The organism is Pseudomonas sp. CC120222-01a (assembly GCF_003097235.1).
Classification (GTDB): Bacteria; Pseudomonadota; Gammaproteobacteria; order Pseudomonadales; family Pseudomonadaceae; genus Aquipseudomonas.
In genome coordinates, this window is the sequence record NZ_QEQQ01000014.1 from 1 (window position 1) to 170338 (window position 170338).

General features: G+C 64.0%; 133 protein-coding genes and 4 pseudogenes. 71 read left to right on the top strand and 66 right to left on the bottom strand.

The features are described 5' to 3' along the window. Window positions 1-108: 108 nt before the first annotated feature. Complete coding sequence (locus N430_RS17900; RefSeq protein ID WP_110638138.1) at window positions 109-933, bottom strand: aldo/keto reductase; 825 nt, start codon at window positions 931-933, stop codon at window positions 109-111. A 225-nt stretch (window positions 934-1158) separates the two neighbouring features. Between N430_RS17900 and N430_RS17905 the strand changes: the two genes are divergently transcribed. After that, the gene (locus tag N430_RS17905; RefSeq protein ID WP_110638139.1) at window positions 1159-2037 is read left to right on the top strand and encodes a DMT family transporter; all 879 of its coding nucleotides are present in this window, start codon (window positions 1159-1161) and stop codon (window positions 2035-2037) included. Between the two features lie 144 nt (window positions 2038-2181). Here N430_RS17905 and N430_RS17910 read toward each other — a convergent pair whose 3' ends face one another. The 3 genes from N430_RS17910 to N430_RS17920 are packed head-to-tail and all read right to left on the bottom strand — an operon-like array spanning window position 2182 to window position 6000. Continuing rightward, window positions 2182-3633 carry an aldehyde dehydrogenase family protein gene (locus N430_RS17910; RefSeq protein ID WP_110638140.1) on the bottom strand — a complete coding sequence of 484 codons (1452 nt, stop codon included), beginning with the start codon at window positions 3631-3633 and terminating at the stop codon, window positions 2182-2184. After that, window positions 3630-4598, bottom strand: a complete 969-nt coding sequence (locus N430_RS17915; RefSeq protein WP_110638141.1) for an NAD(P)-dependent oxidoreductase — start codon at window positions 4596-4598, stop codon at window positions 3630-3632. The genes N430_RS17910 and N430_RS17915 overlap by 4 nt, the downstream gene beginning before the upstream one ends. Window positions 4599-4608: 10 nt before the next feature. Further along, entirely contained in the window at window positions 4609-6000 is a 1392-nt protein-coding gene (locus tag N430_RS17920) for an FAD-binding oxidoreductase (protein ID WP_110638142.1), read from the bottom strand. 197 nt (window positions 6001-6197) lie between these two features. On the opposite strand from N430_RS17920, the gene N430_RS17925 reads away from it, so the two are divergent. Further along, window positions 6198-7253 carry a GlxA family transcriptional regulator gene (locus tag N430_RS17925; protein WP_110638143.1) on the top strand — a complete coding sequence of 352 codons (1056 nt, stop codon included), beginning with the start codon at window positions 6198-6200 and terminating at the stop codon, window positions 7251-7253. A gap of 63 nt (window positions 7254-7316) precedes the next feature. Here the strand turns inward: N430_RS17925 and N430_RS17930 are convergent, their stop codons facing one another. From N430_RS17930 to N430_RS17940, 3 genes are read right to left on the bottom strand one after another with little or no spacing between them, the layout of a single operon-like run. Beyond that, window positions 7317-7655: a RidA family protein gene (locus tag N430_RS17930; RefSeq protein ID WP_110638144.1), complete on the bottom strand. Its 339-nt coding sequence runs from the start codon at window positions 7653-7655 to the stop codon at window positions 7317-7319. Window positions 7656-7666: 11 nt separating this feature from the next. Further along, the gene (locus N430_RS17935; RefSeq protein ID WP_110638145.1) at window positions 7667-8017 is read right to left on the bottom strand and encodes a cupin domain-containing protein; all 351 of its coding nucleotides are present in this window, start codon (window positions 8015-8017) and stop codon (window positions 7667-7669) included. Between the two features lie 11 nt (window positions 8018-8028). Next, window positions 8029-9408 carry an MFS transporter gene (locus tag N430_RS17940; RefSeq protein WP_110638146.1) on the bottom strand — a complete coding sequence of 460 codons (1380 nt, stop codon included), beginning with the start codon at window positions 9406-9408 and terminating at the stop codon, window positions 8029-8031. Window positions 9409-9706: 298 nt separating this feature from the next. Between N430_RS17940 and N430_RS17945 the strand changes: the two genes are divergently transcribed. Beyond that, window positions 9707-11185, top strand: coding sequence for an FAD-dependent oxidoreductase (locus N430_RS17945; RefSeq protein ID WP_110638147.1), 1479 nt, complete (start codon window positions 9707-9709; stop codon window positions 11183-11185). Between the two features lie 108 nt (window positions 11186-11293). On the opposite strand, the gene N430_RS17950 is transcribed toward N430_RS17945, so the two are convergent. From N430_RS17950 to N430_RS17960, 3 genes are all read right to left on the bottom strand, one after another. Next, on the bottom strand, window positions 11294-12076 hold the full coding sequence (locus N430_RS17950) for an NAD(P)-binding domain-containing protein (protein ID WP_110638148.1): 783 nt from the start codon (window positions 12074-12076) through the stop codon (window positions 11294-11296). 12 nt (window positions 12077-12088) lie between these two features. After that, window positions 12089-13408: an FAD-binding oxidoreductase gene (locus tag N430_RS17955; protein WP_110638149.1), complete on the bottom strand. Its 1320-nt coding sequence runs from the start codon at window positions 13406-13408 to the stop codon at window positions 12089-12091. A gap of 89 nt (window positions 13409-13497) precedes the next feature. Next, on the bottom strand, window positions 13498-14028 hold the full coding sequence (locus tag N430_RS17960) for a GNAT family N-acetyltransferase (RefSeq protein ID WP_110638150.1): 531 nt from the start codon (window positions 14026-14028) through the stop codon (window positions 13498-13500). A gap of 124 nt (window positions 14029-14152) precedes the next feature. On the opposite strand from N430_RS17960, the gene N430_RS17965 reads away from it, so the two are divergent. Further along, a complete protein-coding gene (locus N430_RS17965; RefSeq protein WP_110638151.1) occupies window positions 14153-14776 on the top strand; it encodes a glutathione S-transferase family protein in 624 nt (207 codons plus the stop codon). A gap of 120 nt (window positions 14777-14896) precedes the next feature. Here N430_RS17965 and N430_RS17970 read toward each other — a convergent pair whose 3' ends face one another. Continuing rightward, window positions 14897-16996, bottom strand: coding sequence for a TonB-dependent receptor domain-containing protein (locus N430_RS17970; RefSeq protein WP_110638152.1), 2100 nt, complete (start codon window positions 16994-16996; stop codon window positions 14897-14899). 588 nt (window positions 16997-17584) lie between these two features. Between N430_RS17970 and N430_RS17975 the strand changes: the two genes are divergently transcribed. The 18 genes from N430_RS17975 (at window position 17585) to N430_RS18060 (ending at window position 56294) form a co-directional block, all read left to right on the top strand. Continuing rightward, the gene (locus N430_RS17975; protein ID WP_256592150.1) at window positions 17585-19168 is read left to right on the top strand and encodes an ABC transporter substrate-binding protein; all 1584 of its coding nucleotides are present in this window, start codon (window positions 17585-17587) and stop codon (window positions 19166-19168) included. Then, window positions 19165-20097, top strand: a complete 933-nt coding sequence (locus N430_RS17980; protein ID WP_110638154.1) for an ABC transporter permease — start codon at window positions 19165-19167, stop codon at window positions 20095-20097. Before N430_RS17975 ends, N430_RS17980 begins: the two co-directional genes overlap by 4 nt. A gap of 21 nt (window positions 20098-20118) precedes the next feature. Further along, window positions 20119-21363, top strand: coding sequence for an acyl-CoA dehydrogenase family protein (locus tag N430_RS17985; protein ID WP_110638155.1), 1245 nt, complete (start codon window positions 20119-20121; stop codon window positions 21361-21363). 13 nt (window positions 21364-21376) lie between these two features. Then, window positions 21377-22699 carry an LLM class flavin-dependent oxidoreductase gene (locus N430_RS17990; RefSeq protein WP_110638156.1) on the top strand — a complete coding sequence of 441 codons (1323 nt, stop codon included), beginning with the start codon at window positions 21377-21379 and terminating at the stop codon, window positions 22697-22699. Between the two features lie 29 nt (window positions 22700-22728). After that, complete coding sequence (locus N430_RS17995) at window positions 22729-23784, top strand: NADP(H)-dependent aldo-keto reductase (RefSeq protein ID WP_110638157.1); 1056 nt, start codon at window positions 22729-22731, stop codon at window positions 23782-23784. Window positions 23785-23925: 141 nt separating this feature from the next. Beyond that, entirely contained in the window at window positions 23926-24774 is an 849-nt protein-coding gene (locus tag N430_RS18000) for an ABC transporter permease (RefSeq protein ID WP_110638158.1), read from the top strand. Further along, on the top strand, window positions 24771-26420 hold the full coding sequence (locus N430_RS18005) for an ABC transporter ATP-binding protein (RefSeq protein ID WP_110638159.1): 1650 nt from the start codon (window positions 24771-24773) through the stop codon (window positions 26418-26420). The genes N430_RS18000 and N430_RS18005 overlap by 4 nt, the downstream gene beginning before the upstream one ends. A 180-nt stretch (window positions 26421-26600) precedes the next feature. Next, on the top strand, window positions 26601-31301 hold the full coding sequence (locus N430_RS18010) for a Tc toxin subunit A (protein ID WP_158288796.1): 4701 nt from the start codon (window positions 26601-26603) through the stop codon (window positions 31299-31301). A 46-nt stretch (window positions 31302-31347) separates the two neighbouring features. Further along, window positions 31348-35913 carry a neuraminidase-like domain-containing protein gene (locus tag N430_RS18015; RefSeq protein ID WP_110638161.1) on the top strand — a complete coding sequence of 1522 codons (4566 nt, stop codon included), beginning with the start codon at window positions 31348-31350 and terminating at the stop codon, window positions 35911-35913. Beyond that, window positions 35888-39850 (top strand): hypothetical protein, encoded by a 3963-nt coding sequence (locus tag N430_RS18020; RefSeq protein ID WP_110638162.1) that lies wholly within the window; start codon window positions 35888-35890, stop codon window positions 39848-39850. Before N430_RS18015 ends, N430_RS18020 begins: the two co-directional genes overlap by 26 nt. Window positions 39851-40191: 341 nt before the next feature. Then, window positions 40192-45288 (top strand): SpvB/TcaC N-terminal domain-containing protein, encoded by a 5097-nt coding sequence (locus tag N430_RS18025; protein ID WP_110638163.1) that lies wholly within the window; start codon window positions 40192-40194, stop codon window positions 45286-45288. 357 nt (window positions 45289-45645) lie between these two features. Beyond that, the gene (locus N430_RS18030) at window positions 45646-47280 is read left to right on the top strand and encodes an ABC transporter substrate-binding protein (protein ID WP_110638164.1); all 1635 of its coding nucleotides are present in this window, start codon (window positions 45646-45648) and stop codon (window positions 47278-47280) included. Window positions 47281-47282: 2 nt separating this feature from the next. Continuing rightward, on the top strand, window positions 47283-48263 hold the full coding sequence (locus N430_RS18035; RefSeq protein ID WP_110638263.1) for an ABC transporter permease: 981 nt from the start codon (window positions 47283-47285) through the stop codon (window positions 48261-48263). Then, window positions 48260-49123 carry an ABC transporter permease gene (locus tag N430_RS18040; protein ID WP_110638165.1) on the top strand — a complete coding sequence of 288 codons (864 nt, stop codon included), beginning with the start codon at window positions 48260-48262 and terminating at the stop codon, window positions 49121-49123. Before N430_RS18035 ends, N430_RS18040 begins: the two co-directional genes overlap by 4 nt. Beyond that, window positions 49120-50832 carry an ABC transporter ATP-binding protein gene (locus N430_RS18045; protein ID WP_110638166.1) on the top strand — a complete coding sequence of 571 codons (1713 nt, stop codon included), beginning with the start codon at window positions 49120-49122 and terminating at the stop codon, window positions 50830-50832. The genes N430_RS18040 and N430_RS18045 overlap by 4 nt, the downstream gene beginning before the upstream one ends. Window positions 50833-50843: 11 nt before the next feature. Then, window positions 50844-52055: an acyl-CoA dehydrogenase family protein gene (locus N430_RS18050; protein WP_110638167.1), complete on the top strand. Its 1212-nt coding sequence runs from the start codon at window positions 50844-50846 to the stop codon at window positions 52053-52055. Further along, window positions 52052-53434, top strand: coding sequence for an MFS transporter (locus tag N430_RS18055; protein WP_110638168.1), 1383 nt, complete (start codon window positions 52052-52054; stop codon window positions 53432-53434). Before N430_RS18050 ends, N430_RS18055 begins: the two co-directional genes overlap by 4 nt. Window positions 53435-53522: 88 nt before the next feature. Further along, complete coding sequence (locus N430_RS18060; RefSeq protein ID WP_158288797.1) at window positions 53523-56294, top strand: RHS repeat-associated core domain-containing protein; 2772 nt, start codon at window positions 53523-53525, stop codon at window positions 56292-56294. Window positions 56295-56321: 27 nt separating this feature from the next. On the opposite strand, the gene sfnR is transcribed toward N430_RS18060, so the two are convergent. Genes sfnR through msuE form a run of 3 tightly spaced genes read right to left on the bottom strand, consistent with a single transcriptional unit; the run spans window position 56322 to window position 59186 of the window. After that, window positions 56322-57422: a sigma54-dependent transcriptional activator SfnR gene (gene sfnR, locus N430_RS18065; RefSeq protein WP_110638170.1), complete on the bottom strand. Its 1101-nt coding sequence runs from the start codon at window positions 57420-57422 to the stop codon at window positions 56322-56324. A 9-nt stretch (window positions 57423-57431) separates the two neighbouring features. After that, window positions 57432-58616 carry an acyl-CoA dehydrogenase family protein gene (locus tag N430_RS18070; RefSeq protein WP_110638171.1) on the bottom strand — a complete coding sequence of 395 codons (1185 nt, stop codon included), beginning with the start codon at window positions 58614-58616 and terminating at the stop codon, window positions 57432-57434. A gap of 9 nt (window positions 58617-58625) precedes the next feature. Further along, window positions 58626-59186, bottom strand: a complete 561-nt coding sequence (gene msuE, locus N430_RS18075) for an FMN reductase (protein WP_110638172.1) — start codon at window positions 59184-59186, stop codon at window positions 58626-58628. Window positions 59187-59961: 775 nt separating this feature from the next. On the opposite strand from msuE, the gene N430_RS18090 reads away from it, so the two are divergent. Next, the gene (locus N430_RS18090; RefSeq protein WP_110638174.1) at window positions 59962-61449 is read left to right on the top strand and encodes an aldehyde dehydrogenase family protein; all 1488 of its coding nucleotides are present in this window, start codon (window positions 59962-59964) and stop codon (window positions 61447-61449) included. Between the two features lie 24 nt (window positions 61450-61473). Here the strand turns inward: N430_RS18090 and N430_RS18095 are convergent, their stop codons facing one another. Both N430_RS18095 and N430_RS18100 read right to left on the bottom strand, forming a co-directional pair. Then, window positions 61474-62322: a proline/glycine betaine ABC transporter permease gene (locus N430_RS18095; protein WP_110638175.1), complete on the bottom strand. Its 849-nt coding sequence runs from the start codon at window positions 62320-62322 to the stop codon at window positions 61474-61476. Further along, window positions 62319-63335 carry an ABC transporter substrate-binding protein gene (locus N430_RS18100; RefSeq protein WP_110638176.1) on the bottom strand — a complete coding sequence of 339 codons (1017 nt, stop codon included), beginning with the start codon at window positions 63333-63335 and terminating at the stop codon, window positions 62319-62321. The genes N430_RS18095 and N430_RS18100 overlap by 4 nt, the downstream gene beginning before the upstream one ends. A gap of 156 nt (window positions 63336-63491) precedes the next feature. Between N430_RS18100 and N430_RS18105 the strand changes: the two genes are divergently transcribed. Further along, window positions 63492-65420: a S8 family serine peptidase gene (locus N430_RS18105; protein WP_110638177.1), complete on the top strand. Its 1929-nt coding sequence runs from the start codon at window positions 63492-63494 to the stop codon at window positions 65418-65420. Window positions 65421-65473: 53 nt separating this feature from the next. Here the strand turns inward: N430_RS18105 and N430_RS18110 are convergent, their stop codons facing one another. Then, the gene (locus N430_RS18110) at window positions 65474-67618 is read right to left on the bottom strand and encodes a methyl-accepting chemotaxis protein (RefSeq protein ID WP_110638178.1); all 2145 of its coding nucleotides are present in this window, start codon (window positions 67616-67618) and stop codon (window positions 65474-65476) included. 541 nt (window positions 67619-68159) lie between these two features. On the opposite strand from N430_RS18110, the gene N430_RS18125 reads away from it, so the two are divergent. After that, entirely contained in the window at window positions 68160-69479 is a 1320-nt protein-coding gene (locus N430_RS18125) for a Na+/H+ antiporter family protein (protein WP_110638179.1), read from the top strand. A 4-nt stretch (window positions 69480-69483) separates the two neighbouring features. On the opposite strand, the gene N430_RS18130 is transcribed toward N430_RS18125, so the two are convergent. From N430_RS18130 to N430_RS18140, 3 genes are all read right to left on the bottom strand, one after another. Further along, window positions 69484-70491, bottom strand: coding sequence for a FecR family protein (locus N430_RS18130; protein ID WP_110638180.1), 1008 nt, complete (start codon window positions 70489-70491; stop codon window positions 69484-69486). Window positions 70492-70652: 161 nt separating this feature from the next. Further along, window positions 70653-72422 carry an acyl-CoA dehydrogenase C-terminal domain-containing protein gene (locus tag N430_RS18135; protein WP_110638181.1) on the bottom strand — a complete coding sequence of 590 codons (1770 nt, stop codon included), beginning with the start codon at window positions 72420-72422 and terminating at the stop codon, window positions 70653-70655. Between the two features lie 18 nt (window positions 72423-72440). Then, window positions 72441-74063 carry an acyl-CoA synthetase gene (locus tag N430_RS18140; RefSeq protein WP_110638182.1) on the bottom strand — a complete coding sequence of 541 codons (1623 nt, stop codon included), beginning with the start codon at window positions 74061-74063 and terminating at the stop codon, window positions 72441-72443. 195 nt (window positions 74064-74258) lie between these two features. Between N430_RS18140 and N430_RS18145 the strand changes: the two genes are divergently transcribed. The 6 genes from N430_RS18145 to N430_RS18180 all read left to right on the top strand — a co-directional run bounded on the left by N430_RS18145 (window position 74259) and on the right by N430_RS18180 (window position 81146). Next, on the top strand, window positions 74259-75665 hold the full coding sequence (locus N430_RS18145; protein WP_110638183.1) for a sensor histidine kinase: 1407 nt from the start codon (window positions 74259-74261) through the stop codon (window positions 75663-75665). Between the two features lie 12 nt (window positions 75666-75677). After that, window positions 75678-76307, top strand: coding sequence for a response regulator transcription factor (locus N430_RS18150; protein ID WP_110638184.1), 630 nt, complete (start codon window positions 75678-75680; stop codon window positions 76305-76307). A 112-nt stretch (window positions 76308-76419) separates the two neighbouring features. Further along, entirely contained in the window at window positions 76420-76893 is a 474-nt protein-coding gene (locus N430_RS18155) for a MarR family winged helix-turn-helix transcriptional regulator (protein WP_110638185.1), read from the top strand. Between the two features lie 30 nt (window positions 76894-76923). Next, on the top strand, window positions 76924-78117 hold the full coding sequence (locus N430_RS18160; protein WP_110638186.1) for an HlyD family secretion protein: 1194 nt from the start codon (window positions 76924-76926) through the stop codon (window positions 78115-78117). After that, entirely contained in the window at window positions 78114-79649 is a 1536-nt protein-coding gene (locus tag N430_RS18165) for a DHA2 family efflux MFS transporter permease subunit (RefSeq protein WP_110638187.1), read from the top strand. Before N430_RS18160 ends, N430_RS18165 begins: the two co-directional genes overlap by 4 nt. Before the next feature lie 1008 nt (window positions 79650-80657). Beyond that, a complete protein-coding gene (locus N430_RS18180; RefSeq protein WP_110638188.1) occupies window positions 80658-81146 on the top strand; it encodes a hypothetical protein in 489 nt (162 codons plus the stop codon). Window positions 81147-81177: 31 nt separating this feature from the next. Here the strand turns inward: N430_RS18180 and N430_RS18185 are convergent. The 6 genes and pseudogenes from N430_RS18185 to N430_RS18210 form a co-directional block, all read right to left on the bottom strand. After that, window positions 81178-81374: pseudogene (locus tag N430_RS18185) on the bottom strand (transposase); the annotation flags it as partial. Next, window positions 81340-81510, bottom strand: coding sequence for a hypothetical protein (locus N430_RS29475; protein ID WP_158288798.1), 171 nt, complete (start codon window positions 81508-81510; stop codon window positions 81340-81342). The pseudogene N430_RS18185 and the gene N430_RS29475, both read right to left, overlap by 35 nt. 112 nt (window positions 81511-81622) lie before the next feature. After that, a complete protein-coding gene (locus N430_RS18195; RefSeq protein ID WP_110638190.1) occupies window positions 81623-81892 on the bottom strand; it encodes a PAAR domain-containing protein in 270 nt (89 codons plus the stop codon). Next, complete coding sequence (locus tag N430_RS18200; protein WP_165837363.1) at window positions 81889-83577, bottom strand: DUF2875 family protein; 1689 nt, start codon at window positions 83575-83577, stop codon at window positions 81889-81891. Before N430_RS18200 ends, N430_RS18195 begins: the two co-directional genes overlap by 4 nt. Then, window positions 83574-85589, bottom strand: coding sequence for a DUF3274 domain-containing protein (locus tag N430_RS18205; protein ID WP_110638191.1), 2016 nt, complete (start codon window positions 85587-85589; stop codon window positions 83574-83576). The genes N430_RS18200 and N430_RS18205 overlap by 4 nt, the downstream gene beginning before the upstream one ends. Then, window positions 85586-88141, bottom strand: coding sequence for a type VI secretion system Vgr family protein (locus N430_RS18210; RefSeq protein WP_110638192.1), 2556 nt, complete (start codon window positions 88139-88141; stop codon window positions 85586-85588). The genes N430_RS18205 and N430_RS18210 overlap by 4 nt, the downstream gene beginning before the upstream one ends. Before the next feature lie 167 nt (window positions 88142-88308). Between N430_RS18210 and N430_RS18215 the strand changes: the two genes are divergently transcribed. Beyond that, entirely contained in the window at window positions 88309-89055 is a 747-nt protein-coding gene (locus tag N430_RS18215; RefSeq protein WP_110638193.1) for an SDR family oxidoreductase, read from the top strand. Window positions 89056-89065: 10 nt separating this feature from the next. Here the strand turns inward: N430_RS18215 and N430_RS18220 are convergent, their stop codons facing one another. From N430_RS18220 to N430_RS18240, 5 genes are all read right to left on the bottom strand, one after another. Beyond that, window positions 89066-91129 (bottom strand): PAS domain-containing protein, encoded by a 2064-nt coding sequence (locus N430_RS18220; protein WP_110638194.1) that lies wholly within the window; start codon window positions 91127-91129, stop codon window positions 89066-89068. Between the two features lie 63 nt (window positions 91130-91192). Then, complete coding sequence (locus N430_RS18225; protein ID WP_110638195.1) at window positions 91193-92812, bottom strand: PAS domain-containing sensor histidine kinase; 1620 nt, start codon at window positions 92810-92812, stop codon at window positions 91193-91195. 57 nt (window positions 92813-92869) lie between these two features. Next, on the bottom strand, window positions 92870-94279 hold the full coding sequence (mapR, locus tag N430_RS18230; RefSeq protein WP_110638196.1) for a GntR family transcriptional regulator MpaR: 1410 nt from the start codon (window positions 94277-94279) through the stop codon (window positions 92870-92872). A 39-nt stretch (window positions 94280-94318) separates the two neighbouring features. Further along, window positions 94319-95689 carry a cytochrome c oxidase accessory protein CcoG gene (gene ccoG / locus N430_RS18235; RefSeq protein ID WP_110638197.1) on the bottom strand — a complete coding sequence of 457 codons (1371 nt, stop codon included), beginning with the start codon at window positions 95687-95689 and terminating at the stop codon, window positions 94319-94321. A gap of 122 nt (window positions 95690-95811) precedes the next feature. Then, window positions 95812-96051: a DUF3203 family protein gene (locus N430_RS18240; protein WP_110638198.1), complete on the bottom strand. Its 240-nt coding sequence runs from the start codon at window positions 96049-96051 to the stop codon at window positions 95812-95814. 173 nt (window positions 96052-96224) lie between these two features. Between N430_RS18240 and N430_RS18245 the strand changes: the two genes are divergently transcribed. After that, entirely contained in the window at window positions 96225-96743 is a 519-nt protein-coding gene (locus N430_RS18245; protein ID WP_110638199.1) for an MgtC/SapB family protein, read from the top strand. A gap of 533 nt (window positions 96744-97276) precedes the next feature. On the opposite strand, the gene N430_RS18250 is transcribed toward N430_RS18245, so the two are convergent. From N430_RS18250 to N430_RS18260, 3 genes are all read right to left on the bottom strand, one after another. Next, window positions 97277-98176: a hydroxymethylglutaryl-CoA lyase gene (locus N430_RS18250; RefSeq protein WP_110638200.1), complete on the bottom strand. Its 900-nt coding sequence runs from the start codon at window positions 98174-98176 to the stop codon at window positions 97277-97279. Between the two features lie 13 nt (window positions 98177-98189). After that, on the bottom strand, window positions 98190-98588 hold the full coding sequence (locus tag N430_RS18255) for a MerR family DNA-binding transcriptional regulator (protein WP_060513138.1): 399 nt from the start codon (window positions 98586-98588) through the stop codon (window positions 98190-98192). 63 nt (window positions 98589-98651) lie between these two features. Next, window positions 98652-99530, bottom strand: coding sequence for a helix-turn-helix domain-containing protein (locus N430_RS18260; protein WP_110638201.1), 879 nt, complete (start codon window positions 99528-99530; stop codon window positions 98652-98654). Window positions 99531-99660: 130 nt separating this feature from the next. On the opposite strand from N430_RS18260, the gene pobA reads away from it, so the two are divergent. The 4 genes from pobA (at window position 99661) to N430_RS18285 (ending at window position 104754) form a co-directional block, all read left to right on the top strand. Further along, a complete protein-coding gene (pobA, locus tag N430_RS18265) occupies window positions 99661-100848 on the top strand; it encodes a 4-hydroxybenzoate 3-monooxygenase (RefSeq protein WP_110638202.1) in 1188 nt (395 codons plus the stop codon). Between the two features lie 198 nt (window positions 100849-101046). Next, on the top strand, window positions 101047-102837 hold the full coding sequence (gene ggt, locus N430_RS18275; RefSeq protein ID WP_110638203.1) for a gamma-glutamyltransferase: 1791 nt from the start codon (window positions 101047-101049) through the stop codon (window positions 102835-102837). A gap of 65 nt (window positions 102838-102902) precedes the next feature. After that, a complete protein-coding gene (locus N430_RS18280; protein ID WP_110638204.1) occupies window positions 102903-103784 on the top strand; it encodes a LysR substrate-binding domain-containing protein in 882 nt (293 codons plus the stop codon). An 82-nt stretch (window positions 103785-103866) separates the two neighbouring features. Next, window positions 103867-104754 carry a LysR family transcriptional regulator gene (locus N430_RS18285; RefSeq protein WP_110638205.1) on the top strand — a complete coding sequence of 296 codons (888 nt, stop codon included), beginning with the start codon at window positions 103867-103869 and terminating at the stop codon, window positions 104752-104754. A gap of 763 nt (window positions 104755-105517) precedes the next feature. Here N430_RS18285 and N430_RS18295 read toward each other — a convergent pair. Together N430_RS18295 and N430_RS18300 are read right to left on the bottom strand one after the other, a co-directional pair. Next, window positions 105518-106729: an MFS transporter gene (locus N430_RS18295; protein WP_110638206.1), complete on the bottom strand. Its 1212-nt coding sequence runs from the start codon at window positions 106727-106729 to the stop codon at window positions 105518-105520. A gap of 87 nt (window positions 106730-106816) precedes the next feature. Then, window positions 106817-108154, bottom strand: coding sequence for a hypothetical protein (locus tag N430_RS18300; RefSeq protein WP_256592147.1), 1338 nt, complete (start codon window positions 108152-108154; stop codon window positions 106817-106819). A gap of 216 nt (window positions 108155-108370) precedes the next feature. On the opposite strand from N430_RS18300, the gene N430_RS18305 reads away from it, so the two are divergent. Beyond that, window positions 108371-108850: a VOC family protein gene (locus tag N430_RS18305; protein ID WP_110638207.1), complete on the top strand. Its 480-nt coding sequence runs from the start codon at window positions 108371-108373 to the stop codon at window positions 108848-108850. A gap of 6 nt (window positions 108851-108856) precedes the next feature. Here the strand turns inward: N430_RS18305 and N430_RS18310 are convergent, their stop codons facing one another. After that, window positions 108857-109843 (bottom strand): LysR family transcriptional regulator, encoded by a 987-nt coding sequence (locus N430_RS18310; RefSeq protein WP_110638208.1) that lies wholly within the window; start codon window positions 109841-109843, stop codon window positions 108857-108859. A 289-nt stretch (window positions 109844-110132) separates the two neighbouring features. On the opposite strand from N430_RS18310, the gene dddP reads away from it, so the two are divergent. Beyond that, window positions 110133-111479, top strand: coding sequence for a dimethylsulfonioproprionate lyase DddP (gene dddP, locus N430_RS18315; protein WP_110638209.1), 1347 nt, complete (start codon window positions 110133-110135; stop codon window positions 111477-111479). Window positions 111480-111802: 323 nt separating this feature from the next. Here dddP and N430_RS18325 read toward each other — a convergent pair whose 3' ends face one another. Further along, complete coding sequence (locus tag N430_RS18325; RefSeq protein WP_110638210.1) at window positions 111803-112867, bottom strand: AbrB family transcriptional regulator; 1065 nt, start codon at window positions 112865-112867, stop codon at window positions 111803-111805. Between the two features lie 124 nt (window positions 112868-112991). Between N430_RS18325 and N430_RS18330 the strand changes: the two genes are divergently transcribed. Then, window positions 112992-113894: a LysR family transcriptional regulator gene (locus N430_RS18330; RefSeq protein WP_110638211.1), complete on the top strand. Its 903-nt coding sequence runs from the start codon at window positions 112992-112994 to the stop codon at window positions 113892-113894. Here N430_RS18330 and N430_RS18335 read toward each other — a convergent pair. Then, a complete protein-coding gene (locus N430_RS18335) occupies window positions 113891-114778 on the bottom strand; it encodes a LysR family transcriptional regulator (RefSeq protein WP_110638212.1) in 888 nt (295 codons plus the stop codon). The genes N430_RS18330 and N430_RS18335 overlap by 4 nt on opposite strands. 134 nt (window positions 114779-114912) lie before the next feature. Between N430_RS18335 and N430_RS18340 the strand changes: the two genes are divergently transcribed. The 3 genes from N430_RS18340 (at window position 114913) to catA (ending at window position 117474) form a co-directional block, all read left to right on the top strand. Beyond that, window positions 114913-116034 carry a muconate cycloisomerase family protein gene (locus tag N430_RS18340; RefSeq protein ID WP_116583650.1) on the top strand — a complete coding sequence of 374 codons (1122 nt, stop codon included), beginning with the start codon at window positions 114913-114915 and terminating at the stop codon, window positions 116032-116034. A 162-nt stretch (window positions 116035-116196) separates the two neighbouring features. Then, window positions 116197-116487, top strand: coding sequence for a muconolactone Delta-isomerase (gene catC, locus N430_RS18345; RefSeq protein ID WP_110638214.1), 291 nt, complete (start codon window positions 116197-116199; stop codon window positions 116485-116487). A gap of 51 nt (window positions 116488-116538) precedes the next feature. After that, on the top strand, window positions 116539-117474 hold the full coding sequence (gene catA, locus N430_RS18350) for a catechol 1,2-dioxygenase (RefSeq protein WP_110638215.1): 936 nt from the start codon (window positions 116539-116541) through the stop codon (window positions 117472-117474). Between the two features lie 77 nt (window positions 117475-117551). On the opposite strand, the gene N430_RS18355 is transcribed toward catA, so the two are convergent. After that, entirely contained in the window at window positions 117552-118475 is a 924-nt protein-coding gene (locus N430_RS18355) for a LysR family transcriptional regulator (RefSeq protein ID WP_110638216.1), read from the bottom strand. A 498-nt stretch (window positions 118476-118973) separates the two neighbouring features. On the opposite strand from N430_RS18355, the gene iacA reads away from it, so the two are divergent. The 7 genes from iacA to N430_RS18390 are packed head-to-tail and all read left to right on the top strand — an operon-like array spanning window position 118974 to window position 124557. Next, window positions 118974-120143 (top strand): indole-3-acetate monooxygenase, encoded by a 1170-nt coding sequence (iacA, locus tag N430_RS18360; RefSeq protein ID WP_110638217.1) that lies wholly within the window; start codon window positions 118974-118976, stop codon window positions 120141-120143. Window positions 120144-120160: 17 nt separating this feature from the next. Further along, window positions 120161-120523, top strand: a complete 363-nt coding sequence (locus N430_RS18365; protein ID WP_110638218.1) for an IacB protein — start codon at window positions 120161-120163, stop codon at window positions 120521-120523. A gap of 15 nt (window positions 120524-120538) precedes the next feature. Continuing rightward, entirely contained in the window at window positions 120539-121822 is a 1284-nt protein-coding gene (locus tag N430_RS18370; RefSeq protein ID WP_110638219.1) for a Rieske 2Fe-2S domain-containing protein, read from the top strand. Continuing rightward, window positions 121822-122298, top strand: a complete 477-nt coding sequence (locus tag N430_RS18375; RefSeq protein ID WP_110638220.1) for an aromatic-ring-hydroxylating dioxygenase subunit beta — start codon at window positions 121822-121824, stop codon at window positions 122296-122298. The genes N430_RS18370 and N430_RS18375 overlap by 1 nt, the downstream gene beginning before the upstream one ends. Window positions 122299-122308: 10 nt before the next feature. Continuing rightward, entirely contained in the window at window positions 122309-123040 is a 732-nt protein-coding gene (locus tag N430_RS18380) for an SDR family NAD(P)-dependent oxidoreductase (RefSeq protein ID WP_110638221.1), read from the top strand. 48 nt (window positions 123041-123088) lie between these two features. After that, window positions 123089-124048 (top strand): PDR/VanB family oxidoreductase, encoded by a 960-nt coding sequence (locus N430_RS18385; RefSeq protein WP_110638222.1) that lies wholly within the window; start codon window positions 123089-123091, stop codon window positions 124046-124048. A gap of 11 nt (window positions 124049-124059) precedes the next feature. Further along, window positions 124060-124557: a flavin reductase gene (locus N430_RS18390; protein ID WP_110638223.1), complete on the top strand. Its 498-nt coding sequence runs from the start codon at window positions 124060-124062 to the stop codon at window positions 124555-124557. 122 nt (window positions 124558-124679) lie between these two features. On the opposite strand, the gene N430_RS18400 is transcribed toward N430_RS18390, so the two are convergent. Then, complete coding sequence (locus tag N430_RS18400; protein ID WP_079228674.1) at window positions 124680-125159, bottom strand: MarR family winged helix-turn-helix transcriptional regulator; 480 nt, start codon at window positions 125157-125159, stop codon at window positions 124680-124682. 174 nt (window positions 125160-125333) lie between these two features. Between N430_RS18400 and N430_RS18405 the strand changes: the two genes are divergently transcribed. The 5 genes from N430_RS18405 (at window position 125334) to N430_RS18425 (ending at window position 128229) form a co-directional block, all read left to right on the top strand. Continuing rightward, the gene (locus N430_RS18405; RefSeq protein WP_110638225.1) at window positions 125334-126443 is read left to right on the top strand and encodes an amidase; all 1110 of its coding nucleotides are present in this window, start codon (window positions 125334-125336) and stop codon (window positions 126441-126443) included. Window positions 126444-126450: 7 nt separating this feature from the next. Then, window positions 126451-126963: a nuclear transport factor 2 family protein gene (locus tag N430_RS18410; protein ID WP_110638226.1), complete on the top strand. Its 513-nt coding sequence runs from the start codon at window positions 126451-126453 to the stop codon at window positions 126961-126963. A gap of 164 nt (window positions 126964-127127) precedes the next feature. Then, a complete protein-coding gene (locus N430_RS18415) occupies window positions 127128-127448 on the top strand; it encodes a YbjQ family protein (RefSeq protein WP_110638227.1) in 321 nt (106 codons plus the stop codon). Between the two features lie 135 nt (window positions 127449-127583). Beyond that, window positions 127584-127772: a hypothetical protein gene (locus tag N430_RS18420; protein WP_110638228.1), complete on the top strand. Its 189-nt coding sequence runs from the start codon at window positions 127584-127586 to the stop codon at window positions 127770-127772. Window positions 127773-127932: 160 nt separating this feature from the next. Continuing rightward, entirely contained in the window at window positions 127933-128229 is a 297-nt protein-coding gene (locus tag N430_RS18425; RefSeq protein ID WP_110638229.1) for a hypothetical protein, read from the top strand. A 47-nt stretch (window positions 128230-128276) separates the two neighbouring features. On the opposite strand, the gene N430_RS18430 is transcribed toward N430_RS18425, so the two are convergent. Together N430_RS18430 and ampC are read right to left on the bottom strand one after the other, a co-directional pair. Then, the gene (locus tag N430_RS18430) at window positions 128277-128609 is read right to left on the bottom strand and encodes a hypothetical protein (protein WP_027916800.1); all 333 of its coding nucleotides are present in this window, start codon (window positions 128607-128609) and stop codon (window positions 128277-128279) included. Window positions 128610-128893: 284 nt separating this feature from the next. Continuing rightward, a complete protein-coding gene (ampC, locus tag N430_RS18435) occupies window positions 128894-130030 on the bottom strand; it encodes a class C beta-lactamase (protein WP_110638230.1) in 1137 nt (378 codons plus the stop codon). Window positions 130031-130148: 118 nt separating this feature from the next. On the opposite strand from ampC, the gene N430_RS18440 reads away from it, so the two are divergent. From N430_RS18440 to N430_RS18450, 3 genes are all read left to right on the top strand, one after another. After that, complete coding sequence (locus tag N430_RS18440; RefSeq protein WP_371922782.1) at window positions 130149-131141, top strand: bile acid:sodium symporter family protein; 993 nt, start codon at window positions 130149-130151, stop codon at window positions 131139-131141. Between the two features lie 383 nt (window positions 131142-131524). Next, window positions 131525-132511 (top strand): DUF1852 domain-containing protein, encoded by a 987-nt coding sequence (locus tag N430_RS18445; RefSeq protein WP_110638231.1) that lies wholly within the window; start codon window positions 131525-131527, stop codon window positions 132509-132511. Between the two features lie 27 nt (window positions 132512-132538). Next, entirely contained in the window at window positions 132539-133570 is a 1032-nt protein-coding gene (locus N430_RS18450) for a methionine synthase (protein WP_110638232.1), read from the top strand. 140 nt (window positions 133571-133710) lie between these two features. On the opposite strand, the gene gfa is transcribed toward N430_RS18450, so the two are convergent. The 7 genes from gfa to N430_RS18485 form a co-directional block, all read right to left on the bottom strand. Continuing rightward, on the bottom strand, window positions 133711-134289 hold the full coding sequence (gene gfa / locus N430_RS18455; protein ID WP_110638233.1) for an S-(hydroxymethyl)glutathione synthase: 579 nt from the start codon (window positions 134287-134289) through the stop codon (window positions 133711-133713). Between the two features lie 70 nt (window positions 134290-134359). Beyond that, window positions 134360-135493 (bottom strand): aminotransferase class V-fold PLP-dependent enzyme, encoded by a 1134-nt coding sequence (locus tag N430_RS18460; RefSeq protein ID WP_110638234.1) that lies wholly within the window; start codon window positions 135491-135493, stop codon window positions 134360-134362. A 193-nt stretch (window positions 135494-135686) separates the two neighbouring features. Further along, window positions 135687-137012 (bottom strand): MFS transporter, encoded by a 1326-nt coding sequence (locus N430_RS18465; protein WP_110638235.1) that lies wholly within the window; start codon window positions 137010-137012, stop codon window positions 135687-135689. A gap of 165 nt (window positions 137013-137177) precedes the next feature. After that, entirely contained in the window at window positions 137178-138851 is a 1674-nt protein-coding gene (locus N430_RS18470; RefSeq protein ID WP_110638236.1) for an FAD-dependent oxidoreductase, read from the bottom strand. Between the two features lie 175 nt (window positions 138852-139026). Next, a complete protein-coding gene (locus N430_RS18475) occupies window positions 139027-139347 on the bottom strand; it encodes an NIPSNAP family protein (protein ID WP_110638237.1) in 321 nt (106 codons plus the stop codon). After that, the gene (locus N430_RS18480; RefSeq protein ID WP_110638238.1) at window positions 139332-141059 is read right to left on the bottom strand and encodes an FAD-dependent oxidoreductase; all 1728 of its coding nucleotides are present in this window, start codon (window positions 141057-141059) and stop codon (window positions 139332-139334) included. Before N430_RS18480 ends, N430_RS18475 begins: the two co-directional genes overlap by 16 nt. Before the next feature lie 4 nt (window positions 141060-141063). Further along, the gene (locus tag N430_RS18485) at window positions 141064-141873 is read right to left on the bottom strand and encodes a shikimate dehydrogenase (protein ID WP_110638239.1); all 810 of its coding nucleotides are present in this window, start codon (window positions 141871-141873) and stop codon (window positions 141064-141066) included. A gap of 145 nt (window positions 141874-142018) precedes the next feature. On the opposite strand from N430_RS18485, the gene N430_RS18490 reads away from it, so the two are divergent. The 5 genes from N430_RS18490 (at window position 142019) to N430_RS18510 (ending at window position 145807) form a co-directional block, all read left to right on the top strand. Then, window positions 142019-142789 (top strand): IclR family transcriptional regulator C-terminal domain-containing protein, encoded by a 771-nt coding sequence (locus N430_RS18490; protein ID WP_110638240.1) that lies wholly within the window; start codon window positions 142019-142021, stop codon window positions 142787-142789. Window positions 142790-142868: 79 nt separating this feature from the next. Beyond that, the gene (locus tag N430_RS18495) at window positions 142869-143273 is read left to right on the top strand and encodes a DUF2251 domain-containing protein (protein WP_110638241.1); all 405 of its coding nucleotides are present in this window, start codon (window positions 142869-142871) and stop codon (window positions 143271-143273) included. A 61-nt stretch (window positions 143274-143334) separates the two neighbouring features. Beyond that, window positions 143335-144501, top strand: a complete 1167-nt coding sequence (locus N430_RS18500; protein ID WP_110638242.1) for a DUF2314 domain-containing protein — start codon at window positions 143335-143337, stop codon at window positions 144499-144501. 25 nt (window positions 144502-144526) lie between these two features. Further along, window positions 144527-145159, top strand: coding sequence for an HAD family phosphatase (locus tag N430_RS18505; RefSeq protein WP_178083396.1), 633 nt, complete (start codon window positions 144527-144529; stop codon window positions 145157-145159). A 147-nt stretch (window positions 145160-145306) separates the two neighbouring features. Beyond that, complete coding sequence (locus tag N430_RS18510; RefSeq protein ID WP_110638243.1) at window positions 145307-145807, top strand: glycine zipper domain-containing protein; 501 nt, start codon at window positions 145307-145309, stop codon at window positions 145805-145807. Between the two features lie 24 nt (window positions 145808-145831). Here N430_RS18510 and N430_RS18515 read toward each other — a convergent pair whose 3' ends face one another. The 5 genes and pseudogenes from N430_RS18515 to N430_RS18540 form a co-directional block, all read right to left on the bottom strand. Next, the gene (locus N430_RS18515) at window positions 145832-146692 is read right to left on the bottom strand and encodes a CAP domain-containing protein (protein ID WP_110638244.1); all 861 of its coding nucleotides are present in this window, start codon (window positions 146690-146692) and stop codon (window positions 145832-145834) included. A 141-nt stretch (window positions 146693-146833) separates the two neighbouring features. Beyond that, window positions 146834-147226, bottom strand: a pseudogene (locus tag N430_RS18520) (copper oxidase); the annotation flags it as partial. A gap of 623 nt (window positions 147227-147849) precedes the next feature. Next, entirely contained in the window at window positions 147850-148455 is a 606-nt protein-coding gene (gene gstA / locus N430_RS18530) for a glutathione transferase GstA (protein WP_110638245.1), read from the bottom strand. 165 nt (window positions 148456-148620) lie between these two features. After that, on the bottom strand, window positions 148621-149847 hold the full coding sequence (locus N430_RS18535; protein ID WP_110638246.1) for an MFS transporter: 1227 nt from the start codon (window positions 149845-149847) through the stop codon (window positions 148621-148623). Window positions 149848-150173: 326 nt separating this feature from the next. Further along, on the bottom strand, window positions 150174-152027 hold the full coding sequence (locus N430_RS18540; protein WP_110638247.1) for an ABC transporter ATP-binding protein: 1854 nt from the start codon (window positions 152025-152027) through the stop codon (window positions 150174-150176). 283 nt (window positions 152028-152310) lie between these two features. Between N430_RS18540 and N430_RS18545 the strand changes: the two genes are divergently transcribed. Beyond that, complete coding sequence (locus N430_RS18545; RefSeq protein WP_110638267.1) at window positions 152311-154152, top strand: potassium transporter Kup; 1842 nt, start codon at window positions 152311-152313, stop codon at window positions 154150-154152. Between the two features lie 36 nt (window positions 154153-154188). On the opposite strand, the gene N430_RS18550 is transcribed toward N430_RS18545, so the two are convergent. The 5 genes from N430_RS18550 to N430_RS18575 all read right to left on the bottom strand — a co-directional run bounded on the left by N430_RS18550 (window position 154189) and on the right by N430_RS18575 (window position 160101). Next, window positions 154189-155151 carry a 2-oxoglutarate and iron-dependent oxygenase domain-containing protein gene (locus N430_RS18550; RefSeq protein ID WP_110638248.1) on the bottom strand — a complete coding sequence of 321 codons (963 nt, stop codon included), beginning with the start codon at window positions 155149-155151 and terminating at the stop codon, window positions 154189-154191. Between the two features lie 175 nt (window positions 155152-155326). Continuing rightward, complete coding sequence (locus N430_RS18560) at window positions 155327-156409, bottom strand: BMP family ABC transporter substrate-binding protein (protein WP_110638250.1); 1083 nt, start codon at window positions 156407-156409, stop codon at window positions 155327-155329. A 52-nt stretch (window positions 156410-156461) separates the two neighbouring features. Further along, on the bottom strand, window positions 156462-157388 hold the full coding sequence (locus N430_RS18565) for an ABC transporter permease (protein WP_110638251.1): 927 nt from the start codon (window positions 157386-157388) through the stop codon (window positions 156462-156464). Window positions 157389-157446: 58 nt separating this feature from the next. Then, entirely contained in the window at window positions 157447-158547 is a 1101-nt protein-coding gene (locus N430_RS18570; RefSeq protein ID WP_110638252.1) for an ABC transporter permease, read from the bottom strand. Window positions 158548-158559: 12 nt separating this feature from the next. Further along, window positions 158560-160101 carry an ABC transporter ATP-binding protein gene (locus N430_RS18575; RefSeq protein ID WP_110638253.1) on the bottom strand — a complete coding sequence of 514 codons (1542 nt, stop codon included), beginning with the start codon at window positions 160099-160101 and terminating at the stop codon, window positions 158560-158562. Window positions 160102-160353: 252 nt separating this feature from the next. On the opposite strand from N430_RS18575, the gene N430_RS18580 reads away from it, so the two are divergent. Next, window positions 160354-160611, top strand: coding sequence for a hypothetical protein (locus N430_RS18580; protein ID WP_256592149.1), 258 nt, complete (start codon window positions 160354-160356; stop codon window positions 160609-160611). 43 nt (window positions 160612-160654) lie between these two features. Here the strand turns inward: N430_RS18580 and N430_RS18585 are convergent, their stop codons facing one another. Continuing rightward, window positions 160655-160939 carry a hypothetical protein gene (locus N430_RS18585; protein ID WP_110638254.1) on the bottom strand — a complete coding sequence of 95 codons (285 nt, stop codon included), beginning with the start codon at window positions 160937-160939 and terminating at the stop codon, window positions 160655-160657. Between the two features lie 241 nt (window positions 160940-161180). Between N430_RS18585 and N430_RS18590 the strand changes: the two genes are divergently transcribed. From N430_RS18590 to N430_RS18610, 5 genes are all read left to right on the top strand, one after another. Continuing rightward, window positions 161181-161423 (top strand): hypothetical protein, encoded by a 243-nt coding sequence (locus N430_RS18590; RefSeq protein ID WP_110638255.1) that lies wholly within the window; start codon window positions 161181-161183, stop codon window positions 161421-161423. Continuing rightward, window positions 161420-162214, top strand: a complete 795-nt coding sequence (gene xth / locus N430_RS18595; RefSeq protein ID WP_110638256.1) for an exodeoxyribonuclease III — start codon at window positions 161420-161422, stop codon at window positions 162212-162214. The genes N430_RS18590 and xth overlap by 4 nt, the downstream gene beginning before the upstream one ends. Window positions 162215-162374: 160 nt before the next feature. Further along, window positions 162375-163268 (top strand): dihydrodipicolinate synthase family protein, encoded by an 894-nt coding sequence (locus N430_RS18600; RefSeq protein ID WP_110638257.1) that lies wholly within the window; start codon window positions 162375-162377, stop codon window positions 163266-163268. Window positions 163269-163285: 17 nt separating this feature from the next. After that, window positions 163286-164611, top strand: a complete 1326-nt coding sequence (locus N430_RS18605; protein ID WP_110638258.1) for an FAD-binding oxidoreductase — start codon at window positions 163286-163288, stop codon at window positions 164609-164611. 441 nt (window positions 164612-165052) lie between these two features. Next, a complete protein-coding gene (locus N430_RS18610) occupies window positions 165053-166384 on the top strand; it encodes an MFS transporter (RefSeq protein ID WP_110638259.1) in 1332 nt (443 codons plus the stop codon). A gap of 38 nt (window positions 166385-166422) precedes the next feature. Here N430_RS18610 and N430_RS18615 read toward each other — a convergent pair. Next, window positions 166423-167771 (bottom strand): annotated as a pseudogene (locus N430_RS18615) (MFS transporter). Between the two features lie 5 nt (window positions 167772-167776). Next, window positions 167777-167929 carry a hypothetical protein gene (locus N430_RS29480; RefSeq protein WP_158288800.1) on the bottom strand — a complete coding sequence of 51 codons (153 nt, stop codon included), beginning with the start codon at window positions 167927-167929 and terminating at the stop codon, window positions 167777-167779. A gap of 180 nt (window positions 167930-168109) precedes the next feature. Between N430_RS29480 and arfB the strand changes: the two genes are divergently transcribed. Beyond that, complete coding sequence (gene arfB / locus N430_RS18620) at window positions 168110-168523, top strand: alternative ribosome rescue aminoacyl-tRNA hydrolase ArfB (RefSeq protein ID WP_110638269.1); 414 nt, start codon at window positions 168110-168112, stop codon at window positions 168521-168523. Between the two features lie 75 nt (window positions 168524-168598). On the opposite strand, the pseudogene N430_RS18625 reads toward arfB, so the two are convergent. The 3 genes and pseudogenes from N430_RS18625 to N430_RS18635 all read right to left on the bottom strand — a co-directional run. Next, a pseudogene (locus N430_RS18625) lies at window positions 168599-168808 on the bottom strand (RHS repeat domain-containing protein); the annotation flags it as partial. Between the two features lie 37 nt (window positions 168809-168845). Further along, complete coding sequence (locus tag N430_RS18630; protein ID WP_133248860.1) at window positions 168846-169292, bottom strand: SMI1/KNR4 family protein; 447 nt, start codon at window positions 169290-169292, stop codon at window positions 168846-168848. Beyond that, window positions 169289-170338: PAAR domain-containing protein (locus N430_RS18635; protein WP_178083397.1), on the bottom strand; the 1050-nt coding region annotated here is incomplete at its 5' end. The genes N430_RS18630 and N430_RS18635, both read right to left, overlap by 4 nt.

Consider the following 170338-nt stretch of genomic DNA (forward strand, 5'->3'; position numbering starts at 1 on the left):
TCCCACGGTCTGTACTGCGCGAACAGTCAGAAGCGAGTTATGACCCTCCTCCTCCCTTCAAGTCCTACCATACAAGCGGGTTTACCCGCGAAGAGACCCTGTCAGGACTCAGCTATTCCAATCCGGGGCAAAGTCCGGGCTGACCACCCGCTGATCCTTCGGCAACCCGGCAATCAGTGCCCGGTCGGCATCATCCAGTTGCACCTCCAGCGCCGCCAGGTTGGCCAACTGGTTTTCCCGGCTGCTGGCCTTGGGAATCACCGCCACCCCGTCCTGGTCCAGCAACCACTTCAACGCCACCTGGCTTGGCAGCACATCATGCTTGCGCGCAATCTCGCGGATCACCGCCTGCTCCGCCGCACGGCCACGGGCCAACGGGGTGTAGGCGGTCAGCAACAGGTCATGTTGACGGGCGTAGTCGAGCAGCGGTTGCTGGTTGAGCAACACGTGGTATTCGACCTGGATCGCCGCCAGCGGCGCGCCCAGTTCTTCGACCACCCGGCGCAGCAGGCCAAGCGGGAAGTTGGCCACGCCAATGCTCCGCGCCTTGCCTTCATCACGCAGGGCCACCAGGGTTTCGATGCTGCGGGCCAGGTCCCAGTCCTTGCCGGGCCAGTGGATGTGGAACAGGTCGACCTGCTCGGTGCCCAGCGCGCGCAGGCTGTCTTCCAGCGACTGGCGCATGGCCTTGGGTTGCAGACGGTCCCACCAGACCTTGGTGGTCAGGTGGATCTGCTCGCGGGGCACGTGGCTGTCGCGCAGGGCCTGGCCGACGGCGGCCTCGTTGTCGTAGGCGGTGGCGGTGTCGATGTGCCGGTAGCCCAGCTCCAGCGCCTGGTGCACGGCACGGGTGCATTCATCGCCAGTCATCGGCCAGGTGCCCAGGCCGATGCAGGGCAGGTCGAGGCCGTTGCGGGTGGTGAGCCTTTGCATGAAAACTCCTTGTTCGAGGTCGAAGGTCCGCAGGCGATGGTGCGCGCTTTGGCGGGTACGGACCATGCAGCCGGGGCGGAAAGTGGTCGATCAGCGAACGGAATGGCAAACGTCCCATGGAAAGGGTGGAAATGAACTTCCTTAAGTCGTCGTATCTCTTCTAGAATCCGTGCTGTCGCACCTTCCCCTGGCGCAGCATCGAGCCGCGCCGCTGTCGAGAACGCCATGAGTTCCAGCACACCGCTGTCCGGAGTCAACCAACCCCTGCGCGGCATCGCCCTGGTGGTGGTGGCGACGTTCCTGTTCGCCAGTCACGATGCCCTGTCCAAATTCCTCGGTGGGCTCTACCCGATCGTCATGGTGGTGTGGGCGCGCTACGTGGTGCACACGCTGTTGATGGCGGGGATCTTCCTGCCCAAGTCGGGCCTCAATGTGTTGCGTACCCGTCGCCCGGTGCTGCAGACCTTGCGTGCGCTGAGCCTGCTGAGTACCAGCCTGCTGTTCACCACCGGCTTGCAATACCTGCCGCTGGCCGAGGCGACCTCGGTCAACTTCCTTGCCCCGGTGCTGGTCACCGCGCTGTCGGCGCCGTTGCTCAAGGAGCGGGTGACGACCGGGCAGTGGGTCGCGGTGGTGCTGGGCTTCATCGGCGTGCTGGTGGTGGTGCACCCCGGAGGCGCGATGTTCACCCCGGCGATCCTGTACCCGTTCGGATCGGCGCTGGGCTTCTGCTTCTATCAGCTGCTTACGCGCATTCTGGCGGCTTATGACAGCCCGACCACCAGCAACTTCTACGCCGGGCTGTGCAACACCCTGGTGATGAGTGCGCTGGTGCCGTTCTTCTGGGAAGTGCCGCGCTGGGAGCATGCGTTGCTGATGCTGGCCCTGGGCGGTTTCGGCATGAGTGCGCACCTGCTGCTGACCCAGGCCTTCCGCCACGCAGCGCCAGCGCTGCTGGCGCCGTTCAGCTACTGCCAGATCGTGTTTGCCGGGTTGCTGGGGCTGCTGATCTACGGTCAGGTGCCTGACAGTGCGAGCTTGCTGGGTATCGCCATCATCTGCCTGAGCGGCCTGGGCGCTGCGTGGATGCAGCGCAAGAAGTAAAAGGGTTTGAGATTGCCGGGGCTGCTGCGCAGCCCATTCGCGACGCAAGGCCGCTCCCACATGGGATTGCGTTCTCCTGTGGGAGCGGCCTTGCCGGGGCGCCGGACCGGTCGGAAAGGGCCGCAAAGCGGCCCCATGGCCCTGTCAGGCCAACTGGTAAGTGGTCTTCACCCGGGTAAAGAACTGCCGCGCATGGGTCCCTTGTTCCCGCGACCCCAGGCTCGAAGCGCCATTGCCACCAAACGGCACGTGGTAGTCCACCCCCGCCGTCGGCAAATTGACCATCACCATGCCGGCCGAGCTGTTGCGCTTGAAGTGCTCGGCGTGGCGCAGCGAGGTGGTGACGATCCCCGCCGACAATCCGAATGCCGTGTCCTCGGCAGCGGCAAAGGCTTCATCGTAGTCACGCACCTTGAGCACACTCAGCACCGGCCCGAAGATCTCTTCGCGGTAAATGCGCATGTCCGGCGTCACCTCGGTGAACAGCGCCGGGGTAAACAGATAGGCCCCCGCAGCGTTCTCCACCACCTCGCCACCGCACACCAGCTTCGCCCCCTGTTCACGACCACTGGCCACGTACGCCAGGTTCTGCTCCAGCTGTCGGCCATCGACCACCGGGCCGATATCGGTACTGGCCTGCAACGCATCGCCCACCGTCAGCGCACGGGTGCGTTCGGCCAGGCGCGCGACGAAGGCGTCGTGGATGCCCTCGGTAACGATCACCCGCGAGCTTGCCGTGCAACGCTGCCCGGTGCTGAAGAACGAACCGTTCAGCGCCACGTCCACCGCCTGCTCGAGGTCGGCATCGTCGAGCACGATCAGCGGGTTCTTGCCGCCCATTTCCAGCTGCACTTTCTTCATGCCTTCCGCCGCCAGTCGGGCGATCTGCCGGCCAGTATTTTCCGAGCCGGTGAAGCTGATTCCATCGATCAGCGGCGAGCGGATGATCGTGTCGCCGACGCTGCGCCCCGGCCCGATCAGCATGTTGAACACGCCCGCAGGCAGGCCGGCGCGGGAGATGATCTCGGCCAGCGCCCAGGCCGAGGAGGGCACCAGCTCGGCGGGCTTGAACACCACGCAGTTGCCGAAGCACAGCGCCGGGGCGATCTTCCACGCCGGGATGGCGATCGGGAAGTTCCACGGCGCAATGATGCCGACCACGCCCAAGGGTTGGGTGAACACGTCGATGCCCACGTCCTGGCGCACCGACTGGTATTTCTCGCCCTCGGCGCGCAGCGCCTCCTGGGCGTAGAACTTGAACGAGCGCCCGGCGCGGTCCACTTCACCGAGGGCCTCGCGGACGACCTTGCCTTCCTCGCGGGCCAGCAGGGTGGCCAGCTCCTGGCGGCGGGCGAGAATTTCGCTGCCGATGAAGTCCAGCGCATCGGCGCGCTGCTGCGGGTTGCTGCGCGCCCAGCCAGGTGCGGCGCGGCGGGCGGCGACGAGGGCCTGTTCGGTCAACGCCTGGTCGGCACGGACGAAGCGCTCGATCACCTCACCGGGGTTGGACGGGTTGCGGTTGTCCAGCACATCGCTGCCGCTGTCCAGCGCGACGAAGGCGCCGTCGACGTAACTGCTCTTGGTAACCAGGGTCATGCGCTACGGATCCTTTTGGCGGAGTTGTGGCGGGCGACGAAGTCGCTGATGTTGTCCACGGCGCTGTCCATCAGCTGCTGCATGGCGTCTTCGCTGCTCCAGGCGATATGCGGGTTGAGCAGGAAGTCGTCGCGGTCGATCAGCTGGAACAGCGGGTTGCTCGGGTGCAGCGGCTCGACTTCCACCACGTCCAGCGCCACGCCACCCAGGCGCCCGTGCTGCAGGGCGTCGATCAACGCGGCTTCGTTGACCACGCCACCGCGGCCGGTGTTGACCACGATGGCATCCGACTTCATCAGTGCCAGGCGGTCGGCGTCGATCAGGTTGTGGGTTTCCGGCGTGAGCGGGCAGTTGATCGACAGCACGTCGCAGCTGCGCAGCAACTCGGCCAACGGTCGGCAGTCGCTACCGCGGCGCTTGCCACCCCGGTCCTCGAACAGCACCTGCATGCCGAAGGCCCGCGCCAGTTCGGCCAGGCGCAGGGCAATCGGGCCGCTGCCGATGATCGCCAGCTGCTTGCCACGCACATCGCGGATGCGGTGGTCGAAGTAGATGTTCTTGTACTCGGCCTCGCCGGCATGCACCTGGCGCATCAGCCGGGTGAACGCGGCCGGGCGGCGGAACAGCTCGAGGATCATCGCCAGGCTGTGTTCGGCCACGGTGTTGGCGGCGTAGCCCGGCACGCTGGCCACTTCGATGCCATGGGCGTCGCAGTAGTCGACATCGACGATGTCGCGGCCGGTCAGGGCCAGCGAGATCATCTTCAGCTTGGGCAGCTGGCGCAGGTGTTCTTCACGCAGCGGCACGCTGCAGGTGAAGGCGATGGTGGCATCCTTCAGGTGCTCGAGCATCTGCTCCGGGTGGGTGTAGGCAAACTGCTGCCAGGTGTGTTCACAGTCCGGGCGCTTGAGCCGGGTGGAGGGCGCCAGGCCCTCGTCGTCGAGCAGGACGATATGTTCGCTCATGCTGTCTTCCTTATTTTTTCTGCGCCGGCACATAGCCGGCCGGGGCCATGCTGACCAGCTGGCGGGTGACGAAACCGGCGTCCTGGTCGTGGTCTTCCAGCGACTCCTTGCGCACCAGCGCATCACGCACCATGTGCGCGCCGAAGAAGCGGAACGGCTCTGGCGGCAGCAGCTTCATCTTCTGGTTGACCAGGCCGCAGTTGGCCCACTCGTCATTGGCATGGGTGGCCAGCGACTTGATGATGCGGCTGGCGAACACCGTGGTAGCCACGCCGTTGCCCGAGAAGCCGATGCCGTAGCTCACCGTCTGGTGATGGTCGAGGTAGCCGAAGTTGGGCAGCCCTTTCATGGCCCGGTCGATCGGGCCGGTCCAGCTGCTGACCACCGGCACGTCCTCCAGTTGTGGGTACAGGCGGCGCAGCTCGGCGGCGACCTTGTCGGCGGCCGGCGAGGGTTTTTCATACAGGTTGCCGATGCGTCCGGCATAGGCGAACTGGCCCAGCGGCTTGCCGAACACCACGCGGCCGTCCGGGGTGTTGCGCCAGTAGTTGAGCACGGTGCGCGAGTCGGTCATGCACTCGCCGCGGCTGAAACCGATGGCGTCGAGCTTGGCCTTGACCGGTGCAGTGGCCACCATGTCGCTGGACATGATCGCGATCATCCGGCGCAGCTCGGGGAACTGCGCGCCCCAGGCATTGAGCGCCAGCACCACGTGGTTGGCCTTCACGTGGCCCTTGGCGGTGTGCACCACGGGGTTTTTCCCACGCACCAGGTGGGTGAACGGCGATTTCTCGAAGATCTTCACCCCCAGCTTCAGCGCCACCCGGCGCAGGCCACGGGCGAGCATGGCTGGCTGCACGGTGGCGGCGTTGGGGTCGAAGATGCCGCCCAGCACCAGCGGCGAGCCGACGCGACCACGGATGGTCTCGCGGTCCAGGTCCTGGAACGGGTTGACGTCGAGCTTCTGCAGCCCTTCGGTGAGCACCCGCCAGGAGTTCATCTGCCGCTGGTTGGTTGCGGTCCACAGCCAGCCGTCCTTGCGGTACTGGGCATCGATGCCGTGCTCCTGGCAGAAGCTGCCGATCTCGTCGATCGCCGATTCCGCCGCCTCGCAGATGCGCCGCGCCTCGACGTCACCGCAGATGGTGCGCACCGACAGGTACTTGCCCCACCAGTTGGTGGCGATGCCACCGTTGCGCCCGCTGGCGCCGGAGCCGCAGCGGTCGCGCTCGACAATGACGATGGTTTTTTCCGGGTGGGCCTGCTTCAGGCGAATGGCCGACCACAGGCCAAGAAAACCACCGCCGACGATACACACGTCGGCTTGAATCGAATCCTGCAGGGCAGGGGCCAGGTCACTGTCCAGATCGAGTGCCTGGGCATACCAGAATCCGCGGTACATGAGGGGTGCCTCTGAGCATGTTGTTGTGACGACATGATGCTCAGCGTGGCCGGCGGCCCGATATTACAGGCATGACAATTGATAGAACGGCGGCGCGTTTTGTCATGGACTTACTATTTGTCGTGCGGCATATGATATGCCGGACGCCAGGTGCGCCCTACAATGGCGCTATCCAGCATGTCATGAGGCCGACTTTCATGGTTGCGCAACTACAAGAAGAACAACAACTACAACCCCCGGCGCAGATCAAACCCGAACTGCGCGTCGGCTTCGTGCTGCTCAACCAGTTCACCCTGGTGCCCGTCGCCGGCCTGGTGGATTCGCTGCGCTTTGCCGCCGACAAGTCGTTCCGCAGCCAGCAAGTCTATTGCCAATGGGACTGGATGACCCTCGACGACCAGCCGATCGCCGCCAGCTGCGGTATGCCGGTCTCGCCGACCAAGCCGCTCAACCTGTTCGCCCAGTACGACTACATCGTGGTCGCTGGCGGCCTGCTGGGCGAAACCCGCAACCCGCCGGGCTGGCTGCTGGATGCCCTGCGCGACGTGCATGCGGCCAACATCCCGATCATCGCCCTGTGCTCGGCTTCGTTCGTGCTGGGCAAGGCCGGCCTGCTCGACGGCCGCCGCTGCGCCGTGCATTTCACCTTGCGCGACGAGTTCCGCGAGCGCTTCCCGCTGTCGACCATGGTCATCGACAAGAGCTACGTCGATGACCGCGGCATCATCACCTGCCCGGGCGGCACGGCCATTGACCTTGCGGCCAACCTGATCCGCCGCCATTGCGGCGCGGTGCGGGCGCAGAAGGGCCTGGAATATTTGCTGGTGGATGAGCGGGCGGAGGAGGAGAGTGACCAGGCTGGCAGCGACAGCGTGTACCAGAACGACCGGGTACAGCGGGCGATTGCCTTCATGCGCGCCAACCTCGATGCGTCGATGACGCTCAAGGCGGTGGCCGAAGCGGTGGGCACCCACCCGCGACAGTTACACCGCGAGTTCGTCGCCAACACCCAGGAACCACCAGCCAACTACTGGCGCAAACTGCGCCTGGATCACGCGCGGCGCCTGCTGGTGAACACCAGCCAGAACATCACCACCATTGCCCTGGCCTGCGGGTTTTCCGATGCTTCGCACTTCATCCTGTGGTTCCGCAAGCAGTATGGCGAGACGCCGTACAGCTTCCGCAAGCGGCGGCACGAAGTGGAGCGGTTTGACTGGCATGGTGACAAAGTAGGTCTGGACCCAGACTTGTAGCTTGGCTTGCTGGCCCATTCGCGGGCTTGTCTCGCGAAGGGCCGCAAAGCGGCCCCAGCAATCTCAAAGCTGCCCGAAGGCCTGAATCTCGATGCGGTACTCAGGCGCCGCCAGAGCAGCCCCCACACAAGCCCGCACCGGCGGCTGGCTCCCCACCCAGGCGTCGTACACCTCGTTCATCGCCGCAAACTCGCCCATGTCGGCCAGCCAGATCTGCATGCGCGTGAGGTTTTGCTTGCCGGCCCCGATCTGCGCCAGCCACTGCTCCAGTTGCGCCAGCACACAACGTGTCTGCGCAGCGATATCACCCGCTTCCAACGCAACGATCCCGGAGGTCTCGATGCGCCCATCCACCAGCACCATCTGGCTGGCCCTTGGGCCAGGGTTGATCCGTTCGATCATCTGCCCGCTCCTCAGAACAGCACGTAGGTCTTGCGCAGGGTTTCGTGGATATGCCACACGCCCTCGCAGTTTTCCGGGAACAGCACGGCATCGCCGGCACGCAGCTCCACCGGTTCGCCACCATCAGGGGTGAAGGTGCAGCGGCCACTGACGATATGGCTGAACTCGCGGTTCTTGAGGAAGCGGCGGAACACGCCCGGGCTGCTTTCCCACACACCGATGCTGGCGCCGACCGCTTCATCGGTCTGGTCCTGGGCAGAGGCGGCATGGGCGATCGGTTCGCCGATCGGCAGGCGGGCAGGGGCCGGTTCACCCAGCAGCGAGGCAGGGGCATTGCGGACAACGGTAAGGACTTGGCTCATGACGGGTTCCTTCAGGCTTTACGAGCGACAGATTTATAGGTGGGCGAAGTCGTTGCGGCTTGCCCGCCGAGGGCAGCGGCTTGCTGCAGGTCGAGCTTGCTGGTCTCGGGGGCCAGCCACCAGGAGATCAGCGCACCGAACAGTGAGATCAGGGCAGCGGCGAACATGGTGTTGGCCACGCCATAACTGGCCAGGGAGATCGGCACCAGATAGGTGCCCACGGCGGCGCCAATGCGCGACAGCGACGTTGCCAGGCCCACCGCCGAGGCACGGATCTCGGTGGGGAACAGTTCGTTGGGGTACACGTATTCCAGCACCTGGGCACCGCCGATCAGCACCGCATAGGCGCCGAACAGGATCAGCACGGTGGTTGGCGAAGCGTCGGGGAACACGCCCAGCAGCACCAGCGACAGGCCCGACCAGAGGAAGCTGTGGATCAGCATCTTGCGCCGGCCCAGGCGGTTGATCAGCAGGGTCGCCAGCAGGCAGCCGAGGGTGAACAGGAAGGTGATGGCGATCGAGCCGTAGGCGGCCCAGTCGCCGGTCAGTTTCAGCGCCTGCAGCACCTTGGGGGCGAAGGCATAGATGGCGAACAGCGGCACGATGGCGCAGGTCCAGAACAGCGTGACAAAGGCCATGCGCTTGCCGTAGCCCGAGTGGAACAGCGACCACAGCGACACCGGTTTGCCGCTGCTCTGCTCGGGCAGGTCGGCAATCGAGTAGTCTGGGCCGTAGACTTTCTTGATCACCGCGTCGGCTTCGGCCTTGCGGCCCTTGCTCAGCAACCAGCGTGGCGATTCCGGCGTGCCGCTGCGGGCAATCAGGAACAGTGCTCCCGGCACCAGCGCACTGGCCAGTACCCAGCGCCAGCCGTCGTCACCGCCCACGCGCAGCAGCAACTCGCCGACCACATAGGCTACGGCAGCGCCGGCAAACCACATAAGCACCATGGCCGCCAGCAGTGGGCCGCGCTGCTTGCGTGGCAGGAACTCAGCCAGCAGCGACGTGGCGATCGGATAGTCGGCACCGACCGCGACACCGATCAGCAAGCGCCAGGCGAACAGCGCCCAGGCCGACTCTACCCAGAACTGCGCCACCGAGAAACCGACAATGGCGATCAGGTCCACCAGATACAGCACCTTGCGCCCGTACTTGTCGGTGAACCAGCCACCGATGAAACCGCCGAGGAACACCCCGATCAGTGCCGAGGCGGCAATCAGGCCTTCCCAGAAAGCCGACAGCTGCAAGGCGTTGGTGATTTGCAGCATGGCCACGCCGATGATGCTCAACACATAGCCATCGAGGAACGGCCCGCCGGCGGAGTAGACGGTCAGTTTGCGGTGGAAGGCATTCAGCGGAGCATCTTCGACAGAGCGTTTGGATGTGGTCATTCAACTTACCTCTTGTTGTTATTCACGCATCAGCGTGGCGGCACTATGGCACTGGCCTCGCGGGGCTCCATATAACGGCTGGGACGAGTCATGGGATGCGCTGGCGGGGCTTGCCCAAGGCTTATGCAAGTTGTCCTGGATGTTCTAGTGGGGAGGGTGGGGGCTTTTCTATCGTGGGCTTGCCCGCACAGGATTGCCGCAGCCCTGAAGCCGGCGCAGTCCCTGTGGGAGCGGGCAAGCCCGCGAAGAAGGCAACGCATATCTTCCAGAACAAACACAAGAATCCGGAACCAGAATCATGACCCGTCCCCCCTTGGAATCCCTCGACGGCGACCACTACGACGTGGTGGTCATCGGCGCCGGTGCGGTCGGCTGTGCCGCCGCCCGGCAGCTGGCCGCGCGCAACTTCCGTACCCTGCTGGTCGACCGTGGCGACATCGGTGCCGGCACCTCGTCGCGCTCCAGCCGCATGCTCTATTCCGGCCTGGGCTACCTGGCCGCGCGCTACCCGCTGTGGCAGATCCCGTTTCGCCCGCTCGACATGTGGCAGCGCCTGCGCTACACCCGCGAGGTGATGCGTTGCCGCGCCGAGCTGGTCAAGGACATGCCCGGGCACCTGACCAGGCACCGTTTCCACTACCCGTTCCGCAAGGGCGACCGCTACCCGCCATGGCTGGTGGACATGGGCTTTCGCCTGGTCGAAGCGCTCGGTGGCTGGAAAGTGCCGCTGGCCTACCGCCGCCAGTCGGCGCAGCAGGCGGCCGGCGACAGCGCCATGGCCGCTGGCCTGGGCGGGCCGTTGCGTGGCGTGGGGGTGTTCGAGGAATACATGTACGCCTGGCCCGAGCGCATCTGCGTCGACACCGCGCTGGACGCACAATGGCGCGGGGCGACGGTACGCACCTATACCCGCGTCAGCCAGCTGCAGCGCAGTGAAGGCCAATGGCAACTGACCCTGGACGAGCAGGCCCCCGAGGCGCTCGGCCAGGCGCACGTCACTGCCAAGGTGGTGATCAACGCCGCCGGGCCCTGGGTCGATCGTGTGACCGGTGCGGCCGACCGTGGACCGCGGGTGCTCGGCATCAAGGGCGTCAATGTCATGGTGCGGCTGCCCGAGGCCTATCGTGGCCAAGGCCTCGAAGCGTTCTCCAGCAAGGGCGAGCCTTACTACGTGTTCCCCTGGCGTGAATTCCACTTCATCGGCCCGACCGAGTCGCACTTCACCGACGACCCGGACACGGTGCGTGTCGAGGACGGCGAAATCGACTACATCCTCGCCGAAGCCAATCACCTGTTCCCCGACCTGCAACTGACCCGCGCCGACGTGCAGCACTGCTGGTGCGGCGTGCGCCCGACCTCGACTTTGGACGGCCGCAGTACCTACTTGCCGGTGCGCCTGAGCGAGGCGGCCGGCAAGCCGGACCTGCTGACCCTGACCGGCTCGACCATCATGCTCCATCGCCATGCGGCGCGGGTGATCGCCCGGGGCGTAGAGGCGCGCCTGGGCAAACGGGGCAGGGCGCCCAAGGGCATGATCGAACGCGAGCGCATCGATGGCCAGGACATTGCCCGTATCGTTGCCCGTGAGCATGTGGTGCGGCTGGTGGACCTGGTGCGTCGGCGTTTGCCATGCGGGCTGGACCCGGACCTGGGGCGTGAGCGGGTGGAGCAGTTGTCGTACCGTGCGGCGGCGGCGATGGGGTGGACGGAGGCGCGGCGGCAGGAGGAACTGAAGCACTTCGAGGAAGATACTGCCCGGGTGTATCGCCAACTCTAGATCGTTATCAAGGCTGCTGGCCTCATCGCGGATAAATCCGCTCCTACAGGGGTTATGCATTCCTTGTAGGAGCGGATTTATCCGCGATGAGGCCGGGACAGGAAAAGCCTATCGCCCAGGCAACCCCGACCGGGTCAGCAACGCATCCAGCACCACCTCGCAAGCCGCCCCCCAGTTGGCACTCACCGGCTGATGCATCAACACCGCCAGGCCATCCGCCGTAAAAGTCCCGGGCGTGGCAATCGCCTGCCCCAACGCCTTCAGGGTGTACTCCGGCTGCTGCTGCGCACTGGTCACGCAATCCTGCATGTTGCCCAGCACCAAAGCCCGAGCCTCAGCCGCCGGCAGCCCCTTGTCGGTCAGCCACTGCTGCAAGTCATGCAGCAGGAAATAGAACCAGCCATTCATGCACGCCGCCACCGTGGCCAGCTCGAATGCCGGCTCATCCTGCACCACCACCAGGTTGCCCAAGGGCCCCAGGCACTGTTCGGTCAGCGCATCCGCCGGGCATACGACCACGGTGGACTGGTTGTACTGCGCCGCATACGACAGCATCACCCGCACGCAATGCGCACCCGGGAAGGCCGTGGCCAGCAGTTCCAGGCTGACCCCGGCCGCCAGCGATACCAGGCGCTGGCCGGGGCGCAGGCGCACTTCACCGGCCAGTTGGGCCAGCGATTCCGGGCGCACGCCGAGGATCACCAGGTCAGCCTGATCGACCACCGCCTGGTTGCTCGGCAGCACCTCGCACCCCTGTTCCACAGCAAGCACCTCGGCCCGCTGGGCGTTGCGCGGCGACAGGTAGAGCGCGCCCTCGAAACCACTGCGGCGCAGGCCGAGCACCACTTTTTCGGTCAGCTCGCCGACCCCGAGAATACCCAGGCTATGCATGTTGCCTCCTTGTCAGCTTTCCAGGCCGGCACGGCGCTGGCCCCAGTGCAGGTTCAGGTTGACCCCCACGCTGAGCAGCGGTTCCGGCGGGTTGCGGTTGGGGCCGTCGGAGCCGAGCAAAAAGTCGATCAGCTCGTCACGCTCGCCGCTCAACCAGTCGGCCAGCAGGGTGCCGGTGGCGGTGCCACGGGTGATGCCCAGGCCGTTGCAGCACAACGCCGCGTGCACGTTCGGCGCCAGGGTACCGAAGTGCGACAGGTGGTTGCGCGACAGGCACATCGAGCCACCCCAGGTGAACTCGAACGGCAGGCCCGAAAGCATCGGGAAGCGCCGCTCGAACGACTCGCGGTGCTGGCGCCCGGCGCGGTCCAGGTAGCGCTGCTGGGCGCGGCCGTTGGCATTGAAGCTGAAGCTGTTGCGCACCAGCAGGCGTTGGTCCGGCGTGCGCCGCAGGGTGCTGCCGAACGGGTCGGCGGGGATGATGCCCCAGGTCGCCTTGCCGCCCAGGCGCGCCTGTTCTTCTTCGGTCAGCGCGCGGGTCATGCTGGCGTAGGTGAAGATCGGCAGCAGCCGGCCCGGCAGGAAGCCGAAGTACGAGGCGAAGGCGTTGTTGGTCAGCAGCAGCTGGTCGGCGACGATCTCGCCGTGGGCATGCTTGAGGGTGATGCGCCGGCCCTGTTCGAGGCGGGTGATGGTGGTGCCTTCGTACAGCGTGACGTTGGCGGGCAGGCTTTCGGCCAGGCCCTTGGCCAGCGCGGCGGGCTGCAGCAACTGGGTGCCCGGGGTGTACAGCGCCTTGCGGTAGAAGGCGGTGCCGAAGTGCTCGGGCAGGTCGCGGGTGTCGATCATCTCATAAGGTTGGCCGAGCTTATCGAGGCCGCTGCGGTAGGCCTCGAGCACTGCCAGGCCTTTGTCCTCGACCGCCGCCTGGTACTTGCCGTCCGGGCGGATCTGGCAGTCGATGCCGTGCTGGTTGATCAGCCCGCGCAGGATCGACTGGGCGCGCAGGTTGAGCTTGAGGTTCATCCGCGCCGTGGCCAGGTCACCGATGTAGTCGGGGGCGCCGATGTCGTGGGGCAGGTCGATGGCAAAGCCCGAGTTGCGCCCCGAGGCGCCGAAGCCGACCTCCTGGGCTTCGACCAGGATGATCTCGTCGTCAGGGTGGTGAAGCGCCAGTTGCCGCGCCGCGGCAAGGCCGGTGAAGCCCGCGCCGAGCACCACCCAGCGCGCCTCGCTCCGCCCCCGGTGCGCGGCGCGTGGCTGGCGCTTGGGGCTGAGGTGGAACCAGCCGCAACCGTTGTCGTCCGCGGGGGTAGAGGTGTTTCTGTACATGGGATTTTATCCGTGTTGTTTTCTCCACTATCGCATCGGGGTTGGCGGTGGGCATATAACGGGAGGGACGGGTGGTGGGATGTTCGGGCTCACCCGCGCCCGGCAGGTGCACGGCGGTAGAGCGGCCGTGGGGTGCTGGGATCAATCTCGGTCAAGTGGCTGCCGGCCGCGACGAACCCGGCATGTTCGGCCAGGCGCTGGCTGGCGAGGTTGTCGATATCGGTGGTCAGCCACACCGGGGCATCGACGGCGTCCAGCAGGCAGGTCAGCGCCTCGCGCATGAGGCCCTGGCCGCTGCTGGCCTGGTTTGCCCAATAGCCCACTTCGTACTCGTCATTGCCCGGCCGCAGGCCAATACAGCCGATGACATCCCCGCTGTCTGCGGCGAGCACGAAATAGCGCTTTTCCTTGGCCGGGTCGAGAAACTCCTCGGCGCTCAGTTGCAGCGTTTCCTGCACTTCCTTCAAGGTCCAGTCGGGTTTGGCCCAGGCCAGGAACGGCTGGTGCAGCGCGTAGCTGTCGAGCAGCGCCTGCTGCAGTTGCTGGGCGAACGCCGGTGCGGGGCGGACCACCAGGGTGCGGGGCGTGGACAAGGTGCGGGGCAGATCGGGGTAGGGCATTACAGGCCTTCCTGGCGGGTTGATCGGGAAATGTAAGCATATTTTTGTGTAATCTGTGCGAGCCTCTTCGCGGTTTTTCGTGAACGCCCAAACCGATCATTCAAAGGAAACTGAAGGTCCGCCCATGCCCGAATACACGCTGCATTGCTTCGCCGAATCCGGTAACGCCTACAAAGCTGCGCTGATGCTCGAACTCACCGGCCAGGACTGGCAACCGGTGTTCGTCGATTTCTTCAACGGCCAGACCCGTGACCCGCAGTGGCGCGACGAGGTCAATGAGCAGGGCGAAGTGCCCGTGCTGGAGCACGCCGGGCAACGGCTTACCCAGTCGGCACTGATTCTCGAATACCTCGCCGAGCGCACCGGCCAGTTCGGCCCGCGTGACGACGACGAGAAGCGCGAGATCTGGCGCTGGATGCTGTTCGACAACCACAAGTTCACCAGCTACTACGCGGCGCTGCGGTTCCTGCTGTGCCTGAAGAAGACCGGTGAGACCGAGGTGACTGGCTTCCTGCGCGAGCGGGCCACGGCGGCTTACCGGATTGTCGATGCGCACCTGGCGAAAACCCCGTTCATGGTCGGTGGGCGGCTGACCATCGCCGACTTGTCGCTGGCGGGGTATGTATTCATGCCGGAGGATACCGGGATCGTGCTGACCGAGTTCAGCCATATCGAGGCGTGGAAGCAGCGGATTCAGGCAGTGCCGGGGTGGAAGCATCCCTATGAGTTGATGCCCCGAACGGCGTAAGTCTGAGCCGGCCTCTTCGCGGGCACGCCCGCTCCCACAGGATCACCACAGCCATTGAGACTTGCGCTGTACCTGTGGGAGCGGGCTTGCCCGCGAAAGGGCCGGCACAGGAAAAACCAGTCAGTACCTGACTTCAACCCCTACATAAGCCCCGATCCCGTCCCCCGGCCAGAACGAAGCGGTATCCAGCCCGCGTGCGTTGTACACCGGCGTCACCGCCGTCACGTAGGCCTTGTTCGCCAGGTTCTTCAGGTCCAGCGACACCTTCCAGTTGCCCTTCGGCGCCTCATACCCCAGGTTTGCCCCCCAGATCGTGTACGACGGCGCATACAGGCTGTTGGCGTAGTCCACCGCCGTGCGCGACGCCGATTGCACATTCACCCCGGTGTACCAGCCGCTGTGGTCCTGGTATTGCAACTCACCCTGGTAGATATGCTTGGGCACGCCCGGCAGCTGGTTGTCGCCGAAGGTGTCGTCATGCCGGTAGTAGAAATCGTTGTAGGTGTACGACTGGCGCCAGCGCACCAGGTCGCCCTGGGGGTTGTCCCACAGGCGCGTGTTGAGCCCGGCTTCGACACCCTGGTGAATGGTCGGCGAGGCGTTGAACGCACCGGTGACCGCCGCCGCCGTAGAGGTGGCGGGGATGATCTGCACGTTCAGCAATTCGTCGTGGATCCACGAACGGTACAGCGCCAGGCTGCCGTCGAAGATGCCGTGGGAACCTTTGATACCGACCTCGAAGGTGTTGGCCTTCTGTTCCACCAGCGGGCGAATGTACGGCAGGGTCGGGCCGGAACCGGAGTATTCCCATGAGGCGGGCGGGTCGATGCTGCGGCTGAAGTTGGTGAACACCTGCAGGTCCGGGCTGAACTCGTAGCGCAGGCCGATACGCGGGGCGACGCTCCAGTTGTCGTAGTCGACATGCTGCGGGAAGCTGGTGGTGTTGGGGTTTACCGCATAGTCGATGTTGACCTTGCGCCGCACGTTGATGAACGACACGCCGCTGGTAAGCCACAGGTTGTCGACCAGGTTGATGTCGTTGCCCAAGGCGATCACTCGGTCGAACGAGTCCTTGTAGTTGACCTGCTTGAGCGACACCTTGTTGCCGTTGGCCGAATCCACCCCGCCGCGCAGGTGCTGGGTCGAGGTGAAGGCGATGTTGCTGCGGCTCTCGTGGCCGAACAGGTAGTCGACGCGGTCATAGCCCAGCAGCAGGCCGAGGTCGTGCCAGTCCCAGTAGCTGGGGTTGCTCGGGCTGCGCGGGCTGTTGGTGTGGCGGTAGTCGTGGTACGACAGGCCGAAGGTCAACCGTGCATCGTCGTCGAAGGTGTAGGTGGTCTTGCTGCCAACCCAGATGCTGCCCGGGCGGCGCGCACCGGCGCCGCTGCTTTCGGCGGTGGCGCTGGCCCGGCGCGGGTGGTGCAGGGCATTGTCGAGGGTGGTGGCGCTGGGGTCGTTGTGGGTTTCGTCGCGGTAGCGCAGCAGCAGGCGGGTTTCCAGCTTCGGGTTGAAGCGGTAGCCAGCGTTGGCGACGATGCCGGAACTCTTCGACAGGCTGTAGTCGCGGTAGCCGTCGTTGCGGTAGTTGTCGGCCTGCAGGTAATAGTCCAGGCCGCCTTCGACACCGCCGTAGCTGATGCTCTGCTTCTGGTAGTGGTAGCTGCCGGCCTCGGCGCGCACGCGCAGGCCAGGGGCGCTGTAGCCGCTGTGGTTGACGAAGTTGACTGCACCACCGAGGGTGAGCGCGCCGTACTGGAAGGCGTTGGCGCCACGCAGGATCTCGGTGTAGTTGACGCCGCTGGCGTTAAGGAATTCGTAGGGGGTGCCGCCAGGGCCAGTCAGCGGCAGGCCGTCGAAGAGGAACTTGATGCCTTCGCGGAAGTAACCGGGCGAAGTGTTGGCGCCGGAGCCGCGGATCGAGATCTTCGCCGCGTCGTTGCCGCCGGTGGACTGCACGAACACGCCGGGCTGGTAGGCCAGGGTGTCCTGCAGGGTGGCGGTACGGCCTTTGGCGACCTCTTCGCTGTCGACCACGCTGGTGCCGCCGGGCACTTCGGCGAGGGCGCTGGCGGCCTGTTGCACTTCAGTCTGCTTGGCGGCCTGCACGGTCACCGTGCCGAGGGTCGGGTCTGCGGCCAGGACCGTGGCCGGGGCCAGCAGGGTGGCCAGGGCGGCGTGGCGGATGGCCAGGCGCAGTGGATGGGGGTAAATCGCACGCATCGTCGTATTCCTTGAAAGTCATCGTAGATCCTCGGCGTTCTATGGGAATAGTCAGGCCTGTCGAAATCGGTAAGAGCAGTTTCTGTGCCAGTTGGCGAAAGGCCGGAAGTTGGGGCTGTGACAGGCTTTAACGTGTGCGGTGATGAACGAGGCAGCAAGTTTTGTTGTGGTTGTGTTGTATTTGAAACAGTGCGGGTTATATACAAATATCCAAATCAAACGGCGAGCCTTGTGGGAGCGGGCGCGCCCGCGAATGCGGCGGTGCGGCAAGCATTGTATTCGCGGGCATGCCCGCTCCCACAAGGTTGTATGTTGCCGACGCAACAGTGGTGAAACAGTTTGTATGATTAATCAGTCAGGTGATTTCAAGTGGCTTCAACGAATACGGGCTCTTAACGCTGGCACGACAACTGCAACAGTCCTTAATGTAGCCGTCTATATAAAGGCCCTGCTGTGCAGCTAAATGCCCGTTTATTCAATTTATGCCTCTTGGCCAGTGCGCTGTTAGTTGCCGCCTGTTCACCCGCCACGCCCCCGCCAAGCCAAAACACCCTCAAGGGCGAAGCGGTCAGCGAGGTGAACGGCGTGATGCGCTACCCGGCCAGCGACTTCGTCGAACAGCAGGTCGGCCAGCGCGGCGGCACCTTGCGCGTGTCGGCAGCGACCGATGCTGGCAGCTTCGATATCCACGCGCTGTCCAACGGCAACATGCAGTGGATGGGCCGCATCCTGTTCGACTGCCTGGTGTACCAGGCCGAGGACGGCACCCTCACACCGTGGCTGGCGAAAAGCTGGGAGATCAGCGCCGACGGCCTGACCTACACCTTCCACCTGCGCGACGACGTCACCTTCAGCGACGGCGAGCGCTTCGACGCCGAAGCGGTGCGAGTCAACCTCGAACACATGCGCGACCCGAAGACCAAGTCGCCCCTGGCGGCTGCCTACATCGCGCCGTACCTGCACGGCAGGGTGGTCGATCAATTCACCTTCGAAGCGACCTTGCGCGCGCCCTATGCGCCGTTTCTCGATGTGCTGTCGCAAGCCTGGCTGGGGATGGTCTCGCCACGGCAGATCCTCGAAGCGCCCGCGACCATCGCCAGCCAGCCGATCGGCACCGGGCCGTTCGTGTTGACCGGCTGGGTGCGTGACCAGCGCGCCAGCTTCGCCCGCCGCCCGGGCTACGATTGGGCACCTGCGGCGATCAACCACCCGGGCGAGGCCTACCTCGACGGCATCGAACTGAGCTATGTGCCCGAAGCGATGATTCGCTACACCTCGCTGGAAGCGGCCGACAACGACATGGCCCTGGATGCCCCGGCACAGAATGCTGCGGCGATCCGCGCCAACCCGCAGCTGACCCTGCGCAACCGCATCCGCAAGGGCAACCCGATGCGCAGCATCACCTTCAATGTCGAGCGCATACCGTTCGATGACGTGCGGGTGCGCCAGGCCGTGGCCAAGGCCATCGACCGTGACGGCCTGGCGTGGATCTCCGGCTTCGGCGAGTACCTGGCCAAGGGTGACTTCCTCGCCGTCAACACGCCCGGCTACGACCCGGTAGCAAACGATGCACTGGCGTTCGACCCGGCCGAAGCAGGGCGCCTGCTGGATGCCGCCGGCTGGACCGGACGTGATGCCGAGGGCTATCGCACCCGCAACGGCCAGCGCCTCGGGGCGACCTTGCTGACCTACGACAACCCGGCGTTCCCGGCCAATGTCTCGGTGGCGGCCCAGGCGGACCTGCGCAAGGTCGGCTTCGACCTGCGCATCGAGCTGCTGCCGATCAGCAAGGTCATGGAGCTGCGCTACCGCGGCAACTTCGATGCGCTCGGCGGCGGCTACTGGCACACCAATACCGCCGATGGCCTTTACATCCTCTACCACAGCCAGTCGATCCCCAGTGCCCGGATGATCGGCCAGAACGTTGGCCACTTCCGGGATGCCCATCTCGATCAGCTGCTCGGTGAGGCCCGGCGCAGCACCGACCCGGCACAACGCCGCGCGCTGTATCGCCTGGCCCAGCAGCGCCTGGGCGAGACCGTGCCGGCCGTGCCCTCGGTGGAAAGCCAGATGCTCCTGGCCTATCGCAAAGCAGTCGGCGGCGTGCTGTTCGACGGCTCGCACAACGTGCCCTTGTTCACCAGCGTGTGGCTGGCGAAGGAGCAACCATGAAGCTATTCGCAACCTTGCTGCGCCGCCTGCGTGACGGCGTGATCGTGCTGTGGGCGGCAGCCAGCCTGACCTTCTTCGGCATGCAGCACAGCGGTGGCGACACCGCCCTGGCGATTCTCGGCGGCCCGGATGCCATGCCGAGCGAAGCGCTGCTGGCCCAGGTGCGTGCCGAATACGGCCTCGATCAGCCGCTGTGGGTGCAATACGGGCATTACCTGCTGCGCTTGGGCAAAGGCGAGCTGGGCGAGTCGTACCGACTGCGCATTCCGGTCGGCCAGGCGATTGCCGAACAGGCTGGCGCAACCCTGGCCCTGGCCAGCAGCGCGGCGGTCCTGGCGGTGTTGCTGGCGCTGGCCTCGGCGCTGCTGACCGCCAACCGTGGGCGACGCTTGCGGGCGTTGGTGTCGGGCATCGAACTGGTGTTGTCGTCGGCGCCCAACTTCGTGATCGGCACCGTGCTGCTGCTGGCCTTCGCCTTCTACTTCCATGTGCTGCCGCCGTCTGGTTCAAGCGGCTGGCGCTCGCTGGTGCTGCCGAGTCTGGCCCTGGCATTGCCGATTGCGGCGGTGCTGGCCCAGGTGCTGCGCCAGTCGCTGGAGCAAGTGCTGGAACAACCCTTCATCACCCAGGCCCGCGCCCGCGGCATGGGTGACACCGCCGTGCGCCTGCGCCATGCCTTGCGCCATGCCCTGGTGCCGCTAGTGACCCTGGCCGGCTACGTGTTCGCCAGTCTGCTCGGTGGTGCCGTGGTGCTTGAACTGCTGTTCGGCCGCCAGGGCATCGGCCGGCTGATGCTCGACGCCACCGCCACCAAGGACGTGCCGCTGGTGCTCGGCGTGACCCTGCTGGCCGCGGCCCTCTACGTGCTGGTCAACCTGCTGGTGGACCTGGCGACCCAGGCCATCGACCCGCGCACTGCGCGCCCCTGAATTCACGAGAAAGGAACCGTCATGAGTCAAACCCCGATTACCGACGCCGAACTGGATGAGCGCTTTGCGCCGATCTACACACGCATCGCCGAAGGCGCGGTGGCCCGCGAGCAGCAGCGCACCCTGGCCCATGAGCCGGTAGCCTGGCTGCGCGAAGCCGGCCTTGGCGCCCTGCGCGTGCCACGCAGCCATGGGGGCCTTGGTGCGACCTTGTCGCAGCTGCTGCGCCAGCTGGTGCAATTGGGCCAGGCCGATTCCAACCTGCCGCAGATCTTCCGCGCCCACTTCGGCTTTGTCGAAGGGCGCCTGTCGTCCAACGACGCCGCTTCCCAGGACTACTGGTTCGCCCGCGTGGTGGCCGGTGAACTGTGGGGCGCGGCGATGGCCGAGCGCACCGACAGCACCGGCAATACCGTGCAGCTCAGCGAAGGTGAGGGCGGTTACCGTCTGGACGGTGAAAAGTACTACTGCACTGGCACTCTCTACGCCGACTGGGTCGCGGCGGTGGCCAACCACGGTGACGATTTCGTCAGCCTGGCGGTGCCGACCCGTGCGCCGGGGGTGGAACGGGTCGATGACTGGGATGGCTTCGGCCAGCGCCTGACCGGCAGCGGAACCACGCGCTTTACTCAGGTGAAGGTTCAGTCAGAGCACCTTTTGCGCCGCTTCGCCAAAGGCGAGTTACGCGCCGAGTCGTATCTAACGGCGTTCTACCAGGCCGTGCACCTGGCGACGCTGGCGGGCATCAGCCGTGCGGTGCTGGCCGATGCCGTGGCCTTCGTCCAGGGCCGTACCCGCGCGTTCGGCGTGCCGGGGCAGTCGCAACCGGCCGCGGACCCGTTAGTACAGGCAGTCATCGGCCGTCTGTCGAGCCTGGCGTTCGCTGCCGAGGCGCAAGTTGTGGCCGTGGGCCAGAGCCTGCAGGCGGTATTCGAAGCCGGGCAGCGGGGCGAGGTCCCCGAGCAGCTGTACACCGACGCTGAAATCCACGCCTTCCAGGCCCAGCAGATCGTCCTGCCGCAAGTGCTGCAAGCCAGCAGCTTGCTGTTCGAGGTTGGTGGCGCCTCGGCCACCAGCAACACCCGGCGCCTCGACCGCCACTGGCGCAACGCCCGCACCCTGGCCTCGCACAACCCGGCGATCTATCGCGAGCAGGCGCTGGGCGACTACTACCTCAACGGCATCAGCCCGGCCCAGGCCTGGCGCGCACGCCATGCTGCCGCCAGCCAAGGGCAGGGCAGTGGCGACGAAGCCAGCGCAGTCTGATCAGGAGAACCCCATGAGCAACAAACAGATGAGCCTGGGCATGAACATCCTCGGCTTCGGCTCGCATTCCGGTGCCTGGCGCCAAGGCGAGGCGGCACTCGATGCCTATATCGACGTCAACTACTACCGCGATATTGCGCGTATTTCCGAGCGCGGCTGCCTGGATGCGATTTTCCTCGCCGACGGCCCGGCACTGCCGCCGGATGTGTCCGCGCAACCCGGCGGGCGCCTGGAACCGACCGTGCTGCTCACCGCCGTGGCCGCCGCCACCGAACGCATCGGCGTGATCGCCACCTGCTCCAGCACCTACAACGAGCCATTCAACCTGGCACGGCGCATCGCCTCGCTGGACCATATCAGCGGCGGCCGCGCAGCCTGGAACGTGGTCACCAATGCCGGTGACGCCGCGGCGCAGAACTTCGGCCTGGCCGGTGCGCCGCTGCATGTCGACCGCTACGGGCGTGCCGAAGAGTTTGTCGACGTGACCTTGAAACTGTGGGACAGCTGGGAGGACGACGCGATCATCGGCGACCGCGCTGCCGGCCGCTTCGCCGACCCGCGCAAGGTCCACACCCTGGACTTCCAGGGAAAGCACTTTCAGGTCAAGGGCCCGCTGAACCTGCCGCGCTCGCCCCAGGGGCGACCGGTGCTGGTGCAAGCCGGTTCCTCGGAAGGGGGCAAGGCACTCGGCTCACGCTATGCCGATGCGATCTTCACGACCCAGACCACCTTGGCTGACGGCCAGGCGTTCTATCAGGAGATGAAAGCGCGTGCCAAGGCCTGGGGGCGTGACCCACAGCACCTGAAGATCATGCCAGGGCTTTCGACCGTGATCGGCAGCACCGAGGCTGAGGCCCATGCGCGTTTCGACGCGCTCAATGCCTGGCATGGCGAGCATGGCCTGTTGCAGCAGGTGGCTGGGCGCATCGGCATCGACGCCCGCGAGCTGGACCCGGACGCGCCGTTGCCGTGGCAACGGATTGGCGCGGTAGCGGATTTCGAGCGAGGGTCGCACGGATTTCTGGAAGCCCAGCTGAACCTGGCGCGCAGCGAGAACCTGACCATTCGCCAACTGTCGCGGCGGATCCTGGTCGGCCATCGGCTGGCGGTCGGCACACCTGAGCAGGTCGCCGACACGCTGGCCGAGTGGTTCCTGGCCGGGGCCGGGGATGGCTTCAACATCATGCCCGACATGTTCCCGTCGGGGGCACAGGTGTTCGTCGAAGAGGTGGTGCCGCTGCTGCAGAAGCGTGGGCTGTTCCGCACCGAGTACACCGGCACCACCTTGCGCGAGCACCTCGGGTTGCCCAAGGCCGTCAACCAGTTCGCTGCGTAATCCAAAAAACTTTGATCAGGAAAAAATCAATGCGCTACCGCCCACTCGGCCACACCGACCTGCAGGTCAGCCTGCTCAGCCTCGGCACCATGACCTGGGGCCACCAGAACACCGAACAGGACGCCCACCAGCAACTGGACGCCGCCCTCGCTGCCGGTATCAATTTCATCGACACCGCCGAGATGTACCCCACGCCCACCCGCGCCGACACCTGGAGCACCACCGAGCGCTACATCGGCAGCTGGATCAAAGCCCGCAACAACCGCGACAGGTTCATCCTGGCCAGCAAGATCGCCGGCCCCGCCCGCGACCCCGGTGGCCAGGCGCACATCCGCGATGGCCTGTCGCACCACGACCGCAAGAACATCGTCGCCGCCCTGGAAGGCAGCCTGCGCCGGCTGAATACCGACTACCTGGACCTTTACCAGCTGCACTGGCCCGACCGTAACAGCAACTTCTTTGGCCTGCGCGAATACCCCTATGCCGATGACCATCCGCAAACCGCTGCCATCGAAGAAACCCTTGCGGTGCTCGACGAGCAGGTCAAGGCCGGCAAGGTGCGCCATATCGGTGTGTCCAATGAAACCCCGTGGGGCGTGGCGCAGTTCCTGCGGCACAGCGAGGACCAAGGCCTGGCGCGGATCGCCAGCGTCCAGAACCCGTACAGCCTGCTGAACCGGCTGTACGAGAACGGCCTGTCGGAGTTCAGCCATCGCGAAGGGGTCAGCCTGCTGGCCTATTCGCCACTCGCATTTGGGGCATTGACCGGCAAGTACCTGAACGGCGCCAAGCCGGAGGGTTCGCGGTTGTCGTCGGTGTATCGCACGTTCAATCGCTATGGCAGCGAGGAGGCCAACAGCGCCATCGGCAGCTATGTGCAGATTGCGCGGGAGCATGGGCTGACACCGGCGCAGTTGGCCTTGGCCTTCGTGATCCGCCAGCCGTTCGTGGCCAGTGCGATTACCGGGCAGACCACGCTGCTGCAGTTGCAGGAGAACCTGAGCGCGCTGGATGTGCAGCTCAGCGACGAGCTGCTGGCGGAAATTCAAGCCGTGCATCGGCGCACTCCAAACCCGGCGCCGTAGCCCGCATGGCAAGGGCTTCGCCCTTGTTCGCGGCTAAAGCCGCTCCCACAGGATTACCACCGGCCTGAATCTGGTGGGTTTCCTGTAGGGGCGGGCTTGTCCCGCGAAGAGGCCGGCACAGGCGACACAAGAAGGACAGACATGAACACGATCGCTTTGACACCCACCACCGTGACCCTCAACTGGCGGGTTCGCCCAGGCCTGACGTTGGCCTGGGCCATCCTGGTCCTGCTCCTGCTGGCAGTAGCCTTCCCAAACTGGCTCTCCCCAACCGACCCCCTGGCCGCCGACGCCCGCCTGGCCTACCTTCCACCCAGCACCACTTTCTGGCTGGGCACCGATGAAAACGGCCGCGATGTCCTCAGCCGCCTGATCCACGGCGCCCGCCCATCGCTCTACATCGGCCTGGCCGCCACCCTGGTCGGCCTCGGCTTGGGCATTTCGCTCGGCCTGCTCGCCGGCTTGGCCCCCGCCTGGCTGGACAACCTGCTGATGCGCGCCGTTGACGTTCTGCTGGCCTTCCCCGACTTGCTGCTGGCACTGGTCATCATCGCCCTGTTCGGCCAAGGCACCAGCAACCTGATCCTCGCCGTCGGCATCGCTTCAGTACCGCGCTACGCTCGCCTGGTCCGCGCCCAGGCCCTGACCATCCGCCACGCCGGCTTCGTCGAAGCCGCCGTCACCCTGGGCCGCAAACGCTCGACGGTGGTGCTGACCCACGTGCTGCCCAACGCCGTGCAACCGGTGCTGATCCTAGGCTGCATTGGCCTGGGCGGCGCCATCACCGCTGCCGCCGCGCTGAGCTTCCTCGGCTTCGGCGCACCACCGCCCGCGCCCGAGTGGGGCGCGATGATGGCGGTGGCGCGCAACTTCATGGCCAACGCACCCTGGCTGATGGCCTGGCCGGCGCTGGCGATCACCCTGACCGTCATTTCCATCACCGTCATCGGCCGCGACTGGCTGCGCCGTAGCGAGGGCAGAAACCCATGAGCATCTTCGAACAGCACCCGGCACCGTTGGTGGACATCCGCGACCTGCGGGTCAGCTTCAACGGCGTGCCGGTGGTGCACGGCGTCAACCTGCAACTGCACGCCGGGCAGTGCCTGGCACTGGTGGGCGAATCGGGCTCGGGCAAGAGTGTGACAGCCCGCACGCTGGTGGGCCTGACCGGTGCCGGCGCCCAGGTGCAGGCACAGCGCCTGGCGTTTGCCGGGCAGGACCTGCGCCGGCTTGGCGAGCCTGACTGGCAGCGCTTGCGCGGTGGGCGTATCGGCTTCGTCATGCAGGATGCGCTGGGTTCGCTCGACCCGCTGCGAAGGGTGGGGGCCGAGATCGAAGAACCGCTGCTGTTGCACACCGATCTGGCCGCTGAACAGCGTCGCTTGCGCGTGCTCGAACTGCTGCGCCAGGTCGGCGTGCCCGAGCCCGAAGTGCGCGCCCGGCAGTACCCGTGGCAGTTGTCTGGAGGCCTGCGCCAGCGCGCCTTGATCGCTTCGGCGATCGCCTGTCAGCCGCGCCTGCTGATTGCCGACGAGCCCACCACCGCACTGGACGCCACGGTGCAGGCGCAGATCCTCGACCTGCTGGAGCAACTGCGCGCCCGCGACAACAGCCTGCTGGTGGTCAGCCATGACCTGGCCGTGGTTGCGCGCCTGGCCGACTGGGTGGCGGTGATGCGCCATGGCCTAGTGGTGGAGCAGGGCAGTGTCGAACAGGTTCTGCAGGACCCGCAGGACCCCTATACCCAACGCCTGCTGGGCGCAGCGCGGGCGGTGCATTTTCAGCGTCCGTCGGTCCCGGCGCTTTCGTGGGTGGAGGCCCCCGTGGTCGAGCAACCGGTGGTGTTGGAGGCGCGTGGGCTGCACAAGGCTTTCGTTGGGCCGGATGGCCAGCCGCGTCAAGTGCTGAATAATGTGTCGCTGCAATTGCGTGCCGGGCAAACCCTTGGCGTGGTCGGTGAATCCGGCTCTGGCAAGAGCACCCTGGGCCGTATCCTGCTGGGGCTGGAGCGGCCGGAGCAGGGCAGTGTGCACTTGGCCGGGCAGGACTGGCTGGCGCTTTCCGCCGCGCAACAGCGCCAGGCCCGGCAGGGCATTCAAGTGGTGTTCCAGGATCCACTGGCCTCGTTCGACCCGCGCTATACCGTGCTGCGGGTGCTGGCTGAGGCGTTGGCTCAGTCCGGCGTGCCGCGTGGGTTGCAACGTACCGAGGCGGCAGCGTTGCTGGAGCGGGTGCAGTTGCCGGTGGGCCTGCTCGACCGTCGTCCGCTGGAGTTGTCTGGCGGTCAGCGGCAGCGCGTCGCAATTGCCCGGGCGCTGGCGATGAAGCCCAAGGTGTTGGTACTGGATGAGCCGGTGTCGGCGCTGGATGTGTCGGTGCAGGCGCGGATCCTGGCGTTGCTGGCGCAGCTCAAGGTGGAGTTGAAGCTGGCTTGCCTGTTCATCTCACATGACCTTGGGGTGGTGGAGCAGGTCAGTGACCAGGTGCTGGTGATGCAAGGGGGCCGGGTGGTGGAGCAGGGGGCGGTGGCGCAGGTGCTCGGGCAGCCGCGCCATCCCTATACCCGAGCCCTGCTCGATGCGGTGCCGCATCTGCCGGCGGCGCGGCCTCGCTGGTTTGAGCGGATTGCGGTGTAAGTCACAGTCGCAATCCCTCCAAGAGGTTGACTCCGCCTGCACAGCTCAACCTGAGTTTTGCATGCCCGCCGGCCGCCCACACCTATCATTTTTACCAGTTTCGGGTTTGCATTCCCCCCGTTAGCCTTCCCCCAACGTTGTACGGCTGCTCACAGCACCACGCGTATTCGGGAGATGGCAATGGCAAAACCAAAGGTCGGTAAGGCCGCATCGCTGTTCGAAAAGCTGCTCGATACCGAGCCAGGCATCAAGGTCAAGCTCAAGTCCACCCCGCTGGCCGACACTCTGCTGGTAGGCCTGCAGCACCTGCGGCCGACAGCGTTGATGGCACAGTTCCCGACCTTGACCCATGCGCAAGCGAAGCTGCTCAAGGCACGCCTGGATGTGAGCCGCGCGGCCATGATGCGGGCCTTCCGGGAACAGCGTCTGAGCGATGGCCGCAGGCGCTCGGCGGACGAACTCAAAGGCCCTCTCGCGCAGTCGACCGGGCCTACCTTCGAAAACCAGTTTCGCCCGAGCTGGGGCAATAACGCTGATCCCCAGGCGGTGGATGCGACCATTTCGCCTGCTGCCTACCTGGTCGATCTGCTCCTGTTCGTCTACGCATGCCTGGAAAGCGAGGCCGATGAAGACCGTGCGCTGTCCTTGCGAGCGCGCCGGCCAGATTTGTTCGAGCTGATGGTTGACGCGCAAACCATGAACCAGCAGGTGACTCAGGTCGAGCTGGTCATCCATGTGCTGCAGAAACTGATCCAGAAGCAGCTGCCTGCTGGGCACGACCTGACGCAGATCGAGGACAGGCTGCTGGAGGTTCGCTACCCGCCCCGGTTGTTTCCCTACGAAGCCTACTGGGCGCAGACCCGCACGGTCCTGACCCACAGCAAGGTCCACCTGAGCGAAGTCTCCCGCCTGAGTGACACCCAGGCGCCGTATTTCATCCGCCCTGGTGCCCACTCAGCGCGCTCTGACGATGCGTTGCTGCAGGACACTGCAATGGGGCCGCTGCTGCGCCAGATTCTCCTTGAGGTGCCCTATTTCGAGGAAGGCCCCGGGGTTCATCTGACCAAACTGGCCGCACAACTGCAGGCGATGCACAAGCGCAGCCGCGCCGATGACGAAAAGCCGTCTCGCCAAGAGGCTTTTTTCAAGCAGAATTTTGGTGTGCCAGGCTTCCACAACATGCAGAACGTGGTCAATTTCTGCCAGGCGCTGCAGATCGATCAGGCGGGCCTGAAGCAGCTCTTCGCCTTGGCTGACCACGCCCCGCGACGTTCGGACAACGTGTCCGCCGCGGCCACCGGCAAGTGGGCAAGCGCCAATCTTGCAGGCGCGCGTTTCATCAACAGCGGCGGTGCCGACCCGGTCGGGGTCGGCAGCAAAGACGGTGATGATGCTCAGCATGAATTCCACTTTCTCACAGCGGCCCGGTGTGACCGGCTCAATCGCCTGGTACGGGTGGCCTACGCCTATGGCCTGACCTACGCGCAAGCCGACCGTTTGCTCTGCGCCATCATCGATGCTGAATCGCGCAGCGTGATCGAACGCAGCCGCGGCCGGCTCAGCAGCGTCAACGGGCCGATGGTGATCACGGCCAATACCTTGCGCTGCCTGGGCCTGTTCCAGTTCCTGCGCGAACGTTTTGCAATGGCCGATACCCCGGAGCGCTTGGCCCAGTTCACCGAGGGCTTCTCGACCTTGCTGTCAGACATGTCCATCTATGGGACCAGCACGGCAGCCAGCCCGTTCGATCAAGTGTTCAATGCCACTGGCCCGAATGCCCTGGAACTGGATGACCAACCGTTCAGCCTGGCGGCTGACGATAGCGCGAGCAAACGCACCGTCGACCAGTTGTGCAGCGGCCTGGGCATCAACATGGAAACCTTCCGGCCATTGTCACGGGCGATCATGCAAGCCCAGGGCGGGGCAGGCTTGAGCCGTTCGCTGTCGGTCGTTTCGGCGTTCTACCGCGTGGTATGGCTGGCCCGTCTGTTGAAGATCACTCCGGTCGAATTGCTGTCGTTGCTGGAAGTGCTCAACCCGGAAGGGTTGTACGCGCTGCAGTTGGCGGGCAAACCCCAGGTCTCGATGTACCGCAACGACACGACCCAGACCGACCTGGTCAACGTCGTCCATGCCCTCGCCACCTGCGTGCTCTGGTGCCAGGAGCAGGACATTCCGATTGCCTGGCTGGTGCGCCAACTGCTCCCCCTCGAGCGTTCGGATGTGGCGTCCACGGAGGTCAGGGTCACGCTGACCGAACTGGGCAGCAAGCTGCAACCGTTCCGTGACTTTAACAGCCTGCTCGAGGACGCGGGTGTGACGCCGCTGATCAAAGGCGATTGGCAAAGCCAGCTGGCGCAGATCGTTGATGGTGATGGCTTGATCACCGACAGCGGCAACCCGGAAGAGGACTTCGACCCTGTGCAGTACGAAGACTTCGCCAGGCGGGAAATCCAGGCCGTGATCGAGCAATTGCAGCCACAGGAAGATAAGCAGGCGCGCCCGGCAAAAGAGGCCGAACTGCCCGCATTGACGGATGATCAAGCCGAGCGCCTGACCAGCCTGATTCTTGGGGTAGTACTGCGCGTGCGTTCGCAGCAATGGGGCGTGGTGCAGGAACAATTGGCGCAGTTGCTCGAACTGGAATCCAACATGATCGTCCCGGTGATCTACTGGGCCGAGTCCAACGTGCATCAGTGGATGGCCAGCGCGGTGGCGTTCGACCCGCAGCCACTGGACTCGCGCCAGCTGGAGATCATCCTGCCGCTGGAGCGGCGCATGCGCAGCCGTGCCGAAGTGGTGAGGCGCTTTGCCTTGAGCCCGGCCTTGTTCTCCAGCTTGCTGATCCGTGTGCAACGCCATCGCTTCAGTATTCAGACACTTGAAATGACCTTTGCGACGCTCTACTACCTGGAGCGCTACACCCGCTTGCTGCGCATGGCCAAGCAGTCGGAAAAGCAACTGCTGGGTTATTTCGCGTTGGTCGAGGCTCTGGGCGAAATGAGCGACAACGAACGCCGCCTGATCAAGGATGCCGCCGCCGAGAAAATCGCCAATTGGCTGGGGTGCGGCATTCGCGAGGTGCTGGACGTGGCAAGCCTGGTATCGGCCGACGGCATCATCCGCAACCTCGGCCAGTTGTGTGCACTGCTCGATACCCGCCAACTGTGCAGGCGAACCGGTTTGAGCGCTGCCTCGTTGATGAAACTCAGCCAGCTTGGCCCAGGCAGCGAAGTTACAGCCTACCGCGGCGCGGCAGAAGAAATGCTCAGCAGCCTGCAACATACGGTCGATGCGCTGAAGGATGACGAGGAGCTGCGTCAGAGTCTGTCCACGCGCTGTACCGCGACTTCCTTGCGACTGGTGGCCAAGGTGATTGGTCACAGGCTCGAAGACCAGTATGAAGAGCACGAGAAGCGCACAACCGTGACATTGACCTTGCTGGACATGAACAACAGCCCGGTACCGGACATCCGGGTGAATTGGTCCACCGACCTTGGGGTGTTGCTCGACCACTTCAGTTACACGGATGAGCAGGGGCGTGCCGAGGTGATCCTGCAGTCGGATGCCACGCAAGGCGTTGCGAATGTCAAAGCCCGCTATCTGCTCGACAGCGAGGCGTTTGCGCCACCCATTGTCATCGATTGCGATGATGCAACGCTGCAGCTCTGGGCCAGCGGTGATAAGCCCGAGGAGCCTTGGCTCCCTGCGGGCAACCAAGGCACGTACACCTTGCGTTATCAGCTCAGGGACAATCTCAACAACCTGGGCGGTGACCGCCCTGTATCTTGGTCGACCGACCTGGGCCGTCTGGTCGACAGCGACGGTTCCACCCTGACGGATCAGGAGGGCTACAGCACGATGCGCGTGCGGAGCATGGAGGCCGGCACAGGCACGGTGTTGACCTGGTACGGCGACCGCAACGCGTTGCAGCGTGATATCGGTTTTGCCAATCAACCGTTCATCGGTACCTTGACCCTCACCTCGCCGGCAGTGGCCGGCGAGCCCCTCGCCGTCCGTGCCTGGATCAGCGGCCTGGATGGCAAGCCGGCGGCCAATCAGCCGCTGCGCTGGGAATGCGAAGGGGCTGAACTGGACAAGGCTGACCCGCAGAGCGATGAAAACGGCATGGCCAACGCCACTTTCAAGAACGCCGTCACAGGCCCCGTGCGGGTCACGGCGTTCCTGACCATCGCTGACCTGGATTACGTCAGTAAAGACCTGGAATCCGAGGTGCTGGTGGATGCCGATCAGCATGACGTCACCCAGCCCTGGGACTGGCCAATGGCGGACGGTATCTCGGCTGCTGAATTCGCCGTAAAGATCTGCAGTTCCAAAGGCGAGCCAGTGGCGCGTTACCCGGTGACCTGGAAGGTGCTGGAAGACGATGCCCTGTCCACGGTTCAGATGACCGGCGCAGACGGTTTCAGCCGCTTCTCGATCAAGAGCGACGAGCCGAAAACATTCCACGTCATTGCCAGCTGGGGTGGGAATGAGCATGAATTCGACGCCATCGAGTTCATGCCGGCCCTGGCGATTGAAATCCAGTTCGACGGTGAACCCGTGCACCAGGCTGTCGAGATCATACAGCCGCTGTCAGGGGCAAGCACGCACACGCTGAGTTTCCACCTGCAAGACCATCCGCTGCTGGGCATGCCGGTGAGCTTGCGCTATTTCGGCCGCCATTCGGCGTATTCGCTGGGGCTGTCTGTCGAGCCTGGGTTCGGGGTAGAGCAAAGATTTGCCGCTGGCGAGGTGGCATGGACCGTCGATTGCGAGTCCACGGCATTGATTCAACCCGGTCAGGGCGAGTTCCGGCTGATGTACGAACATGCCGTTGAGGGCGTGCGGGTCCCGGTCACTGTCCATCCACCGCGCTGAATCCCATTTCACCGATCCGGCCCTTCATCGTGGTAACGAGGTGACTATGAACACTGCATTGAGCAATCAGCTGGCCGAGCAATGGCGGGACGCTTTATCGAACTACTGCATTCACCATGTGATGCCCGACGTGTTGCAGGCGTCGGCGCTCAACATGGTAACACCCGAGCACTTGAACAAATACGTTTTGCTCGATACCCAGGTCACGTCGGCGGTAACCACGTCCTTCCTGGCTGAAGCGCTGGCCTGCGTGCAGACCTACATCAACGGCGTTTTCTACAATATCGAGCCTGGCTATGACGCGGCGCTTCCACAGGAATTGCGCACGTTCTGGCAGCAGGGCATGGCCAACTATTCGATCTGGGCCGCCTACCAGATGCTCGAAGATTACCCCGAGAACTACATCCGCCCGGAACTGCGCTTCGACAAGACCGAGCTGTTCCAGACCCTGGAAAACGAACTGGCCCAGAGCAAGATCACCGACGCGGCCGTGCAGAAAGCGCTGGTGAATTACCTGAGCGGCTATGAGTTGCAGAACAGTATCCGTGTGCAGTCCGGCTACATCGACTATGCCGGCCCGCAGGGGGATGAGGGCCAGTTCGTCGGTTATACCCTGGCCAACTCGGACTACTACCTGCTGGGGTGCGATACCGCCTCGCCGCCGAAGTACTACTGGCGCAAAGTCGCCGTGCGCCTGGACCAGCACTCCAACTATGTGCAACCCGACGCCTGGAGCGAGTGGCAAGCCATCACCATGCCGCCTACCGCCAGCGTGGTCGAGGCGCGGTTGGTGGTGTTCTGCGGGCGCCTGCACCTGGTGTGGCTGCATCAGGAAGCGCCGCGCGAGATCGAAGACGGCACCAAGGAACACTACGATCTCAAAGTGCAGTTGATGTACCTGGGCCTGGACAATCAGTGGTCCACGCCGGAGTTGTTGCTTTCTCATAGCAAGCAAGTCGATAAGGGCACGGATCCATTGGAGGACGCCGATAACCGTTTACTGGCCTTGGCCCTCGGCAAGGCGCAGGGTAGTGATGATCAGTTGTATGTCGCTTGGGTGGAGCGTGATGGCTTGCGCGGGGTGGTGCAACGTGACGTCTTGAAGCGCGCTGCGCCTGCGGCTGATGTCATTGGCAAGCCTGACCGTGACGCGCTGCTCGAAGTCTTTGCGGACCCAGTGGGCGGCCTGGCTTTTCAGCGCCGCATCACCAGTGCGCGCAAGGAGCCTGTGAAGGTCAAGCCACTACCCGATAATGACCGCCATCTAAGCGTGGAGGTATCGCTTGCTGCGCACCTGGGGGATACCTACACACTGCACGTAAAAGGTTGCAGTTCCAAGGTTGAACCCGTTCCGATCCCCGCGTCGGTTTATCTCTCCAGCGTTGGGTTGTTGGTCATCTCGAGTGAGGTGTACGTTGAGGTGTACACCGGCCCTTCAGGTACGTTGTCGCTGCGTTGCTTTATTGGCATGAAACCAACGTTCGAGAAGTTGGATTTGCAGCACAAGGGAAAACCGATCACTTCGGTATTGAGCTCCGATTTCCACCGGGGTCGCTATGGCTGGTACGAGGCGGAGGTTGATCTTAATAACTTTGATATCCAATTGCTCGGCTACAAGGCCAGCGACATTCGCGAAGGCGCCGGTTTTACTTTCAGCGTTGATGGCAGCCCGCAACGGCCATTGGCGAGTTACAACAACTTTATTACCGGGCTGGCCGAGAAAATGGCGACCAGAGACTTCACGGTTACCATTGACGGAGAAGCCTTTGGCGCGCAGCCCCTGACGCTGAACGGCAAAGCCACCAGCGCCTGGCGAAGCAAGAAATTGGAGAGTGGGGCCGCTACCATCACGGTCAAGTTTGCAAGTGACAGGGAATCCGCAGCGTTCGTGGTCGAGCTGGGCGACCTGACCAAGACCGGTGAGGCACCGATCATTGCTCGGCAGAGCAGCGGTACGGACTTCCTGGTCGTCCGTTTGAAGCAGAACGAAGACTCTTATCGTGACGTCACCTCACGCTTGAACTCCCAGCATGTCACCGACCTGATCAACCGTGCGCAAGCCTCGCCTCAGGCGGTTTTCGCCTGGGATGCCCAGCTGCTGCAAGAGCCCGCCTACGACTCCAAAGACGTTGGTGCAACGTACCAGGGATGGCAGCGCGCCGACGACAGTCCCAAGGTTGAATATTTCGACGCCAATGGCCTGTACCTGCGTGAATTGTTCTTCCATGTGCCGCACCTGATCGCCTCGCGGCTCCAGGTGGAGGAGCGCTTCGAGGACGCGCGCCGTTGGCTGGGGCTGGTGTTCGACCCGCAACGCAAGCAGGAGGCCACCGAGCAGGCTGGGGTCGATTACTGGCGTTGCGCCTGGCTATTGCAGGACGACACCGAAGCGTCTGGGCTCGAGCACCAGCTGGCCGACCCCCACGCGATTGCCTTGCATGCGCCTTCCCATTACCGCAAGGCCGTTTTCATCCAGTGCGTGCAGTTGTTGATCGATGAGGCCGACCTGCTCTATCGGCGTCAGACCCGTGACAGCCTGGCCAATGCCTGGCTGTTGTACACCATGGCAGCCGACCTGATGGGCGAGGCGCCGGACGCCCGGGCGATCGATACCTGGCAGCCCAAACCCGTCGAAGAGTTGCTCGAAAGCGCCGGAGGCGGGGAAACGAGGCTGCTAGAGCATGCCCATGCCGTGCAGCCCGCCGACCTGCCCAAGCAGCTGGAGACGTTCGCATGGGCCGGCGTGGCGGCGCATCCGGCCTTCCGTGCACCGGTGAACCAGCAACTGTTGGACATCTGGGGCCTACTGGCCAGGCGGTTCCATAACCTGCGGCGTTTCCTGACTCTCGACGGCCAGCCGATGCAGTTGCCGCTGTACGCGCCCCCAGCCAACCCCTTCGACCTGCTGCTCGCACGCATGGGCGGCAACGCCAGCCTGGCGCATCTGCAGGGCTACCGCACCGTGGTGCCGCCGTACCGCTTCCGCACCCTGCTCGCCAAGGCACAGGAAACAGTGGCCATTCTGATGCAGTTCGGTGAGCAGTTGCGCGGCTTCATGGAAATGCAAGAACGCAGCGAGCAAGAGGAGCTGCAGTTCAGCCAGGCGGCGGATATTGCTGGTTGTGTCATCGCCATGCAAGAACAGCTGTATCAGCAGCAATGCAAAAACGAGACCTTGCTGGAGGCGCAGAAGACTGCTGTGGATAAACGCAGAGAACATTACCAAAAGCTGCGGGACGAGAATGTCTCGGCTATGGAAATCGCGGTGATTGCTTTGCAAAGCGTGAGCTCGGCTGTTAACTCCGCTGGCAGCGCATTGGTCGGGGCTGGCTATCTGCTCAATAGCCCGCCGAATGTTTTCGGCACGTCCACTGGAGGGCAAAAACTGGGTAATCCCCTGATTGCTACAGGGACCGGAATGTACGCGCTGGGAGGTGTGGGGGAGCTCGGCGCGAAAATCATGCAAGACTGCGAAATGTACCGCCGCCGCCGGCAAGAATGGTCCTTGCAGGTCACAATGGCTGACGGCGAGCTGAGTGTGCTGGACGCGCAGATCGCTGCCCAAGCACACGCCACCAGTGCGGCCAAAGCAGGGTGGGATCACAGTTGCAAGGCCTGGGAACAGGCCAAGGCGATGTATGACTTTCATCAGCGAAAGTTGACCAACGCAAACCTTTACAGTTGGCTGCGCTCCCAGGCCAGCACGTGGCATGCGGCCCTGTTCGATGTGGCCGTCAGTCTTTGCAACAGCGCCGAAGCCTGCTGGCAGTATGAAACCGGCCACTACGACAAGCGCATCATCCGCACACCCGTGTGGCAGGCTGACCGCTGGGGCCTCAATGCTGCTGGTGAGCTGCGCCTGGACCTGCAGCGCCTGGAGGCTGAAGCGCTGCTGCGCAACGAGCGGCACCTTGAGATTCGCAAGACGGTCTCGTTGCAAGCGTTGCTGCTAGACGATGAGCCGCTGCTGTTCGATAAAGACGGCGACCCGATCAACGACTGGACCGGCCTGCTCACCGCGTTGCGCACTCACGGCGAGCTGGCGTTCCACTTGTCGCAATCCCTGTACGACCGGGATTACCCCGGCCATTACATGCGCCGCCTGCACAGTATGGCGGTGTCGCTCCCGGCACTGCTGGGGCCTTATCAGAATGTCCGTGCCACCCTGACCCAGACTCAAAGCAGCCTGATGATCAGGCCCGACATCAACGCGGTGAACTTCCTGACGCCGCGGGCCCTACGCGACGGCGACGGCCGCAACGTGATGATCAGCCTGCGGCCTAACCAGCAGGTGTGTCTGTCCACCGGCAGCCAGGACCTGGGGTTGGTGACCGCCTCCGACGCGGATGACCGTTACCTGCCGTTCGAGGGCACCGGGGCCGTTTCGCGCTGGCACCTGCAGTTCCCGCTTCCCGAGTCGCAAGCCGAGTTGCTGGAAGGGCTCAGCGATATCGTCCTCGACGTACGTTATTTCGCCTTGCCCGGTGGCGGCCAGTTCACCCGTGACGTGAAGGCGTTGCTGGATCAGCTTGCGGTTACCCGTTCGCCATCCCCTCTTTCAATGCAGCCTCAGGCTGGAGACGATCATGTCCAAACCTTACTCAGCGAATGACGAACAACTGGCCGTTCTCAGCGAGGGCCAGAAGAACGCGAGCACGGAGAGCCAGAGCCATGACCTGGTCAGGGAACCCTCGTTCCCACGCGGTAGCATCGGTAACGGCAAGGCCTGGCAGGCCAAAGGCCCGTTCGAGCAGCCGCAGGCCGCCTACGACTATGTGGCCTTGCAGCCTCAGACGCAGGTGTGGCAAGACATTACCTTGCCAGTTGCGGCGAACCCTGCCGACGAGGGACGGCCTGATTTCTGGCTGGGCTGCGAATACGACACCGGTTATCTGCCGGACTGCACCTTGAAGGTTTATGACTTCAGCGAAGGCAAGGAAGGGGCACTGCTCGACACCCGGGTCATGGAAGGTATCAAGCGGGAGACCTCGCCCGCGACAGGCTTGCGACCCCTGCCCGAGTCGCGGGAGCTTAACTGGACAACCTTGCCCCTGCAGCGCATCAAGGGCCTGCGCAGTGGCATCAAGGCAATCCGAATCAAGTACGAAGCGGCCGATGGCAATGACTACCTGAATTTACGCAACACCGATCTGGATGTGCGGTTACCCGAGTTGAAGGCCAAGTTAGCACTGGTCGTCGACCCGGATGGCCTGAAGATCGAGCAAACGGCGGCCCCTTACAAGGTTTGCCATGGGGCGAAGCATCGGCTGGAGGTTTCAGACGTTCAAAGCGAAAGTTGGCTGGATCAGCCTCTGGCCTTGAGCTGGCATGAGGATAGATTGCCGATCGAGCTGGCTTTGCAGGCAGACCCGCCGTTTCAGCGCGGCGACGTGGACGGCGACAGTTTCCTGAATGAGCTCAGCGCCACGAAAACCACGTGGACGATTACCTCGAGCGCAGATGCCACGACCGATTCCGTGCCCTTGTCGTTGGGTCTGAAAAGCTGGTGGCAGGCGGCGATCGGTAAGCACGATGCTGACGTCGGCGACTATGTCTGTGCACTGGGTGCGATTGACGGCGGCGACAGCGCCTTGGTCATCGATGATACGAACGCCAATAAGGCGACGCTGGAAACCCTGGTGACCAACCACTTCGTGTCGGCGCGTAAGATCCAGGGGGCCAAGGTTGAGTGGCGAGCCAATGGCAGGGTGCTTGAGGCTGAGGCCAGTAATACGCAAGGCCGATCGATCTGTACCTATGAGCCGGAAGAGGCGGACATCGGGAGTGGCAACAAAGTCACCCTCACCGCGACGCTGCAATCCGAATTGGGTGCGCCGGCCTCGCAGCACAAAGAGCTCAAGGTGTTCGCCACCAGTCCGTGGCCGGGCTTGGTCGATGTCTATCTCGACGGCAACGCGGTGGACTTCAATGCCTTGGGTGTGCACCTGTCGCGTGGCGTCAAGGGCAGGAAGCTCCTGCTCAAGCCCAAGGACATCGCGGACAACTTCTTCATTGGCAAGGACGTCACCCTGACCGCTCCTGACAATGCTGAAAAGCTGGGCATCTCGTTCCAGCCTGTTACAGCGCAGCGCATGACCAAGGATGGGGTGGAGTGGACGCTTGACGCGGGCGCTACCGAACGCGGCCTTTTTGAGTTGGAGGCCAGCACGCCGGAGCTCAATGTGCCGTTTGTGATGAAAGGTGTGCAGCTGTCGGCTGACCTCGGTGACGAAGTGCAGATCACGTTCACCGGAAGCGTGCACAAGGCTTGGCAGGTGTACTGGCAAGGCAAGGCGCAGGTCATCAGCCTTGTACCGAAACAAGACAGCCCACTGCGAACGCTGGCGCCCATTACTTGGATGTCGTTCACCCAAGGCACGCTACCCCAAGATGAGATGGGTGCAGAGCCAGGCTATGAAGACGCCAAGCGGCCAATGGTGAAAGATGGGCTGAATTGGACCCTCACCGGTAAGAAGGCCAGCGGTTCTTTCAAGCTGGCGTTCCATGTCGAGGGTTTCGAACTGCCGCTCGGCCTGGACCATTGTGCATTGCTCGCAGCGGTATTGGCCGATGAAGTCGCCTTGACGTTCGAGCAGGATACGTCGAAACGCCCCCTGGTGTTCCTGCGGGACAAGCTGCGCAAGTTCAGCATCGTGCCCAAAGCCGGGAGCCCTTTGGCGGCGATGGGTTTGGAAGTCAAGTTGCAGTTCCTCTCAGGTACCGTCACGTCGGGCAACATGAGGGCCGAGCCTGACTTCAACGCGGGGCAGCAATTGGTCGCCAACGGTGTGGTGTGGGGGCTCACCGGCGGTAAGGTCAGCGGCACATTCGGGCTTACACTCAGCGTCGACCTTTACCCCGCGTTTGAATTGAAGGTGGGCGAGGCAGTATTGATGTCAGCCTCGCTGACCGAAGAAGCCGACGTCAAGATCGAAGGGGCGACACCCAGCGGTCGGGTGGTGTTTCGTCACGGCCAGGGCTACAGCGTGACGCTGGTGCCGAAAGCCACCAGCCCGCTGCGCCTCGTTCAACCGGTCGGTTGGAGTGATGTCAATTTTCCCAGCAAGCCGGAACGGTTCGAGGAGACCCCCGTTAGCCCGGATGGGTGGAGCTGGAAGTTCGATATCCCGGCGAAAAGCCAACTGTTTGATCTGGTGTTGCATGCCAAGGGCTCAGAGTACGACGGCAAGTTCGAACTCAAGGACTGCCTGGTGTTGGCGCAAAGCCTGGAGCAGGAAGCCGAACTGATCGTAGATTCCTATTTTTTCCGCAACCATGAAGGCACGGTTCGCCTGCAACTTAAGGCGGACAGCCCCTTGGCGGCTGGCGGTGTGAAAACAAAATTGGAGTTCAAGCAGACGGGCGAGTTGGTCGAAGATGATGCGAAAGCCGCGCCTGAATACGGCAAGGACGAAGTTATCCCAACGGGAGGCCACGCTTGGAATTTGACCTGTGGCGACAAGAGTGGCTGGTTCTCGCTGACATGCCATGTCGAATATTTCGACGAGCCGCTGGTGTTGGCTGAAGCGCTTGTCATTTCTCCTCAGTATGAAGATGAAGCGGATGTGTATTTCAATGGTCTGCCGCTGGCATGGGGACGGGTGTTTTTCAGAAATGAAGGCGGAACGCTGAACCTGCAGCTCAAACCCGGGAGCCCGTTGGAAAGGGTGGCGGACTTGACCGCTACGCTGTCTTTTGTGGAGCAAGGCGCAAGCCTGGAAAGTTCGCAAGTGCCGTTTGTGCCAACGTATGGTGAATTTCAATTATTAACTGATGGAGGCGTGCAGTGGGCGTTGAATAGGTCACCCCAGAGTGGAATCTTTGGCTTTGAAATCAAGCTTGGTAATATATCCGGAGCGCTAAAAATGAACAATTGCTTGTTGGTTTCTTCAAGGTTGAACAGTGAAGTCGTGATTGAGGGTGGTGTGCAGGCGCGCCTGCTGCGTCACAAAGGGTCGAACACCTTGGTTGTCCAGTGGTCACCCGAGAGCCCTTTGGTTGAGCGGGGTGAACGGCTCTATATCATTTACGATTCGCCCGTGAATCTCGTGAGCGTGTCGCCAGACTCCGTTAAAAGAATAAAAATGACATCGGCAGGTCGGGCTGAATGGAAGGTGCAAGCCTTAGAAAGTAACGGTGCGGTAAAGCTCACCGTCATGGGAGAAATGACTGGGGTGCTGGCGGAAATAGAATATGTTGTGATGGACGCTGATATGAATAAAGTATTAGGTATTTATATCGGAGGAAGGGAGTATTCAACAAGCCGTGACAAGGTTGAGGTTGGTGGCCTCGTTAATTTTGTTGATCGTGGTTATTTGGGGTGTGACTCGGACTGGAGTGTCAGCTGCCGTGTTAATGGTCTTTATTATGCGGCAGGTAATATATTTGGTCCGCCCCTAAGGGCTGATTTCAACGAAGGCGTAGCTGCCTTTAAAGTGACAGAGACTGCCGTGAATGCTGGGTATGACTTTTTCCTTCACTATAAAGGCTATCTGGCTATTCCTTTTTTAGATGCCGTCAGATTTAATCGTGTGTCAGATCAAGATTAAACTGAGTCTGAATAGACTATAGGTATGTTGAGTAGCCCGGCAGGACGAAGAGGGTGGTGCTTTTTTAAGAGCCACCCTGACTCCAATTGAAGTTCAATAAATTGGCACCTACGACTACGAGGTGCTCGGTATGGCGCAATGGCCGGCGGTTGCCATGCTGCACCCTCATTACTCAGTAATTACGAAGCCCAAGTGGCCGTCAAGGCGCTCACCCTGATGGCCACGCTTCACCTAACAGTTTTACCAGTTTCCTCCTGACCAACCCCGTTGTAGCTTCTTTCTCAGCTGGCAGTATCCACTTGTCATGGCACGAAGGTAATGAACAGCACTCTGGAGACGTCATGATGCTCGACCAAGCCGCATCTAGCACAGTGGCATCAGAAAGCCCCGATACCTCCTTCTTCACCGCCCCGGCCCTTCCCAAAGGCGGTGGCACCGTCTCCATCGGCGGCGGCATGCTCTCCGCCGGTGGCCCGGACGGCGCCGCCAGCTGGCAGCTGCCTTTGCCATCGCCCGCCGGTCGCGGCCTGTCCGCGGAACTGACCCTGCAATACTCCTCTGGCGGCGGCAATGGCGCCTTCGGCGCCGGTTGGGATTGCCCGATGCCGGCCGTGGTGCGCATGACCCGTTTCGGCTTCCCCAAGTACGATGGCAACGATCGCCTGGCTGGCCCGTCCGGGGAGGAGATCTGCCTGGCCGGGGCCTCTCGCCAGGTCAGCCAATTGCCGTTGACCGATACCCCTGGCAGCTACACCGTGACGCCATGGCGTGCGCGGCGCGGTAGCGCGGCGGAGCGCCTGGAGCATTGGCTGGACAATGGCAGCGAACAATCGGCGGGCTTCTGGCTGCATTACCTCGGCGATGGCAGCCTGTCGCTGTACGGCTGGTCGCCATCGGCCCGTCTGCAAGACCCGGCCCAGGCGCAGCATGTGGCCTGCTGGTACCTGGAAGAAACCGTGTCCACCCGCGGCGAGCATGTGGTGTATCGCTATCGCGGGGAAGATGAGCAGGGTTGCAGCGACGATGAACTCGCTGCCCATCCGCAGGTCACCCATGTCTACCCCGCGTCAGTCCACGCCATGAACGTCACGCCCTCGGATGCCTTGCTGATCCCGCGGGGCGCATTCGTGGAAAGCGACTTTCTCACCTTCACCCTGTTCGATTACGGCGAACGAGGCGCCGACACTGGCGTACCCCCTCCGTTCGATACCCATCAACCCTGGCCGCTACGCGAAGACCGTTTCTCGTTCTGGCGCTACGGCTTCAATGTGCGTGTGCGCCGCCTGTGCCGCGATGTGTTGCTCTGGCACCGTACGGCGCGCATGGCCGGCACGGACGACGACACACCGACCTTGGTCGCGCGCCTGCACCTGCAATACGACAGCAGTGCGGTCGCCAGCGTGCTGAGCACGGTGCAACAGGTTACCCATGAGGCGCACAGCCGCATGCCGCCGCTGGAATTCGCGCTGACCCGGCCAGGTCGCGCCGAGCCGGTCTGGCAAGCGCTGGCGGCGCTCGACGGCTTCTGGTCGCCGGCCTGGCAATTGGCGGACCTCTACGGCGAGGGGATTCCCGGCCTGCTGTACCTCGATCAAGGCGCCTGGTACTACCGTGCTCCACAGCGGCGCCAAGGCGGGCTGCGGGATGAGATCACCTGGGGCGCACCCCAAGCCCTGCGCATCCAGCCAGACAGCTCGACAGGTACCTTGATGGACCTGGACAGCGATGGTCGCCCGGAATGGCTGGTCACCGCAGGCTTGAGTGGCAGTTTTACCCTGGCGCCGGATGGCACCTGGGGCGGCCTGGTGCCGTTGAGCGCCTTGCCGAGCGAGTTCAATCACCCCCACGCGCGGATGACCGACCTGACTGGCGACAGCCAACAGGATGTCGTGCTGCTGCGCGCGCTGGGGCCAAGGAGTGTGCGGCTGTACCCCTCCCAGGGTACGGCTGGCTGGTTGGCCGCGCTCGATCAAGGGTATGAGGGCAGCGTACCCTTACCCAGCGTGGAGCCTTCCGAGCACCAGCTGGTTGCGTTCGCCGACCCTGCCGGCAGTGGCCAGGCGCACCTGCTGCGCATTACCGGCAAGGGGGTGACCCTGTGGCCGTCGCTGGGCCATGGCCGTTTTGCCGATGCCATCGCGATTGCGGGTTTCGAAGTCGAAAACTTCAATGCCTCCAGGGTCTTCCTGGCCGATACCGATGGTGCGGGCACCACCGACATTCTGTACCTGCAGCCCGATGGCATTCGTGTGTTCGTCAGCCAGAGCGGCAACCGTTACCAGGAAGGTGCTTTCATACCCGCGCCACCGGGGGTGACGCTGGATACCGAGTGTTACCTGCAGGTTGCCGATATCCTCGGGCAGGGCACGGCAGACCTGCTGCTGACCAGCCAGCACCATGGCCCGGGCCTGCAACCGTGCAGCTGGTTGTACCGTTTCAACGACAAGCGCCCTTGGCTGCTGGAAACCGTGCTGGACAACGCTGGCAGCTGCACGCAGCTGACCTATCGCAGCTCGGCACAGGCCTGGCTGGACGAAAAGGCGGCGGTGATCGAGGCCACCGGCAAGACGCCGGTCAGCTACCTGCCATTCCCGGTGCACACGGTCAGCGAGATTACCCAGTACAACCTGGTCACCGGCCTGTGCATGGGCAGCCAGAGTACTTACCTGGGTGGGGTATGGGACGGCAAGGAGCGCGAGTTCGCCGGCTTCACCCGGCTGCAACAGACCGACACCCATGCACTGGCCAGCCAGGGCGCCGCGCATCTTTCGCCGCCGGCGCGCACCTGCACTTGGTTCTATTGCGGTATCGAGGCCCATGATCAATTCGCCCAGGGTGCCTATACCGAAGCCGATCATGGCTTCGACCCTGGCGCGGTGCGCTTCACCCAGTGGCAGGCCGAGGGCGAGCAGGCGTTCGAGCCTGGGCCGGCTGAACGGGCATGGCTATTGCGCGCCCTGCGCGGCCAGCTGATGCGCGTGGAAGTCTACGGTGATGATGGCCACGCGCGTGCCGACCGACCCTACAGCGTGGCACGTCCGCGCCTTCAGGTGCGTGCCTGCGCGACGGCCGACCCGCTGCGTCCGGCGGCGCTGGTGACACCGGTGCAGGCCCTGGCAATCACGTGCGAACGCACCCCTGAAGACCCGCAGATCAAGCAGGACATCGTGCTGCGCCAGGATGCCTACGGCACGGTGCTGGAAAGTGTCAGCATCCATTACCCGCGCCGCCTCTCGCTGGAAACGCTGGAAGTCGAGGACAAGGAGCGGGCGATCTATCCCGCTACCTTGCCGGAAAACTTGATCACAGCAAGCTGCGATCCGCAGCAATACGATTGTTGGGTCAACCTCACGCGCACCACGGTGCACAACCTGGTCGACGACGACACCTGGGTAATCGGCTTGCCCGACACGCAGCGCAAGGATGTGCTTCGCTTTGCCGCCAGCGATGAGCCGGCGGGTGGCTTCACCCTTGAGTACTGGCTGGAAAATGGCCTGCCGCTGGCCGACCCGGGCAAGACCACCTTGGCCGGCTACGAGAAAGTGGTCTGGCGCGATGCCAAGGGCACAGGCGTGGCCAACGTGCCGTCACGTCAGGCGCTGGTGGCGTATAGCCGCACCGCGATGCTCGACAAGGCCTCGCTGGACGTGCTGCGACCCACCTTCGAACAGACCCTGCAAGACCTCGTGACGCAGGCATTGAATGCCCCGGACAACCACCCAGAGGTGCTGCAACGGGTGCGCCAGCGCCTGCCAACCCTGGCCGAGGGTACATCGCTTTACCCGGTGTTGCTCGCCTACCTGAAGACTGCGCCAGACGATCAAGCCGCCAGTCGCCTGTTGCGCGATGCCTTGAAATCGGTGATTTCGGTGGATGCCCTGCGCCTGCGCCTGCTGGATGCCGACCCGGTGCGCTTGCCCGACGGCCTGCAAGAGGCGGTATACAAGCAAAGCCGCGTACCGGATACGGCACTGTGGGCGGTGCTGACCTGGTTTGCCAGCGATGAGGAGGAGGGCAGCGCGACCCTCAACCTGTTGCACGGCAACGTCGATGCAGCCCTGGCTCGCGCCGACGCTACCCCCGTACTCTGGCGTGCCGTGTTGAACGCTCTGCAACCGGGCGCTGATGACGTGCCGTTGCCACAGGCCATGCAAACCTGGCTGGGCGCTGTACAGACGCTGCTGAACGGCCGCGTGCAAGCAGAGTCGCTGGCTGAGTTGCTCAAGCGCGGCGGCTATGTCGCCATGAGCCGCGCCGCGGATGCGCCGGAGCTGGCAGACCCCCACGACCCCGGGGAGATCGGTGTACCGGGCATCCCGGGTGAGCCGTTGGTCGAGGAGGCCTACTGCGGCCACCATGGCATCAGCCACTACCACGACAACACGCTGTTCTGGGTGCCCAGGACGGTGCAGGAGAACACGGTCACTGGGCCCATTCAGCTGGAATACACCGCCCATGGCCTGGCGCTGTGTCTGGTCACCGACGCCGCCGGCTTGACCACCACGGTCGAGGCGCATGACTGGCGCTTCATCGCGCCGATCCAGATCAAGGATGCCAACGACAACACCAGCACCGTCGAGCTCGATGCCCTGGGCCGGGTCCGGCATACCCGCTTCTACGGCACTGAAACCCCTGGCGGCAGTGATGAGGCGGTGATGAGCGGCTACACCCCGGACGTGCCCTTCGACCCTCCTGCCACGGTCGAGGCCGCGGTGGCGCTCAATCAGAGCAAGAAGGTGCCGGTGGCCCAGGCGTTCACGGTCGTGGCCGACAGCTGGATGCCATTCGCGCTGAAGGCCGATGGCAGCACCGACCGCAGCAGGCGTTGCGGTGAGTTGGCGTGGCGTCGGGCTGCCGAGCGCTTGCACCGCGATGGGGTATCGGTGCCGTCGATGATGCAGGGGTGCACGCCGCCCCACGTAATCCAGATCCAGACCGACCGTTACGACAGCGATCCCGAGCAGCAGGTCAGGGTCAAGGTAGTGCTCAATGGAGGCGGGCAGGTCCTGCAGACGGCCATCCTCAACCCGTCGGGTGAAGCCTTCGTGCGCACCGAGGTTGGCGGCCTGCAAACCGACGACAAGGGCCAGGCCGTGGTCCAGGACACCGAGGTGCGCTGGGCGGTGACCGGCAAGACCGAATTCGACAACAAAGGCCAGGCGGTGCGCGTGTGGTTGCCGTTCTACCTCGATGACTGGCGCTGGGTCAGCGACGACAGCGCGCGCGAGGGCATCTACGCCGACACCCACTACTACGATGCGCTGGGCCGTGAATACAAGGTGGTGTGCGCCAACGGCGAGGACGTGGAAGGCGAGTGGGCGAACTACGAACGGCGAGTGCAGGTGTATCCATGGTTCACCGTGTCAGAGGACGAGAACGACACCTGGGCCGAGGTCATCGAGCTGGCGCGGGAAAGGGCCCGGCGGACGTTGCGCTGAGTTTGGAAGAGGCGCGTGAGTGGCGCGTCGGGAGAGTTGCAACGCCGGCGGCACGGCCTCGCTGGTTTGAGCGGATTGCGGTGTAAGCCTGTGCCGGCCCTTTCGCGGGCTTGCCCGCTCCCACAGGTACTGCGCAAGCATTCAGGCCTGTGCTGATCTCTGTGGGAGCGGGCGTGCCCGCGAAAGGGCCCGACCTTGCACGAGAGACCTCGATACTGTCGCCACACCAACACTCTGTAGACACTTTGCCCTTGCAACAGCACCCAACCTCCACTAAACCCCAACAAAATCAACCCCTTGAACCCGGCACAACTCCTGCAACAGGCCTCCCAAAGCCCAGTCACCGCAGGAGCGCCCTTGAACACACCCATCCTCCCCCTGATCCCGCTCTGTGCCGCCCTGGCCTTGCTCGGCTGCGGAAAAGCCGAGCAGCACACCGCGCAAAGTACAACGCCGCAACCGGGCGGCACCCTGGTCTACGCCACCGACCGCGAGCCCACTTGCCTCGACCCGCACGTGGCCGGCGACATGCCTCAGGTGTTCGTCGCCCAGCAGTACCTCGACTCGCTGGTGTCGATGGACAGCCAAGGCCAGATCGGCCCCTGGCTCGCGACAAGCTGGGAAGTCTCCCCGGACGGCCTGCGCTACACCTTCCACCTGCGCCGCGATGTGCACTTCACCGACGGCACCCCCTTCAACGCCGAGGCGGTCAAGGCCAACCTCGACCACATGGCCAACCCCAAGACCCAGTCCAGCACCGCGGGGGGCTATATCCGCCAGTACCGCGGCACCCAGGTGCTTGACGCCTATACCGCCGAAGTCACCCTGGCCACGCCCTATGCGGCCTTTCTCGAAGTGCTGGCCCAGGGCTTCCTCGGCATCCAGTCGCCCACCGCGCTGCTGCGCAGCCGCGACCAGAATTGCGAAAGCCCGGTGGGCAGCGGGCCGTTCAAGGTGGTGCGCTGGGACCGACAGAACCAGGTAGAGCTGGTGCGCAACCCGGACTACAACTGGGCGCCACCGACGGCGCAGCATCAAGGGCCGGCCTACCTTGAGCGCATCCTCTGGAAGTTCATTCAGGAACCGTCTGTGCGCTTTGCGTCCTTGCAGGCCGGCGAGGTCGATGTGATCGAAGCGCTGCCGCCAGAGTCCCACGAAGCCGCACGCCGCAACCCGGACCTGGGCCTGATCATCGCCCAGCGCCCGGGCAACCCCACCAACGGCACCTTCAACCTGCGCCGCGCCCCGTTCGACGATATCCGCGTGCGCGAAGCCTTCGTGCGCAGCGCCGATGTCGAGGGTGCGCTCAAGAGCGTGTACTTCGGCGAGTTCCCCCGCGCCGGTGGCCCGCTGAGCATCGCCACACCGTTCTACAGCGGCGACTTCGAACACAGCCAGGACTACGACCCGGCCCGCGCCGCCACGCTGCTCGACGAAGCTGGCTGGGCCAGCCGCGACAGTGAGGGCTACCGCACAAAGAACGGCCAGCGCCTGCGTGCCGTGGTGCTGATCGGCGCGCGCACGCCGCCCTCGGAGCTGACCTTGTGGGAACAGGTGCAAGCCACCACGCGCCAGGCCGGCCTGGAACTGGTGCTCGACCAGATGAGCGACGCCCAGGTCACCGCCCGCCAGGCCGCCTGGGACTACGACATCCGCACCGGCTACTGGAACACCAACACCCCCGACGTGCTGCGCATCATCTTCACCACCGCCTTCGTGCAACCGGCCGGGGTCGGTGGTTATCACCAGAACTCCTCCGGTTATGCCGACGCAGGCTACGACGCGTTGCTCGACAGTGCCCTGGCCACCCAGGACGCCGACCAGCGCCGCCAACGTTACTTCAAGGCGCAACAACAGGCCGCCGCGCAGTACCTGCAACTCACCACCTACCCGCAAAGCACGCGCCTGGGCATCTACAAGACCGCCCACGGCGTGCGCCTGGAGCCTTCGCTGGCGGTGACCTACCTCTATGACGCATGGGTGAACAAATGACGATGACGACACCTTCGGTAACCGACCCGCGTCGCCAACGCCTGGCCGCCCTGGGCCGGCGCGCCGCCATCCGCCTGGGCGGCGGTGTGCTGGTGCTGTGGGCGGTGGCGACCCTGACGTTCTTCGCCCTGCGCCTGATGCCGGGCGACCCGGTGCTGGCGATTCTCGGTGGCCCCAGCGCCAACCCGACGCCGGAAGCGATCGAAGCCGCCCGCGTGGAATTCGGCCTGGACCAACCTTTGGCCGTGCAATACCTGCTTTACCTCGGGCGGCTGTTGCAAGGCGACCTCGGCGTGTCGTACGCGCAGCACTTGCCGGTTACCCGTGTGCTGGCCGAGCAGGGCGGGGCGACACTGGAGCTGACCATCGCCGCGTTGGGACTGGCCTGGTTGCTGGTCCTGCTGCTGACGGTGGTCACTGCCGGGCGCGGTCGGCTGGTCGGCGGCATCGCTTCGTTGGCCGAAACCCTCAGCGCGGCGCTGCCGCATTTCTGGCTCGGCGTGGTGCTGCTGGCCGTGTTTGCCTTCGGCCTGCGCTGGTTCCCGCCCGCTGGCAGTGACAGCTTCGCCAGCCTGGTGCTGCCGGCGTTCTCCCTGGCGATTCCCTTGGCCGGGTTCATTGCCCAGGTCACCCGCGAATCCCTTGAGCTGACCCTCGAACAACCCTTCGTGCTCACGGCTCGCACACGCGGGCTCAGCGACCTCGCCGTGCGTTTCCGCCATGCCCTGCGCCACGCCTTGCTGCCTGGCGTTTCGCTGTCGGGCTGGGCCATCGGTGCGCTGATCAGCGGTGCCGTGGTGTGCGAGGTGATCTTCTCGCGCAAGGGCATCGGCCGCCAGCTGTACCAGGCGGTGCAGGCTCAGGACATGCCCTTGGTGATCGGCGTCAGCCTGGTGGTAGCGGCTGGCTATGTACTGGCGAACATTCTGGTCGACCTGCTTTACCTGTGGATCGACCCACGGCAACAGGAGGCTGCAGCATGACTGAACTGACCCTGGGTCGAACCCTCGCGCCGTCGCGTCGGCAGCGCCAACTGAAGTTGCCGCCGCTGGGTGCCAGCCTGGCCATCCTGTTCCTCTTCGCCCTGGTGTTGGCGGCGTTGGTGCCGGGGTTGTTCACCCGCATTGACCCGCTCGCCATCGTCCCGCGTGATGCCTTCCAGCCGCCGAGCTGGGCGCACTGGCTGGGCACCGACCAGTCTGGCCGCGACATCTTTGCGCGGGTCATCCACGGTGCGCGGCAAAGCCTGCTGATCGGCGTCGCGGCCACGGCGATTTCCATGGCCATCGCCATCACCCTCGGTTTGCTCGGTGGCCTTGGCGGGGCACGTGTGGACCGTGCGCTGGGCTGGTTGCTGGAAGTGCTGTTCGCCTTTCCCAGCCTGGTGCTGGCCTTGCTGTTCGTGGCGGTGTTCGGCAGCGGCGTCGGCCCGCTGATCGTCGCCACCGGGCTGGGCGGTGCGCCGGGGTATGCGCGCATGGTGCGTGGCCAGGTACTGGCGGTGCGCAATGCCGGTTACATCGAGGCGGCGCGGGCATTGGGGCATCCGACGTCGCGCATCGTCCTGCGCCAGCTGTTGCCCAACGCGATGCGGCCGCTGGTGGTGACGCTGACCATGGGCGTCGGCCAAGCCATCGTCTGGGCTTCGGCGCTGAGCTTCCTCGGTCTCGGCGCAAGGCCTCCGGCGCCGGAGTGGGGAACCCTGTTGTCCATGGGCCGCGACTTCATCGCCAATGCCTGGTGGCTGACGTTCTTCCCCGGCCTGTTCATCGTCCTCACCACCTTGGCCACGACCGTGACTGGCCGCTATATCCAACAACGCCTGGAGGGGCGCCTGCCATGAACGACAAGACCCTGATGGTCGAAGGCCTGAACGTGGCCTTTGACGGCCGCAGCGTGGTGCGCGACTTGTCCTTTACCTTGGCGCCGGGCCGCTGCGTGGCGTTGGTCGGTGAGTCGGGTTCAGGCAAGAGCGTCAGCGCTCGCAGCCTGGTCGGCCTGGCCGGCGCCAAGGCCCAGGTGAGCGCCCGCCAGCTGAGCTTTGCCGGCCATGATCTGCTCGGCTTGAGCGAGCGCCAGTGGCGTGAAGTGCGCGGCAAGGACATCGGCTTCGTGCTGCAAGATGCGTTGGTGTCACTCGACCCACTGCGTCCCGTGGGCAAGGAAATCCTCGAAGTGCTGCAGACGCATCGGTACGGCGATCGTCAATCGCGTGCTGCTCGGGTGCATGAGTTGCTTGAGCGGGTCGGTGTGCCCGACGTCGAACTGCGCGCTCGTCAGCGCCCCGGGCAGTTGTCCGGCGGCCTGCGCCAGCGTGCGCTGATCGCCAGTGCCCTGGCCCTGGACCCTGCGCTGGTGATTGCCGACGAGCCGACCACCGCACTGGATGCCACGGTGCAGGCGCAGATCCTTGAGGTGTTCCAGCAGATCAAGGCACGCGGCGCCTCGCTGCTGATCATCAGCCATGACCTGGCGGTGGTCGCGCAACTGGCCGACGAAGTGGTGGTGCTGCGCCATGGCGAGGTGGTGGAGCAGGGGCCGATGCAGCAGGTGTTGCGCCAGCCTCGGCATCCGTACACCCAGGCCTTGCTGGCGGCGGTGCCGGCCGAGCATCCCCGTGGCAGCCGGCTGTCACCGGAGCGTGCGGGTGTGCGCCGCGAGCCACGGGCACGCGGGTACAGCGACGTGCTGCTCGAAGGCCGTGGTATTGGCAAGCGCTACCTGGGCCCGGACGGCCTGTTGCGCCAGGTGGTGCAAGGGGTCGATTTCACCCTGCGCGCCGGGCGTACCTTGGGCATCGTTGGCGAGTCCGGCTCGGGCAAGACCACCGTGGCGCGCATCGCCCTCGGCCTGTTGCAACCTGACCAGGGCGAAGTGCTGTATCGCGGCCAGCCGTGGAACCGCCCGGCCAATGCCGTCAGCGAAGCGACGCGGCGGCCCTTGCGCCGCGACATCAGCGTGATCTACCAGGACCCGCTGGGCTCGTTCGACCCGCGCTGGAGCGTGGCGCAGATTCTCGACGACGCCCTGCAGGTGGCCGGTGTCGACGCGGCGGCCCGACCGGCGCGCATTGCGGTGCTGCTCAACCAGGTGCGCCTGCCGGCCGACCTCGCCCGGCGCCGGCCGTTGCAGCTGTCTGGCGGCCAGCGCCAGCGGGTGGCGATCGCCCGGGCAATCGCCAGCGAGCCGAAGCTGATCATCTGTGACGAGCCGGTCTCGGCGCTGGACGTGTCGGTGCAGGCCCAAGTGCTCGACCTGCTGGCAGACCTGCAGGACGAACTGGGCCTGGCCTACCTGTTCATCTCCCACGACCTGGGGGTGATCCGCCATGTCAGCGACGACGTGCTGGTGATGCGTCACGGCCAGGTGGTGGAGCAGGCACCGGTGGAGGTGCTGTTCGAGCGCCCGGCTCACGAATACACCCAACGCTTGCTCGGCGCAGTGCCGCGCCTGCCCGGCAGCGGCGCCGATCTGGTGGTGCCGCCGCTGGACCTGGAGCACGAAGCCTTCGACCTGTTCGACGAAACCCGCCTCTGGAAAATCGCCATTTAAAGGACTGAACCATGACCACTTTCCAACGTTTCCCAACCCAGCCTCCCGCAGCCGATGTTGCGCAGCTGAAGGCCCGCATCATTGCCCTGTTGCCCGCCATCGGCGCAGGCGCCGCACAGCGCGAACGCGAGCGCCAGCTGCCCCATGAGGCCATCGCCCAGCTCGCCGCAGCCGGGCTGTACACCGTGCGCATCCCGACCCGCTACGGCGGGCCTGGGGGCGCGGTCAGCGATGTGATCGAACTGCTGCTGCAGATCGCCTCGGTCGACTCCAACGTTGCCCAGGCCCTGCGCCCGGGCTTTGCCTTCGTCGAAGGCCTGCTGGCCGCGCAGGCCGAAGGCGCCGAACAGGAGCGCGAGCGCTGGTTCGCCCGTTACCTGCAAGGTGCAGTCATCGGCAACGCCGGCTGGGAGCTGGGCGGTGCCAACGGCGCCATCGCGGCGCGGCTGGTGCGCGAGGGTGAGCATTACCGCGCCAACGGCAGCAAGTTCTACAGCACCGGCGCATTGTTCGCCGACTACGTCAGCGCGGTGGCGCTGGATGAGGATGAGCAACCGGTGTCGTTCATCTTGCCGCGTGACCGCGAAGGCCTGGAGCTGGTCGACGACTTCGACGCCATGGGCCAGCGCCTGACCGCCAGCGGCACCACCCACCTGCACAATGTGCGGGTCGAGGCCAGCGAGATCCGCACGCGTACCGTGGAGGAGGGCAAGCGCACCCTCGTCACGCCATTCCTGCAGCTGTTCCTCGGCACCGTACTGGCCGGCATCGCCCGCAACGCGCTGAACGATGCCACGCGCTTCGCCCGCGAGCATGCCCGGCCGATCAAGCACAGCACTGCCAGCCGCTCGGTGGATGACCCTTACGTAGCGCTGTCGGTAGGCGATATTGCCGCCCGCGCCTATGGCGCCGAGGCCCTGGTGCTCAAGGCCGCCGCACGCATCGACCAGGCCTGGGCCGCGCAGCTGGAGGAAGCCGCTGTCGAACAGGCCGCCATCGAGGTCGCACAGGCCCAGTACCTGGTCGCCGAGTTGGCACTCAAGGCGGCCGAAACCCTGTTCGACGTCGGCGGAGCCTCCACCACCGGCCGCCAGCACAACCTCGACCGGCACTGGCGCAATGCTCGCACCGTGGCCAACCACAACCCGCGCCAGTGGAAGGCTGCGGTGGTCGGTGCCTGGCAGCTCAAGGGGACCCGTCCGCCTGTCTCGGGGCTGTTTTGACCGCCCAGCCGGCCTTGCTGGCCGGCCATCTGCAAAGCCCCAAGGTGCCGGTGATCATCGGCGCCGCGCTGTTCATGGAACTGCTCGACAGCACGGCGGTGATGACGGCCTTGCCGCAGATGGCCGCCGACTTCGGCGAACCGGGGCTGCGCATGAACCTGGTGGTGTCGCTGTACATGCTCGCCCTGGCACTGTGCGTGCCGGTCAGCGGCTGGGCCGCTGAACGCTTTCGCCCGCGCCAGGTGATGCTGCTGGCGATGGGTTTGTTCACCGTCGCCTCGCTGGCCTGCGCCCTGGCCGATACGCTCTGGCAGCTGTGCCTGGGGCGCATGCTGCAAGGGGCGGCGGGGGCGTTGATGACGCCGGTGGGGCAGGTGATCATCCTGCGCTGGTCAAGCCGCGAACAGCTGCTGCAAGCCATGTCCTGGCTGGCTTTGCCGGCCCTGGTCGGGCCGTTGATCGGGCCACTGCTGGGTGGGCTGTTGGTGACCGTGTTGTCGTGGCACTGGATCTTCCTGGTCAACCTGCCGATCTGCCTGGTCGGCTGCTGGTTGATCCTGCACCATGTGCCGGACTACCCGGCACGGCCAGTGCCGCCGCTGGATGTGCGCGGCCTGCTGCTCAGTGGTGGCGCCTTGGCCATGCTGGTGTTCGGCCTGGAGTCGCTGGGGCTGGGGCAGCTGCCGCGGGCCTGGGCTCTGGCGCTGGTTGCCGGCGGTGTGGCCTGCGCCTTGGGTTACCTGCTGCATGCGCGGCGACACCCCAGCCCACTGGTCGATCTGTCGCTGCTGCGCCTGCGCAGTTTTGGTGTGGCCCAGGCCGGTGGCGGGCTGTTTCGCCTCGGTTCGGCGGCGCAGCCGTTCTTGATCGTGCTGCTGTTGCAGAACTGCCTGGGCATGAGCCCGCTGGCGGCCGGGTGGCTGGTGGTCAGTGGTGGCGTGGGGGCGCTGTTGATGAAGCTGTTGGCCGTGCCGTTGGTGCGGCGCTACGGTTATCGGCGAGTGCTGAGTTGCAACGCCGCGCTCAGCGCTGCGGGGATTGCCCTGTGTGCCGGCTTTGATCGCGACACTGCGGTCTGGCTGATGGCGGTGGTGCTGTTTGCGGCGGGCCTGGTGCGGTCACTGCAATTCTCGACCTTGGGTGCTGCCAGTTATCAGGACGTACCCGGTGAGCGCTCGGCGGCGGCCAGTTCGCTCTCGGCGATGTCGGTGCAACTGACCATGGCCATGTCTGTGAGCCTGGCCGGGGTGATGCTGGGGCTGTTGGCCGGGCTGGACGGGCGCAGTGAAACTTCGGTAGCCGATATCGGCACGGTGATGCTGCTGTGCGCTGTTGTGTGTGGAGCGTCTGGCCTGGTGTTCCGGCGTTTGGCGGGCTGAAGCGAGGCCGTATCGCCCTGGCATTTTTGTCAGTAGCTCCTACCCACGCGTTCGGCTAACGTTCCACTGTGGCGCAATGGAGCTGGCTATGGACAACAGAGCCTGTGAGGTGCATCGAAACACTCCAAACGTGAGTGTGAGTGACAGTCGCGGGCTTCTAGTGCGTGATCTTGTCTATAGTCGCCATCCGGACACGCCGCAGGGGACAGAAGCGCTCGTCACGAAGCACAGCCAGGACGCGCGTGGTTACCTTGCATGCAGCGCAGATCCGCTGCTGAGTCGGGCCGGGGTTGTCAACGTCGTTGGGCGCTACGATTTATCGGGCAACGCTGTACGTTGGCAGAGCGTGGATGGCGGAACCTGCCTGCAGCTTACAGATACTGCCGGCCAGCCATTGCTGCGTGTGGCCCACATCGCCACGCCTGAGATGGCGGCGGACGATTACAGCCAGGCTGTAACCCAGTACTGGCACTACGAGCTGCAGGGCCTTCCCGGGCGGCTGGTGGCCATGACCGAACAGGCAGCTGGTGCCCCCCTCCGGTGTGCCGAGCGTCGTGTCTACGCCGGGCCGGACCTACAGCACCAACAGCGTAATCTGGCAGGGGTATCAATGCTGCATTACGACACGGCAGGGCAGATGAAGATCCTCAGTGTTGCCCTGAGCGGCGTACCGTCAGGCGTCAGCCGGCGGTTGATGACCGAGGCGGACGATATCGGTGCGCAGGTAGACTGGCAAGGAGAGGAGCCATCGGCCTGGGATGAAATGCTGGTCCCGCAGCAGCAGGGGCACATCACCTTGAGTACGCTGGATGCGATGGGCACGCCGCTGAACCATGAGGATGCGGCGGGCCATGTGCAGCGTATGGCCTATGACCTGGCCGGGCGGCTTGCCGCGACCTGGTTGACGCTGCAGGCAGGTGCCGAGCAGGCTGTTGTCAAGGCGCTCAACTACGGTGCAGCCGGGCAGAAGCTGAGCGAGGCCCACGGCAATGGTCTGTTCACCCGCTATCGCTTCGAGGCCTGTAGCGTTCGCCTGCTGGGCATCGCGACGGTGCGGGAGCCCGAACTGAAATTGCTGCTGGATCTGGCTTATACCTATGATCCGGCAGGTAATGTCCTGCGCGTGGTGAACGCCGCACAAGCGACCCGCTTCTGGCGTGGGCAGAAGGTTGAAGCGGGCAACCAGTATGTCTACGACAGCCTTCATCAACTGGTACGCGCCAGTGGTCGTGAAATGGCCTTGGCGAGGCACGCGTTCATCACCTTCGACCAAGCGACCTACAGCCAGTACACCCGCACTTATAGCTACGATGTGGGAGGTAACCTGACGCAGATTCGCCACAGAGGGCCGGCCACTGGCAACAACTACACCACGGATTTCACTGTGAGCGATCGCAGTAATCGCGCGGTGTTGAGCGCGTTGACGCAGAATCCGCGGGAGGTGGAGGGCATGTTCACGGCTGGAGGCCAGCAGCGCTTGCTTTATCCGGGGCAGCGTCTGCTCTGGACACCACGCGGCGAGTTGCAACAGGTGTCGCCTGTCACCCGTGAAGGCGCAGATGACGATTTTGAAAGGTATCGCTACGCCGGCGACCGACAGCGAGTGTTGAAGCTGACTTCGCGAGAAACGGCTGGTGCCAGAACGGGGCAACGGGTTGTGTATTTGCCTGGTCTGGAGTTGCGTTCCACATTCATTGGAGGAGCGCAGACGGAGGCGATGCAGATAGTCACCATGGGTGAGCCTGGTCGCGCCCAGGTGCGGGTGCTGCGTTGGCATGTCGGCCAGCCGGCTGGGGTCGAAAATGATCAATGGCGCTTCAGCCATGATGACCTGAGCGGCAGCTGCCTGCTGGAGACGGACAGCAAGGGCAGCGTCATCAGTCAGGAAGAGTTCTATCCGTACGGGGGGACAGCCATCTTTACCGGGCGTTCCGCGACCGAGGCGAGTTACAAGAGCTTGCGCTACTCCGGCAAGGAACGTGATGTCAGCGGGCTGTATTACTACGGCTGGCGCTATTACCAAACTTGGGCCGGACGTTGGCTGAGCGCCGACCCTGCTGGCATGGTGGACGGTCTCAACCTGTACCGGATGGTCAGGAACAATCCGACTTCAGCCGTCGACCCTGATGGCAAGAATTCGCAGGATTTGGCTACCGAGCATGCTAACCCAGGTTCGCATCTCGAGGCGCCACCGCGCCAGCTTGTCGACATGATCCGGGAAACTTTTCAGGTGCGCGCACGTGAGATGAGCCTGGTTCCGAATGAGCGGGTCATTCATACGGATCAATTCACCTTGTATCGGGGGGCTGCGCAGCCAAAGCGGCTCAAGATTATCTCCCATGGCAAACCAGTTGCTACGCCGGCCACGGATGGCCAGCATGTAGAACGGGTATTTACCGCATCAGCCAACATGAACTTTTTCACTGAAAACGGCTTCATGGCTGTAGTCGCTACCGAACAGGCGTCACCGAACTCGCTTGAGTCTTTCGTCAAAGGAGAGCGGCCGGTGAGAGAGCGGTTTTTGCGGGGTGACAATGTTTCTAACTATACATTGGCAGAGCTGGCGCCAGGAAAGAGCTCAAGTGAGACAGTGAAAGAATACGAGCGAGCGCCGTTCAAGATGAAGATGGAGCGGATGGCGAATCACAATGAGGTCGATGTCCTATTGATAAACGCACCGGTCAATGTCAGCGACGTGCTGCAATCGCTCGAGTCCCGGGGATTGCACTATTCCTCCGTTGATAATCTGTACTGCCGCGGTGCAAGGCCCGTTCGAGGGTCTCGGTTCTGGCGCGGGCTTGTTGGGCGTCTGCAAAATTGGCGGGACGGCGCCGGGCCGCAGCGTGCCGCCCACAGATAGCCCGCGCATGGGCCGGCACAGGAAAACTCAGATGGACAACCGCACCACCCGGTTATCCAGCACCTGCGGCGCCTGCCCCCGGCGCTTGTTCACCACCAGCTCGCCGATCGCAATCAGCCGCGTGCGCGTGACGTTGCGCGACAACCCCAGCAACTGCGCGGTATGCACCTGGTTGTAATGGCAGAAGTGATACGCCGAACGCAGCAGGGCATTCTCGACCTTCTCGTACAGATCGCCAGGCTGCTCCTCATACAACCGGCTGAATGCCTGCAGCAGCAGATCGTCCACGCCATGGTTCACTGGCGTTTCTTCCTGGCGTTCCAGGCGCAGGTTGGACAGGCGCAGGTCCTGGGCCTGGACCACCCCATCGCCGCAGGTCAGCAGGCTGTGGTGAATGACGTTCTCCAGCTCGCGGATATTGCCCGGCCAGCTGTACTCGACCAGCTTGGCCTGGGCCTTGGGGCTCAGTTCCACCGGCCCGTAACCCAGCCGCTCGCTGTAGCTGCGGATGAAATGCCGGGCCAGCGGCAGGATGTCCCCCGGCCGGTCGCGCAGCGGGTGCAGTTGCAGGGTCACCACGTTCAGCCGGTAGTACAGGTCTTCGCGGAAATGCCCGGCGTTGATGGCTTTCTCCAGCTGCACGTTGGTCGCCGCCAGCACCCGTACATTGATCGGGATGCTCTTGCGCGAACCCAGGCGCACCACTTCGCGCTCCTGCAACACGCGCAGCAGCTTGACCTGGATCGGCAGCGGCAGGTCACCGATCTCGTCAAGGAACAGCGTGCCGCCATTGGCCTCTTCGAACCAGCCGGCCTTGGCCGCCAGGGCGCCGGTGAAGGCGCCCTTTTCATGGCCGAACAGCTCGGCTTCGACCAGCGACTCGGAGAACGCACCGCAGTTCACCGCGATGAACGGGCCGTTGCGCCGGCCGCTGAGGTTGTGAATATGGCGCGCGACCAGTTCCTTGCCCGTGCCGGTTTCGCCAATGATCAGGACGCTGGCCTCGCTGGGGGCGACCTGTTGCAGGTGGGCGAGCAGCGCCTGCGACCTGGGGTCTTCGAAGACCTGTGCGGTCGCCCTGATCGAGGTAGCCAGTGTCGGTGACGGGGGGAGGGTCAGCAGTTGCATGGGCGATACTCAGGAATAGAAGGATGGGGCAGGGCGCTTGCCGCCGAGGGCCCACTCGCCGAGCTCGTGGATGCGGTAATCCACCGGGTCGTGCAGGGTTTGCGTCCTCAGGTTGCGCCAGTGGCGGTCGAAGCGCAGCGAGGCATGGGTGGCGCGGGCGCCGGTCACCTCGAACAGGCGGTTGCAGATGTCCAGGCCATGGCGCGTGGCCGCGACCTTGGCAGTACCGATGGCCAGGGCCAGGTCGCCGCGCTCCTCGGCGCTCAGCGCCTGCTCCTTGGCCCAGGCGCTGTCGAGCTGGCGGGCAGCACGGGCGATCAGCAAGCGCACGCTCTCCAGCCCCACCCAGAACTCGCCGTAGTGGCGCAGCACGTAGGGGTCTTCGGTACTGCTGGCGGCGGTGGAACGGAACCACGGCCGGCTTTCCTTGAGGCTGTACTGGCGCGCCTCGTCGAAGGCACCTTCAGCAATGCCAAGGAACAGGTTGGCGAAGTGCAGCTGGGCGATCAGCGGGCGCAGGGCGGCGAACGGCGTGCTCAACGGGCCGGGGTCGAGCAGCAGTTCGTCGTGCTCGACGCGCACCCGTTCGAAGGTGGCGCTGCCACTGTCGGTCTGGCGCTGGCCGATGTTGTTCCAGTCGTTGTGCAGGGTGATGCCGGTGCGCCCGCTGGGGATCGCGGCAATCAGCAGCTTGCCGCCAGCGCGCTCGTCCACCGCCGAGGCGATCAGCATTTCCGAGTCGCTGGCGCCGGAGCAGAAGCTCTTCTTGCCAGAGAACTCGCACCAGCCGTCGAGGTGCCTGACCACGGTGCGGGTGTCCAGCGGGTTGAGGGCGTTGCCCCAGAACCAGTGCTTGCGCGCAGTTTGTTCGAACCACGGTTGCCATTGCTCCGGGCGCGAGAACAGGCGCACGGTGGCCAGCATCAGGTGATGGAAGCCGAACACGTGGGCAAGCGAACTGTCGACCCGGGCGAACTCGCGCACCACCTCGAAGGTGTCATGCCAGCTCGCACCCTGGCCGCCAAAGGCCTGGGGAATCACCAGCGACAGCAGGCCGCTGTGGCGCAGGGCATCGCGTTCGGCCTTGGGCGTGCCACCGCGCTCGTCGCGTTCCACCGCGGTCTGGGCGAACCGTGCGGCCAGTTCGCGCGCCACCACGAGTGCCGGTCGGGCCGCATTCAGAGGTGCATTCATGGCGGCTCCTCAGGCGCTTTCACGGCGTGCGTGATGGGCGCCGAACAGCGGCACGGCGCGCTCGGCGGCCAGGCGGATGCGTGCGTCAAGGGCATCGCTGGAGACCTGGTAGTCGGCCAGCTCGGCCTGGCTGGCATACACGCCGATCGGCAGGGTCAGGGCCTGCAGGAAGCTGAACAGCGGGCGCAGCTGGTGGTCGAGCACCAGCGCGTGGCGTTCGCTGCCACCGGTGGCGGCGAGCAGCACGGGGGTGTCGACGAGGGCGTCCTGGCCGATCAGGTCGAACAGGTGCTTGAAGTGGCCGGGGAAGCTGCCGCGGTAGACGGGCGCGGCCACCACCAGCAGGTCGGCCTTTTCCACCAGACGCAGTTGTTGCTCCACGGCGTCGGGCAGCTCGCTGCGCCACAGCGCGGCACCCAGTGGCCGAGCGATGTCGCCCAGTTCGATCAGGTGCGGCTTGATGTGCAGGTGCTGGCTCAGTTCGGTGAGGATGGCCTCGGTCAGGGCCAAGGTACGCGATGGGCGGCTGGTACCGCCGGACAGGGCTACGACGTTCAGTGGGGTGCTCATGGGCAGGTCTCCGGTTCTTGGTAAGCGGGGGACTTTGCTTGAGCAATCGTCGTGCCGAATCATTAAATCCTTTTAGATCAACAGGTTGCGTCAAATGCGACGCTTGCGGTGTTGCCTTGTGGGCGTTGTTTTGTTGATCGGGTGTTGCGCTGCAGACAGTTGGCCGAGTGTTGGCGGCTGTACAGTTGGGAGAGTTATAGCGGAATTGTGATTGTCAAAAAAAGAATAAGAATTCATATTCTTATATCTGTTGTTGGCTTCGGGTGAATGTCGGGCTATGGCATCAGGGCATAAAGGTGGTGGACTTGGGATTTGTGGTGGTGCACAAACCGAGCGCCGCCCGCGCGGCGCATCGCGGGCAAGCCCGCTCCCACATTTGTTTCGGGCCAGTTACTCCTGTGATGCCAACAGGAGCAGCCTTGTTGGCATGGCGATACATCTCGGTGGGCGCTGATACTGCTCCACCTGTCTCCAGTCATGCACCAAGGCGGTCCCTGTTAGCCTCACAGGAGTGACTGGCCTGAAACAGATGTGGGAGCGGGCTTGCCCGCGATGCGCCGCGCGGGCGGCGCTCGATCTCACAGGCGCTGAAAGCCTCAAGGCAAGCACCTGTCAGCCATAACACGCCATCAAGCCAAGCACACAGTGATTTGGCCAGCGTGACATTCTCTTGAGGCTGCCTGACAAAACGTCGTACGGGGCTGGCAGGCGGGTGGGCGGGCGTTTGAAGATCGGCCGACAGACCTTTTTTGCGCTGCCATCCAGGAGTCATGTCATGAGCGATATCCAGCTGTTACCTGCCGTGGTCGAGTTCCTCGACAGGCCCCATGGCCATTTCATCGAGGGCCAGTACCTGGCGGGCGAGGCGGGGCTGTCGATCGCCATCCATGACCCGTCAAGCGGTACGGTCATCGCTCAAGTGGCCGAGGCCAGCGATGGCGAAGTCGAGCGCGCAGTGCGCAGCGCGCGGCAAGCCTTCAAGGGCGCCTGGGCCGAAGTTTCGCCTTACCAGAAAGGCGTGGTATTGAACCGTCTGGCCGATCTGATCGAGGCCAATGCCGAGGAACTGGCGCAGCTCGAAACCCTGTGCTCGGGCAAGTCGATCAACCTCACCCGCGGCCTGGAAATCGCCCAAAGCGTGGTGTTCCTGCGTTACTTCGCCGGTTGGGCGAGCAAGATCACCGGGCAGACCATGACGCCGTCGATCCCGTCGTTTGCCGGCGAGCGCTACACCGCGTTCACCCTGCGCGAGCCGGTGGGCGTGGTGGCCGGGATCGTGCCGTGGAACTTCTCGGTGATGATCGGCATCTGGAAGATCGCCTCGGCGCTGGTCACCGGTTGCACCATCGTCATCAAACCCAGCGAGTTCACCCCGCTGACGCTGCTGCGCATTGCCGAGCTGGCGATCGAGGCGGGTGTGCCGGCGGGCGCACTCAACGTCCTGAACGGGCGCGGGCAGGCCGGGCAGCGGCTGATCGAGCACCCGGACGTGGCCAAGGTGGCCTTCACCGGTTCTGTACCCACCGGCATCGCGGTGGGCAAGGCGGCGATGGCGGCCAACCTGACCCGTGCCACCCTGGAACTGGGCGGCAAGAATGCCGCAGCGCTGCTGGCCGATGTCGACGTCGATGCTGCCGTGGCCGGTATCGTGCAAACGGCCTATGTGCACCAGGGGCAGGTGTGCGCATCACCCGAGCGGTTGTATGTGCACCACAGCAAGGTCGAGGAATTCACTCGCAAGCTGGGCGCGGCGCTGGGGCAGATGAAGATCGGTTCGGCCCTGGACCCCGAGGCGCAGTTCGGGCCGCTGGCCAATGCCGCGCACCTGCAGAAGATTCTCGGCTTCTTCGAGCGGGCGCGGGCCAACAACACGGTGGTGTGTGGTGCCAGGGCAGTGGACCGGCCGGGCTACTTCGTCGAGCCGACCGTGGTGCTGGCCAACGGTGCCAGTGACCCGTTGCTGCATGAAGAAACCTTCGGGCCGATCGTCTGCGTGCTGCCGTTCGACAACGAGCAAGAGCTGGTAGAGCTGATGAACGACAGCCCTTATGGCCTGACCGCCAGCCTGTGGACCAACGACCTGTCAAAGGCGCTGCGGCTGATTCCGCAGATCGAGGCCGGCACGGTATGGGTCAACATGCACACCTTCCTCGACCCGGCGGTGCCGTTTGGCGGGACCAAGGCTTCGGGGGTGGGGCGTGAGTTAGGCAGTGCATTCATCGAGGACTACACCGAGTTGAAGTCTGTGATGATCAGGTATTGAGCCAAGCCAGGCTTAGGGGCGCGGTCACTTGCCACCGCGCCCATAAGCCTGGCTGATCCGGTCGATCACCATCGCCAGCGCGACGATGGCCAACCCGGCTTCGACCCCTTGGCCGACGTTCAGCGTCTGGATCCCCGCCAACACATCCTCACCCAGCCCCCGGGCACCGATCATCGACGCCACCACCACCATCGACAAGGCCATCATCACCGACTGGTTGAGGCCGGCCATGATGCTCGGCAGTGCCAGCGGCAGGGCGATGCGCCGCAGCCGCTGCCAGCGGCCGGCGCCCAGGCCGTGGGCGGCCTGCAGCAGCGAGGGGTCGATCTGGCTCAGGCCCAGCTCGGTCAGCCGTACCAGCGGCGGCAAGGCGTAGATCAAGGTGGCGAACACCGCCGGCACCTTGCCCAGGCCGAACAGCATCAGCACCGGGATCAGGTAGACGAAGGCCGGCAGCGTCTGCATCACGTCCAGCACCGGCAACAGCAGGCGCCGGGCCAGCGGGCGGGTGGCCAGCAGAATCCCCAGCGGCACGCCGACCAGCACGCACAGGCCGGTACTGACCAGCACCAGGGCCAAGGTCTGCAGCAGTTTGTCCCACAGCCCGAGCATGCCGATGAACGCCAGCAGCGCCACCAGCACCAGGCTGCGCAGCAGGCTGCGGCTGGCGTGCCAGGCAAGCAGGCCGACCAGCAGCAACAGCAGCCACCAGGGCATCAGGCGCAGCAGGTTCTCCAGGCCGACCAGCAGTTGCAGCAGCTGGTCGGAGACGCTGCGCAGGTGGTCGCCATAGTGCAGCACCAGCCAGTCGACCAGGCGGTTGATGGTGTCGGCGAAGGACAGTTGCAGGGCTTCGGGGAAGCCCGTGCTCACAGGCTGGCCTCGACCTTGCCGGCCACGTCAGCAGGTAGCCAGGCTTTCCACACATCGGGGTTGGCGCGCAGGAACGCCTTGGCGGCATCGGTGGGTGGCTGGCGCTTTTCGTTCATCTCGGCCAGAGCTTTGTTCAGTCGGTCGATGGGCAGGTCGACCTTCTCGAACACGGCTACCAGGTCCGGGTAGCCATCACGAAATGCCTTGGACACACCGACCGACAACTTCGCGGGCAACGACTGGCTGCCCTTCGGGTTGGGGTTTTTTGCGTCGGTCAGGGTGGCCCAGGCCGCCGCATCGAAGGGGGGCTCCTGCAGGCGCACCAGGTCGTAGCGGCCAATCAGCGGGGTGGGGCTCCAGTAATAGAACAGCACCGGCTGGCCGCGGCGGATGGCCGAGCTGATCTCGGCGTCCAACGCCGCGCCCGAGCCGCTGCGGAAGTTGTTGTACAGCCCGTCCAGCCCATAGGCCTTGAGCTTCTGGCTGTTGACGGTCTCGGAGGTCCAGCCGCTGGGGCTGTTGAGGAAGCGGCCCTTGTCTGGCATCTCAGGGTCGCGGAACACCTGCGGGTAGCGCTTGAGGTCGTCGACGCTGCGCAGGTCCGGTGCCAGTGGCTTGAGGTTGCGGGCCGGGTCGCCCTTGATCACGTAGGCCGGTACCCACCAACCTTCCTCGGCGTTCTTCACCGTGTCGCCCAGGGCGAAGACCTGGCCGGCCTGCTCGGCCTTGACCCAGGCGGGGCTGCGCCCGGCCCACTCTTCGGCGATCACCTGCAGGTCGTTGCGGGCCAGCGCCACCTCCATGCTCACGGAGCTGCCGGGGAGGGTGTCGGTGGGGTAACCGTAACCGTGTTCGACGATGTGACGCAGGATTTCCGTGGTCAGGGCGCCGCTCTCCCAGCCGATGGCGCCGAAGTGGATGGGGTTGGCTTGCTCTGCCGATGCGGCACTGTCGGTGCTGGCCAGGCCGATGGCAAGCAGCAGGCTCGCCAGCAGCGTTGGAAGTTTCTTCATCGGGGCCTCTTCATTACCGTGCCTTGGGTGGAGCAAGTGTAGACGACGGATCTGTGCGCCCCGCCAGGAAGGCTTTCGTCATGGCAGCGAGGGGGGGCGGAAGGAACAATCCAGCGGCGCATGACACCCCGTCATGCCCTTGAGGAGTGCAGGCCAATGAACCTCGATCTGGATTTCGTGTACTACCGCAACCTTCGTTTCGACGGCAAGTTTCATGTTCGATGTGCCGGCGGCGATCTCGACAAGGTTGCGCGCATCCGCTATGAGCTGGAGCGGATGGAACCGCAAGGGTTGGTACACCTGACGGGTGAATCGAGCGTCTCCATGGCATTCAGCGGTGCGCTGGTCGACCATGGATGCCCGGCAACGCTGTTCACCACGGCGCGTTCGGGTAGCTACCGGATCAGCCCCAGGGCCATCCTGCTCGATGCCCAGGCCCTGGCGCACGGCTTGCCGCCGGGCGCGCGCGGCGTGATCGACCTGGAGCCACTGACGCTGGTCATCACCGAGCAGGATCTGACCCGAAGCGTTGTCGATGCCGTGCCGCTGCGCCGTCGTCGCCGTGCGCTGGCGGAACCGGCGGCTGCGCCATCGCTCGATGACCCCTTCGCCCAGCTGGGTGAGCCTGCCGGCCACCCGGCTGTTGGCACATCACTGCCGCCGCTGCTGGTCAAGTTTGCGCCGGGCGGCGTCGATCAGTTGCTCGCCGACCTCAAGCCTCAGTCGCGCTCGCTGCTGGCGCGACTGTGGCCGAAACTCGGCGAGGTGATCGAGCTGCGCCCCCTGCTGGCAGCGCACGAGCAGCATGACCCACGCTTGCAGGTACTTGCCGCGTACGGTCTGATCGAGCAGCCGCGCAGCATGCTCAATGACACCTTCCTGGCACTGTCGCGGACCTTGGCCTCGCTGGACTATGTGCAGACGGCACAGTTCCTGACCGAGCAGCCGGCGCCGCACCCTCTCGCGCTTTTCGTGGCCGGCGCACTGGCGACCTTGCTGACCGGTGCCGCAGTGGTGGCTGGCGACCGTGCCTACGAGAATGCCTTGCCTACCCCGGACTTTGAGCCGCGCCAGCACTATCTGGACGCCCCTGGCGGGCGCTGGCAGGGCTTGAATGTCAGCCAGGCGTGGAGCCGGCAGGTAAGGGGCAAAGGGGCAAGGATCCACTTCAGCGACGGCGGGTTGTTCCCCGACCATGAAGACCTTCACCACAACCCTGCGTTAAAGGTCGTCGCCCTGGAGCCCAATGACGACCCCCGGCATGGTACGGCCTCGGTCGGCCTGCTGCTGGCCGCCGACAACGGCTTCGGAGTTACTGGCATCAGCCATCAGAGCGAGTTGTTCGTCTATCACAACCGTGCAGCGGATAGCGCAGGCCAATTGCGTACCCTCAAGGACCTGCTGCGCCAGGTAGAGCCAGGCGACATCGTCGGGATCAATCGTCAGACCGCCAACGTCAACGACCTCTACACGTTCCTGCCCAGCGTGCATGACCATGCCTGGTGGGACACGGTCCGCAGCCTGACCGAGCGGGGAGCGGTAGTGCTGGTCGCAGCGTCCAATGGCAGCAATCGAACAGACCCGCGAACCGGCAGTGTCGCCGGGCAGGGTGTCGACCTTTCGCAATGGCGTCACTTCAACGACCACGGTGATGCCGGTGCCATCCTGGTGGGCGCCTGCCAATCCTGGGACGGCAAGCCGCATCGGTACTCCAACCATCACTACCGCTACCGCATGCTCAATGCCTGGGGTGATAGCGTGACGACCCTGTCCTACGGCAAGCTGCAGGACAAGCCCGGGGAGCATCGCGACTACACCGACAGCTACGGCGGTACGTCGTCAGCAACGCCCATGGTCACTGGCGCCTTGAGCCTGATCCAGTCCTATGCCATCGGGCAGCACCATATCTACCTGAACGCCGACCAGATGCACCTGCTGGTCATGGCGTCGGGCTATGACGATGCCAGCGAGGCAGGCAGCGAGGTATTGCCAATGGGGGCCAGGCCCAATGTGCAGGGGGCATTGCTGTTGCTTGACCAGCTACTCGGTAGCGGTCGTTTCCTGAGCGCGCATGACGAGTTGTGAAGCGTGCCGGGGCCGCTGTGCGCATGGCACGGCGGCCCGGGGCCGGGCGCGGATCAGACGCGGAACTGGTCCATCAGCGCTTGTTGCTGGTTGGCCAGGCTGTTCAGCGACTGGCTGACCCGCGCCGACTCGTTGGCCTGGCCGGACAGCGATTCGGTGACATCGCGGATGGTTGCGACGTTGCTGTTGATCTCTTCGGCCACCGCGCTCTGTTCCTCGGCGGCCGAGGCGATCTGCAGGTTCATGTCGGTGATTACGCTCACCGCCTGGCCGATGCGCTGCAGCGCGGTCACCGCCTGGCTGACCTGCTCCACACCGCCCTGGGCCTGGCGATGGCTGTGGTCCATGCTGCCGACCACATCGCGGGTGCCGGTCTGCAGGGCTTCGATCACCTGTCGGGTTTCTTCCACCGACTCCTGAGTACGCTGGGCCAGGTTGCGTACTTCATCGGCGACCACGGCAAAGCCACGGCCGGCTTCACCGGCACGGGCCGCCTCGATGGCGGCGTTGAGCGCCAGCAGGTTGGTCTGCTCGGCGATCGAGCGGATCACCTCCAGCACCGAACCGATTTTCTCGCTGTTCTGCGCCAGGCCTTCGACTTCGGCCATGGCCTCGCTCATGTTGGCGGCCAGGGCATCGATGCTGGTGGTGGTGCGGTCGATCACCGCCAGGCCTTCGCGGGTGGCCTGGTCGGCCTCGCGTGCAGCCTGCGCGGCCTGGGCGGCGCTGCGGGCGACGTCCTGGGCGGTGGCGCTCATTTCGTGGGAGGCGGTGGCCACCTGGTCGACCTGGCGGTACTGCTGTTCCATGCCGGCGCTGGTTTCAGTGGCGATGGCCGAAGACTGATCGGCGGTGCCGCGGGCGGCCTGCACCGAGCGTTTCACCTCGGCAATGGTCGGTTGCAGCTTGTCGAGGAAGCGGTTGAACCAGCCGGCCAGCTCGCCGAGTTCGTCGCGCTTGTCGTAGGTCAGGCGGCGGGTCAGGTCACCTTCGCCGCTGGCGATGTCCTTGAGCATCGCCGCCACGCCGAGGATCGGCTTGGTCACGCCACGGGCCATCAGCCACACCAGCAGCAAGCCGGCAATCGCCGCGGCCAGGCCAAGGCCCAGCTCCAGCAGGGTGCCGCTGGTGTTCAGGGTGTCCAGTTCCTGCTTGAGCGCTTCGGCGGGGCCGGTCAGGGCATTTTCCGGCACGTCCAGCAGTACGCCCCAGGGTTGGGCGCCGGGGATCGGTTCGAAGGCCGCCAGCACTTTCAGGCGTGCCTGGTCATGGAGGGTGCTCAGCTTGCCAGTGGCCAGCTTGCTCACCAGCTCGGCGCCCTGGCGCGGGTCGACCTGGTCGAAACGCTGGGCCAGCTTGCTGGCGTCGGCGCTGTAGCCGGCCAACAGGCCGACCGGGCTGAGGATGCCGACCGTGGTGCGGCCCTCGTAGAGGCTGCGGCTGGCGTCCTGGCTCAAGGCCTGCAGGCTGTTGAGGTTGATGTCGATGGACAGGGTGGCGATGATCTTGCCGTTGACCGCCAGCGGGAAGACGATGCTGGTCATCAACACACGCTGGCCGTCGATGTCGTAGAAGTATGGCTCCACCACGCAGACCTTGCCGGTGCTGCGCGGACAGTTCCACCAGGTATTGGCCGGCTGGCCGCTGGGGCCGATTTCGGTGTTGGCCATGTCGTGCTCGGGCAGGGCCATGGCGGTCAGCTGGCCGGCACGTGGCTGCGACCAGTACAGGGCGAAGCGCCCGGTTTCATTGCTGCCCAGCTCGGCCTTGCCGACGAACAGGCTGTCCTTGCTGTCCAGCGCATTGGGCTCGAACACCAGCGACAGGCCGAGCAGGTCGGGGTTGGCCTGCAGCGCGGCGCGCACCTGGCGGGTCAGGTCCTCGCGCAGGTCGAAGGCGTCGAGGAAGCGTTTTTCTGCCTGTTCACGCAGGAACAGCACCTGGCGTGAGAAGCCCGCGCCGTACTGGTAGGCATCCATGAACTGGCGGCGGATGTTCAGGGCCTGGACTTCACCTTGCGACTCGATCCGCGACTGCGCGGCCTCGGTCAGCATCTGCATGCTGCTGGCCTTGACCAGGTCCGAGCTGTGGTCCATGCGGTACAGTGAAAGGCCGACGAGCAGGGTGACGATGCCGGCGAGGCAGAGACCGGCGAGCAGGGTGATCTTCCACTGGATGGAAAGTTGTCGCAAAGGCATGGGGGTGAATCCCTTTTTTCTTGGCAGTAAGGGGTTTGGTTTTTTGGGGCCGGGTTGGGGCTGACAGATGCCTGCCACCACATTTTCAGCGCCTGTGAGATCGAGCGCCGCCCGCGCGGCGCATCGCGGGCAAGCCCGCTCCCACATTTATTTCGGGCCAATCTCTCCTGTGAAGCCAACAGGGACCGCCTTGTTTGTTCCCTTCAATATCGAGGTGGGCGCAACTGCTTTTCATCAATCTTCAGTCATGCACCAAGGCGGATCCTGTTGGCGGGACAGGAGTAACTGGCCCGAAATAGATGTGGGAGCGGGCTTGCCCGCGATGCGCCGCGCGGGCGGCGCTCGATCTCACAGGCGCCAGAAACCTCAAGGCAGGCACCTCTCAGCCTCCCACCTATATCGGCCCTGGTCATTTTTTCTTTATTCAAACATTCAATTTAAAATGCGAGCGAAATGCGCCGAAATATGGCGCTTTTGACATCTCCCTCCCACTCCGTCAGAGTGCGCGCTTTTTGTCTGCCGCTATGAGGAACTCCAAACCATGAACGCAGTGATCGCCGCCGTCGGCATCATGCTCATACTCAGCCTGTCCCGCGTGCATGTGGTCATCGCCCTGATCGTCGGCGCACTGGCCGGTGGCCTGGTCGGCGGGCTGGGGATCGAAGGCACGCTCAAGGCCTTCAACGGCGGCCTCGGTGGGGGGGCCACGGTGGCACTGTCCTACGCGTTGCTCGGCGCCTTCGCCGTGGCCATTGCCAAGTCGGGCCTGGCCCATGCCCTGGCCGACCGCGCGCTGAACATGATCGACCGCCAGGGCCATGCCAATGGCGGCAAGGTCAAATGGCTGCTGATCGGCCTGATGCTGGTGGTGGCGGTGTCGTCGCAGAACATCCTGCCCATCCACATCGCCTTCATCCCGCTGCTGGTGCCGCCACTGCTGTACGTGCTGACACGCCTGCGCATCGATCGCCGGCTGATCGCCTGCGTGATCACCTTCGGCCTGATCACGCCGTACATGTTCCTGCCGGTTGGCTTTGGCAACATCTTCCTCAACGAGATCCTGCTGGCCAACGTCGCCCGTGCCGGGGTCGATATCAGCGGGGTCAATGTCACCCACGCCATGGCCATTCCGGCGGCCGGCATGTTCGTCGGCCTGCTGCTGGCGGTGTTCATCAGCTACCGCAAGAAGCGCGACTACGACCTGGCGCGCATCGAGCAGGTCGAGCAGGTCAGCGTGCAGTACAACCCGCTGACCCTGTTGGTGGCGGGGCTGGCGATTGCTGCGGCATTCATCGTGCAGCTGTGGCTGGACTCGATGATCATCGGTGCCATGGTCGGCTTCCTGATCTTCTCGCTGTCGGGCATCGTGCGCTGGAAGGACACCGACGACCTGTTCACCGAAGGCATGAAGATGATGGCCATGATCGGCTTCATCATGATTGCCGCCTCGGGCTTTGCCGATGTGATGAAGGCTACCGGCGAGGTCAACAGCCTGGTCGAGGCATCGGCGCAGTGGATCGACCACAGCAAAGGTGTTGGTGCCTTGCTGATGCTGCTGGTGGGGTTGCTGGTGACCATGGGCATCGGCTCGTCGTTCTCGACGGTACCGATCCTCGCGGCGATCTTCGTGCCGCTGTGCGTGCAACTGGGCTTCGACCCGTTGGCCACGGTGTGCATCGTCGGCACCGCAGGTGCCCTGGGTGATGCCGGCTCGCCGGCGTCGGACTCGACCCTCGGCCCGACCTCGGGGCTGAACGTCGATGGCCAGCACCATCACATTTGGGACACCGTGGTCCCGACCTTCCTCCACTACAACCTGCCATTGCTGGCGTTCGGCTGGCTGGCGGCGATGACGCTGTAAGGTGTCAGCCCTTGTCGGGTGGCGGTGAGATGCTGTTGAGGACGGTGCTGCCGTCCTTGCTGCGGGTCAGGTAGATCGGCAGCACCTTGGGCAGGTTGTCCACCAGCCGCTCGACTTCGCGGGTGTTGTAGATGCCGCTGATGCGGATGCGCCCGGTGCCGGGGTCGGCCAGCAGCAGCGGGGCGTCGAGGTAGCGGTTGATCACCGGCAGGGCCTGTTCCAGGCTCAGGTTGTCGAGCACCAGCTTGCCGTTGCGCCAGGCCAGGCTGTTGTCGTAATCGCTGTTCTCGGCCAGTTGCGGCTCGAAGTCCCCCGTGTGGTAGCTGGCCTGCATGCCAGGGCCAAGGCGGTAGCCGCCGGCGCTGCCATCGCTGCTGACCAGCACCGACCCCTGCACCAGTGTGACCTTGACCTGGTCCTGGTATTTCCAGACGTTGAACTGGGTACCGGTGACGCGGGTCTGGCCGCGGCCGGCGCGGACGATGAACGGGTGGCTGTTGTCGTGCTGCACCTTGAAGAAGGCTTCGCCACGCTTGAGGGTGACCTGACGCTGGTCCTTGTAGTTGAGGTAGGTCAGTTCGGTGTGCAGGTTGAGCTCGACCGTGCTGCCGTCACTCAACTGCACGGTTTGCATCTGGTTGCCCGCTTCGAAGTGCTGGTAGTGGTTGGGCAACCAGCCTTGCTCCCAGCCCATCCAGCCGGCCAGCGGCAAGACCAGCAGGGCCAGTGCGGCTGCCGATGCCAGTGGCCGCCAGTTGCGTGCCCGCGGCACATGCCGCGCAGGCGGGTTGAAGTCGATGACCGTGGCGGTGCGTGGTAGCATATCGGCGGTTTGCCAGATTTCCAGCATCGCCTGGTATTCCTCGGCGTGACGCGGGTCGGCTGCCAGCCAGCGGGCGAAGGCTTCACGTTCGACCAGCGTGCAATCGTCGGCGTGCAGGCGCATGCACCAGTGCGCGGCGGCATCGGTGATGGCATCGTCTGGGCTGGGATTGAGGCGGTCTTGGTTCATCATGGCTCCGGGTTTTGCGCATTCTACCCCTGCAGAGGGGCTCCCGAGAACCGAGGTAATGGCGAATGACTATCAGTTATGTGGGTTTTTCGTCGGTTTCGCAAGGGATTTCCCGCGTTTGAGAACGCTTCGCGGCAAGCACGAAGCGCTCCCTTGCCGGCTCAGAACTGCTCGGCCTCCATCGCGTACAGGCTGGCACTACCGGCGCGGATGCTGGCATCCAGGGCCAGGCTGCGCGGCAGCAGGCGCTGGAAGAAGAACGCCGCACAGGCCAGCTTGGCGCCATGGAAGGCCGGGTCCTCGGCGTGCCTGGCCTGGGCCACCGCCGCCATGCGCGCCCACATGTAGGCATAGGCGGTCAGGCCGAACAGGTGCAGGTATTCCACGGCCACGGCATTGACCAGATTGGCGTCCTCGCCTGCCCGTGCCCGCAGCCATTCGCTGGTGGCTTCCAGGCGCGCCAGGCTGGCTTGCAAGGCTTCGCGGTGCAGCGGTGCCCCGGCGCTGAAGGCCCGCACTTCAGCTGCGAAACAGGCCAGGGCCTGGCCGCCATCGGCCAGCACCTTGCGCCCGAGCAGGTCGAGGGCCTGGATGCCGTTGGTGCCTTCGTAGATCTGCGCAATGCGCACATCGCGCACGCGCTGCTCCTGGCCCCACTCACGGATGTAGCCATGGCCGCCGTACACCTGCTGGCCGAGCACGCAGCTTTCCAGGCCGTTGTCGGTAAAGAACGCCTTGGCCACCGGGGTCAGCAACGCGACCAGGCGCTGGGCATGTTCGCGCTCGCCACCGTCCTCGGCGTAGCGCGCCAGGTCGAGCTGCTGGCCGACATAGGCGGCGAAGGCGCGGCCGCCTTCGGTGAGGGCGCGCATGGTCAGCAGCATGCGCCGTACATCGCCATGTTCGATGATCGGGTCGGCAGCTTTCTCTGACGCCTTTGGGCCGCTGGCGGCGCGGCTTTGCAGGCGCTCGTTGGCGTAGCGTGCGGCGCTCTGGTACGACGCTTCGGCGCAGCCGATGCCCTGGATGCCGATGGACAGGCGCTCGTAGTTCATCATGGTGAACATCGCCGCCAGGCCCTTGTTCGGCTCACCGACCAGGTAACCGCTGGCGCCGTCGAAGTTCATCACGCAGGTCGCCGAGGCCTTGATGCCCATCTTATGTTCGATCGAACCGCAGTGTGCGGCGTTGCGCGGGCCGAGGCTGCCGTCGGCCCCGACCCGATACTTGGGTACCAGGAACAGCGAGATGCCCTTGGCCCCGGCCGGGGCGTCCGGCAGCTTGGCCAGCACCAGGTGGATGATGTTCTCGGTCAGGTCCTGTTCGCCACCGGTGATGAAAATCTTGCTGCCGCTGATGCGATAGCTGCCGTCGGCCTGGGGTTCGGCGCGACTGCGGATCAGCCCCAGGTCGGTACCGGCATGGGGCTCGGTCAGGCACATGGTGCCGGCCCAGCGGCCTTCGTACAGCGGTGGCAGGTAGGTGGCCTTGAGTGTTTCGCTGGCGTGGGCATCGATGGCCAGGCAGCTGCCGGCGCTCAGTGCCGAATACAGGCTGAAGCTGCAGTCGGCGGCATAGAGCATCTCTTCGAACAGCACACCGAGCATCTTCGGCATGCCCATGCCGCCATACTCAGGGTTGCCCCCCAGGCCCACCCAACCGCCTTCGCGGTAGGTGCGCCAAGCGTCACGGAAGCCGTCTGGCGTAGTGACGTTGCCGGCGTCGAAGTGCACGCCTTGCTCATCGCCGTTGCGGCTGAGCGGGGCGATCAGCTGGCCGGTGACCTTGGCGGCCTCTTCAAGGATGGCGTCGGCGGTTTCAGCGTCGACGCGCTCGGCCAGGGCCGGCAGGCGGGCCCACAGGGCCGGGCCTTGGAACACGTCATGGAGGATGAAGCGCATGTCGCGCAGCGGAGCGGTGTAGTCGGTCATGTCAGGCTCGATAACGGTTCACAGGGCCTTGGCGCGGTCGCGCAGGACGTATTTCTGGATCTTGCCGGTGGAGGTCTTGGGCAGCTCGCCGAAGACCACGGTCTTCGGCACCTTGAACCCGGCCATGTGCTCTCGGCACCAGTTGATGATGTCGCTTTCGCGGGTCTGCTCATGCCCGGGTTTGAGGGCGACGAAGGCGCAGGGCGTTTCGCCCCATTTTTCGTCGGCGCGGGCGACCACGGCGGCTTCCAGCACGGCGTGGTGCTTGTACAGGGTGTCCTCGACTTCGATGGTCGAGATGTTCTCGCCGCCGGAAATGATGATGTCCTTGAGCCGGTCCTTGATCTCGACATAGCCATCGGTGTGCCACACGGCCAGGTCGCCGGTGTGGAACCAGCCGCCGCGGAAGGCCTCGGCGGTGGCTTCGGGATTCTTCAGGTAGCCCTTCATCACCGTGTTGCCGCGCATGAAGATTTCGCCCAGGGTGTTGCCGTCTTGCGGTACCGGCTGCAGGGTCTGCGGGTCGGCGACCATCAGGCCGTCGAGGGTGGGGTAGCGCACACCCTGGCGCGACTTGATCCGCGCCCGTTCCTCCAGCGGCAGTTCGTCCCATTCGTCATGCCAGGCGCAGACGGTGACCGGCCCGTAGACTTCGGTCAGGCCGTAGGTGTGGGTGACGCGGATGCCCATCTGCTCGACCGCACCGATGACCTTGGCCGGTGGTGCTGCGCCGGCGACCATGGCCTGCACCGGGTGTTCGATGGCGGCCTTGGCGGCCTCAGGCATGTTGACCAGGGCGTTGAGCACGATCGGCGCGCCGCACAGGTGGCTGACCCGGTGTTCGCGGATCAGGGTGAGGATCTTCTGCGGGTCGACCCGGCGCAGGAATACGTGGGTGCCGGCCAGTGCGGTGATGGTCCAGGGGTAGCACCAGCCGTTGCAGTGGAACATCGGCAAGGTCCACAGGTACACCGGGCGGTGGCCCATGGCCCAGGTCATCTGATTGCCGATGGCGTTCAGGTAGGCGCCACGGTGGTGATAGACCACGCCCTTGGGGTTGCCGGTGGTGCCCGAGGTGTAGTTCAGCGAAATCGCCTGCCATTCGTCCTCGGGCCACTCCCAGGCGAAGTCCGGGTCGCCTTCGGCCAGCAGGGCTTCATAGTCCAGGTCGCTGACCGCACGGCCTTCGCCGTATTCGGGGTCATCCACGTCGACCACCAGCGGCGGGTGTTCGAGCAAGGCCAGGGCAGTAGCGATCACGCCGTGGAACTCGCGGTCGGTGATCAGCACCTTGGCCTCGCCGTGCTGCAGCATGAAGGCGATGGCTTCGGCGTCCAGGCGTACGTTGAGGGTGTTGAGCACGGCGCCGATCATCGGCACACCGAAGTGTGCTTCGAGCATGGCCGGAATGTTTGGCAGCATCACCGCGACCGTGTCGCCGCGGCCGACACCACGCCCGGCCAGGGCACTGGCCAGGCGCCTGCAGCGCTGGTAGGTCTCGCGCCAGTTGCGGCGAATGGCGCCGTGAATCACGGCCGGGTAATCGCCGTACACGGCGGCGGTGCGTTCGATGAAGCTCAGCGGGGTGAGGGCGACGTGGTTGACGGCAGCGGGCATCAGGCCCTGGGCGAAGATCGACATACGGTAATCCTGTAGGGGAGGCAGACGCAGCCTGTGCGTGTGGCCCCCCGGTGGCTGATTGTTAGCTCTGATCAGGGTGCGGGGCAGCGCGCCGATGGCCGCTTGCCCCTGTCGCAGTTTTACGCGAACCGCTATCGTAGATGGAATATCGACTATAGCAATATAGTAAAACTACTATAAGTACGGGCGCCGACAGTGGATCAGACCCTTTCACCCTTGCTCGCCAAGGACCCACAACCCAGCGTGCTGCTGGCCGCCGATGCCGGCGCACTGGCAAGCAATCCGGCCCTGCAGGCGTTGATCGGCGCTGATGCCGCGTTGGCCGAGTGGCTGCCGAGCAACGCTGCGGCGCTGGTGCGTGCCTGCCTGCGTCAGCACCGGGCAATCGCCGATGTGGAAAAACAGGTAGGCGAACGCATTCTGCTGTGGACCTTCATCCCCGATGACCAGGGCCAGTGGGTACTGGCCCGCTGCCGCGATGCCAGTGAAGAGCGCCAGGGCGCCCGCGAAGCCAGTCGCGCCCGGCGCCTGTATCGGCTGATCATCGAGAACACCACCGACCTCATTTCCCGGCACAGCCCGGACGGCCGTTTTCTCGACGCCTCGCCGGCTGCCTATCGCCTGCTCGGCCTGTGGCCGGAGCAACTGCGTGGCATGCCGGTGCGCGCCCTGCTGCACCCGCGCGAGCGGCGCCAGGTGCTGCGCCAGGCCGCCGCCGCGCTGGATCAGGACGGCTACCACACCACGACTTGCCGCGTTCGCCATGCCAGCGGCGCCTATCGCTGGTTCGAGATCGCCAGCCGGGCGATCCGCGAGACCTACACGGGCGCCGTGGTGGAGGTGGTCAGCGTGTCGCGTGACATCACCCTGCGCATCGAGGCCCAGGAGAACCTGGCCCACAGCGCCCGGCTCGCCACCTTGGGCGAACTGGCGTCGGGGATCGCCCACGAGATGAATCAGCCGCTGGCGGCGGTGGTCAACTATGCCAATGCCAGCCAACGCTACCTGCAAGGCCTGGAGCGCGACCCGCAGGCGCGTGAGCGGGTCGGCCAGGGCCTGCAACGCATCACCGAGCAGGCGACCCACGCCGCCGAGGTGATTCGCCGCCTGCGTGCGTTCCTGCGCAAGGGGCCGCGGCGCCTGCAAGCGGTGGAAGTGGCTGAGGTGGCGGCCGAAGCCATGCGCCTGTGCGCCTGGGAAGCCGCACGTGACCAGGTCGCGGTCGAACTGCGCCTCAACGGGCAGTTGCCGGCGGTGTTCGCCGACCGGGTGCTGCTTGAGCAAGTGCTGCTCAACCTGCTGCGCAATGCCATCGAGGCCAACCGCGAGCAGCATGGCGCGCAGCCGTCACGTATCCTGCTCGGCGCCGTGCGCGAGGGCGACGGGGTGCTGATCGAGGTCGCCGACCAGGGGCCTGGCGTGGCTGCCGAGCGCCTGGATGAGATCTTCACCCCGTTCAGCACCAGCAAGGCCGATGGCCTGGGCCTGGGCCTGAGCATGAGCCGCAGCCTGGTCGAAGGGTTCGGCGGCAGCCTCTGGGCGCGTGCAGGGGAAGCGGGTGGGCTGGTGCTGTGCTGCCGCCTGGCAGTGAACCGGGGATAAGGAGAGAGCAGGGTGCAAGCGAAGGTGTATGTGGTCGACGACGACCAGGGCATGCGTGATTCGACGGTGTGGTTGCTGGAGTCGGTGGGTCTGCAGGGCGTGCCGTTCGCCAGCGGCCAGGCGTTTCTGGATGCCTGTGTGGAGGATGGGCCGGCCTGCGTGCTGCTCGATGTGCGCATGCCCGGGCTGGGCGGCATGGCGGTGCAGCAGGCACTGCGCGAGCGCGGCGTGCAGATGCCGGTGATCTTCGTCAGTGGCCATGCCGATGTGCCGATCGTGGTGCGGGCGTTCAAGGCCGGGGCGAGCGACTTCATCGAGAAACCCTACAGCGACCAACTGCTGCTCGACAGTGTGCAGGCCGCACTGGAGCGGGCAGGGCAGGCGCGCCAGGACGACCTGGTGCTGGCCGCGGTGCAGGCGCGCGTGGATGCCCTGACACCCCGCGAGCGCGATGTGTTCGTGCCACTGGCCCAGGGCTTGAACAACCGCGAGATTGCCGAGCGCCTGGGTATCAGCGTGAAGACCGTGGACCTCTACCGGGGGCGGGTGATGAAGCGCCTGCAGGCGGGCAGCCTGGCTGAACTGGTGGGCATCGCGATAGCCTGCGGGGCCGTGCAGGCACTGGGCTTGCGCGCCCTTTGAAACGTCGCCGGCAACGGCCGTTTCATGAATATTTGCATAGCCCCCTAATCAAAGCTTTGACATTCACTGCCTAGGCAGTAATATTTTTAAACAATTGCCCGAGCAGACCCCGATGTCTCATTTCACCCCGGAAAACTTCCAGACCTGCGCCATCGGCATGCTGCTGGGCCGTGCGGCGATCCTCAAGGACCGCATTCTCGACTGGCACCTCGAATCGGAGGGCGTCACCGCCGCACAGTTCAAGGTGCTGATCATCGTCACCCAGTACCAGGTGGATACCCCGGCCGAACTGTGCCGCTACCTGGGCCTGGACAGCGGTTCGATGACCCGCATGCTCGACCGCCTCGAGCAGAAGGGCCTGATCCTGCGCAACCGCTGCGCCGATGACCGCCGCCAGGTGCGCCTGGGGCTGACCGCCGAGGGCCAGCGCCTGGCCGACCGCCTGCCGGAGATCGGCGCGGCGGCGATGAACGAACTGGTCGGCGTGTTGCAGCCAGACGAGCTGAAGACCCTCGAAGGTTTGCTGGCCAAGGTTCTTCTGGGTGCCGGCGACCCTCTGACGATCCGCCGCTTCGGCGATCGTTGATCCCTGTTACGCATATTCCAAGGTATTGTCATGGCCACTCCCACAGACACCGCAACACCCTCCGCCGACGCGCCAGCGTCGGGCAAGCGCAAGGCCTGGCTGCTCGGCCTGCTGTTGCTGGTGCTGCTCGCAGGCATAGGCACCTGGGCCTGGTACAGCCTGGTCGGGCGCTGGCACGAAAGCACCGACGACGCCTACGTCAACGGCAACGTGGTGGAGATCACCCCGCTGGTAACCGGCACCGTCACCAGCATTGGCGCCGATGACGGCGACCTGGTGCATGCCGGCCAGGTGTTGTTGCAGTTCGACCCGTCCGACAGCGAGGTGGCCCTGCAGTCCGCCGAAGCCAAGCTGGCCCGCACGGTGCGCCAGGTGCGCGGGCTGTACAGCAACGTCGACTCGCTCAAGGCCCTGCTGGAAACCCGCCAGGCCGAACTGCAGAAGGCCCAGCAGAACTACAACCGGCGCAAGGTGCTGGCCGACAGCGGCGCGATCGCTGCGGAAGAGATCTCCCACGCCCGTGACGACCTGACCGTGGCCCAGGCCGCCGTCAACGCCGCCCGCCAGCAACTCAACACCAGCACTGCGCTGGTCGACGACACCGTGGTCTCCTCGCACCCCGAGGTCATGGCGGCCGCTGCCGACCTGCGCCAGGCCTACCTCGACAACGCCCGTACCACCCTGGTGGCGCCGGTGACCGGCTATGTCGCCAAGCGCACCGTGCAACTCGGCCAGCGCCTGCAGCCGGGTACCGCGACCATGGCGGTGATCCCGCTGAACGAGGTGTGGATCGACGCCAACTTCAAGGAAACCCAGCTGCGCGACATGCGCATCGGCCAGCCGGTGGAAATCAGCGCCGACCTGTACGGCAGCGAGGTCAAGTACAGCGGCACGGTCGACAGCCTCGGCGCCGGCACCGGCAGCGCCTTCGCCCTGCTGCCGGCGCAGAACGCCACCGGCAACTGGATCAAGATCGTCCAGCGCGTGCCTGTACGCATTCACCTCAGCCCCGACCAGCTCAAGGACCACCCGCTGCGCATCGGCCTGTCCACCGTGGTCGAGGTCGACCTGCACGACCAGAGCGGCCCGACCCTGGCCCAGCAGCCACCGCAGCAGGCCAGCTACACCACCCAGGTGTATGACCGCCAGCTGGTCGAGGCCGATGACCTGATCGCCCGGCTGATCCACGAGAACAGCGCCACCGGCAAGACGGCCCAGCGATGAGCAACAACGCCCCGGCGCAGTTCACCCCGCCGAGCCTGCTGCTGACCACCATCGGCCTGTCGCTGGCGACCTTCATGCAGGTGCTCGACACCACCATCGCCAACGTGGCGCTGCCGACCATTTCCGGCAACCTGGGGGTGAGCTACGAGCAGGGCACCTGGGTGATCACTTCGTTTGCGGTGAGCAACGCCATTGCCTTGCCGCTGACTGGCTGGCTGAGCCGGCGCTTTGGCGAGGTGAAGCTGTTCATCTGGGCCACGCTGCTGTTCGTGCTGGCGTCGTTCCTCTGTGGCATCGCGCAGTCGATGCCGGAACTGGTGGGCTTTCGTGTATTGCAGGGTGTGGTGGCCGGGCCGTTGTACCCGATGACCCAGACCTTGCTGATTGCCGTGTACCCGCCGGCGAAACGGGGCATGGCGTTGGCGTTACTGGCGATGGTCACGGTGGTGGCGCCGATTGCCGGGCCGATACTGGGCGGCTGGATCACTGACAGTTACAGCTGGCCGTGGATCTTCTTCATCAACGTGCCAATCGGCCTGTTCGCCGCTGCCGTGGTGCGCCAGCAGATGCGCACGCGGCCGGTGGTCACCAGCCGTCAGCCGATGGATTACATTGGCCTGCTGACGCTGATCGTCGGCGTGGGTGCGTTGCAGGTGGTGCTGGACAAGGGCAATGACCTGGACTGGTTCGAGTCGTCGTTCATCATCATTGGCACACTGATTTCGGTGGTGTTCCTGGCGATTTTCATCATCTGGGAACTCACTGACCGCCATCCGGTGGTCAACTTGCGGCTGTTCGTGCACCGCAACTTCCGCGTCGGCACCATTGTGCTGGTCGGCGGCTATGCGGGGTTCTTTGGTATCAATCTGATCCTGCCGCAGTGGCTGCAGACGCAGATGGGCTACACCGCCACCTGGGCGGGGCTGGCGGTCGCGCCGATCGGTTTGCTGCCGGTGATCATGTCGCCGTTCGTGGGCAAGTACGCGCACCGCTTCGACCTGCGGGTGCTGGCGGGGCTGGCGTTCCTGGCCATCGGTACTAGCTGCTTCATGCGTGCCGGGTTCACCAGTGAGGTGGACTTCCAGCACATCGCCTTGGTGCAGTTGTTCATGGGGATTGGTGTGGCGCTGTTCTTCATGCCGACCTTGAGCATTTTGCTGTCGGATTTGCCGCCGCATCAGATTGCCGATGGCTCGGGGCTGGCCACTTTCCTGCGTACGCTGGGGGGGAGCTTTGCGGCTTCGTTGACGACGTGGATCTGGATTCGTCGGGCGGATCAGCATCATGCGTACCTGAGCGAGCACATCAGCCAGTTCGACCCGGCGACGCGGCATACGCTGGAGCAACTGGGTGGGGCGAGTTCGCAGAACTATGCGCAGCTTGAGCAGATCGTGAATGCGCAGGCGTACATGATGTCGACGGTGGATTACTTCACTTTGATGACTTGGGTGTTTGCCGGGTTGATTCTGCTGGTGTGGCTGGCCAAACCGCCGTTTACGGCGAAGGCGGGGCCGGCTTCGGCGGGACATTGAGGCCGTAACGCTGCTCTTGCTCTTGCTCTTGCTCTTGCTCTGCTTTTGCTTTTGCTTTTGCTTTTGCTTTGGCTTCTAAGCGCGCGATAGTTCAGGCGACGCAAATTGCGACTTCAGGAGGCCGAACGCAGGTCTTGCGGAGGGAGGTGACGGGCATGGATGCCCGTCAAGCGCTGGGCCCCAGGATGGGGCCTGCAGCGCGGTCCTCCCGGGAGCAAGGCCGGAGTGAGGGGACCCCGGAGCGTAGCGCAGGGGCCGGATGATGGGAGCGGGCGGCTTTGGTTACTTTGGCCAAGACCAAAGTAACCCGCCGGAAGGGCGGAAAGGTGACTGTGCGCCACCATCGCAAATGAATGCGCACCTGATCTAAAAGCCGAAAGCCGAAAGCCGAAAGCCGAAAGCCAAAAGCCAAAAGCCCGACTGCAGCGGTTTTGAATCAGTCGAGTGCATTCATTTGCGATGACGACGCACAGTCACCTTTCCGCCCTTACGGCGGGTCACTTTTTGTCAAACGCGACAAAAAGTAACCAAAAAACGCTGGCTCCCATCATCCGGCCCCTGCGCTGCGCTCCGGGGTTCCCTCGCTCCGGCCTTGCTCCCGGGAGGACCGCGCTGCAGGCCCCATCCTGGGGCCCAGCGCTTGACGGGCATCCATGCCCGTCACCTCCCTCCGCAAGGCCTGCGCTCGGCCTCCTGAAGTCGCATTCGGCGTTTGCTGAACTACCGTGCGCTTAGAAGCAGAGCAAAAGCAAGAGCAAAAGCAAGATGAAGCGTAAACATCCGCTGAATACACATTACGTGCCAGCAACTATTGGCTTCAGTCCACCGATACCAGCATTCCCCTAACAACCGTATCCCCATGCTGCTTGGCAAGCGCCTGGAGGTCGGGGGCATTAGGACTGGATAAACCGAACAGAGTCTGACAGATCCACCGCTATCGCGTAGAATAAGCCCCTTGTTGGTGATGGATTACAACCTGAGTCAAATCACATCCATAAAGGACTATTCATGCGTAAATTTATCTGTTTGCCAGTCTCGAAAGTAACCCGTATTACGCTTCTTCCGCTCATTGCACTGACCTTTGGCACGACAGCAACGGCGGCTGATTACGCCTGTGACGGATTTGTCGGTAGTTTCGCCAATCGTCCCGATAACGAAGCAGTCTTTAAAATTGCTAAAGATGGCGACGGCTTTGTATTGTTTGCCCAAGGTGACTCACCTGACGACTGGGAGCGCGTGCCGCTGAAGGTTGGCATACCCGAAGATATACAGAAAGAGATGGTCGCGGAGGGAAGAAAAATGATTCCGCTAACGTGCGCATTATCAGCTGACGGCGTTTTACTCTGGCAGTTTCCGGCCGGTAGCCCAGATAACCCTTCTGAGAGCAAAAGCCGCAACCTTTACAAGTACCCGCAAAAGACGCCTTATTTTATGGTCGTCAACGCGGGAGTTGTTGCTGGGGAAACTGGACTATACCGAGTTAGAACAGAGGATTAAGCCCGCCTAGGGTAAGCGTCCGCTCAACTCACCCTGCGAAAGTTCCCCGGAAGTTGCGCGCATGTTCGCCAGTACGGCTTGTGAAGTCGAAGACCACCGCCCTGAGCGCCGAAAACGGCGTCATGCTGCAGGCCCAGACATAGGCTTGGTGGTTTTCTTCTCGCCCGGCGCAACCATTTGCACAGGTGTTTCATCAGCGTGAATCACGCCCTGCTTCAGCACCGTTTTGGGCCTCTATCTGGTTTCGATAGTTCGCAAACTCTGCCTTCTCACTTGCCAAGGCATTGCCAAAGATCAGCTGCAGCGAGCCGACAATAACGGCAATGCCCCAGGCCATGACGGGTTTCATGTCGCGAAGTATCATGCCGGTCTCCTGTGCTTTGAGTTGGACAATCCAGATGAAGCAGAGCCAGAGCACAAGCTGTACTCTGGCGATCCGCTGATGAGGTTCGAAGTTGGTGCTCTGAATCTCGTGACTACTCGACGCTCACACTCAGCGCATGGCTGGCCACGCCGTGACATCCGCATGCCAGCCGATGGCCTTGCAGCACCACCGGCTTACCACCCATGCGTCGGCTTGGATGCCCCTCGACAAAGGCAAAAACCCCTTGATGCAGCGGGCAACTGGCCTTGTCGCCCAGCACCGCTGGCGTTTTCCCGTTGACGGTGTGGGTGCCAGCCAGCTGGCATGACAACACGCTGCCCCCGCTGCTGGTGGGGTCACCCAGGCAGATGGGATGGCTCATGCCTTCGGTCGTCCGATACTTGGGAGGCCATATTTGAAGGGGTCAGCGCCACGGTTCTGCTGGTTCTTCGCTTTGCGCGCCTCATCCGGTGGGCTGATCATCTGCACGGTGAGGCTGCCGTCGCTGCCAGCGTAGACCACGGCACTGGCACCGCCATCGAGGTAGCTGGCGATGGTGGCCAGGTTGATTTCCACCAGCGCGCTGCTGACGCCGGTATTGCCCAGGCGCCGACCGATGTCATAGCCCTCGTCGACATTGCCCACGTCCAGGCCTTGGCCATCGGTATTGAGGCTGTGCAGGGCGTTGGTCAGGGCGATTTCCGCTTCAGCGTTGTTAGTGGTGTCGTAGAACACGCGTACGGGTTTTTGCCCGGCAGGCAGGGTATCGAGGGCCTTGAGCCAGCCTGCTTGCAAGGCCTTGGCCTGCAATGCGGGTTTGAGGCGCTTGCCGTGTTCGTCCTGCATCGAGACCTTGATCGGACGGTGTAGGTAGCCCAGCACCGGCGCTGCGTCGAACTCCTTCAGTTGGTGTTCGGCCCAACGCACGGGCAGCCAGGGGGACGGTTCGAAATGGCCCGGACCGCGGTTGTCGATGGTTTTCCACAAGCTAGGTAGTTGCGATTGCCAGTAGGCGGTGGACATGGTGCCGGGTGGTAATAGCACTTTATTGCCTTTGGCATGCTCGGCGGCTACATACCAATCTCCAAAAGCCTTGCTCCGGTCCCAATAAAACGCCCACAACTTGCCAAAGTCAGTTTTTTTGTCCTGATTGTCCTCGGCGTCACGGGTTACGAAGGGACGAATGTAGCGGTCCACTCGGTCCGAACGTGTGACCAGCAGGCCCGTCATACTTTCGTAGATCGTTGGAACCACGTGGCCATTTTGCAATCCCGGTGTGCCGGGTTTGCGATAGCCGTTTCGCGTCACGTCACCGTCCTCACTTGCGATCAAGGCTTGTGGCACCTTCGGGTTATCGTCAAAAAACGTGAACATTCGCTCGATCATGCCTTGAGCATGCGTCGTGCTTTCATTGTCTTGCCACAAAAACTGGGTAACGCCCAAGGTCGCGGCGTTACGGCCTGAGTTGATCAGGCCTGCAGCACTGTCGGCGCTGTCGTAGGGGGCGGGCGGTCCCAGCGCAAACACCGGGATTGGCCAGTACGCCACTGCCTCACCTGCTGAGTTTTTGAATGCGATACGGACTTTAATGTCTCTGGAGCTTCGCCTTGTGTCTAATGATGGGTCGTAGTCTTTCGCGTCCTGCGAGTAAATCGATGCGAAATTGTCGTTCTTCTTTTTGATAAACTGCCAGATTTTGGACTGGCCATCTGTGTAAATTCCAAGTCCGACCCCCCGAATTTCTAAGGCGTAGGTGCGAACTTGAGTGGCCTGTTGTTCGGCGTTTCTGAGCTCCATCTGGTTGCGATAATTGGCAAACTCTGCCTTCTCACTTGCCAGGGCATTGCCCCACCAATGAATGCCGAAGATCATCAGTAGCGGGCTGACAATAGCGGCAATGCCCCAAGCTAGGACGGGTTTCATGTCCCTAAGTACCATGTTAGTTTCCTGTGCTTTGAGTTGAACAATCCAGATGAAGCTGATCCAGAGTACAAGGAGTACCCCGGCGATCCACAGATAAAGTTTAAGGTTGGGCCGCGTCTGAGGGGAGGGCGGATTGTCCTTCATCGGCCAACTCCTTGTTCGGGTGCTGTGACTACCAGAGACGGTGGCGTAAGTGATACCAGACCAGAAGGTGGGAATACGCCTTCTGCATAATACTGAGAGCTGGCAGTCACTAATGCTTGTGCCTCCCCACTCAGTCTTGCCCACCCCGGCAATTTAATGACTTCCATAAATGTCGCTTTATCCAACTTCCAGTCCGCAATCGCAACCAACACCTCCCGCATATCCGGGTCATCAAGGCTGTGCGCCTGGCCAATAGCAATGTCCATTGCTGTCACCCAGCGCTGGTTCTCCGGGCTGCGCAAAACCGCCGAGTGGTAACTGTTAGGCTCCCTTTCTTTCGGATCTTCGCGCATCCGGTCCTGGATTTCGTTAGGCGTTTCTTCACGGTAAATGACGTACTCTTTCACCTCTGAGCCTTGATGCACGGCAGCTTGGCTTATGGCTGAAGTTTGATCACCGGGTTCTTTGCCAGCGTTCCACCGGGCCAGTTCTTCATCCGTGTTCACGCGATGAGGGCTGGTACGCACCTTGAACCATTTGAAGCGGGCTTTCGGATTGCCCAGTGCGGAGCGGATACTCACGTCATCGGGGCTGTCCATGCCTGCCTGTGTGGGTGTGCCCTCCACTGCCTCGCCGCCAAACAGCTCAGGAGCATGGGGTGGGGTTAAAGGTTCGGCATTGATCAGCACTTCCTCACCTTTTGCTATTGGCGCTTGCGAGGCCACGGCGCCGGCTTTCCACCCGCCAGGGTAGCGGGGTTCCCCTTTGGCACGCAGCACCGTTTGTTGTATGGCGTCGCCGACCAGTACCGGCTGACCGTCGCGATGACGCTTGGTCCACAGGCGCTGGTAAAACCGCACGGACTGCAACGCCGCCATCGCCGGTTTGCCGTCTGGCAAGGTATTGGGCACCCCATACGTACCGATGCCATGCACGTCGTCCAAGGCGACCGTGGTGTCGTCCGGGCAGAAGTACAGGTAAACCTTGCCGCGGTTGTCGCGTTCGGGGAAAACGGTCAGGTTACCGACCTTGTCCTGGCGCGAGCCCTGTATGGGTGACCATCTGGGGCCCGTGCGACCGCCGTAGGTCTTGCTGTCCCTGAGTGCGGACAGCGGCGGCTGGGCGTGGGGTGCCTGGGTGACTGCGGTGGCGATGTTGATCAAGGTGGCGAGCGTGTCATGGCCTTTGGGGGTGGTTTTGGGCAGCACACTGTAAGGCGTGTCCACCATGATGACGGTGTCGGCACAGCGTTGGCCCTTGTCGATCAACAGGGCTTGCGCAAGCAGGGTAATCAAGGTGCCTTGACTGTGGCCCATGATGGTGATGGTTTCATCAGGCGATACACGGCGGATCTCACTGACCAACATGGCCAATCGCGTTGCTGCGAGCACAAAGTAACGCCGGTGTGGACCTTCACCCATGTACTGGGTGTTGGAGAGCATGGGTTGTGCGAGATGCCGGATAAACTTGGCAAAGCCGGGGCTGTACATCTCCAGCAGGTTGTTGGTGGCATTGGCGAAGAACCCGCCGCCTTTGGCGAAGTGCCGGTCCAGGCGGTTTTCGAAGACGTCCTGGTATTGGCCGCGCAGTTTGGTCGGGTCGTCGTTTTTATCGCGCTTGATCTCGCCAGGCTCAGCGCGATAGCCCCAGTAAAACGGGATCATCAGGCTGCGTGTTTTCGGGGCGGCCGTGTCTCGCCGATAGAGGTACGTGTCTGGATCGTCCAGCTTTGCAATGTCATCTTCACTGCGCTCTTCAACTGGGCGTTTGTCCGCAGCACTGTAGGCGGCCCCATACCGCCCCGCCTTCAGATCAGGCCGATCCAAACGCTCATTTACCCCTTGGCACAACCCCGTCTCCACCGACTCGTAGGAAGCCCCCGGGTCATTCACACCGTGCAAGAAGATCACCACTCCTGGCAGGTCGGCGGGCACCTCCATTTTGCGTTCGGTACTGAAGTTGGGTACCAGCCGTGTGACGCTTTCAGCCACGGTAATTTGATCGCCACTCATTGGCTGCCTCCTTTGCTGCTGGTGGTGCGCAAGGCAGCCACTTGTGCCTGATGCATCGCCTCGCGCTCGACGTGCTCGGTAAGCCCGTTGGCATCGGTCAGGCCTTGTACGGTGCTGCCGTCTTCGAGCCTGATCTGGTAGGCGTGGTCTACGGCCATCCGCACGCTGTCTTCAGCGTGCCCCGGGTAGTGGAAGGCCAGGCGTTGCGCCGCCGGGTCGCGGGTGAATGCCGGGACCTGGGCGCTGTCGGTTTTAGGGCCTACCCAGTCATGCTCGCTGGCATGAACGATCACCTTGCCCTGGCTGCCGATTTCGACACCGCCGCCGATCTTGATGTAGCTGCCGTCATCGGCCACCAGGCGAATGGTGGGAGCGGTGACGACTACTTCGCCTTCGGCGGCCGACAGGTGCAGGTTCTTCTGTGCATTGACGGTGATGTCGTCTTCCTGGGCCTGCACCAACACCTTGCCGCGGTTGGCGATGGCGCTGATGCCTTCATCCTGGGCGAAGGCACTGATCCCCTTGCCGGCCTGCAGGCGCATGGCGGCGCCGCTGGTCAATTGCAGGTGGTCCTGGGCGGTGGTGTCGTGGTTGGCGCCGGCATAGTGGAGTTGCGAGCGCGGTGTGGCACTGGCAATACCTGCCGCAGCCGCAACGGCCATGACGGGTTCGCCAGGGCTGTCGCTGTCGGGTGCCGGCCACTGTTTCAGGGCCTGGCTCACGGCGTCGATGCCCCCGCTGTCCATGGCTGCACCGCCTCGTGCGGCGGCAGTTTGCCCGAGGCTTTTGAACAGCTCGCCACACTCGGCCAGCAGCTTGAGCAGCTCCTCGCGGTCCAGCTGCGCCCCCGTGGCGTCCTGCCGTGCATAGGTGGTCAGCAACAGGCCTTGGGCGGCACGCAGGGCCATCGCGGCGTCGGTGCGCAATTCGGCACCGTTGCCACGGGCCTTGGCCTGGCCGTCAGTGCGTGGCTCGGTGAGCTTGCCCAGGTTGAGTGCCGTGGCCTGGTGCGTGGTACCGACGCGGGCACGCAAGGCGCCGGGTGTGTCATCGAACAACAGCTCGTTGAAACCCCGGCCCTTGTGCTCCTGGGTCTGGATGCCGGACAGCACGCGGTTGCCTGGCAGGCCTGAGGCTTTGCTGAACCGCGGCGGTGTGTGGTCGGCGTTGTACAGCACCGAGGTGACCACGGGGCGGTCGATATCGCCGGCCAGGAAGGTGACCAGCACTTCCTGGCCGATACGTGGCAAGAACTGATGGCCGAAGCCACTGCCCGCGCTGGGCATCGCTACCCGCACCCAGGTGGTGCCCTGCGGCAGGCTGTCGCCGCGCTGCCAGTGGAACCTGACCTGGACCCGCGCCAGCTCATCGGTGAAGACTTCTTCGCCGTCCGGCCCGACCACGATCGCGCTGAGCGGCCCATTGATGGTGGGGCGCGGCACGGTGATCGGGTGGCGGTAAGGGATGCTCTGGCGAATACAGACGAACTGGTTGTCGTAACCTGCGGGCTCATCGGATAAGTAGTTGTTGCGGCCCTGGTGCGCGACCGACACCAGCAGGAACTGGCGAGCCTCCGCCGGGCCGTGTTCATGGTCGAAGTGCTGGGTCAGTTCAAAGCTGTAGCCCGGCCGCATGGCTCGGCAGTTGCTGCTGCCGGTGAAGGTCTTGGCCTGGGCCTCGATGATCTCCAGGTGGCGGCGCACCAGCGCCTCGCCCTCGTCGCGCAGACCATGGCTGTAGGCACCGAAAAAATCGTAGACCTCATAGGGCGGGGCGTCGCCTTGCTCATTGAGGCTGACCATGTCGATGGACAACGGATTTCTTGGCTGCTTGTAGTCGAACGTCTGGATGGCCATCTTGCCCGGTTGCAAGGCCCGGTGGCTGTGCCACTGGGTGATCGAATCACTGGTCTCGGTGACAAAGGCGCTGTGGTAGCGGATTCGCGGTTGTTCGGGCAGCGCTTCCAGGCCCTGGGATCGATCGGTGATGATCAGGCTGTGCCCGTCCTTGCTGTGATCGAAGTAGAAGAACAGGCCGTCCTGCTCCAGCAAGCGCAATACGAAGTTCAGGTCGGTTTCGCGATACTGGGTGATGTAGCTGTAGGATTTGAGCGGTTTCAGCAGGCGAAACTCGAATTGGCCCAACCCGCCATAGTGCTCGAACACCGTGCGGATGACCGTTTCAATGGTCTGCTCTTGAAAGATCCGCGAATCGACGCGTCTTGTCAGCATCCACAGCCAGGGGCTGAGTGTCGCGCTGTAACGCGCCAGGCCACCGTCGCTGCCCTGCAGGTTGAAGCGGGTGATGTGGCCATGGATAGGGCGCACGCCGCCGTCGGCAAGTTCGATCTCGAGAAGGGCGGGTTGGCCCATCAATGATTTGAGTTCGAGCCTGGCATCCTGGCTGATCAGCGCCAGCTCGAAACTGAACAGCGTGGACAACCCCTCATTGCCGGTGAAGTGCTCCAGCAACAACGCCTGGTCGCCCTGGATGGGGGTGGTGAGCTTGATCAAACGGCGGTTTTGGGGCGCAAAAATGTTCGTCAATTCCATCGACGTCAGATTCCTTGGCAAAACAAGCTGCGCAACGTAGCACAGGTTGCGACAGAACCTGACGCATCAGGGGCGGGTCAATGTTTGTCAAGACGTGACGGTCATTCCATTAACAGGTTTTTTCACCTATTGTCGGGCATCCGTCCATGATCGATCCGTCAACTGCCATGCACAAAGTCATCGTCATCACGGGTGCCAGCCGTGGCATCGGTGCCGCCACCGCCCTGCAAGCCGCCCGCGAGGGCTATCGCATCTGCATCAACTACCACGCCGACGACCAGGCCGCCGAGAGTATCCTCGCCCAGGTCCGCGCCCTCGGCGCCGAAGCCATCACCGTGCGCGCCGACGCCAGCGTCGAAGACGAGGTGATCCAGCTGTTCCACCGCGTCGACCAGGAACTCGGCCCGGTGACCGCACTGGTCAACAACGCCGGCACCATCGGCCAGCAAAGCCGTGTCGAGGACATGTCCGAGTTCCGCCTGCTCAAGGTGATGAAGACCAACGTCGTCGGTCCCATGCTCTGCGCCAAGCATGCCTTGCTGCGCATGGCCCACCGCCACGGCGGTGCGGGCGGGGCGATCGTCAATGTGTCCTCGGTCGCAGCGCGCCTGGGCTCACCCAACGAGTATGTCGACTACGCCGCCTCGAAAGGTGCGCTGGATACCTTCACCATCGGCCTGGCCAAGGAAGTGGCGGGCGAGGGCGTGCGGGTCAACGGCGTGCGACCGGGTTACATCCATACCGGTTTCCATGCCCTGTCCGGTGACCCCGACCGCGTGAGCAAGCTCGAACCCGGCCTGCCCATGGGCCGCGGCGGCCGTGCCGAAGAAGTGGCCGAGGCGATCCTCTGGCTGCTGTCGGACAAAGCCTCGTACTCCACCGGCAGCTTCATCGACCTGGGCGGCGGGCGCTGAGTGCTGCCCCTCAGGGCAGCTCATCCGCCAGCAGCTGACGGACCCGTTCGGCCAGTGCCTCCAGCTCGAAAGGCTTGGTCAGCACGCTGGTACCCTGCAACAACTGACCGTCGCTGAGCGCCGCGCTCTCGTCGTAGCCGGTAATGAACAGCACTTTCAGGTCCGGGTACAGCTGCCGGCAACGCTCCGCCACCTGGCGGCCATTGGGGCCGTCGGGCAGGCCGATATCGCTCAGCAGCAGGTCAGGTTGCTCGCTCTGCTGCATGTGCGCCAGCGCGGCAGTGCCATTCTCGAAGGCCTCGACCTGATAGCCCAGTTCTTCCAGCACTTCGCCGACCACCAGGCGCAGCGCTGCCTGGTCCTCTACCAGCACGATGCGTTGTCCGCCCGCGCTGCTTGCCAACGCCTTGCGCGCAGCCGGTCGGGGGGGCGCCACAGGCTGTTGGTGGTGACGCGGCAGGTACAGCTCGACGCGCGTACCCTCGCCGGGGATGGAGAGCAAGCGCAGCTGGCCACCCGACTGGCGCACGAAACCGTAGGTCATCGATAACCCCAGGCCGGTGCCCTGGCCCATGGGTTTGGTGGAGTAGAACGGGTCGATGGCCCGCGCCGCCACGGCAGCGCTCATGCCACAACCGGTGTCGGCCACGCTCAGCCGCACATAGTCCCCGGCGGCCAGTTCCAGCGGGCGCGCCTGCTCGCAGTCGAGCATGATGTTGTCGCCCTGGATATCGATCGTGCCGCCGCCTGGCATGGCGTCGCGCGCGTTGATGCACAGGTTGAGCAGGGCGCTTTCCAGCTGTGGCGGGTCGATGAAGGTTGGCCACAGCCGGGCGCTGAAGCGGCTGCGCAAGGTAATCGACGGTCCGATGCTGCGGCGTATCAGCTCTTCCATGTCGTTGACCAGCGCCGAGACCTCGGTCGAACGCGGTTGCAGGGTCTGCTGGCGGGAGAAGGCCAGCAACCGGTGCACCAGCGCCGAAGCCCGTTGCGCCGAGCCGCTGGACAGTTCCAGCAGCGGTTCCAGCTCTGCGTAACGCTGCTGGCCCAGGCGCTGTTGCATCAGCTCCTGGGCATTGATGATGCCGCCCAGCAGGTTGTTGAAATCGTGGGCGATGCCGCCGCTGAGCTGGCCCACGGCCTCCATCTTCTGAGCCTGGCGCAGCGCCTGCTCGGCGTTGGCCAGGCGTTGCTGTTCCTGGACCCGCTCTGTGATGTCATAGGCGAACAGGTAGGCGCCCTGCACGCTGTCGTCGTGGTCGCGCAAGGCGTTGAAGCGCAACTCGTAGTGGCGCGCCCCGAACGCACCGATCTCGGTGAACTGTTCGCCTGCCAGCGCCCGGTGCCACATCGGCATGATCTGCGTATCGTCTGTCAGCTGGTTGTGGCCCACCACCGTCGGCAGGTGTTCACCGACTTCAGGCGTATGGCCGTACAAGGCATGAAAGTCATGCTTGGCTTGGCGGTTGACTGCCAGCCAGTGCAGGTTGGTATCGACCACATGCACGTTGACCACGCTATGTTCGACCAACTCGGCAAACAGGCGGCGTTCGGCCAGGGCTGCGCTGACCCGCTGTTCGAGCTCTTCATTTAACTGCTGCAAGGCCAACTCGGCCTTGCGCCGTTCGGTGACATCCTTGAACAGCACTGCGACCTGGCGGCGCTCTGCAGGCTCGACGCGGAAGGTGGTCACCGACAGCACATGGCCGGTGGCGACCAGTTCCTGTTCGAACTGCAACGGCTCACCCGTGCGCAATACCTCACCGTAGCGGGCGACCCAGTCGTCAGCCTCGTCGGGTACCATCTCGCGCAGCTTTTGCCCGACCACGTTAGGGATACCGGCATGCTTGGCGTAGGCGGCGTTGGCGAGGATGTGCACATAGTCACTGAGCGGGCCATGGGGGCCGTCGAAGAACTCGATGATGCAGAAGCCTTCGTCCATGGTGTCGAACAGAAACCGATAGATGTTCTGGTCCTGGTCTGCGTGCTGCAGCAACTGGGTTTCCAGCTGCGCGTTACGTTGGCGCAGGGTTTCGATTTCCTGACGCAGGGCGAGCAGGTCGCGGTGGGGCATGGCGACTTCCAACAGCAATGAATGGCCAGACTTTACCTGTACGCAACGCGCACGCATAGCGGGCTACAGCGGCGAGTGCCGATTTTCCAGCAGCCGTGCCACTTGCTGGTTGAGGGTCGCCAGATCGAACGGCTTGAACAGTACCGCGCAGTGCTGGCCAGGGCTGGCATCGACCCGATTGCTGGCATAGCCGGTGATGTACAGCACCGCAACGGTGCCGGACAGTTTCTGGCAGGCTGCTGCAACCTGGTAGCCATCGATGCCGCCCGGCAGGCCGATGTCGGTGATCAGCAGGTCCGGGCGCAAGCCGGTCTGCAAGGCTTCCAGTGCACTGCGGCCATCGCTGAAGGCCTGCACATGGTGGCCTTGGTCTTCGAGCACCTCGCTGATCAGCAGCCGCAGGGTGTCCTGGTCTTCCACCAGCATCACCACCTGTGGCGCTGCGCGCGGCTGTTCGCTTGGCGCCTGAGGCTGCACGCCGGCTTGCGCGGTGGTGTCGCAGGCGGCCCGTGGCAAGTAGAGATGGATGCAGGCGCCTTGCCCCGGTTCGCTGGTGATGCGCAGCTGGCCACCGGACTGGCGCACGAACCCATAGACGATCGACAGCCCAAGACCGGAACCCTGGCCCAGGGGTTTGGTGGTGAAGAAGGGCTCGAATGCTCGTTGCAGCACCTCGGCGGGCATACCGATGCCGTTGTCGCAGACGCTGACGTGCAGGTAGGCGCCGCTGGGCAGCTCCAGCAGGCGCGCCTGCACGTCAGCGAGCTGGGTGTTTTCACTGGCGATACGCAGTGTGCCTCCCAGCGGCATGGCATCGCGGGCATTGATGCACAGGTTGAGCAGGGCGTTTTCCAGTTGGTTCGGATCGATCTGCACCCGCCATTGGCCGGCCTGGGTCTGGTCAATGAAAGTGATGCGCGCATCGAGCGAACTGGCAATCAGCTCGTGCATGCCAGCCACCAGCTGCTGCACGTCCACGGCCTGGGGCACCAGCGTCTGTTGTCGCGAAAAAGCCAGCAGGCGTTGTACCAGCGCCGCGGCACGTTGGGCGTTTTGCCGGGCGATGCCGAGCAACCGGGTGGTGTCGTGGTAGTGCTGTTCGGCCTGGCGTTGCTCGGCCAATTCCAGGGCTCCGAAGATACCGCCGAGCAGGTTGTTGAAGTCGTGGGCGATACCGCCGGTCAACTGGCCGACCGCTTCCATTTTCTGCGATTGGCGCAGGGCCTCTTCGATCTTGCGCACGCGCTCCTGTTCGGCGACCCGTTCGCTGATGTCGTAGGCGAACAGGTAACCGCCCTGGATGCGCTGCTGAGCGTCGCGCAAGGTGTTGTAGCTGATTTCGTAGTGGCGCGGGGCGTCGGCCGGGCCGAGGGTAATGATGTCGGTGAACGCCTCGCCGGCCAGCACGCGCGGCCAAACTGGCTCCAGCCATTTGACGATGTCGGGCTGGTTGGCAATGAACTGTGGAATGTAGTCGCCCACCTGCGGCACGAAGCCGCGCAGGCGCCTGAAGGTTTCCTGCGCGGTGCGGTTGATCGCCAGCAGGCGGAAGTTGCGATCGGCCGCGAACACGTTGGCCTGGCTGTGGTCGACCAGTTCGCCCAGCAGCTTGCTGTTGGCCTGCGCCTGGTCGATGCGTTCCTGCAGTTGTTGAGTGGAAGGCGTCGAGTCATCAGGCTGCATGGGGGCGATCCAGCGTGTGGGTCGCCCAACTATAGCCGCACTTTTTCAGGCCTACCTTCAGAACGAACGGATGATGCGCCCGAGGGTTTCCATGGCGCGTTCGGCGGCCTCGTTCCACGGTGAGCCGTAGTTCAGGCGAATGCAGTTGCCGAAACGCCGGGTCGGCGAAAAGATCGGCCCCGGGGCGATGCTGATGCCCTGGGCCAAGGCCATGTGGAACAGTTTCAGGGCGTCCATCTGCTCGGGCAGCTCCAGCCACAGGAAGTAGCCACCGGAAGGTTGGCTGACGCGGGTCTGCGCGGGGAAATGGCGGGCGATGGCTGCCAGCATGTTGGCCTGCTGACCCTCCAGGGCGTAGCGCAGCTTGCGCAGGTGGCGGTCGTAGCCGCCGTGCTGCAGGTAGTCGGCGATGGCCGCCTGGGCCGGCATCGAGGCGCACAGCGAGGTCATCAGTTTCAGCCGCTCGATCTTCTGCGCGAAGCGCCCGGCGGCCACCCAGCCGATGCGATAACCCGGTGCCAGGCTCTTGGCGAACGAGCCGCAGTGCATCACCAGCCCCTGGGTGTCGAAGGCCTTGGCCGGTTTCGGGGCCTGTTGCGAGTAGTACAACTCGGCGTAGACATCGTCCTCGATCAGCGGCACCTGGTGGCGGCGCAGCAGCTCGACCAGGGCCTGTTTCTTCGCCTCGGGCATGCTCGCGCCCACCGGGTTCTGGAAGTTGGTCATGCACCACACGGCCTTGACCGGGTGCTTGTCCAGGGTCTGCGCCAGCACTGCCAGGTCCATGCCTTCGCGCGGGTGCACCGGGATCTCCACGGCCTTGAGCTTGAGCCGCTCCAGCACCTGCAGGCAGGCATAGAAAGCCGGCGCCTCGATGGCCACCAGGTCGCCAGGCTCGGTGACCGCCTGCAGGCACAGGTTCAAGGCTTCCAGCGCGCCATTGGTGATCAGCAGTTCTTCCATCGGCAGCATCAGCCCACCGACCATATAGCGCAGGGCGATCTGCCGGCGCAGTTGCGGGTTGCCCGGCGACAGGTCGGTGACCACCATGCGCGGGTCCATGGCCCGGCTGGCACTGGCCAGCGAACGCGACAGGCGCTGCAGCGGGAACAGTTCAGGGCTGGGGAAGGCCGAACCGAACGGCACGGTACTCGGGTCCTTGATCGAGTCGAGGATGGAGAACACCAGGCCGCTGACATCTACCTCGGTCGATTCGCTCAATGGCTCCAGCGCCTGGGGTTCGCTGAACTGGCGCGGGGCGTGGGCGTTGACGAAGTAGCCCGAGCGCGGCCGTGCGCGGATCAGCCCGCGGCGTTCGAGCAGGTAGTAGGCCTGGAACACCGTGGACGGGCTGACGCCGTGGGTCTGGCTGGCATAGCGTACCGAAGGCACGCGCTGGCCTGGGCCGAGTACCCCGGAGCGGATCAGTTCGGCAATGTCGTCGGCGAAGCGTTCGTAGCGTTTCATGGGGGCTCGGCAGGCAAGGTGAACAAGCAGTGTAAGGGATCAGCGGTTCAGGGGCGCCACGAAGCGGCTGCGGGCCACGCTGCGCACGGCGGGCTGGTCGCTGTCGCGGATTTCGAAGGCCAGTTCCTGTGAGCTGCTGGCTGGGCGCTCGGCCAGCATTGCCACCGATACCGGCAGCTCGCTCATTTCGCCGGCCGGGATGCTGAACTCGGTGGTGCCGTGCAGTTCGAAGCCCTCGGCATCGAGCAGGCGCAGGTGGTAACGCTGGGGCTGCGCGGTCTTGTTGATGATTTTGAGCACGTAGATGTTCTCGATCTGGCCCTGGGCGTTCTCGCGGAACAGGCCGCGGTCCTTGATCACGTCCAGCGACACCATCGGGCGCAACTGCAGGGCCACCACCAGGGCGCCGATCATCAGCACCAGGGCAGCGGCGTAGCCCAGCAGGCGCGGGCGCAGCCAGTGGGTGGTGCCGCCTTGCAGGCTGTGTTCGGACTTGTAGCCGATCAGGCCGCGGGGGTAGCCCATTTTGTCCATGACGTTGTCGCAGGCATCGATACAGGCGGCGCAACCGATACAGGCCATCTGCAGGCCGTCGCGGATATCGATGCCGGTAGGGCAGACCTGCACGCACAGGGTGCAGTCGATGCAGTCACCCAGGCCTTGGGCGCTAGCGTCACTGCCTTTCTTGCGCGGGCCGCGGGATTCGCCACGGCGTGGGTCGTAGGCCACGGCCAGGGTGTCCTTGTCGAACATCACGCTCTGGAATCGCGCATAAGGGCACATGTGCAGGCACACTGCCTCGCGCAGCAAGCCGGCATTGATATAGGTAGCCGCGGTGAAGAACAGCACCCAAAACAGTGCCACGCCGCCCAGATGCAGGGTGAACAGTTCATGGGCCAGCGGTCGGATCGGCGTGAAGTAGCCGACGAAAGTCAGCCCGGTGAGTACGCCGATGGCCAGCCACAGGCTGTGCTTGAGTGTACGCCGGGCCAGTTTGTTCAGGCTCCAGGGTGCGGCGGCAAGCTTGATGCGCTGGTTGCGGTCGCCTTCGGTGACCTTCTCGCACCACATGAACAGCCAGGTCCAGGTGCTTTGCGGGCAGCTGTAGCCGCACCACACCCGGCCGGCGTAGACGGTGATGGCGAACAGGCCGAAAGCGCAGATGATCAACAGTGCCGAGAGCAGGATGAAGTCCTGCGGCCAGAAGGTGGCGCCGAAGATGTGGAACTTGCTGTCGGCCAGGTCCCACAATACGGCTTGGCGGCCATTCCAGTCGAGCCAGGCGGTGCCGAAGAACAGCACGAACAGTGCGCCGGCGAAGGCAATGCGCAGCGTGCGGTACAGGCCGCTAAAACTACGGGTGTGGATGCCATTGGCGGCAATCTGGATGGCATGTATTCGTTCGGTCATGGCGTCGGTGCTCTTACGGCCTCGATCAGGCACGAGCACTATGGCTCCCGAACTGTTTTCAGCACAGGCTCAGGTCAGGCGATAAAAACCATATCAGATTGCCGCGAAATGTGTCCGCAGCCCTAGATCACTGAACCTGGGGTGCTGGCCTTGAGGTGCCTGCGGCTATCCACCGCACCGATCACGGTCAGCGCGTCAGCTTCGGCTTCGGTGATCGGGAAGCGCTCGCCGGCGAGGATGGCCACGGACATGCGCAGCTGTTCGTCGGTGATGATTTCGATCTCCGGGCCTTTGCCTTCGATGCGCAGCGTGTCACCAATGAGGGTGCAGCGTTGGGTGCTTTCTTCGATCTCGATGGGCATGGTCGGGTCCTCCGGGGGCGGTTACAGGTTGTGACCGCAGGCGGTGGACGGTTGCTGCATCGGGGTGCCGGGTGGGCACTTTGCGGGCTGTGCGAGGGTCAACTTTCTTAGGCGCCTGTGCCCGCGAAGAGGCCAGCACAGACACAACATCTCTTCAGCACGGTAGCTGACGCATGGAATTCATCTGGCAAACCATCCTGGCCGAATTCGCCGATGTCACCGATGAGCGCGAGGTCGTGCGGATTCTCGTGCGCCTGCTGATGGCGGCCGTGCTCGGCGCCGTACTGGGCTTCGAGCGCGAACACCGGGGCAAGTCCGCCGGGGTGCGCACGCACATGCTGGTGTCGCTGGGCGCGGCGCTGTTCGTGCTGGCGCCAAGCATGGCCGGTGCCGATGAGCAGGCCTTGAGCCGGGTGATCCAGGGTATCGTCGCCGGCATCGGCTTTCTCGGCGCGGGCACGATTCTCAAGGGCAACGGCCAGGACACCAGCCACGTCAAAGGCCTGACCACCGCTGCGGGGCTGTGGATGACGGCTGCAATCGGTACGGCTGCGGGCATGGGGCGAGAGGCCACGGCGCTGATCAGCACGGTGCTGGCGCTGTTGGTGTTGGGCACGATGCCGCTGCTGGTGGAGAAGGTCGAGGGGCAGGACGAGGAGAAGCAGAAAGAGGAGGAGGGCAGGAAGCACTGAGGGGAGCCGAAGCTCCCCTCATAAGCGTTGTTGCCTGCTCTTTTTTTATTATTGAGGCTGGCCTTTTGTTGTTTTTGTAGGCTTGCCTGGGTGTTGCGTGCGACCCCCATCCGGGGTCAAGAGCAAACGTATTTTTTTGAGCGCTGACCTGCTTTCATCCTGTGGATCCGAGCCTGACTGCCGCTACCTTCAGGTAGTTTTATTGTTCTGTGTCAGTCCGCGGGGCGAACCCCTGAAAAGCCTGTCTACTCCAAAAAAATCTGCTTGCTGCGCCTCTGCCGTGTTGTTCTTGTTATGTCAGAGCCGTTACATGTTGTTTTTATTGGTTATCGCGTTTTTCTTGTTGTTGTACCAAACATATAGCAGGTGCCGTGCCAACTTTTGAAAACCCTTTAAAATCAATGGCTTGATCGGAATCGGCAGAATCGGGTGACCTGAAAATCTGTCGATTTGTTTCCCTGTTACCCGATTTTTTGCTGAAAACTGTGGGGGCGGTAACACTCACCCACACTCATGTGACACCTGCATGAAACTCATTGTGCGCTGCGCGCACGTGCCACCCGCGAACCGTTGGCCCGGCCCAGCACAGCGCTGATGCGCTGGCCGGCGGCGATCAGACGGTCGAGGTCGATACCGGTCTCGATGCCCAGCCCTTGCAGCAGGTACAGCACATCCTCGGTGGCGATGTTGCCGGTAGCGCCCTTGGCGTAAGGGCAGCCCCCCAGCCCGGCGACCGAGCTGTCGAACACGTTGATGCCTTCGAGCAGGCTGGCATACACGTTGGCCAGGGCCTGGCCATAGGTGTCGTGGAAGTGGCCGGCCAGCTGCTCGCGGGGCACCACGGCCGACACCACCTCGAACAGCCGACGGGTGTCACCGGCCGTGCCGGTGCCGATGGTGTCACCCAGCGACACCTCATAGCAGCCCATGTCGTGCAGGGCTTTGGCCACCGGTGCTACCTGCTCGGCACTGACCTTGCCTTCATACGGGCAACCCAGCACACAGGACACGTAACCGCGCACCCGCACACCGTGGCTGCGCGCGGCCTCCATGATCGGTTCGAAGCGCTGCAGGCTTTCGCTGATCGAGCAGTTGATGTTGCGCTGGGAGAAGGCCTCGGAAGCGGCGGCGAACACCGCCACTTCCTTCACCCCGGCTGCCAGGGCGTCCTCGAAGCCGCGCAGGTTGGGCGCCAGCGCGGCATAGGTAACACCGGCGCGCTGGTGGATGCCGGCGAACACCTCGGCGGAGCCTGCCATCTGCGGCACCCATTTGGGCGAAACGAAGCTGCCGACCTCGATGTAGCTCAGCCCGGCGTCGGTCAGGTCGTCGACCAGGCGCACCTTGTCGGTGACGCTGATGGGCTGGGCTTCGTTCTGCAGGCCGTCGCGGGGGCCGACTTCGACCAGGCGGACTGTTGCGGGCATGGGCATGGTGGGGTTCCTGTCAGCGTTTGTCGTTGTTGTTCAGGGTGGCCGCCAGGGCCTGTTCGCAGCGCTCCTGGGCGGTGTCCAGTTCCAGTTGCATCTGGTGGATGTCGAGCATCTGCTGTTCCAGCTGGGCGCGCCGCTCGGCGATCTTCGCCAGCATGCTGTGCAGCTGCTTGAGGTTGCCGCTGCTGGGGTCGTACAGCTCGATCAGCTCACGGCATTCGGCCAGCGAGAAGCCGATGCGCTTGCCGCGCAGGATGAGCTTCAGGCTGACTTTATCGCGGGCCGAATAGATGCGCTCCAGCCCACGCCGCTCGGGGCTCAGCAGGCCCTGTTCCTCATAGAAGCGGATGGCGCGGGTGGTGATGTCCAGTTCGCGGGAGAGGTCGGAGATGCTGTAGGTCTGGCTGCTCATGCTTGGGCTCGGCGTGGGGTATGCCAGTATCCTGAGGGCAGGTTGACGTTTACGTCAAGCGGATCAATCGGGCTGCACCGCACGCCGGTAAGCATTGGGCGTCTGCCCGCTCAGGCGCTTGAAGAAGCGGGCGAAGTAGGTCGGGTCGCTGAAGCCCAGGCTGTCCGAAAGCTGGCCGATGCTCATGCGCGTATAGATGAGGTTGCGCCGTGCCTCCAGCAGCAGGCGCTGGTGGATCACCTGCAAGGCGGTCTGCCCGCTCAGCGCCCGGCACAGCTGGTTGAGCTGCAGGCTGGGGATGTTCAGGCGCGCGGCGAAGTCCTCCACCGACAGGTGTTCGCGGTAATGCGCCTCGACCAGCCGCAGGTACTGCCCGAGCAACTGCCGGTCTCGCTCGTCGCGGTTGCGTGGGGCCTGCCCCAGTTGCTGGCGGCGGCTGATCCACACCATCAGCGCGGTTACCAGCGCGTCGAGCATGATCGCCCGCGCGGGGGCGTTGCCCTGGTATTCCTGTTGCAAGGTTTCGATCAGGCCGCGCAGCTGTATGCGGTCCTTGCCCAGCGGGTAACACGCCGCTTTCGCCAGCACGCCCAGCGGCGCGCCCAGGCGCTGTTCCAGGTCGGCCACCAGCGCGGTGCCGAAGGTCAGCACATGGCCCTGGATATCGGCGCTGAAGCGAAAACCATGCACGGTCAGCGGCGGCACCACTTGAATCGCAGCCTCAAGAATGGTGCTGCGCACACCTTCGATTTCCACCTGGGCCTCGCCGCGCTGCACATACAGCAACTGGAACAGCTCGGCGTGCTGGTGCGGCTTGATCTCCCAGTGGTGCAGGCGGCTGCGCGCCGGGATCGACTCGCAATGCAGCAGGTCGGTGCCGGGCCAGTGCTGGTTTTCGCCATATAACTGGAACAGCGGGACACCGGGGAGGGTGGATTTCATCAGGTAATCGCTTGTCCGTTAATCGAACGATTTTTGTAAAAGTGCATTTTTTTCATCGGATAGCACAGCTAATTGGCAGTTATTGCCAGTAAAAATGCAAGAGCAAACCCTCTCGAACGAGATAAAAACAATGAACACTCAGGTTGCAATCATCGGTGCAGGTCCGTCCGGCCTGCTACTCGGTCAGTTGCTGTACAAAGCTGGTATCGACACGGTCATCCTCGAACGCCAGACCCCCGAATATGTGCTCGGCCGCATCCGCGCCGGGGTGCTTGAACAAGGCACCGCCGACCTGCTGCGTGAAGCCGGCGTCAGCGAGCGCATGGACCGTGAAGGCCTGGTCCATGAGGGCGTCGAACTGCTGGTTGCAGGTCGTCGCCAGCGGCTGGACCTGAAGGGCCTGACCGGCGGCAAGACGGTGATGGTCTACGGCCAGACCGAAGTCACCCGCGACCTGATGCAGGCCCGCGAAGCCAGCGGCGCGCCGATCATCTATTCCGCCAGCAATGTGCAGCCGCACGAGCTCAAGGGCGAACGGCCTTACGTAACCTTCGAAAAGGACGGCCAGACCCACCGCCTGGACTGCGACTACATCGCGGGTTGCGATGGCTTCCACGGCGTATCGCGCAAGAGCATCCCCGAAGGCGTGCTCAAGGAGTACGAGCGGGTCTACCCGTTCGGCTGGCTGGGCATGCTGTCCGATACCCCGCCGGTGAACCACGAGCTGATCTACGCCCACCATGAACGGGGTTTCTCACTGTGCAGCCAGCGCTCGCAGACGCGCAGCCGCTACTACCTGCAGGTGCCGCTGGAAGAGCGGGTGGAGGACTGGTCCGACGAGCGCTTCTGGAACGAACTCAAGGCGCGCCTGCCCGCAGACGTGGCGCAGCAGCTGGTCACCGGGCCCGCGCTGGAAAAGAGCATCGCGCCGCTGCGCAGCCTGGTGGTCGAGCCAATGCAGTACGGCCATCTGTTCCTGGTCGGTGATGCCGCGCACATCGTCCCGCCCACGGGCGCCAAGGGCCTGAACCTGGCGGCGTCCGACGTCAACTACCTGTACCGGATCTTGGTCAAGGTGTACCGCGAGGGGCGTACCGACCTGCTGGAGCAGTATTCGCCGCTGGCCCTGCGCCGGGTCTGGAAGGGGGAGCGCTTCAGCTGGTTCATGACCCAGCTGCTGCATGACTTCGGCGAGCACAAGGATGCCTGGGACCAGAAGATGCAGGAGGCCGACCGCGAGTACTTCCTGACATCGCCGGCGGGGCTGGTGAACATTGCCGAGAATTATGTGGGGTTGCCGTACGAAGAGGTGGCCTGACGCCAGGTCTGGAGTTCGACGCGAAACCTGTGGGCCTCAGTGGTTGAGTAGCTGCACCATCTCTTGGTAGCCCCGCTGACGCGCATGCGCCAGCGCGGTCACCCCGTCCTTGTCGGAAAAATCAGCCCGGGGCTTGAAGTTAAGAATGCGCATGACCCACAGTGGCCCGCTTGATAGGTAAAGGCAGGATGCACGCCAATGAGAGTGTCCACAGCGCTGATCACCACCCTGTGCCTGGCAACGGCCAGTGGCGTTGCCAGGGCCGACCAGCCGCTTCCCACCCCCCCGGAGCTGGAGTCCGGCTACCGCAGTGGCCTGCAGCCGGTGCACGCCAGCCGGCACATGGTGGCGGCCGCCAACCCGCTGGCCAGTGAAGCCGGGCGGGCGATGCTGCGAGCCGGTGGCAGTGCCATCGATGCGGCGATCGCCATGCAGATGGTGCTCACGCTGGTCGAACCACAATCCAGTGGCATTGGCGGCGGCGCATTCATCCTGTACTGGGATGGCCAGCGCGTGCAGGCCTTCGACGGCCGCGAAGCCGCACCAGCAGGGGTGACGGAAAGGTTATTCCTGCAAGCGGATGGGTCGCCCATGCCGTTTCGTGCAGCGCAGATCGGCGGGCGCTCGGTAGGCGTGCCGGGCGTGCTGCGGGCGCTGAAACTGGCCCATGACCAGCACGGCAAGCTGCCCTGGAAGGACCTGTTCGCACCGGCCATCGCCTTGGCGCGCAATGGTTTTGCGGTTTCCGAACGGCTGCACACGTTGGTGGCCGGCGACCCCTTCATTGCCCGCTCGCCAGCCATGGCGCGCTACTTTCTGGATGACCAGGGCAAGCCGCTGGCCGTCGGCACGATCCTGCGCAACCCTGCGCTTGCGCAGACCTTCGAGCGCATTGCAGAGCAGGGCGTCGATGCGTTCTACACGGGTGAGATCGCCGAAGCGATGGTGGCCGAAGTGCGCCACCACGCCAATGCCGGGCAGTTATCGCTCGACGATTTGCAGCGTTACCAGGCCAAGGCCCGCGAACCGGTCTGTGGCCCGTACAAGGCCTGGACCATCTGCGGCATGCCGCCGCCATCGTCCGGTGGGGTGAGTGTGTTGCAGACCCTGGGCATTCTCGACGCCCTGCAGCACACCTCGGCGCAGCGCGACCTGGCCGACCTGCCGCCACGCCAGGTGGCCTCCGTGGCTGGGTTCGAACCTGCGCCGCAGGCCGTGCACCTGATGGCCGAAGCCGAGCGTCTGGCCTTCGCCGACCGCGCCCAGTACCTGGCCGACAGCGATTACGTGCCGGTGCCGGTCAAGTCGCTGCTCGACCCGGCCTACCTCGCCGAGCGCGCCAAACAGGTCGGCGAGTACAGCATGAAGCACGCCCGCCCGGGCAACCCGCAGGGTGCCAACCTGGCCCTGGCGCCGGACCGCTCGCCATTGCGGATTTCCACCTCGCACCTGTCTGCCGTCGATGACAGCGGCCAGGCCCTGGCCATGACCACGTCAGTGGAGTCGGCATTCGGTTCGCACTTGATGGTCGGCGGCTTTTTACTGAACAACCACCTGACCGACTTTTCCTTCCTGCCTGCGGAAAACGGCAAGCCGGTGGCCAACCGGGTGCAGCCCGGCAAGCGGCCGTTGTCGGCGATGGCGCCCACCCTGGTGTTCTCGCGTGCCTCGGGCGAGCTGGTGGCGAGCCTCGGCTCCCCCGGTGGTTCGCAAATCATCGGCTACGTGAACAAGGCGCTGATCGGCCTGCTGGACTGGCATCTCGATCCGCAACAGGCGGCCAACCTGCCCAATTTCGGCAGCCGCAATGCCGGGACCGAAGTGGAGGCGGGGCTGGCCAGCCCGGCGCTGATCCGCCAGCTGGCGGCGTGGGGCCACGAGGTCACGCCGATGACCATGACCAGTGGCATGCAGATCATCCAGCGCACCGCCGAGGGTTGGGCAGGTGGCGCCGACCCGCGGCGCGAGGGTATGGCGCTCGGCGACTAGCGCGTTGCCGGGCCTGGAGTGGCGTGGTAGAAGTCAGTCTTGTCATTCAGTAGTTGAATACCAAGATGTCCATCAGCGTTAAATCGAATAGAGCCCTGTTCGACCTCGACCTGTTGCGCGCCATCGTCGTGGTGGCCGATTGCGGCAGCTTCACCACGGCCGCCGCGCGCCTGCATTCGACCCAGTCGACCATCAGCCAGAAGGTGCGCCGCCTCGAAGACATGGTCGGCCACCGCCTGCTGGTACGCGGCAATCGCGACGTATTGCCGACCGACGCCGGCCAGACCTTGCTCGGTTATGCCCGGCACATGCTGGCGCTGAACGACCAGATGCTCGAAGCCCTGGCCGGGGCCATGGTCGGTGTCACCGTACGCCTGGGCGTGCCCGAGGATTTCGTCGGCGGGCGCACCACCAACGCACTGTCGGCGTTCAGCCGCCTGCACCCGCAGGTCAAGCTGGAAGTCACCAGCGGCCTGTGCCGCGACCTCAGCCAGGCCTACGACAATGGCGAGCTCGACCTGGTGCTGCTCAAGCAGCGGCGCAACAGCCGCGAAGGTGTGGCCTGCTGGCCCGAGCGCCTGCAGTGGATCGACAGTGCGCGCATGCCGGCGTTCGAGCTAGACCCGATTCCCCTGGTGACCTTCCCGCCGCGTGGGCTGTACCGCGAAGACATGATCAGTGCCATCGAAGGCATGGGCCGGCGCTGGCGCATCAGCTTTACCAGTTCCAGCCTCAGCGGCATCCAGGCGGCAGTGGCCGACGGCATGGGCATCAGCCTGTTGCCACCGCGGGCGGCGACCGCTGAGCACCGGGTGCTGGGGCAGGCGCAGGGGTTGCCGGAGGTGGACAGCTACGAGATCGTCATCGTGCACAAGCCGACGGCGGATGTGATGGTCAAGGATCTGGCCGGGGTGATGAGCCAGCTGTTGGCGGGCGGAGGGATCTGACGCGGCCTTTGAAGCTTGCACAAACCCTGTGGGAGCGGGCATGCCCGCGGGAAGAGGTCGGTAGCCATGACCGGAGCTTCAAATGCATTTCGACCTGGCAGACCTGCGGCTTTTCATCCATATCGGCGAATCGCCGAGCCTGACCCAGGGTGCGCGCCGGGCGTTCCTATCGCCGGCTGCCGCCAGTGCGCGGATCAAGGCGCTGGAAGCGCAGCTCGACACGCGCCTGCTGTACCGCGACAGCCGTGGTGTCGAACTGACTCCGGCGGGGCACAAGTTGTTGATGCATGCCCGGCTGATCATGCGCCAGGTCGATTACCTGAAAGCCGAGTTCACCCAGTTCGGCACCGACCTGGCTGGGCATATCCGCATCTTCGCCAACACCACTGCCGTCACCGAGTTCCTGCCCGAAGTGCTGGCCGGTTTCATGGCCAAGCGCCCCGGGGTGACTGTCGACCTGCAGGAGCGCCTGTCGCGGGACATCGTGCGCGGCGTGCTCGATGGCAGCAGCGACATGGGCATCATCGCAGGGCCGGTGGAGGCCAGCGGCTTGCAGGTGATGCACTTCAGCACCGATCGTCTGGTGCTGATCGTGCCGGCCGGCCATGAGCTGGCAGGGCGCAAGACGGTGACCTTGAAACAGACCTTGGACTTTCAGCATATCGGCCTGCACGACGGCAGCACCTTGCTGAGCTTTCTGCGCGACCATGTCGAGCGCATGGGCCTGAACCTGTCGCTGCGTATCCAGCTGTCGAGTTTCGAGGCCATCTGCCGGCTGGTGGAGGCGGGGGTGGGTATCGGCATCATCCCCGAGTCGGCGGCGCTGCGGCACAGCCAGACCATGGAGCTGGTGACCATCAGCCTGGATGAGCCGTGGGCGGTGCGCGAGCGGAGCATCCTGGTGCGGGAACTGGATGCGCTGCCGGGGACGGTGCGGGCGTTGATTGCGACGTTGATGCCAGAAACTTGATGTCAGCGGCGCTAGCCGCTTCTTGCTCTTGCTCTTGCTCTTGCTCTTGCTCTTGCTCTTGCTCTGCTTTTGCTTTGGCTTCTAAGCGCGCGATAGTTCAGGCGACGCAGAGTGCGACTTCAGGAGGCCGAACGCAGGTCTTGCGGAGGGAGGTGACGGGCATGGATGCCCGTCAAGCGCTGCGGCCCAGGATGGGCCGTTCAGCGCGGTCCTCCCGGGAGCAAGGCCGGAGTGAGGGAACCCCGTAGCGCAGCGTAGGGGCCGGATGATGGGAGCCGGGGTTTTTGGTCACTTTTTGCCCAGTCAAAAAGTGACCCGCCGTAAGGGCGGAAAGGTGACTGTGCGCCACCATCGCAAATGGATGCGCACCTGATCTGAAAGCCAAAAGCCAAAAGCCAAAGATCGACTGCGACGGTTTTGATTGTTCCGAGTACATTCATTTGCGATGACGACGCACAGTCACCTTTCCGCCCTTACGGCGGGTCACTTTTTGTCAAACGCGACAAAAAGTAACCAAAAAACGCTGGCTCCCATCATCCGGCCCCTGCGCTGCGCTCCGGGGTCCCCTCGCTCCGGCGCCTTCCGGGCCCGCGCGGCCTACGACTTGCTGCGCAAGTCTACATCTCGCGCCTTCGGCTACGCCGAAGGGGTGCTGCGCACCCTGGCCCTCCAGACGCCTGCGCTCGGCCTCCTGAAGTCGCATTCGGCGTTTGCTGAGCTACCGCGCACTTAGAAGCCAAAGCAAAAGCAAAAGCAAACAGCGTTAGCCAACTTGGTTACTGGCTGGAGTCTCTCCCTGCAGGTGCTTGCGCTCCTGCAATGAAGAGGCCAGCACGAAGGCAATGGCCACCAGCGTCAGCACTGGCAGCATGGCCAGGCGCAGGCCGAAATGCTCACCGATGAGGCCCAGCAGCGGCGGGCCGACCAGAAAGGCCAGGTAACCGGCCGTGGCAGCCAATCGCACCCGCTGATCGCCGCCCGCACCACTTTCGCCCGCCGCCGAGATGGCCAGCGGGAAGCCCAGCGAAGCACCAATGCCCCACAGCACCACGGCGGCTGCAGCGACCCACTGCACATCGCAGAACACCACCAGCGCCAAGCTCAGGGTGCCGATCAAGGCGCTGGCCCGTAGCGTGAAGGCGCGGCCGAAACGGCGGATCACCGGCGCTCCGGCAAAGCGGCCAAGGGTCATGCCGATGGTGAACACCAGGTAGATCAAAGTGCCCGTGGTCTGGGCAAATCCGTGGCCATCGATCATCAGCAATGGCAGCCAGTCGTTGGCCGCGCCTTCAGCCAAGGCCATGGCCAGCACCACCAGGCAGATCAGCAGCAGGCGCCGGTCCTTCAGCAAGGTCGACCAGTGTCCCTCATGGGCGCTGCCCGACTGCTGTGCGTCGGGCAGCTCGCTGGCCCGAGGGGCGTGCCCGATCAGCATCAAGGTGGCGATTGCCGACAAACCGGCGATGCTCAGCAAATGCACGTCCAGTGGCACTTCGACAGCGGTCATCGCCATGCCGACCAGGGCGCCGATCAGCGTGCCAAGGCTGAAAAACCCGTGCAAGGTCGTCATGATCGGCGCATCGATGGCTCTTTCCACTGCGGCACCTTCGATGTTCGCCGCAATATCTGCCCAGCCCATGCCCAGGCCGAACACCAGCAGGCCGGCAAAGGCACACCAGGCGCTGTTCAGGTCACTGCTCGCCGCCAGCACGCACAGCCCGGCCGACAGGCCGAGCAGGCCCAGGCGAAGCATGCGGTTGGCACCCACACGGGCAATGAGGCGGCCGGCGCTGAGGATGCCCAGCATGGCCCCCGCAGAGAAGCCGAACAGGATCATGCCCATCTGCTCGGTGGAGGCCTGCAGGCCATCGCGCAGGGCAGGGGTGCGGGTAACCCAGGTGGCCAGGGTCAGCCCCGGCAGCAGGAACAGCAGGTAAAGCGCATGGCGGGACCAAGGGGTGACGGTGGCAGGCATTCGAGGCTCGCTGGGTTTATCGTACGGACGTACGGCAAAATCGTACGGTTGTACGAGGCGTCGGTCAATGCCTGCCGCCGGTGTCGGCTAGGTCGATACCAAGGTCCTGGCCAGGCAGTCCTTGCAGTTGACGATGGTCTCCCGAGGCCCCGCCTGCACATGCACCAGGTTCGACCCGCACAGGGCGCAGAACAGCGTGCAGCCATTGCTGTCCGCGCTCCCCGGCAGCTCTGCGATGTAGTCGCTGACTTTGCGGCTCAGGCCATGATCGTGCTGTTGCAACAGCACGTCGAACAGCGCCTGGCTGAAGCCCGAACGCGGGGCGTGGTTGTCGTAGCTCGATACAGTGAACTGCCACTCCTCGCGGATGGCGCGCTCGCTCAGTGACAGCATGCTCCCGGGAATGGTGTTGGCGGCATGGCGTTTGTTGACCTGGGCGCGAGCAACGAATGACAGCGCCCCACGCACGGCGGTATTGGCCAGTGACCAGATGTGCCGTACGGGGTGCGTGTCGAGCAGTTGCGCTGCGGCTTCAGCGGCTTTCTTACTGGCCTCGAACGGCAGGCCGTGTTCCGCGCTGCGGCTGGTGATGTAGGCGCAGACTTCTTCGTTGCAAAGCAGTTGGATGGCCGCGACGAGTTCGTCATGCCATTGCGGCTGCGGGCCAGCGGACAGCGCCTTGTGCAGCGCCCGGTACAAGGGGGCAAGGCCGGCCCGCTGCGGGTCATCCAGGCTGACATTGGCGACCCAGCGCACCTTGTTCTGCCAGGCCTTCGGTGTGGCGTCGTCGCTGAAGGCATCGAGTGGCGAGTCGGGGTCGACCAGCAGGATCTGGTCCTCGTGCAGCGCCATCAGGATGGTTGAATCCATGCCCAGGGATGGGCTGACACGCGCATCCCCGGTGGCTTTTTCCGCAGCCAGGATGTATTCCCTTTGCGTATCCATGCGTACTTCGAGCACGGCCAGCAACTGCAGCTGGCGGGTGATCGACAGGCTGTGCAACGGCACCGGCAGGCGCTTGGCCAATGACCAGTGCTCCTTGATGCGCTTGCGTTGCTCGATGGCCTTTGCCTGCCTGGCCCGTTCACGTGCCGCCAGGCAGGGCTGGCAGGCACAATCGCGATGCCAGCGGTTGCGCCCTGGAAAGTAATGGCGGTGGGCGCAGTTCGGGCAATAGGCCAGGTTGTCATTCCAGCTGTTGGCCGAGCGGCTTTTACGCCGCTCGTACAGGCTGACCTTGCAGTAAGGGCACTCGAGCTCGGCACAAGGTACGGGTGGGAAGGCCTTGATCAGGCTGCTGGGGGCGATGTCGATGGCGTAACGTTCGAGTAGCAGCGCAATTTTCTCACCGCCGAGGTATTCGCCGTACAACGCCTCGATCTGTTCGGCGCTGAGGTGCTGCAATTTTGATTTGAAATCCGACAAACCTGTATCTCCCTGCGAAAAGTCGCTTGTGAGGTTCGTCAGGAATGATGCAGTGCCTGGGAATTTGCGGGTTGTAGGATATTTCTCTATCGCTAGTAGGGCGCTTCCGAGCGTTGTTCCAATCAGCGCCGATCATCCGCGCAGCGACCGCTGCCATCGCCAGCCAAGGCTGAAGGGCTAGACTCAAGGCGTTCTGTTCTCCCATGGAGCCTTGCCATGACAGCCAAGAACACGATCTGCCTGTGGTTCGACAAGGATGCCGAAGAAGCGGCCAACTTCTATGCCCGGACCTTCCCCGACAGCCAGGTGCTGGCGGTGCACCCGGCCCCCGGCGACTACCCCTCGGGCAAGGCCGGGGAGGTGATCACCGTCGAGTTCACCGTCATGGGCATCCCCTGTGTGGGACTCAATGGCGGCACCACGTTCAAGCACAGCGAGGCGTTTTCCTTCCAGGTCAGCACCGAGGACCAGGCCGAGACCGACCGGCTCTGGCATGCCATCGTCAACAACGGCGGCAGCGAAAGCGTCTGTGGCTGGTGCAAGGACAAGTGGGGCATCTCCTGGCAGATCACCCCGCGCATCCTCATCGAAGCCATCGCCAACCCCGACAAGGCCGCCGCCAAGCGGGCCTTCGACGCCATGATGACCATGGGCAAGATCGACGTGGCGAGAATCGAGGCAGCCCTGAAAGGGTAGGGTCGATCACGCCTGGTCGCCGGCCTCCTCATGCAGCGACCAGTCAAACTGCTCGATCAGCCAGTCGCGCAACTGGCAGCAACTGGCATCGTGGCTTTTGGCTTCGCTGAGGCTGAGGTAGTGGCGGGTGTCGCGGTGCACCAGGGTGTCGCTCACCGGCCGCACCAGCAGGCCCTGTTCCACCAGCGGCGCGACCAGGTAATGCCAGCCCAGGGCCACGCCCTGGTGATTCTGTGCCAACTGCATCAGCAGGCTGTAGTCGTTGGCGTTGAACAGTTGCGGGGCATCGGCGGCGCGCCGGTCCAGGTCGATGTCCTGATAGGCGAACCAGACTTTCCAGTCCACATGTTCGGCCACCTGCGAGCGGCCGAACGGGCTGAGGTTGAGCAGCGTGGCATTGCGCAGGCCATCCAGCGTCTGGATCTGCGGATGCTGCTCCAGGTACTGCGGCGTGCACACCGGGTAGATCACGTCGCAGACCAGCGGCTGGCTGAAGTAGCCCTGGCCGCTTTTGGCCATCTTGCAGATGATGATGTCCGGGTTCACCCCGTTCTCGAGGGTCAGGAAGTTCTGCGTCGTCACGATGTTCAGGTCGATCTCGGGGTAGGCCGCGAACAATGCCGGTAACTTCGGCCCCAGCCAGAAGTTGGCGAACGCCGGCGTGCAACACAGGGTGACGCGCTGCTTGGGTGATTCACTGTGGCGGATGCGCTCGGCCGCCTGGGCGATGTTGGTGAACGACAGCTGCACGGCGTCGTAGAAGATCGAACCGGCCGGGGTCAGCTCGACCGCACGCCCGGCCCGGTTGAACAGTTCGGCCCCCAGGTGCTCCTCAAGGTCGCGGATCTGCCGGCTGATCGCCGCCTGGGTCACACACAGCGCCTCGGCCGCGCGGGTGAAGTTCTGGTAGCGGGCGGCGGCGACGAAGGCCTTGACCGCGCGCAGCGAGGGCATCTTGATCAAGGTCTGATCGGGTTCTGTGTGCTTGACCATACGTTTTGGTAATCAATTAGCCTCAGAAAATGTCGATTCTTTGCGGCAAAACACTGGCAATAGACTGTGATCAGGCAGCAGCGATGACGCGTTGTCATTCTTCTGGAGACTAACCGAAGCAATCCTTGCATTGAAGCCCCACGCGGGTGAACAACAAGCCGGCAGCACACCAGCGCCTGCGCCGCTTTCGGGCATTGTCCTGTCGACTTTGTAGACGCTGGCCCGCCAGCAATCGCACATCATCAATACCGCAGTTTCCACACAATAAGACCAGGGAAAACCGCAAGCCATGATGACCTCACCGTTCTCGATCCCCGCCCAGGCCCGCCGCATCGACCCGTCCCGCCAGCGCGCTGCCGCGCTCAAGGCCGATGGCTCGATCGATGACAACGACCGCACCGAAATCGGCCCGACCCCGCTGGCCTTCGCCGAATGGGCCAGCCTCGGCCTGCAGGCGCCGCACCTGCCGAGCATGCGTGAGTACCGCCTGCAACGCATCCGCGAGCAGCTCATCGCCCGCGACCTGGGCGGCATCCTGCTGTTCGACCCGCTGAACATCCGCTACGCCACCGACACCACCAACATGCAGCTGTGGACCACCCACAATCCGGCCCGCGCCTGTTTCGTCGCCGCCAGCGGCCATGTGGTGCTGTGGGACTTCCATGGCTGTGACCACCTTTCCGCGCACCTGCCGCTGGTCAGCGAGCTGCGCAGCGGTGCGTCGTTCTTCTATTTCGAGACGGGCGACCGCACCGAGGAACATGCCAGGCGCTTCTGCGCCCAGGTCGACGAGTTGCTGCGCACCCATGCCGGCAACAACCGCCGCCTGGCCGTGGACCGCATCGAGGTCGCCGGCCTGCGTGCCCTCGATGCGCTGGGCGTGCAGGTGCACAACGGCCAGGAAGTCACCGAGTTCGCCCGCCTGATCAAGGGCCCGGACGAAATCCTCGCCATGCGCTGCGCGGTGGCATCCTGCGAAGCCTCGATCGCCGAGATGCGCCAGGCCATGCGCGCCGGCGCCACCGAGAACGATGTCTGGGCCGCGCTGCATGCGGGCAACATCCGCCGTGGCGGCGAGTGGATCGAAACCCGCATCCTCAGCTCTGGGCCGCGCACCAACCCCTGGTATCAGGAGTCCGGCCCGCGGGTGCTCAGCGACGGCGACCTGTTGTCGTTCGACACCGACCTGATTGGTGTGTATGGCTTCTGCGTGGACATGTCGCGCAGCTGGATCTGCGGTGATGTCGAGCCCACCGCCGAGCAGAAGCGCCTGTACCGCATCGCCCACGAACATATCCACGTCAACGCCGAGATGGTCAAGCCCGGTGTGCGTTTCACCGAACTGACCCGCAACGGCCATCGCCTGCCGGAAAGCTGCCGCGCGCAGCGCTATGGCGTGATGTTCCATGGGGTGGGGCTGTGCGACGAATACCCGAGCATTCGCTACCCGGAAGACCTTGAGTCCTATGGCTATGAAGGCGAACTGCAGCCGGGCATGGCGCTGTGCGTCGAGGCCTATGTCGGCGAGGTGGGCGGGCGCGACGGGATCAAGCTGGAGAACCAGTTGCTGGTGACCGAGAGCGGGTTCGAGTTGTTGACCCATTATCCGTTCGAGGACAGTTTCCTGCGGGATTAGGGTGCCTGGCTTAAGGTTTGTAGCGCCTGTCAGATCGAGCGCCGCCCGCGCGGCGCATCGCGGGCAAGCCCGCTCCCACATCTGTTTCGGGCCAATCTTTCCTGTGAAGCCAACAGGGACCGCCTTGTTTGTTCCCTTCGATATCGAGGTGGGCACAATTGCTTTCCATTAATCTCCAGTCATGCACCAAGGCGGTTCCTGTTGGCCTGACAGGAGTGACTGGCCCGAAACAGATGTGGGAGCGGGCTTGCCCGCGATGCGCCGCGCGGGCGGCGCTCGATCTCACAGGCGCTACAAGCTTCAAGCCTGGCACCTCCAAGCACCTACACCCGGGTCAGCCGTATGATCTGCCGCGCACAAAAGGCCCCGGTCAGAATCACCCCGAACAACCGCAACGTCTGCATCGCCAGCACCAACCCGACATCGGCATGGGTCTCGACGGCGATGATCGCCATGGCATCCAGCCCGCCCGGGCTGGTCGCCAGGTACATCGACAGAAAATCCGTGCCCATTGCCAGGGCCAGCACATAGGCACACGCGGCGCACAGCACGATCAACGCCACCGCCCCGGCAATCATGGTCGGCAGGCGTTTCCACACATAACGCACGGTCTGCCGGTCGAAACGCAGGCCGATGTAGCAGCCGATGGCACCGTAGGCAACGGCCAGCAAGGGCTCGGGCAAGCTGATGGTCAGCAGCCCACTGAGCTGCAGGGCGCCGCCGAGCAGCAGCGGTGTCAGCAAGGCACCGGCAGGCAGGCGGTTACCGAGGGTGATGCCCACCAGCACCACGCCCAGGCTGAGCAAGCTGTTGGCCAGGTGCGGGCCTTCCAGCGCCGCCGGTGCATGGGCCGCCGCGCTTGCGCCCGGTGTGGCGCCGAGCAGGTGGCTGACCAGCGAGCCGATCATCACCACGCACACCACCCGCACATATTGCATGGTCGCCACCACGCGGCCGTCGGCGCCATTTTCCTCGGCCATCGACACCATCGCCGACGCCGCCCCCGGCGCGGTTCCCCAGGCGGCAGTGCTACCGGGGATGCCACCGAAGCGTACGGTGCCGAGGCCGACCAACGCGCTGAGTACCACCGTGATGAAGGTGGCGACCAGCATCAGGTGCCAGGACTGGGCCATCGACACCAGCACCGCCCAGGTCACCGAGTGGGCGACCAGCAGGCCGACGCAGCCCTGACCAAAGCGGAACACTTGGCGGTGCAGGTGCAGTTGCGCGCCTGAGACACCGAAGACAATGGCCACCAGCATGGGGCCGAGGAACAACCCGGCCGGCACGGCCAGGGCATGCAGCAACTGGCCAGAGGCACCGGCGCAGATCAGCAGGGCGAGCCATTGGAAGAGGGATCTGGATGAAGCGGGTAGGGCGGTCTGCAACGTGGATACTCCTTGCACAGCGATAACGCGGGGCTGGCAGCGCCAGCGGAGAAAATTATCGACGGCGCAATCGATCAAGTCTATTTTCTACTTTCGATGAATCCATAACTGAAATTCATGAATCATGGACCTGCGTGACCTCACCTATTTCGAAACCATCGCCGAACTGGGGCATCTGGGCCGGGCGGCGGAGAAGCTCAACCGCAGCCAGCCGGCACTGAGCAAAAGCATCCAGCGCCTGGAGGAATCCCTGGGCACCCGCTTGTTCCAGCGCGATGGCCGGCGCATCAAGCTCACCGATGTCGGTAAGCTGCTGCTGGCGCGGGGCAAGCAGCTGCAACTGAACATCGCCGAGACCGAGCGCGAGGTACGCGACTTCGCCAGCGGGCTGGTCGGCAATATCCGCCTGGGCTGCGCGGCGAGCATGGCCGACCACCTGCTGCCGCACCTGACCGCCGCGCTGCTGGAACGGGCACCGGAAGTGACCTTGAAGCTGTCCATCGCCCAGGACGATGTGCTCAAGGAGTCCCTGCGCGCCGGGCGCCTGGATGTGATCATTTCACCGCAGATCGCCATGGACCCCGAGTTCACCACTTATCCCATCCTCGAAGATGAAGCGATCGTGGTGGCCAGTGCCGAGCACCCGATCTTCGCCGGCCCCATCACCTTGCAGCGTCTCTGCCAGTACCGCTGGGTGCTGGCGGGGCCGACGGTGACCGCCCGGCGCTGGATCGACAACGTGTTCATCGCCCACCAGCTGCCAGCACCGCAGGTGCAGATCGAAACCAATGCCATCTCGCTGCTGCCCCGTCTGATTGCGCGTACCCAGCTGCTCAGCTTCGCCGCCCGGGAAACCCTCGAACATGGCTTGGGCATGTCCTGGCTGCGCGAAGTACCGCTGAAGCAGACCACCATGCGCCGCACCGTGGCGGTGTCGGTGCGCACGGACGGCTACCTGTCGCCGGCGGCAGGGGCGCTGGTGACACTGCTCAAGGAAAAGGGCAGCAGCTTCTTCGAACGTGACTAAAGCAAAGGCTCACTCATGGCCTGCTGGGCGATCAGCGCCAGGCAGCGCTGCACGATCGGGCTACTGTCGCCCTTGCGCCGGCTGAGGATGATCGGGCTGACCGCACTGCGGTCGAGCAGGCTGGCGTACTCGATATCGGTGCGGTGCTGCTGTTGCACCGACTCCGGCACCAGGGTCACGCCCAGCCCGACGGCGACCAGGCCGATGGCGGTCTGCAGTTCGTTGGCCCACTGGCTGACCTTGAGGCTCATGCCGTGGTGGGCGAACAGCGCGAGGATGTGGTCGGCGTAGCTCGGCCTGGGGTTGGCCGGGTAGAGGATGAACGCTTCCCTGGCCAGTTGTTCGAGGGTCAGCGGCGTGCCGGCCAGGGCATGGCCCTTGGGTAGTACCGCCACCAACGGGTCTTCGCGCAGCACTCGCTGCTGGATCGCCGGATCGTCGATGCGGATGCGGCCGAAGGCGATGTCGATGCGCCCGCTTTTCAGCGCCTCCACCTGCTGCAGGGTGGTCATCTCGCTCAGGCCCAGTTCCAGTTCGCTGTCCTTGCGCAGTTCGCGGATCAGCTCCGGCAGTACCGTGTACAAGGTGGAGGGGGCGAAGCCGATACCCAGCCACTGGCGCTGGCCCTGGCCGATGCGCCGGGTGTTGTCGCTGATGTTCTCCAGCTGCTGCAGCAAGGTGCAGGTCTGCTCATAGAAGAAGCGCCCGGCCTCGGTCAGGCGCAGCGGGCGCTCGCGCAGCACCAGCACGATCCCGAGCTGTTCTTCCAGCTGGCTGATCTGCCGGCTCAGCGGCGGCTGGGCGATGTGCAGCAGTTCGGCGGCGCGGGTGAAATTCAGGGTTTCGGCCAGGACCTTGAAGTAGCGAAGGTGGCGCAGCTCCATCAGACCTCCTGGGTATGGTGGGAGATTCATTTGATATTGGACGGCCCTCAGGGTCTCGCGCAATGCTTGAATAATCAAGTAAATGTAGTATCGGGTCTGCAGCCTGCGGCCTGATTTGACGGGACCTTCGAACCATGACAAACGCCCTGATCGAGCGCATCGACGCGATCATCGTCGACCTGCCGACCATCCGCCCGCACAAGCTGGCGATGCACACGATGCAGCAGCAGACCCTGGTGGTGCTGCGCCTGCGCTGCAGCGACGGCGTCGAAGGCATCGGCGAGGCCACCACCATCGGCGGCCTGGCCTACGGCTACGAGAGCCCCGAAGGCATCAAGGCCAACATCGACGCCCACCTGGCACCCGCGCTGATCGGCTTGCCCGCCGACAACATCAACGCCGCCATGCTCAAGCTCGACAAGCTGGCCAAGGGCAACACTTTCGCCAAGTCCGGCATCGAAAGCGCCTTGCTCGACGCCCAGGGCAAGCGCCTCGGCCTGCCCGTCAGCGAACTGCTCGGTGGCCGCGTGCGCGACAGCCTGGAAGTGGCCTGGACCCTGGCCAGCGGCGACACCGCCCGCGACATCGGCGAAGCCGAGCACATGCTGGAGATCCGCCGGCACCGCGTGTTCAAGCTGAAGATCGGCGCCAACCCGCTGGAGCAGGACTTGAAGCACGTGGTGGCGATCAAGCGTGAGCTGGGCGAACGCGCCAGCGTGCGCGTCGACGTCAACCAGTACTGGGACGAATCCCAAGCCATCCGCGCCTGCCAGGTGCTCGGCGACAACGGCATCGACCTGATCGAACAGCCCATCTCGCGCATCAACCGCGGCGGCCAGGTGCGCCTGAACCAGCGCAGCCCGGCGCCGATCATGGCTGACGAGTCCATCGAGAGCGTCGAGGACGCCTTCAGCCTGGCCGCCGACGGCGCCGCCAGCATCTTCGCCCTGAAAATTGCCAAGAATGGCGGCCCACGCGCCGTGCTGCGCACCGCGCAGATCGCCGAAGCGGCCGGTATTGCCCTGTACGGCGGGACCATGCTCGAAGGCTCGATCGGCACCCTGGCCTCGGCCCATGCCTTCCTCACCCTGCGCCAGCTGACCTGGGGCACCGAGCTGTTCGGGCCGCTGCTGCTGACCGAAGAGATCGTCAACGAGCCACCGCAGTACCACGACTTCCAGCTGCATGTGCCACGCACCCCGGGCCTGGGCCTGAGCCTCGACGAACAACGCCTGGCGCGCTTTGCCCGCCGCTGAGCCACGGACTGAAGGAACACACAAATCCCCTGTGGGAGCGGCTTTAGCCGCGAAGCAGGCGACGCGGAGGATGGCACCGGCTGCGCCGGTGTTCGCGGCTAAAGCCGCTCCCACAGGGTCCGTGCCAGCCTTTGAACACTTTGCAAGACAGGAGAAAACAACATGCTGTTCCACGTGAAGATGACCGTGAAACTGCCGGTCGACATGGACCCGGCCAAGGCCGCGCAACTGAAGGCCGACGAGAAGGAACTGGCCCAGCGCCTGCAGCGCGAGGGCAGCTGGCGCCACCTGTGGCGCATCGCCGGGCACTACGCCAACTACAGCGTGTTCGACGTGCCCAGCGTCGAGGCATTGCACGACACGCTGATGCAGCTGCCGCTGTTCCCGTACATGGACATCGAGGTCGACGGCCTGTGTCGCCACCCGTCGTCGATCCACAGCGACGACCGCTGATTCACCCTTGAACCACGACTACCTGACAAGAACAATTCGAGGTAAGCAGAAATGACCGTGAAGATCTCCCACACCGCCGACATCCAGGCCTTCTTCGAGCAAGTGGCCGGCCTTGGCCAGGCCGAAGGCAACCCGCGCTTCAAGCAGATCATGCTGCGCGTACTGCAAGACACCGCACGCCTGATCGAAGACCTGGAGGTCAGCGAGGACGAGTTCTGGCATGCCGTCGCCTACCTCAACCGCCTTGGCGGGCGCAACGAGGCGGGCCTGCTGGCGGCAGGCCTGGGCATCGAGCACTTCCTCGACCTGCTGCAGGACGCCAAGGACGCCGAAGCCGGTTTGACCGGCGGCACCCCACGCACCATCGAGGGCCCGCTGTACGTGGCCGGCGCGCCGCTGTCCGAGGGTGAAGCGCGCATGGACGATGGCACCGACCCCGGTGTGGTGATGTTCCTCCAGGGCCAGGTGTTCGATGCCGACGGAAAGCCGCTGGCCGGCGCCACCGTCGACCTGTGGCACGCCAACACTCAGGGCACCTACTCGTACTTCGATTCGACCCAGTCCGACTACAACCTGCGCCGGCGCATCGTCACCGATGCCGAAGGCCGCTACCGTGCCCGTTCCATCGTGCCGTCCGGTTATGGCTGCGACCCGCAGGGCCCGACCCAGGAATGCCTGAACCTGCTTGGCCGCCACGGCCAGCGCCCGGCCCATGTGCACTTCTTCATCTCGGCGCCGGGCCACCGTCACCTGACCACGCAGATCAACTTCGCTGGCGACAAGTACCTGTGGGACGACTTCGCCTACGCCACCCGCGACGGCCTGATCGGCGACCTCCGGTTTGTCGACGATGCTGCCGCGGCCCGTGACCGCGGTGTGCAGGGCGAGCGCTTTGCCGAGCTGTCGTTCGACTTCCAGCTGCAGGCCGCCAAGGCGCCAGAAGCCGAGGAACGCAGCCACCGGCCACGGGCATTGCAAGATAGCTAAGCCCTGATTCACTCCTGTGGGAGCGGCCTTGTGTCGCGAAAGGGGCGCAACGCGCCCCCGGCAATTCCAAACCTTTCTCAGGCATTAGCCGCCATGCGCACCGCCCGGGCCATCTCCGTTGCCAGCTCGCGGCTCAGCCCATCCAGCGTGCGCCCGCGTCGGGTGACGATCTGGATATCGGTCGCATTCATCGCCGGGCAATCGATCGCCAGTGCCTTGAACGTGCCGTTCTTGAGCTCATCGATGATCGGCAGTTCGGCCAGCAAGGTGGCGCCCAGGCCGGAGCGGACGAAGTCGAGAATCACCGCCAGCGAATTGGAAGTGAGCGTGGGCACGATGGTGAATGGCTGGTCCTTGCACGCCGCATCGGCCAGTTCGCGCACACGAAAATCGGCGCCCGGCAGCACCAGCGATTCACGCGCCACGTCTTCCAGGCTGACCGTGGTCCGTGCGGCCAGGCGGCTGTCGCGGTGCACGATCATGCGCAGCGGCTGGGCCAGGCTGTAGAGGCGGGTCAGGCGGGCGGTGGCGCTGGGGGCGAAGATCACCCCCAGGTGCGCCTCATCGGCCAGCACCCGGCGCTGCACTTCCAGCGAGGGGGCGCTGATGATCTCGGCCTTGTGCGCGCCATGGGCATGCAGAAACCCCTGCAGCGAATTGATCGCCCGGGCACCTAGCAGGCCTTCGCCAATGGCGATCACGGTCGAGGCCTGCTGCTGACCGCGCAGCTGATCCAGGCGATTGACCAGCTGGGTGTGCTGGCGGATGCGCTCGACGTAATAGTCCACGGCCGCCTCGCCGGCAGCCGTCAGGCTGATGCGGTGGGTGCCGGGGCGGACCAGTTCGATATCCAGTTCTTCTTCCAGCCGGGCGATCTGCCGGCTGACCGATGAGGTGGCGACGCCCAATGCTTCAGCGGCGGCGCGCATGGAGCCCTTGTCGTGGCTCAGGTGCAGATAGCGCAGGCGATGGTCCTGCAAGTCGATGTGGCGGGTGGGCATGGCCTCGACCTCGGGGTAATCACGGCAGGCATTGGCGTGTCCCCATCGATCCTGGCGGGGCGCTTGCTGTTGTTTTTATGGGTTGTGGCGCTCCTTGCCTGGCCATCCTACACCAGCTTTTTACTCTCCGGAATCATGTGAAAAGTCGACTAAAAATTTTTCGGAATATCACCGTGCATGGTTAGTTTTTTTCGTCGATCTTTCGTGACTCTCGATGGCTATAAAAATTGATATTAATCAATTGGATAAGTGCTTTTTTGTTGATTAGCAGAATGTTCAGTGAGGCGGTTGCGAGGATTTTTAGCGTGAAAATTCAATTGACAATTCACGTAATCGATCGCAAATTTTTGTCACCGGCACCCAAAACAAGAGAGACAGAACCATGCCGCCCGACCCAGCCTTTGCCCCCCTGCGTGGCCGCTGCTCGCCCTTGCCGAGCCTGGCCATTTCGCCGCCTGCCAAACAACACAAAAACCGCGCCTGAGACGGAGAATGTCCATGGATTCGCTTTGCCTGCGTGCCGCGCCTGTGTCGGCGCTCGCCTCTGGCCCTGCCTTCGAGGCCTTGCTTGACGGGGTGCGTGATCGTGCCCGCCTCGGTGAGTTCGATCGCCAGCGCCACATTTCCCGCGACGTGATCGATGCCTTCAAGGCCCACGGCGTATACCGCGCCCTGGTACCGAAACGCTTTGGCGGGCTGGAATGCTCGCCGGGTGCCTTCTGCGAAATGATCGAGCGCATTTCCCATGCCGACGGCTCGGCCGGCTGGGTCGCCAGCTTCGGCATGAGCCCGGTTTACCTGGCGGCGCTGCCGCTGGAGACCATTGCCGAGATCTACGGCAACAGCCCCGACACCGTGTTCGCCGGTGGCATCTTCCCGCCACAACCGGCCGAGATCGTGTCTGGCGGCTTCAAGGTCAATGGCCGCTGGAAGTACTCCAGCGGCTCCATGGGCGCCGACATCGTCGGTGTCGGCATCGCTCCGCGCAACGGCGACAAGCTCGACCTGCCGCGCCTGGCTGTGCTGCCGCGCAGCCAGGCGCGCATCGAGGAAACCTGGGACACCGTCGGCCTGCTCGGCACCGGCAGCCACGACCTGCTGGTCGAGGACGTGGTGGTCGGCGAGCAGTGGACCTTTGTCCGCGGTGGCAAGCCGAACCTCGACGAGCCGTTCTTCCGCTACCCGTCGCTGTCATTCGCCACCCAGGTGCTTTCGGTGGTCGGCTTAGGCATTGCCCGCGCCGCGCTGGACGAGCTGTCGGGCATGGCCAGCGGGCGCATCTCGGTCACCGGCGCCCCGGCGCTGGCCGACCGCCCGCTGGCCCAGGTCGACGTGGCCAAGGCCGAGGCGGCGCTGCGTTCGGCGCGGGCGTTCTTCTACGAGTCCATCGAGCAGGCCTGGGAACACGTGCTGGCCGGCGACCCGGTACCGGTCGAGGTCACCAACCTGCTGCGTCTGTCCTCCACCCATGCCGCACGCGTGGCCGCCGAAGTGGCGCGCAGCGCGCAGATGCTCTCGGGCATGACCGGCATTTACAACGAAAGCCCGCTGGCCCGCTGCGTCAACGATGCGCAAGTGGTCACCCAGCACGCCTTCATGGGCGACGTCACCTACCAGAACGCCGGGGCGATGTTCTTCGGCAAACAGCCCCTGCCGGGCTACCTGTAACTTTCGGGATTACTGACATGAGCGATAAGAAAGCCTTGCGCGTGCTGTTCTGCATGGGCATCAACCAGAACTTCTTCGACGCCCCGCGTGAGGAGCAACTGCAGGTGTGGGCCGCGTTCAGCGCGATGTGGAACGGCATCCACGACCTGGCCGGGGTCAACGTGCTGGGCAACATGGATGACGACCAGAGCATGGTCGGCCCGTCCGACGGCTTCCCCTGGACCACCTACCTGCTGGCCGATGTGCCGGACATCGAGACCGTGCACGCCGCCTGCAACCTGTTCCGCACCACCGCCGTGGGCGAGGGGCCGTACAAGCTGTGGCGCTACGCCAAGGTCGAGGCCCGTGTCGGCCGCGAACTGATCATCCAGCGCGCCTGAATCGAGGACCATGCCGTGACCAACCTGATCCCTGCCGTCAACCTGACGGTCGACCCGGCCGAGCTGGTGCAGCCCGACCGCGTTCACACCTCCCTGTACACCGACCCGGCGCTATTCGACGCCGAGCTGGAAAAGATCTTCCACAGCACCTGGATCTGGGTCGCCCACGAGAGCGAAGTCCCGGAGGCGGGCAGCTACAAGACCACCTACATCGGCAAGCAGCCGGTGATCGTGGTGCGTGATCGCAAGAAAGGCATCAACGTGCTGCTCAACCGCTGCCGCCACCGTGGTGCCACGGTGTGCGAGCACAAGAAAGGCAAGACCAACAGCTTCGTCTGCCCGTACCACGGCTGGGGCTACGCCCTCGACGGCTCGCTGCGCGGCATCCCGCACCCGGAAAGCTACGGCGACTGTATCGACAAGGCCGAGCTGCCGCTGGTCAGCCTGCGCACCGAAAGCTACGCCGGCATGGTGTTCGCCACCTTCAAGGACGACATCGAACCGCTGGAAGACTTCCTCGGTGCGGCGAAGAAGTGGATGGACCTGTTCATGAAACAGGGCGCTGGTTATGGCATCAAAGTGCCGGGCGAGCACCGCTTCCGCTTCCCTGGCAACTGGAAGATCCAGCTGGAAAACACCACCGACGCCTACCACTTCCCGCTGGTGCACAAGAGCTTCCTGTCTTCGGTGGATGAGCAAACCCTGGAGCTGTTCGACTTCGTCAAAGGCCCCGGCTACGTCGAAGACCTGGGCAACGGCCACAGCGTGATGGTGATGATCCCCGAGCTGGTGGATCTCGACGCTGATCTCGACAAGCCGATTCCCGAGCGCTTCGAGTCGTTGGCCGCCGAGTTGCGCGACGAAGGCATCGAGGAGCCGCAGGTGCGCCGCATCGTCCGCGCCGTCGGCGGCTCCGGCTTCAACCTCAACCTGTTCCCCAACGTCGCCTGTTCGATGGCGTTCTTCCGCGTGCTGCAACCGATCTCGGTCACCGAAACGGAAATCCACCACTCGGTGATCACCATGGACGGCGGCCCGGCCGCAGCCAACCGCTACCGCCTGCGCCTGCACGAGCACTTCCAGGGCCCGATGGGCTTTGGCACCCCGGACGATTCCGAGGCGTGGGAGCGCGTGCAAAAAGGCGCTAACGCCGGTGAAAACCTGTGGATCATGCTCAACCGCGGCCTGCCGGGCGAGAAGCCCAGTGAAGACGGCCTGGTCTCCGACGTCAGTGCCGAAACCGGCATGCGGGCGGCGTATCAGCAGTGGAAGAAGTTGATGGCGGCGGAGGCCAAATGATGAACCTGAATCTGCTCAACGAAGTCACTGCTTTCATCTGGCAGGAAGGCGACATGCTCGACCACGGTGAATACGACACTTGGCTGAGCCTGTGGACCGAGAAAGGGACCTACATCATCCCGATCAACCCGAAAGAAACCGACTACGAAAACACCCTGAACTACGCCTACGACGACCACCACATGCGTGGCCTGCGTGTGCAGCGGCTGATCGGTGGCGAGTCGATTTCCACCAGCCCGCAACCGCGTACCGTACGCACGATCTCGCGTTTCCGCGTGCTTGGCGACGATGGCGTCAACGTCACAGTGCGCGCTGCACAGAACATCCGCGAGTTCCGCAAGGAAAGCCTCAAGCACTACAGCGCCGACCTGACCTACACCCTGGTCCGCGCCGAAGGCGGTTTCAAGATCCACCGCAAGGTGATCAGCCTGATCAACAGTGACGATGCCCTCGCCGGCATCGGCTACATCCTCTGAGGTGCATGCCATGAACCAAGTCGCATTGGTAACCGGCGCCGGCCAGGGACTGGGCCAGCGCTTCTGCGCCCGGCTGCTCGCCGCAGGCTTCGACGTGGTGGTCTCGGATCGTGACCTGGCGCTGGCCCAGGCCACCGCCAAGCAGCTGGGTGGCCGCACCCTGGCAGTCAAGCTCGACGTCGGCAGCAAGGCCGACTTCGAACAGGCATTGGCCCAGGTGCTGGAGCACTTCGGCGCCCTGCACGTGGTGGTCAACAACGCCGCCGTGACCAAGACCACGCCGCTGATGCAGATCAGCCCCGAAGAATTCGACGCCGTGGTTGGCCTCAACCTGCGCAGCGTGTTCCTCGCCTGCCAGGTGCTCGGCGCGCATCTGGCCGAAGCCGGCTACGGGCGGATCATCAACATGGCCTCGTTGGCCGGGCAGAACGGCGGCACCGCCACTGGCGCGCACTACGCGGCGAGCAAGGGCGCAATCGTCACCCTGACCAAGATCTTCGCCAAGGAATTCGCCGCCCGTGGCGTCACCGTCAATGCCATCGCCCCTGGCCCGATCGACTCGCCTGCGGTACACGCCGCGGTGCCGGCCGAGCGCATGCAGGGCCTGCTGGCGAACATCCCGGTGCAGCGCCTGGGCGATGCAGATTTTCTGGGCGACCTGATCGTGCAACTGGCGCGGCCCGAGGCCTACTTCACCACCGGGGCGACCTGGGACGTGAACGGCGGCCTGTTCATGCGTTGATAATTTCCGGGGCGCCCACGCGCCCCTCTGTTAGACGGGACACCGGCCATGAATGAACAACTGTTGAACGTAGTCGTGCGCAAGCGCGAGATCCAAGGGGCCGACGTGGTCGTGCTCGACCTGGGCCGGGCCGATGGCGCGGCGCTGCCGGCCTTCGAGGCGGGCGCGCATGTGGACATCCACGTCGCCCCGGGCCTGGTGCGCCAGTATTCGCTGTGCAGCGACCCGGCCGATGCCTCGGTGTATCGCCTGGGCGTATTGAAAGACCCGGCCTCCCGCGGTGGCTCGGTGAGCGTGCACGACACCCTGCTGGAAGGGCACGCGGTGCAGATCAGCACCCCGCGCAACCTGTTCCCGCTGGCGGCCGATGCCCAACGCTCGATCCTGCTGGGTGGCGGCATCGGCATCACGCCGATGATCGCCATGGCCCACGCCCTGCATCAACAGGGTGCCGAGTTCGAACTGCATTACTGCGGGCGCTCGCGCAGCCGCAGCGCCTTTCTCGATGCCCTGGCCTGCGCACCGTTCGCCGCCCGGGTGTTCACCCACTTCGACGACGAGAATGCGGCCCAGCGCCTGAACCTGGCGGATGTGCTCGGCAGCGGCACGCCCGGCACCCACATGTACACCTGCGGCCCGTCGGGCTTCATGGACTGGGTGATCGGCGGCGCGCGCCAGCAAGGCTACAGCGAAGAGCACATCCACAAGGAGTACTTCCAGGTCGAGGTCGACGCCAGCGGCGCCAGCTTCGAAGTGGTCGCCGCCCGCAGCAACAAGACCGTGCAGGTCGCCGAGGGCCAAAGCATTCTCGACGCCCTGGCGCAGGTGGGGATCAAGATCGACATCTCGTGCGAGCAGGGCGTGTGCGGCACCTGCATGTGCGAAGTGCTCGAAGGCGAGCCGGACCACCGCGACGTGTACCTGACCGATGAAGAAAAGGCCGCGAACGACCAGATCCTGGTGTGCTGCTCGCGGGCCAAGTCGAACAAGCTGGTGCTGGATATCTGAGGAGCATGACCATGGTAGACGTATCGCAATTTCGCAATGCAATGGCGCTGCTCGGTGGCGCCGTATCGGTCATCACCACCGATGGCCCCGCCGGCCGCTTCGGCTTCACCGCCTCGGCGGTGTGCAGCGTGACCGACTCGCCGCCCACCTTGCTGGTGTGCATGAACCGCGCCTCGTATTCCAACGAGCAGTTCAAGGCCAATGGCGCGCTGTGCGTGAACGTGCTGGCGGGTACCCATCAGGAACTGTCGGGGGCGTTTGCCAACCGCAACCTGAACATGGACGAACGTTTTGCCGTTACCGACTGGACAGTGCTGGAGAGTGGCGCACCGGTGATGCAGGAAGCCCTGGTCAACTTCGACTGCCGGATTGCCCAGGTGCATGAGGTGGGGTCGCACAGCATCTTCTACTGCGAGATCCAGGACATCCGCCACGGCGGCGCCGATGACGGGCTGGTGTATTTCAACCGGGCCTATCACCGGGTCTGTGAATCTTCGAAAGCCTGCTGAAACGGGGGCTGCTGTGCAGCCCTTTCGCGACACAAGGCCGCTCCTACAAGGGACCGCGCTCTTCTGTAGGAGCGGCCTTGTGTCGCGAAAGGGCCGCAAGGCGGCCCCGGCAATCTAACGACTTACAAGGTCTCAAGATTGTGGAACACCACTTCGAGCATCTTGTTCAACCGCTGCACCTGCGCCTCGGTCAGCCCCTTGAAGCTGCGCTGGAACAGTTCACGAGTCACATCCTGCATGCGTTCGATGTTCTGCAGGCCGACCTCGGTGATGCGCACCTGGGTCACGCGCCCGTCTTCAGGGCTGGGCGCGGTGTCGACCAGGCCATCTTCCTTCATGCGGTAGACGATCTTGGTGATGGTCGACAGCTTGGCGATGGCGTGGGTGGAGATCTCGGAAATGCTCGATTCACCGTTCTCGTTGAGGATCCACAGCACGCGCCAGCGCGGCACGTCGAGGTCGACCTTCTTCAGCAGACGTTCCATGTTCTGGGTGTAGCGGCCGTGCACACGGGCCAGCCAGTAGAAGGGGAAATCTTCCTTGCGAAATTCATCGCTGGCCGGGTCGTGATGGCTGTGGCCTTTGTTTTTCGAAGTGCTCATCGATTCACTACTTGTGCGGAAATAGTCGCGACATCATAGACCTTTCCGCGCATTTGACCACCGCAACCGTGTCAGGGATTACGGGAATGTTCAGTTGATATTTCCAGTAATTGATCCACATGTTCATGGCTGGGCCACGGTCCGGCATCCATTCTTGAAAAGGGCTCCACGAAAATGACAATCATAGTAGAAACCCTTGATCTGGGCGGCAGCGGCCCCCGGGTCGTGGTCAAGGACACCATCGACGTCGCCGGTACCGCGACCCGCGCCAGCAGCCAGGCGCTGGAGCACGCGCCGCTGGCCGAGCGGCATGCCGAAGTGGTCAGCCAGTTGCTGGCCAACGGCGCGCGGCTGACCGGCAAGGTCAGCCTGCATGAGCTGGCGTTCGGCACCACCGGCATCAACCACTACACCGGCACAGCGGCCAACCCACGCTTCCCAGGCCGTATTCCGGGCGGCTCTTCCAGCGGTTCGGCGGCAGCAGTGGCTGCCGGCCTGGCCGACTTCAGCCTGGGCACCGACACCGGTGGCTCGGTGCGTGTACCGGCCTGCTGCTGCGGCGTGTTCGGCCTCAAGCCGACCTTTGGCCGGGTCAGCCGCAAAGGCGTGATGCCGGCACACACCAGCCTCGACTGCGTCGGCCCGTTTGCCGCGAGCCTGCCGATGCTGGTGCGGGCGATGACCCTGATCGACCCGACCTTCACCCCGGCGCAGGTCCCGGCCAGGGCCCGTATCGGCGTGCTGCGGGTCACCGCCGAGGCGGCGATCCACAAGGTGGTGCAGGGCGCCCTGACGGCCAGCGGCCTGGCGCTGGGCAATGTCGAGCTCAAGCATTTCGGCGCGGCCTACGAGGCCGGCATGGTGGTGATCAACCGCGAAACCTTCGCCGGCTGCGGCCACTTGCTGGAAACCGGCAAGGTCGGTGCCGATATCGCCGGGCGCCTGGCAGCGGCGGGGCAGACCAGCGACACCGCGCTGGCCGAAGCCGAAGAGGTGCGTCGGCGCTTCACCGCCGAAGTCGACCAGGCCCTGGCCAGCTACGATGTGCTGGCCTTGCCGACCCTGCCGGACTTCCCGCTGCGCCTGGAAGACGCCGCCGATACCCGTGCCGTGCTGGGCATGACCTCGTTGGTGCGGCCATTCAACCTGTCGGGGCACCCGGCCCTGAGCATCCCGCTGGGCAGCGAAGCCGGCCTGCCGGTCGGGCTGCAACTGGTGGCGGCCAAGGGCGCCGACGAAAAGCTGCTGGCGGTGGCCGAGCGCTTGCTGCTGAACCTGTACTGAGGTGGTGATGAACGATATCCATGCACTGCAGGCCCGCCTGCAACGCTTCGAAGACCAGCAGGTCATTCGCGTGTGCATCAACCGCTACATGGAACTGTGCGACCAGCTCGACGCCAGCACTCCGCTGGACGAGCTGGCCGGGCTGTTCACCCGCGAGGCCCTGTGGGAAGGCAAGGGCGCCAAGTATGCCGCGAGCTTTGGCGGCTACCGGGGGCGTGAGGCGATCCGGGCGATGTTCGCCACCTACATGAAGACGCCGGCGCACTTCGCCCTGAACGTGCACTTCCTGACCAGCGAGGTCATCGAGGTGGAAGGCGGGCAGGGGCTGGGGCGTTGGGTGATGCTGCAGACCAGCACCTTTGCCGATGGTGCCTCGCACTTGAATGCGGCGCGTTTGACGGTGCGTTTCGCCCAGGAAGAAGGGCAGTGGCGGATGGCGCATTTCCAGACCGAGAACCTGTTCAGCCGGCCGGTTACGGCCTGGAACAGTGAGGCGCCGTTGCCGGTGCCTGAGCGGTAATCCCTGCAATTGGGGCCGCTTTGCGGCCCATCGCCGGCAAGCGCGGCTGCCACAGAACTGCATACGCTTGAAAGACTGTGAAATACCTGTGGGGCCGGGCTTTCCGGCGATGGGGCCTCGGCATTTGTTAGACTTGGCCTTTTTGCAAGGCCAAGGAGCGCAACATGATCATCTCCACCACCAGCCAACTCGAAGGCCGCCCGATTGCCGAGTACCTTGGCGTGGTCAGCTCCGAATCGGTGCAAGGCATCAACTTCGTGCGCGATTTCTTCACACGCGTTCGCGACGTCTTCGGTGGCCGTTCGCAGACCCTGGAAAGCGCCCTGCGCCAGGCACGCGAGCAGGCCACAGAGGAACTCATTGCGCGGGCACGGCAGTTGCAAGCCGATGCGGTGGTAGGCGTGGACTTCGAGATCAGCATGCCGTCGGTGCAAGGCGGCATGGTCGTGGTGTTCGCCACCGGTACCGCCGTGCGGCTGAAGTAGCCAAATGCCACTGGTCGGGTCTGCGGGTTTCGGCCAGGCAGTCCGCTTGTGACCGGCTAGTCTCACTGGCATAGGTCGCGTTTTTCAGGTCAGCCCATTGCTGGCCGACGCGGGCGCCACGGAATGGAGACAGGCATGAGCGACACCTTTTTCGAAGACACGAACGATGCATTCCCGATCAACAGCCAGGTACGTTGCGGTCAGGCGGCATTCAACCTGGGCTTCGCCCACATGACCCTGGACGACTCGGAAAACCTCAAGCCTGCACACCTGCAGCGCATCAAGAAGGGCCGTTTCACACCACGGGTGCCAGCCAGGAAGTAAGCCTCGAAAAAGTGAACCTGCTCACACGACCCCGCCCGATGGCGGGGTTTTTTGTGGGTGTTGCTTGACCCTGCTCATGGTATCCGTGGGTTGCCCTCGCGATGGCGGCGCAGTTGTGGTCTTCTGGCGCGGCATCCAGGAAAGAGAGGATTGATTTTTCATGCGAGTCAGGGACGAGACCTATTGGCAGTGGGCCGACACACAGTTGCACAGCCGCTGCCATGACGAAGTGCTCAGCGACGGCACTTCGCTGGATATCCAGGTACGCCTGTCGCGGCTCGGCGCGACGCAGCTGTTCCTTGGGTTGTATGGGCAGGACGGTCGGGCACTGCTGGAGGAGTACTATGCGTCGCGGCCTGGCGAGACCATGACCCGTGCGTTGGTGTGGGGTGTGGACCGGGCCCGGGCGCTGGCCACGGGTGCATTGCCCATGCCGCAGCAGCGACGGCGGGCATGAAAAAGCCCGGCCTATGCGGGCCGGGCTCCATAAGTGGCGGCGAACCCTCAGTTCAGCGGTTCGATCACCTTGACTGCCTGCCGCTCACGGGCGGCGGGCCATTCTTGTTGCAGGGTCTGCAGCACGCGGCCGACAAACTCGGTATCGGCGGCGGCCTTCTTGCCGACGTAGCCCTGGCCACGGCGGTAGACCTTGAAGCGGGCGCGCATGCTGGGCAGGTGCGCTTCGAATTCATCTTCGACGGTGTTCGGCGGCAGGCGGTCGATGCGCACCTCGCCGGTCTGGCTGACCCACAGCAGGTGGTCGTCAAGGCTGTCCTTGCGTACCGCGAACAGCTGGGCCAATTGGTCGATAGTCGGATTGTTGTTCAAGTTCATCATAAAGCCCCCATCACCTATTTGTTGTTGATTGTCACAGTTGGCGCCACAGGTTGTAGCGCACTACCAAGGCTGCTACAGCAGCATCGCAACAGGGGCTTTCTCACGCTGCCTTTTGGACAGATTCCCTCTCCACGGACGGCCTGCGTTACCGCGCAAGCCGTCTGGAACACCCTTGCCACCGCTCCCGATCAGGGAGACGGCTTCATCATGCACAAGGCTGATGAACGGCGTCAATGGTTTTGTAGTGAATATTTTTGGTCACTACATCTTGTCGGACAATCCACTCAGTGGTCGAGGCTGGAGAGGATCTGGAAGGCCGCACGCACACGGGCTTCGTTGGGGTAATTGCGGTTGGCGAGCAGGACAATGGCCTTGCCTTCAGACGGGACGAACGCGGCGTAGACGCCGAAGCCGTTAGTGGACCCGGTCTTGTTGTACCAGGCTGCGGGCAAGGCCGGGAGCGCCGGGTTGAGGCGCTGGGTGGCCTGGGGCTCACGAATCAGGCGCGGGCTGTTGCCATCGACCAGCGTGTCCAGCGTGACCGGGTAGGGGTAGCGTTCCCAGCCCAGGCCCTGGGTCATGGCGCCCACCTTGAAGTAGCCGGCCTGGGTGATTTCGGTGGCCTTGCGCAGTGCCGGCGGCAGTTCGGCAGGTTGCATGTGCAGGCGCACGTAACGCAGCAGGTCGCTGGCGCTGGTCTTGATGCCGTAGGCTTCGTCGGCGTAGGGGCCAGGGCTGACGCGTACCGGGCGGTTCTGCGCGTCATAGCCTTGCGCGTACAGCGCCTGTGCTGTTTGCGGCACCTGCAGGTAGGTGTGCTGCAGGCCCATCTGCGGCAGCAGGTGCTGGGTCATGACGGTAGCGAATGGCTTGTGTTGCGCACGTGCCGCGAGGTCGCCGAACAGGCCCAGGCTCGGGTTGGAATAGCAGCGCTGGGTGCCATGCTCGGTGCGCGGCTTCCAGTTGCGGAAGAATGCCAGTGTCTGCTCCGGCGTCTGTACCTCATCGGGGAACTGCAACGGCAGGCAATCGGCGCTGTAGGCGCCAAACTCCAGCACACTGGCCTCGCCCAGGGGCGAACCGGCCAGCGCGGGCTGGTAGCGCCGGGCGGGGGCCTGGAGGTCAAGCTTGCCTTCGGCACTGGCCAGGGCGGCGAGGGTGGCGGTGTAGGTCTTGCTCAGCGAGCCGATCTCGAACAGGGTGTCGGCGGTGACCGCGTTGCCATCGGCCTTGCTGGCCACGCCATAGCTGAAGTAGTGGGCCTGGCCGTTGGCGTAGACCGCCACGGCCATGCCGGCGATATCCTGCTCTTTCATCAGGGGGCGGATCACTTCGTCGACCTGGGCCTGCATCGGCTCGGCAGCGTGCGCACAGGCGACGCCGAACAGGAAGAACAATGGGGCAAGACGTACGAGCGGCATGCAAAGGTCCTTTTCGTGGGGTGTCCGTTGAGCGACACCAATGGGGGTTCCGGCGTTAGCGGGAAAAAACCACAGACCTTATCGTCTGGCCTTGCACAACGACAAGATGGAAACGGTTATGAAATATTTGCGCATGTTGTTCGACAACTTCACCTTGTGCCTGCTCGGGGTGGTGCTGATCGCCACCGTGCTGCCTTGCTCGGGCGACGGCGCGGTGTATTTCGGCTGGCTGACCAACCTGGCGATCGGCCTGCTGTTCTTCCTGCACGGTGCCAAGCTGTCGCGCGAGGCCATCATCGCCGGTGCTGGCCACTGGCGCCTGCACCTGCTGGTGTTCTCCTGCACCTTCGTGATGTTCCCGCTGCTGGGCCTGGCGTTCAAGCCACTGTTCGTACCGCTGGTGGGCAACGAGCTGTACCTGGGCGTGCTGTACCTGTGCGCGCTGCCTGCCACCGTGCAGTCGGCCATCGCCTTCACCTCGCTGGCCCGCGGCAACGTGCCGGCGGCCATCTGCAGTGCGGCGGCTTCCAGCCTGATCGGTATCTTCCTGACCCCGTTGCTGGTGATGATGCTGCTGGGCGCCAGTGGTGATACCGGTTCGGGGCTGGACGCCGTATTGAAGATCACCCTGCAATTGCTGGTGCCATTCGTGGCCGGGCAGATCGCACGCCGCTGGATCGGCGCCTGGGTCAAGAAGAATGCCCGCTGGCTGAAGATCGTCGACCAGGGTTCGATCCTGCTGGTGGTCTACACCGCATTCAGCGAGGCCGTGGTCACCGGCCTGTGGCACACCGTGTCGCCGCAGCACCTGGCCGGGCTGTTCGCCGTCTGCGGGATCCTGCTGGCGGTGGTGCTGTTTGGTACGCGCATGCTGGGCAAGGTGCTGGGCTTCAGCCTGGAAGACCGCATCACCATCCTGTTCGCCGGTTCCAAGAAGAGCCTGGCCACCGGGGTGCCGATGGCCCAGGTGCTGTTCGTTGGGAGCGGCATCGGTGCGATGATCCTGCCGCTGATGCTGTTCCACCAGATCCAGTTGATGGTGTGTGCGGTGCTGGCACAGCGTTATGCCAGCCGTGAGCAGGTAGGTGAGGGGGCTACTGCTTCATCCTGAACATGCTTTCCTGTTCGGGCTTCTTTACAGGGATATCTGCGGCCTGTGGGAGCTTCTATGGCGAGAGGCAAATCTCCTGCAGGAATTTGCCCTTGCCTTCCTTTCTCAGCTTTCAGGCGCGGGCCAGCACGTTGTAGTCGACCACTCGCTTGACGCATACCAGTACCCTCATAGGTTCTCCAGTCATTGATGGTGGGGCGGTGGGGGCAGCGCAGTGTTGGCGGGTGCGGATCGTCCGTTTCAACTTGCGGGGCTGCCGTTGATGGCGTCATGAACATGACTAAAGGCTCTGTGAAATCAATTCAGTTCCACTCGCTCAGACCCTCAATCTAGAATACGTCTCAATTAAAAGCTATTTACGTATTCGAGTGAGACGGTCGATCATGACGTGCACAGATTTCAAGTTTTCCATCAAGCGCATTTGTTTCGACGAAGACTATTGCCCGGCCGAAACAACGCGCCTTACTACCAACTTCGCCAACTTGGCGAGGGGTGCGAGCCGACAGGAGAATCTGCGTAATACGTTGCAGATGATTGACAACCGTTTCAATGCCCTGGCGCACTGGGATAATCCCGAAGGTGATCGTTACACGGTCGAGCTTGAAATTGTTTCTGTCGCCATGAGCCTCGGCGATGATAATCACGATCAGGCATTGCCGTTGATTGAAATCCTGAAGACGAGCATCGTCGACCGCACCACGGGCGAGCGCACCGCAGGCATGGTCGGCAACAACTTCTCTTCTTACGTGCGCGATTACGACTTCAGCGTCTTGCTGCTGGGGCACAACAAAAACCAGGCCGCCTTCAGCACGCCCGAGCATTTTGGCGAGCTGCACGGCAAGCTGTTCAAGAGCTTCGTCAACTCGGCAGCGTATAAAGCACACTTTGCCAAGCCACCGGTTATTTGCCTGAGTGTTTCCAGCAGCAAGAAGTACCACCGCACTGAAAATCAGCACCCTGTATTGGGCCATGAATACCAGCAAGATGAATATTCGCTGACGGATGAATACTTCGGGAAAATGGGCCTGAAGGTCCGCTACTTCATGCCGCCGAACAGTGTTGCGCCCTTGGCGTTCTATTTCGCCGGTGATTTGCTGGGTGACTACAGCAACCTTGAATTGATCAGCACCATCAGCACCATGGACACCTTCCAGAAGATCTATCGGCCGGAAATCTACAATGCCAACTCTGCGGCAGGCAAATGCTACCAACCCAGCCTGCAGCACCAGGATTACTCATTGACGCGCATCGTCTATGACCGCGAAGAGCGTAGCCGGCTGGCCATCGAACAAGGACGCTTTGTCGAAGAGCACTTCATCAAGCCTTACCAAACTGTGCTCGAACAATGGTCCGCTCATTACGCGTGCTGAATTACCAGGAATACAAGGTCACCCGCCATGAAAAAACTGTTACCCACTTCCACTGCCGGCAGCCTGCCCAAGCCTTCCTGGCTGGCGCAACCAGAAACACTCTGGTCGCCCTGGAAGTTGCACGATGAAGCCTTGATCGAAGGCAAGCAGGATGCGCTGCGCCTGGCCCTGCAAGAGCAGCAGCACGCCGGTATCGACATCGTCAGCGATGGCGAGCAAACCCGTCAGCACTTCGTCACGACCTTCATCGAGCATCTCGATGGCGTGGATTTTGAAAAACGTGAAACCGTCAGGATTCGCGATCGCTACGATGCCAGCGTGCCAACGGTGGTAGGCGCCGTTGCCCGTCGCCAGCCGGTCTTCGTCGAAGACGCCAGGTTCCTGCGCCAGCAAACCTCGCAGCCGATCAAATGGGCGCTGCCAGGCCCGATGACCATGATCGACACGCTGTATGACGCGCACTACAAGAGCCGCGAAAAGCTGGCTTGGGAATTCGCCAGGATCCTCAACCAGGAAGCGCGCGAACTCGAAGCAGCTGGTGTCGACATCATCCAGTTCGACGAACCTGCCTTCAACGTGTTCTTCGACGAGGTGAACGAGTGGGGGGTGGCCACCCTGGAGAGGGCGGTCGAAGGCCTGAAATGCGAAACGGCCGTGCATATCTGCTATGGCTATGGCATCAAAGCCAACACCGACTGGAAGAAGACCCTGGGTTCGGAATGGCGGCAATACGAAGAAGCCTTCCCCAAGCTGCAGAAGTCCAGCATCGACATCATCTCGCTGGAATGCCACAACTCCCACGTCCCCATGGACCTGATCGAACTCATCCGTGGCAAGAAGGTGATGGTCGGTGCCATTGATGTGGCAAACCACACAATCGAAACCCCTGAAGAAGTCGCCAATACCCTGCGCAAGGCGCTGCAGTTCGTGGATGCCGACAAGCTCTACCCCTGCACCAACTGTGGCATGGCGCCGTTGCCGCGGCGCGTGGCCAACGGCAAGCTGCGTGCCTTGAGTGCGGGGGCAGAGATCGTCCGCCGCGAACTCGCGCGCCATTGATGGCGGCGACGCAACCCTTGCTGTATTTCAAAGGACACTATTGCAACCTTGCCGCCCATGAGGGCGCTCTGCCTGACATCTACGCCTCGCCGCCCAACGCTTGGTGAGGTTGAGGTCATCTGCGATGGCCAAGGGCAGCGTCAGGCGTCGCGGTAGGTGCCTTTCTGCTTGGCGGCGTGCGTCGCCAGTGCATCCATGAGCGCGGGCGACAAGCAGTCGTACGGTTCCAGGCCAAGTTCACGCAGCCGCCCGCGAATCGCGGCCATCTGTGCCGGAGGCGTGCCGCTTTCGATCACCGAGGACACGAAAGCGGCAAATGCCGGTGCAGACCAGCCGGTTTGCGGGGACAGTTCGGTATGCACGAAGTCGAGGCCGTAGAAGGCATGCCCGCTGTTCTCGACGCGGCCGAACAGGTGGGCGCCACAGTCACGGCAGGCATGGCGCTGGATCACCGCGCCGGGGTCAACCACCTGAAGCTTCTCGCCATGGGCCAGCACGCTGACCTTGTCGCGGGGGACCACGGCCACCACCGAGAAGGTCGCGCCTGCGGGCTTCCAGCACTTGGTGCAGCCACAGGCATGGTTGTGCAGCGTTTGCGCGCTGACGGCGACCTCGACCTTGTCGGTCGGGCACAGGCACTGCAGGGTGCCGCCGGCGAAACCGGGTTGCTCCGGCTGGATACCTTGGTCGATCGATGGATGTAACGCTACGGCGTTCATGGTACTGGTCCCTCCTGTCGCTGGTGTGAGGTCAGTCTGCAGCGTAGGCGAAATGCAGCGAGGATGAGGCTCAGTTCACCAGCACTTCGTCCAGTGCCTGCTCAAGGGTGCTGACCGTGCGCTCGATGTTGTGCAGTTTTTCGAGCCCGAACAAGCCGATGCGGAAGGTCTGGAAGTCGGCTGGCTCGTCACATTGCAACGGCACCCCGGCGGCGATCTGCAGGCCGTGCACGGCAAATTTGCTGCCGTTCTTGATGTCGGCATCATCGGTGTAGCTCACCACCACGCCCGGGGCCTGGAAACCGGCTGCGGCCACGCTCCTGATGCCTTTGCCGGCCAGCAGGGCGCGCACCCGATCGCCCAGCGCCTGCTGTTCGCCACGCAGCTTGTCGAAGCCATAGGCTTGCATCTCGTTCATCACGTCGTTGAACCGCGCCAGTGAATCGCTGGGCATGGTTGCGTGGTAGGCATGCCCGCCCTGTTCGTAGGCCTGCATGATCTGCAGCCACTTTTTCAGGTCGCAGGCAAAGCTGCTGCTCTGCGTCTGCCCGATGCGCTCCAGGGCCAAGGCACTGAACATCACCAGGGCGCAGCAAGGGGAGGCGCTCCAGCCTTTCTGCGGTGCGCTGATCAGCAGGTCGACGGCGCACTTTTGCATATCGACCCAAAGCGTGCCCGAGGCGATGCAGTCCAGCACGAACAGGCCACCCACCGCGTGCACGGCGTCGCCGACGGCCCGCAGGTAATCGTCGGGCAGGATTATCCCGGAAGAGGTTTCGACATGGGGGGCGAAGACCACCTGCGGCTTGTGCGTTTTTATCGCCGCCAGCACTTCGTCCAGGGGAGGAGGGGCGTAGGCCGCCTGGCGACCTGTTTCGACCGGCCGGGCTTTCAGCACCGTGGTGGCCGCCGGGATGTTGCCCATCTCAAGGATCTGGCTCCAGCGATAACTGAACCAGCCGTTGCGGACCACCAGGCATTGCTGGCCGTTGGCGAACTGCCGCGCTACCGCTTCCATGCCGAAGGTACCGCTGCCCGGGACTACCGCAACGGCCTGGGCGTTGTAGACCTGTTTCAGGGTGCTGGAAATGTTCCGCATCACGCCTTGGAAAGTCTGCGACATGTGATTGAGCGAGCGGTCGGTGTAGACCACCGAGTACTCGACCAGCCCTTCGGGATCAATGGCGGGATAGATCTTGGACATGGGGTGACTCCTTTCGGCAGAGAGGTTTCGGCAGAGATGTCAGTGGTATCGACCTTGGCCCAGGATTTGGCAAATGACAAGATTGGGGCCACTTTGCTGCTTCCAGGATGAACGTTGTATGCCTGTATTTGAAATTCTGCCGCTGCACTCCATAGGCCCGTCAGGGCCCCTCCGAGGTAACTGGGGTTCGCGCTTACTGGGCTTCGATCTTGCGCGGCGCCATGAAGTACATCCAGATCAGCGCCAGGAAGTACATGGCCGGGATCATGGTGAACAGCACGGCATAGTTGTTGTTCGTCGCCATCAGCACGCTGCCGACGATCTGCGTCATGAACATCCCGCCTATCGCCGCACACATGCTGGCAAAGCCGAACACCGTGCTGATCAGGTGCTTGGGTGTGTAGTCCATCACCAGGCTCCAGATGTTCGCGGTCCAGGCTTGGTGCGCGCCAACTGCCAGGGCGATGGCCAGCACCGCGATCCACAGGCTGCTGGCATGGGCGGCGAAGGTCACGCTGACCATGGTGCAGGCGAAAATCAGCATCGACACCAGGCGCGCGGTGGTGGCGCGCACGCCGCGGCCGATCAGCCACGACGACAGGATGCCGCCGCCGATGCTGCCGAAGTCGGCGGTCAGCCAGATCAGCATCAGCGGGATGCCCATCTGGGTCACGCTGATCCCTAAGTTGTACTGCTGGTTGAGGAACGGCGGCAGCCAGTACAGGTAGAACCAGAACACCGGCGCGGTGATCGCGTAGGCCACGGCGAAGGCCCAGGTGCCGCGCATGCCGAGGATGCGGCTGAAGGGCAGGCGCGCCACCTCCGGCTCGACGTCCTGCTGGATGTAGTCGAGTTCGCTCTGGCGCACGCTTGGGTGTTCTTCCGGGTTGAAGTACTTCAGGCCCCAGAACACCAGCCAGACCAGGCCCAGGCAGCCCATGGCGATGAACGCGGCCTGCCAGCCCCAGACGGTCAGAATCAGCGGCAGCAGGGCCGGGGTGACCATGGCGCCGACGTTGGTGCCGGCGTTGAACAGGCCGGTGGCGATGGCACGCTCGCCGGCAGGGAACCACAGGCGCACGGTCTTCACGCAGGCCGGGTAGTTGGCCGCTTCGGTCAGGCCGAGGATGAAGCGGCAGACCATGAAGCCGGCCGCCGAGGTGGCCAGGCCGTGGGCGCCGGTGGCCAGGCTCCACAGCAGCACGGCGGCGAAGAAGGCGCGCTTGACGCCGACCTTGTCGATCAGCCGGCCCTGCAGCACGAAGCCGACCGCATAGCCGACCTGGAACCAGAAGTTGATGTTGGCGTAGTCCATCGCCGTCCAACTCATGGCCTTGGCCAGTTCCGGCTGCATGATGCCGAGCGCGGCGCGGTCGATGTAGTTCAGGGTGGTGGCGAAGAACACCAGGGCGAGCATGCCCCAACGGGTCTTGCCGACGGCGAAGGCGCCACGGATCTTGTCGCCGATGCCGGCGGATGGCAGCCGTGGGCTGGCGGTGGTGGGCTTGGAGTGGTTCATATCCTGGTCGTTTCTTGAAATTGTAATGAACGGCTTTTTCTCGAACGTGACCTGGCCCCAGGCAGGGGGTACACGCAAGGCCGGTGCATGGTGAGCAGTGAATCGGCGACCGTCAATTCGCAGGAGGGGGCTATTGTTCGATAACCGAACAATAGCGAACCGCGCTCACACGCTGGCCAGCGCCTTGCCGGCCAGATAGCCGAAGGTCATGCCCGGCCCCAGGGTGATACCACCGCTAGGATAATGCCCGGCCATCACGCTGTGCATGTCGTTGCCGACCGCGAACAGGCCGGGTATCGGCTGCTGCGTGTGATCGAGCACGCGTGCGGCAGCATCGGTGTGCAGGCCGGCGAAGGTGCCGAGGCTGCCGGGCAGCAGTTTTACAGCATGGAAGGGGCCGTGCAGCAAGGGCCGCAACGAGGGGTTAGGCCCGTGCAGCGGTTCGCCCTGGGCTTTGTTGTAGGCCGAGGCGCCGCGCTGAAAGGCCGGATCTTCGCCGTGTGCAGCATGGCGATTGAAGTCGGCCACGGTGCGTTGCAGCTGCCCGGCATCGATCCCGCAGCGCTGCGCCAGTTCTGCCAGGGACGGGCCGCTGAACAGATAGCCGCGGCGCTGATAGAAACCGGTCGGGAACGGGAACGGCTTGGCCCAGCCGATGCCGTAGCGCCGTTGCGCGGCGTGGTCGCAGATCAGCCAGGCTTCGTGGGGTTCGCCCGGTGGCGTGGCGGCGAACAGCGCATTCATGAAGTCGTGGTAGCAATCGGCTTCGTTGACGAAGCGGCGGCCATCACGGCGCACGGCGATGAAGCCGGGCTTGGCGCGGTCGATCAGGTGGGGAAAGTGGCCAACGCTGCCGTCACGGCGCGGCACCCGCGAGACCGGTGCCCAGGCGCCGGCATGGGCAAGCGAGGGGCCAAGCCGGGCGCCGACCTGTTCGCCCAGGCGCAGGCCGTCACCGCTGTTCTGCGCTGGCGCGGCCGAGTGATGCTCAGTGCCGTCGGGCGCATGGGGCATGAGCTGGGCAATGCGCTGGGGGTCGTGGGCAAAGCCACCACACGCCAGCACCACGCCACGACGTGCGCGGATCACCTGGCCATCGGCGAACTGGGCGCCGTCGATGCGCCCATTGCCGAGCAAGCGAGTGGCCGGCTTTTCGGTGAGCACGGTCACGCCAAGGTCCAGGGCGCTGTGCAACAGGCGGGCGACCAGCGCGTTGCCGTTGACCAGGTGCAGACCGCGCCGATGCAGCAGCAGGTCGCGACCATGGCGCAGCAGGCGCTTGCCGACGTGCAGGGTGGCCTTGGGCGAGCGGCGGGCATTGAAGAACGCGGCCATGTCGGCGCCACCAGCGATGCCCATGCCCGCCAGGCTGACGATGTCCAGAGGCGGGCGCAGTTTGTGCAGCCATGGGCCAAGCAACCGACCGTCGAACGGCAGCGCGCACAGCGAGCGCCCGCCACGCGCGCTGCCGTCACCTTCACGCATGTCGGGCATCTTGCTGCCGGACTGGAACTGCACGGCGGTGTGCTGCTGGAAGAACGCCACCATCTCCGGGCCATGGCGCAGGAAGGCGCGCTGGCGAGGGTCCAGTTCGGCGACCTGGGTCTGGGAGCGCAGGTAGCGTTCTGGTGCATCGTCGGCTTCGATGATGCCTTCGGCGACGGCCAGCGGGTTGCGCGGAATCCACAGCCAGCCCCCCGACCAGGCACTGGTACCGCCAAGCTGGCTGGCCTTTTCCGCGACGATCACCTGCAGGCCGTGATGCGCGGCGGTAACGGCGGCCGCCAGGCCAGAGGCACCGGAGCCGATGACAAGTACGTCACACGCAAGGGGTTGCATGAATAGATCCTTATGCAATCAGGCACGGTCATTGTGGGAGCGGCCTTGTGTCGCGAAAGGGCTGCGCAGCAGCCCCAGGGTTTCAGCGTTTTCGCCAAGATTGCTGGGGCTGCTGTGCAGCCCTTTCGCGACACAAGGCCGCTCCCACAGGGTCGGCGCTAGTCAGAGGTGAGGGTTATTGCAGCGGCGAAAAGCCCGTGGGCCGCAGCAGCCGCGAGTGCAGTTGCAGCACTGCGCCCAGCTCCCGATTGCGCCGTGAGAACTCCGCCCAGCGTGGGTCGGCGGCCATCGCGGCACGGCGCGCCATGCGCTCGTCAAGGCTGGCGTAGGCCCACATATGCACCACCTGGTTGGCCTCGCCGAACTCGCTGGTGAAGAAGCCCACCAGGTTGCCCAGGTGCTCGCTTTGCACCTCCAGCGCATGGCTTTGGTACAAGGCCAGCCAGTCGGCCATCTTCAGCGGGTCGAGGGTGTAGATTCTCAGTTCGTAGTACATGCAGCTTTCTCCTGGTGGGTGGCGGGCGCCTGCAGGCGCTCGGCGATATGGCCGGCTGCGATCCAGCCGAAGGTGAGGGCGGGGCCGAGGGTGATCCCGGGGCCGGGGTAGGTGCCGTTCATCATTGAGTTCATGTCGTTGCCCACGGCATACAGCCCGGCAACCGGCGCGCCGTTGTGGTTCAGCACATTGGCATTGGCGTCGGTCACCAGGCCGCGTGCCGAGCCGAGGTCGCCGGTATGGAGGCGGATGGCGTAGTACGGCGCCTTGGTCAGTGGCGCCAGACAAGGGTTTGGCTGGTGCTGTGGGTCGCCCATGTAGCGGTTGTAGCTGTTGCCGCCCTTGCCGAAGGCACGGTCGATGCCGTTGCGGGCATCGGCATTGAAATGCTCCAGCGTCTGCTGCAAGGCCTGTGGATCGACGCCGATGGCCTCGGCCAGCGCCGCCACGCTGGCGGCGCTGTGCAGGTAGCCGGCGGTGACCAGCGCTGTGTTGTCCACCGGCTTGGGTCGGGCCAGGCCAAGGCCATAGCGGTTCATCGCTTCGGCGTCGCAGATCAGCCAGCAATGGCCGATGCGGTTGGCGAACATGGTCTGCACGAAGTGGTGGTAGGAATTGGATTCGTTGACGAAGCGCCGCCCGGCCGGGTCCACCGCGATCACTCCAGGCTTGGCGCGGTCGGTGACCAGGTGCGGAAAGCGCTCGCGCTCGCCATTGGCATGGCGCAGTTCGGACACCGGCGCCCAGAAGAAATTGGCCGCCAGGCCGTCGCCCTGGGCCGCCGCCACCGCCTCGCCAAGGCGCAGGGCGGCGCCATCGTTGGTGGGCGGCGACATGCTCAAGTGTGGCGCCTCAGCATCCGGACGATAGCGGGCAGCCAGCTGCCCGGCAGCAAAACCGCCCATGGCGCAGACCACGCCACCGCGAGCGTGCACCCGAAGCCGTCGGCCTTCGCGCATCACCACCACGCCGGTCACCCTGCCGCGTTCGACGATCAATTCCTCGGCCTCGCTGCGCAGCCACAGTTCTGTTCCGTGGGCAAAGGCGCTGCTGGCCAGGCGCGCGATCAAGGCGTTGCCAGTGGTCAGGCGAGTCCCTCGTGGGTGGCGCAGGCGGTCCCGAGCATACCGCGCCATCAGCTTCAGGCAGTGCCACAGCGAGGCGGGTGAGCGGCGCAGGTTGAGGAAGTGCTGGATGTCCACGCGGTTGACCATCATGCCGCCGAACAGCAGCATGCCCGGCGGTGGCATCTTCAGGTCCTTGAAGCGCGAGCCGAGGTGACGGCCGTCATACTCGACCATCTCCAGGGCGCGGCCGAATTCGGTGGCGCCGGGTTCGTCGGGGTAGTAGTCGGGCGAATGCGGGCGCAGGCCGTAGCGCACTTCGGTGTTGTGCTCCAGCCAGCGCAGGGCCTGGTGACCTTGCTCGATGAAGGCCTCCACCAGCGCCGGGTTGTAACCTGCGCCGATGATGGTCTTCAGGTAGGTGCGCATGGCTTCGGGGGAGTCCTTGGCCCCGGCAGCCCGGGCCTGATCGCTGCCGTATATCCATACTGCACCGCCGGAAATCGCCGAGGTGCCACCAAAGCGCTCGGCCTTTTCTACCACCAGCACCTTCAGCCCGCGGCGGGCCGCCGTGGCGGCGGTGGCGAAGCCCCCGGCACCGCTGCCGAGGACCACCAGGTCGAACACCGCTTGTTCGCTAGTGCTCATGGCTTCAGATCTCCAGCGGCGTGACGCCCATGAAGGCGCCAAGGTGGCCCAGTTGGGCGAAGGCCATCTGTGCACCGGTCTGGACCGGGCAGCCGCGTTCACGGGCCTTGTGCAGCAACGGGGTGATTTCCGGCGAGGTGACCACGTCGGCCACCAGCGTGGCGGCGTTCAAAGTCTCCAGCAGTGCCACCGGCAACGACAGTTCGCCGCTGTTGCCCATGCCGACGGGGGAGGCGTTGACGACCAGGTCGAAGCCTTCCAGCGAGTGGTATTCAGTGGCGATTGCCAGTGCCGGGAAGGCATTGCCAAGGACTTCGCCCAGTGCCCCGACGCGTTCGCCGCTGGGGTCGCTGAGGGTGATCTGGCCAAGGCCTGCTTCACCCAGTGCATAGGCAATCGCACTGCCGACCCCGCCGCAGCCCACCACCAGCGCACGCTTGCCGCAAGCCTCGAAGCCATGCTGGCGGGCGGCGCCAAGGAAGCCCGCGCCATCGACGTTGTCACCCAGCAGGCGGCCGTCGCGCTCGCGGCGGATCACGTTGACCGAGCCCAGTGCCTTGGCGCGTTCGCTGAGTCCGTCCAGTCGAGTGGCCAGGGCCTGCTTGTACGGCACGGTGACCACGCAGCCGCGCAGGTTGCGCCAACCTCGCAGGTTGTCGATAAAGGCGCCCAGCGCCGTTTCCTGCAGGTCGATGGGCAGCATCGCCAGGTCGCGGGCGTTGTTGACGAACCAGGTGTTGAAGTTTTCCGGCGACTTCACCTGGGCGATAGGCGAACCGACGATGGCGACCAGTTCTGTCGAACCTCGGATCATGCTGACCTCCGTTTTGGCTGTTGTTGTGGAGGCCAGCTTGGCGCGGGGCGGTGTCATCAACAATGCGCTTATCGGGCATTCAGTGCGATAATCGCAGCCATCATGCGGTAATCGCATTGAATGCCACTTTCCAAGAGCCGAGTTCATGCCCCAGCCCGAGATCCACCCCCGCGACCTGATCGCCGGCCTGCAGAAAGGCCTGGCGCTGATGCAACTGTTCAGTGCCGAGCAACCCCGCCTGAGCGTGCCTCAGGCGGCCAGGCTGTCCGGCCTGACCCCAAGTGCCACACGGCGCTTTCTGCTGACGCTGGTGCACGAAGGCTTTGCCGAGACCGACAACCGCCATTACTGGCTGACGCCCAAGGCCCTGCGCATCGGCCAGGCCTATGTCGACTCGGCGCAGTTGCCGCGCATGCTGCGGCCGATCGTCGATCAGGTGGCGCGGCAGACCCAGGAGCATGTGTCGGTGGGCAGCCGTGATGGCGACGAGATCATTCACCTGGTGCGCAGCCGCTACAGCCACATCGCGTCGTTGTCGATTCGCCCTGGGTCGCGGGTGCCGATGTATTGCACGGCAAGCGGCCGGGTCTGGCTGGCGTGGCTGGAGGAGGGGCAACGCGAGGAATACTTTGCGCGCAACCCGCTATCCGCGCTGACGCCTCACACCCAGACCGACAGGGCGTTGCTGGAGGCGGAGTTGCAGCGGGTGAGGGCGCAGGGCTACAGCATCGTCGATCAGGAATACGAAATCGGCATGCGCGTGATGGGCGTGCCGCTGCTCGACCGCAGCGGCCAGTTGAAGGCAACCTTGACCATCACCACCCATGCTTCGCGGTTGAGCATCGATGAGATGCGCCTGCGCTACCTGGCGACGCTGTATGAGGCGCAGGCACTGCTAAGACCGGTGCTGGACTGAGCTCCATTTGATTCGCTTGCAGCGGGCATCCGTTGCTGGGCATGATCAAGCCTCACTACACAGGAAAAGGAATGCCCACATGCCTGCCTATCTTGCTGCGCAGAACGAATTGCTCGTAGGGGACGGCCTGGTGGTCGAGGCGCCGGCCGGGGAAGGGCCTTACGCCGTGGTGTTCGAGGACGACGAGGAAACCGGCTATTTCTACGCCCTGGATTCCTCCGGCAGCGGCAACCCGATCCAGAATGCGCTGCACATCTACGACGTGGAGAGCGTCGCCGACCGGGAGAAACCCTCGACGGTCAAGATTGCCTGGTCCGATGACCACCGCAAGGCGCTGCTGCTGATCAACGACTACCCCCATGCGGTTTTCGACTTCGAAGCCAAACAAGGGCATTGCCGCACCGGATTCCCGTTGCCGATGGACAACGGCTGGTCGCACGCGGGCCATGAGTGGGATGACAGCGCACTGCGGCATTTTGCCTGACGGTTTTCAGGGGGAAACCTGGCAACAACCTTTCCGAATCAAGCACAAGGACGAGCCGCTCATGACGGAGCAGATGATCTATAGCGTCGAAGGCGAAAGCCAGGCATTGAAGGAAGCCGTGTCTAGCGCCCAGGCGACGTTCAAGTTCTACTGGCGGGAAATGTCGTGGGAGGCACGCCGCATCATCAAGTGCCTCGACATGGCGGCCGTCAAGCTGTCCTTCATGCTTGATCCGGATGACCCGGATATCCCCGTGGTCGAAAACATGTGGGTCAACGATGTCGACTTCGACGGTGAAACGATCACCGGTGTACTGATGAACGAACCCCGCTGGGCTACTGAATTCAAGGCTGGCGACCTGGTGTCGCTACCTTTTGCGGCGCTCAATGACTGGATGTACGTCCGTGGTGGCCACGTGTATGGCGGTTTCACTGTCGATGCGTTGCGCAGCAGCATGAGCGACGACGAACGAGCCGGGCATGACGCCGCCTGGGGCCTGGACTTCGGCGAACCGGGTACCGTCGAAGTGGCCCCCGCCGCCGAGGGCCACACGCCCTGGCTGCTGTCGCGGGCATTGAGCAGCGTGGCCGACCAGCAGCTGCTGGCGCAGCTGGAGCAAGGCGACCATCCCATGGCCGTGAACATGCGCGAAAAAATCGAAGAGGCCCTGCAGCAGTACCCCGGCATGATCACCGATTTCGACGATGGCGGCTGGCTTCTTCTGCATCGCGAAGTATTGGCGGGCAACTACCCGGTGGTTCAGGCCCTGCTGCGTCACGGGGCCGACCCGCTGGCAACCAACAGCCATGGGCAGACGTCGCAGGCACTGGCCCATGAAGCCGGCTGGCCACGCATCGCGCGGTTGCTGCAGGGTGATGCGTCCGATGAACCTGCGCCGGCGGAGGCCAAAGGTTTTTCGCTGCGGCCTGTCGGGCTGCTGCTGATCGCTGTAGCGCTTGCCTGGCTGTACTTCCTGGTCGTCGTTCCCGTGAACGGCGCCAGGGCAGGGCACGCGGTGGAAGTGGCAGGCCAGTGGGACTTCGTGGCTGCCGTCTTCGTGCTGGGCTTCGGGCTCTTCTGCAACAACGGCGCCGGTTACCTCAAGCTGCGCCAGCGCACACCGCAGTGGGGTGCGAGCCGGGCTCTGGACATCGGTGCCATGCTGGTGGCGGTGGTGGTTGCCTTTGCATTGCATGACCAGGTGCAGCGCTACGTCATCGGCCATTGATTTTCAGCAAGCGGAGGCTTTAACCATGCATGAACCTGTCCACGCTATCGAGGCGGTGGTGTTCGACCTGGGCGGCGTGCTGGTCGACTGGAACCCACGGTATCTGTTTCGCAAGATCTTCGTGGAAGACGAAGCAGCGATGGAGGCGTTTCTGGCCAACGTCTGCAACGCAGCCTGGAACGAGCGCCAGGACCGTGGCCGGTCATGGGCGGCGGCGATCGAAGAGACCATTGCCGAGCATCCGGCACACGAGGCGCATATCAGGGCGTATCGCGAACGTTGGGAGGAAATGCTGGCCGGCGCCATTGAGGGTACGGTCCAGGTGCTGGAGGAACTGCACGGTGCCGGCGTACGGCTGATTGCCTTGACCAACTGGTCGGCGGAGACCTTCCCCTATGCCGAGCAGCGCTTCGCATTCCTCGAGAAATTCGAAGGGGTGCTGGTGTCGGGCAGGGAAAACCTGATGAAGCCCGAACCGGAGATTTTCCAGTTGCTGCTTCGCCGGTATGCGCTGGACCCGTCGCGCACGCTGTTCATCGACGATGTGCAGAAGAATGTCGATGCGGCGAAAGCGCAGGGAATGCAAACCGTGCGCTTTGTCGATGCGCAGCAACTACGCCAGGCGCTGGTCGGGCTTGAACTGCTGAATGCCAAGTAGCCAAGGACCGTCAAAAACTCGCAAAGTTTCACCTGAAAAACAGTAACTTAGAGAATTTTTGCAAGCCGTGTTACTCGTCGGATTTCCGTTGTAACCCCCCCTGCAGAGCCTCAGGATCGCCCCGGCATTCCTTTGAGGCTTTCATGCATGAAGTACTCCTCGATTCTGTTGTTGTCACTTGGCCTGCTGAGCGGCGTTGCATCGGCAGGCGGCAATACTGAAGCTGGCATAGGCGGCGCATTGGGCGGGGTATTGGGCTCGGTGGTCGGCCAGTCGATCGGCGGCAGCACCGGCTCGGCAATCGGCGCAGGCGTGGGTGGCGCGGCCGGCAGTGCGGTGGGCGCCAACAAGCACAGCCGTGGCGAAGCCGCCATTGGCGGTGCATTGGGCGCCGCTGGCGGCAACGTGGTAGGTCGCAAGATGGGCGGTACCACGGGCAGCCTGATCGGTGCGGCAGCCGGTGGCGGCGTGGGCGGTGCCTTGGGCAACCACATGGGCCGCGAGTATGACGATGAAAGTGGTCATCGTGGTGGTGGTCGCGACTACGACGATGATGACGATGATCGGGGCTGGCGCCGTCACCACCATGACCGCGGCCATCACTATGGCTGGCGCAACCACCACCGCGACTGGCGCGACGACGACTGATCGGCGCTTGGGCTGACGGCCCTTTCAGGGCGCGCCAAACAGCATCGTCCAATACACCCCCTCATCACTGCGCGCATTCGCGAAATAGGCCGCGCCAACCTGGGTGAACATCGGGTTCATCAGGTTGGCGCAATGCCCGGGGCTGGCCAGCCAGCCGGCCATCGCCTGGCTCGGTGAACCCTGGCCCGCAGCAATATTCTCGCCGATCTGACGCCCCCGGTAGCCGGCATCCCACGCCCGGTCTGCGGGCAAATCACCATTGGAGTCACGGTGCGCGAAGTAATTGCCGTTGGCCATCGCCCGACTGTGGCGCTGCGCCGCCGTGCCCAGGGCGGTGTTCCAGCTGAGCGGGCGTGCCGCCGCGAAGCGCTGGCGACCACATAGGCGAGGCTTGGCCCGTGCGGCGTTGACTTGTGCCAGCAACGTTGTGTTCGCGGAGCGCTGATCGCCGAGCTGGGCGTCGAGCACGGGACGCGCCAGCACCACTTGCCACTCGTTCCGGGCGCGACTGACACCGATATCGGCAAACTGGTTATCGAGCAGGGCAGCGCAATAGCTGCTCCGTAGTCTGTCGAAGGCCTCTTCGGCATCTTGTGCGCCGATTACACGGATGCTGCGCACTCTTACCGCTTGATAGCCTGCGTCCTTCAAGCTTTCGCGCAAAGCGCCGCCGTAGCCGACCGGCAATGCCAGGTTCGACTTCAACGCCAGCGGCGTCGAGACCAACACCCGCCGCCCTTCACAGCGCTGTGGCTGGGCGCGGTAGTCGTTGATCGCCGCCACCAGTTGGCGTTCCCCGCTGGCATGGGCGGGGCTGATGAACAGTGGGAAGAAATGGACGAGGCACAGCGAGACGAACGACGAGCAGCGGGCAGCTTGGCGCATGGGCGAATAGCTCTGGAGGGATGACGGCGGGAGTGCCGAACAAAGGGCCCGGGTATGACTGCGCGTCTGGATACTGGTTCACGAACATTGGCGACAAATCTGGAGACAGGGGCCGCAATGCGGCCCCTTTTTACCCAGCCTCTATTTAACGGTGATGGGAGCACTCATGCTTTGCCCCAGTGCCGACTTCACGGTGATCGTCGCCGGTGTCGCCGGGCCGCTGCCGGTGGTGGTCACCGGCAACCGCCAGCGGGCGCCGCTGGTTGCCGCCGTGAGCGTCGCTGCACCCAGGTCCAGCGGGCCGCTGGTGGTGGCTGCGGTCACGCTGATGCTGTTGCCGCTGGCCACCGGTGGCTTGTTGGCCGGGTCGGTACTGCTGTCCTTGCTGGCGGTGCGGAAGGTTGGCAGCCCCACCGACGCCATGTATTCCACGCCATCCCAGCCGGGCAACGGTGTCGGCATGACTTGGAATTGCCCCGGATGCTCGAGGTCCCAGCGCAGCAGCATCGACGAGTCTTCATGCTGGGTATTGTGAACGGCTGCGCACCGAACAACGGGCTCGGCTTGCCGTTGGTTGGGTAATTGCGTGATGTCTGCAGGGCAGGCGGCAGCACGTTGTCGACGCGGGTGCTGGCGCGATCACCGTAAACCCCTTCTTGCAGTTCCAGCGCGCCCTCGTTGGCCTCAGGCAGGTTGAACAGGTTGAGCAGCGCCGGACCGGGGTCGATCGGCTGGTCGCTGTAGTACGACGGGGCCGTCGGCGGCGGCTGGCTGAGATCATCCAGCGAGGAGGCCTCGGCTGAAAGGCTGAGCATCAGCGCGGTCAGGGCAGACAATCTGAATACTTGGGTATTGGGGTAGATCACGGCAGGTATCTGCATAGCCTGGTGCCTCGCTCGAAGCTAAGTGGCTGAGGGCCACTGAAAGCGCTTTGCCTGGTTAAGCAGGCGAGGAGCAACGGCTATGCCAACATTTTTTTCACATGCAGTTTGTTGGGCAAGTCCTTGTGCAGCTTGATGTGTGCAAGATAAATGGGCGCCAATACCCTAGGCCAGTGCCCAGCAGCGGGGGCAGGTTGCCCCATAAATGGTGTGCTGACTTGAAGCTGTGCAGTGGGCTCAAGCCCGCGAGGGGCAGGGGCTTGAGCCCAGCGAGGGTCAGATCAGGCCTTCGGCTTGCAGGGTTTTCTGCACGGCCGGGCGGCTGGCGACGCGTTTCTGGAAGGCCGCCACGGTCGGCCAGGGTGAAAGGTCAATGCCCAGCATGGGCGCCCAGTTGACGATGGTAAACAGGTAGGCATCGGCCACGCTGAAGTGCTTGCCGGTCAGGAAGTCGTTGCCTTGCAAGGCCTTGTCCACGAAGCCCAGGCGTTTGCCGAAGGTCTCGATGGTCTTGCTCTTGGCTTCTGCGCTGATGCCTGGGTTGAACAAGGCGGCGAGGGTCTTGTGCACCTCGGTGCCAATGAAATTCAGCCATTCCTGTACCCGCGCGCGCTCCAGCGAGCCTGCAGGGGGCAGCAGATTGGCCTGGGGTTTCTGGTCGGCGAGGTATTGGACGATGGCCGGGCCCTCGGTGAGGACGTGGCCGTTGTCCAGTTGCAGAGCGGGAACATAGCCCTTGCTGTTGATCGTGTAGAAATCCGTGCCGTTGGCTGTCGTGTGGGACTTGAGGTCGACTTTTTCGGCAGTATAGGGCAGGCCCAGTTCGTTGAGCACGATATGCGGCGAGAGTGAACAGGCACCTGGCGAATAAAAGAGCTTCATTTCTGTCTCCCATTTGCGTAGGTCAGCCGTGCGAAGGCTGGCGAGGTGAGGCACTGTGCAGCGCCCTGTTTATAACACCAAAAGGCGCTTGCCCGCGAAGCCGACACCATGAAGGATGGCACCGGCTACGCGGAGCCTGGGCCCCGCCGCGAACAATCATCTCCCTCAGCCAGCCTGTGCCGCCAGGCTGTTACTGACATTACGCCCCAGCACCAGCACCGTGACAAAGCCGCAGCCCACCAGCGCCGTGGCCAGGCTCAACAGCACCGAGCTGCCCATCTGGTCGACGATGCGCCCACCGAAGAACGAACCCAGGGCGATGATCACCTGGAACATGGCCACGAACAGCGGCATGCCGCGCTCGACATCCTTGGGTGCCACGACAAACATCCAGATGCTGGAGCAGGCCGGGAACGCGCCGAAGGCGAAGCCCCAGAGTGCAATCAGCATCGCCGCGCCGGTCAGGCCGGTGGCGAAGTAGGGGAACAGCGCGGTGCTGACGCCAATCATCACCGCCACCAGCATCAGCGTGTGGCGCACGCTCTGGTTGGCAGCGTAGCCGGCGAACAGGTTGCCGATCACCCCGGCCACGCCGTAGAGCAGCAGCAGGGAGCCGATGGTCGAGCCATCGAAGCCGGAGCTTTGCTTGAAGAATGGCGCGACGTAGGTGTACGCGGCAAAGTGCGCCAGGCCAATCAGCAGCACGGCAATCAAGCCAACCCGGGCTTGCGGGTTGATGAACAGCGCCGGCAGGTCACTGACGCGAATGGCCTTGTCCGGGTTGAGTCGCGGCAGCAAGAACAGCTGCGCCAGCAGCACCGGCACGCCGACCAGTGCGGTGGCCAGGAAGGTCATGCGCCAGCCCATCAGGCCGCTCAGCCAGGTGCCTACGGGCACGCCCAGTACGGTCGCCAGGGTCACCCCGGCCATGATGATCGAGGTTGCTCGCGCCACACTCACGCCCTTGGGCGCCAGGCGGCCGCTGAGGGCAATGGCGGTGGCCCAGAAACCACCGATGCTGATGCCCAGCAGGACACGACCGAACAGCAGCAGGCTGAAGTCGCTGGCATAGGCCACCACCGCGTTGGCGATGATCATGATCAGCGTCAGGCCGATCAGCAGGTAGCGCCGGTCCAGGGCGCCAATGCCCACCGACAGCAGCGGCGCGGCGAGGGCCGCCATGATGCCGGGCAGGGTCACCATCAACCCGGCGTGGCCGGCGCTGATGCCCAGGTCGCTGGCCACATCGTTGAGCACGCCCACCGGCAGAAACTCGCTGGTGACCAGGGCGAAGGCGCCTACGGCGACCGAGAGAATCGCCAGCCACTGCTGCCTGACGCTTTGTTGATCATGTTCGGGACGGCCGTGAGAGGCCTGACTGACGCTTGGCATGTTCCTGATTCCAAGGTGAGGTCGCCTGTTGCAGGCGAAGGGGGAGGGAAAATTGAAGGCGATTATAAAGGCCGGTTTCGCCAACCTGGCAGGCGAGCCGCTCGATAGTATTCATCAACGTGATCGATGGGACGCGCCGGCCAGAGCGCCGCGCCGGTTTGTATCACAGCGTATCCAGGGGTGATACAGATACGCTTTGAGTTGATCCGCCAGGGATCGTGACACAAGCAACTTTTTTGCTCAGTTGCTTAAAGCTGGTGCGGCTCCCACAAGGATTGCACCCGCTTTCAGATACGGAGCAAGACAGTTCCCTTGAGAGCCATTGACTACTCCAGCGCCTCGGCCACCCCCTGATCCTCCCCCAGAAACCCACCGCTCTGGTGTTGCCACAGCCGCGCATAGGTACCGTTCTTCGCCAGCAACTCACTGTGGGTACCTTGCTCGACGATGCGCCCTTCATCCATGACGATCAGCCGGTCCATGGCGGCGATGGTGGACAGTCGGTGGGCGATGGCGATCACGGTCTTGCCCTGCATCATCTCGTCGAGGCTTTCCTGGATGGCGACTTCGACTTCCGAGTCCAGGGCACTGGTGGCTTCGTCCAGCAGCAGGATCGGGGCGTTCTTCAGCATCACCCGGGCGATGGCGATGCGTTGCCGCTGGCCGCCGGAGAGCTTGATGCCGCGCTCGCCGACCAGGGTGTCGTAACCGCTGTGGCCGTCGCGGTCGCTGAGCTGGCGGATAAAACCGTCGGCCTGGGCGTTGGCGGCGGCACGCTGGATTTGCGCTTCGCTCGCCTCGGGGCGGCCGTAGGCGATGTTGTCGCGGATCGAGCGGTGCAGCAGCGAGGTGTCCTGGGTGACCATGCCGATGGCGCTGCGCAGGCTGTCCTGGGTGACGCGGGCGATGTTCTGCCCGTCGATGCGGATCTCGCCACTGTCCACGTCATAGAAGCGCAGCAGCAGGTTGATCAGGGTCGACTTGCCCGCGCCGGAGCGGCCCACCAGGCCGACCTTTTCGCCAGCGCGGATGTCCAGGCTCAGGCCATCGAGCACCTGGCGTTCGCCGTTGTAGTTGAAGCGCACGTTGTCGAAGGTCACCGCGCCGCCACGGGTTTCCAGCGCGCCGGCATTCGGCACGTCCTGCACCTTGGGCCCGCGGGTGAGGGTGGCCATGCCATCCTGCACGGTGCCGATGTTCTCGAACAGCGAGGTCATCTGCCACATGATCCAGTGCGACATGCCGTTGATGCGCAGGGCCATGGCCGTGATCGCGGCCACCGCACCGGTGCCGACCTGGCCCTGGTGCCACAGCCACAGGGCGTAGCCGCCGGCACCGAAGATCAGCCCGACCACCAGCGTCTGGTTGACGATCTCGAACTGGCTGACCAGGCGCATCTGGCGAAAGCCGGTCTGCTTGAAGTCTTCCATTGCCGCCCGGGCGAAGTGCGCCTCGCGCTTGGAGTGGGAAAACAGCTTCACGGTGGTGATGTTGGTGTAGGCGTCGGACACCCGCCCGGTCATCGACGAACGCGCATGGGCCTGTTCCTGGCCGACTTTGCCCAGGCGCGGCACGAAATACAGCATGGCCAGGCCGAACAGCAGCAGCCAGGCAATGAATGGCAGCATCAGCTTGGCGGCGAAGCCACCGGCCAGGGCGATGATGGCGATGAAGTACACACCGATGCCCGGGACGATCTCGATCACCGTGAACAGCACTTCCCGCACCGCCAACGCGGTCTGCATCACCTTGGTGGTGACCCGGCCGGAAAACTCGTCGGAGAAGAACGACAGGCTCTGGCGCAGCATCAGCCGGTGGAAGTCCCAGCGCAGGCGCAGCGGCAGGTTGATCGCCAGCACCTGGTGCTGCATCAGCGTGCGCAGGGCCACCAGCACGATGCTGGCGATCAGCAGCAGGCCGACGCCCCACAGCACGCGGCTTTCTTCCGGGCTGACGCCACCGCCGGCCTGCCAGTTGGAGAGCAGGTCTACCACTTGGCCGAGGAAGGAAAACAGCCAGGCCTCGTAGATCGATACGCCGGCACTGAACAGCGCCAGCGCCAGGATATAGCCACGCGCGCCGCGGGTGCAGGCCCACAGGAAGCGCAGCAGGCCGACCGGGGGTGGTGGCACCTCGTCGGGTGGGAAGGGGTCGAGCCAGCGTTCAAAGGCACGGAACATGAGGGTCTCCGGGGGTACTCGGTAGCAATAACCATACAGCACTGGGGCCACCAAGTGCCTGTCGAGCGTTTTGCAGCGCCTGTGAGGCGAACACCCCCAAAACCCCATGCCCCTGATTTTTTACGCTCTTTTTACGACTGAACCGTCGGCCTGCAAGGATACTGACCGCGCGATGCTCATGGATGGCATGCATTTCCAAACGCCACTCCAGAGAACCCCTTTCGTGAGCCAGTCCGCCGTCGCAGCAAACCCACCTCATTCCAGCAAGCCCGCTGCCATCGGCATGCTCGTCGCCGCCGTCGGCGTGGTCTATGGCGACATCGGCACCAGCCCGCTGTACACCCTCAAAGAAGTCTTCGCCGGGCACTACGGCGTGCAGGCCAACACCGCCGGGGTGCTTGGCGTGCTGTCGCTGGTGTTCTGGTCATTGCTGTGGGTGGTGTCGCTCAAGTACGTGCTGTTCATCCTGCGCGCCGACAACCAGGGCGAGGGCGGCATCATGGCCCTGACCGCGCTGGCGCACCGCGCGGCGGCGCCCTACAAGCGCCTGAGCAGGGTACTGGTTCTGCTGGGGTTGTTCGGCGCGGCGCTGTTCTACGGCGACAGCATGATCACCCCGGCGGTCTCGGTGTTGTCGGCGGTGGAGGGGCTGCAACTGGCCTTCGACGGCATCGAGCATTGGGTCGTGCCGCTCGCGGTGCTGCTGCTGGTGGCGCTGTTCCTGATCCAGAAGCATGGCACCGCGCGCATCGGCATTCTGTTCGGGCCGATCATGGTGCTGTGGTTCGTGGTGATCGGTGCGCTGGGCGTGCATGGCATCGTGCAGCGCCCGGAGGTGCTGCAGGCGCTCAACCCGGCCTGGGCGGTGAAGTTCTTCATCTACCACCCCGGCATGGGCGTGGCCATTCTCGGCGCCGTGGTGCTGGCACTGACCGGCGCCGAAGCGCTGTACGCCGACATGGGCCATTTTGGCCGCAAGCCGATTGCCCGCGCCTGGTTCCTGCTGGTGCTGCCAGGGCTGGTGCTGAACTACTTCGGCCAGGGTGCGTTGATCCTCGGCAACCCGGAAGCGGTACGCAACCCGTTCTACCTGCTGGCGCCGGACTGGGCCCTGCTGCCCATGGTCGCGCTGGCCACGCTGGCGACCATCATTGCCTCCCAGGCGGTGATTTCCGGTGCATTCTCGCTGACGCGCCAGGCCATCCAGCTGGGCTATGTGCCGCGCATGTTCATCCAGCACACCTCCAGCGAAGAGCAGGGGCAGATCTACGTCGGCATGGTCAACTGGGCGCTGATGGTCGGCGTGGTGCTGCTGGTCATCGGCTTCGAGTCGTCCGGGGCACTGGCGGCGGCCTACGGCGTGGCGGTAACCGGCACCATGCTGATCACCACGCTGCTGGCTTCGGCGGTGGTGCTGTTGTTGTGGAAGGCACCGCGCTGGCTGGCGCTGCCGATGCTGCTGGCGTTGCTGCTGGTGGACAGCCTGTACTTTGCCGCCAACGCGCCGAAGATCTTCCAGGGCGGTGCCTTTCCGGTGATTGCCGGGGTGGCGCTGTTCGTGCTGATGACCACCTGGAAGCGCGGGCGCACGATCATCGTCGAACGGCTGGACGAAAGCGCGTTGCCGCTGGAACTGTTCATCGCCAGCCTGCAGGCGCAACAGCCGTACCGGGTGAATGGCACGGCTGTGTTCTTGTCTGCGCGGCCTGAAACCGTGCCCCACGCGCTGCTGCACAACCTGCTGCACAACCAGGTGCTGCATGAGCAGGTGGTGCTGCTGACCGTGGTGTTCGAAGACGAGCCGCGGGTCAGTGCCAGCAAACGCTTTGAAGTCGAGGCCTTCGGCGACGGCTTCTACCGGGTGAGCCTGCACTTCGGCTTCATGGAAGAGCCCAACGTGCCACTGGCCTTGAGCCGTTGCCCTTGCGCGGACCTGGAGTTCGGCCCGATGCGTACCACCTACTTCCTCAGCCGCGAGACGGTCATCGCCGGCAAGCAGAAGGGCATGGCGCGCTGGCGTGAGCACCTGTTCGCCTTCCTGCTGAAGAACGCCAACAGCAACCTCAAGTACTTCCAGTTGCCGCTGAACCGGGTGATCGAATTGGGCACCCAAGTCGAGATGTAAGTTGCCGTTGCAGTGAGGCGCAACGGCCCCTTGTTCTCACACCACCGCTTCGCGGCGATAGGCATAGGTCTCGGCAAAGCGTGACAGCATGTAGGCGCTGCACGACACCGCCGGGTACCTGGCCGGGTTTTCCGCGCTGGAGCAGTTGGGCAGGCAGCTGATCTCGGTGTCCGGGTGCGGTTCGGCAAAGAACGGCATCGAGTAGCGGTCCACACCCAGCGGGCTGATCACCCGGTGCGGTGTGGACGTGTAGCGGTCGTTGCTCCAGCGCGCCATCATGTCGCCGATGTTGACCACATAGGTGCCTTCGATGGGCGGCGCGTCGATCCATTCGCCGTTCACGTTCTGCACCTGCAAGCCGCCGGCAGCATCCTGGTACAGCAAGGTCACGCAGCCGTAGTCGGTGTGCGCGCCAGCGCCTTGCTGGTCGGCGCTGCTGGCGGCCTGGCGGGGCGGGTAGTGGATCATGCGGAACACGCTGATGGGGTCGGCGAAGCGCTGGTCGAAAAAGTCCTCTTCGATGCCCAATGCCTCGGCCATGGCCCGCAGCAGGGTCAGGGACAGCGCGTGCATGTCCTGGTAGTGCTGTTGCAGCAGCGCTTCCCAGCCGGCAATGGCAGGGTGGCGGTTGGGGCCGCGCAGGGGTTTGCCTGCCAGCACATCAGGGTGGTCGGCGCTCATGTGCAAACCCATGTCGAAGGTTTCCTTGAGGTCACTCGGCCGGCTCGGGTCGAGCTGCTCGGTGGCGATGGCACCGTAGCCACGGTGGTGGGCGCTGCGGGTGATATCGATGCGCAGCTTTTCCTCGGCCGGGCGGGCGAAGAAGTCTTCGGCGGCGGCTTTCAGTTCAGCGATGCGTGCCGCCGGGATCGGGTGCCCCTTGATGTAGTAGAAGCCCCATTGCCGGCAGGCGGCGTCGATCTGCCGGGCCACCGCCTGGCGGGCGGCGGGGTCGTGCTGGTACAGCGGGGCGATGTCGATGATGGGCAGTGTGTTCATCAGGGCTCCGGAAAAGTGGGTTGCAGACGGCTCTTGTGGGAGCGGCCTTGTGTCGCGAAAGGGCTGCGAAGCAGCCCCAGCAATCTGTGCATTTGTGCTGATTCTCTGGGGCCGCGAAGCGGCCCTTTCGCGACACAAGGCCGCTCCCACAGGGACCGCGTTCAGCCAATAGAGGTTACTTGGGCAGTTGTGCAGTGATGCCCTTGACGTAGTAGTTCATGCCTGCCAGTTCGGCATTGCTGGCCACGGCGCCCTCAGCAATCTTCAGCGCACCGCTCTGGTCGAGAATCGGCCCGGTGAACGGGTGGAACGAGCCGTCCTTGATGCTGGCGATGATCTGCTCGGCGCCGCTTTTCACGTCAGCCGGTACCAGGTCGCTGATCGGCAGCTGGACAGTGCCGTCGGCCAGGCCACCCCAGTAGTCCTGCGGCTTCCAGTTGCCGTCCATGACCGCCTGGGTGCTCTTGATGTAATGCGGGCCCCAGTTGTTGACGATCGAGGTCAGCACCGCCTTGGGCCCGAAGTGGGCCATGTCCGAGGCGTAGCCCACTGCGTAGATGCCACGGCGCTCGGCGGTCTGGATCGGCGCCGGGCTGTCGGTGTGCTGGAACAGCACGTCGACGCCCTGGTCGATCAGGGCGTTGGCCGCATCGGCTTCCTTGCCCGGGTCGAACCAGGAGTTGACCCACACCACCTTGATCTCGGTGCCGGGGTTGTACTTGTCCAGCGCCAGCTGGATGGCGTTGATGTCACGCAGCACCTCCGGGATCGGGAAGGAAGCGACATAGCCAATCTTCTTGCTCTTGGTCATCTTCGCGGCGAGGTAACCGCCGACGTAGCGGCCTTCATAGGAGGTTGCCAGGTAGGTGCCGAGGTTCTTGTCCTGCTTGTAGCCGGTGGCGTGCTCGAAGGTGACCTTGGGGAACTGCCTGGCGACCTTGGCGGTAGGGTTCATGTAGCCGAACGAAGTGGCGAACACCAAGTCGTAGCCACCCTTGGCCATGTTGCGGATGACCCGCTCGGCGTCGGCGCCTTCCGGCACATTCTCGACGAAGCTGGTATCGACCTTGTCGCCAAACTGCTTGATCAGCGCCTGGCGGCCTTGCTCGTGCTGGTAGGTCCAGCCGTGGTCGCCGATCGGGCCGATGTAGACGAAGCCGACTTTCAGCGGGTCGGCGGCGGAGGCCGACAATACCGTGCTCAGGCCGATCGCGGCGGCCAGGGTGCGCAGCAGCTTGTTGCTTTTCTTCTGATGCATCGAAGGTTCACTCCTGTGGGTCTTGTGTTGTTTTCTTGTTCGCGGCGGGACGTCAGCGTCCCGCTTTCCAGGGCTGGCCAAGCGAAACCGGTGCATACAGCCGGGTCTTGATCGCATCGCGTGAGAGCACCACCAGCACCAGGATCGTCGCCACATAGGGCAGCATCGCCAGCAAGTTGGCCGGGAAGCTCACGCCGATGCCCTGGGCCACCAGGTGCAGGATGCTGGCCAGGCCGAACAGGTAGGCACCGAGCAGTACGCGCTGCACCCGCCAGCTGGCGAACACCACCAGCGCCAGGGCGATCCAGCCGCGGCCGGCGGTCATGTTTTCTGCCCACATCGGGGTGTAGGCCAGTGACAGATAGGCGCCGGCAAGGCCGGCCATGGCGCCGCCGAACAGCACCGCCAGGGTGCGCACGCGCAGCACCGGCAGGCCCATGGCGCTGGCGGCGTCGGGGTTTTCGCCGACGGCCTGGAGGATCAGGCCGGTGCGGCTTTTCAGCAGCACCCAGGCGACCAGGGCAAAGAGGGCGAAGGACAGGTAGACCAGCACATCCTGGTTGAACAGCATGTGGCCGATGATCGGCAGCTCGGCCAGCAGCGGGATCGCCAGCGGTTCGAAGCCGCCCAGCGGCTTGCCGACCCAGGCGCTGCCGACGAACGCCGACAGGCCGACGCCAAAGATGGTCAGGGCCAGGCCGGTCGCCACCTGATTGGCCTGGCAGCCCAGGGCGACCACGGCAAACAGCGAGGCCAGCAGCATGCCGGCCAGGCACGCCATCAGCACGCCGAGCCACAGGTTGCCGGTGGCGTAGGCGGCGATGAAGCCCACCACCGCGCCGAACAGCATCATGCCTTCCTGGCCGAGGTTGAGTACGCCACTCTTCTCGCACACCAGTTCGCCCAGGGCTACCAGCAGCAGCGGGGTACCGCAACGCACCATGGCGTAGAGGATGTTGCCAAGCAGATCGAGATCCATAGTCGAAGCCTCAGCCTGCGCGCCCAAGGCGGCAGGCACTTGAAAGGTTCAGGAGAGGTCAGGCACTGGCCGCTTCGGCCAGCGCCGAGCGCCGCCGCCAACTCAGCGTGAGCCGCGGCCGGTAGAGGATCAGCACGTCGCAGGCGAGCAGGTAGAACAGCATCATTCCCTGGAACAGCCCGGTCAGCGCCTGTGGCAGGTTCAGGCTCATCTGCGCGTTCTCGCCGCCCAGGTAGAGCAGGGCCATGAGCAGGCCGGCAACCAGAATGCCGAGCGGGTTGAGCCGGCCGAGGAAGGCCACGGTGATCGCCGCATAGCCGTAGCCCGGCGACACCTGCGGCACCAGCTGGCCGATCGGCCCGCTGACTTCACTGACCCCGGCCAGGCCCGCCAGGCCGCCGCTGATCAGCAACGCCAGCCACACCAGGCGCTTTTCGCGAAAACCGACAAAACCGGCGGCGCGTTGGTCGAGGCCGAGCACCTTGATCTGGAAGCCCAGGAAGCTCTTGTGCAGCAGCACCCACGCCGCCACCAGCGCCAGTAGCACGAAGTACAGGCCGACGTGCAGGCGGCCATCCTCGAACAGCAGCGGCAGGCGGCTGGCATCGCCAAACATCGCCGACTGCGGGAAGCTGAAGCCTTCGGGGTCCTTGAGCGGGCCGTGCACGAAGTACAGCAGCAGGTTCAGGGCGATGTAGTTGAGCATGATGGTGGTGAGGATCTCGTTGGCATTGAAGTGCGTACGCAGCCACGCCGCCAATGCGCCCCACAGTGCACCGGCGAGGGTGCCGGCCAGCAGCACCCAGAGCAGCGCCCAGCGGCTTTCCCAGTCGAGCAGGTGGATTGCCACGGCACTGCCGGCCAAGGCGCCGATCAGCAACTGGCCTTCGGCGCCGATGTTCCAGATGCGTGCCTGGTACGCCACCGCCAGGCCCAGGGCGCAGAGCAGGATCGGCAGGGCCTTGAGCAGTAGCTCGCTGAGGCCGTAGAGGTCGCTGACCGGTTCGATCAGCAAGGTGTGCAAGGTCAGCAGCGGGTCATGCCCCAGGGCGCTGAACAGGATCGCCCCGCTGACCAGGGTCAGCAGGCCGGCGAGCAGCGGCGACAGCACCAGCATGGCGCGCGACTGCTGGGTACGGGGTTCGAGGGATAGCAGCATGGCGGGTTCTCGTCAGGTGGCGGCGTGCGCGGTATCGAACTGGCCGGCCATCCAGCTGCCGACCTCCACGCTGTGGGTGTCGGCGGTGGCCTTGAGCGGCGACAGGCGCCCGCTGCACAGGGCGCCGATGCGGTCGCTGATCTGCAACAGCTCATCGAGGTCTTCGGAAATCACCAGGATTGCCGCGCCGGCATCGCGCAGGGCGATCAGCGCGCGGTGGATCGCTGCGGCGGCACCGACGTCGACGCCCCAGGTCGGGTGGGCGGCGACCAGCAGCCTGGGGCCCTGCAGGATTTCCCGGCCGAGGATGAACTTCTGCAGGTTGCCACCAGACAGGCTGCGCGCCGTGGCCTGGGCATCCGGCGTCTTCACCGCGAAGCGCTGGATGATCTGCTCGGCCAGCGCCTGCACCTTGCCCGAGCGGATCAGGCCACGTTCGACCAGGCCCTGCTGGAAGGCGGTGAGCAGGGCATTGTCGGCCAGGCTCATGTCCGGCACGGCACCGTGGCCCAGGCGTTCGGCCGGGACGAATGCCAGGCCCAGGGCGCGGCGGGCATCCGGGTGCAGATTGGCCATGGGCTGGTTGTCGAGGCTGATGCGTTCGCGCTCGCTGGCGGGCAGGCGCGTTTCGCCACTGAGCAGGGCCAGCAGTTCGTCCTGGCCGTTGCCGGCCACCCCGGCAATGCCGACGATTTCGCCGCTGCGCACCTCCAGGCGCAGGTGCTCGAAGGAGGTGCCGAACGGGTCCTGGTTGCGCCAGCTGAGGTCGTCCACCCGCAGCCGTGGCAGGCCGCCGGCGCGCTTCGGGTAGCTGGCTTCGAGCCCTTCGGCATCGCCGACCATCAGCCGCGCCAGCTGCAGGTCGCTGCAGTCGGCCGGCACGCAAGCCCCGGAAACCCGGCCTGCACGCAATACCGTGGCGCTGTGGCAGAGGGCACGCACTTCGTTGAGCTTGTGGCTGATGAACAGGATGCTGCAGCCTTCAGCGGCCAGTGTGCGCAGGGTGATGAACAGTTGCTCGACTTCCTGGGGCGTCAGCACCGAGGTCGGTTCGTCGAGGATCAGCAGTTTGATGTCCTGCATCAGGCAGCGCACGATCTCCACCCGCTGGCGCTCGCCGATCGACAGGCTGTGCACCAGGCGCTCGGGCTCCAGTGCCATGCCATAGCGCTGCGACACCTCGCGGATGCGCGGCGCCAGCTGCTTGGGCGAGCCCGCCTCGCGGCCCAGTGCCAGGGCGATGTTCTGCGCCACGGTCAGGGTCTCGAACAGCGAAAAGTGCTGGAACACCATGCCGATCCCCAGGCTGCGGGCCTGGGCTGGGTCAGCCACTTGCACCTGCCGGCCTTGCCACAGCAACTGGCCGGCGTCCGGCCGGGTGACGCCGTAGATGATCTTCATCAGGGTGCTCTTGCCCGCGCCGTTCTCGCCGAGCAGGGCATGGATTTCACCGGCGGCGATGCGCAGGTCGACGCGGTCGTTGGCCAGCGTGCCCGGGTAACGCTTGGTAATTGCACGCAGCTCCAGGCGCAGGTGCGTAGGGGTATCGGACATGGGACTGCTCGGGAGTGGTGGGTGTGAGCAGCTTGCAAAGCAAAAACATGGCCAAGTGGTCAGATTCCCGTTCTGTGGCCGTTGCAGACAGGGTTGCGGCCGATCAGGGCAGGGGGCAGGGCGGGTGCAGCGGCAGGCAGGGTGTTTGGTTTTGGGGCGCAGGGGGCGCCAAACTGGGGCGAAATTCAAGCATGAGCTGCCTTGAAGCTTTCACATAATGCGACTAATACTAAAGAGCTGCCGAGAAGAGGGATGGTCATGCAGACGCGCTTCGTTGTGGTTCCCGCGCTTCCGTTGGAAAAAGAATACCTACCGAGGTGTGCCGGCTTTCCCAAGGCATTGGGCAAGGGCTACGACCTCTATGACACGCACGACAAGCTCAGGCTGACGCTGAACTTTCCTACGCGGGCTGAAGCGGACTACGCGTGTGCCTGCCGCAATGGCTTGCGCGTCGCGAGTGATGAAGACGCTTGCGGAGGGCTTTCGGGCTGGTGCGCCGCAGAAACCTGAGGCACCGGGGCAGCTGCGCCACCCCGGTGCAAGCCGGGCAGTATCAACGATCCTTGTCTTTATGCTGGGTGCCACCCTGGGTGGATTGCCCACCCATGCGTCCGCTGTCAGCAGGCGTTTGCTTGCCGCCAGCCTGCCCACCCTGGTGGCCGGTGTCCCTGGACTTTTCCCAATCCTTGTTCATCTTGTCTTCAGGTTTTTGCCCGGACTGCTGGCCGCCTTTCTGCGAACCCGACATATCGCCTTGGCCGCCTTTGCGGCCAGCATCACCGGCACCGGCCTGGTTGCTGCCGCCCTGGTTTCTATCGTTGTCTTGATTGTTAGCCATGATTGCTTACCTCAAGTCAGACACAGAACGTTCTGTGTTCACGTGTGACTGGCGAAGGTTGCAACGCACTGCAAATACTTTCGGCTAATCGGACGAGACGCTTTAACAAACCCCGGGCAAATTATTAGTGGATAAAAACCCGCTGGATTTCTGCGGGCCTGCACGTGCAACCCACGCTCGGTTGAACGTTGCCAAGGGCCAGGGCTCATACATGCAAAGGGCACAGCGAGGAGTGTCACCCATGAGCATCGAACGCAGCATCCCCGAGATTGAGGCGTGGTACGCCCAGTTTGATGACACCAGCTACCGCCGCGAGTCGCCGGACGCCTACCACCATGAATTGGTGCGCACCGCCGAGGCCTTGCGCGACGATGGTGCGATCGACTGGGACGACTGGCTGGCGCTGAAGGCGCTGGCTGACGAGGCCCATGTCGGTGCCCTGGAAGACGCCGTGCAGGCTCACGTCAGCGACCCCGACGCATGAAAGCGCTGAAGATCGCCACCTTCAACATCAACGGTATCCGCAGCCGCCTGCCGGCGCTGTTGGCCTGGCTGGAACGGGAGCAACCGGACATCGCCTGCCTGCAGGAACTCAAGGCGCCCGACGCGCAGTTCCCGCGCCAGGACCTGGAGGCGGCTGGCTATGGCTGCCTGTACCAGGGGCAGCCGTCGTGGAACGGCGTGGCGATCCTGGTGCGTGGCAGCGAGCCGTTGGAGGTACGTCGCGGCTTGCCCGGCATGGAGGACGACAGCCAGAGCCGCTATCTGGAGGCCGCTGCGCATGGGGTGCTGGTGGCGTGCCTGTACCTGCCGAACGGCAACCCGCAGCCCGGGCCGAAATTCGATTACAAGCTGCGCTGGTTCCAGTGCCTCATCGAGCATGCCAAGGCACTGTATGGCAGCGGTCACCCGACGCTGTTGGCAGGCGATTTCAACGTGGTGCCCACCGACATGGACATCTACGACCCACGCTCATGGCTGAAGGACGCGCTGCTGCAACCGGAGTCGCGAGCGTGCTACCAGCAGCTGCTTGACCAAGGCTGGGTCGATGCCATTCGCCACCTGTACCCCGACGTGCGCGTGTACACCTTCTGGGATTACTTCCGCAATCACTGGGCGCGCAATGCTGGGTTGCGCATCGACCACCTGTTGCTCAACCCGGACCTTGCCCCTTACCTGAAGCGGGCGGGTGTCGACGCTTGGGTGCGCAATGAAGCCAAGGCCAGTGACCATGCGCCGGTGTGGGTCGAACTGGCGGCTCGCCGGCAGGCATGAGCCCCTTCAAGGTGCACTGGCATAACCGAAAATCAGGCAATTGACTGCGCAAATGTCGCTGTAACCGCTGCGGGTGAAACCTTAGGCTTTTCGCATGGAGCAATAGACCGCTCGATGCCGTGGCTGGACCGTCCAGCCGAAAACAATAAGGAGTTACCGCATGTCTGCATTCGCGTTTTCCGGTGTGAACCTGGCCATCACCACCCCGTTCGATGCGCAGGGCAAAATCGATTTTGCCCGTTTCGAAAGCCTGATCGAGCGCTACATCGCCGCCGGTGTGCATGGCCTGGTGCTCAGCTCCGGAACTGGCATGCATGTGTACCTGAGCAAGGATGAATCCAAGGAACTGGTGGCCTTCGGCGCCAAGGTCATCAATGGCCGTGCGCGGGTGATTGCCCAGACCTCTGCGCTGCTGGTCGAAGAGGTGGTCGAGCGCACCCGCCACGCCAAGGACTGCAACGCCGATGGTGTGATGGTGCTGCCGCCGTTCTTCGAAGGCCCGACCGATGACCAGGGGATCATCGATTTCTACTCGACGGTGGCCCAGGTCGGCTTGCCGATCATTGGCTACAACGTGCCACAGGCGGTGGGGGTCGAAGTCACGCCCGCGCTGTTCAGACAGCTGAGCGAGATCCCCAACTTCGTTTCGGTCAAGGACAGCAGCGGTGACTTGGCGGCCCAGGCTGCCTTGTCGCGCACCGGTCTGCCAACCATGAACGGCGCCGACCCGCTGGTGCCCTACGCGCTGTTTGCAGGTGCTGCAGGGTTGATCTGGGGCGGTGCGAACCTGGCGCCGAAGACCTGCGTGGCCTTGGCCAATGCCGCCAGCGAGGGCAAGTGGGCCGAGGTGCAGCAGCTCTGGAAGCACCTGGCCCCGGTAATGTCGCTGATCTGGCAGGGCGACTACGTGCAGTCGGTGTATGCCGGTGCGCAGATCATGGGCTTTGACGCCGGTAACCCACGCCGTCCGCTGCGGCGCCTGGCCGAGGAAAAGCTGGCAGCGCTGCGTGAAGCACTGGCGCCGCTGATCGACCACGAAGCTTCGGCTTCCTGACTGGGCAGGTTGCGAGCATGTACGTTGCCTCGAAAATGCCCAGCCACCATGGCTGCTCCGGTTGGACCGAGATGTTGCCGCCGCGTGTGGCCAATGCCGTACTGGACAGTGCCGTCACTGCCGATGTGGCGATCATCGGTGGCGGCTTTGCCGGCTTGTCGGCAGCCCGCCAGCTGACGCGCCGGGACCCGACTCTGAAGGTGGTGCTGCTCGAAGCCGGCACCGTCGGCGAGGGCGCCTCGGGGCGCAATTCAGGGTTCATCATCGACCTGCCCCACGAGGTCTCTGCCGAAGGCCTGGGCGGCGGTTCGCTCGATCGCGCCAGGCGCGACATCAAGCTGTACCGCACGGCCATCGACATGGGCCGCGAACTGGCCGAAGCACAGGGTTGGGGCAAGGCGGTGTTCGACCCCTGCGGCCGCTTCAGTGTCGCCCGTGGTACGCAAGGAGATGAGCACATCCTGTCTTACGCCAGGCAGCTGGACGCGCTGGGCGAACCCTACGAACTGCTCGACACCCGCCAGATCGGCGCGGTGACCGGCAGCCCGGCCTACACCTCGGGCCTGTTCATGCCCGGCACGGTGATGATCCAGCCGGCGGCGTATGTGCGGCGTTTTGCCGATGCGTTGGCAGGTGCGGTGCGGGTGTACGAGCAGACACCGGCCTTGTCGTTCAAGCAGGTGGGTGGCGCCTGGGTGATCAAGACACCGAAGGGTGTGGTCACGGCGGGCAAGATTATCCTGGCCAACAACGGCCACGCCCAGAGCTTCGGCTTCTTCAAGGGCCAGCTGCTGCACGTGTTCACCTATGCCTCGCTGACCGAACGTTTCGACCCCAAGCGTCTGCCGGGCCAGCGTACCTGGGCGGCGACCCCGGCCTTGCCGATGGGCACCACGGTGCGTCGCATCAGCGACGGCGACAGTGACCGCATCCTGGTGCGCTGGCGCTACAGCTACAACCCGAGCCTGACCATTGGCGACAGCCAGGTGGACAGTGCCGGGCGGGTGCACGACGGCAAGTTCCTCACCCGCTTCCCGAGCCTCAAGGGGCTGCGCATGGAGTACCGCTGGGGTGGACCGATGGCGCTGACCTGGAACAGCGTGCCGGCGTTTGGCGAGGTGGATCGCGGGGTGTTCGCGGCCTGTGGCTGCAATGGGCTGGGGGCGTCCAAGTCCAGTGCTGCGGGCATTGCAGCGGCTGACCAGGCACTGGGCGTGCGCAGCGAACTGGTGGAGATCTTCAGCGGTTTCGACAAACCCAAGCAGTTGCCGCCACAACCGTTCCTGACTATCGGTGCGAAAGCCAACATGAAGCTCAAGGAACTGCGGGCGGGGGATGAGTGAGTTGATTCACCAAGGCGGGCCCTGGTGGGGGGGCAGGAGTGATAGGCCCGGAACAGATTTAGGCGCGGCGGTGCGACGATCCGATTAGCCTGCGATGCGCCGCGCTGGCGGCGCTCGGTCTCACAGGCGCTGAAAATACCAAGGCGAACACTTCAAACTGACAACTTCATAACTTCCGCGCACGCCTGTTTCATGCCTGTTCGCGCCGTAAATAATTATATTTCCCATACCGTTGACCCTCTCCAAATCTATCGTCTATCCTGCGCCGACAAATTGTAGACATACAGTAGACATGTCTAATTCAGTCGTCAGGGCCGCGTAAGCGCCCAGTGAAAACTGCCTCGACTACAGGCTGCCCGCAAACCCGCGGGCGGCTGGCGCGCGGCTGGCTGATTGTCTGCAGTGACTCAAAATAATTAATACAACAGGAGAGCTGTCGCGGTGAGTAATACAACGTTGTCCATCGAAGATGCGCCATTGAACAACTTCCACCAATTGATGACCGTGCGCGCGGGCGGTGGCTGGATTCTCGACGGCTATATCCTCAGCATCATCGGCGTGGTGATCGTGCAGTTTTCCGATTATCTGAAGCTGGATTCGTTCTGGCAGGGCATGGTCGCTGCCTCGGCCATGCTCGGCACCTTCTGCAGCGGTTTCCTCGGTGGCTGGCTGACCGACAAGGTCGGGCGCCGTCGGCTGTTCTTCGTCGGCCCGATCCTGTTCATGGTCGGCTCGCTCGGCTCGTTGTGGGTCGAGTCCGGCATCGCGCTGTTCATCCTGCGTTTCCTGGTCGGGGTGGGCGTTGGCCTGGAGTACCCGGTCGCAGGTTCCTTGCTGACCGAGTTCCTGCCGCAGAAACACCGTGGCCAGCGCCTGGCCGGGTTGACCATCCTCTGGTTCGCCGGCGCCGCGCTGTCGTACATGGTCGGCAATTTCATCCTCGCGCGCGGTGGCGATGAGGCCTGGCGCCTGGTGCTGGCCAGCTCCGCCGTGCTCGGCGCACTGCTGTTCATCATCCGCCTGCGCACGCCCGAGTCGCCGCGCTGGCTGGTCAGCAAGGGGCGCCACGAGGAGGCAGAGCGCATCATCAAGAAGGTCTACGGGCCGTCCTATTCGCTGGCCAACATGCCGGAGCAGGCGGAAGAGAACAAGGTATCGCTGGGCGACCTGATGCGCTCGGGGTATGGCAAACGCATGCTGTTCGTCGCGGTGTTCTGGAGTTCGGCGGTGGTGCCGATGTTTGCCGTGTACTCCTTTGCGCCGGTGGTGTTGCAGGCACTGAACCTGAAGGGTGACTGGGCGTCGTACGGCTCGGTGCTGATCACGCTGCTGTTCGTGGTCGGTTGCATCATCGCGACGCGCCTGATCGACACTCTGGGGCGCCGCCCGCTGATCATCCACAGCTTCCTCTGGTCGACCCTGGCCTTGCTGGGCCTGGGCCTGTTCTCCAACAGCTCCGAAGCCCTGGTCCTGCTGATGTTCGGGGCCTATGCACTGTTCATCGGTGGTGCCCAGGTGCTGGAGCTGGTGTACCCGAACGAGCTGTTCCCCACTGAAATCCGCGCCTTCGCTGTCGGCATGGGCTCGTCCATGTCGCGCATCGGGTCTGCGGCGGGTACCTGGCTGGTGCCGGTTTCGCTGCTGCACCTGGGCATCGGCAACACCATGCTGGTTGCAGCACTGGTGTCCCTGGCAGGGTTGGTGGTGTCGGTGTGGCTGGCCCCGGAAACCCGTGGCATGAGCCTGGAGATGGCATCTTCGCTGGAGCGTTGATCGAGTGCTTCGCCGCAGGTTTGCCTGCGGCGGGTGTTTCAACGCCTGCCCGAGCCGCCTGGCAATTCGTCGATCTGCGACAGCGGTCTGGCCACGTGTTCCAGCGAGCGCCGCTCGGCCGCCACGCCCCAGATTGCCTGGGTCAGGCCGGCGATGATCATCAGCGCCGCGCCAATCAGGTAGCCGTACAGCACGTTCATGCGCTCGCCGCTTTCGATCAGCGCACCGAACAAGGTGGGTCCGATCAGGCCACCCAGACCGGTGCCGAAGGCATAGAAAACGGCAATGGCCAGGGCGCGGATCTCCAGCGGGAAGGTCTCCGCCACCGTGAGGTAGGCCGAACTGGCTGCCGCTGAGGCGAAAAAGAAGATCACCATCCAGGCGATGGTCTGCTGGGTCACGTCGATCAGCTGCTGCTGGAACAGGTAGCCGCTGACGGCCAGCAACACGCCCGAGACCAGGTAGCTCGAACTGATCATGATGCGCCGGCCGACCACGTCAAACAGCCTGCCCAGTAGCAGCGGGCCGCAGAAGTTGCCCAGGGCGAAGGGCAGGATGTACCAGCCCACCTTGGCCGCCGGCACCCCGTAGAAATCGGTCAGCACCAGCGCATAGGTAAAGAAGATCGCGTTGTAGAAGAATGCCTGCGCGGTGAGCAAGGTCAGGCCTACCAGTGCGCGGCGCCGATGCGCGACGAACAGGCTGTGGAACACTTCGCGCAATGGCGTATGGTCGCGTGCGCGCAGGCGCAGGGGAGGGGCCTGCAGCGGTGGGATCGCGATGCCGCGCGCATGGTAATGGCGTTCGATGTCGGCGACGATGCGCTCGGCGTGCTCCGGCTGGTTGTGGATCATCAGCCAGCGCGGGCTTTCCGGGATCCACAGGCGCATGAACAGGATCAGCAGGCCGAGCAGCGCGCCGGGGTGAACTCCTGGATGGTTGAGTTGATCGCCGTGTACTCGCCGCCGATGCCAGCGCCGGTGAGGAAACGGAACAGCAGGAAGCTGCACAAGCTCCAGGAGAACGCAGTTGCCGCCGTGGCGCCGATGTAGAGGAACAGGGTGATAAAGAACAGCCTGCGCCGGCCCAGGCGGTCGGTCAGCCAGCCGAACAACAACGCACCGAGGACCGCACCTGCGATGTAGCTGGCGCCTGCCAGGCCGATGTCGGTGCTGCTCAGGTGCAGCGCAGGGCTGTCTTTGAGCGCGCCGGCCACCGAGCCCGCCAGGGTGACCTCAAGGCCGTCGAGCAACCAGGTGATGCCCAGGGCCAGCACCAGCAAGGTGTGAAAACGCGTCCACGGCAGACGGTCGAGGCGGGCGGGGATGTCGGTGCTGTACAGATGCTCCTGGGCATCGCCTTTCTGCTGCAAGACTTGTGTCGTCACTGCAATCAACCGTCCGACTGCTCTTCTGGCGGAACCTGCCCCTCAGGCCAGTCTGGAGCCTCCTGTTGTGGTTCCGGTTCTGATGGCTTGGGTACGGGCTCGCCCGGATTGTGCGGCACGTCGTCGACATAAGGGTCAGGGTGGTTGGGGTCGATCATGGCCTGTCTCCTGAACGGATGGTTACCTCCTGTTAGGGCGTGCAGGTGCGTTGGCTGTTCAATCCGATTCGCCAGTGGCGGACAGGGTGTTTGCGCTGGAGCGGGTGGATCAGACGTGATTTGTTCTGTAGGCGAGCGGCGAAGGCTGAGATAATGGACGCCAATCACAAGGGCCATGCCATGCTGTCCATCTCCAATAACGTGCATCTGCCAGATGCCGAAATCGAACTGAGCTACATTCGCGCGCAGGGCGCAGGTGGGCAGAATGTCAACAAGGTGTCCAGCGCCGTGCACCTGCGCTTCGACATTCGCGCCTCGTCGCTGCCCGAGTTCTACAAGGAGCGACTGCTGGCGCTGCGTGACAGCCGCATCACCGGCGACGGCGTGTTGATCATCAAGGCCCAACAGTACCGTACCCAGGAGCAGAATCGCGCTGACGCATTGGCGCGTCTTGCCGAGTTGATCATCACTGCCGGCAAGGTCGAGAAGAAACGCCGGCCTACCAAGCCGACCCTCGGCTCGAAGACCCGCCGGCTTGAAGGGAAAGCCAGGCGCAGTAATGTCAAGGCGGGGCGGGGGAAGGTGGAATTCTAGGCTTTATGGAGGTTGAAGTGCTTAGTTTTTGCGACCAGAGAAGAGCCGCGTTAAATGCCACCACCGTATTTAGTGCGAATGCCAGACGCTGCCGTCCGGGAAGCGGGTTTCAGTGACCAGTGGCGTGGCCAGGTGGTGCTGGTAGCGGATCTGTAGGCCCAGCGGGTCGGTTTCCTCGATCAGCCGGCAGAACTCATCGTACTTGAAGGCCAAGTGATTGCCGTCGGGTAGATCGGTGCCAGTCAGGTTGCCGGCACTGTCCAGCGCTAGGCCGTATCGTTCGCCAACTCCATCAAGCCATAACCATCTGCCTCAACAGGTTTCATAGTCTCTCCTGCACCTCTCGCTCAAGAAGATAGTCGAAGAATTCTTCATATGTTTCCCAGGTATCCACCGCTCCACTAAAAAAGCCGGTATTGACGGAGCGTGCTTCCACAGCATCACACCAGATCACCTCAGGTTTACGCACAACATTCATATAAATAATACTTCCTGGCGGTTCTGCAATGACGACATATTCGTTACTCAACTCAATTGCATGCCTTAGCTTTAATGTTTCATTCAAAATGCTGTAATCATCTGAGCTATCAGCGATGGAATAATGACTGATACCTCCTAGCATTCCGCCACTGTAAAATTTTGAGATCTGCTTAAAACCTTGGGGCAATGTTATGTTTAAAGCCGCCTCAATCCCTGCCAAAACCCCTTCAGCACAGGGTTCCTCACCATACAGAGATATATACCTTTCCATTAATTCTCTAACACTCACCACAGTGACACCTCTATTTCAGTTGCACGCCATTGCCAGTATTCACGAGAATCCACGTCAAATTTTTTTCGATCGGGCTGAAGCCAGGGGTGAGGCTTGCTCCGACCAAATTGACTGTGCAATATATCTTGCCCGGGCTTCCCCACCCCATGATAGCGGGTACTACCCTCAACCAAAGGCCCTGGTGCTTTCTGTCCCAGGTGGTGAAGCGTAGCAAAACTACCATCAGGCAGCTGTGGAGGCAAACCTCTCGTGGCAGCATCTAGATTACTCTTTCCAATGAAGCGTTTATCACCTCCGGTACGTGGCTGATGCCAATTTATGTCGTTTCTCTGGTAGACCTCATAATTAAATTTTGTACCCGCCTGCCGGCTGGCACTCCACCTCATTGGCTCCTTGCTGAAATATTTTGCATTGCGACCATAGTTCACCAGTGCCGATGACTGTTGAACATCTTGAGAACCTGTCGCAACCGACGCAGGTGATCGCCTGTAGATTTTTAAATTACCAAAGTTTGAACCTAAACCGCCATTAGGTTGAATTCTGTGCCTTGCATTCATTCCGCCTACGACGACTGCACTACCAAAGGCTATCAACTTCTGTTGGTCTGACCCATCACCGTAACGATTTCCACCAAACCGATACCCTGCCTCACCGCCAATCACGCCTCCAAACATCCCCCAGAGCGCCATTTCCGGCCCCACCAACGCTATCGCACTGGCAATCCCCACCCCCAATGCCGTGGCCTCAAGCCACCCAGGCACTTCCGGTTCGATCTCATCCGTGGTCTCGGTATCCCCGCCGATAAATACGTTTGATGACCCCGCACTGATCCTCCCATCACATATCGTCCGATCCCCAACCCTCGCCGCAGGTTGCCCGTTGATGTAAACCGTGCGACTGCCCTGAGCCACGGTTTGGCGCGCCCCGGAATGGTCAGTGCACACCGCTTGATCGACATGCGCTCTGGCCGCAGGCCGGCCATTGATATGCACATTGTCAGAGCCAGAGGTGATCCAGCCTGTTTCACGCTGAGCATGGGAAAG

What these genes read in the sequence shown, in the direction of transcription:
- N430_RS18330 (WP_110638211.1), top strand. Translation starts at nt 112,992, where the DNA reads ATGGACCTGCGTGACCTCACCTATTTCGAAACCATCGCCGAACTGGGG.
- N430_RS17935 (WP_110638145.1), bottom strand. Translation starts at nt 8,017, where the DNA reads ATGAGCCAAGTCCTTACCGTTGTCCGCAATGCCCCTGCCTCGCTGCTG.
- gfa (WP_110638233.1), bottom strand. Translation starts at nt 134,289, where the DNA reads ATGAACGCCGTAGCGTTACATCCATCGATCGACCAAGGTATCCAGCCG.
- N430_RS18425 (WP_110638229.1), top strand. Translation starts at nt 127,933, where the DNA reads ATGCGAGTCAGGGACGAGACCTATTGGCAGTGGGCCGACACACAGTTG.
- N430_RS18580 (WP_256592149.1), top strand. Translation starts at nt 160,354, where the DNA reads ATGGTCATGCAGACGCGCTTCGTTGTGGTTCCCGCGCTTCCGTTGGAA.
- N430_RS18585 (WP_110638254.1), bottom strand. Translation starts at nt 160,939, where the DNA reads ATGGCTAACAATCAAGACAACGATAGAAACCAGGGCGGCAGCAACCAG.
- N430_RS17995 (WP_110638157.1), top strand. Translation starts at nt 22,729, where the DNA reads ATGCGCTACCGCCCACTCGGCCACACCGACCTGCAGGTCAGCCTGCTC.
- N430_RS18000 (WP_110638158.1), top strand. Translation starts at nt 23,926, where the DNA reads ATGAACACGATCGCTTTGACACCCACCACCGTGACCCTCAACTGGCGG.
- N430_RS18380 (WP_110638221.1), top strand. Translation starts at nt 122,309, where the DNA reads ATGAACCAAGTCGCATTGGTAACCGGCGCCGGCCAGGGACTGGGCCAG.
- N430_RS18475 (WP_110638237.1), bottom strand. Translation starts at nt 139,347, where the DNA reads ATGTACTACGAACTGAGAATCTACACCCTCGACCCGCTGAAGATGGCC.
- arfB (WP_110638269.1), top strand. Translation starts at nt 168,110, where the DNA reads ATGCTGTCCATCTCCAATAACGTGCATCTGCCAGATGCCGAAATCGAA.
- N430_RS18485 (WP_110638239.1), bottom strand. Translation starts at nt 141,873, where the DNA reads ATGATCCGAGGTTCGACAGAACTGGTCGCCATCGTCGGTTCGCCTATC.
- N430_RS18200 (WP_165837363.1), bottom strand. Translation starts at nt 83,577, where the DNA reads ATGAAGGACAATCCGCCCTCCCCTCAGACGCGGCCCAACCTTAAACTT.
- N430_RS18125 (WP_110638179.1), top strand. Translation starts at nt 68,160, where the DNA reads ATGAACGCAGTGATCGCCGCCGTCGGCATCATGCTCATACTCAGCCTG.
- N430_RS18070 (WP_110638171.1), bottom strand. Translation starts at nt 58,616, where the DNA reads ATGAATGCACCTCTGAATGCGGCCCGACCGGCACTCGTGGTGGCGCGC.
- N430_RS18180 (WP_110638188.1), top strand. Translation starts at nt 80,658, where the DNA reads ATGCGTAAATTTATCTGTTTGCCAGTCTCGAAAGTAACCCGTATTACG.
- N430_RS18005 (WP_110638159.1), top strand. Translation starts at nt 24,771, where the DNA reads ATGAGCATCTTCGAACAGCACCCGGCACCGTTGGTGGACATCCGCGAC.
- N430_RS18335 (WP_110638212.1), bottom strand. Translation starts at nt 114,778, where the DNA reads ATGGAGCTGCGCCACCTTCGCTACTTCAAGGTCCTGGCCGAAACCCTG.
- dddP (WP_110638209.1), top strand. Translation starts at nt 110,133, where the DNA reads ATGATGACCTCACCGTTCTCGATCCCCGCCCAGGCCCGCCGCATCGAC.
- N430_RS18110 (WP_110638178.1), bottom strand. Translation starts at nt 67,618, where the DNA reads ATGCCTTTGCGACAACTTTCCATCCAGTGGAAGATCACCCTGCTCGCC.
- N430_RS18205 (WP_110638191.1), bottom strand. Translation starts at nt 85,589, where the DNA reads ATGAGTGGCGATCAAATTACCGTGGCTGAAAGCGTCACACGGCTGGTA.
- N430_RS18340 (WP_116583650.1), top strand. Translation starts at nt 114,913, where the DNA reads ATGACAAACGCCCTGATCGAGCGCATCGACGCGATCATCGTCGACCTG.
- N430_RS18035 (WP_110638263.1), top strand. Translation starts at nt 47,283, where the DNA reads ATGACGACACCTTCGGTAACCGACCCGCGTCGCCAACGCCTGGCCGCC.
- N430_RS18535 (WP_110638246.1), bottom strand. Translation starts at nt 149,847, where the DNA reads ATGCCAAGCGTCAGTCAGGCCTCTCACGGCCGTCCCGAACATGATCAA.
- xth (WP_110638256.1), top strand. Translation starts at nt 161,420, where the DNA reads ATGAAAGCGCTGAAGATCGCCACCTTCAACATCAACGGTATCCGCAGC.
- ccoG (WP_110638197.1), bottom strand. Translation starts at nt 95,689, where the DNA reads ATGACCGAACGAATACATGCCATCCAGATTGCCGCCAATGGCATCCAC.
- N430_RS17965 (WP_110638151.1), top strand. Translation starts at nt 14,153, where the DNA reads ATGCCCGAATACACGCTGCATTGCTTCGCCGAATCCGGTAACGCCTAC.
- N430_RS18225 (WP_110638195.1), bottom strand. Translation starts at nt 92,812, where the DNA reads ATGCAGCCTGATGACTCGACGCCTTCCACTCAACAACTGCAGGAACGC.
- N430_RS18510 (WP_110638243.1), top strand. Translation starts at nt 145,307, where the DNA reads ATGAAGTACTCCTCGATTCTGTTGTTGTCACTTGGCCTGCTGAGCGGC.
- N430_RS18465 (WP_110638235.1), bottom strand. Translation starts at nt 137,012, where the DNA reads ATGAACCACTCCAAGCCCACCACCGCCAGCCCACGGCTGCCATCCGCC.
- N430_RS18575 (WP_110638253.1), bottom strand. Translation starts at nt 160,101, where the DNA reads ATGTCCGATACCCCTACGCACCTGCGCCTGGAGCTGCGTGCAATTACC.
- N430_RS18400 (WP_079228674.1), bottom strand. Translation starts at nt 125,159, where the DNA reads ATGAGCACTTCGAAAAACAAAGGCCACAGCCATCACGACCCGGCCAGC.
- N430_RS17940 (WP_110638146.1), bottom strand. Translation starts at nt 9,408, where the DNA reads ATGACCACATCCAAACGCTCTGTCGAAGATGCTCCGCTGAATGCCTTC.
- N430_RS17985 (WP_110638155.1), top strand. Translation starts at nt 20,119, where the DNA reads ATGAGTCAAACCCCGATTACCGACGCCGAACTGGATGAGCGCTTTGCG.
- N430_RS18310 (WP_110638208.1), bottom strand. Translation starts at nt 109,843, where the DNA reads ATGGTCAAGCACACAGAACCCGATCAGACCTTGATCAAGATGCCCTCG.
- N430_RS18025 (WP_110638163.1), top strand. Translation starts at nt 40,192, where the DNA reads ATGATGCTCGACCAAGCCGCATCTAGCACAGTGGCATCAGAAAGCCCC.
- N430_RS18215 (WP_110638193.1), top strand. Translation starts at nt 88,309, where the DNA reads ATGCACAAAGTCATCGTCATCACGGGTGCCAGCCGTGGCATCGGTGCC.
- mapR (WP_110638196.1), bottom strand. Translation starts at nt 94,279, where the DNA reads ATGAAACGCTACGAACGCTTCGCCGACGACATTGCCGAACTGATCCGC.
- N430_RS18515 (WP_110638244.1), bottom strand. Translation starts at nt 146,692, where the DNA reads ATGCGCCAAGCTGCCCGCTGCTCGTCGTTCGTCTCGCTGTGCCTCGTC.
- N430_RS18240 (WP_110638198.1), bottom strand. Translation starts at nt 96,051, where the DNA reads ATGCCCATCGAGATCGAAGAAAGCACCCAACGCTGCACCCTCATTGGT.
- N430_RS17975 (WP_256592150.1), top strand. Translation starts at nt 17,585, where the DNA reads ATGCGCTACCCGGCCAGCGACTTCGTCGAACAGCAGGTCGGCCAGCGC.
- N430_RS18280 (WP_110638204.1), top strand. Translation starts at nt 102,903, where the DNA reads ATGTCCATCAGCGTTAAATCGAATAGAGCCCTGTTCGACCTCGACCTG.
- N430_RS18010 (WP_158288796.1), top strand. Translation starts at nt 26,601, where the DNA reads ATGGCAAAACCAAAGGTCGGTAAGGCCGCATCGCTGTTCGAAAAGCTG.
- N430_RS18195 (WP_110638190.1), bottom strand. Translation starts at nt 81,892, where the DNA reads ATGAGCCATCCCATCTGCCTGGGTGACCCCACCAGCAGCGGGGGCAGC.
- N430_RS18165 (WP_110638187.1), top strand. Translation starts at nt 78,114, where the DNA reads ATGAGCAACAACGCCCCGGCGCAGTTCACCCCGCCGAGCCTGCTGCTG.
- N430_RS18045 (WP_110638166.1), top strand. Translation starts at nt 49,120, where the DNA reads ATGAACGACAAGACCCTGATGGTCGAAGGCCTGAACGTGGCCTTTGAC.
- iacA (WP_110638217.1), top strand. Translation starts at nt 118,974, where the DNA reads ATGGATTCGCTTTGCCTGCGTGCCGCGCCTGTGTCGGCGCTCGCCTCT.
- N430_RS18355 (WP_110638216.1), bottom strand. Translation starts at nt 118,475, where the DNA reads ATGCCCACCCGCCACATCGACTTGCAGGACCATCGCCTGCGCTATCTG.
- N430_RS18365 (WP_110638218.1), top strand. Translation starts at nt 120,161, where the DNA reads ATGAGCGATAAGAAAGCCTTGCGCGTGCTGTTCTGCATGGGCATCAAC.
- N430_RS17970 (WP_110638152.1), bottom strand. Translation starts at nt 16,996, where the DNA reads ATGCGTGCGATTTACCCCCATCCACTGCGCCTGGCCATCCGCCACGCC.
- N430_RS18100 (WP_110638176.1), bottom strand. Translation starts at nt 63,335, where the DNA reads ATGAAGAAACTTCCAACGCTGCTGGCGAGCCTGCTGCTTGCCATCGGC.
- N430_RS18015 (WP_110638161.1), top strand. Translation starts at nt 31,348, where the DNA reads ATGAACACTGCATTGAGCAATCAGCTGGCCGAGCAATGGCGGGACGCT.
- ggt (WP_110638203.1), top strand. Translation starts at nt 101,047, where the DNA reads ATGAGAGTGTCCACAGCGCTGATCACCACCCTGTGCCTGGCAACGGCC.
- gstA (WP_110638245.1), bottom strand. Translation starts at nt 148,455, where the DNA reads ATGAAGCTCTTTTATTCGCCAGGTGCCTGTTCACTCTCGCCGCATATC.
- N430_RS18155 (WP_110638185.1), top strand. Translation starts at nt 76,420, where the DNA reads ATGTCTCATTTCACCCCGGAAAACTTCCAGACCTGCGCCATCGGCATG.
- N430_RS18405 (WP_110638225.1), top strand. Translation starts at nt 125,334, where the DNA reads ATGACAATCATAGTAGAAACCCTTGATCTGGGCGGCAGCGGCCCCCGG.
- N430_RS18020 (WP_110638162.1), top strand. Translation starts at nt 35,888, where the DNA reads ATGTCCAAACCTTACTCAGCGAATGACGAACAACTGGCCGTTCTCAGC.
- N430_RS18605 (WP_110638258.1), top strand. Translation starts at nt 163,286, where the DNA reads ATGTACGTTGCCTCGAAAATGCCCAGCCACCATGGCTGCTCCGGTTGG.
- N430_RS18260 (WP_110638201.1), bottom strand. Translation starts at nt 99,530, where the DNA reads ATGAAATCCACCCTCCCCGGTGTCCCGCTGTTCCAGTTATATGGCGAA.
- ampC (WP_110638230.1), bottom strand. Translation starts at nt 130,030, where the DNA reads ATGCCGCTCGTACGTCTTGCCCCATTGTTCTTCCTGTTCGGCGTCGCC.
- N430_RS18420 (WP_110638228.1), top strand. Translation starts at nt 127,584, where the DNA reads ATGAGCGACACCTTTTTCGAAGACACGAACGATGCATTCCCGATCAAC.
- N430_RS17905 (WP_110638139.1), top strand. Translation starts at nt 1,159, where the DNA reads ATGAGTTCCAGCACACCGCTGTCCGGAGTCAACCAACCCCTGCGCGGC.
- N430_RS18480 (WP_110638238.1), bottom strand. Translation starts at nt 141,059, where the DNA reads ATGAGCACTAGCGAACAAGCGGTGTTCGACCTGGTGGTCCTCGGCAGC.
- catA (WP_110638215.1), top strand. Translation starts at nt 116,539, where the DNA reads ATGACCGTGAAGATCTCCCACACCGCCGACATCCAGGCCTTCTTCGAG.
- N430_RS18550 (WP_110638248.1), bottom strand. Translation starts at nt 155,151, where the DNA reads ATGAACACACTGCCCATCATCGACATCGCCCCGCTGTACCAGCACGAC.
- N430_RS17930 (WP_110638144.1), bottom strand. Translation starts at nt 7,655, where the DNA reads ATGATCGAACGGATCAACCCTGGCCCAAGGGCCAGCCAGATGGTGCTG.
- N430_RS17980 (WP_110638154.1), top strand. Translation starts at nt 19,165, where the DNA reads ATGAAGCTATTCGCAACCTTGCTGCGCCGCCTGCGTGACGGCGTGATC.
- N430_RS17900 (WP_110638138.1), bottom strand. Translation starts at nt 933, where the DNA reads ATGCAAAGGCTCACCACCCGCAACGGCCTCGACCTGCCCTGCATCGGC.
- pobA (WP_110638202.1), top strand. Translation starts at nt 99,661, where the DNA reads ATGAACACTCAGGTTGCAATCATCGGTGCAGGTCCGTCCGGCCTGCTA.
- N430_RS18390 (WP_110638223.1), top strand. Translation starts at nt 124,060, where the DNA reads ATGGTAGACGTATCGCAATTTCGCAATGCAATGGCGCTGCTCGGTGGC.
- N430_RS17960 (WP_110638150.1), bottom strand. Translation starts at nt 14,028, where the DNA reads ATGCCCTACCCCGATCTGCCCCGCACCTTGTCCACGCCCCGCACCCTG.
- N430_RS18415 (WP_110638227.1), top strand. Translation starts at nt 127,128, where the DNA reads ATGATCATCTCCACCACCAGCCAACTCGAAGGCCGCCCGATTGCCGAG.
- N430_RS18245 (WP_110638199.1), top strand. Translation starts at nt 96,225, where the DNA reads ATGGAATTCATCTGGCAAACCATCCTGGCCGAATTCGCCGATGTCACC.
- N430_RS18285 (WP_110638205.1), top strand. Translation starts at nt 103,867, where the DNA reads ATGCATTTCGACCTGGCAGACCTGCGGCTTTTCATCCATATCGGCGAA.
- N430_RS18210 (WP_110638192.1), bottom strand. Translation starts at nt 88,141, where the DNA reads ATGGAATTGACGAACATTTTTGCGCCCCAAAACCGCCGTTTGATCAAG.
- N430_RS18220 (WP_110638194.1), bottom strand. Translation starts at nt 91,129, where the DNA reads ATGCCCCACCGCGACCTGCTCGCCCTGCGTCAGGAAATCGAAACCCTG.
- N430_RS18470 (WP_110638236.1), bottom strand. Translation starts at nt 138,851, where the DNA reads ATGCAACCCCTTGCGTGTGACGTACTTGTCATCGGCTCCGGTGCCTCT.
- N430_RS18445 (WP_110638231.1), top strand. Translation starts at nt 131,525, where the DNA reads ATGACGTGCACAGATTTCAAGTTTTCCATCAAGCGCATTTGTTTCGAC.
- N430_RS29480 (WP_158288800.1), bottom strand. Translation starts at nt 167,929, where the DNA reads ATGATCGACCCCAACCACCCTGACCCTTATGTCGACGACGTGCCGCAC.
- N430_RS17955 (WP_110638149.1), bottom strand. Translation starts at nt 13,408, where the DNA reads ATGTACAGAAACACCTCTACCCCCGCGGACGACAACGGTTGCGGCTGG.
- N430_RS18135 (WP_110638181.1), bottom strand. Translation starts at nt 72,422, where the DNA reads ATGACCGACTACACCGCTCCGCTGCGCGACATGCGCTTCATCCTCCAT.
- N430_RS18305 (WP_110638207.1), top strand. Translation starts at nt 108,371, where the DNA reads ATGACAGCCAAGAACACGATCTGCCTGTGGTTCGACAAGGATGCCGAA.
- N430_RS18500 (WP_110638242.1), top strand. Translation starts at nt 143,335, where the DNA reads ATGACGGAGCAGATGATCTATAGCGTCGAAGGCGAAAGCCAGGCATTG.
- N430_RS18385 (WP_110638222.1), top strand. Translation starts at nt 123,089, where the DNA reads ATGAATGAACAACTGTTGAACGTAGTCGTGCGCAAGCGCGAGATCCAA.
- N430_RS17950 (WP_110638148.1), bottom strand. Translation starts at nt 12,076, where the DNA reads ATGCATAGCCTGGGTATTCTCGGGGTCGGCGAGCTGACCGAAAAAGTG.
- N430_RS18565 (WP_110638251.1), bottom strand. Translation starts at nt 157,388, where the DNA reads ATGGATCTCGATCTGCTTGGCAACATCCTCTACGCCATGGTGCGTTGC.
- N430_RS17990 (WP_110638156.1), top strand. Translation starts at nt 21,377, where the DNA reads ATGAGCAACAAACAGATGAGCCTGGGCATGAACATCCTCGGCTTCGGC.
- N430_RS18545 (WP_110638267.1), top strand. Translation starts at nt 152,311, where the DNA reads ATGCTCGTCGCCGCCGTCGGCGTGGTCTATGGCGACATCGGCACCAGC.
- N430_RS17910 (WP_110638140.1), bottom strand. Translation starts at nt 3,633, where the DNA reads ATGACCCTGGTTACCAAGAGCAGTTACGTCGACGGCGCCTTCGTCGCG.
- N430_RS18060 (WP_158288797.1), top strand. Translation starts at nt 53,523, where the DNA reads ATGGACAACAGAGCCTGTGAGGTGCATCGAAACACTCCAAACGTGAGT.
- N430_RS18440 (WP_371922782.1), top strand. Translation starts at nt 130,149, where the DNA reads ATGAAATATTTGCGCATGTTGTTCGACAACTTCACCTTGTGCCTGCTC.
- N430_RS18540 (WP_110638247.1), bottom strand. Translation starts at nt 152,027, where the DNA reads ATGTTCCGTGCCTTTGAACGCTGGCTCGACCCCTTCCCACCCGACGAG.
- N430_RS29475 (WP_158288798.1), bottom strand. Translation starts at nt 81,510, where the DNA reads ATGATACTTCGCGACATGAAACCCGTCATGGCCTGGGGCATTGCCGTT.
- N430_RS18105 (WP_110638177.1), top strand. Translation starts at nt 63,492, where the DNA reads ATGAACCTCGATCTGGATTTCGTGTACTACCGCAACCTTCGTTTCGAC.
- N430_RS18430 (WP_027916800.1), bottom strand. Translation starts at nt 128,609, where the DNA reads ATGATGAACTTGAACAACAATCCGACTATCGACCAATTGGCCCAGCTG.
- N430_RS18295 (WP_110638206.1), bottom strand. Translation starts at nt 106,729, where the DNA reads ATGCCTGCCACCGTCACCCCTTGGTCCCGCCATGCGCTTTACCTGCTG.
- N430_RS18600 (WP_110638257.1), top strand. Translation starts at nt 162,375, where the DNA reads ATGTCTGCATTCGCGTTTTCCGGTGTGAACCTGGCCATCACCACCCCG.
- N430_RS17915 (WP_110638141.1), bottom strand. Translation starts at nt 4,598, where the DNA reads ATGAGCGAACATATCGTCCTGCTCGACGACGAGGGCCTGGCGCCCTCC.
- N430_RS18140 (WP_110638182.1), bottom strand. Translation starts at nt 74,063, where the DNA reads ATGTCGATCTTCGCCCAGGGCCTGATGCCCGCTGCCGTCAACCACGTC.
- catC (WP_110638214.1), top strand. Translation starts at nt 116,197, where the DNA reads ATGCTGTTCCACGTGAAGATGACCGTGAAACTGCCGGTCGACATGGAC.
- N430_RS18490 (WP_110638240.1), top strand. Translation starts at nt 142,019, where the DNA reads ATGCCCCAGCCCGAGATCCACCCCCGCGACCTGATCGCCGGCCTGCAG.
- N430_RS18255 (WP_060513138.1), bottom strand. Translation starts at nt 98,588, where the DNA reads ATGAGCAGCCAGACCTACAGCATCTCCGACCTCTCCCGCGAACTGGAC.
- N430_RS18410 (WP_110638226.1), top strand. Translation starts at nt 126,451, where the DNA reads ATGAACGATATCCATGCACTGCAGGCCCGCCTGCAACGCTTCGAAGAC.
- N430_RS18460 (WP_110638234.1), bottom strand. Translation starts at nt 135,493, where the DNA reads ATGTCCAAGATCTATCCCGCCATTGATCCCGAAGGGCTGGTCGAGTAC.
- N430_RS18130 (WP_110638180.1), bottom strand. Translation starts at nt 70,491, where the DNA reads ATGAACCAAGACCGCCTCAATCCCAGCCCAGACGATGCCATCACCGAT.
- N430_RS18495 (WP_110638241.1), top strand. Translation starts at nt 142,869, where the DNA reads ATGCCTGCCTATCTTGCTGCGCAGAACGAATTGCTCGTAGGGGACGGC.
- N430_RS18570 (WP_110638252.1), bottom strand. Translation starts at nt 158,547, where the DNA reads ATGCTGCTATCCCTCGAACCCCGTACCCAGCAGTCGCGCGCCATGCTG.
- N430_RS18450 (WP_110638232.1), top strand. Translation starts at nt 132,539, where the DNA reads ATGAAAAAACTGTTACCCACTTCCACTGCCGGCAGCCTGCCCAAGCCT.
- msuE (WP_110638172.1), bottom strand. Translation starts at nt 59,186, where the DNA reads ATGAGCACCCCACTGAACGTCGTAGCCCTGTCCGGCGGTACCAGCCGC.
- N430_RS18250 (WP_110638200.1), bottom strand. Translation starts at nt 98,176, where the DNA reads ATGCCCATGCCCGCAACAGTCCGCCTGGTCGAAGTCGGCCCCCGCGAC.
- N430_RS17925 (WP_110638143.1), top strand. Translation starts at nt 6,198, where the DNA reads ATGGTTGCGCAACTACAAGAAGAACAACAACTACAACCCCCGGCGCAG.
- N430_RS18590 (WP_110638255.1), top strand. Translation starts at nt 161,181, where the DNA reads ATGAGCATCGAACGCAGCATCCCCGAGATTGAGGCGTGGTACGCCCAG.
- N430_RS18090 (WP_110638174.1), top strand. Translation starts at nt 59,962, where the DNA reads ATGAGCGATATCCAGCTGTTACCTGCCGTGGTCGAGTTCCTCGACAGG.
- N430_RS18160 (WP_110638186.1), top strand. Translation starts at nt 76,924, where the DNA reads ATGGCCACTCCCACAGACACCGCAACACCCTCCGCCGACGCGCCAGCG.
- N430_RS18505 (WP_178083396.1), top strand. Translation starts at nt 144,527, where the DNA reads ATGCATGAACCTGTCCACGCTATCGAGGCGGTGGTGTTCGACCTGGGC.
- N430_RS17920 (WP_110638142.1), bottom strand. Translation starts at nt 6,000, where the DNA reads ATGTACCGCGGATTCTGGTATGCCCAGGCACTCGATCTGGACAGTGAC.
- N430_RS17945 (WP_110638147.1), top strand. Translation starts at nt 9,707, where the DNA reads ATGACCCGTCCCCCCTTGGAATCCCTCGACGGCGACCACTACGACGTG.
- N430_RS18560 (WP_110638250.1), bottom strand. Translation starts at nt 156,409, where the DNA reads ATGCATCAGAAGAAAAGCAACAAGCTGCTGCGCACCCTGGCCGCCGCG.
- sfnR (WP_110638170.1), bottom strand. Translation starts at nt 57,422, where the DNA reads ATGCAACTGCTGACCCTCCCCCCGTCACCGACACTGGCTACCTCGATC.
- N430_RS18050 (WP_110638167.1), top strand. Translation starts at nt 50,844, where the DNA reads ATGACCACTTTCCAACGTTTCCCAACCCAGCCTCCCGCAGCCGATGTT.
- N430_RS18040 (WP_110638165.1), top strand. Translation starts at nt 48,260, where the DNA reads ATGACTGAACTGACCCTGGGTCGAACCCTCGCGCCGTCGCGTCGGCAG.
- N430_RS18375 (WP_110638220.1), top strand. Translation starts at nt 121,822, where the DNA reads ATGAACCTGAATCTGCTCAACGAAGTCACTGCTTTCATCTGGCAGGAA.